Raw genomic sequence first — 216,683 nt, 5'->3', positions numbered from 1 at the left:
GTCACACCCGTTCCCATACCGAACACGGAAGTTAAGCTTCTCAGCGCCGATGGTAGTTGGGACTTTGTCCCTGTGAGAGTAGGACGTTGCCAGGCGAAAGACAGAAATATCCTTTCTGTCTTTTTTAATCCCATTTTAAAAAATGGAAAAAACTTTCTGTTGTTTGATAACACCGATGGTGTTATGATATAAAAGTCGCTCAGAAAACGACCTTATCAATTCTAAAGCAGCTATTATTTTGCCAATATTTATATTTGGCCCGTTGGTCAAGCGGTTAAGACACCGCCCTTTCACGGCGGTAACACGGGTTCGAATCCCGTACGGGTCATCATATGGAGGATTAGCTCAGCTGGGAGAGCATCTGCCTTACAAGCAGAGGGTCGGCGGTTCGATCCCGTCATCCTCCACCAAAGTTTTTTCACCATAGTGAAAATAACTTTCCATTAGTGCCGGTTTAGCTCAATTGGTAGAGCAACTGACTTGTAATCAGTAGGTTGGGGGTTCAAGTCCTCTAGCCGGCACCAGATTTTTTTCGCGATAGCGAAAATAAATTTCCTTGTACGAGCTATTAGCTCAGTTGGTAGAGCATCTGACTTTTAATCAGAGGGTCGAAGGTTCGAGTCCTTCATGGCTCACCAAGTTTTATTGCGAGAGCAAAATAACTTTTAATATGCGGGTGTGGCGGAATTGGCAGACGCACCAGACTTAGGATCTGGCGCCGCAAGGCGTGGGGGTTCGACTCCCTTCACCCGCACCATCTAAATTTGTGCGGAAGTAGTTCAGTGGTAGAACACCACCTTGCCAAGGTGGGGGTCGCGGGTTCAAATCCCGTCTTCCGCTCCAATATTATGCGCCCGTAGCTCAATTGGATAGAGCGTCTGACTACGGATCAGAAGGTTATGGGTTCGACTCCTTTCGGGCGCGCCATTATATAACGGGAAGTAGCTCAGCTTGGTAGAGCACTTGGTTTGGGACCAAGGGGTCGCAGGTTCGAATCCTGTCTTCCCGACCAGTCGAAGATTACATTAATAACATGGGGCCTTAGCTCAGCTGGGAGAGCGCCTGCTTTGCACGCAGGAGGTCAGCGGTTCGATCCCGCTAGGCTCCACTTATAGTTATTGAAAATGGCGGTGTAGCTCAGCTGGCTAGAGCGTACGGTTCATACCCGTAAGGTCGGGGGTTCGATCCCCTCCGCCGCTATATATGAAATTAATGCTATTAATGTTAGTTTTATTGGACCCTTAGCTCAGCTGGTTAGAGCAGACGGCTCATAACCGTCCGGTCGTAGGTTCGAGTCCTACAGGGTCCATTTATCTGGAGGAATACCCAAGTCTGGCTGAAGGGATCGGTCTTGAAAACCGACAGGCGGGTTAAACCGCGCGGGGGTTCGAATCCCTCTTCCTCCTCCATTAACTAAATTTAATAATTATTTTTACTGTCGCGGGGTGGAGCAGTCTGGTAGCTCGTCGGGCTCATAACCCGAAGGTCGTAGGTTCAAATCCTGCCCCCGCAATTTTTTCAAGAAAAACACTTGAAAAAACTTTGGTCCGGTAGTTCAGTTGGTTAGAATGCCTGCCTGTCACGCAGGAGGTCGCGGGTTCGAGTCCCGTCCGGACCGCCATTTTTATCCCGGTAGGTTAACTACCGTTGATATAGATTGTGTGGCTCAGTAGCTCAGTCGGTAGAGCAAAGGACTGAAAATCCTTGTGTCGGCGGTTCGATTCCGTCCTGAGCCACCATTTAAATGTAATGATCAGTAAGGTTTCCTATATGGAGGGGTAGCGAAGTGGCTAAACGCGGCGGACTGTAAATCCGCTCCCTCAGGGTTCGGCGGTTCGAATCCGTCCCCCTCCACCAAAGTTTTTTGCGAAGCAAAATAACCAAATTTTTTTCACGAAGGTGAAAATAACCATTATGGCGATTGTGGCGAAGTGGTTAACGCATCGGATTGTGGTTCCGACATTCGTGGGTTCGATTCCCATCAGTCGCCCCATTTCATTTTTATTATTGGGCTATAGCCAAGCGGTAAGGCATCGCACTTTGACTGCGACATGCGTTGGTTCAAATCCAGCTAGCCCAGCCATTCTTAAAGGCAGCATAGCCAAGTGGTAAGGCAGAGGTCTGCAAAACCTTTATCCCCGGTTCAAATCCGGGTGTTGCCTCCAATTTTAGAAATGCGGGTGTAGTTTAGTGGTAAAACCTCAGCCTTCCAAGCTGATGTTGTGAGTTCGATTCTCATCACCCGCTCCATATGGGCCTATAGCTCAGCTGGTTAGAGCGCACGCCTGATAAGCGTGAGGTCGATGGTTCGAGTCCATTTAGGCCCACCAGAATTTTTTGCGACAGCAAAATAACTTTCCATTGTTCCGCAGTAGCTCAGTGGTAGAGCTATCGGCTGTTAACCGATCGGTCGTAGGTTCGAGTCCTACCTGCGGAGCCATTTTTATGTCTATGGGGAAGTACTCAAGAGGCTGAAGAGGCGCCCCTGCTAAGGGTGTAGGTCGGGTAACCGGCGCGAGGGTTCAAATCCCTCCTTCTCCGCCATTTATATATATGCGCCTTTAGCTCAGCTGGATAGAGCATACGCCTTCTAAGCGTACGGTCAGAGGTTCGAATCCTCTAAGGCGCGTACTTTAAACTTTAAGCAACTCAATAGTATCAATGGTTTAACGATATTAGGGAAAACTAACGGTATTCTAACCTGAATGAAATTCCTTGAAAAAGTCGTTAAGCAAATCAACTTCCAAATACAATGTTTGGAGGTTTTTTATTTGCCAAAAAAGACTGGTATTTTCGATGTTTCCATTAAAGCGGAAGTGTTGAAACCGAAAACGGAAATTACAAAAGGAATGGGTGCTGTAAAAGCATTAGAAATCATTCACCGTCAAATGACATTGAATGGGTATCGTGAACGGACACTGAACGATTACATTTTAATCTTCAATCATTTTCTTAAAGCAACGAATGTTAAATATTTGGAGGATATTACGGTTAATACGATTTATCAATGGTTGGATAGTATGAACGTATCAGCATCCACCAAAAGCACACGATTGAAATGTCTGAAGGCGGTATTGAGTAAATGTTTTAACAACGGATGGCTGCCGTCAAAGTTTTGGTTAACGGTACAAATCAAACTCGATAAAAAAGTCAAACCAGGTGCAAAGCAAAACGATTTAAACGTATTGTTATCATTATTGGATACCTCAACCTTTATCGGTCTCCGAGATGCAGTAGCAATATTGACGCTATATAAGACAGGCGTCCGTATCAATACCTTAGGACAAATCCGAGAATGTCACATTGATTTTGCTAACGGATTGTTAAATCTTGAAGGTTCCATAATGAAGAATCATAAGAATTTGAAATTGCCATTAGACGAACAATTAATTGAATTGTACAGGGTACTCATTGAGCAAAATAAGAAAATACGAACGTACTACAAACAAGACAATGACTTCCTATTTATCACGAGGCGGGGCGGTATGATAAACAGCAGGTCTACGAACAATGCAATCTCGAAGCAGTTAACAAAATATGCTAAGGAATTCAATCTACCGAACATTAACCCACACGCAATCAGACGAGCATACGCAAAAAGTTTATATGATAAGGGAGCAAATATTGCATTAATCAGTAAAGCATTGGGGCATTCAAATCTTGCGGTTACAACACAATATCTTGACCTAGAGGTTGATGAAGTGGCAGAAAATTTGAGAGATTATTTATAAGCAGAAGGGGAGAGGGTCCGTAATACAATTACGACCCTTTATATTTTCATGGCAACTCTTGACAATTTCATTATTAGAAAAAGTGAATAAAGTATACATAGATAACTGCGTAAAATATAATCTATACGCAGTTATGTAATATAGGAATCCATTAGGACCAATGTTCCTTCTTTACGAAAAATTATCAATCATACATTCTTTTATACATTGTTGATTCTTCAAGGTCTCTGATAATTTCCGCATGATATTTCCCATAATTTATTGCATAAAAAGTAAAACGCATTTTTGCGTTGAATAATCGAACATACGAACATTCATTCGTTGAATATTAATATTCAAAAATGTACCCCCTAAGCCCGCCCGTACACAGCAAAAAACACATGAAGGAGAAAGAGACTAGGTTGCCCTCTGTTGGCACACAAGGTACCTATTGGCGATTTACTGACAAAATTTTTGTCACTGATTGTAAAGTATGTGAATCTCATAGAGATTATCGAATTAACGATTAGAACGCAGCAGTCGTCAAGCAGTGCACCCAAGGAAGGTATTAATAAAAAAGAAAGCACCCTGTTGGATGCTTTAATTTGAATTATTTGGATTATCAATTGATTCCAAATAATGTTTATAGTATTTGTCGATATTTCTGCTTGAATAATTGCGACTAAGGAGGATTATTAAGAACAAGATAATCACCACTGCTAAATATATCCAAGACCATGCTCCATTAATTTTTTCGCTAATTTTAAAAATCAATATAACGATAGATGATAATCCTAAACTAACGGTTACACCGCCCAATTCATGTTTCCTTGATAGCAGATAAGTATACCGTTCTTTTTTCTTTGCTCCTATTTCATCCTTAAAAAATATTTCATCCAATTTTAATTCTTTTTCAAAATAATCGTCCCATGTGCCTTTTTTGTACATGCCATTTAGTATTTTTACTCTAACAAGAACCCAAGTTATCGAATGATGAATTTGATTCAGCAGATAACCCAATGGCACCCCAATAATTGTCAAAAATGCTCCCAATGCTAATACGTTGATAGTTTTGGACATTTCTTTAATTTCTTGTTGATAACTAAAGAAAATATAAGGGCCAAGCATCATAATTAATATCCATCCTGGTATTCCCCATCTCACTAAGTGTTTTGTGTCAAAGTTCAAATCGACCACACCTCCCATTACAATATTCGACATATGGGACTAATTTCCTGCCATAAAAAAAGGATATAAACAAATGTTCATATCCATTAGTCTGCTAAATTTTCTTTCTGCCATTCCTTGACTGCTTCCGCACGTTTCTCTGCTCGTTCCTTGATAAATGGTATCCATTTTTCAATTTCAGGGTCTTTAGGGAAAGCATGAATGACAATCATAACTGGCATTGAAAACAATAGCATTATAGCAACAAATCCAAGAGCAACTGTTTTCACACATTCATATAATCGTTTCATTTTTTCTTCTCTAGCATTTTCAAGTCTTCAAGCAGTTCGGGTGTTTCTTCAAATATATAAATTTGATTCCCCTCCTTCTGCTTGTTCCGCTTAGTGTGCAAGAAATTATGGTGCAGTCGTACCAGTTCAACGAAAATACGCTTTTTGTAAATCACTTTTTCTTTCATTCGATTCCCTCCCCGTGTGGCAGGATCGGTTGCTCCGCAACCGAACATGCCTATTTATATTCTAAATTCAATCGAAATCGGTTGTTCCCCATTTCAAATCTGCCATTTCCTCAGCCATTTCAACTTTCATTAATTCAAAAATTTTCGGTAAAAGTGCATATGCCTCTTCTTCCTCGATGACTTTTAAGACATGCTCAAAGTCATCATATAATCCTACGTCAAATTGTAATCTCATGGATTCCTCCGCAAGCCATTCATCCTGTTTTTCAGGGTTAAAATACAATTCCATCAGAATCCTAATACCGGTTCTAATCATATTAGCGCTCATGTAATCCCCTCCTGTTAAACAAACTCTAACCACAATTGTAATTGTTTCACTGCCTCTGGATTAATCGTATTCAATGGTTCCAAAAGTATTTCACCTCTCTGCTGCTTTATCTCCTTTGCCAATAGTGGAATATCCTCTAATAACCCGAAATCAATCAGATTTTTTAATGTGTTCATACGAAAGTATTCATTTTCAATGGTGTTAATCTCAAAATGTTCGACTAGCATTTCAACCATAATATCCAACGGATATTCCCTCATGTAATCATCTCCCATTTATTAACTGTAACTTCTACATTATCGTTGACTTCAAAATAGCTGACAATATATTTCCAACCTCGGAAAATTGCGAGTTTAAACGTGTTTAGTATCAATTCTACATAGGGTCTATGTAATCCTATTAAAAATGAAAAATCGTTAAATGCTTATATGATTCCTTGAGTTTGGTGATTGAAATTTTTAAAGGTTATATCAATAAAACAATCAAAAACAACCGTAACTGAGCGTAGCGAAGTTAAGGGAGCAACTAGCTTGCGACCTATCGCCTGAGCGAGTGCCGAGCGAAGTGCCTGCCAGGGGCTTGTCCGTTGCTCATATCATCAAAATATAATGATTTCCTTTTTATGCCATCGCCTTACGTTTGTGATTCTTCACAATACAATATATATGAATACATTCGTAATGGAGGTCTACAGATGAAAAAAACAATCATGAAGAAATCATTAGCAAAAAAATTAATTGAAGCAGGTCACGATTTCCGAGGCACTGAAGAAAATAAACGGAATGAAAATCTGGTGGTTTATAAATTCACGAAAACACCTGAACTCATAGCAGATTTAATTAGATTCAGTGCTCAATAGGTTACAGTATGTGACCAATATATATAACACTAATACAGTTGGTTGGTTCCTGTAACCTATCAGCACATTCACAAGGGAGACACATACAAAATGGAAAAATATTCGATTCAAGAACTATGCGACAAATTGAAGGTAACATATGGCACCTTCAAGGCACATAAACAGAAATACCTCGAAAGATTACGATTAGCATATGTAATTCACGAGGCAACAAAAAATGGAAAAACATATTATTACCTCAAGCCATTGAACAACCTATACACGATATTAAATTGTGATATTGGTAAAAAAGATATTGATATTATCGAAAGCATCTTGAGGGTAATAATGGAAGGCAAGGTTGTACCAGTACAAGAGGAACTTGCAAAAGCAATCGGAGTGCCACGGGGTACATTCAAAAGTTATATCAATTTCCTTAAGAAACATGACATTATCAAGGAGCCAGTGATTGAGCGTGTAGTGCTACTTGATGATAACGGAAAAATAAAATCTGAATATGATAAGAAAATTGTTTCATATGTGTATTATGACCTCAAAGAAAATGGCACGAGAACAATGTTACCGAATCAAGAATCAGTCCATAAGATATACGGTATGCTGTGGAAGAACATATTCGACAATCATGACTTAGTTCACAAGGTGCAGAAAAATATAAATTATCAACCACTTATGAGCGTGCTAAGGCGTAAGGTATGGGAAGATATGAACAGCACATTCGGAATGAACAATGGGGACAGAGCAGAAGTTCCTATTATCAATCGTCATATCAAACGACAACTCGAGGATTACTTCAACCAACAGGATAACGTTGCTTGTGTTTAATGGGTGTGCCTTCATTTGGGTACACCTTTTCTATTTTGAATCAACAGTGATACAAGCAAATGGTTTAAGTGATGTGCTGTTGTTACCCCCTAGGTCTTTTAAAAAACGATAGAAGGAGAAAGAGACCAGGAAGACGTTGCTTCTCGAAAAAACTTTTTCCCCCAAAATCAGATTTTTCGAATTTGCCAAATTTGGGGGAATTTACATTTTCGTGAGGGAACCTCCCTCAAGTCTTCTTGTTCCCTTATGTTTTTTTAAAAGACCTAGGGGGGAATGCACCACCATTGAGTTCCTGTCGTCTTGTGTTATTGATTGGCAATCATCTGCCACAAAAAATCATTCAACTGCTCGGTAAATTTACGAAAAATCATGTGGAAAAATGATAAAAAATGTATCAAAAAATCATAGAAAAGTTATCAGAAAATCATAGAAAATATATAGAAAATACGTGATTTCTGCAATATGTAATTGAAGATGATTATCACTAAAATATACATTTTATTATGTAATTGATACGGAATCATTGGTCTGCTGTACAGACCCTAACATCTCCGCCCATTGCAATATAATAATAATATAGGGAGGAATGATTGATGGAACAGGAAATATGGCGGAACATTCCCGATTATGAGGATTATCAGGTGAGCAACTTTGGGAATGTACTTTCATTTAAAAACAAAAAGTATCAACACGGATTACCGCTTAAAGTTCAAGAAAATAGGGCGGGATATATAAAAATAATCGTATGGAAAAATGGGAATCAAAAAACATTGAAATTACACCGTATTGTATGTGAACTGTTCAATGGTGACGCTCCTGAAGGAAAAGAGCAAGTCAATCATATTGATGGAAATAAGCGCAATAATGACTATACGAACCTTGAATGGATTTCATCATCTGAAAACACATTACACGCATATAAAAATGGATTGAAAAATCACTCAAGAAATAAACGAGCAGTCGTTCAAAAAACATTAGAAGGCGATATTTTAAATATTTATCCGAGTGTGTCCAAAAGTGCAATTGCTGTTGGTGGCAACACGTATGGGATTAGCATGGCATGTAAGAAAAAGTTCAAATCATATAAAGGTTATGTGTGGAATTATGTTGATTAAAATACGGACAACTTCTTATAATATAGAAGGAAGTTGATTGACTAACGAAGTTCACTTAAAGTTCGAATCCATAATTCCAACAATCATTGGTATTGTTGATATGCCAATGTATTAATCCTTTATGACGTAGCGTACGGTCAGAGGTTCGAATCCTCTAAGGCGCGTAAAAATAACAATGAAGAACAACTTAAAAAGGTTGTTCTTTTTTGTTTGTACTGAAGGACAAATGAGACCCATAAATAGTATAAGGAAATTAGGTTTTATTACTATTGTAAACAATGAATTAATAATTTTAATCGTACCCGAATCAGCTCGATCTATAGTGATAACAGTAACGAATAGAAGGTAATCATTCCTGTGCAGTTCTATTTTCAGAAAAAATGGTATCCATTAGCAAGTAATCGTGCCAGTGCAGTTTTATTTTCAGAGAAAACGGTAATCAATATTAGCTAATCGTACACCCCTTCAACTCTATAAAATAGAAAAAAGATACATAAATGAGGAAAAGACGTATTAAGGCTTCTGTGTTAAGATAATATCTAGTTGAGATTTTTCAAAAGGAAAATAGGCTAGTTTTTTAATAGAAGGAAGTGTGTTTATTTTGTCTAGAGCATTAGTAATAGACGACAATAAAAATAATTTACGTGCTGATTGTGAAAATTGCTTTGGTTTGTGCTGTGTAGCCCTGCCTTATGCAAAATCAGCCGATTTCGCCTTTGATAAAGACGGTGGAAGTCCTTGCCGTAATTTACAATCCAATTATTTATGCGGCATACACAATGACCTTCGAAATAAAGGGTTTCGCGGCTGTTCGGCTTATGAATGCTTTGGGGCTGGTCAAAAGGTATCTCAAATCACATATAATGGAAAGGATTGGCGGACCAACAAAGATGTTGCTGAAGAGATGTTTGATGTTTATCCAATTATGCAGCAACTTCATGAAATGCTATGGTATTTAAATGAAGCACTAACTATAGACGCTGCAAAATCAATCTATAAAGAATTATATTATAGTTTTGTAGAGACTGAAGAACTTACTTGTAAAAGTCCCGAATTTATATTGAAAATAGATGTGAATGAGCATAGAGCTAAGGTAAACAAGTTATTGATTCGTACTAGCGAATTGGTTCGAGCTCAAGTCACTAAAAAGCCAAAAGATACACGGCGGGGCATGGATTATTTAGGGGCAAAGTTGAAGGGAGCCGATTTAAAGGGTGCAAATCTAAGAGGTGCCTTACTAATTGCTGCAGACCTCAGAAATGCGGATCTTAGATGGTGTGATGTCATCGGTGCCGATTTTAGGGATACGGATATCAGAGGGACAAATCTTACTGGGAGTATCTTTCTTACTCAGGCACAAGTGAATGCCGCTAAAGGGAATAAACATACTAAATTACCAGGCACATTAGTGAGGCCAGCTCATTGGAGGCAAGAAGAATAATTCTTTGGAATATAGCTAATTAGGAAATATACTTGAATTTTTATTATAAGTAAGCCTAAAATATAAGAATGGAAAATTTACAACGATATTAATATGATAAAGTAGGGAAAACACATGATAGCAAAAACAGAAGAGGATATTCAAGCACTGAAAGAAATCGGTAAAATCTGTGCTGAAATTAGAGATGAATTGGTACAAAGAACGGTACCTGGAATAACTACAAAGGAACTAGATGATATAGCTGGACAACTTTTCGAAAAGGCCGGTGCAATTTCGGCACCAAAGGGTGAATATGACTTTCCTGGCTACACATGCATAAGCGTCAATGAGGAAGTTGCCCATGGTATTCCAGGGAAGAGAGTCATTAAAGAAGGTGACATCGTAAATATTGATGTATCTGGTTCAAAGAATGGCTACTTCGCAGATACAGGTATTTCTTTCGTAGTAGGTGAAGGCGAAGAAATATTAACAAAAATTTGTGATGTGGCTAAATTGGCTTTTGAAGCTGGTCTTAAGAAAGCAAAACCTGGTTCAAAGAAAAGTGGACTTGGAAAAGCCGTAATCCAAACTGCGCGACAGCACGGATTAACAGTTATCATGAATCTAACAGGACACGGAATCGGACGAAGAATTCATGAAGCTCCAGATCATATTTATAATTATCATGATACGTGGGATGACGAACTTTTAAAGGAAGGCATGGTAATTGCATTCGAGCCTTTCATCTCAACCAAAGAAGAGGAAGTTTTCCAGGTCGAAGGTGATGACTGGACCTATGTGACAGAAGAGAGTTTTGTTGCGCAGTACGAACATACCATCATCCTTACGAAAAAGGGACCAATCATTACAACATTATAAAATCAGTATAAAGTGCCAGCAGCCATTCGCTCCTGGCACTTTTTCATTATTAGGTTCATCTTTTCTAAGACATTTTCATAAAGTAATAAGTATTTCAAATTTGGAGGGATGAAAGTGTATTATGCAAGGTTGATAACCTATAAATTAGGAACCAATCAAAGACGAGTTGCGGAAAAGTTAACAAATGAATTGGATAAAATCTGTAGAAAAATGTATGGGTTTCGTGGTAGTGTCTATTTTTTCGATGATCCAACTGGAGAATATCGAGCATTGAACTATTGGGACACGAAGGAGGAAGCAGAGCAGGCAAATCAAGTTTTGTTTCCAAAGTTAGAAGAGGAGATTCTAAATTACACGACTGAGAAGCCTACTGTAAAAATAGTTGAAGTATTTGAAGCAACTGAAGATGATGAATTGTTGAAGTCTCATGTGAAATTATGGTGAAACGAAAAAAGCGGAGTCCCGAAGGATCCGCTTATTTTTATTCCTTTTTAAATTTTATTGTACTTCTTACCGTATTAATTGGACGTACGAGTCTTTCGATTTGATTGCGTTTTGATTCAAAGAATGGCGGTAATGATAGTTTTTCACCAAGGGTTTCATAAGGTTCGTCTCCCATAAATCCAGGACCATCTGTTGCAAATTCAAATAGGATTTGAGGCGCCACTCTAGAGTATAAAGAGCCGAAAAAGTAGCGATCCACAAAGCCAGATGTTTGGAATCCAAATCTCTGCATTTGCTGATCCCATTCATCTAGTACTGAACGATCTTCAACCCGGAATGCTGCATGGTGAACAGTACCAAATCCTTGCCGTGCCTGTGGCAGTACTGCATTGTATTCCACTACTACTTGTGCGCCGTTTCCTCCTTCACCTACTTCGAATAAGTGAAAGGCTCCTTCTTGAGCAATCTCTTTAAAAAGTAGTACCTTCTCCATCATTTCTTTAAAGTAATCAAAGTTAGCAATTCGTACAAAAATAGGACCTAATCCGGTAATCGCATATTCCAATGGAATCGGACCATTTTGCCAAGGTATGCCTGAGGCAACTCCTTTATTGTTTTCATCAGAAATCAATTGGTATTGTTGGTCGTCAAAATCTACAAACGAGATTGTTTTTTTGCCAAATTGTTCTTTAATTCCTGTATGGTTTACGTTCAAGCGGTCGAAACGCTCTACCCAATAATCTAATGCAGCGTCGCTAGGTACACGGAAGGAAGTTTTTGATATCTCATTTGTTCCATGCACACCTTTTGGAATTCCGGGGAAATCGAAGAATGTCATATCAGTCCCAGGACTACCAGTGTCGTCTGCGAAAAATAAGTGATACGTTTGAATATCATCTTGATTGACTGTTTTTTTAACGAGACGCATGCCTAATACATAAGTAAAAAATTCATAGTTCTTCTCGGCACTGCTTGTTATCGCTGTTACATGGTGTATCCCTTTTAAGTGGTTCAAGTTTATTCCTCCATTTAGTATGTCTTTGTTTATTTTTCCCTAGTAAAGTTCAATACACTCAACAGGACTAGGTGACAATTTATATCTCGAAACCATTTATCTCTAATTCGAGATAAATATAACATGGATAAAAACTGCTGTCAATTTCTCTTTCCAAATTTCGTTCTTAAAATTATCACATTTATAAAGTTTATTTCAGTACCAATGATGTTAATCACAAACAGACTTTTTAAAAGGTGTTATTTTATGTATGAGATTCATTATCAATTCCATATAAAAAGAGCAACTAGCGAAGGAGAATAACTATGAGTGAAATAATTAATAACCGTGAACAACAAACTACAACTAAAAATAAACGACAAGAGATATTAAAACAAATCTTTAAAGACCTGCATGACGGAAAAAATGTAAAAGAGGTGAAAGCTCATTTCAATGCGTTTATCGGAAACATTACCATCGATGAAATTTCACAGCTTCAGCATGATTTTGGTGATCTTTCAGTAGAAGAAATACATCGTTTACATGCAAAGCACACAGAAATTTTTAAAGGGTCTATTGTAGAAATTGAAAACACCTATAAGCCAGAGGAACAGCCAGGTCATCCGATACACACCTTTAAATTAGAGAATCAAGAACTAGATAAATTGGTAAATACTCAACTTAAAGTACATTTGGAGGAGTTTGAAAAGGAAGACAGTCATGAAAATATCCTTAAGCTTTTAGAAGATATCAACCTTCTGCTAGATATCGATAAACACTACAGCAGGAAAGAGAATTTAATTTTTCCTTACCTAGAAACCTACGGCATTTTTGGACCAACCACAAACATGTGGCGTATCAACGACTTTATCCGTGATGCCATTAAAGACGCAAGACAGAAATTAACTTCCTATAACGGTGACAAGCGGTCATTAATTGAAGTTATAAATTTTGTTATTCAAGAAGTTATCACTATGATCTATAGAGAAGAAAACATTCTTGTTCCAATGGCAATAAATAATTTTACAGAAGATGAATGGGTAAAAATATCACGTGAAAGTGATGAGATTGGTTACTGCTTGATTACACCTACCGAAGTATGGAAGCCTGAAAGACATGCAATAGAGGAAAAAGCTATCTCTGATGGATACATTAAAATGGAAACAGGGATATTATCATTAAAACAGCTAGAGCTGTTGTTAAATCATTTACCGGTAGACCTCACGTTCATCGATCAAGATGATGTTGTCCGTTACTTCTCTCATGGTAAAGAAAGAATCTTTGCTCGTACAAAAGCGGTAATTGGCCGCACTGTGCAAAATTGTCATCCGCCGAGAAGTGTTCATGTGGTGGAGGAATTGTTAGCTGACTTTAAAGCCGGCAGGAAGGATACAGAAAATTTCTGGATTAAGTTTCGTGATAAATATGTATATATTCGTTATTTTGCTGTTAGGGATGAGAATGGCAAATACATGGGTACACTTGAATTTACACAAAATATCGATCCAATCCAAGCGATTGTAGGAGAAAAAAGGATTATGTCATAATATCTGATATTTGATGGACCAAACGCCGATTTGCTTTAAATGATGTGTATTTTTATATATCCAAAATCAAATACTATAAAGGATATTCCTGTAATATCGCGTTTCAGAGTATCCCAATCCTAACTATTGAGGTGATTCATTGTGAGTACTCGAGATCATTTGGATCCACATTCTCAAAAGTTCTTCAATAATTGGACTCGGCCTAAGCGTGCTAGTTCTCAGGTAAATGGACACACAAAAATTTCACAACACAACATTATCGCGAGATCAAACGCAAAGGCACATAGGTGGTAAAGGATACATCTGAGTAAAAAGAAAGAAGACGAAATTAGTCTTCTTTCTTTTTTTGTAAAAATGTTTATTGAAATTAAATCAGCAAATAAAAGTTTTTTCAGATGGAATCGTGCCATAACATAGCCACTTTTAGGGATAATCGTACCCGTAAGAGGACAATTTTTAAAGAAAGGTAACGATTAAGGATTAATCATTCTCTAAAAGAACTATTTTAAGAAATGAATAGGTATGTACCCCTTTTCAATTCAACCGGTGATTCTCACTAAAATGCGACTTTCACTGTATCTGGTAATAAAAGTATATATCAGTAAAATATTTCAAGCATAAACACAAAATTTGGAATAATATTTAAGTGGGATTTTATGTATCCTCAAAAAAATACTAATTGGGAATAATCGTTAATACTCTATGAAAAAGCTTTGCAACAACAAGTAAGCGCTTTAATTTTTATAAAAAATAAAAAGTTCTGAAATATTGAAATAATATACTAGACTAACAATGAAAAAAGTACTACAATAACTTATGTTAATTAATTTAGCCTATAAACAAATCTCATGGGGGCAAGAAAGATACTAATCTACGATTCTTAGTATCTGAAAATTCAATCAAAGGGGGAAACACCATGAATAAGAAATTAGCTAGTGTGTTTATGGCTTCTACCATCTTTGCTGGAGTATTAGCAGGATGTGCAGGAGGAGCGAAAGAAAGTTCAGGAGGCGCCAATTCAGATACCATTAAATTGGGTGTGAACTTAGAGCTTTCAGGGAACGTTGCTTCATATGGCGAATCAATGTCAAAAGGAATTGAAATGGCTGTTGAAGAGATCAATAAAAATGGCGGCGTTGATGGTAAAAAGTTTGATGTTGTGAAAGTAGATAATAAATCAGAAGCAGCAGAGGCTACAAACGGTATTATTAAATTAACAAGCCAAGACAAGGTAACGGCTGTTATTGGAGCAGCAACAAGCGGTAATACAGTTGCTCAAGCGCAAATTGCAAATGACACGAAAACTGTGCTAATCGCACCAGGTGGAACAAGCCCAACTGTAACCGTAGATGAAAAAGGGAAAGTAAGACCATTCGTATTCCGTACTTCTTTTATTGATCCTTTCCAAGGTACAGTAGCTGCGAACTTTGCCTTAGATACATTAAAAATTAAAGATGCAGCGATTTTCGCTGACAACTCAAGTGACTATGCTAAAGGGTTATCCGACGCCTTCAAGGAAACTTTTGAAGCTGCAGGCGGTAAGATCGTTGCGGAAGAAGCTTATGTAGCAAAGGATACAGATTTCCGTGCAACATTAACTAGAATCAAGGCAAAAAATCCTTCATTCATCTTTATCCCAGGATATTATGAAGAAGTTGGCTTAATTGTTAAGCAAGCGCGTGAATTAGGTATCGATGTTCCTTTAGTGGGAGCAGATGGCTGGGATTCTCCAAAGTTGGTTGATTTAGCAGGAGCGGAAGCATTAAATAATACGTACCTTATCAACCATTACTCTTCTGAAGATCCAGATGAAAAGGTACAAAAGTTTGTTACAGCATTTAAAGAAAAGAACAATGGTGAAGCACCGAATGCCTTCAACGCACTTGGTTATGACACGGTTTACTTTTTAGCAGATGCGGTTGAGCGTGCTGGCAGCACTGATTCAAGTAAGATTCAGGCAGAATTAGCGAAAACAAAAGATTTAAGTCTTGTAACAGGTGTAGTAACAATTGATGAAAATCATCATCCAATTAAAACAGCTACTATTTTAGAATATAAAGATGGTAAACAAGTGTTTAACACAAAAGTAAATCCTTAAAAAGTACTTGTTAAGTAAAATGGAAGGATGATCCCTTCCATTTTACTTATGTAAAGAGTTAAATTTGGAATAATTAGGAGTGAGAACAATGGAGTGGTTACAACAATTGATAAACGGAATATCACTCGGTAGCATCTATGCCTTAATCGCATTAGGCTATACCATGGTTTATGGAATTATAAAATTAATTAACTTCGCCCATGGTGATGTTTTTATGGTAGGTGCGTTCGTCGGGTTTTATGCGATTAAGGGATGGGGTCTAGGCTTCTTTCCAGCATTATTATTCTCAATGGCATTTTGTGCAGTATTTGGAGTATTGATTGAAAGAATAGCCTATAAACGTCTTAGAAACGCTACTAGAATAGCGGCCTTAATAACAGCAATAGGAATGTCGCTATTAATTGAATACGGAGTAATTTACGCTCGTGGGGCACAGCCTGAGGCGTATCCTGATAATGTATTGCCAAGCACAAGCTTTAACCTTTTCGGAGCTCAAATTAGCAGCCAGTCCATTTTTATCCTTGCTGTTTCCGTGGGGTTAATGATTATATTACAATTTATTGTACATCGTACGAAAATTGGTAAGGCAATGCGTGCAGTATCACATGATATGGATGCAGCCAAACTAATGGGGATAAATGTAGACAGAACCATTTCCTATACTTTTGCAATTGGCTCTGCTTTAGCAGGGGCTGCCGGTGTTATCTTTGGTGTTTATTATACAAAGATTGAACCACTGATGGGGATTATCCCTGGATTAAAGGCTTTCGTTGCGGCTGTTTTAGGTGGAATCGGTATTATCCCGGGAGCCATGGTTGGCGGTCTTATCCTTGGGGTTGTGGAATCAGTGGTAAGTGCCATGGGATTCTCATTATGGAGAGACGCTGCAGCGTTTATTATCTTAATCCTGATCCTTATTTTTAGACCTTCAGGCATTTTTGGAAAAAATACAAAAGAGAAAGTGTAGGTGAGATAGACAGATGAAAAAGGTAAGTAAATTCTGGCTATTTCTCATTTTAGCAGTACTGATTTATGGAATTGGCCAAGGCTTGATTCAAACAGGTATATTAAATGCATTTTATAGCAACATGCTGATCTTAATGATCATTAACATCATTTTAGCGGTCAGTCTTCACTTAGTTATTGGTATTACCGGACAATTTTCGATTGGACATGCTGGATTCCTAGCAGTCGGAGCGTATGTTTCAGCGATCATTACCATGAAATTTGAACTGCCTTTCGTTCTAGCCATTATTATTGGCGGAATTGTTGCAGCATTAGCTGGCCTTCTTGTTGGTATTCCTACTTTAAGACTTCGTGGAGATTATCTGGCAATTGCTACTCTAGGATTCGGTGAAATTATCAGAATTGTGTTTTTAAATATTGAGTATGTTGGCGGCGCTGCAGGAATGATGGTTTCCAATATGACGACTTGGACAAGCGCATTTGTTTGTCTCGTTATTACCATTCTTGTGATATCCAACTTTACGAACTCACGGCATGGAAGAGCGTGTATTGCCATTAGGGAAAATGAGATTGCGGCAGACGCAATGGGGATCAATACAACTTTTTATAAAGTCGCAGCATTTGCGATTGGTTCCTTTTTCGCAGGAATCGCCGGCGGATTATTTTCGCATAACTTTTACATTATCCAGCCAACCAACTTTGGTTTCTTAAAATCCTTTGATATTTTAATCTTTGTGGTTTTAGGCGGACTTGGAAGTATGTCTGGTTCCGTGATCGCCGCGGTTCTTTTAACGATTATTTCGACATACTTACAGCAATATCCTGAGACTCGAATGATTATATACAGTATCGTATTGGTTGTTGTCATGCTATATCGTCCACAGGGCTTAATGGGTACACGTGAAATTACAGAATTCTTTGGTAAGAAGAAAATTGTGAAAGGAGGAAATTAACGTGGGAGCTTTACTACAGGTTAAAAATGCAGGGATTCAGTTTGGCGGTCTTAAGGCGGTTTCAGGATTTAATATGGAACTCAATCAAGGAGAATTGGTCGGTTTGATTGGTCCAAATGGTGCCGGGAAAACAACGAGCTTTAATTTGCTGACTGGTGTGTATGTCCCAACAGAGGGTGACATTTTGTTTGATGGAAAAAGACTAAACGGTCTTGCTCCATACCAGGTAACACGAAACGGAATCAGCCGTACGTTTCAGAATATCCGCCTATTCAGTGAATTATCTGTATTAGATAATGTTAAAGTGGCTTATCATTCTTTAGCAAAGCATTCCATTTTAAGTTCCATCTTTCGCCTGCCTTCCCATTTTTCCGAAGAAAAGGTGATGGAGGAAAAGTCACTGGAATTTTTAAAGATTTTCCAATTGGACCGTTATAAAGATGAAAAAGCGAAAAATTTACCATATGGCCAGCAAAGAAGATTGGAAATAGCCAGAGCATTGGCTGCGAGTCCGAAATTATTGCTGCTTGATGAGCCTGCCGCTGGTATGAATCCTCAGGAAACACACGAGCTGATGGAATTAATCGCATTTATCCGAAAACAATTTGATTTAACTATTCTACTAATTGAACATGATATGGCGCTAGTTATGGGGATTTGTGAAAGAATCTATGTATTAGACCATGGGCAGCTCATTGCAGCAGGAACTCCTGATGTAATTCGTAATCATCCAAAAGTAATCGAGGCTTATCTAGGAGAGGAGGTTTCGAGTGCCAATGCTTAAAGTAAATGGAATTGATGTTTTTTACGGAAATATTCACGCCCTTAAAGGGGTATCATTAGAAATCAATGAAGGGGAAATTGTTACCCTGATTGGTGCGAACGGAGCAGGTAAAAGTACGCTGCTTAAGACATTATCCGGGCTGCTTAAGCCAAAGGCAGGGACGATTGAGTACTTAGGCAGTTCGATTTCGGGCAAGGCTCCCCAGTCAATTGTGAAGTCCGGTATTTCACATGTACCAGAGGGGCGCCGTGTATTTGCCAATATGAGTGTTGAGGAAAACCTGGAACTGGGTGCTTATTTACGGAAAGATTCAAAGGAAATCCGCAAAGATATTCAAAGCGTTTATGAACTTTTCCCAAGACTGGAAGAGCGTCGAAAGCAGTTATCGGGAACCCTTTCCGGGGGAGAACAGCAAATGCTGGCGATGGGAAGAGCAATTATGGCCAAGCCAAAGCTGCTTTTACTCGATGAGCCTTCAATGGGATTGGCCCCGTTAATGGTAAAAACGATTTTTCAAATCATCGAGAAAATCAACCAAGATGGAACAACCATTCTTCTGGTTGAACAGAATGCGAATATGGCACTATCCGTTGCCGACCGTGCCTACGTAATCGAAACAGGCCGAGTTGAAATTTCCGGAACAGCAGCAGAATTACAAGCAAGTGAAGAAATCAAAAAAGCCTACCTTGGCGGACTCTAGAATTTCTTTTTGAAATTGAAAAATCTTTAAGTGAAATTGTAACTCTAATCTCCTTTTAATCGACTATTAAAGTAACTCGATTAAAAGGAGATTTTTTTATGCCATTAAAAAGAATGATGATCGTTTTACTAGCTGGACTCTTAAGTGCTTGTGGTACTGGAAATCAAACAAACGGGAACGGTGAGGTTGTGAAAAAAGAGAACCCAATAGATCATCCAAAACAAAGTGAAATTGCTGCTAGTGTTCATCCATCGATTGAAATAAAAGAAGAAAACAATTCTACCATTATTAATTACAAAGTAAAAAATATATCAGGCAGCCCCCTAAAACTATCTTTTCCAAGCGGCTTACAGGCAGATTATATCGTTTATGATGAGCAAGGGAATAAAGTAAAACAGTATTCGGAGGAAGTCATGTCAACACAGGCGATTACTGAGATGACGTTTGACAATCATCAAGAAATTCAAAACTCTTTTACGATTACAGACCTTTATAACGGAACGTATACAATCGAAGTTTTTTTAACCGCAAAGGAAGAACAAGCGAGGGTGGTAATGGATTTAAAGGTTGAGAAATCGCTATTTTCGAAGGCCACTGGCATATTCACTGGTCAAATCGATCCCCATTCCATTGAGGTGGATATAAAAGGTGAAAAGGTCGCCTTCCAGTTAAAAGAGGAAGCCATACAACAATTGCCATTCCTTAAAGAGGGCAGTGAAATTTCATTTGTTTATACAGAAAATGAAATCCAAAAGAGTATTGAAAAGTTCTTACTGGAATAAATACGCGAAAGGATAGTATATATCATCCAAACTTGCAGCAAAATACCAATATGAAAATTTTAGGGAGTTGGCAGGTTTGGGAAAAAAGGGGACACAAGTTCAAGTAAAAGAGACGTTTGAAGAAAATGTTGATTATTTAATAAAAGAATTGCGGATAGGAAAGAGCTTTGATGTAATCCACCGTCCTTTGGAATGGGGAGAGCGTAAATTTGCCATGTTCTTGATTGATGGTTTTGCGGCGGCAAATATCCTGCTCTTAATCATGAAGGAGATTGAAAAGCGTAAACCTGAGGATTTTGGCGATAATCCGATTGAAAAGCTATTTAAAACTTTCATTCCTCATGTTGAGGTTAATAAAACAGAGGATTTAGAAGAAGTTATCGCGCAAATCCTTGCGGGTCAAACAGCATTAGTCGCAGAGGGCGGTAAAGAAGTTATCCTGATTGATTCCCGTGAATACCCGATTCGATCACCTCAAGAGCCTGATATTGAACGTGTTGTACGGGGTCCGCGGGATGGTTTTGTTGAAACGATTGTTTTTAATTTAGCATTAATAAGAAGGCGGGTTCGTGATCGCTCCTTAATCATGGATTACGTTCAGGTAGGAGAACGTTCTAAAACTGATATTGCATTAGTCTATATTGATAGTATCGTTGATATGGAACACGTAAAGATGTTAAAAGATAAACTGGAGAATATATCCGTCGATGGAATCTCAATGGGGGAGAAAACCATTGAAGAATTTGTCTTTGGCCGAAATTATAATCCATATCCGCTTGTCCGCTATACGGAAAGAGCAGATACCAGTGCGGTTCATTTAATGGAGGGACATGTCCTGATTGTTGTGGATGGATCACCGAGTGTGATGATTTGTCCGTCGACCTATTGGCACCATTTGCAGCATGCGGAGGAATACCGTCAAAAGCCAATTATAGGTGTCTTCTTAAGGTGGGCACGATTTATTGCTGTTTTGTCATCCTTATTTCTCTTACCGTTATGGTATACCTATGCTACCAATGAGCAGTTGCTATCGGACCGGTGGAAGTTTATTGGTCTAAAAGAATCTGGTGAAATTGGACTGATATGGCAATTTCTCATTGCGGAGATCGGGATAGAAATTCTCCGGATGGCAGCCATTCATACCCCGAACGCCCTTGCAACAGCACTCGGTATCGTTTCTGCGATTATTATTGGAGATGTGGCCGTACAAGTGGGAATCTTTACTCATGAGGTAGTCCTTTATGTAGCGGTTGCAGCAATTGGAACTTTCGCCACACCAAGTTATGAACTAAGTCTAGCAAACCGTTTGTTCCGTGTTTTCTTTTTAATTATGGTCGCTTTACTTAAAGTACCAGGTCTTGTCATCGGAATTACATTGTGGATTATTCTGCTTACAAGAACAAAGAGCATGAATACTCCATATTTATATCCATTCATCCCATTTCATCCACAGGATTTTCGGATTATGCTTGCACGAACACCAATCCCGATAAAAAATACAAGGGCAAGAATACTGAATCCACAAGATGCTACCAGACAATCACATAAATAAGCCTATCATTCTGCGATGATAGGCTTTCTTTTTTATGTAGTTTTTCATGAAGACTTTACCCCTATAAAAATAAAACTCACTCCAAGAGCAATCCAGACGAATTTCATGATCGATATTTTCTCAACTAATCCTATTAACCCAATGGAGGTAGTTAGAACTAATATGACGGGCCCGATAAGTGCCAGCGAAGAGTTAACCATAAGGGCTTTTTCTACCGTATTAAATTTAATCATGAGGATCGCTGCAAATATTTCAATGCTTCCAGAGATTAATCGTAAAAAAGCCATTCCGAGTACTACTTTTTCAATAATTATAAACATAATGACCTCCTGGAATTACCATTTCTACCATAAGTATATGATTGGCTGTTCAGGAGAAGGACAGGTTTTTCATTTTCATTTAAAAAAAGAAAAAACACGGCGGCACCGTGTTTCTTAAATAAGTTTGACACCACTTATCAAAATCATGATGGCCATAATCGTTCTTAATGGTTTCGCTGGGAATTTGGAGGATAAGTTACTTCCAATCAAAACACCTGGAATGGAACCCAATAGCAGGTTCAGCGCCAATAAATAATCAACATTGCCAATTCCAGCATGCATAAATCCAGCCGCAGTAACCAGTAAAAAGGCATGGGCAATATCTGTTCCGACGAGCTTTGAAGGACTCATTCTGTATAGATAAAGCATTGCCAAGGCAAACAAAGAGCCCGAACCAATAGAGGTCAAACCAACGATAAAGCCCAAGATCACCCCAATACCAATCGTTAAACCCCGTTTTTCATGAAGCGGCTTCTTTTGGAAGGAATTTTCCTCTAATTTACCCTTAGCAAACGTTTTAATTAGAGTAGTCAACGCTACTAAAATTAAAACGTATCCTAAAGCATGTTTGATCACTTCCTCTTGGTTATGAAAAAATGAGTCAAACAGATGGAGAATCCCGACAGCACATATTGCACTTGGAATACTGCCAATAGCAAGATATTTTACCAGCGTAAGATCAATCGTCTTTTGCCTCCAATGTTGAAAGGATCCAAATAACTTCGTAATAGAGTTATAAACCAGGTCTGTTCCTACTGCTATGGAAGGACTAATCCCTAGTAATATTAATATGGGTGTTAACAATGCTGCACCGCCAACACCGGTCAAGCCAACCATAAATCCGATTAATAGCCCCATTAGAATGATTCCAATACTCATAGGCCACACACTCCATATTTGTCTAACTGCTTACCAATAAGTTATGAAGTGGTTAAATGTCATGTTACAACTGCCTAGACCCAAATTAAAAAAGGACGGTCAATGCCGTCCTCTAGTGGTATCTTTATTCGTCTTCGTGCTCTTCTTCTTTTAGCTTAATTTTTTTACAGCCCACATACAGACAGGATAGAATATCAAGCCCTGGTTTAGCCTTTGCTAATCCTTTTATATAGGGAGTGACCAAATCCTTAAAATCAGAACCCACTTCTTCATCTTCTAAAATGCCGTAAACATACAGCTTCTTTTCATCAAATAAAAAGGCAACGTTTCCTACGCCCTTATTTTTTGAATTAACCACATTTAGGACCTGATATTCAGGGGTGATAACCTCAGGTGAAAAATATATTTGCAATTAAATCTTCTCCTTTATATCTTACATATCTTAAGTGAATTGCAATTTTTCAAACAATGAGTCACTTTCTTTATCTTCAGCTGGTTTGGTTTTTGCTACATGAATCAGTATCATACAAAGCAAGGCACAAAATAGCGTTAACCCAGCAGTAACTAAAAACATGCCTGACCTCGACCAAGCCATTAGGGAGCCGAATACTGGAGGACCAATCGCTACCCCTAAGAATCGTACAGACCCGTATAAGGAGGTTACAAAACCCCTTCGGTCTGTTGGAACAGATCCTGTGATAAAGCTATTGATACAAGGAAGAACAAGTCCTGTTCCAATACTGCTTACAGAAAGGACGGCGAAAAAAGCTACTAATTTTTTAAAGAAAATCAGTGAAGCAAATGAAGTCGTCATGAGCAATAATCCTATTATGATTAATGTTTTCATAAGCTTCATCTTTTTACCAATTTTACTTCCGGTTATATAAGAGGTGGTGGTCATGACTAGCAGCGGAATCGCTAAAATCAATCCTTTCATGACTCCATCAATTTGATGATCCTTTTCCAATATGTCTGAAATGTAAAATAAAATCCCAAAAAGTGTAAATAAACAGGTAGCTCCTGTTATATAAGCGGCAAATAACCAGCGTCCCTCCGTTTTAAAAACAGATACAAGACCCTTTACATATTTACCAACCGGAGGGGGTTCCTTTTTGGTTTTCTTTTCCTTAATGAAAATGATGGTTAATAACAAGGACATAAAACAGAAAATCGGAAAGGCGAAAAACGCTGCATACCAAAAGATTAAGGCTAAAAGCGAACCGATTATAGGGCTGATTACCTTTCCAAATCCATTAGATGCTTCGACTAATCCTAAGACTTTACTCTGTTGTCCTCCTTTAAATAAATCACCTGTTAAAGCCATGGCAATGGGGGCAGTTCCTGCAGCACCCATACCTTGCATAATTCTGCCTGCAAGAATCCATGTATAGGCATTGTCAAACCAAGCGGAAGCGGCACCAGCCAATAGCCCTCCACTCCCATATAAAATCAGAGCGGGGATAATAATCGCCTTTCGAGAAAACCTATCGGACAAATAACCTAATACTGGTATCGAAATGGCTGCCGCAATGGAAAAGGCAGAAATGACTAAACTAACCTGAAATTGAGATATACCCAGTTCAGATTTCATTTTAGGAAGAACAGGAATAAGCATCGAGTTTCCCAAAACGAGAATAAGTGGTATGGAACTAATGGCCAGAATCGTTAAGCCCGTATGTTTTTGCTTTGACAAGGATGTACACCCCTAACTGTGAGAATAGCCTTTTTATTGTTTCAAGTGAAGCCAGAGTTTATACAAGACAAATGCCTAATTTCTGCTTTTCAAGCCTAATATCTACACATTCACCTATTTTTTGAATAATCTATCCTAGAAAAATAGAGGAGGCGCTTTAGGTATGGATTTTTTAATACTGCCAGAAAGGACGTCAGGAAATAGAACATACGGATTGACCTCGGTGATCGATTTCGGCACCCCAATAGGTGAATTAAAACATATCTTAGATGATTATGGATACCTCATTGATATAGCTAAGATAGGAATTGGGTCAGCATATGTGACTCCAAACCTTAGGAAAAAAATTGAACTTTATAAGGAGTATCAGATAAAGCCTTATTGTGGAGGAACATTATTTGAAAAATGTTTTTATCAGAAAAAGGTTCCTGAATATTTAAGGCATTTACGTGATTTAGGGATTGACTGGATTGAAATTTCCAACGGAACGCTGGATATTCCACTTCAAGAACGCCTCCATATGATCTCGGAAATAAAAAAGGATTTTCATGTTATAGCTGAGGTTGGCTCAAAGGATTCTAATATGGATATGGACATCTGTGATTGGAAGGAAGAAATAAACCTTTTATTACAGGCAGGTTGTGATTATGTAATAACAGAAGGGCGAGATTCAGGCACATCTGGCATTTATGAAAAATCCGGCAGCATTAAATCCAGTTTGATTCAGGAATTAATAAAAGATATCGATAGCAAAAAGATCATCTTTGAGGCGCCAACATCCAAACATCAAATGTATTTTATTAGAGAGGTGGGACCAAACGTAAATTTAGGCAATGTGAAACTTCAGGATGTTTTAGTATTGGAAACACAACGCCGCGGACTGCGGAGTGAAACTTTTTATGTGGAGGAAGATGAATGCAAATCACTGTGATTCGACACCTTCCAACCGAATGGAATAAAAAAACATGGCTTCAGGGGAGGCAGGATATCGAACTTTCACAGGTTTCTGAAGAACTGTTAAAAGGAATTGAGGACAACCGAAAAGCACTTCAAAAGTTAGCACCCTTTGACCTTGTTTTAGCAAGTACATTGCAAAGAACCCACCAAACAGCCAATCTCTATGGATATAAGTATGAAATAGAGGCATTACTGGATGAATTAGATTTTGGGCCATTTGAAGGAGTACCTAAGAAGAAGCTGATTGAAAAATATAGAGAGGTATGGTTTGAAAATCCAAGAGAGCTGGTGTTAGGTGAGAGTATAAAGAATTTAGAAAAACGGATTGTCATGTTTTTAGATAAATATCAAAAATATACAAATATCCTTGCGTTTGGTCATGGGTCTTGGATAAGAGCGATGATTTCATATGCACAGTACGGCGATATTAACCAGATGAATAAAATTGATGTGGTGAATAATGCCTGTATTACGTTGAGCATTGAAACCTAAGGGATGGAGAGAAATGGAGGTCCGGGGATTGTCAGAGATGTTAACGCATGATAAATGGGATGAAAAGAAAATTGCAGCCTTTATGGATAGTCAGCCAGATTATTTAGATGTATTAAAGTGGGCTTATCGAGAATATAAAGAGGATATTGTCTATGCCTGTAGCTTCGGTGCTGAGGGAATCGTGCTGATCGATTTAATTTCGAAAGTGAATAAAGAGGCAAAAATCATCTTTCTTGATACAGGATTACATTTTCCAGAGACATATGAATTAATTGAAAAAGTTAAAAATCGTTATCCTTCCTTGCAAATCAACATGATACAACCGAAGAATTCCTTGGAGGACCAGGCAAAATGGTATGGTGATGAATTATGGAAGCATAATCCCAATCTTTGCTGCCATATGAGAAAGGTGGTTCCACTAAAGGAGGCATTAGCGGGTGCAAAGGCATGGATTTCTGGTTTAAGGCGAGAACAATCCCCTACAAGGAGCAAAACGGAATATTTCAATAAAGATGATAAATTTCAAAAAATAAAAATATGTCCCCTCATCCATTGGTCCTCAGAAGATATCATGACTTATATTCAATTAAATAAGCTGCCTTATAATCCACTGCATGACAAGGGCTACCCAAGTATCGGCTGTGCTCCTTGTACAAAACCTGTTACAAATCAAAAGGATTCGCGCGCCGGCAGATGGGCGGGTCTAGCTAAAACAGAATGCGGACTTCATGAATCATAACAGGCTTTAAGTTTTTAATGATTCAGTTGGAATTGGGAGGGAAGAATGATGAGTGAAAGTGTGCCGCATGGCGGCAAATTAATTAATCGGATAAATCTTGATCTATCCATTGACTTATCACGTAAATCGGTTCAACTCGATAATTTAGAATTGAGTGATTTGGAGCTAATTGCAAATGGTGCATACAGCCCTTTGGAAGGATTTATGGGGAAAACCGATTATGAATCTGTTGTAAATACTATGAGTCTGGCAAATGGACTTCCGTGGTCATTACCGATTACACTGGCGATTGATAAAAATAAAGCCATCGAACTTAAGGTCGGGGAAACGATTAACCTTATAAAAGATAGAATCGTTTATGGTGAGATGAATGTGGAGGAAATCTATATTCCTGATAAAATCTTAGAGGCGGAAATGGTTTATAAAACTACCGACTTGCAGCACCCAGGAGTAAAAAAACTATTTGCCAGGGATGAACTCTATGTGGCAGGTCCTGTCACGATGGTTAGAAGGATCAATAACAGTGAGTTTGAACGTTTTTACCTCGATCCAATTCAAACAAGGGAAAAATTTAGGAATCTCGGATGGAAGACGGTAGTGGGGTTCCAAACAAGAAATCCCGTTCACCGAGCACATGAATATATTCAAAAAACAGCATTAGAGACTATCGATGGTCTTTTCTTAAATCCATTGGTAGGGGAAACAAAGGCAGATGATATCCCAAGTGATATCCGGATGAAAAGCTATCAAGTTTTACTTGAACATTACTATCCAAAAGATCGTGTTTTCTTGTCTGTGTTCCCGGCTGCCATGCGTTATGCAGGACCAAGGGAAGCTATTTTCCATGCCATAGTCCGGAAAAATTTCGGATGTACTCATTTTATTGTGGGGAGAGACCATGCTGGAGTAGGAAATTATTATGGAACATATGACGCACAGAAAATCTTTAGCGAATTTAACGAAGCAGATTTAGGAATTAAACCTCTATTCTTCGAGAATAGCTTTTATTGTAAAAAGTGCGAAAATATGGCCTCTGAGAAAACCTGTCCGCATGATTCACGGGATCATGTCGTGTTATCCGGTACAAAGGTAAGAGCGATGTTAAAAAATGGCGTTCATCCGCCTAAGGAATTCAGCCGGCCTGAGGTAATTGAAATTCTTATACAAGGGATGCAGCATGTTTACACAAAGGAAATAAAGGGTGTTGAACATGAAAAATAGTCAAAACATCACATGGCACCACTCAAGTGTAAGCAAAAAAGATCGCCATGACAGAAACGGGCATAAAAGCTGCGTCCTTTGGTTCACGGGTTTATCTGGGTCAGGGAAATCTACATTGGCGAATGCAGTGGATTACGCTTTATTTCATGAGGGGTATAGAAGCTTTGTGTTAGATGGTGATAATATTCGTCATGGATTAAATAGTGATCTAAGTTTTCGTCCAGCAGATCGAAAAGAAAATATCCGGAGAATAGGGGAAGTGGCAAAGCTATTTGTTGACAGTGGCATGATCGTTTCATCTGCCTTTATTTCTCCATTTCGAGAAGATAGAGAGCTTGTTCGTCAGATGTTCGACACAGGAGAATTTGTTGAGATTTTTGTGAAATGTCCGATTGAGGTTTGTGAAGATAGGGATCCAAAAGGGTTATATAAAAAAGCAAGAAAGGGAGAAATTCCAGAGTTTACAGGGATTTCTTCACCCTATGAGACGCCTGAACTACCTGAGATTGTGATTGAAAGTGATAATATGACCATTGCTCAATGTGTTGAGATCATAAAAAAATACCTAAAAGATAAGAAGATTCTATAAAGGATCTTCTTATCTTTTGCGCCAATTGGCTGTTAAAAACCTTATCCTATGAATTTTTAAATCGTATATATAATCAATAATATTGGTGGAGAAAAATTGGCAGATAATCGCATACAACACGATGTTATAATCGATGACCACTGCCGTTAGTAAAAAGATAATAAGGTTAATTCCCATCATTACTTTTCCAGGGCTCCACTGTTTGTAGTTGGCAATCATTAACGATGGAATGACCATCCCGCCACTAGAGGCACCTGCACGAATCAGTAAGCCGACTCCAAAGCCAAAAATAATACTCCCTGCCACAATACAAATGAAAATATTAATGTGTGGGTGAGGATAGTGAGAGGTTATGTAACCTACCGTCATAGCGGTAATGGCGACTGAGATAATCGTACGAAAGGTCCAGGTAAATCCAAAATAGGGGAGTGCAAATAATAAAAAGACAACATTTGCCAGCCATAAGGAAAACCCAAGTGAAAGATGGAAAAAGTGATTAATTAGGATGGCGAGACCAGCACCGCCGCCAGATGGGATGGAATGTGGAAATAAAAAAACGGACATCGCAATACCCTGCAGGGTGGCTCCTAAAACTAAACAAAAATAAGTCAGCAATGTTTTTTTCATAACTAGTAGAAATGGATCCTCAAATGTATAGTCGTGATTCCCACATTCATTCCCCCTCTTTGGACTACCTCTCCTTGTCCATTTTATGAGAAAAGAAAAAGGAATATGTTGAATTAATTTATACAAAAAAAGTGCACGCTGCAAATCTATCGAAAATCATTTTTCTTACATTATTCTCATCGAAATAAGGAAACTAAAGGTAACAAATGTCTTTATATGAGGTGTAAGTGTGAGAATTTACAATACGAGGGTAGAAAATAATCAAGGAATCATAACGCTTTACGTGTATGTGAATGATCTGCAAACAGAATTTAGTCAGGAATTAGGCACCACGAAGGATGTGCCTATTCCACTTAAAGATGAAATAGATAAGGTTATTCAAAGTAAATACCCAGACGTAAAAATTAATGCCGTTAAAATAGTGGTAGGGACGATTATCGTTGCGGGATTTCCATTTCAACAGCTTCACGCGAAAGCTGCCACAGCTGCAGCGGCAGTTACCCAATCCCAAACACAAGCCACTTACCAAGTACAAAGCGGTGATACCTTGTACAGGATCGCCGCACGTTTTGATACGACAGTAGAAAAATTAAAAACACTGAATCAATTAAAATCGGATAATTTATATGTTGGTCAAATACTGAACGTTCCTGCCTCCACCTATTTTGTTATTCCGGGGGATACGTTATATAGCATCGCAAAAAAAACAAATACAACCGTGGACAAAATTAAATTACTAAATAATCTAAAAAGCGATGCTCTTTACATAGGGCAGAAGCTGTTTATTCCGGTAATGGCAGCAAACCAGCCAGTAACGACTGCACCACCGGTAACGACTGCACCCCCAGTAACAGCTGTACCGTCCACACCCACAGCACCGACTGATCAAACGGCGTATACTGTCGTTGCGGGTGATACGCTTTTTACTATTGCAAACAAGTTTAATACCACTGCCGCTGCCATAAAAGAAAGTAATAAACTTTCTTCTGATATGATTTACCTAGGTCAACGACTGGTGATTCCAACTGTTCCTGCCACAACAGCTCAGGAACCGGCCAATCCAACGATGACTCATACTGTGGCAGCAAGGGATACATTATATATCATTGCCACCAAATACAAAACAAAGGTTTCTGCAATTAGAGAAGCGAATAAACTTGCTACTGATATCATCAACATCGGACAGGTGCTTACAATACCAATGGTGCAGCCGGCACCGATAACACAGCCTCCGAAGGAAACAGCACCTGCTCGAGACACTCTTTATATAGTAGCTCCAGGAGATACATTGTCGCTGATTGCTAAGAAATTCAATACAACAAGTGCCGCGATAAAGGAAAGGAACCAATTATCAACCGATATGATACTAGTCGGTCAAAATCTGTTCATACCTGCGAATACAGTTCCTGTTCCGCCAGCACCACCGGCAGACACAGTGGCACCTGTGCTGGAGAATATAAATCTTGCCGATAAAATAGCTTCTTCCACAGTGAACGCCTACTCCATTAATGGAAAAAGTGAAGCAGGGTCATCAGTTTCCTTCTTAATTAGTGATAGAAGCAATCAACAAGTACAAAAGAGTGCTGCCATTGGTCCTGCTGGGACATTCTCAGAAACATTTAATCTGTCCTCCTTAAAAGATGGGCCTATCACCATTTCGATTCAATCTACAGATCAAGCAGGAAATAAAAGTGACGCAATCATCAAAACAGTTAGGAAAAAAACAAAAGCACCACTCATTCCAGCCGTCTTACTACAGGGAGTCGTTAACAGCGCTAATGTTGCAGCATTTGGAATCAAAGGAAATGCTGAATTCGGATCCAATGTTACCCTGACTCTTAAAGATGAGGCAGGAAAGGAAATTTCAACCAATCTGCTAGTAGATGAAAATGGTATGTTTGAAGCTTCAATAAATGCTTCTGAGCTAAAGGACGGGCCACTAATTTTAACAGGGTATTCTGTAGACTCTTTCGGAAACCAAAGTGCTACTTTTACTGAAAATATTCAGAAGGATACGATCGGTCCAACAGAGTTGGAGATAGGTGACTTACGTGCGATTTCAACCGAAAATAATCAAGCATTTACTATAAAAGGTACTACAGATCCTAACGTCGATGTAAACATCGTATGGTCAGATGGTACGAACAGGATTGTGGAAACTGCTAGAACAGATGAAAACGGTTATTTTACAATTGATTCAGATCTAAGCTCATTAAGCGATGGAGATATTTCTATTCAATTGCAAGCTGCGGATGAAAATGGGAATAAGGGAACAACCGTTGAAAAAACCATCTTGAAAGATACAACAGCACCAACAGGGCTGACACTAGCAGAAGCCAATAAGATCATTACCCAAAATAACCAGAAGGAATATCATGTAAAGGGTACCTCTGAAGAGAATGGAGCCATTGTTGAAATTACGGCGTCCGATGGCCAGAGAGTAGTCGAAAAAACGGCATTGGTAGTCGGGAATACTTATGAGATACCGATGGACCTGACGGAGCTTTCAGATGGAGAAATAACCTTTACGGTGAGTCAAAGAGACAGCCTTGGGAATGTGAGTGAATCTATTAGCCAAACACAATTGAAAGATACAGTCTCAATGGAACCTTCTGTTACTACAAGTAATGTGAGTAACAATAATGGAGTATTTACCTATCTCGTGCAAGGAACTGCAGAGCCGAATTCAGAGATCATTATTTCCATTGTTGGCAAAGGGGGAAGTGACGTAACGCGAAAGCAGATTACTACGGATCAGAATGGGAATTTTAAATTCACCATGAACTTTGGTGCATTTATTGATACGCAGCCATTTATTACAGTCAAACAGATAGATACTGCCGGAAATGAAAGCAGCGATAGGATGTCACCGATTAGCAGTTATATAGTCGGTTCGGGTGATAATCTCTGGAAGGTTGCGACTGCGATTTGGCACGAGTATAACAGCACTTATGGAGCTAAATCAACTGCAATCATCGATGATTTTTGTCGGTCAAGAACTAAAGCTCCCTATGGTAGCAGGATTAGAAACCGATGTGATTGCTGAGACAGAAGCTTTTAATATGGGATACCTCTACTTTGGCTCATCCTCAGATTTTGTTAACACGATGAACCAAACAGAAGGAACGATAAATGTTGTTTCACCCACATACTTTAATTTAAATAGTGATGGTTCATTACAATTAACCAATCAAACAGACCGTTATTTCATTGCGTCGATGCAAAAGAGTGATGTTCGGGTTGTGCCATTTTTAAGCAATCACTGGGACCGTGAAGTAGGCAATGCCGCACTTGAAAATCGGGAACAGCTTTCACAGCAAATCGCTGATAGTATTGCCTTATACAATCTGGACGGAATCAATGTCGATATTGAAAATATTACCCATGAAAATCGTGAGGAGTTCACGGATTTTGTAAGGCTTTTACGTGAAAAGGTTCCTGAAGGGAAGGAGGTCTCGGTTGCGGTTCCAGCCAATCCAACCGGAAGCAATCTGGGGTGGCATGGTGCCTACGATTATCAGCAACTTGCTCAACATTCAGATTACCTCATGATTATGGCGTATGATGAAAGTTATGCAGGCGGTCCGGCCGGTCCGATCGCCAGTATTGGATTTGCAGAACAATCGATTCAATTTGCTCTTGATCATGGTGTCCCAAAGGAGAAAATTGTTTTAGGCATCGGCCATTAAGGGCGCTACTGGAAAGAAGGGGCACCTTCCGGCGGGGAAGGAATCTCAAACCAGCAAATTAGGGAATTGGTTCAAACTTATAATGGTACGATAACCTTTGACGAGGAAAGCAAGTCACCGAAAGCAACCTTTAGCATTAAAGAGAGTAATCCAAAACCTTCTGTATACGGTAAAGCGTTAACGGCGGGTGATTATGTAGTCTGGTTTGAGAATGAGCAGTCAATACGAGCAAAATATGATTTGATTGAGAAGTATGGAATCAAAGGTACTGGAAATTGGGGTGTGGATCAGGAAAATCCTGATTTCTGGAAAACTTTTTCGAGTTGGATTACACCGCCTGAAGAGGGCTCAATGGTTGCGGAACAGTCATAAAAGAATTGGCACCACTCCAAAGGGGATGGTGCCTAACTTAGTTGGCTGAAATGGTTGAATTAATTTTATTTTTGTGAATGAATATTCTTTTAATTCGAAAAATGGTAAACTAGTAAAATATATTTAGCTGAAAGGTGAGACATAGGGAAATGATAAGAGCAATTTTTTTCGACTTAGATGATACACTGCTTTGGGATCAAAAAAGTATTAAGGAAGCATTTGCTACGACTTGTAAAGTAGCGGAGGAACGCTATGGTGTAAATGCCGAAGAGCTAGAAGAAACTGTTCGTGAGGCTGCGAGGAATCTTTACTCCTCCTATGAGACCTATTCATTTACACAAATGATTGGAATCAATCCGTTTGAAGGGTTATGGGGAAATTTTTTAGATGATCAGGATGATTTTCGGAAAATGAAAGAAATCGTTCCGGGCTATCGTAAAGAGGCTTGGACGGCAGGGCTTAAGGCATTGGGAGTAGATGACCCTGAATTTGGATATGAGTTAGCAGAGAGGTTCCCTCAGGAGCGCAGAAATTTGCCATTTGTATATGAGGAAACGTTTAATATACTGGATTCATTAAGAGGGAAATACCAATTGCTTCTTTTGACAAATGGGTCCCCCGATCTGCAGAATACGAAACTATCGATTACACCTGAACTTGTTCCCTATTTTGACCAAATTGTCATCTCAGGTGCGTTCGGAAGAGGGAAGCCAGATCCGACGATATTTGAGCACGCCTTGTCATTGATGGGATTAGAGAAGGATGAAGTGCTAATGGTGGGGGATAACTTAATGACGGATATTCTTGGTGCCAATAGAGTGGGAATTAAATCTGTTTGGATCAACCGCCACGATAAAGAAAGAAATGAAGTCATTCCAACTTATGAAATTCAACACCTAGAAGAGCTTTTTCCGTTATTAGATGAGTTAAACAAGAAATAAGATCTTTAAAAGGCTGTTCAAAAGTCTGCTAGACTTTCGGACAGCCTTATCTTTTTTTTGATTGTACCCGAAAAATCAGAGCTCGATCAATTACGGTAGCAAAAAGATAAGGATTGTGACCGGAAAATCAGAGAGAGGCCGATTACGGTAACAATTAGGCAAGTATTGTTACCGAAAATTGGAGTGCGAGCGATTACGGTAACAATCAGGCAAGAATTGTTACCGAAAATTAGAGTGCGAGCGATTACGGTAACAATCAGGCAAGAATTGTTACCGAAAATTAGAGTGCGACAGATTACGGTAACAATCAGGCAAGAATTTTTACCGTAAATTAGTGAGCAATCCATTACGGTAACAATCCTATATCACGACAGATAATGTTATTTAAAATCGTCCCATCTTTAGCAGCTATAATTAGTGGACGAACATCTTCTTTCAGTTGAAATTTATAGAAATCATTATCCAAATTTACTTGAATACCAATATCGCAGATTGTGCTGACACCGGATGAGTTTGCCGAAATTTCGGCGAAAATTTGCAGCAAATGTTGAAGTAGACTCGCAAAATTCCCATCAAATTCAGTGTACATACTGAACCTCATTTCAATATCTTCCACCCTGCTAAGTTCTTCCAATAATCATACGGAAACAAAATCGTAATATGATGAGTGCCTAATTCAACAAGTCTATGACCGAAGTGCTCCTTGTTGAACAACCCTACACGGAACTTACTTTTGTCTTCTTGTATTCCCACCCAAGAACAGGTAATCACGGTAGTATCGATAAAATCTTTTAGGAATTCATGGTTATGTTTTTCTTGTTCAAGTGTTTTCTTAAATAATTTTTCCATGATTGGAATGGTGGTTTGTTCCATTTTCCCTAGTTTTCTATTAAATTTGTCGATAAAACCAAATACGCCTACGCCAGTTGCCCACCCCATATTTGGAATCGATACCAGCTTCTCATAATTGTCATTCCAGCCCATTTCCGCATTCTTGCCATAGGTAATCCGAGTATCCGTCATTACGATCGAGAAGTAATCTGAAACATAGCCAATAACAACGCTCATCATACCATCTCCCTTAGGTGTAACATTTTCTTAATCCAATTATCTCGAACCGGAGTTAGAGGTTGATGAAAGGATTATTAGAAATTAATGAGAATTCCTGTTACCACTTTAAACTTGTTTGGACTTACTGTCGCTATAGTTCCCAAGAAAGGATGAAAACCATGTTAGTCCTCCTTACAGAATGATGGAATGCTGCCTGGTTTATTGACTATAATCAAAACACTACTCGATTGAAAGGTAATGACTTCGGAGGGCACTTCAAGTTTTATTTTTATAAAAGGGGAGTGGATATTGTGCTGGAGAGTAAACGGGAAGTCCAAGTCTTTCTGAAAATTTTCGAAGCATTTGCCAATTGGGATGGAGAAAAACATTTTCTTACAATGGAAACAGCAAATCCGAAAGGAATTCTGACAATTATGAAATCAAAGGATGGAGTTTTTTATTATCATCGCAAAAATGAATTATATTGGGACATAAAAGAAATAAAGGTGGAAACCGACATGTTAACCGACATCATTTGGACATTCAGGCAGGCTGTTAATAAATCAATTAATGAAATAGCTGTGTAAATGGAACCAAATACCGTAAATATTTTCCTCCTATTTTGGAAATATTATGCTTGAAGAAAATAGGAGGAAATTTTTATGGATAAAAGCCTCGATCATATCAAGTTAACGGCAGCGGAATTGTCCTATCTTTGGACAAGTTATCTTGCTGACAGTATGGCTGTCTGCGTTTTGAAGTATTTTCTAGTCCATATCGATGACAAGGAAATTAAATCCCTGACCACTTACGCATTAGAATTATCTCAAAAACATGTTGAGTTCATTCGTGAGATATTTACAAAGGAACAAATTCAGATTCCACAAGGGTTCACCGAACAAGATGTAAATTTATTAGCTAAACGGTTATTTTCAGATATTTTTTACCTAAGGTATGTTCGGAACATGTCTAAGGGCGGTTTAGTAACCTATGCAAGAGTATTACAAAACGTCTATCGCCAGGATATTCGTTCATTTTACGCTGAATGTTTGACAGATACCCTTGAACTGGATTCTAAGGCAGCGATGATTTTATTAGAAAAAGGGCTGGCCATGCGCCCGCCTGTTATTCCGTATCCACAAAAATTAGAATTTGTACATAAACAATCGTTTATCTTAGAAGGGGTAGGAAGAAGGGAAGCACTAACGGGAACAGAGGTTACCAATCTCTATGCAAACGTTCTGACCAATCGCCTTGGTGTGGCCATTACAACCGCTTTTAGCCAAGTGGCCAAGTCCAAGCAGGTCCGAAAATATCTTTTAAGAGGTAAAGATGTATCCTTGAAGCATATTAAAGTCTTAAGCAGCTATTTGGAAATGGACTCACTAGGAGTTCCGATTGCGTTTGAACAGGAAGTGACAGATTCCACTGAATCCCCTTTTTCTGATAAATTAATGATGTTTCATTTTAATCTAATGATTTATGCTGGCGTAGGTAACTACGGGATTGCGATATCGGAAAGTCAGAAAACCGACTTAGTTGTTGATTATTCAAGATTTAATGTGGAGGTTCTGAAACTTTCCGAGGATGGAGCCAATCTTATGATCCAGAACGAATGGTTAGTACAGCCGCCATTAGCAGCAAATCGTAGAGATTTGGCAAAAAATTAGAGTTGAATTAATTATAAAAAGCATTTATAAGATTTCGTTTCTAAAACATAAAAGAAGGCATGCCACAGCGGGCATGCCTTCTTTATCTATAATTATCCGCGTCTTCCGCCTCTGCCGCCACGTTTCGTTTCGGTGTTGCGTTTTAAGCTGGATAAGTTTTCTTCACTAGCTTTTAAGAATTTAGCCATTTTATCTTCAAAGTTCTCTTTTGGCTTAAAATTGCCGCCTTTTGAACGGAAGTCTTTTGATGGCCTGTTATCTCTTCCTTGGCGTTGTGGACGCTGGGAATAAGAAGAAGTTTGACCTTCTGGCTTATCAATAGCTTTTTTAATAGACAAGGCAGTTTTACCGTCTTTCTCACTAATTACCTTAACTTCAACTTGATCTCCTACTTTAAGATGATCATTTACGTCTTTAACATAGCTATCAGCTACTTCACTGATGTGCACAAGACCAGTTGTGCCACCTGGTAATTCTACGAACGCTCCAAAATTAGTAATACCCGTTACTTTACCTTGTACTTTGCTGCCTACTTCGATCGACAAAAAGAGTTCCCCCTAAATAATGTTTTCAACACTTAATTATACACGGTTAATCAGACAATTTCAAGCGGTTATCTGTCTTTGAGCCAGTAAACATAAAAAAGGTCCAATGACAGGATAAAATCCTATCATCTGGACCTTTTTTTAGTAATCAGTAACAATTCGGTTACGATCAAGAAAAGCTTCTATGACTTCACTCACTTGAAAAGATACCTGCGGTGAATCATAGTTTTCAAAGACATGCTCACATTCAGTTTTATAAGCCATGATTTCATCATAGTGTGCTAAGTGTCTTTGAATATCTTCTTCTGTATCCTTTCGAGCCTGATGTCTTGCAATAACCGTGTCACGGTCAGCAAAAATGAAAAAGCGCATGACTTTGTCACCATACATGCTTTTCAATTTTTCAGTGCCTTCAGGATTTAATGTTAAATAGACAAGATTATGATTTTCAAAAGCTTTAACGATATCCTCTTCGCGGATTCCGTAATGAATTCCATCGATATCTACGCTTTCAAGGAATTCATCGTTGTCTTTCAGCTTGTTGAATTCTTCTTCCGAAACAAAATGGTAGTCTACGCCATCTTGCTCGTAATGACGGGGAGGACGAGTCGTGTAAGAGAGGACAGTTTCCATATCAAACGCGGTCGCGACCATTTTGGCAATCGTTTTTCTCCCAGAGCCATCGGGTCCAGTGTAAATGAAAAGCTTTTCCTTATCTTTGATTTTATACATAGATTACCTCCTAAAAAAAATATAGTAAATAAAAAAAGAGATCCACAGATGTATGAAATTGCTGTCCAGTGAGTGATCTATAATATCCTTATAGCAGGATATTTCTATTATAACAGATTTTCGAGAAAAATTTGGACTTTTCTGTTTTTTAATTATAGGAGATGACTATACCATAAGGCAGCTTATAAAAATACTGTACCGTTTCTCTTTAATGTTGTAAAGCTGTTGTGTAACAATACATTGAAATAAAAAGTCGAAAAGTGTTGTATTTCAAGTATAATGAACATATTCAGATTTTGCATATGATATTTCTTTCAGAGAAATCCTATATAGAAGTTGGATAATACTAAAAAATGAGGTTGCTACATGAGTGAAAAAAAGTTTGAGGATTATCCGTTAAGCGAGGAAATAAGAAGGGCGCTTACGGTACTAAAATACGATAATCCTACAGAAGTACAAAGAGAAGTCATACCAAAGGCATTAGAAAATCAAGATTTGGTTGTAAAATCACAAACAGGCAGCGGCAAGACTGCTTCCTTTGCGATTCCGATTTGCGAGATGATGGACTGGGAGGAGAAAAAACCCCAGACATTAATCCTGACACCGACTCGGGAGCTGGCTGTCCAGGTTCGTGAAGATGTAACAAATATTGGCCGGTTTAAACGGATTAAAGCGATGGCGGTTTATGGGAAAGAGCCTTTCTCGAAACAAAAGGAAGAATTGAAACAAAAAACGCATGTAGTCGTGGGTACTCCTGGTCGAACCATCGATCACATTGAAAGAGGAACACTCGAATTAGATAAAATTAAATATTTAATCATCGATGAAGCGGACGAAATGCTAAATATGGGCTTTATTGACGAAGTAGAAGCCATCATCAAAGAACTTCCTGAGAACCGGGTAACCATGGTCTTTTCTGCAACGCTGCCGAAGGATGTTGAAAACCTCTGCCATCGATATATGAAAGATCCGATTCATATTGAGATCGCTGCAACTGGTGTCACAACCAATACGATTGAACATGCAGTCATTGAAGTGAAGGAAGAAGATAAGATTTCACTTTTGAAGGATGTAACAGTAGTTGAAAATCCAGATAGCTGTATGATTTTTTGCCGGACAAAAGAAAATGTAGAGAATGTCTATATGGAATTGGAAAAAGCTAATTATTCCTGTGAAAGACTACATGGCGGGCTGGAACAAGAGGATCGGTTTGCTGTGATGGATGGATTTAAATTAGGGAATTTCCGTTATTTAGTAGCTACGGATGTGGCCGCGAGGGGAATCGATATTGATAATGTGACACTGATTATTAATTACGATGTTCCGATGGAAAAAGAAAGCTACGTACACCGGACAGGCAGAACAGGCAGGGCCGGCAACAAAGGAAAAGCGATAACCTTCGCAACACCATTTGAAGGGAAATTCTTAAAGGCGATTGAAAGATATATTGGCTTCGAAATTCCCGCAATGGACGCTCCGACGCAGGATGAAGTTACGAGTGGGAAAGCGGCATTTGAAGAAAAACTTAGCGGGCGGAGAGTAGTCAGAAATAATAAGACTGCAAGAATTAACAAGGATATTACCAAGCTCCACTTCAGTGGCGGCAAAAAGAAGAAGCTTCGCGCAGTGGACTTTGTTGGGACCATTTCCAATATTCCAGGAGTTTCAGCGGACGATATTGGCATCATCACCATCCAGGACAACTTATCTTATGTTGACATTCTTAACGGCAAAGGCTCATTAGTCCTGCAAGCCATGGAACACACCACTGTCAAAGGAAAAAAATTGAAAGTAAGTAAGGCTTTAAAATAATGAATCAAGACTGGGACGATTTCATCGTCCCTATTTTTATCATAAAAAAGGAGATTTGCTGCCCAATGAAGTATTTTAAATCACAAATGAAGCAATTAGTAAAAGAAAATAAAGAATTACAGGTGCACTTAAAAGAGTTGATTAACGAACATGATCTTGAGAAAAATTTTGCTCTAAAGGCTTTATATCATTCAGAAGTAGCAGACGGCGGGAAATATCAGACAGCATATCAAGCTCTCGACGTGCCAAAAGAGTAAGTTTACTGAAGGAGAGGGGAAGGAAATGAATATAAAGAATATTTTACTGGTCAGTCCGATGTATAGAGAACTTCAGGGATTAATAGAAAAGGAAGCTTCACATAAGATTTTTCGTTTTATGCCGGAGGAAGAGTTATCACAGAAAGATGTAAGCTGGGCAGATGCACTCGTTTCATTTAATTTAAAAGCTGACTATGACTACAACACTGTGAAATGGGTTCACTCGTTGGGCGCAGGCGTTGATCGTTTTTTACATAAGAAAGATTGGAATCAAGGGATCGTATTAACAAGAACGATTTGTTCGTTTGGACAAAGGATTGCAGAGTATTGCTTGAGTTATGTCCTAAAAGATTTACAGCTGCATGACCGCTTTCAAGCGCAGCAGCAGCAAAAAAATTGGGTTCAGTCTACACCGAAATTAATAGGAGAGCAAAAAGTGCTGGTTTATGGAACCGGTGAAATCGGTCAAAGGATTGCGAAAGTATTTTCCGGATTAGGGGTTGACGTGTACGGGGTATCTTTAAGCGGGAAGGAAAAAGCTGGTTATAAAAAGGTTATGACGGTTGATTCCCATTTTTCTGTATTAAATGAAATGAATTATCTGATCAATACATTGCCGTTGACGGAAAGAACAGAGAAATTATTTGATGGTGCCATCTTTAATCAATTCTCTAGTGCAGGATTTATTAATGTGGGGAGAGGTGCTTCAGTTGACGAAGCATCCTTGCTGCAGGCATTGAATGAAAACACAGTTAGATTTGCTGTACTTGATGTATTCGAACAAGAGCCGCTTCCAGATAGCAATCCGTTATGGAATCATCCTAAAGTTCAAATAACTCCACATATCTCCGCCGTTACGACCCCGAGGGAGGGGGCTGCTTGTTTTCTCGAAACCCTTAAGAACATTGACGAAAACAGGCCGCTTACTAATAGAGTTGATACAAAAAAAGGCTATTGATATAGCTGTAGTCCAAAACCCTAAATTAGGGTTTTTTTCTTTTTTAAGTTACCCTATATACTTCACTATGGTAACGCTTTAAAAATAGTAAAGAAATGTTCACATGTGAAGGCGTGAAAATGAGGTAAAATGAACGTATGTCATACTTATGTGAAACAATTCACAATAGATTAGTTTTCAAAAATAACAGAGGTGAATCACCATGGGCGAACTTTCAATAAGTGCGTTACTGATAAGATTTATTTTAGGAGGAGCAGCTGTAGTTGTTTCAACACTAGTTGCTAGGAATTTAGGTGAAAAGGCTGGAGGGATCTTTGCAGCATTTCCAGCTGTGTATTTAGCAGCTTTATTGACAGTTGGTTTGGACTTCAGTGGTGATGAACTTGTAAATCATTCCATATTATTGTCCAAAGGCGCCATAGTCGGCATGGGAATTAATATTATGGTAGCGATTCTTGCAGGTTATCTCTTGCCAAGACAAGGATGGAAACGCGGACTTTTACAAGCTATGGGATTTTGGCTGGTTGTTTCAATGGCTGTTGTGATGATTACAACTTACGCATGAGGGAAGGGTGCTATTTATGTATAAGGATTTACTGATTCGCTTTATTCTCGGCGGGGCAGCCGTAATGGTAAGCTATTTAATAACAGTCATTTCTCCATGGAAAATTCTAGCTGGAATCTTTGCAGCATTTCCAGCCGTGATGATTACAGCGGTGTTAATGGTGGGGATTGCTTCTGGTTCAAAAAATGCAGCGAAGATTGCAAATGGGTCGGTTTTTGGAATGATTGGCGGTGTGGTGTGTGTGGCGACGGTATGGACCGTATTACAAGTCAGCAGCAACTGGACGTTAAGTATTGTACTTGGGCTCCTGTTCTGGCTGGGCAGTTCCATCATTGTTTCAACGTTTAGAGACAATCTTAAAAATAAAAGAAGAAATATCTTTGGAACGAATATTCTAATTAGACATAAATAACGACAAAACAAGACGGCAGTTGGCCGCCTTGTTTCATGTTACATATTGCGTATAAACTATATAATGATTATTCCTCTGTATTTTCTGTACCTTCAGTACCTTCTTCTGTACCTTCAGTACCTTCTTCAGTACCTTCTTCGTTTTGTTCTATTTCTTCTGTTTCTGTGTCATCATTTCCATTATCAGCACAACCAGTGGCAACTCCAAGCAACATAAAAACTGACATTGTAGCAACTAACCAAGTCTTGAAACTTTTCATCTCAAAATTCCTCCTTGAATGCTTGCAATTTGTACTACAGGATTATCATACAAGCTTTTGAAAGGAAATAGATTCAATTTGCCATTTCTTAACATTGATTAACCTCTTCTTTAAATTAACTCAAACAATTTGAAGTAAAATTTACAAAAAATTTAAAATACTTGTATAACATATCCAATCAGAGTGGATTACATAGGTAAATGGTAACAGCCAGGGTGAAGAAAAGATTGACCGTTTTTAATAATTTTGTTACTCTATACTTAACTTTTTTTCTTATCATGAAACTTTTTGGAAGCAAACATTTTGATGAAAATACATTAATATATAGAAAATTAATATAAGTAGAAGGTGGGTAAAATGAACTTACAAGCAGATGTTTGTATCGTTGGCGGCGGACCTGCAGGAACATTACTCGGACATTTATTAGCTAAAAACGGTGTATCAACTATCGTAATAGAACGATCTGCTGGAGTGAATAGGCAATTTAGAGGCGAGCATATTAATGCCGAAACAGAAGCCATCCTAAAAGAGCATAAATTATTTGAGAAAATAGAAGAGCTAGGTATCCTCAAAATGAAAAAAGTAGAATACTATTCTGGTAGAAATATGGTGAAGAGTATTTCTCCAGGCGTCCATGAGGATCACGTTGGTATCCATGTACCACAAGCACATTTATTAAATGCAATCATTCAAGAGACGGAACACAATAATCAATTCCAACTTTTATTTAATACAACGGTTAAAGAATTAATTCAGGATGAACAGGGAATCTATACGGGTGTAAAAGCACTACAAAACGGAGAAGAAATTACGATCTCATGCAAAGTGACAATCGGGGCAGATGGTCGTTATTCAACGGTAAGGAAGCTTGCAAAGATACCGACAATCGAAATGACACACGGATATGATGTCCTGTGGGCAAAAATTCCAGCTCCAGAAGGATGGGAACCGACAACAAGAATGGCACTGGTTAATGGTCATCAGCTTGCGTTGTTTAGCCAAACGGGAGGATTCATTCAAATAGGCTGGAATATACCAGAGGGATCTTTTCCTACATTAAGGAAAGGTTCTATACAGCCTTTCTTAGAACCATTGATTGAAAGTTTTCCAGAGCTAGAAGATGGTGTGAGAGAACATCTTCAATCCTGGAGCGACTTTGTTTGTTTAAAGGTACAAAGCTCCCGCTGTGAAACATGGGTAGAAGACGGATTAATCCTTATAGGGGACGCTGCTCATACCATGACACCAACCGGTGCAATCGGAATAAATTGTGGGATGAAAGACGCACATATCCTAGCACCAATCTTAACCAAAGCGATAATGGAAAATAATATACGTTCTGAACATTTAAAGGTATTTGAAATGAACAGAAGAAACGAAATCAAATCACAACAAATCATGCAAGTAAAACAAGAAACAACCTTTTACGAGAAATTTGTAGGGTGACAGGCACCAAATATACAAAAAACGCAGCTTATGCAGCGTTTTTTGTATATTTGGTGCTCTTTTTATTTGTGTTAGAATTATTAGGATTTAGAAAATGGGTAATTATATGGTTATCGATTATGAAGGGGTTATCAACATGAATTTGAGGTTTCAGGTTACACGTGTGTTTGTTATGAGTTTGTTTTCGCTATTGCTTTTTAGCTTGGTGGCGATATTGATTAGGGCAGATAAATTGGTTGATTTTGATCATGCTGTTATTGCTGCGGTTCAATCGCAGGAAGCGCCTTATATAACATCCATTATGAAGTTTTTTACAGAAATTGGTTCAACTAAAATCGTGGTGATTTTGTGCCTTTTTATTATCTTCTTTCTCTATAAGGTGTTGCATCATCGAATGGAATTGCTATTATTTATTGGGGTTGTTGCAGGTTCACCCATCCTAAATCTTTTGCTGAAAGAAATTTTCCAACGTGCACGTCCAGATTTACATCGGCTGATTGAAATTGGCGGTTATAGTTTTCCAAGTGGTCATGCGATGAATGCTTTTACTGTATATGGGATCCTAACCTTTCTACTGTGGAGGCATATATTTAATCGAGTCGGACGTACCCTGCTGCTTCTCTTTAGCTCCTTTTTCATTATCATGATTGGGGTGAGCAGGATTTATTTAGGGGTCCACTATCCTAGTGATATTATTGGTGGTTATTTGGCCAGTGGTTTTTGGCTTGCTGCATCCATATGGTTCTTTCAGTGGTATTTGGAGCGACGGCCGCAGCTTGCCAGTAGAATGTTAAAAAGATCAGTAAAAACTTCAAAATAAAGGAACAAGAACAATGGAATTTATCACAACTCGACAATGGGATGAAGATTTATGGCAAAAGACCAGAGACATTTATACTGTTGCTTTTGGCGAACATGCCACTAAGCCTGAAAAGATTATCCGAAATATGTTTTTCAGGGGTCTTAGTGCACTTCATGTGTTAATGGAGAACGATGAGGTTCTGGCAATGGCACTTACAGGTTCTATGCCAGGATCGAGTGTACTGCTGTTGGATTATTTGGCGGTACGAAAGAACGTGCGTGGTCATGGTATTGGAAAGGAATTTTTTGATTACATAAAAGAATGGGCTGAATCGGAGCAACAATACAAGAGAATATTAGTTGAAGTAGAATGTGATAACATACCTGAGAATCATGCAAGAATCCATTTCTGGGAAAAATGCGGGTTTCACCTGTTAGATGACTATAAACATTGTTACAAATGGGGTCCTCAACACTATATGGCGATGGTTCTTTACCTTAAGAGCAAGCCTGCAACACCATTAAAAGGAGAAGATTGCCTCAAGTATATGGCATCTTTCCATAAAGAATCCTACAAATTAAGCTAGTCCTCTTACCTTAAACAAAGTAGAATAATGGTAATAAATTCTATTTTAAGGGGAGGATCCAAGATGATTACGTATCCGATTTTTAAAAATAACGCAACAATTGGAGTGACAGCTCCTTCTTCTGGTGTTGAAGAAGAATTGCACGAACTTGTGAAGAGTTCATCTAGTCGATTAACAGAAAGAGGCTTTCATATCATTTGCGGAGAAACGGTCTGGACCCAGGACAAAGCCAAATCTTCACCGGCAGCGAAACGTGCCCACGAGTTAAATGAAATGATGCAGAACGAAGCGATTGATCTCATCATCCCACCGTGGGGCGGGGAGCTGCTTATTGAGATTTTAGAAGAGATTAATTTTGCTAACATGAAGAACAAGTGGGTGCTCGGTTACTCTGATACAAGTGTTTTGCTGCTGGCAATCACGTTAAAGACCGGTATTGCAACAGCAAATGGAACAAACTTAATCGATTTAAGAGGTGAATTCTCCGATGAAACAACTGCCATGTGGCAAAGTGTATTAACAACAAAAACCGGAGCCTCGATTACCCAGCATTCTTCTGAAAAATATCAAAAAGAATGGCAGCATGATAACCCGTCTCCTTGTGTATTCCATTTAACAGAACCAACTTATTGGAAAACCGTTTCGGGTGACAAGGTTAAGGCAGAAGGGCGTTTGCTTGGAGGATGTATTGACGTTATCCGCCATTTAATTGGCACTCCGTATGGTGACGTGCAAAGTTTCAGGAAGAAATATATCAATGATGAACCTATCATGTGGTATCTAGAGAATTGTGAGTTAAAAACAACGGATTTACGAAGAACGTTAGTTCAAATGAAATTAGCAGGCTGGTTTGAGAATACATCCTGTATCCTATTTGGCCGCAGTCCTGCCAATGAACCAGTGGAGAACTATACGATTGAGGATGTTTACCAAGGCTTGTCCAATGAACTCCAAATCCCGATTATTTATGATGTGGATTGTGGTCATGTACCGCCACAAATCACATTTGTAAATGGAGCGTATGGTGTAATAGAAGTAGAGGATGGTAAAGGGTCAGTTGTGCAACATTTTAAAGCATAGATTATTTGTGAGTTCTTGACTTTGAAAGATGGAGGTCATCGATTTTATTCTGATGACCTCTTTTTTGCTTCCAGGGACTAGTCTTAATCTAAGTTCTTTGTCATTAGAGTGGACACTTCTGTAAATCCAAGCTTTTCATATAGGTGTTTCGCATGGTTACCGGCATAAACGTTTAATTGGACCTTCTTATGACCCTCAGCACGTAACTGTATGAAAGCAGCCTTACATAATTTTTCCGCTGCACCCTGTTTGCGATAGGCTGGGAGTACATACATTTCATTGATAAAACCGACCATTTCATCCGTATTTTGGTCGATGATTCGCCCTAAACCAACCCATCCTTGAATGACATTATTTTTGACCCGGACAAGGTAATACCCGCCGCCATTCAAAAATGGAGTCATCATTTCAATTGCTTTTTCGCGACTTGGTTTAACGTACCCCATAGTGGCTTCCTTTAATACCTCTAAATGATAATTTAATATACTTTGAGTCTCCTCGTAAGTTGCTTTTCTAATCGTCATGTACCATTGCATCTCCTTTGAAAAACTAAACCATTTATCTAGTCAAATACCTGCTCTATAGTATGAAAATAGGTAAATATTGTTGCTGTTTAGCATGGGTCAGACTCGAACTTCTAGTAAAGGTTGCAGTTATTAAATCATTTAATATGTAAACCTAAGTATAATATAAGTTGACATAAATTATCGAACCAATTATTCTTAATTTATAGAATATATTAGGGGGATGTTTATGAAACTTAGAACAACTGAGCTAACAGCAGCGGCCATGTTTGTGGCACTAATGGCTGTTGGGGCTAATATTACTTCCATTGCTCCATTTATGGTCGTCGGGGGTGTACCCATCACGCTGCAGACATTTTTTGCTATTTTAGCAGGCGTCGTTCTTGGCAGCCGATTGGGTGCTATTGCCATGATGGTTTACGCATTCGTCGGTTTAGTGGGAGTACCTGTATTTGCTCAATTTGGCGGAGGATTTGGCACTTTTTTGAAGCCTACATTTGGTTTTATTGTTTCCTATGTGTTTACAGCATTCGTTACTGGTTACATAATTGAAAAAATGAAAAATACAGTTGGGGTATTTGCCTTCGCAGCACTTGTAGGCATGGCAATTAATTACGTTTTCGGTACGAACTGGATGTATGCCGCTTATAAAGTTTGGGCTTCTGCACCGGATGGTTTTACTTATAAAATGGCTTGGTTATGGATGGTCGTTCCTCTTCCAAAGGATATTATTCTTGCCGTTTTAGCAGGTGTAATGGGACATCGTTTAAAACGAACCTTATCAAAAAGTCAATTCAGAAATGTTAAAAAAGCGAGTTAAGGGTAGTGGAGGGATTGGATGAGTAAGTGGAAGGAATTAGCGTTAGAGGTGCTAAATGGCCATGATATTTCAAAAGAGGAAGCATTGGATATTCTAAATTCCAGCGATACGGAATTACTAGAACTGCTGCATGGAGCTTACGTAATTCGCCATCATTATTATGGAAATAAGGTTAAGCTTAATATGTTAATTAATACAAAATCAGGTCTTTGTCCTGAGAATTGTGGCTATTGTTCGCAATCTAGTATTTCTAATGCACCGATTGAAAAATATCGAATGGTAGATAAAGATACCATCCTTAAAGGAGCTGAACAAGCGTACCAGCTTCACGCTGGTACGTATTGCATAGTTGCGAGCGGACGTGGTCCAAGTAAACATGAAGTGGACCAAGTGGTTTCAGCAGTAAAGGAAATAAAGGATAAATATCAATTGAAGATTTGTGCCTGCCTTGGAATTTTAAAACCGGAACAAGCGGCCATGCTGAAAGAAGCGGGTGTCGACCGCTACAATCACAACCTTAACACCTCAGAAAACCACCACGACTCCATCACGACATCACACACGTATCAGGATCGAGTAAATACGGTTGAGTTAATAAAAGAAGCTGGAATTTCTCCATGTTCAGGGGTAATCGTCGGTATGAAGGAAACAAAGGAAGACGTAGTGAACGTGGCAATGAGTCTAAGAGTATTAGACGCGGATTCCATTCCGGTTAATTTTCTACACGCGATAGATGGTACTCCGCTTGAAGGTACTAAAGAGTTGAATCCTAGGTACTGCTTAAAGGTTTTAGCTCTTATGCGGTATGTGAATCCAACGAAAGAAATCAGAATTTCAGGCGGGCGGGAGGTTAATCTAGGAAGCTTGCAGCCGCTTGGATTATACGCAGCGAATTCCATTTTTGTAGGAGATTACTTAACCACTTCAGGACAAGAAACGACGGCAGATCACCAAATGCTGAAAGATTTAGGATTTGAAGTCGATTTTGTAAAAGAAACAGTCCAATAAATAGGATAAAAGAATATTTGGGCATCATCTAGTAGATGATGCCCTTTTTTGCATGTTTTAGTATAAAATACCATTAAAAGGGTAGAAACATCTTTGATGAATTAAGACAGTAGTCTTGGAGGGAGAACACCAATGTCAGAGATAAATATTTTAGGAGAAGCTTATAAAAAGGCAAAACATAAGGTGCCTGGTCATGGTCCGAGGAATGTTCAGGTGCTGAAAGATGCATTGATCGATATTGATGGAGAGATGGAAAGCGAGATGTACGGAAAGGGTAATGTCATCGACGACTTCCAAGAGAAAATGGCAAAGTACCTTGGTAAGGAGTCTGCTGTATTTTTTCCAAGCGGGACAATGGCACAGCAAATTGCCTTACGGATTTGGTGTGACCAGAAAGGAATCAAAAAAGTAGCTTACCATCCCTTAAGTCATTTGGAAATTCACGAAGAAGATGGATTGAAGGAACTGCACCATATTGAGACGATTTTATTAGCCGATAAAGACAGCGTCATTCAGCTGGAAGATGTGGCTGGCATAACTGAGGATATCGCTTGTTTATTGCTCGAGCTGCCGCAAAGGGAGATTGGCGGCCAGCTTCCTGAATATAAAACATTGGAAGATATTTCGGCTTACTGCAAGGAAAAGGGAATCAAATTACATTTAGACGGGGCAAGACTATTTGAAATTTTACCTTATTATCAAAAATCAGCTGAAGAAGTCTGTTCACTTTTTGATAGTGTATATGTTTCTTTTTACAAAGGAATTGGCGGGATCGCAGGGGCTATCCTTGCGGGGGATAAAGCCTTTACGGAAGAATCAAAAGTGTGGAAAAGGCGCCATGGCGGCGATTTAATCAGCTTTTATCCGTACATCGTTAGTGCTGATTATTATTTTGATCACCGTGTGGGAAAGATGAATCAGTACTATCAAGAAACAAAAGAATTTGCCCAAGGCTTTAACCAATGTTACGGAGTTTCAACCAAGCCATTGGAACCAGTCTCCAATATGTTTCATGTCCATTTTGAAGCACCAAAAGAGGAGATGGAAGAGATTCTAGCATCCATCTACGAAGAAACAGGCATCGGCTTAACAAGTTATGTTCGGGAAGTTACGAAGACAACTAGTTACTACGAAGTTAGTATAGGTGACTTGTATGCTCAGCTGCCTAAGGAGGATGTAAAAAAGGTTTTTCAAATGTTGGATGAAAAAATGAGAAGTATAAAAACTCTATAAAGTTTATAGAAAACATCCCCATTTTAAAAATGGGGATGTTTCATTAGATAATATAAGGTCCAAAGAAAATCGTTAATAGTAAAATGTGAAGTCCGACAAAATAGCTGATTCTTGCCGTCCCAGCCCAATCATTTACCTTTTTAGTATGAATCGTTAACCAAAAAGCGATGAGGGCAAAAACAATCATGTAAACATATGAGCTGCCGGTAAAGGTTAAGTAACCCGGTGCGTTTAAATAAATGTTGTCCACGAAAAATCGATCTTTCCAAATAAGTGCCGCTATCGCGTAAAGTCCAATTCCTGTGTAAAAAAACCAAACTGGATCGCGATCAGCGATTCTATTTCTAAAGATATACATAAAAACAACGAAAAGAATCGGCCAGATAAACCATATCACAGCAAAGGCAATTCCGAAAAAGGATGAGGTAATCATCCCAAACGTTTTACCTAGTGCCTGCAGCCAATCGTCTTGAGTATACTTAATTAATGGATCGACCGTTTTTAAATCAGCAGATGATAGTTTAATTTTATGGCCATCACCATCTAAATCCACCCATGCAATGGTTTCTTCATTGATCCATTGCGGGTTCGTGGATATTTCAGCTGTATTGCTGCGCCGCTCCGTTTTAGTGGCGCCGCTTTCACTTATTTCTGCAGAATAGATATTAAAGGTTGTACTGTCATTGAATTGGGTTTGAGTTCGCCCATCTGCATGAAAAAGAATCGTTGGTTTATCATTGCGAAACGTAAGAACAACATCAGAAACTTCCTTCAAGCTGTTAGTACCCGCTGGATCGTCAAAGGTTAACTGTGTTAGAGTTTGCGCCTTAGGATTTGTTACACTTGTAAGTAAAAAATAGTTAAAAAACTCAGGATTCCCGCCTTGAGTGGATTGAAGCTCTTCCTGAAGTAACAGTGCTAATTTTTGACCATCCAATGCAAATGAGATATCATTGACAACTTTTCCTGGGTCGACATTTATTCTAGACTGATACACGGTCTTCATTTTTCCATTTGCATGTTGCTGCAGTGTAATATCGACGCCAGTTGGATCGGATGTATAGGTTAATAGATTTACTCCATCTTCGTTCTCTTGAGGAATGATATCCAGCTTATCCAAATCAATATCCATCATTTTTTCAGATATCTTCGTTTCTGGTGATAGTTGATAAAGCACATGATCTTTGATATAAAGAGTGGTAGTTTCCAAAGGATAGAACTTCTCAACATCGGAGACGATCATTTTCTTATCTTGATCATAAATATTTTTAAAATCAAAATAGATAATTGTGTCATCCTGCTGATAAACTTGTGTCCATTTATTTACCGGTATGTTGTACGTTTGCTCATCCTTTACAGTGAAATCCTTGCCCAAAGTGGTAGTGGCTAATTTTTCACCTTCAAATCGTGTGAAAACAAAATCTCCATTTTCCGTGACTTTGGCAGGTGGCAGTTGATTCAAATCTGTTTTCCCCACAGTCAGGGCCCTGCTCCAATCATCTGCAGGGTGTTCAGTCACATCGGAAAAGTTTTCATAGAATAATAGAAGTATTCCTAAAACCAGAATAACCCCAGGTACAATCCAATAAAGCTTAGCTGCGAATTTTTTGTTCATTTTAGACCCCCAAGATCCTCTTTCTAATTCTCTATTTATTTTGACAAAAATAATAGTAACATAATTCTGACAGAATAGGCTATTGCAAATACACCGTCTTTGTAAAAAATTGTTAGTTAGAACTTGGCTTGGTATTGGATAAAACTCATACCATTTTCATGGTAAGATAACTAGGAGAAAAATGTTTTTTAGGAGATTCATATGACAGAAAAGAAAAAGCTGCAAGAGGTAGATTTATATAAACCGATACAAAGGTATTTTTCATTAGAAGGCTATGAAGTGTATGGTGAAGTGAAGGACTGTGATATCGTCGCAGTGAGAGAGGATGAGCTGGTTATTGTTGAATTAAAACTCACCTTAAGTGTGGATCTTCTTGTTCAGGCAGCCAAACGGCAAAAGTTAACGGATCAAGTATACATTGCCATTCCTAGACCAAAAGGCAGGTTGAATTCTAAGCAATGGGCAGATAAATGCAATCTAGTTAAAAGGCTGGAGCTTGGCTTAATTGTCGTTTCCTTTCCAGGGAACCGCTCGAAAGCAGATATCCTGATCCATCCAACTCCTTTCAATCGTAAAATAGCAGCCGGTAGAAACAAGATGAAGAGAGAAGCCATTTTGAAAGAAATTAGCGGACGCAGTGCCGATTTCAATGTGGGCGGAAGCAGCCGGACGAAAATCATGACCGCCTACAAGGAAAATTGCATTCAAATTGCTTGTATCCTAGATAGTATGGGACCATTATCTCCAAAGGCGTTAAAGGTTTTGGGTGCGGGTGATAAAATCCCCTCTATCTTAACAAATAACTATTATGGATGGTTTGAACGGATTAAGAGAGGTACCTACGCTATTACTGAAAAGGGCAGGCTTGAGGTGCAGGAGTATCAGGAGTTAGTTAAATATTATCTCGAAAAATTAGGGGAGGGGGGAGAATCACATTGAAGAGTGCAGCAATTAGGCATTAACGAGAGGTGGTCAAACCCCGCATGTATTAGAAATAACCTTCTCCTTGCATACCCATTTTGCACAGCAGGGGACGATGTTAAATAAGGTATTTGAAACGGTGTAGAAAAAAACTTTTGAGATTGATTTGCTTTAATTGGATATCTCTGTTATAGTAAGGAAGAATTATTTTTGTTTGTCAGTTGGATTAAAAAGTTTTCAAACTTTACGTCTAAAGAACTGAGCAAGGATAGTAACACAATGTGTGCACAGCACACGAGGAGGAAACAACAAATGGAACAAGGTAAAGTAAAATGGTTTAATGCAGAAAAAGGTTTCGGATTCATCGAAAGAGAAGCAGGAGACGATGTATTCGTACACTTCTCAGCTATCCAAAGCGAAGGTTTCAAAACTTTAGACGAAGGTCAAGCAGTTACTTTTGAAGTAGAACAAGGTCAACGTGGACCCCAAGCTACTAACGTTCGTAAAGCATAATAAGAACCGACATATATAAAAGACTCTCTTTTTGAGAGTCTTTTTTCGTTGTATAGGGGGGATTACGGCCTTGGATGAGGAAAAGCAGTGTCGGTGGCTGCGATTAAAGAAGCTATTCGTGCCCGTGAACAAGAAAAAGTGGGGTTGGTGGTAACGATTAAATATCAATCATGCCAAAATCTCTAATACAATCAGGAAAATACATATTTTTAAACAAAAAAACCCTGCTCAGGTATTGAGCAGGGCGGGTAATCGAAAAACGTAAAACGTAAAGCAAATGGTAGACACAGTATAGCACACATTTAACGCAATCCCTAATTATTTTTGAAAATAATCAAAAAACTACTTGTTTAACGGATTCCAGCGGCTTTTTCAACCTGCGCTTGGTGTTTTGCATCTGCTTTTCCATCGACATGGCGAGTGCTGTTTCCAAAATAAACATCAAAATGTCCTGTAATGCCATTGTCAGCAATATATATTTCCGTTCATGAGGCATAAAACTCATGCTGGCTGCTATTTTTCTTCCATCGATGTCAAGGATCACAGCTCTAGGAGTCCAAGAAAATCCTCCCCAAATACTTTTGGCCATATTGGAATCATTTGTAGTTACTGTCTCACTGTCAGCGTGGTTCGCGCCAATGGTCCGTTTTATATAAAAACTTCTCCCCGTTTCAAAGTCCGTCACTTTTGCTGTCTTTCCTATGGTAAAAATATATTGAGCCTCCGTCCACCAATCCATATCTTCTCCATGTCTTTCACTGACAACCTCTTTTACGCCAATATTATGAACAGGTATTTTCAATACTTGACCCACTGAAAGCATACTGCTAGTCGTTAAGTTATTAGCTTTTAATAATTCTGCCTGAGGAACTCCATAACGTACGCTTAAGTCCCAAATGTTCTCACCAGATGCGATGGTGTGCGTGGTATACGTAATGGTATTCGTTCCCGCATGAGTGGGTGCATTCAACCCATCAGGTATGGTTAGAGCTTGACCCACTTGTAAAAAATCGCTACTTAACTGGTTCACCGCTCGAATACTGTCAACGCTAACACCAAACCGTTTCGCGATTACGGAAAGACTATCCCCAGATTTTACTGCATATGTAAAGGTTTTTCTCTCTTCTTTGACAAGCGGTGCAGGCGCAGGCGGTTGAGGAGGTGAGTCCACAGCAGCCGGAATGGTTAACGTTTGACCGATTGAAAGGATATCACTGGTTAAGTGATTCGCACTTCTCACAGCAGAGACGGTTGGCCCGAAGCGATTAGAAATGCTATATAACGTATCACCCGCCACTACAGTATATTGTGCAGGTATAGGAGCAGCCGGCTGAGAGGGTGAGGCCATAGCAGCAGGAATGGTTAAACTTTGTCCGATGGAGAGAATGTCACTAGTTAAGTTATTTGCACTTCTTAAGGAAGCAACAGTCGTCCCGAATCGGTTAGAAATACTATATAAAGTATCCCCCGCCGCCACAGTGTAAAATTTAGCTCCCACTGACGGGATGGTTAATACTTGCCCAATCTGAAGAAAGTCAGATGTTAAATGATTGGCGCTTCTCAAAGCTTCCGGTGTGGTTCCATACCTTTTCGAAATACCATAGACAGTATCCCCCGCAGCCACAGTGTAAGTAGTGATCGAATTTCCATCTGTTTGGGCTGCATTAGCCGGGGTATTTGCTGCTTGTACAGCGTTGCTATCAGTTGTACTTAACGAGATGGATGTAACCGCCATACCCCCAAGGATGACCTTAATCATCGTTACCTTTAAACCAGGGTACCGTTCTTTTAGTATTTGCTTAGCTGTTGCTTGCAGATTTTTATTCGAAGAGGGTTCCGTGCCTAGTTCGGCAGCAAATTCTGATAAATGGTCATCCAGGTAGATAAATAACGTATATTCGTCACTTAGTGGATTCAATTTTCTAATTTCATGTCTTTGAACATTCAACTTGTCGATGAGTCTCCTTTTGAAAAAACAAATATAAACGTTAGTATTCTTCAAGAAAACCATAATATTAGGTTGTTTTTACAATAGGGATGATAGTCCAAAGGATTATTTAAGGAAAAATAGCATATTTAAAAGGTTTAGAGGACTTTTTGTTGAAATAAGTATAGTAAGTTTTTCCATTGGTGAGGTGGGATAAAAATTGAATGATATCCAATATGCTTTTATAAATGAATTTGGCCAGTATGGATTCGATTTTGATCAACCTGAGACTTCAACCCACTTTATAATCGTTTCTATTTTAGTAAAAGGTTCTGATAAACATATTCTCGAGCAGGAAGTAGAAAGAATTCAGCGAAAACACCTTTCAAAAAGGGAAATAGAGGATAGTCTTCGAATGGAAATCTTACAGGATTTAAAGGACCTCCCTTTTAAGGTGTACGCATATGTCATTGATAAGCGGAAAATTCGCGAAGACAGCGGCGTTACCTATGAAAAGACGTTTATTAAATTTTTTAACAAGAAAATCTTTGATGATTTATATCGTACCTTTGACACCCTTGACCTTGTCGCGGATGAACAGGGAGCAAAGGAGTTTACACAGGAATTTATTGCTTACGTAAAACAAAAGTGCATTCCAGACTTATTTAATTATTCAACCTTTGGCTTTAACAGCAGCGAATCCGATATTCTCTTGGAATTAGCAGAGTTTATCGCTGAGACAATTGCAAAAGGGTATGACGCAAAACATAACTCTAGTCAGTATCCTTCGTTTTATAGACTATTGAAAAACAAAATCATCACGATTAATCTTTGGCCGCATGATTACAAGCACTACCTATACGACTACCATTTTGAAAAAACGGACTCAGAAACCGATCAGATTATTATAAAACAAGCTGTTAACTTAGCTTATCAATACATTGAAAAACATCGAAAAAGTGAAGAAGAGGACGAAAAAGTTCGGATTGATTTATTGAAGTTTCTATTATTCAATTTAAAAGAAAATCCTGATGAATATGTGTATACCGAAGAAATCCTTGATAATCTTAATGCCATAAGAATCAATAAAATCAAGCAGCATTATTTTCGGTCAAATATTGTCTCGAAGCTGCGCGACCAGGGGTTATTAATTGCCTCCAGCAATAAAGGCTATAAGCTGCCCGTTTGTTTGAATGATTTGTACGACTTTGTGAATCTATCAAGTTTAACGATCCATCCGATGATTCAACGAGTGGCAAAGTGCAGGGACCAAATCCTCCTGGCAACCAACCGAGAAATAGACATCCTCGAAAAAGCAGAATATGACTATTTAAAAAGGGTCATTGAAATGGAAAAAATAGCGTTATTGAACAATGAGTAAAAGGGGAAATTTCAATGTTTTAGGATGCTAGCAAAGGTATGGAAAAATAATAGTTAATCAAACTCGTTCACTTGAGCGAGTTTTAATTCTTCCTAAATAAAAAAATCGCTCTAGAGGGAGACTCCCCCTAGAGCAATTTTTATGATCGGAAATCCGCTGCCGTTACTGCCGGTATTTTCCGATTAAATAACTTCGTATTTGTTCCAATATAAACTCCGGTTAATACAAACGCAGCTCCAATTCCGTGAGCCCAGGTGAAGGTTTCTCCTAAATAGATAGTAGCCATCAACACAGCGGATACCGGCATGACATTGATAAAGATAGACGCTTTGGCTGCACCAACCTCTTTGATCCCGTAATAATACATAATAAAGGAAACCACGGTTACAAAAATACTCATATGCGCAATTGCCACCCAAGTTGAGAAATCAGCCTGCCCAATATCATGCCAAGACGTTTCAACAAAAGCAAACGGTGCTAAGAAAACCGTACCAAACGCAACCGCATAGGTGGTAGATTCAACAGCACTATATTTTTTCAAGACAACTTTACCAACGACACTGTATAATGCCCAGCTAATGACAGCTCCAAGTAAAACGAAATCAATGGTCTGAAAGCCAAGTTGGAACAATGTAAGGATATGTCCATCGGTTATGATAAAGGCCGCACCTGATAAAGCAATCACCATGCCAATGATATGGTTCTTCATAATTTTTTCTTTTAAAAATACTCCAGATAAAAGGACAATTAAAACCGGGTTTGAGGCAATAAATAACGAACTTTTAATAACTGGTGCCTGCTTGGTGGCGATAAAAAAACAGATATTATAGAGCGCAATACCCGTTAAGCCGAGAACCGCAAATAATCCATAATCTTTTAGTGTAGGTTTCTTTCGATTTTTTTCCATGAGCCACATAATCGGAAACAAAAGGACTGCAGCCCCTAAAAAACGTAAAAATGCTACCGTAGCCGGTTCAAAGCTTTGAACAGCAATTTTACCAGCAATAAAGGCACTTCCCCATGTTGCCGTTGCAATAAACAGCATTCCATAAATCATACATTTCTTTTTCATTCCAATCCCCTAATCCATAAAATGTAATAACTTGTATTTTACCATCTTTTTCGAATTTCGAAATAAAAATTTTCATAAAAAAATAGAGTTTTTAAGTAAAACCCTATTCTCCGGACATTCATCATTTAGGTTTCAACCAATAAATTGTGCTAATTCCTTGTTGAACTTTTCCCTTTCTTCCCAAAATAAGGCATGACCGCTGTTTGCAAAGGGTACTAGCATAGAATTTGTAATACCTTGTCGTTGTGCTTCAGCTAAAGGGAAGTGACAGACCTTGTCATGAATTCCGTGAAGGATGAGGGTAGGAACTTTGATTTTTCCTAAATCATGAAATAATCTTTCTTCATTTAACCAGGTGTTCGCAATGGCTGCAGTGGACCAGCTGGCTGCCTGAAGACCTAGTTGGAAAAACCAATCTGAGAATGGTTTCGTAACATACTGAAAGAAAAAAATGTCTCCAAATCCCTGCAGCATGTTAGGACGGTCATTATAGGTTCCTTGGATGATTTTATCAACCTCTTCCTTAGGTAACCCATAAGGAAAATAAGGACGTTGAATGACACTGGGAGCTGCAGCTGCTAGAAGTGCAAGCTTTGAGACGCCATATCCATGGTGACGTGCCATATATCGTATGGCAATGGCTCCACCTGTTGAGTGCCCCGCCAGCGTAATATTTTGTAAGTTTAATGCGTCGACTACACCTCGTACATCATCGGCTAACCGATCATAATCGTATCCGCTCCATGGCTTACTTGATTGACCGAAGCCTCTTTGGTCCATGCCTATACATCGAAATCCGAGTTTTGGAAGGAGGTTAAATTGATATTCAAACATCTTATGATTTGCTGGCCAACCGTGTAAAAAAAGGATCGTTTTCGAGCCTCTCCAATTTATATCTTCAATATAAATATCAACGTCTGTTTCTACCTTTACATAATACCCCATGCAGATCCCCCTCCTTAAAGTAAAGAGTTCTATTTCTAACTATATTCAATTGAACTTCTTTTTATTTTCAGTAAGTTCCTATTCATACATAAAACTCCTTTAGATGGAAAACGATATAAAAACTGGGAGGGGTTTATTGTGAGGAAAAAGATGACTAAGTTGTTGAAGAAAAGTCTCAACACTGAACCTGAATTTAAAGAAGAATCCAATGTAGAGGAAATTGAGATAAAAAAACAAGACATAAGTACACATATTGAGGAAAATTTAGAAACATTTAAGTCGATTTTTACCATTCCGGATAATACAGATGTCAAATTACGTAAGTTTACGATTCAACAACTAAATCGACAGGCATTTATCATTTATATAAGTACAATGGCAGATTTAAAAGCCATTATGGAAGGTATTGAGGAACCATTAATAGATAATGAGCACCCTTCAAAAAAAATCCAAGATATTGTTTCCTACCCAATTGAAAATACTTCTACCAATATTGGGGACATCACGGAATTTATTACTGCAGGTGTCACTGCACTATTTGTTGATGGAGACACCGATTGCTATTTATTTCAAACAACAAAAATACGCGGACGTTCGATTGAAAAGTCTGAAAATGAAGTAATCGTAAAAGGAGCAAAAGAAGCTTTTAATGAAAAGGTGATTGACAATATTGCCTTAATCCGAAAAAAAATTAAAAATGAAAATCTTCTCGTTGAAACGCAGACGGTTTCAAAACGTTCCAGGAATAATGTATTTCTTGTTTATCAAAAGGACCTTGTCAATAAGGAGCTGCTTGAAAATGTAAAAGAGAGGCTAAAATCATTTGATATTGATAGTACTCTTGAATTAAGTATATTAGAGCAATTACTCGAGGAACGTCCAAGATCCTTATTTCCAACAATCGTATATACAGAACGTCCTGACCGCGCTGCCGCTTTTATTGAAGAAGGGCATATTATTTTACTGATGGAAAATTCACCCAGCTGTTTAATCCTGCCTGCTACCTTTTGGGCGATGTTTCATTCACCGGAAGATCATTACTTGCGCACACCATACGGTAATTTCATTAGAATTTTACGATTCCTTGCTCTATTTGTTGCTTGTTTTACCTCCCCTGTATATCTTGCGATTACGAACTTTCATGTTGGAATGATTCCTCCGGATTTATTGATGGCGATTGCAGGAACAAGAGAAAGGGTACCTTTTCCATCCATCGTTGAAGTTTTGATGATGGAACTTGCCTTTGAGCTAATACGTGAAGCGGGATTACGCGTGCCATCCCCGATTGGTCCAACGATAGGGATTGTAGGTGCCTTAATCTTAGGTCAAGCAGCTGTTCAAGCAAATATCATAAGTCCAATCGTCATTATCGTTATTGCCTTAAGCGGGTTAAGCTCTTTTATTATCATTGACATAAGTATGAATTTCGCCATTCGGATTACCCGTTTTTTATTTATATTTACAGCGGGATTTATCGGAATTTATGGAGTTACCGCTTTGTTTATTGGAGGACTCTTTTATTTAGTCTCATTGAAATCATTTGGCACACCTTATTTTGCACCGATGACACCACATTCCTTCTCATCAAAGGACCTATTGATACGCCATATTCCAATGAAGGAAAGGTTCCGGCCAGGATATTTAAAACCAAAGGATATGGTTAAACAAAGAAAGGGATAAAACGATATGAAACAGCAGTCTGGAAAAATTGGAGTTCGTGAATTTGTTTCCATCGCAGTATTAATGGTAGGGTCGAAAGCCACTGAGGATACGCCGGCCCATCTGTACAGTCAAGTACAAAATGCAGCATGGTTGATTCCGTTCATTTCAGCCGGAATCTTTTTTATCCCTCTCTATTTATTAATAAAAACGATGTCATTGTATGAAGAAAAGGATTTGTTTTCCATTATAAAAAAAATACTGGGAAAATATCTAGGTTTTTTGGTTTGCCTAGTGATTTTCATCATCAACTCATATGCTGTTTCGTTTGATACCAGAACGTATACCAACATCATTCGATCATTTTACTTTACTACAACACCTACTCTCATCATTTATGCCATTTTAATGTTTATTTGTGGATATGGAGCCAAGAAAGGACTTCAACATATTGGGTCGGTTTCCTATTTAATCGTGTTCTATGCTGTACTTTCTTTGTATCTTGCCTTATGGCTGGGTACCCAGCATGCCAATATTAATGCTATGTTTCCCATTTGGGGTCCTGGACCACTTGAACTAGTGAAGGAAGGATCACAAATGTTAACTCTATTTGCTGATTTTTTTCTTTTGACCATGATGGTACCGTATCTTACATCAAACAAAGCATTCAAAAAAGGTACTATGTTTGCCTATATTTACGTCTGCCTCCAAATTAGTATAGCTATTCTTATTTTTGTCTGCATGTTTGATGAAGGCTTAGGGGGAGTTGCCTACCCATTCCACACCGTTATTCGTTTTATTTCACTTGGTGATTACATTCCGAATGTCGAAATCATTTTTTTCATCATATGGATTATGGCGGCATTTATTCGTTTCACCGCGTTTTTATACATAAATGCCCTCATGTTCGGTCATCTATTTAAAATTAAAGACTTTGAATACTTGATTCCTTCACTTGCGACGATTTATCTGATGATTGGAATGATTCCTGAAACACCTATTGATGTCAGCCTTGTATTTAAACCGATAGTAGTGAATACAGCAGGTCCAATGTTCGCCGTCATTTCAATTATTCTATGGCTAGTTGCTTTGATAAAGGGAGAATTTAAACATGCAAAAAACAAAAACATTATGTAAATTATGGTTGTTTTTCGTCATGGTTTGCTTATTATCTGGTTGTTGGGATCGTGAAGAACTAGAGGATAAATCCTATGTCATCGGATTAGGACTTGATCGGTCTAAAGAAAAAGATAAAATTAAAGTCACCATGTTACTTGCCAATCCTGAAGTGGGCAGTATGCAAGGCGGCGGCGGTTCAACAGAAAAACCGCGAGAAATCATCACGTTTGATGCAAATGATTTCATCGCAGCGAAAGCGACTGCAAATTCAATCATTTCACGTAATATAAGTTACGAACTATTAAGGATATTTGTTGTTTCCGAAGAATTTGCAAGACATTCAATCTTTCCTAATACATTTTCCGATGTGTTAAAAGATAAAGAAATTCGCCTAAATAGTTATATCGCCGTTTCTAAAGAAAATGCATCACAGTATTTTCTGAATAATAAACCGAAAATGGAAACGAGGCCACATAAATACTTTCAATTTATGGTCGATCACGGAATTGAAAATGGGCTCATTCCCGACTCTACGCTATTCCGTTATTTCCAAACGACGGAAAGAGGGAGCGATCTCTTTTTGGCCATGTACACTACTGCCAAAAGGCAAAAGAATCCTGAAATAAAAAGGGAAGATGAATACACGGCAGGTGAACTGAATGCAACGGGTGAACTTGATAATACACAATTTATCGGGTCGGCTGTTTTTAAGAGTGGGGTTATGTTTGATACACTAACTGGTCAAGAAACCCGTACGATCAATATTCTAGATGATACAACGGATATTAAAGATATATTAGTGAATATGCCTGATCCTTTTTCAGATAAAAAGAAACAATTTGCAGCAAGAATCATGAAAACGGAAAACAATAAAATAAAAATGGATTTAAAGGGGATAACACCTAAGATTTTAATTACCATCCCTTTACAATTAGAAATTATGTCTAACCCTAGTATGGTGAACTTTTCTAAAGAAAAAAACCAACAAATCTTAAAAAAAAGTATCGCTGATCATCTTGAAAAAGTGAATGAAGACCTTTTAAAGAAAACACAAACCAAATTCAAAGGAATTCCATATCCTCTTCCAATATATTCAAAAAAATACTTTAGAACGATTCAGGAATACAAAAAATTCAATTGGGCAAAAGCTTACCCTCGCGCGGACATCCGAGTAAAAGTGGATATCACCATTGTTGATTACGGAAATAGAACTAGAAATGCTAAAAAGTTGGGGGGATAGTAGGGTGCAATTATTTATTATTCTTACTCTAGTCTCGATTACAATATATACCTTCGGATTTGGTGTCACTCTATGGAAGGGAAAACAAAAAATAAGTGCACTAGCTGTATTCTTTCTTACCCTTGCTATAATCGTTTTGCCTTTTTTTTCAATCTTTTAATCAATATGATTTGAAACAGAAGACTCGTATTTTATCAGTAATTTTTGGAAAATATATAGGTTGAGGTGATAGAATGGCTAATGCAAAAGTTGGCGATAAGATTTCCTTTAAACGCGATGGAAATTCTTTAGAAGGTGTAGTCACAGGAGTAAGGGAAAATTCTGTTATGGTACAATATGGTGTGTCAAAGGAGAAGGATGAACCTCTCATCACGATTGTCAATCATAAAAATTACAAAATCACAAAATAAATTGGCACTAAATCGTAATAGAAAGCCAATAAAAAAATCCCTTTCAACCAAAGGGATTTTTTCCATTTCTTAATCGTGATTGCGCTGACCCTTTTCGTTTCGGTTACCAGTTAAATTATCTGTAGCGTTTTTAGCCGCGTCAACAGCATTCATAGCTACGTTTTCAGTCGTTTCTAATGCACTATGAAGCGCATGGAAAGCAGCACCCGCTGTTTCTTTGATGCCTTCCGCAACGCCTTTATCATTTTGTTTATTTGCCATGATGATTCACCTCCTAAACAGAAATAGGTTATGTAATAATGGACGGACTAATTCAATGGGAATAGCATTTGAGAAAAAATTTTTCCATATAACTCTTTCATCATTAAGGGAATAGTAAGAGTGACACTTCGTTGAACCATGAACAAGCATTTAGGAGGAACCTGTATGGACGAAACCAAAAAGATGGAAAAGCTGCTTCGAGATTATGGATACCCTGAAGAAGCCATTCCAAGATTAATCCGTGAAATTAGTTCAATGAACTACGATAGAGTGAGAAAGCTGATCCTGCCATACAACGATATAACAGCGGGAAAATCATAAGCACTAATTGGAAAACCATAATTTAATTATGTAAACTCAAAATAAAGAATTGACCCAAATCCGTTGAAAAAGTCCATTTCAGAAAGTACTCCGTACAAACTGTAAATGGACCTGTTTTTAATTAGGGCCAATTTTAGAACTATTAAACCATTTTTTTAGTAGAATAAGATATAACTAGATATTAGTCTTATCAGCGGAAGGAATGGTTTTAAAAATGCAAAAAATTTATTTCGATTACAACGCAAGCACACCATTGGCACCTGATGTGGTTGACGCGATGCAGCCACTGCTGAATGATTACTATGGGAATCCTTCAGCACTTCATTGGGCGGGAAAACCTGTGAAAGCAGTATTACATAAAGCGAGAGAACAAGTTGCACAACTTATAAACTGTTCTCCTGAAGAAATTATATTTACCTCGGGTGGAAGTGAAGCCAATAACCTTGCACTTAAAGGCTTTTATTTTAAATACCTGCATAAAGGGAACCACATTATTACCTCAAAAATTGAACACCCAGCGATTATTAATCCATGTAAGTTTCTTGAAAAAATCGGAGCGCGGGTAACATACGTGGGTGTAGATCAATATGGCAGAGTATCACCAGAGGAAATCGAAAAGGCGATTACAAAAGAGACCATCTTAATTACGATTATGCATTCCAATAATGAAACAGGTACCCTGCAGCCTATTAATGAAATTGGGAAGATAGCAGATAAGCATGGAATTGCTTTTCACACGGATACTTCACAATCCGTGGGGAAAGTTCCAGTGGATGTGAATGAGTTAGGAGTAGATATGCTAACGATTGCTGGTCATAAACTGTATGCTCCAAAGGGTATTGGAGCTTTGTTTGTGCGCGGTGGGATCGAGCTGGAACCGCTGATTCATGGCGCAGGACATGAACATGGACTACGAGCAGGAACTGAAAATACCTTATTGGCAGTCGGATTAGGGAAGGCATGTGAAATCGCGGGTGCACAATTAGGGACCAATAATCAAAAGGAGTTGACCGATTATTTTTGGAAGCAATTAAAAGCTGCGTTTGGTGATCAGGTTGTGTTAAATGGACATTCAGAGGAACGATTACCGAATACCCTAAATGTCAGTTTTGTTAGAAGGATTGGGCAAGATTTATTGGATGCAGTCCCTCAGCTTGCTGCCTCTACAGGTTCAGCCTGTCATGCCGGCAGTATTGAATTATCACCGGTGTTAAAGGAAATGAACGTACCTGAAGAGGTCGGAATGGGTGCTATACGATTTAGCTTAGGTAGATATACGACCAAGGATGAGATAGATATTGTCGTCAAAGCGTTTAAAGAAATATTGTGACAAACCTTACAGCACGGGCAGACACAATTAATCAATATAAAATTCACTAAAATCCTAAAGTATCTTCATAAATAGTTCTTTTGGTTATTCCAAATAATAATTTATAACTTGTCTTGAAAGAGGGCTATTTATGAAGAAACTAGTTCTACTATCTTTAATTGGTATATTGTTTCTCGCTGCATTTTCGAAGCCCAACGAAGTGGTTCCCTTTTTACGATCGGCTGCAAAAGGTCTGCCAGAAAATACAAACGTCCCCGTGCTCCTGCCGACTTATTGGAAGGAACAATCAAAAAAAGAAATACGGTTTTAGTGCAAAGTTATAAAAGCAATTTATCTAAATGAACTGATTATAATAATTTTTGACAATCCGTAACTAGACGCTTAATAATTGAATTGTTAATAAGAACCTGGTTTTGATCTATTTGGTTTATACAAAACTACCGGGTATAAGTACCAAAAGGGGATGATAAAAGATTTTTAAATTAAACAGAGGATATAAGTCTGAGAGAGGGAAGCATGGTTTAAAAAAATATGAAATAATTGAGACAATTGTAATTTTATCTGAATCATCAAAGGGTTGGCAAAAAGAACTCAATCTTATAAGTTGGAACAATATGTACTGCACCCCGAAAGTTAGAGTGAATCTAATTTTCGGGGTGTTTCTTTATGGCTAAGTATAGTGAAGGATTTAAGTTAATGTTAGTAAAGGAGTATCTAGAAGGTAAATTAGGATATAGGCTTTTAGCACAAAAGCATAATATGAAGGACCATACACGCATTATGAAATGGGTAAAGGTTTACGAAAAATGGGGGAGAAAGGTTTGATGAAAAAGAAGAGTAAGGAAACTTACTCTGTTCAATTCAAGCTGGATGTATTAAGCTTTATGAAAAGAACAGGTTCTTCAGAGGTTGATACAGCCCTTCATTTTGGGTTAACTAACCCTTCTATGGTAGCTTCGTGGAAGAAAGCTTATTTGGAGGGTGGTGCCGAGGCCCTGGATAGATCGAAAGGACGGCCATCCATGTCAGATAAAGCTAAGAACAACGGAAATAAAAAAATTACAAAAGAAAAAGAATTATCGTACGAACAAAAATTGGAGAGAGATAACGAACTTCTTCGATTGGAGGTAGAATACTTAAAAAAGTTGCGAGCTTTTCAGATGGATCCGGAGGGCTATCTCGAAAAGCACCAGCAGCGTTATCATTCGAACTCAAAGAAACCTTCAAATTAAAAGATGTTTTACAAATAGTTGGCATTCCCGAATCCTCCTACCATTATCATATTAAAAACATGAAGAAAGAAAATCCAGACCAAGAGTTAGAGGATCTTTTTCAATCCATTTTCGAAGAACATAATGGAAATTACGGTTATCGTCGTATTCAATTAGAATTGGAAAACCGTGGTTTTGAAGTGAATCATAAGAAGGTGCAACGCATCATGAATAAACTCGGGATCAAAGGAGATAAATTTAGATTAAAATCACGCAAATACAGTTCTTACAAAGGCACAACTGGTACTGTTGCCGAGAACCGTATCAATCGTCGCTTTCATACAAATGTTTGTCATCAAAAATTAACCACGGATATTACAGAATTCAAGTGTTCAGACAGTGTAAAACTATATCTAAGTCCAATAATGGATATGTTTAATGGTGAAATTCTATCGTACGGGATAAGTATGCGCCCAACCCTAGAATTAGCGCTCAAACCTCTCGAGGAAGCTCTAGAAATTGTAAAAGATTCAAAGTTTAGAACAACTGTCCATTCTGATCAAGGGTGGCATTATCAACATAATAAATGGGTAAAAACGCTCAAGGAAAAAAAGGTGTTCCAAAGTATGTCGCGAAAAGGAAACTGTTTGGATAATTCGCCTATGGAGAACTTTTTTGGCTTGTTGAAACAAGAAATGTATTATGGAGAAGCACTGTGTACATATGAGGAATTAAAAAAGAGAATTGAAGAATATATGATTTACTATAATAACAAGCGTATAAAGCAAAAATTGGCAGGCATGAGTCCGGTACAATACCGTATCCATACCAGCCAATTAGCTGCATAATATAAAACTCTAACTTTCGGGGGTCACCTCATTTGAGTTGCCTCTTTTCCTTGTTTCTTAATTAAATGGATTAACGAAGTTATATTGGATATGAATATCACCTTGAGTGTTACAGGTGATTCTCTCAATAAGTGTATTCAAAACTTGAGGAGTAAGATCTTTAAGTGAAAGAAGTTCCTTAAGCTTATTACCCATTTTAAGCGTATAGTTTTCATTTGTACATTCTTCCAATTTCTGTTGGAGTTGTGTCATTGATAAATCTAACTCTTTCAAGTTTTTATCAGTTAGCTTTGTATTCAATTAAATCTTCCTTAGAAATCACATTGTCGGTGAATAAATTCACGTAATCCAACTTTCTTTTTCGTAAATCTTTTATCTCCTTCTCTATATTTTGAATTTCATTTTGAATTTGCCGCTTTTTAGTATTCAACTTACTTAATAAGTTTTCTAAAAATTGATCATTTTGAAATGATTGAAAAAGTCCTTGAAGGTCATTTTGAATTATGTTTCTAAGTTCTTTTTCTCTAACAACAGTCTTGTTTATGCAAAAGGTATCTCCGTGTTTTATATTTCTTCCACATCGGTAACTTCTTTGAAATAGATTTACCATTATAAGGGTAATTGATAATACTAAGGAATTTTCATGTAGTAGTTAACACTTGTAGTACCGCCTTTGCCCATCCAGGAAATACTGATGCGAGTGGCGGCCATGGTTCATCTTGAAAAAACATATTTTGGAAGTTATGTTTATGCTATAGGTGGAAGTCGTGAGGCAGCACGTTTAGCAGGTATTAATATAGAAAAAATGACCTATATCGTTTATGCTTTCTGCGGATTTATTACTGGTATAGCAGCTTTAATTATGCTTTCACGGACAAACTCTGCTCAACCCGGTGCTGGCGCATCTTATCCATTCGATTGTATGACCGCAGCAGTCCTTGGTGGTATCAGCTTTGTCGGTGGTGAAGGAAAGGTAGGAGGAGCTGTTGCAGGTATATTGATTATTGATATTTTAAATAATGGTCTTCAATTGATGAATGTCGATTCTAATTGGCAGGTGTAATTAAAGGTATTGTACTTATAGCAGCAGTCGGTATTGATTCAATACAAAGAAGAGAAAAGAAAGCAAAAGTAAATGTAGTTGCAGTTAAAGCTTAATATATTTGTAATTTTACTGGATGTTTAACTAGCATGTTAGAGGAGGGAATACGATGGAGGAATTTCAACTTTTTACATCTAGAAAAATTGTAATAAAGTTACAAAAATCTTTGGCCCAACTGGTGAATTAATGTATTTAGTGGAAGGTACAGTTCGAGCTGCACTTATAGATACAGGAACTGGAGTTGGAGATTTAAAAGCTTATATTGATAATCTGACAGATAAGCCATATTTTGTAATGTTAACACATGGTCATGTAGATCATGCTATGGGTGCACCTGCATTTGATTAAGTATTTATGAATTCATTAGATAAGGAAGTCCATGCAAATCACAGTGAATATGAGATTCGAAAGAAATATCTTAACATGACTATGGGTGACAACTTTGCGTTTGTTATAGAAGAGGATTTTATTCCCATAGAATCGAGTGATCGATATAAACCGCTTTTGCTAGGGGACCATTTCAATTTCGGTGGAATTAATCTGGAAATTTGCGTTGGTGCCGGACATACCCTGGGACTAGTTACAATCTTGCTCGTTGAAGAAAGAACATTACTTTTAGGTGATGCTTGTAATCCCTTTACGTTCCTTTTTGATGAGTATTCACTCGGTGTAAGTTCAAACGAGAAGACTTTGATAGAATTAGATAAACTGACCAATGGGCGTTATGACAGAGTTTACTTATCACATGGAGACGGAGATGCTCCGAAGGTAATGTTGGATTCCGTTTTAGCTGTATGTGAAGACATTAAAGCTGGTAGGACAGATGATGTTCCATTTAATTTTATGGGACATACAGTATTTATTGCAAAAAAAATTGATGAGACAATGAAAAGGCTAGATGGCGGACTTGGTAATATTGTCTACAGTAAGGAAAAGGTAAATCAATAGTAAGATAGAAATGTTCCTTATTAGTTAACCTTTTAAGGGACATTTTCTTTTAATGGAATATATTTTATTAGAAGACTAATTATTGTTTCGATATGTAAACCACTAAAGTACGTAAGAGAAGTATTTTAATATGTAATATTTATTTCCCATAATTAATGTAACTGAGTTGATAGAACTTGTATATAGTGATCGACATTGGTGGTACTTTTATCAAATATGCATTAATGAACAGAGTAGGAGATATTGTTAACAAAAGAAAAAGACCGACCCCAACAACAAATTATCCGACTTTAAGCAAGTGATTTTTTCGATTATTGAAGAACATTTATCGTTCAATTAAAAAAATAAAGTCTGTGCCCTAAATATAAAGAAAAAGTCAATTTTCTATTTAGAATTAAATTCCCAAAATGCTTATTAATATATAAACTTTTCAATCGGGTAAGTATGAGTTTAAGCCATAAGCATTCTGTTGATAAATGTATAAATAAGAAAATTATGTAAAAGGATGATATGTAAAAAACAGCCTAATGGACTGACCATCAAGCTGTTTTTATAGAGATTTAAAATAAATTGGAATATTATGTGTTTTTTTGTGAGCGCTATTGAATTATTTGATAATCTTATCTTTTGTAATATTGTATTTTTCTATCTTTCTATAAAGCGTTGCACGAGAAATTTGCAGTTCTTTTGCTGCTTTTGTGAGGTTTCCGTTATAGTAATGAAGGGCCCTTAAGATTTCTTTTCTTTCTACTTCATTGATGGTTAATACTTCTCCTAACTCAACTAACGGTGTTTCAGTATTCTTTTTATAGTTATCTAAAACATCAGTAATATTCTCAAGGGTGATCTGTTCTTCAGTAGCCAAAACAACTAATCTGTAAATGCTATTTTCAAGCTCTCTTACATTTCCACGCCAAGGGTAGGAGCCTAAATATTCTAGTGCTTCCTTTGTAAATGACGTCTTCTTTTGTTCTTGTCTATTGTATATAGTCACAAAATAGTTAACAAGTCGTATAATATCATCTTTTCCTCGTTCGTTTAGTGAAGGAAGCCTTAGATTAACGACGTTCAACCTAAAATACAGGTCCTCACGAAATCTCCCATTGCTCACTGCTTCAAGCAGATCAACATTGGTAGCAGCGATCACACGAACATCGACCCTAATTGGATTTTTCCCCCCTAAGCGATAAATCTCTCGTTCCTGAAGTACCCTTAATAGATATACCTGATGTTCTAACGGTAGTTCTCCAACTTCATCAAGAAAAATCGTTCCTTCATTGGCAAGCTCGAATTTCCCTTTTTGCCCGCCTTTTTTAGCTCCCGAAAAGGCACCTTCTTCATAACCAAATAATTCACTTCCTATTAAATCTTTAGGAATAGCCCCACAATTAACTGTTACAAAGGGTTTTGCAAACCTTTGACTAGTTTGATGGATTGCACGTGCAAACATTTCCTTCCCAGTACCAGTTTCGCCTAATATTAATATATTTGCGTGACTTAAAGAAACCTGTTTTGCTTTTTGGACAGCTTTTTGAAAAGGAGGGCTGTTACCGATTAGTTCAGCAAAAGTAGAGGCTTTGACTGTTTTAAATTTATCAGTCTTGCTTCCTACCGAATAGAATTTTATAATCCATCCAATAAAAATCCCCTTAAGACTGATACGGTTTATTACAATTCGAGTATCTATGCCATTTGGCAATGTATCATAATATTCGATTTCTTCTTCATTTAACTTCATGTATTTTTTTAAATTTGGCAATGCTAATGCAGTAACTGAATGCCCAACCCAATCTTTAGAGGATGGTCCTAAAAATGAAGATATTTTTTCAGAACACCGGATAATTTGTTCATTAATATTAATTGCCAGAATAGAATTGGCACCTTGAGATAACTGGCTAATGTAATAATCTAATAGAATTGAATCTTGTTTTAAATTGTGTTTTTCTATTTTTCTCTCAATTGCAGAAACGCTCGCCTGAACTAATCCAAACGTGTGAGATGTAAATATTTCTTTGGGGCCTGTAACATCTAGTACACCGAGAATTTTATTATTTCTCGTATTGTGTATAGGAATGGCAAAGCAACTAATGTCATGATACATCGTGTTGAAATGCTCCGCACCTGAGACGAAAATAGGCTTATTATGACTTAAAGCTAGTGAAATTGCATTTGTGCCCATAGTTTTTTGATTTATTATCGATCCGGGAATATTGTCTATATTTTCCATTTGCTCTATTATAGTCGAGTCACCTGAAATTGCTAACAACATAGCTTCTGAATTAAAAAGTTCAATAATGGAAGAGGAGGATTCTAAATAAATCTTAAGTTGTTCAATTGTCTCCTCTGCAATGTTAACAAATAAGTTGTTACTATTTAAATAACTTTCGAATTTTTTAGAATCAACAGGTATCTTAGAAAGAAATGGGTCTATATTTTGTTGTTTACTATCCAGCCATGATTGCGTTATATAGGGAGAAAGCTTTTCGTCGATTATACCATCGGTCATAAAATTTTCCCAAGACTCACGTATTTTTTTTTGATTCCCCTTAAAATTAAATCCGTACATTATCTTTTATCCTCCTAAAATGTAAACGCTTTAAAAAAATCATGTAGATGCTGGCGAATGTTTAAATAATTAGAAATTCTAATTAATACATAATTATATATAAAACTCGGAATATTTCAACAAAATTGGTTAAAAATAATACAGTAGTTAAACAATTGTATTATTTTGATTCACTAATTAATTATCTTCCTCCCACATCCTCTCTGGTTTAATTTAATTTTTTATTTCTGAAGATCTATGCTTCTAAATTCCAGGACTAAAGTTTTTAAACAATTTTGAGACACTTTTCAAACAAGTGTATCGTTTTTAGTCACTTTATTCTATCCTTAATTCCCTTTTAGATGTTAAGTTTTCACCTTGATTGTTTTTTAGTGTCCTTTTCAAGAGGGAAAATTAAGTTTTTTTCCTTGTTAATCGTATTGGCACGTTAATTGCATTATAAAAAGGTAAGTAATGCAAATTACAATTTTTTTTGCAAAGGAGATTAATAATGAGTCGTTTAAATGAAAAGTTGGATTTTGACGCTATTGTAATAGGTGGAGGATTTAGTGGCATTTATGCAGTACACCGATTAAAAAATGAACTTAATCTAGAAGTTTGTGCTTTTGAAAAAGGAGGACATGTTGGAGGAACCTGGTATTGGAATCGTTATCCAGGTGCTCTATCAGATACTGAAAGTTTTGTATATCGGTTTTCTTTCGATAAAGAATTATTACAAGATTATTCTTGGACACATAATTATTTAAAACAGGAAGAAGTTCTTGAATATTTAACACATGTTACTGAACGTTTTAATATTAAAGATCAATTTAGACTTAATACAAAAGTCATAAAAGTAAGATTCAATGAAGAAGAGTATTGTTGGGAAGTAACAACCAACAAAATGGAAACGTTTACTGCTAGATTTCTTATTACTGGATTGGGGCTTTTGGCTTCTGTTCATCTACCAGATATCCCTGGGCTTGATAATTTTAAAGGACAATATTATCATACTGCGAGATGGCCCCAAGATGCGGAGTATAAAGGTAAACGGGTCGGGGTTATTGGTACGGGCTCTACAGGAATTCAGCTAATAACCAAAATTGCTCCTGAAGTTGACCATTTAACGGTATTTCAGCGTACTGCACAGTACACTGTTCCGCTGGGCTATCGAAAACAAACAAAGGAAGAAATTGCAGAAATCAAAGAAAATTACGACGAGATCTGGGAAACGGTAAGAAATTCTGTTACAGCCTTTGGTTATCCTGATACAGAGACTAGTGCATTGGATGTTTCTGAAGAGGAACGCGAAAGAATGTTTGAGGAAGCATGGAGTAAAGGAAATGGATTCCGTTTTCTGAGTCATGTATTTAATGATCTTTCTATCAACCCAGAATCAAATGAAGCTGCAGCAAACTTTATTAAGAAAAAAATCCATGAGATTGTCAAAGATCCTGAAACTGCTCAAAAATTAACACCTACAGAACCTTTTGCAAGACGCCCATGTGCTGATAAGGGTTATTACGCTACATTTAATCGTGAAAACGTCACACTTGTAGATATTAAGGAAAATCCTATAGTAGAAGTTACGGAGAAAGGTATTCGTACTGCAGAAGGTGAACATGAATTAGATGTTATTATTTTCGCCACAGGTTTCGATGCGATGGATGGTAATTATAAGAAGTTCGATATGATTGGACGTAATGGCATAAATCTAAAAGATAAGTGGAAAGACGGATCAAGATCTTATTTAGGAATTATGGAATCTGATTTTCCAAATATGTTTATGTCACGAGCTCCACTTAGCTCGTTCACTAATAACCCTCCAGCAATTGAATCGGAACTAGGATGGGCAATAGATCTCATAAAACATTTAAAGGACAATAATTTAAAAACGGCGGAACCAACGAAAGAGACAGTAGATGATTGGTATAATCTATGTTTAGAAACGTCAAAAGGAACATTGTTTCATAAGGCACAGTCTTGGATTTATGGTGCAAACATTCCAGGAAAACCATTTTCTTTAAGATTCTATATGGGAGGAATGGGAAATTACAATAAAGAATTAGAGAAGAGAGGATTTAAGGAACTAGTATTTGACAAGGTGCCAGAGAAAATTACTAGTTTGTAGAAGTGATTGTGTTTTAATAGTAAAACATTTAAGCTTCAGCATATCAATTAATCTAATAACTCTAGCAAACTAACATAGCTAGAGAAGCCGTTTTAATCCTGCCAATGCAATTGCGGCGTTAGCAAATATGCTTGCAAGAAAAGGAGATAAAATTAAAAAAGGGGAAATTATATTATATGGTGCCTTAACTAGTGCTGTATTAATAAGAGTCGGAGATTTTGTTTCTGGTAAATATAATGGTTTAGGGGAAGTTACTTTCTCCGTCGGAGAATAATAATATTAAGCTAACACTAAAAGTACTAGCAAAACCTAAATGAACGCCGACCACCTGCTAACCATCTTGCTAACACATTGGCTAACATACTTATTTTCTGAACTGAATTTATTTAACTGATTTGAATTTAGCCTTCGACAAAACCCTAAAATTAACATTTATTTAACTAATTTAATTCAATTGAACTAGATTGATTTTGCCAAATAAGATTGACAGGATGGGGGTCACAGGTTCGAGCTCTGTACAGGTCATCATTTCCAAAAGCGTCAAACTCTTGTGAAACAAGGGTTTGACGCTTTTTCAATTCGTTCATTTCTTCAACCCAACCACCGAGTTAGGTGAAATTGCACATATATTGCACAAACGTTGCAAATTAATTTTGCAGGATTGTCTCCTCAAATCGGTTTGCACTTTTCCGCTGCATTTTGCGATTGACATAATAGAATGCTCTGGATTTTATTGTAAGGGCTAATAAATTATTTGATAACTTTATCTTTTGTAATATTGTATTTTTCCATTTTTCTATAAAGCGTTGCACGAGAAATTTGCAGTTCTTTTGCTGCTTTTGTGAGGTTTCCGTTATAGTAATGAAGGGTGCTTAAGATTTCTTTTCTTTCTACTTCGTTGATGGTTAATACTTCTCATGACTCAACTATCAGTGCCTCAGTATTCTTTTTATAATTATCTAAAACATCATTGATATTTTCTAGTGTGATTTGTTCTTCAGTCGCCAAAACAACTAATCTGTGGATGCTGTTTACAAGCTCCCTTACATTTCCACGCCAAGGGTAGGATCCTAAATATTCTATTGTTTCTTTGGTAAATGATACCTTCTAAAAAAATCATGTAAGATGCTGGTCGAGTCTTCAAAAAATTATAAATTCCAATTAATACATAATTATATATAAAATTTCAACGGATAGGTTCAAAATAATACAATATTTAAACAATTGTATTATTTTGATTCACCAATTAATTATCTGCTCTCGCTTCCCCCAGATTTAATGCTATTTTGTGCTTACAAGGAAAACCCATTTAATATCCGGAAGATCTATGCCTCTAAATTCCTGGACTAAAGTTTTTAAACAATTTTGAAACACTTTTCAAACAATTGTATCGTTTTTAGTCACTTTATTCCTAATCATTAATTCCCTTTTAGATATTAAGTTTTCACTTTGATTGTTTTTTTTATACATTTTTATGAGAGTATATTAAGTTCTTTTTAATATTAATCGCATTGGCACGTTAATTGCATTATAAAAAGGCAAGTAATGAAAATTACAATTTTTTTTGCAAAGGAGAGGTAAGATGGGGAAAATAACAATTAAAGCACTTCAATGCGGAACTTTTGGTTTAGATCGTGATGCATTATTAGCAGGCGCACAACTTAATGTATACAACAAGAATAAACAGCGTGAATGGTATAACTGCCCTTCCTTCACTTATGTTATTGACCATCCGGATGGCAAAATGCTCTTTGATGCGTCGATTTGGAGAGGGTGGCAAAAGGAATGGCCACAAGAATGGATTGACACCACAGACTACACAAATGCTTCTGACGAGGAATATTTTGAAGCTCGGCTTAAGCAATTAAAATTAGAACCCTCTGATTTTAAATATGTGTTTCTTAGCCATTTACATTCTGATCATGCTGGTAATGCACGCCTTTTTGCAGGAACTGATGCAAAAATTCTCGTTCATGAAAAAGAATTAACAGGTGTTGCGCAATTGGAGGCTGATGGAAAGAATGCCCATAACTTCTTTTTATCTTCGGACTATAGTGTAAGCGGACTCAAGTATACAACTCTTTATGGAGACCAGGAAATTATGAAAGGAATTCGTGCGATCAGTCTTCCGGGTCATACTTGGGGAACAATGGGATTAATGATTGAACTCGAGCATTGTGGAACCATTATTCTTTCCGGTGATTCCTTATATTTAGCAGACAGCTATCATACCGGAAACGGTGCAATGATTGACAATAACCGTGACGAATGGCGTCAATCATTAAACAAAATAAAGCTTTTACAAAAAGCATATGATGCGATGATTATCCCTGGACATGATCATAATGTCATTCATCATAAATGTTCATGCCATCCATTAAGAGAGGAATCGAAACTAAGATTGTGGCCTGATTCATTATATGATTAATTGAAACCGCATTAAATTAAAGATAACTTATCAATTTTATAGCCCAATAGGGTTTATTTAATAAAAATTAATGAAAACTTATGAAGAGTAAAAAATGGAATTTTCAATGTTTTATTTACCAACTATTGCAGGACAAGAAGTAATCGTACAAAAAGCAGACTCCAATATTTTGATTCAACGTTAGTAGTTTACGATATTTAACAATTCATATAAGGTAATTAAACAAAGAATTAGCAATTGGATTAAAAATGGATACCATTGTTACTTCTATGGTATTCATATTTTAAAGTCATGCAAAGGGGTTATTATCATGTATATCAATGGAACGTGGATTGAAACACAAAAAAAAATTACAATAAAAAATCCTGCAACCCTTGAAACATATCAAGAAGTATATGCAGGAGATGGTTCTCATGTACAAAAAGCAATTGAGGCCGCAGAAAAAGCTTTTTCTACGTGGTCGGTGCTCCCTGCGATTGAAAGAGCACAGTATTTGGAGAAAGTAGCTGCGAAGTTGCTTGAAAAAAAAGAAGTACTGGCGAAAACTATCACCTCCGAAATGGGTAAAGCCATTACGAATGCGCGTTATGAAGTAGATAGTACTTCTTCTTTTTTTAAATGGTTTGCAGAAGAGGCACGAAGAACATATGGTGAAACGATTCCTTCGACAAAACCGAATAAGCGCTTAATGGAAATTAAGCAGCCGGTTGGAATTGTCGCAGCTATCACTCCTTGGAATTTCCCTTTATCAATGGGAGCTAGAAAACTGGCTCCGGCACTTGCAGCCGGTTGTACAGTTATTCTTCGGCCTTCAAATGCATCACCGTCAAGTGCAATTGAACTATTTAAAATCTTTGAAGAATGCGAATTTCCACCTGGGATTGTTAACTTAGTGATTGGTTCTGCAAAAGAAGTGACTGATCCCTTACTTGTAAGTCCAAAAGTACGCAAAGTTTCATTTACTGGTTCAACAGAAGTCGGAAAAGAGTTAGTGAGAAAATCAGCGGATACTCTAAAACGTGTATCAATGGAGCTTGGTGGGCACGCGCCTTATATCGTATTTGAAGATGCTGATCTTGACTTAGCTGTTGAAGGTGCAATTACGATTAAATTCGGCTGTGCGGGCCAACAATGTACCTCAGCCAATCGTATATATGTACACAACAATATTCATGATGAATTCATAGCCAAATATGCAAAAAGAATCCAGCAGCTTAAAGTTGGAAATGGAATCGATGATTCTTGTGAAGTAGGTCCTCTCATTAATGAAGCGGCTATCCAAAAAGTACAAGAACATGTAGAGGACGCTGTAAACTTGGGAGCTACCTTAGTAGCTGGTGGAAAACAATTAAAAGAAGGACCCTACACGAACGGATACTTCTACCAACCTACATTATTAACGGATGTAGACGAGCGGATGAAAATATCTTACGAAGAGACATTTGGGCCTGTTGCTCCTGTATTCCGATTTGAGTCTGATGAAGAAGTGATAGAAAAAGCAAATCATGCACAATATGGATTGGCTGCTTATTTTTTTACAAATGACCTTTCACGAGCTTATAAAGTCATGGAAAAGCTGGAATTTGGAATTGTGGGAATAAATGACCCATATCCATTCGCAGTCGAAGGTTCATTTGGCGGGTTTAAAGAAAGCGGTCTTGGAAGAGAAGGCGGACATGGCATTGATGAGTATATGGAATCTAAATTTGTCTCCATCGCTCTTCGTTAAATTAGACAAAAGGAGGTACTACTATGGGACTAATTAATCAGAAATTCAATTCCATTTTACCTACTGAAATTGTTTTTGGAAAAGGAATTGTTGCAAGTGATCTGGCTAACAAATTACTAGATTTAAATGTACAGAAAGTCCTGATTGTTAGTGATTCTGGATTGAAAAATTTAGGGATAATTGATGGTATCGCTGATTCATTAAGGGTAGGTGGCGTTGAACCTTTTATTTTTGCTGAAGTCGAACCAAATCCAACAATGGAAGCAGTTCATCAAGGAAGAAAAGTATATTTTCAACATAATTGCACTGGAATTGTAGCAATAGGCGGGGGAAGCAGCCTTGATGCAGCTAAAGCCATTGCGGTTGCCAGTGTCAATGAAGGAGATGTGAATCAGTATGGAAGAGGAAAAAAGACTATAAAAGGTCCGCTGCCTCCAACGATCATGATTCCAACGACGGCTGGTACAGGGAGTGAAGTTACAAACGTTGCTGTAATCACTGACACGAGACAAAAAAGGAAATTCGTTTTAGCCAGCACATATCTTATTCCAACTTGTGCCTTTGTTGATCCAGTGATGACGTACTCTTTACCGCCTAAACTCATTGCTGCCACTGGAATGGATGCGCTTGTACATTCGATTGAATCATATGTCAATAATAGAGCACAGCCAATTAGTGATGCACTTGCACTTGAGGCAATCAAGATGCTTAGGAAATATTTGCCGAAGTCTTATGCTGATCCGACCAATGAGGAGGCAAAGGCACAAGTCCTCTTAGCCAGTACGATTGCTGGTTTATCTTTCTCAATGTCCGGAACGGCCCTTGTACATTCACTATCACATCCAATGACTGCATGGTTTGAAGTACCACATGGTTTGGCTAATGCTATTATTCTTCCGTATGTGATGGAGTTCAATTTAATTGCCAATTACGAGAAATATGCAGAGGTAGCTTACCTTTTTGAAGAGGAAACAAGGAATTTAAGTGTATATAAAGCTGCAGAAAAATTAGTTGATCACTTGAAGAATTTTGCTAGAAAACTGGATATACCTGAAAACTTCAATTATTTATCAGAAGTAATAGATGAAGAGGTCATCGAAGGTCTAACGCGTGATGCAATGGATGACCGTGGAACATTCCCAAATAATCCACGCAAACCATCTAAAGAAGAAGTAAGAGCTTTATATCAACAATTACTCCCGCAGTATAAAGCAACTATGGCTATTAACTATTAAAGATCTCTGGCTTTAATTGAAATTTGCTGAAAAGGAGAATTCCAATGATTCATAAGAATGCGATGGACTTAACTAATAGCATTAAAAAATATCGTCAGGATATGGATCAATTGATGAAAATTAAGGATATTTCCCATCCAGATGTAATAAAGTTGCTGTCAACAATTAGAAAAGAGAATTATGTTGTTAAAAAAGTATAAAAAGATATAAGTGTTAAACCTAAATAATTTACATGCATTGATTAAATTTAATAGAGAAAGAAGGTATAGCAGTGAGTAAGATTAAATCTGCCTCAGAAGCAATTTCTATTGTGAAAGATAAAGACCGCATCATGGTAGGAGGGTTCGGGCTTATTGGGTGTCCGCTTACATTGGTTGAGGCATTGGCTAAGCATTCTGTTAAGGATTTAACCATCATTAGTAACAATCTTGGAGAACCAAATGGGAAAGGACTAGGAAAAATTCTCCATCAATATAAGATAAAAAAAGCGATTGGATCTTTTTTTACCAGTAATCCCGATGTAATTAAATTCGTAGAAAAAAATCAACTGGACGTTGAATTAGTACCTCAAGGAACGTTGGCAGAAGCGATCCGGGCAGCAGGGGCAGGAATTGGCGGGTTTTATACTAAAACATCTGCAAATACAATTTTGGCTGAAAATAAGGAATACAGATGGATTGATGACGTGAAGTATGTTTTCGAAAAGCCAATTCATGCCAATGTATCTTTAATTAAGGCTTGGAAGGCTGACAAAAATGGTAACTTAGTATATTACAAAACTGCAAGAAATTTTAATCCTGTAATGGCAATGGCTGCGGATATCTGCATAGCAGAGGTAGATGAAATTGTTGAACCAGGTGAACTAGATCCCGAAGAGATTGTAACTCCTCATATTTTTGTCGACATGATTGTTAAAAGTGAGGTAAATCTATAATGACTCAAACCAAACAAGTAAAAAGTGAAACCAAGCAGGTTAAAGAACGAATTGCCAGAAAAGCAGCAGAATTTTTAAAGAGAAATCAAGTAGTTAATTTAGGTATTGGTATTCCAACAATCATTGCAGATATCGTTCCTCAAGGCATTATTTTTATGCATACAGAAAATGGAATGCTTGGTGTTGGTCCAACCCCAAATCCAGGAGAAGAGGATAAACAAATTATAAATGCGGGGAAGAAGCACATTACAGAAACCATTGGCTGTTCTTATTTTGATAGCGCCCAGTCTTTTGCCATGATTCGGGGAGGACATATTGATACAGCGGTACTTGGAGCACTTCAAATTAGTGAAAAAGGGGATATTGCCAACTGGGCAGCGCCTGGAAAAGCAGTGCTTGGTGTAGGTGGTGCAATGGATTTAGTTGTTGGTGCAAAAAAAGTTATCGTTACAACAACCCATTTGACTAGGGAAGGAAATCCAAAAATCCTGTCAAAGTGTGATTATCCTTTAACTGCCGAGCAAGAAGTGGATATTCTCATTACTGAGTTTGCCGTCTTTTGTTTTGATGAGGCTGGTATGGTACTGTGTGAGATTTCATCGGATATAACATTGGAAGAGTTAAAAGAAATTACTCCGGCAAATTATCGGGTTTCCGACCATTTGAAAATTTGGTGACCAATTTTAAATATCTTTAATGAGCAGAGGGGAAAAGGAAGATGAAAGCACTTGTAAAGGCTGAGAAAAAAGAAAAAGCATTAGAAATACGTGAGGAAAAAAACCCGAAAATTAATGAGGACGAAGTGTTGGTAAAAGTGGTTAATGTAGCTGTTTGTGGAACCGATTTACATGTCTATGAATACACTCCTGGCTACGAATTCATTAAAACGCCTTTAATTATTGGGCATGAATTCAGCGGTTTTGTTGAAGAAGTTGGTTCAAAGGTTAAAGGATTTAAGCCTGGCGATCGAGTAATGGGGGAGTCCAACCGCTACTGCAGGAAATGTGAAAATTGCAAGAAGGGGCTAACTGATATCTGCTTGGATTCTCAAATGACAGGCCTCCATTTGAATGGAGCAATGGCTGAATTTATAGCAGTACCAGAATACAGCCTCCATTACCTTCCAGAAGGTTTATCCTTTGAAGAGGGAGCTATTGCTCAACCGGTTTCCGTTAGTCTTAATGCTGTTTTCGATCATAGTAACATTACCCCTGGAGATAAAGTAATAGTTTACGGACCTGGGATCCAAGGGTTGATTGCTGCTCAAGCTGCCTACATTAAAGGAGCTACAAAAGTTGGAGTTGTTGGAACAAATTTAGATGAAGAGACCAGACTTCCTATTGCAAGAGAAATGGGATTCTCTACGTTTAATACAAGTATGGGTTCGGTGGCTAAACAGATTGAAAAGGAATGGGGTGTTTGTGAAGTGGATGTCGTTCTTGATGCTTCAGGTGCAATCCCGGCAGTTGAAGAAGGATTAACTCTATTAAAACGAGGAGGGCATTTTACAGCCTTCGGAATCTATTCTAGACCGTTGCCATTAGATTTAACCAAGCTGGTCCGCGCGGAGATTACATTCCATACAAGTTACACTTCCGCATGGAAACATTATGCACAAGCACTTCAACTTCTGGCAAGTGGAAGAATAGATGTAAAACCTTTAATAAGTAACTATACTTTTGAAAATAGTTTACAGGCATTTGAGGATGGGGTTTCAAAAATAGCTATTAAGCCGGTTATACACTTTGAATAACGATCTAATGGGAGGGGAAAATGAACTGCATGGATATTTATACACGATCAACCGGAAAAAATCCTCCTATCTTAAACAACCAAAAGCAATTTAGTTTAACAATTTAATACGATTGTAGGTGAAATAATGATTGTGATAGACAGCTATAAAGAAATGATCATTAAAGGCCAAGTCGTTAAAGGACGCCAGGTTGACAGGAAAATAGGATTTCCTACTGCAAACCTAGGAGTAAGTTCAAATGTAGAATCTTTTCTTCAAAGAGGTGTTTATGGGGTAAATGTCTATCACGGGAATTTTTCATATAATGGGGTAATGAACATTGGTGTGAGGCCAACTTTTAAAGATAAAAGGCCATCTGTCTCCTGTGAAGTCAAAAAACAACTGAATAAATTTTGGCAGAAGGAGATTGAGATCAATGAAAAGGCAGTCTAATAGAGCTTTTCAAAGAAATGTAGGTGATTTAGGTGAATAGCCAAGAAGTTGTAATTGTAGATGCTGTAAGAACACCGATTGGACGTTACAAGGGAGCACTACAGTCGATACGTCCAGATGATTTAGGAGCTATTGTTATTCAAGCATTGTTAAAGCGTAATCCTAGAGTGCCAATAAAAAAGATCGAGGAAGTCGTATTTGGAAACGCCAATGGTGCAGGTGAGGAAAATAGAAATGTAGCAAGAATGTCGGCATTATTAGCTGGATTACCTATAGAAGTAGGAGGCACAACCTTAAACCGTTTATGTGGATCTGGAATGGATGCCGTTCATTATGCAGCACGTTCTATTTTGGCAGGGGATGGGGAAATTTTTATTGCCGGTGGAACAGAGAGTATGACCAGGGCACCATTCGTCATGGGTAAACCGGAAATAGAATATCCAAGGGGAAATATGGAGTTACAGGACACAACTATTGGCTGGCGCTTCGTGAATCCTAAATTCCAGGAAATGTACGGCACAGATTCGATGCCGCAAACAGCTGAGAATGTTGCACAACGATTCGGAATCTCAAGAGAAGAACAAGATCAATTTGCTTATGATAGTCAATTAAAAACGAAACAGGCTATTGAATCAGGACGGTTCACCTGTGAACTTATTCCTGTCACATACAAAGAAAAAAAAGGAAATGAAATAGTTGTAGATACGGATGAACATCCAAGGACCGATACAAGTTTAGATCAACTAGCTAAACTGCGTCCCTTATTAAAAGGAGGCACCGTAACAGCTGGGAATGCTTCAGGGGTGAATGATGGTGCGTCGGCATTATTGTTAATGAGCTCTGAAAAAGCTAAACAATTAGGGATTACTCCACTTGTTCGTTACCGTGCATCGGGCACAGCAGGACTTGAGCCTTCCATCATGGGGTTGGGACCTATCTATGCTTCAAAAAAAGCCTTGAATCGTGCAGGCTTAACAAGCGCTGACATTGATCTAGCGGAAATTAATGAAGCATTTGCTTCTCAAGCGATTGAATCAATCAGGCAGTTGGAGCTAGACCCTAGTAAGGTAAATGTTAACGGGGGTGCCATTGCCTTAGGGCATCCTCTTGGTGCAAGTGGAGCAAGAATTTTAACTACTCTTATACATGAAATGAAAAAAAGAAATGCAAGGTACGGATTAGCCTCTATGTGTATCGGTGTTGGACAGGGCATTGCGACAGTTGTAGAAAATATAGATAAAGAATGGTGGGAGAAACTAGTATGAAGCTTCTGGGTATATCGGGGACAATTGCAGGATCAAAAACAGCAGTAGTGGTAAGTAAAGTACTTGAGGAAGTACAAAGTAGATATCCAGAAGTGGAAGTAGAGTTGCGTGACCTAAAGCAATTTGATGTCCAATTTTGTGATGGTCGTGACCCAATATTGCAAGGAGGAGTTATATGAATTTGCTATCTGGAAAAAATGTGGTGGTTACCGGTGGGAGCGAGGGGATTGGTAAAGAAATTGCTTTGAAACTAGCAGAAAGTGGTGCTAATGTCCTGATCACTTATCGAACTCAACATAGTAAAGCTGAAAAAGTAAAAAAACTCGTTGAAAAAATGGGGAGACAATGCTTTGTATATCAAATGGACGTTCAAAATGAAAGCGATATCCACGAACTTTCTTCTTACACAAAGGCTGTATTTGGCAAAGTGGATGTGTTAATTAATAACGCGGGGGTTTATACGTATAATACTGCTCTTGAAACAAGCAGTGAACAATGGGATTTGAATGTCAATGTTAATCTCAAAGGAACATTTTTAGTTAGTCGGATTTTTGCAAAAGACTTCTTTGTTCCTCAGAACAAAGGCCGTATAGTCAACATGTCTTCATTTGTAGGCATTACTCCTGTTCCGTTTCTGGTTGCCTATAATGTTGCCAAAGCAGGGATTATTCATTTGACGAAGCAATTAGCAATGGAATGGGGAAAATATAATATCGAAGTGGTCTCTGTTTCACCGGGTTATGTTGAAACTGAAGCAATGCTTGCGGCAATCGAACGAGGAGATGCGGACGGTCCTTCCATTCTTCGAAATAGTCCTGCCGGTCGGTTGGCAAAACCTGGTGAAGTGGCTAACTTATTTACCTACTTAGCTTCTGATAAGGCTAGCTATATATCTGGAAGTAATATTTCGATCGATGGTGCCTATTCAACAGGTATTCGTTTTACAAAATTAGTAGAAAACGAAATTGTTGTAGAATAAGGAGACATAAAAAACTGAAGAAATTATGTGATTAATATTCAGAATTTTTTGAAATAAAAAGGGGGATAAAAAGTGAATAAATTTGGCTTTGAAAAAGAGATGAGTAGAAGGAGCTTTATAGGTTCATCATTAAAAACAACATTAGCACTAGGCGTATTGGCTGGTTCAGGTGGTTTACTAGCTGCTTGTAGTAATATAGCTTCTACCACTTCCAAAAATAATAGTAGTGGGGGAAAGGGAAAGAATGGATTAATCCATGGAACGATTTCAAATCAGACATTTAATCTAGAAAACACTTACTTTTCAGTGTTTGATAATTCGGTGAAGGAAGCAGCTGCTGCACTAGGGATTTCACATATGTTTCAGCAGCACAATGGAGATAGTGCACTTCAACTTTCTCAAGTTGATCAATTATCAACAAACCAAGGAAAAGGGATTATCACGTATGCACCGACTGCTGGTGTTGTTCCAACATTTGCTCAAGCATGTCAGAATAAACAATTATACATGGTTAATATCTGGAATACACCTGCTTGGTTTACACCATTAAACGTTGGTGATTACTATGTTCAATATAGTGAATATGATGGAAGACGAATGGGCTATGATATTGCCGTTGCGCTATTTAAGAAAATTGGAGGTAAAGGAACGGTTCTTCACATCCCAGGATTTCCAGGAACAAGTTCAGATGACGGGCGAACCTTTGGAATTAAAAAAGCTTTAAAAGAATACCCAGATATAAAAATTATTACTGGTCAACCAGGAAACTGGAACCGAATTGATTCCAAAAAGGCAATGGAAGATTTACTTGTTAGCGCAAATAGCTTTGATGGGGTTATTGGGCAAAATGATGATCAAACACAAGGAATTCTACAAGCTTTAAAAGAGAGAAAGGTTAATGTGCCAGTGGTTAGTATGGACGGAACTCCAGAAGGGTTGAAATCAGTTATCAACGGAGATGTTCTTTGTACAAGTGCGATGGTTACAACACATGAAGGCGGGAATGCGTTAGTTCAAATATTTGATGCAATGAATGGCTGGAAGCCAAGTGTACCTGAAAGGATGATGTTCCATGATCCGGTTTTTGTTACTAAAGATAACGCACAACAGGTTTACGATAAAATGTATGGCGGCAAGACAACCGGGTTTGATTGGGTAAAAATGTCTCGGACATTAACTCCTAATAACTGGGACCCTCAGCTAGGTATGTCACCAATTGATGTTTGGGAATATTGGAATGGTAAAAAAGTAAATTCAGGTATGGGTTTACCTTCTGAATATAAAACGGCTAAATCAAAAGGCGAATGGAAAAGAGTCACTGAACTTTATCAAAAACAATATAAGAAAAAATTTATATAGAAACTTGTGAAAATTTAAAAGGAGGATTTCAAATGGCAAATATTGGAGTACCAGGGCTTATAATAATTCTTGTTTTAGCACTATTGGTTTTTGGTCCTAATAAATTACCGCAGTTAGGAAGAGCAGTAGGTACAACATTATCGGAATTTAGAAGATCAACTCAAGATGTAATTAACGAAGTGACTGAGCCGCTTAAAGATGAAAAGGATGTTGCTCAAGAGAAAGATGGTAAGAATACTTTGGTAAATATGGTAAAGAAAAACTAAAAGATTTGCAGCAGGTTTATGCTCTCGGTGTTTAAGTTATTGGAGGGATTACTGATGAGAAGAGTTCTTCTAAGTGCTAAAGAAATTGACAAAAGTTATGGGACAACTAAAGTTTTAGAAAATGTTAGTTTTGAATTATATGAGAATGAAATATTAGGCCTTGTTGGGGAAAACGGGGCCGGAAAGTCTACTTTGTTAAAAATTCTTTCCGGTGTCATTTCACCAGATTCCGGCCAAATTCAGTGTGAGGGTGAAACGGTTAAGTTCTCAAACACACTAGATGCTACAAATCATGGAGTAGGCATGGTGTTTCAGGAACAGAATTTAATTCCAACAATCCCTGTTTTTGAAAATATGTTTTTAGGCCGGCAGCCTACTCGTGTTCTCGATAATAAAAAAATAATGATTAACAAATGTAAAGAAGTGTTTGAAATGCTAGGAATTGATGTAGACCCAACAGTGTTGACTGGAAATTTACCAATAGGTATTAGACAATTCCTGGAAATAGGTAAAGCTTTTATGCAAACCAAAGTAATTAACGGCAGGCGAGTTATTTTATTGGATGAACCTTCAGAGGCCCTTTCTAAAAATCAACTAGAGTTATTTATGAACATAATAAAAAATAACAAAAGCCATACATCTTTTATTTTCGTTTCCCATCGATTAAATGAAACAATTGAGTTATGCGATCGATTGATCGCGATGAAAGATGGCAAGGTTGTTACTTCAATGTCGGTCACTCAAGAGACAACGGAAGATGATCTTCACCAATTAATGGTAGGGCGTAAAAGAGATTCCGAATTTTATCAAGAAAATTTGCAGAGGACTCCAAATGAGGAAGTAGTTTTAAGTTTAAAGAATGTAACTTTAAAGGGTGTATTTGAAAATATCTCCTTGGATTTAAAAGAAGGAGAAATAATTGGCTTAGCGGGAATGCTTGGTTCAGGCCGTTCGGAATTGAGTCGAGTTATGGCGGGAGTAATTAAACCGGAAAGCGGTAAGGTTTTTTTTCTTCAAAGAGACACTTCAAAAGACACCCTTCCTCAAATGATTAAAAAAGGAATGTGCTTTGTTCCACCTGAAAGAAAAGAGGAGGGTGTAATTTTACCTCATTCTGTAAACTGGAATTTCTCGCTTGTTACACCATTCGTCTATAAATCTAGTCGGATTTTAAACTTAGCTGGTGAACGAGAACGAACAGGTGAATATATTAAGAAAATTGGAGTTAAGACAAAAAGTATTGAAACATTAACAGAAAATTTGAGTGGTGGAAATCAACAAAAAATTGTAATAGGCAAATGGTTAATCCGAAATGATATTCGAGTGGTTGTAGTTGAAGAGCCAACAAGGGGAATTGATGTTGGGGCTAAACAGGAAATATACAAATTATTTCGTGAGCTAACAAATAATGGTGTTTCCATTGTTGTTAGCACTGAAAATTTGTTGGAGTTAATTGGTCTCTGCAATCGAATCTTTGCAATGAAGGATGGAGAAATTAAAGCAGTTGTCAAAGCCCCGCCTGATAACAAACCGCATGAAGTTGATATTGTAAAACATATGGTATAGGAGGAAAAAAGATGAATACAGTTAAACAGGTATTGCCATTACCCTGGAGGACAGATCGAACAAATTTAAAAGGGGTTTTTCTTCCAATAATAACATTAGCTATTTTAATGATGGTGTTTACTTTCTTGAATGAAAACTTTTTATCCTCTAACAATCTATCGAACCTACTAAGAGAGATGTCAATATTATTAGTTGTTGCCTTAGCTGGTACAATTGTTATTTTAATTGGATCAATTGACCTATCTGTTGGAGCTATTGTGACATTGAGTGGAACCATTTCGGCCTTTACAATACCATCATTGGGAGTTGGCGCTGTTGGAGTAGCCATGCTTGTTGGCTTGGTTGCCGGTTTAATAAATGGAGTAGTTTTTACAGCATTCAGAATCCCTTCCTTTCTTGTCACGCTGGGAATGTTATCTGCTTTTACGGGTTTATCGAATTTTATATCAAATGGGAGACCAATTCTGTTTTCTAATGCCCAATTTAGTAGTTTATCTCAAGGAATGTTAATTCCAGGGATTCCAAACCTATTTTTATTTTCGATTATCTGTTTTATCGTGATGGTATTTATTACTTCAAGAACTGTATTTGGACGTAATGTTTTTGCTGTTGGCGGCGGAGAAAAGGTCGCTGAACTATCTGGAATAAAAGTAAAACGATTAAAAGTGCTTGTATTCATGATTTCAGGGGTGCTTTGTGGCCTGGCAGGCGCATTACTGACTGCTAGAATTGGTGCAGGAACACCAAGAGCGGGGGATCCTTATCTACTTGACTCTATCGCAGCAGCCGTGATTGGAGGAACCGCACTTTCAGGAGGGATTGGTGGACCTCATAAAACAATTATTGGTGTATTGGTTATCACCGTGTTATCTAATGGGATGAATATAACAGGGATACACCCATATATTCAGGATATGATAAAAGGAATTGTTGTAATCGCAGCTGTAGCAGCTACGATTGATCGTTCGAAATTTTCACTTACGAAGTGAAGTATTATGCTAACTTAGTAAAATCGTGATTGGGGAATCAATACTGGTACTATTCTAAGTGAAAAAATATCATTAAGAGACGTTACAAATGAGTCATATTTTACGGTTATTTTCACTGAATGATAAAATAGCTCTGGAAACCAATGATGAAGAATGGCGTAAAATGATGGCAGTTAACTTAGATGGTGCGTTTTTTATGTCTCGGGAATTTGGAAAGATTATGAGTGAGCAAAAGAATGGGACAACCATAAGCGTTGCTTCCATTGCTGGTTTAAAGGTAGTTCGTCCGGAACATCATATCGGATATGATGTTCCAAAAGCGGGAATTGTTCAGTTAACAAGAGTATTAGCTTCGAAACTTGCTGAGAAAAACATCCGAGTAAATGCGGTTTCTCCAGGTTATACCATACATCTATTTTAGAAGGTGTAGGCGCATCAAATCCTGAAATAATAGAAACTTGGAAGTCTCAATCTCCACAACAGCGATTACTTGATCCTGATGAAATTGCGAATGTAATTGGATTTCTTGCATCGAATGCAGCAAGTGCAATTACTGGTCAACTTTATCTGTAGTTGGAGGATATAGTATTTGATAGATTAGAGAGATTTTAAAAATTATTATATGGATGCTAGCAATAAGTAATTTTATTTGAGAGGAAGGAAAGTATGGCACGTTTAAGTGGAAAAGTGGCGATTATAACAGGTGCAGCAAATGGAATGGGCAAGGCGGTAGCACAGCTTTTTGCAAAAGAAAAAGCAATTGTTGCAGTTACAGATATTAATGAAGAGTTGGGATCTCAAACAGTTTTTGAAATTGAACAAGCAGGAGGAAAGGCTAAGTTTTGGAAGCTGAATGTTGCTATTGAAAAAGAAGTAGAGACGGTATTTAAAGAAGTTTATGAGTCTTTTGGTAAAATAGATATTTTAATTAACAATGCAGGAATTACCGGTGTGGATAAACCTACTCATGAAGTAGATGAAGAGGAATGGGATAAAGTTTTCTCAGTTGATGTGAAAGGTGTATATTTTGGAACAAAACATGCAATTCCATATATGAAAGAAAATAAACAGGGTAGCATCGTAAACTTCTCTTCAATTTATGGATTGGTTGGGTCTCATGAATTAGCTCCTTATCATGCTGCAAAAGGAGCAGTAACAATAATGACAAAAAAAGATGCTGTAACGTATGGGAAAGATAACATTCGTGTAAATTCCGTTCACCCTGGAACAATCATGACTTCACTTGTGAAGGAACTAGGATCCAGGATGGAAGGAGGTCTTTCGGCATATGAGAAACTTATGGCGAGTAAGCACCCAATTGGACATGCAGGGGAGCCGGAAGACGTTGCATATGGGGTGCTATTTTTGGCATCAGATGAAGCAAAATTTGTTACAGGTTCACAACTAGTCATTGATGGCGGGTATACGGCGCAATAATAAAAAGAGCTTCGTAGATAAATTCTTATTAATAAATTATTTTAAAACTAAATTCTAATAACCATTATTATATAAAAAGCTAAAACCAGCCAATTGGGGTTAAAAATCATACAGGCTGTTGGGTATGTCGACAGCCTGTGCCTTAAAGAAATTCTGGATGTATATTAATTCTCAAAATTAATCAAGAAAGGTGGGGTAAATTTGAATAAAAAAAGAAGTAAATTTCATTGAACATTTAGAGGAATTACGCAAAAGAATCATAATTACTGGTTTAGCTTTTGTCATTTTTCTCGGTATAGGGCTTATCTATGTAAAAAATATTTATCTTTTTTTTATGGGCGATACTCATAATAAGTTGCTCGTTTTAGGGCCAAGGGATGTTGTTAAGGTGTATTTTCAACTATCTTCTATTATTGCTGTTGCAGGTACAATACCTATTGCTTCTTGGCAATTTGGTTATATGTAAAACCTGGTTTGTATCCCCACGAAAGGAAGCTGGCATTAGCGTACATATCTGCTTTGTTTCTTCGTAAAAAAAAATGATAAATACTTTTGGGGCAAATATCCACACTCTTTTAAAAGATGGATTCTTTATGTCCTCTACAATGGGAGAGTATGCAACTAACAAAATAAAAGAAGTTATTTCTTCAATTAATGATTGTAATATTGAAGATGTGACTGAGGAACAAAAAAATGAGTTGCTATATATTATTAATTCTATCGGTGAGCCATTGATACAAAATAGAATTATGAAAATGTTTAATGATAAATTTCTACTAAACTATACTGAAAGGGAAGTTGAGAAAATATGAAGAACCTAGAAAGATTTCAGACACAATTGAAGTTTTAATGAAACAAATAGAAAAACTCCAAATACATGTAAATGAATTAGAGGCAAAGCAAAATGATAAAGATTAAAATTGATAATATTAAGGAATCAATTCAAGCTGAACATATTAAAGACATCCGAAAGCGATGAAGAAAGCAGATTGGTTAAAAAGCAAAGTCATTCACGATGGGCATATTTCGATTCTAGGCACAAGACGCGAAGCATACACTAGCATTTCTTGGGAGACAAGTGATGGATTTGTTTATCACTTTTCTTATAAAGGTCCGATTAAAGAAGCAGTAAAAATTGTCGATCGTCTAAAATATGTTAGATGATAAGAAAGGTATTTGTAATCACCGTCTGCTTTAATTGAAGAGATTTCATTTTATAAAATTTACCATAAATAATATCGCCAATATTCCTCATCCTATAAAGGATAAATATAATTGGAGGTACTTATATGGCGCAATTAAGAGATATCATGACATCAAATGTTGTTACAGTTAACGCAACACAGACGGTACAGGAAGCTGCCGCATTAATGAGCGAATATAATATCGGGGCTATTCCAGTAGTAAATAACAACAGAGAAATAGTTGGAATTGTAACAGACCGTGATATTACCCTTCGAACGACTGCACAGGGAGAAAATCCACAAACACCAGTATCTGAAGTCATGACAGCACAGAAAATTGTACAAGGTACACCTGATATGGATGTGCATCAAGCAGCAGATTTAATGGCACAGCAGCAAATTCGCCGATTACCGGTAACCGAAAATGGACAAATAGTAGGAATGGTTGCTCTAGGTGATTTAGCAGTACAAAATCAATATGCAAACGAGGCAGAACAGGCATTACAAAGTATTTCAACTCCTTCTGCACCTCAACAATAAACGGGGTTTATTCAGCGCAATGGTAAATCGCGTATAAAAAATAAAAAAATACGAATAACAAAAAGCCCTTCAGGTTTAGAAGGGCTTTTGTGTTATTGGATATACTTATGACAAGAGACAGGGGTTTAAGATTTACTATTATTGGAAAACTACCTGTAAGGTAGGTGTTCGGTTATGGTAGCAATCGTTCTCTCTATATCATGGATAATTGCGGCCATGAAATTTGGAGATCGTGATTGGAGTAAATATTATCCCTCTATGTTATTTGCTGCACTAGGGAATGCACTGTATGAAATTCTTTGTTATAAATATCAACTGTGGAGTATGGAACCGAATGGGGTTGTTTACTCCATAATCCCCATGTTGTTGCTTATATTAGTTGGTATGCCATTATCAACATGGGTGTTTTTATCGAAATACCCATATAAATCGAGTATTAACAAGAAGGGAATCTATGTTTCAGTTTTCACCTTAGTATTCATTGTTTTAGAGTATGTATCTGTAAAACTAGGCGCAATTTCTTATCATAATGGCTGGAATCTCGGATGGTCGCTATTATTTGTGATGGTCATGTTTATTGTCATTAGATTACATTTTACTAGACCTATTCTTGCACTACTCATTTCAATTCCTTTTACCCTGTTATTATGCATGATATTCGAAGTTACGTTAGATAAAATGAAGTAAAGACACGGAAAGGAACAAAAGCAACTTACATAGAGAAGTTGCTTCTGTTTTATTAGTCGATTATTTATTTTACTGGGCCCTTAGTTGTAAAGTAGGATTCTCCTAGAATTTCCTTTACTTGATATTGAGCTGGTGAAAGTTCTTTTTCAACAAAAGCGTTAATATCCAATTGTTCAAGATCGTACATGACTTCAATTTCTTTTGAAAATAATAGTTTTTCTTTTTCAAGTAAGCTTGAAAGAGAAGGTAGTGGTTTTGGCTGGAGTTCTTCCTTGTTTAGAACCTGCTTTAATCCGTCCACATAATATTCAAACGGACGTCCCCCAACCATTTTTACCCCTTTATTTTCTTCATTAATCATAATAATTGTTGGAAATCCTCGAACACCAAGGCTTCTTGCAAGACCAAAATCTTCATTTAATAATTGTTGTCCTGCAGGCTGTTCCGCTTCTTTCACAATCGCATCTCCATCAAGACCGAGTGTATTTACGATTTCAATCATTACGGATGGATCCGCAATATTTTGGTTAAATGCGAAAAGGGCTTCTCTAGAACGTCTTAAATATTCATAGGCCATTGCAGCATTATGATTTTTTTGAATCACTTTATATACACGGGAAGGCGGATAGGATGATTGAACGGGATTGTCAATCATGAGGGACCCATCAATTGGCATACGGGAATAAACCCCTACTTCCCTCCAGTGAGGGACAACGTCAGCAGGTCCATAAATGCCGTTTGCGGGATCAACAGGACCGTCGCCCCATTTCTCCAGCAATCCACCCATAACCGGATGAAAATTAAAATAGTGTCCATACTGCTCTTTAAAACGACGCAGAACCGGTTCAATTGCCCAGCAATGAGAGCAAATGGGATCCGTTACATAATAAACTTCAATCGATTTTTTTGGTGCATTAAAATCTACCATTTCCATTTCTTCTTCTCCAGCTGTTCCACATACACCTGTTTCCAAATCACAAATCATACTATTATTCATCAATTGTTATTCACTCCTCCTAAGTTCTTTGTATTTGCTTTATAATTGCATTTTAGTAAATAATGAAAGAGAACAATACCGATAGTTTCATCGATATGTCGTGTATACAACACATTGAACAAATTGTCGCAAAAAGTAGAGGTGACACCAAAATGACTCAATCAAAGACGGATCCGCGCGTTCTGCGTACTCGGAGATTAATTATGGATTCTTTCATTGAACTTTCTGCTAAAAAAGAATTTAAGGATATTACGATAAAGGATATAACAACAGAGGCAATGATTAATCGTGCGACTTTTTATTATCATTTTGAAGATATCTATGATTTATTAGAGAAGGCATTATCAGAGGTTTTGTTAGTGAATTTAAATGAAGATGTCTACAAGTCTGACAAATTAAATGAAGAAGCGTTCATTCGTATTTTCACAGCCATCACAAATTTTCAAAAGTCATTATCCAATCGTTGTCACAGAGGATACGAAGATACCATTGCCCGAATCATTAGGGAACAGCTCGAAAATATTTTTTACAAAATGTTAATAAAACAAAAGACAACGGAAGATAAGGAAGCACCAAAAATTAATGCTGTCATCTTAAGCTGGGGGATTTACGGAGCTTCTGTAGAATGGAAACGAACTGGTATGACCATACCGCCTGAAGAATTTATTAAATTGGCCATTCCTTATTTACTGTCGGGGATTGAATTGGAATCTAACAAATTTACAAGTACAGGTGATAGGGAGTGATTCATTTCTTGTCAATGAGTGGTAAATTGTTACGATGGATGGATTTAGGGTTTAACATTATTTTACTGTCGCTTTGATGTAAACAGAAATACATAGTAGGAGGCTATTTTTGTGGAAATAGGATTAAGTACGTTTGTAGAAACAACACCGGATGTTGAGACCGGTAAGGTTATTAGCCATGCACAACGGATACGTGAAGTAGTGGAGGAAATAGTCCTAGCGGATCAGGTTGGGCTGGATGTCTTTGGAGTAGGGGAACACCATCGCGAGGATTATGCAGCTTCATCACCTGCGGTCGTGTTAGCTGCCGCAGCATCACAAACAGAGCGAATTCGGTTAACAAGTGCCGTTACCGTTCTTTCATCTGATGATCCAGTAAGAGTTTTTCAAGACTTTGCGACACTTGACGCCATTTCAAATGGACGTGCCGAGATCATGGCAGGTCGTGGATCCTTCATCGAATCCTTTCCATTGTTTGGATATGATTTAAAGGACTATGATCAGTTATTCGAAGAGAAGCTTGATCTGCTATTAAAAATAACAAAGTCTGAGAAGGTAACCTGGAAAGGTGAACACCGGCCATCCATCAATAATTTGGGTGTATATCCAAGACCAGTTCAGGATCCACTTCCAGTGTGGATTGGAAGCGGCGGTAATCAAGAGTCTGTTATTCGTGCGGGTCTGCTTGGATTGCCACTTGTACTAGCCATCATTGGCGGAAGCCCACAGCATTTTGCACCGCTAGTTCAGCTTTATAAGAAAGCAGCGGAACATGCAGGTCATGATTCTTCAAAGCTGCCAGTTGCATCGCATTCACATGGTTTTGTTGGAGAAAGTACAGAAGAAGCTGCGGCGAAGTTTTTCCCGTCTACCCAGCAGGCGATGAATAAATTAGGACGTGAGCGTGGATGGGGAAGATATGACCAAACGACTTTTGATGCGGCTCGCAGTCTACATGGAGCCTTATATGTAGGAGATCCACAATTCGTGGCTGAAAAAATCATTAACCTGAGAAAAAATGTTGGAGTCACACGGTTTATGCTCCACTGCCCAGTCGGTACCATGCCGCATGAGGATGTAATGAGGTCTATCGAACTATTAGGAAAAGAAGTAGCACCGATTGTTCGTGAAGAAGTAGCTAAGTGGGAAAAGGAAAACGAATCGAAGTAGTAGAAAACAACGATATTTTAGGGATTGTACCCGAAAAAAGGCAAAGAGCAATCGTTGGGCAACAAACACGGGTGGATTGTTACCCGAAATCAGAAAGATACATAATTTCGGTCACAATTCGTGGTGAATTGTGACCCAATATTGGTTAAGAGTAAAGGTTGGGTCACAATCAGGAGTGTTTTGTTACCTAATTTCAGAATGATACCTGGTTTCGGGCACAATCCGAGGTGAATTGTGCCTGAAAAGTTGGAATATTGTAATGTCTCGATAAAAATCATAATTATTTGTGTACCACTCTATTTCTGAGATATTCTTCAAATGTTATCTTTCCTACTTTTTGATGTTCATTTGTATTTTTACCCTCTAAGAAAGACTTATAAAGTTTTCCTGGAAAAGAGAGATTTACTACCTTATTTGATTCATTATTTACCTTTATTTTCAGTTCTGCCATTTCTCTTAATGTTAGTATTTCTGGTCCACCGAAGTCCTCCGTTTTTCCTTTAGGAATCTCTTCACTCATTTGAATTAGATGAGCTGCAAATTCATCAACGTCGACACTTTGAAATTTTATCTCTCCAGGCACAAGGTATCTTTTAAAAAGAGATTTGGATAAGAATAAATTCTCTACAAAACTATGGAACTGAGATGCACGGACGATTGTATGTGGAACAGAACTGTTTTTTAACAATTCTTCTGCTTGATATTTATTCCGGTAATATTTCATTGGAATATCTTCTATGCCAACAATGGATGGATAAATAAAATGTTTGATATCCTGGCTTATATCCAATAACTTCTTGAGGCCAGAAACATCAATTATATCCGAATCTTTCCTTGGACTTGTGGCAGCATGAATAATCACATCTACATCGTTTACAGCTTCTTTTAAACCTTCACCAGTCAATAAATCACTATAGACACACTCAAAATTAAAGTTCTCCAACTTTCTTCTTGATGTTATTTTCACATTATAATCAGTATTTTTCAGTTGTTTTAACAAAGCTAAACCTAACTGCCCCGTAGCTCCAGTAATCAATACTTTCAAGTACATCACTCCAATTACTCATAATGCCATCGTATTCTAATATTCAAAACAGATTGAAAATATTCTGCGTAGCTAGCGCTAACAATATGGAGTTTAATGGTAAAATTAACATAATGAATACTGAGGGGAAGTAGTGATTTTGAAATTTGACGATGATAAATTAAAGTTGATTGGAATTTTTGCCTTAGTAGCTATAGCGATAGGTACGGGATTCATCGCACTTTGGCTAGCCCAAATTGTAGATTTATTAAGTGTCATAGCAAACAAAAATTAATCAAAAATTCTAAAAAACCGGGAAATAATGAATATTCTATTTGTCTGCACTGATAATTTTACTCGAAGTGTGATTGCGGAATTTTGCATGAAGGATTATCTGAAAAAAACAAATAACGCTCGAGTTATAGTGGCATCTGCGGGGATAAGAGCCAATAGCGATATTAGTAGATACTCTAAAATTCATTTTAATATAATGGGTGAAATGGGTATAGACACTTCTGACTTCAAAAGAACACAATTTGATGAAACTTGTTTTGAGAAATTCAATATGATTATTGGGATGGGTGAATTACATAGAGATTATCTTAAACAACAATATAACCGTGATATTTTTCTATTTAACGAACTTTTCAATGGAAAGCAAACACCAGTAAATATTGGTTCTCCCGATAGCGTTGATTTCGCAGAACAAATGAATCAATTGGTAGTGTATGTTAATAATGCCATACCATATTTATTAAGAAATATAGAGGAAGAGGCCGTTGAACAAACGGGTCAGGTATCCACCTCCGAGTTAAATGGAAGGCTTTTATTTTAAAAAAAGGATAGTAAACATAGAGTGTAGAAATAAATATCAGAAATCAATTGGGGAGAGATGGTATTGGTAGATTACTACGGAGAACTATGCACAAAGGTATATGAAAGTGATAAATCGATAGCAGGGGAAAAAGAATTAGAGTTTTATCTATCATTTGTAAAGGATAAAACCATAAAAGTGTTAGAACCCATGTGTGGAAATGGGAGAATGCTTATCCCTTTTATGGAAAAGGGTGTAGACAAAGATGGATTCGATATTTCAGAAGAAATGCTAATGGTATGTAAGCAAAAAGCGGAACAGTTAAACCTGACCCCAACTGTTTTCTGTGAGAAAATAGAAGACTTTAAATCTGATAAAAAATATGACTTGATCTTAATTCCATTTAGTTCGTTTTCTTTACTGCCTGATGAGATAGCAGAACGTGGTCTGGATAACTTGAAAGCAGTGTTAAAGGATGAGGGGAAAATGTTATTAACAACGATAACAAGGTATAACGGGATAGAAGATATACCTGAATGGGTGGAAACAAACCGGAAACAATTCGTCCAAGAGACCATTGTTGAATATAAGAAGGTTTATTTCGATGAGATAGTTTATTATACATGCTGCTGAAGTATGAGTCTTTTCTAAGGGACAAACTTGAAAAAAACGAGATTATGGATTTCCCAATGCGCCTTTACTATCCAGGTGAATTCAACAATCTACTTAAATCAAAAGGTTTTCAAAATATTGTGGTGCATGAGGTAAAGAATGGCTATGGACCAGGAACTTTATTTCGTGTTTTTGAATGCAGCAAATAAGTAATTAGAATAATGGTCATTATTCACATAAAAATTACCGTTAATACATAATTTCCTTACAATCTTCAATTATGATGATTAAATGGATATCAATCTATTAGGGGTTTCTAAGTCCTCTTTAATGGAATGGTAAATAAATAATCGACATTGAGCATGGAGGGGAAGTATGATTAACGAGTACACGAGTTTGTTGCAAAGCTATGAAGGACCTGAACTAATTATGTTGAGAGGGGTTTTGGCAGTGAATCAAGCTTTACTTGTAATTGATGCCCAGCAGGAATTGATTGAGGGAAATGAAAATGATAGCAGTGTTTTTAAAAAAGAGGATCTCTTGAAAAATATTAACTTGGTCATTGAAAAGGCAAAAGAAGCAGAAGTATTAGTGGTTTTTGTAAGGGATAAAGATGTGGCTGGCGGTGAAGGAGAAGGGTTTCAAGTTCATCAAAAAATTAATATTCCTCCTACTTCCATGATTTTTGATAAAAAAGCCACTAATTCATTTTATGGTACAGGTTTGCTAGATTACTTGAGAGATCATGAAATTGAACACCTCGTCATCATGGGTTGTCAAACGGAATACTGTATTGATTCGGCTGTGAGAACCGCGACCATCAATGGGTTTGATGTAACCTTAACAGCAGATGGTCATTCTACAAGAGATTCATCCGTTCTAACTGCAGAACAAATCATAGGTCATCATAATAAAACATTGCATGGGCATTACAATGTCGACAACTTTGCAGTTGTTCGAAAAAGTGAAGAAGATTTGTTTCACCCTATTCATAATAAATACAGATAAAAACGACAGTCCTGTCGTAATATGGTAAAATAGACCAACAAATTGTAATTAGATTTGTTGGTCTATTTTGTTGATAGGGGCATTTTGATAATTAAATTGTATTGAAATCTGGAGGAATAGCTATGAACACTAAGTTAGAAGAAATAGTTTCAAATATTCAAAGGAATGTTGATTTCTCAGGTTCGGTATTTGTTGAAGATAAGGATAAGGTTTTAGTAGATAAAAGCTTTGGTTACGCGAACCGTTCAGATGAATTAGAAAATAATTCTGCTACCCGTTTTGGAATTGCATCTGGTTGTAAACTCTTCACGGCTATAGCGATTTGTCAGCTTGTGCAGGAGGGGATGATCTCTTTTGATTCTACATTGACCGAATGTCTTACTAATAATTTTAAACATTTTCATGAAAAGGTGACTGTCCATCATTTGCTGACACATACTTCAGGAATACCGGATTATTTTGATGAGGATGTAATGGATAACTTTGAGGAGCTTTGGATTAAAAATCCTATGTATCAGATAAGAAAGTTAAAAGATTTCTTACCAATGTTTCAAAATAATCCAATGAAGTCCAAGGTAGGAGAAACATTTCACTATAATAATGCTGGATATATTTTATTAGGATTAATTGTGGAACAGTCAAGTGGACTTGAATTCTCTGATTATGTTCAAAAACACATTTTCAATAAAGCTGAAATGAAGCAGTCTGGATACTTTTCATTTGACTCCCTGCCTCCTAATACTGCATTAGGCTATATTGATAATCCTGATGGAACTTGGAAAACAAACATCTATTCTTTACCTGTAAAAGGTGGGGCCGATGGCGGTGCATTTGTAACAGCTAATGATATGGCTATACTATGGAACGCACTTTTAAATTACCAGCTTTTAAATGAAACTTATACTAATAAGCTCTTAACCATACATACACAAGTCAATGAAACTAGTTTCTATGGTTATGGTATTTGGATAAAGAAGACAACAGATAACAATATCCTAAAATACCATGTAATGGGTTACGATCCTGGTGTGAGCTTTCATTCTGCTTATTATCCTGACTTATCAATAAAGGTTGTTATTTGCTCCAATAAGTCGGATGGAGCATTTGAGATCATGAGTGGTATTGAACATGAATTAACAATAGCAAACACCTTGTAATACACACAATTAGAAGTACTCTTCAAATTACCGCATTCTTCATTTTTAGTAAATAATGAACCTGAAAGACTGTGAAACAATTGCTAATTTTTGTTGCTGCGTTTGGTATTTTTTTAATAGTTAAGAAAAAAATAGGCTTCTTATGCTAATGGGGCGATTCTTCAATAACGAAGGATCGCTTATTCTTATTCAAGTAACCTTCACCATAGTTTAGTACGACCTTCACTATGTTATGCGCTCTTCTTTTACCACCTTTCAATACCAGTTACTAATAAAACTTCCCCTGAATTCTGTGAGTGCAAATTATTGCGAGCTCCCTAATGGAGAGGATTAGGCAAACATTTAAGAGGAATAGGATATCAGTTGCTTGTTTATTTGTGAGACAATAAACAGAATTAGCGAATCCACCTAAAGTATGGAATTTACCATGACTATAAAGGAATCCAACTGGGAGGAAGGAAACAGTATGAAACGTTTAATATTTCATTCCCTTGCATTGATGATCCTAATTCTTACGGCTTGTAACAGTAATAACGACACAAATGGAGTTTCACAACAGGAGTCATCTGATGAAAGTTCCGAGCAGGCGTCCTCTGGGACTGGCACTAGCCTAGTCAAGTTCCCTGAAAACTACGAAAAGGGTGTACTCTACACAACTGTGACTCGTGGAAATACTTACGAAGAGCTTTACACGAGTCGTGAAGCAATCGAAGCTGTCCAAAACGGAGAGCCAATCCCCAGCGGCACTGTTATTACACTTGAAATCTATGAGGATGAAGAACTTGATCGAATCTTCGTGATGGAAAAGCGGAATGGTTGGGCTGACCAAAACACGTCTGAAATGAGTAACGGCGATTGGAAATACCAGGAGTTTACAGAAGACGGGTCGGTCAACGAAGAGGCAGACATCGGTCGCTGCTTTTCCTGCCACGCAAATCAGGAACGGGATGATTACGTTAACACACTAGATGAGATGAAGGATTTTGATTTAGATATTATTACTGGATTTAATGAAGGAAATACTGAATCCCAAATCGCGGGTATTCCGATTGATGAGTGGGAGATAAAAGAGGTTGGCAATAATCTGAATGCTCAGAAGGATGAGTATGAGCTAATAGCAGATATGTCAAAAGAGGAAATGATCCAGAAGGCACTTTTTATGATTCATTTTAATAAGGAGAATAGCTGACTGTCTTTCCTGCTTAACAACAGAAACTAGACTAGGTTGTAAGAAAATAGAAAGAGGAGAACTTTTTGAATCTAATAATGTTAATCAGACTAGTTATTGATTTTTCTATGACTGTTCTCATGTTAGTCGCGATGGCTTACCATATTACTGGGAATGCAATCCATGAACTTATTGGAGTTTCCCTGCTGGTATTGTTTCTTGTCCACAATATTTTAAACCGGAGATGGTATAAGACAATTTTTAAGGGAAAGCACAATGTCCGACGTATCCTAAGCTTAGCGGTCAATCTGCTTTTTCTTGTGTCCATGACTGTGGTGATGGTAAGCTCTGTACCTATATCCCAAGACATATTCCCATTTACTCCAATAAACAATGATATGATTCTGCGACAGATACATGTTCTGACTTCTTACTGGGGCTTTATCTTCATGGCTATACATATAGGATTATCCTGGGGAACGATTCTCAATGCAGCGCGAAAAATGACTGGTATTACAAACCCAAGCATTATCCGCACAATTACGCTGTGTGTCATAGCTGTGTTGATTGTTGCTTATGGTGTCCAGGCATCTTTTGAGAGAGATATAGTTTCCAAGCTTACTATATATAATCCATTTGGTTGGGGCTTTGATGAGTCCACTTCGGAATTTATATTAGATTACTTATCTATAATGGGTATTTATATCGCTGGTTCACATTACGCTCTGAAAATTGTTCAGAAGCAGGGAAAAGATAGAGCTCACTTAAGGTAATTCTGTTATTTACAACAAGGAGCAGTGGTCTAAACCGCTCCTTTTTTCTTCATACGTTTATCCTTTGGTCATAGGATTCTTTCAGGCGTTTTATATCCTCTTTAGGTGGTAAACCAAATAGTCGGGAATATTCACGGCTGAATTGCGATGGACTTTCATAACCTACCCGGAATGCAACATCAGCAGCACCTGCTGCCTCAGTTAGTAACAAATGCCGGGATTCCTGCAGTCTCAGTTGTTTTTAAAACTGTATGGGGCTCATTGCGGTAACCTCTTTAAAAAGTCTATGAAGCGATGAAACACCCATATTCGCAATTTCCGCAAGCTCTTCCACCCGAATAGCCCGATCATAATTATTCATGATATGTTTGATTGCGTCACTGATTTGATAGGCAGAACTTCCTTCTACTGCAATTTGCCCAAGTGCAGCACCGTGCCGCCCTTGTAGAACCCTATAGATGATTTCCTTTTTGATAAGAGGAGCAAGGATCGGGATATCTTCAGAATTGTCAAGTAAGCGAACAAATCTGGCTACTGCGTCCAACAGAGGTAACTCTATCAGGTTGACATACATGCCTCTCTTAGTATTTTCTTCTTTACTCACACCGATTTGAAAATCTCCTAAAACTTCTAAAATTTCATTAGGCGTAAACTCAATTTTAAGAGCCAGATATGGAACCTCGGAAGAAGCCTCCGTTACTTGCCCGATAATTGGCAAGTTAACAGACGTAACAAGGTAATCGGCAGGTCCGTACCTAAAGAGTTCCTGTGATAGCAGGACCTCCTTCATACCCTGAACGACGATGCATAAGGAAGGTTTATGAACACCGTAAAATGGTCCGGCTGCGTCAGAGAAATGAGAGAAAAATAAAGACGGAATAGCAGTCCCATGACCACCATCCTGACCTGTGTGACGCTTAATGAGTTTGGCAAGTTCACCTTGGTATTTAAGGATTTGTTCAGACATAGGAACCTCCTTGTTCTTTTCTTATATCTCAATTGTAATGCACTTTACTATGTAGCGAAAGTATGGTGAGAGGATTAGGCAATGATTTGATAGGAATTGGATATCAGTCGCGTTATGATTTGTTGCATAATAATAAAGTACAATTCCTGGGAAGTAACTACATTGCATAATCGTATGGTAAAAGTAGGGGGAATATAATGGACAAGCGTAAATTAGGGAATAGTGGTCTAGAAGTTTCCGCTATTGGACTCGGTTGTATGGGAATGGATCATGCTTATGGAAAGCCAGCAGATCGTAAAGAAATGATTAAACTAATTCGAAAAGCTGTTGAACTTGGCTGCAATTTCTTTGATACTGCTGTGGTTTATGGAGAATCGAATGAATAATTATTAGGGGAAGCGCTTGCACCAATAAGAGATCAAGTCGTGATTGCTACTAAATTTGGAATTTCTGGCCAAGAAATTGTAAATGATGGTCTTCTAAATATTTTAAATAGTAGACCAGAATCAATTAGAGAACAATTAGAAGGTTCTTTAAAAAGATTAAAAGTCGATTGCATAGATTTATATTACCAACATCGTATTGATCCGAATATAGAACCGGAAACCGTGGCTGAAACGATGCAAGAATTAATGGCTGAAGGAAAAATTAAAGCATGGGGATTATCTAATGCACCAATTGATTACATGAGACGTGCCCATGCTGTATGTCCGATTGCCGCCATTGAAAATCAATATTCAATGATGTGGCGAGAACCTGAAAAAGAACTATTTGATAGTTGTGATGAGTTAGGGATTGCTTTTGTTTCGTACAGTCCATTAGGAAATGGTTTCTTAAGCGGAAAATATACAAATTGTGTTACGGCACAAGGAAGCGAATATGATTTTGTCTCCCGAGGGTTTTTCCCTAAGCTAAAAGTAAATGAAGATCCCGTAACAGGTTCCTTACACTGTAGCTTAATTCCGTTTTGGGCAAATAGACTAGGAAAAAAAGAAATGGTGGCTAGACAATTATCAAGTAGAGGTGGAACGCTTTATTGTAAACATGAGGATACACGAGTAAAGATGGCTGGAAGAGCAGTTTTATATTCAGTAGCCGAATTAAATATTAGGGTTTAAGATAGAAAGTATTAAATATAGCTAATTACCCAAAAGAAAAGGCATATATTTTAATTTTAATAAATGAGGGGTGAAGGCTTGAAGCCTATTCATTATAGTTGGGTTATGTTATTTATTGCATTTTTTTCTATAATAACAGCAGGTATCATACGTTCCTCATCAGGAGTGTTCATAGTCCCTTTTGAAACTGACTTCGGTTGGGAACGCTCCACAATTTCATTTGCATTTGCCATCAGCCTTCTTCTATACGGAATTTCAGGCCCCTTCATGGCTGCTTTAATAGAGACGATAGGCCTAAAGAAAATGATGATTTTAGCAATGGCAACATTATTGGTCGGTATCCTGCTCACCTTTTTTATGGTCAAACCTTGGCAGTTGATTTTGATTTGGGGAATCATTATCGGTTTGGGTTCTGGTTTGTTTTTAACAGTGCTAAGCCCATATATTGCAAATCAATGGTTTGAAAAAAGAAGAGGACTTGCGCTAGGTATTTTAACAGCGAGTACAGCTACAGGACAATTAATTCTCCTCCCTTTGTTAGCAATAATTGTCGAAACCCATTCTTGGAAATGGGCAATGGGCCTAATTCTTATCCTTAGCGTAATGATGTTGGCCATTATACTTTTATTTATGAAAAACTCACCTCGGGAAGTGGGGCTTCTTCCATATGGGCAAGAAGAGGCTTCAGCTATAAATAAGGTAGAACATAAGAAAAATCCTGTAAATATTGCCTTTCAAACTTTATTTGAAGCTATAAAAGTAAAGGAGTTTTGGTTACTAGCAGGGAGCTTTTTTATCTGTGGGCTTTCGACAAGTGGATTGATTGGTACTCATTTTATTTCCTATTGTATAGGCTTTGGTTTTACTGCTGTAACTGCAGCTTCCATGCTCTCATTAATGGGGGTGTTTGATTTAATAGGAACAACTCTTTCTGGTTGGTTATCCGATCGGTTTGATAATCGATGGTTGTTGTTTTGGTATTACGGTTTAAGAGGAGCTTCACTTTTGTTTCTCCCATTTGCGTTTTCTGATGGTTCCTATATTTTTCTAATAATATTCTCTGTGTTTTACGGCTTAGATTGGATTGCAACTGTACCTCCAACAGTTAACATTTCTAGACAAATCTTTGGGATTGAGAAAAGTGTTGTGGTGTACGGATGGATCTTCGCAGCCCATCAATTAGGCTCAGCAGTAGCTGCAGGTGGAGCAGGAATAGTATACAAGATGTTCAACTCCTATTCATGGGCATTTGCTTTAGCAGGAATGTTTTGTTTATTAGCAAGTCTATTTGTGATAGTGATAAAAAAGCAACGTTTTGAAGTAAAGGAAAATGAATCTTATATAGCTAAATAAGGTAAACTAACGAACTTACCTGTAAGATTCTGAAGCTGTTCTTAATGTTTTATCAAAGTAGGGTTGTGAATAGATTAGTTGTTTTTATGATATGTTTAAGGATAGATAGAGAATAAAGTAAATCTAAATATTCTATTATAAGGAAAAGTTTATGAAAACTACTTCATTTGTCAATAAAAGAAAATTAACACCAGACCTAGCACGTGGTTTTATGTTATTGTTTATTGCTTTGGCACATGCAAATCAATTTATATTTTCAACTGAACGAGAGATTACGTTTACCGACCAGTTAACTGTATTTGTTCGGCAAGTTGTCATTGACGGACGTGCCTTCCCTTTATTTGCTATTCTTTTTGGATATGGGCTCCATCAAGTCCTGAAGGGCCAAGAGAAAAAAGGAACCAGTTGGAAGGACACTAAAAAAATTTTGAGACGTAGAGGAGCATGGATGTTAGTGATAGGCTTTTTCCATGCAACTCTTTTTCTTGCGGATATTATCGGAGTCTATGGATTTATCGCTCTCCTGTTTGCAAGTTTATTTCTTCGATTATCCAATCGGAATATGATTATAATAGCTGTGTTTTTTCTTATCTTGGTGGGAGTATTTGCTCCATATATGCCTAGAGGCTTTGATACATTAATTATGGAGGTCACGAATTCGGCAACGATTGCAGACCCTATTGAGGCAGCTATGACTCGAATGTTTGATTGGATGTTTTACACACCTGTCCTGAGTTATCAAGTAATTCCCGGAGTGCTAATAGGTATTTTAGTGGCACGTTTTCAGGTAATAGATAACCCTAAGAACCATAAGAAGTTACTTATCTTTGCTGCTAGTTTTGGACTTTTACTATCGACAGTTGGCGGGATTCCGATGGCCTTAATGTCGTCTTTGTTTTGGACAAGTTATAATGCTGTGTGGGAAGTCACAGCAAAATCACTTCATACACTCACTGGTTATGCAGGTGGAGTTGGATGGACGGCCCTGATTGGATTGCTAGTCATTAAGCTGGAAGGAAAAAGTGGGAGCTTTACAAAAATGATTGCAGCACTTGGACAACGTTCATTGAGTTTTTATCTTATTCAGTCTGTTTTGTTTGTGATCATTTTAGCTCCTTATGCTGGTGGTCTTGGTGGACATATCGGTCAATTGGAGAGTGATTTGATTGCGGTGTTCGTTTGGGTACTTTCGATATTCACTGCTAATGATATGCATGGACGATCGATAAGAGGACCTTTTGAGACCTTCTTAAGAAAGAGATCAGCCATTTAATCAAATTAAAAACGGAGCAAAAGCTGAAGATGTAACGAGTTATCTCCAGCTTTTCTTTGCGCTTATCCATTTTATATAACCAAAAGGAGGCAGAATGATGTCTATAGAGAAAAGGCGAAGAAGAATCATTTTAGATTTAGCCGTTACGTTAGATGGTTTTATTGAAGGGAAAAATGGTGAAGTGGATTGGTGCATAATGGACTCGGACATGGGGTTTATTGATTTCTTACACCAAATTGATACCATTTTATATGGAAGAAAAAGCTATGAGTTATGGGGGGGATATACTCCAGAAACAGAAGTGACGGAAACTGAAAAAGAATTATGGATTTTAGTACATAGTAAACAAAAATATGTGTTTTCCAGAACCCAAAAAGGGACAGATGATAAAGCTATATTTATAAATGATCAGATACTTGAGAAAGTAAATGAATTAAAAAATAAGCCTGGTAAAGACATCTGGTTATATGGCGGATCCAGTCTTATTACAAGTTTTATTAAGTTAGGACTTGTAGATGAATTTAGATTATCTGTTCACCCTGTTGTTTTAGGAGAAGGAAAACCGTTGTTTATGGATATTCGAGAGAGGTTAAATTTGAAATTGGTTAATACAAGATCATTCTCCTCTGGCGTTGTCCAGCTAATCTATCATTTGAATAGGAATTAATGTTAGGATGTATGTTTTAAAATCTTGGGCTGATTAATTCAGCTTTTTTTATACATCAAAATCAAACATATGTTCTGTAATTAAAAGTAACAATAGTAATGGGGGGGATTTGAGTGTATTTCAATCTTGAAGTCCATCTTTGCATCGAAGGAACAGGGGTGTTATCGAAGGGAAGGTTTGCAGCTAGGAAAAAAAGCGAAATTCCAATGGTTTCATATCAGGTTATACGAGACCTAAAGCGAGAGACCGGTTATCGTACAACATTAATCCAAAAGGTTATTGTAAACGGAACAGAGGACATAACCGAGGAGGTTAAGAAAATCGAATGTAAGCCTATTCCTCCTTTAGATAATATCTTTTGGTAAAAGCCTGTCCTTTTAGTCAATGTGCTAATTGTTCTCTTAACGGTGCAGGATCGCTTCTTATGGTAATTAAACTGTACTTACGGTGCAGGTTAGTGTACTGTAAGATAATTTGAAACTTTTCGATAACAATATCGTATATAGAATGAGATAAAGAATAGTTATTTGGGGGAATGGGTTAATGAAGAGGATTTTTTTTAGTTTATTGGTTCTATTTTTTCTTGCAGCGTGTTCAAATGAAGCATCGTTTAAGGATAGAAGGTCTCAGTTACCTGATGATATTATTAGTGCAATCGAACCTTTACCCGATAAAACTAAAGATCAAATTCTTATTCCTTCCAAATTACTTTCAGAAAACTATACAGTGGACTTCGGATACGCAAGTGAACCAGTAAATGACCCAAACGGAAATATTATGCTTAGCTATATAATTTATGCGGATAAAAATAGTGATTGGAATATTACATTCAACACATATCATAATCCCAGTTTTCCAAGTCACGATTCTAAAAATAAAGAAACTGTGAAACTAAAAAATGGAATAGAAGCCACATACAGTGAAACAAAGAACGGTTTACAAAGAACAATTCTATGGAAAGATGACGACATTACACATGAAATATTCTTGATAGAAAACCCAGAAAGAAGTAAACCGAAATATACAAAAGAAGAGTTTTTGGAAGTGGTAAACGCGTTAAAGTAAAACATCGAGCACATGTGATAATCACAGAACATAAGACATATATGAAAAAGCAAAAAAGAAGAAAGTACATAAGCAAGTTCTTCTTTTTTGCTTCAATATTAGTGGAGCTATATTGCAAAATCTATAGTCTACCTTATTTGTTACGTTGGTTTTGAATATAGTTTACAACATCACCGACCGTCTGAAGCGTTGCTGCAACTTTGTCACTAATTTCGATTGCGAATTCATCTTCGATTTCCATCGTCAAATCCACCATATCAAGTGAATCAGCTTCGAAGTCATCTTTAAATGATGCTTCCAGTTTGATATTCTCCATTTTAACACCCAATTGGTCTGCGATAATAGGCTTTAACTTTTCAAATGTGGTCATTGGGACAACCTCCTACGTATTCATACCCTCTATTATAACAATCTATTTCGGAACATAAAACAAAAAACCAAAAACTAGAGTTACTATCATAAAGGTTTTAAAAATCGTTATAGCATAAATACAACTTTTCTGTAGAAAAATACTTCTATTAAATTCTATCTAGGAGTGTACATATGGAACAAAACCTTTATGAAAAAGTTGGAGGAGAAGAAGCGATTGCAAAAGTGGTGGACTATTTTTACTCTGAGTTGGTTCTTAAAGATGAGACCGTTAATCATTTTTTTAAAGAAACGGATATGGAAAAACAACGCAGGCATCAGTCAAAATTTATTAGTTTTGCATTAGGCGGTCCAAATCAGTATACAGGGCAATCAATGGCAAAAGCTCACGAAGGGATGAACCTGCAGCCAGATCATTTTAATGCAATTGAAAGACATCTTCACGACGCACTTGCTCACTTTGGAGTGGATGAGAGAGATATCGATACAGCATTAACAAAAGTGGCATCCTTACGAGATGACATATTGTATAAATAAAGTTCAGTAAATTTATGGAGTTTTGCCTGCAGGAGAAATAAAGAAAAGAACCGAGCAAAATTAAGGAGTCAATACCTTTCCTTCGCCCGGTTCTAATACCTTATTTACTATCTTATTTTGAGTTATTAATGTATTTTTTAAAATTATCTAAAATCGCCTGCCAGCCTGCTTCTTGCATCTCAATAGGATTGCTGTTTTCAGCATCAAAAGTTTCAATTACTTTTGTTTCGTCTCCTTGACGAATAAAAGAGATCGTAACTTTTCGTCCATCTTCTAAGGTATAAGCAATACCCTCATTTAATCTAACATCGTCATAAACCCCGCCAAAATCGAAGCCAAAACTGCCATCTTTAGCTTCCATTCTCGAAAGAAATTTCCCGCCAACTTGTAAATCATTCTCTGCATATGGGGTGTGCCACTCCTCTGAAGCAGTGTTCCATTTCGTGATATGAGTTGGCTCTGTCCAATATTCCCAGACCTTTTCTACGGGTGCTTGGACCGTTGTTTCTACAATTATTTTTTTTGATGTTTCCATTTCATTTACCGCCTCTCATAATACCAATATTTTTTTAAGCGATGGTCTACAAAGAAGTCTGATTATATTGTAATTGATTTTATATATTTACGCTATTTTAAATAGTCCAAGATTACTGATTTTTTGAAAGATTATTTAACTTCCCTTAAGCCCTTCCCGTCAAGAATCTCTTGAATTCCTTCTTCACAAACTCCATATGACCTCCAGGAGCAAGATTTACATACACGTTGAATATCGGAGGGGATGATATACGTTCGAATGAGCAACTCAATGTCCTCCCAATTCACAATTTGTCCTATCTTTAGCCCTAATTTTTCTAAAATTACAGCGTCTCTTTCATAAATATTGTCTTCTTGGCAGTGGTATACTCCTGAATTTGGGTACTTTTCACACAACTGATCAGGACCCTTTACAAGTTGAATTTTTATCTTGGGGTTTTCCCTCAAGGTTTGGTGCAGACGTGTCATATTTTCCACATATTCTGGGGAATAGCCCATTCCCCGATAGCCCAAAAGGCAAAAAAGATGGTGACCTCTCAGCTTAAACATAATTTTCCCCCATTTCAAAAATTTGTTTAAATATATATGTTAACTTAAATAGATAACTAGTTAACTAATCATAATAATCATAACATATCATTACATTCAATAAATATAATTCACATTCTGCAGATCTTAGGCATCCAACGTTCGGATGTCTTTTTAGTTTACAATCTCAAGGACCTTGATAATTGAATATTTTACTATTTATAATTTTCGCAATTTATTATTGAAAGTTTTATTTGTATGGTATATTATTTACCGTATCAATGTTAGGAAATATAACATGAACCGGTGGTGGGGTATACATGAAAAAAATTGAAGCAATTATAAGACCAGAAAGGCTCACTGAGACGATCAAGGGATTGAAGAATATTGGAGTTACAGGTTTTACAGTATCCCAGGTAGTAGGGAGAGGCAAACAGAAAGATACTCAGGGTGTCTATCGTGGAAAAAACTATAAAGTAACTCTTCATCCAAAAGTAAAATTGGAAATTGTTCTTTCGGATTATATGGTGGAACGTACCATAAAGAACATTGTTGATTCAGCCCAAACGGGAGAAGATGGGGATGGAAAAATTTACATTTATCCGATTTTTGAAGCTTATAATATTAGAACTGGAAAAGCAGACTTTGATATTGATGAATTAGTAGATAGGGAGGGCTAACAACATGGAATTAATGTATTTAAATACCGTATGGATTGTGTTGGCAGCCGCAATGGTACTATTTATGGAAGGCGGATTTAGTTTACTGGAAGCGGGTCTAGTTCGCACTAAAAATGCTGTCAATGTAACAATGAAGATATTTGTAGATTTAACGATAGGAGCTTTAGCGTTCTGGATGATTGGATTCGGCATTATGTTTGGGAATGATGCCTTCGGATTCATTGGTACTTCTTTATTTGGCAGTCCAGAAAAGATTGCCCTTTCGATTGAATTGCCTAGTGTAGCCTTTGTGCTATTCCAAATGGGATTTGCAGTAGCTTGTATCTCCATTGTTTCAGGTGCGGTAGCTGAACGTATGAACTTTAAAGCCTATATTTTAACAGCAGTACTAATTTGTATCATCATATATCCACTTTCAGGTCATTGGATTTGGAACAGCGAGGGTTGGTTGGCGAAATTAGGAATGAAGGATTTTGCAGGCTCGGCTGCCATCCATGCTGTTGGAGGTTTTGCTGCTTTTGCTATTGCAAAAATATTGGGAGCAAGAAAAGGAAGATTTAATTCAGATGGAAGTGCGAATGTATTTGCACCTAGTAACATTCCTCTAGCATCAGCTGGTGCGTTTATTTTATGGTTTGGTTGGTTCGCTTTTAATGCTGGCAGTACATTAGATGCTTCCAATACAGCCCTTGCATCTATTGCTATTAATACCATGCTTGCAGGAGCAAGTGGCGGTACTTCTGCCCTGCTTATTACAATGAAAAAGTTTGGAAAAGCAGATCCAAGTATGACGATTAATGGAGTATTATCTGGTCTAGTGGCGGTGACAGCTGGTTGTGCCTTTGTTTCTCAATGGAGTGCAATCATTATTGGTGCAATCAGTGGGTTACTGGTGATATATGCAACACTTTTCGTTGACCATTTAAAAGTTGATGATCCAGTGGGAGCAGTAGCCGTTCACGGCTTCAATGGTGTATTTGGAACCATTGCGGTTGGATTGTTTGATACAACTCAGGGTCTTTTAACAACAGGTGATTTCTCACTTATAAAAGTACAATTATTAGGTGCAGCAGTAGTAGTTGTATGGGGTCTTTTAGGCGGTGCATTCATGGCAAAGGTATGTGAAAAGACCGTTGGTTTACGTGCGAGTGAACGTGAGGAAGAAGAAGGATTGGATATGTCATACCACGGTATTCCCGCTTATAATGAATTAGAACGATTCACAGATTTGCCTGCTAGTTTATATAATTTTGAAGAAACAACAGGAATTACGGTCGCTCCTACTAGGGGAAATGAAATAAGAAGGGAAATTATATAACATGTTATAAATAATGAATGCTGGATACTAATCCTTAAGTATAAGAAAGAAATACCTCTTCATCTTTAAATAGGAACCAAAAACCTAATACTAACAGGTTCTGTTCCCAAATTGAGCCTATGCCTATCAAATTACGTGATTATTTGATAGGCATTTTTTGTTGGAAGGCAATTTCTATGCATTTCTGATCTTAAAGATTCTTGCAAATGACTGTTTCTATTACTTTAATACAAGAAATCAAAAGTCGACAAATTATGGTAACTTTAAAGTATAATGTGTAATGTAATATATACTAATATCGATGCTTACTTAAAGTATGATGTTTGTTTGGATGGAACAGTCATAAACATAATGAACATGATTATTGCACAATTCAGATATAGAAGAGCTATGAAAGGTAACGAAGATGAGTATAATAAAGGATTTTTTGCTGCAGCTTACGTTTATGCTAATACCCATATTTATTTACTATACATTTATTACTGAAAGGGTAAAGACTGATAAAAATAGAAAAGTAATAATGACCATGCTGTGGGGATTATCAATCATAGCTTGCATGTCCTTTCCAGTGGTTTTTGGTCAAAATGCTCGTTTGGAGTTAAGAATTATTCCTCTATTATTAGGAACGTTATATGGCGGATTTATGACAGGATTCTTCCTATCAGCACTTATCATCCTTTATCGACTTTATTTTGGATTCGATATAGGTTTTTATAATACAGTTCTTGTCTTAATGTTATCCCTGCCTGTTATACTGTATTTTCAAAAATCGTTTACCAGTTCGAAAAAAGATTTAAGGGTAAAAATTGCTGTGGGTCTTTCTTTGTACTATTGTCTTATTGGTATTACGTGGTTTGGTACGCTAAGAGGCTTTTCGATTGAAAGTCTCATCGTTCAGATTATTCATCTAATCTTTGCATTGGTAGTGACGTTTTGTTTCACTTTGTTAATTGAGACAATCAGGGAGATACATCAGCTGCGTTTAGAAATGCAAAACTCGGAAAAATTACGAGTGATAGGAGAGTTAACCAGTGTTTTCGCTCATGAAATTAGAAATCCAATGCAAGCGACTCGCGGCTTTCTGCAACTTCTAAACGAGCCTGATTTGCCTGATAAAAAGAAGGAATATATCCAAATATCCCTTGAAGAATTAGACCGTGCAAATGAAATTATTAATGATTTTTTATCGTTTGGAAAACCATCTATTGATGATAACGAAAGAATCAACGTATGTTTTCAAATCCAACGTGTAGTAAATATCATTCAAAGCTACACCTTGAACCGTAATGTTGAGATTAAGACTGAGATTCGAGATAACTGCTGGATCTATGCAAATCCTCAAAAATTGAACCAGTCTCTAATTAATATTTTGAAAAATGCGATAGAGTCGATGCCGAATGGTGGAATGGTTTGGATTACATGTACTCCAACGGATGACGGATATATAAAGATTATCATTAAGGACCAAGGTATCGGTATGACCAAAAAGCAAATGGATATGCTTGGTTCTCCGTACTATTCCTTAAAGGAAAGTGGGACAGGACTAGGAATGATGGTGAGTTTTCAAATTATCCGTTCTTTCAAAGGAAAAATACAAGTGAAAAGTGAAAAGGATATTGGGACAGAATTTATAATTCTGTTACCTCAAATAACCTAAAGAAATATTAAGTCTTTAACAAAAAGCTCACTATATCATGGTGAGTTTTTTGGTTTTGGTAAATCCTAAAAGTAGTATGATGTCTCCAGCCAGACTTGGAGAAAAAATTGTAATTTAAATATGAGAAGTAATATAGGTGAACCAATGAAATTAGCCATTTTCATCTTTTTATGCGTATTATTGCTAATCTTTACTGTTACTTATAAAAGGACCTTACATTTATTTGAAATTATTTTTATAGGGATGATGGTTTGGATCACCACTCATTCCGTTTCTTCCATACTGATTGAGAATTTAGAACTTATATCGATCTCCCAAGATTTAGAAGAATTTTGGCTGCATGTCCTAACAAGGCTAATACCACCATGGCGGTCCAACCTTATGATTTTTACAACTTAAGCGATTCGAAAAAATACGAACTATTTGACCTGATTTTATACGGTGTATATCCAATGTATGGCTATTTGTTTCTATATATATATGATGTTTTTAAACCTACCCATATAAAATTTTTATTATATATACTCACCTGGACCTTCTTTGCTGGCGCGTTTGAATATATTCTTAATAAAATTCATGTCTTTACGTATACGGGGTGGCATATCGTTTATTCCTTACCTGTCTATCTGGTTACCCTATGTCTTACATATATGTTCTATCGGTACCTAAACAATTACTTACTTAAGAACAAAGGTTAATCAAATTGATAGTTAAAATGAAATACCATTATAAAGGACTTGCATTAGGAACAAACTATACAAACGAGCTTTTTGGATTTAACAAGGGAGACCATCGATGTTAGATTCTGTTGAAATCATTTTTCGAACTTTTACTTCTTTTATTTTATTATGGGTATTTGTGCAGCTGCTCGGTAAACAGACAATTGCTCAGAGGACCTATCACCTTTATATCGCTTCTATTACAATGGGGACTATTGCAGGAAATCTAGCATTCAATATAAAAATTAAATTCCTGTATTTTATTATCGCCATTAGTATTATGGGTAGTATTGTGTTTATGCTGAATCTTGTTGCGGTTCGAAATCACCGCTTCCGAAAATGGATCGCTGGTGAACCCGCTACTTTAATTGAAAAGGGACAAATTCTCGAAGAGTCAATGGAACGCATGGGGTATTCATTAGATTCACTTAAACAGGCTTTGCGGGGAAAAGGTATCTTCAACATAGATGAGGTCGAGTGCGCTATTTTAGAGGTAAATGGCTCACTCTCTGTTTTAAAAAAACCACAATACCAAAATACCACAAAGCAGGATTTAAGTTTACGTCCGACTGCCGAAAATATACCGGTAGAACTGGTCTATGATGGGAACATCTTATACGAAAACTTAACCAAACATACCTACGATGAAGAATGGTTAATGGCTGAGCTTAAAAAAAGAAACCTAACTGTTCATGATATTTCGTATGCAGTCGTAGGGACAAAAGGAAATTTATATATTGATTTGTTTCATGATCAGATTGATTAATTTTGCTGGAGTTCTGTAAATAATAAGAGAGTTACACCTTATTTGAGGAGGTCTAGGATGCAACCGGATCAACAAGCTAAAAAAAGTATAGATTCTATTATGAAGCCAAATTTTGCCGGAACAGATCCGCAAAAGGTAAAACAACAAATTCAAAAAGATGTAAGCCAGGGACAAGGTGCAATGACTTCACGTGAGGCAGGAGGAATGCAAGATTAAAAAACCACGCAGAGTGGTTTTTTTCTCTTCGTTTATAAAAATTCTAAGAGTTTTCCTTTATGAAGGACAAATCTTTGAGTAGCTTTCTGAGATTTGTCCTTAAGACCTTATATGAAGGGCAAATCTTTCAGTATTCTTCTAGGATTTGTTCTTAAGCCCTCTTGTGAAGAACAAATCCTTTAATAGTCTTCTGTGCTTAAGTCATAAGTCATACAAAGAAGGCTGCCGCAAGATAGAAAACGATTGAAATGACTCCTCCTATGACGGAAACCTTCAATTTATATCGTGCATACTCGACGATCGGCAGGTCCATAATGGAAGCGGTCGTAATGGTGGTATCTCCTAAAGGTGAGGCCAAAGCCCCGAAGGCTCCACTAGCAAATACAGCACCTACGGTTAACGGGATAGATGCACCGGTCGATACCGCTAAACTAACACCTAATGGCATAAATAATCCCCATGTTCCCCACGAAGAACCAATAAAGTAGCCCACCACAGAGCCGAGAAGGAAGATGGTGGCTGGTGTTAACCAGGCTGGTAAAAATGCACCTAAGGTTGAACTTATAAAGTTAGAAAAACCCAGGTCCTCGGCTGAAAGAGTTAATGACCAAATCAGAACGAGCAGACTAATCGCCTCCATCATCTGATTCCCGCCATCATAAAAATGGTAAAGTAGCTCACTAAGATGCTGCCGTCTAATAATATAAAAAATAAATGATAAAATTAGTGTAATAAAAACGGCTAATAGCATGACAAAGGTGGCATCTGCGATAGAAAAGGCATCGAATACAGTTTTTGCTCCTTTACTTTTGCCGTCCTGCCACAACAAATATAGTGATAAACCTAATAGTAAAAAAACAGGAACAATCAAGTTCCAAGGCTGGGCTTTTACCATCGACAATTCTTTTTTTATGCCAATTCGGTGAAATTCATGTTCTTCTTCTTCCATCTGCTCTTGAACACCTTTTACATTCGAATCCTTCTTACCGAAATTCCAAAAGGTTTGGATTAATCCAATGATTAGCGTGGTAATCGCAAAAAAGTTAAACAGAATACTTAGTAGGAATACTTCATAGGGAGACATACCAAAATCCAAATCCCGAATACTGCCTTCGACCAAAGAAACCATAAACCCAACAAATGCAGTCGCGACTGGTAAAAGGACGATGACGGATTCCGTTGAAATGTCCATCGTCAGTCCGACTTTTTGCTTCGAGACATTCATTTTTTTCGCAAGAGATTTGACGACAGGTCCTATCATCATGATTCGAAACATCGGCATCATAAAGGTAAAAGGGAGGGTCAGCCAGATTAAGCCAAGCAGCCCGCGTTCATTCTTTATCTTCGTCCCAACCCATTCTGAAAAACCTTTAATCCCTCCAGAAATATTCATCATTCCCACGAGACCGCCAAACAAGTAGAGAAATCCGATAATTTTAATATTCGTCTCATCCGAAAGCGTGGTGACCATGTAGGAAACACTTTGAATCGTTCCATCTAATAAATCTGATGTGAAGATCAGAGAACCAACCACAAGGCCAACGACAAGACCAGGCAAGATATTTTTTAGCCAGATGGACATGGCAATAACAATGATAAACGGTAAAAGAGAAAGCCACGTATGTTCCAAAACATCTTCCTCCTTCTTGATATCGTCATTCTACATATTCATTTAGTGTTTCCATAAGATTGCAGATAAATTTTCCTTTTTTGAAAGAAATTTTGAAAAAAATGGAGGTAAAATATTTGATAAAGTGTGGTAGAGGAGATCAATCACGAAAAGTACTCCCATTAAGTGAAGAATTGCAGCTAATTTAATAGAAAAATTATACGAGAAAAAGACATATGAACTCCATATGTCATTTGTTTTTTGTCTGGGATTTGTAGAACAAGGATCTCCCAGATAGAAGAAAAAGGTGGTATTAATTGCCTACGATGTATAAAATATCTTATTTATTCAAAGCTTAAATATAAGTGACATTAGAAGTAGAGGTGAACGTACGATGGCATTATCAATAATTGTCTATTTAGCGTGGTTAGGTATTACCATATTTTATGCTATGAAGAAGCCATTTTCAAAAATTGAGATTTCTGCCATCATTTTTTTCATCTTTATTATTGATATAAACCGGAGTTGGATCACAAATAATGCACTTAAATATATTACATATTCCGAGGTTCCACTAAATTATATAGCATATATTATTCATCGTACTTTTATTACTCCATTGTTCATAGCAATTGGAATAAATAGTATTCCAAGAAACTCGACAGTGTTAAAGAAAACAACAGCAATCCTTATTTCTTCCTTTGTTTTAGTTTTAATTAAAATTGTTTTACTAAGTTTTGATGTTGTCCATTTCCATCAATGGAATTTGATTTATGATTATCTATACTATGTTTTATTACACTTGTTAGGATATTTTATTTTATATTGTTACAACTCATTTGTTTTAAAAGGAGCTAAAAATTAAATGATTTGGATCGACAACTTTAGCCTAAATGAGATATCGCTAATTATAATGAATGTTATCGGGTACGCGTTCATGATGTTCTTACCGAAAAAACTAAGTAGGGATGTAACTTTTATAAGTGTACTTGCTGGATTATCAACAGGTATGTTGTTTGATTTTACGCTTGGTGGAGGTCTGGTAGATTTTTATAAGCAAAATGATAGTAATCAATATGAATTATTTGATCTCTTCTATTATTCATTATTCGCACCGTTTGGTTATTTTTTTATGTATTTTTATCATGTGTTACGGATTAATAAAATAACATTTATCTTTTATATTACTGCTTGGTCTATTATTGGTATTACCGTTCAATGGATAGCTACTCTTCTGCATATCCTTACTTATCAAAATAACTATCAATTATCTTATTCTTTCCCTATATTCTTACTAATTCAAACTTTGACGGGGATCTTTTACGTTTTCATTACTAGTAATAATAAAAAATTGGTCTAAGGATATATTTTGTGAAGAATTGTCTTAAAGTAAGGGGGCAATTCGAATATATAGGTTTCAATCGTCAATCTTAAAGGGGATACACCATGGAAAAGTTTATACAAAACTTAGATTTGTCATCGAAAGGTTTATGGTTTCCAATTACCTTAGGTACCATCCTTTTGATCTACATATTTATTATGCCAAAACGATTAAATTGGAGAGAAATTTATTTTATCTTTGGTACAACTGGATATATAGCATTAACAATTGATGTGTTCCTTATGTTAAATTACTTGGATGTATTTGATTTAGGTCGTAATCCACAACAAGAAGGAATTGGTGATTTTACATGTTACGGTATCATTCCTTCATGTTTTGCCGTGATATTTCTTAACTATTTTAATCAGGAAAAGAAGTGGATATATGTTACCATCTTTACCATCTTGTCCACTTTATCTGAATGGCTGCTTGTTCAAGTTGGATATATGCAGTTAAAAGGCTGGCATACCTGGTGGTCGATACCTGTGTTTATTATCGTTTTTGGTTTTTGGTTACCTTGGCAATTAAGGTTATTACGAAAAGAGTCATAAATAAATAAGCTTGTTAAGGTTTCTATAAAGAGTTAAAGAATGGGTTGCTACTGCGGCAGCCTTTTCTTGCGTTCTAAAAGGAACTGGCTGAATGAGTTAAAGGCAATGGGGATTTCGATTTCAATAGATGATTTTGGAACAGGATATTCCTCCTTAAGTTATCTGAAAAAGTTACCCATTAATAATCTGAAAATTGACCGTTCCTTTGTAAAAGATATTACAAGCAATTCTGAAAATCGGGCAATTGTAAAAACCATTATTTCGATGGCTAATAATTTAAATCTTGAAGTTATTGCAGAAGGAGTGGAGACTGAAGAGGAGTTAAAATTCCTAAAATCAAATGGCTGTATGGTTGTACAGGGATATCTGTTCAGTCCTCCGATTTCAGGTGAAGAATTTGAAAGAACCTTCTTAGAGCAGCACAAAGAGCCTGCAAAAACATATCTTTAATAAGAAAGGGCGGACGGTATTTAAACTGTTCGCCCTTTCCATTTTCTAACCAAGATAATTAATGACCGTTTCCTCTTTATTTCCTAACCACAGGAATCCACATTTCACCAAACACTAAGCCATTACGCTGCCCCATCTCCACAGTTGTATTTGGTCCGCCAACATAGGCAAAATTCTTTGCTTCTGGCAAGACTTGACCAAAGGCAATACCAGTAAGCATATTATGCAGCTCATCAGCACTTTTTGCTTCCCCTTTAACCACTAGGTATTCGCCTTTAGGGAATTGGATCACTCTGGATGCTTCTGGTAATGATTTCTCTGTCATGACGCCGGCATAATGCATCATCTTGTTATTCACCGCTTCGTTCACGGCAAAAATATAGTCATTTGTGGCTGCGGATTTTAAAGTGTTAAGCGTTCCATCTTGTTTGACTGTCTGCCAAAAGTCTGACTTTTCCTTAATGATGCCAGCATAGTCTGTGTAATGACTCTTAAGCTCCGTTCCAAAACCTAAAACGGTAAAGCTGTCTTTTTCTTCTAGGATATAATCTGCCATATTCAAAACCTCTCTTTTTTTATTAATCAAATGACTTGTAATCTTCACTTGATAAATATATCATAGTCATAAATCATGTCAAAAAATGATACTGTTTAGGAGTCCTGATGAAAAAAGTTGAACGGATTAATATCATCATGAGGTATATCAACAACCGCTCCCACTTTACAATTTCTGAAATCATGCAAGAATTTAATATCTCTCGTTCGACAGCTATTAGAGATATCAGAGAAATCGAGTCAATGGGGATGCCGCTTGTTGCTGAGGTTGGAAGAGATGGGGGGTATTTTGTCATGCACAACTCTGTCCTGCCCGATGTTCGCTTTACAGATAATGAGGTCAAAGCTCTCTTTATTGCCTTTATGGCCACAAGAAATCAGCAGCTCCCTTATCTAAAGAGTCGTCAGTCTTTAGCTGAAAAGTTACTAGGCCTCATCTCAGAAAACCAGCAAGATGATCTTGTTCTTTTAAATCAAATTCTGCTATTTGAAGGGACCAACCCGAATAATCCTGACCTGCTCGATTTGTCAGACCTCCCCCATCCCATGTTAGAAAAACTGATCCAAATCCTTCTTTTGGATCGATATTTATTGATTACAATAAAAGAAGAGAAGGTAGTTAAGACTTATCCCATTTATCTATTACACCTTTATCGTGAAAAAAGCCTGTGGCTGATTGAAGGCTTTGACTTAAAAGAAGAAAAGAAGTTGATTTTTCATGTCGACAATCTCACCAATGTTAAATCTTACCCAACGAATAAAAGATTGAGTAAGAAAAAGATTTTAGAAAAACTAAGTAAGCAGGAGGAAGTAATCAACCTTTACCTTGAACTTGGTCCTAAAGCGATTGCCCAGTTTAAAAAATACCACCCTTTAAAATTATCCATTTCCTATACGAATCCTTACCAAGCCACAGCCATTTTAAAGACTTTTATCAATGTTTATAATCCCGAGGAATTGACGGAAATAACAAATTGGCTGCTTTTCCTAGGCGATGATATCAGGGTTAAGGAAATGCCAGAAGAAGTTTTAGAAGCTTTAAAAAACAGATTATACTTATTCTGCCCGTAAGCAGTATCTATAGTTTAAAGGAACTGTATTATAAACAAGAAAACCCGCTCCAAATATTCAGCGGGTTTTGCATTTTATATGCAAGTTAAAGTAGAAATATTGAATTATCGATCTAATTACTTCCTACCATATATCTCCGCGTTCTTGTTTCAAGGCCTTCATCTTTTCAACCCATTCATCGACGCGCTGCCGAATTTCCTTGCTTTTGGCATCGGCTTTTTCTCGATTTTCCTTTGCCATTGAAATATAGACTTCTTTTATGGCGTCACTTCGTTCCATTGCCCAATCTCTTAGTTCCGTTTGTTGTTCATCGGTAACCCAATTATTATCGGCCATTATGGTAATCGCATCGCTTAACCGATGTGACTCGCGTCTCCCAATGGTCCATAGCTGTAATGGATACTGTTCCCCCATTTTGTACTCATCACCCATCTCCCAGCCATCGGGTGCCATGGTAAAGGCCCAGGCAAGATCGAGTGTAGAGGGAAGCCATTCATATTGAATCGTGTTTTTCAATTCTTCTGGACTGTCAGCCTTAAAGTACTTACCGTTTCCTGCTTCGGCAACAGCTTTCAATTGATCTTCTGTATTGCCATCGACATCAAAGCCGATGATGTTAACGGTATTGCTGCTGTTTTTTGCAGCCAAGTCTCTGCTTGCCTGAATAGGGTCACCACTGCAGGTTTCAGCTCCGTCACTGACGATATAAATGGTGGTTCCTTCTAAATAATTACTGCTCATTTCAGTCGCTTTTTGAATGGCACCCGCTAGTGGTGTCCATCCTTTACTTTCAAATGAGTCAACTGCCGTCTGGAAATCTTGCTTTAAGTACTTACCCATTGGATAAAGCTCCTCAATCGCGGAGCACGATTCGAACATATCCTCATCACTTTCAGAGCCCTTATGGCCATACACGACGAGAGAAACCTCGCTTGATTGCCCGATGGTTTGCGCAAAGCTTTTAACAGCATCCTTGGCAATGTCCATCTTTACTCTGCCATCAGACTGCAGCAGCATGCTGGAGCTGGCATCGAATAAAATAATCGCCTTTTTGGTAGCGGCCACTTCCTCTTCACCCTCGGACCTTGTTGGATCCGGCAGGTATGGTTCTTCAAACTGTGGTTGATAAGCGTTGCTGCTTTCAATGACCTCCTTATAGTGAGGACTGGCAAGTAAGGCAACCAATCCTTTTTTTATTGTGTCCAGATCATCCGATTCTTTTGTCAATTGTTCTAGCTGTGATGGTAATTTGCTTTTAATATCAGGATCCAGTTCAGGAATATCGTTGCCAACTTCTTCAACATCTTCTTCATATGTTAGACCTGCCATCATAGTCCCAGGTGGTAGGATGGCCAGTGTTTCCTCGGATACTTCTAAATTTATTTTCTCTACTTCGTTTAACCTATTATCCTGCTTTTCTTCATCTTGCTTCACAGCAGGTTTGGTTGTCGCATTTTCTTTTTCATTACTGCATGCTGACAGGACAAACAAAATGAGCAGCAATAACAAAAAGCTATGTCGTTTCACACATATCCTCCTCTTGCTCGTACAAAAATTATGTATTTGTTAGCAATAAACATTTTTATAAAGTTTAACATGAAGATACTTCCTGTTAATGAGTCATTGGTAATAGTAAATTTACAGTAATTGAGAAGTGTTATAATCCTGGCATAAAAAGAATAGTGTGATATAATTACATGTGTTTTTTAAGAGTTTACCATCTACGATAAAACAGAAACTAGGTGAAAAAAAGATATGGAACGTGAAAATACAAAAGGCATTTACTATACTGCCGGTGCGTATATATTTTGGGGTGTTTTACCAATCTATTGGAAATTTATTGACCAAGTTTCCGCGCTTGAAATTTTAGCACACCGAGTCATTTGGTCGTTTATTTTCGTTTTACTAATAGTCGGCATCCTGAAGCGAAAACTATTAAAAAACTTTTTTCAAGTTCAAATGAAACAGAAAAAAACATGGCTTGGACTTTTCCTCGCTTCGCTATTAATTAGTATTAATTGGTTTGTTTATATATTTGCTGTCAATACAAACCACATCGTGGAGGCAAGCTTAGGCTATTTTATCAATCCGCTTGTCGCCGTTTTGTTAGGGGTTTTTGTATTAGGTGAAAAGATGAATGTATGGCAGGCAGTCTCATTTGTGGTGGCTGGTATCGGTGTCGTCTATATGACGCTATCGCTTGGAACTTTCCCATGGATTGCGCTGATATTAGCCTTGTCCTTTGGTTTTTATGGACTATCAAAAAAACTAATAAAAGTAGACTCGATTTTAGGCTTGCTGCTGGAAACGTTGTTTATTGTCCCGTTCGCTTTATTGTTTTTAGCTTATTTGGGTGTAAATGGTCAGCATAGCTTCGCAACGGGGTCTATAAAGAATGATTTATTTTTACTTGGATCAGGAATCGCTACAGCACTGCCGCTATTATGGTTTGGGATTGGAGCACAAAAGATTCCACTCTACCTAGTGGGCTTCTTACAATATATTGCTCCAACTATTAGTTTACTGCTTGGAGTCCTTATATACGGAGAGTCGTTCACGAGGGACCATGCTGTTACGTTTTCATGTATCTGGATCGCATTAGCAATCTTCAGCATCTCCAATATTCGTCAGATGATAAAGAAACGAAAAGTTTCAGCAATAGCAACAAATGCAAAGAGCGTTTAGAAATAGTATCCAACTCTAAAAGACTATTGAATTGTATTACAATTCAATAGTCTTTTTTTGTACATACTGGCTGCATGCTTTGAATAATTTCTTACTAGGTCACAGTGAAGGAAGTATTATCACCCCATTCGTGAATGAAAAAGTCCCTGTAGACGGGATGATTCTTCTTGCAGGCACAGCTGAACCTTTGGCAGAAACCATGACTTGGCAGCGTGAAGAAATGATAAAGGACGTTAGATCGGTAAAAGGGTTTCAAGGATGGTTAATTCGACTATTAAAAGTAGATGAAAAAATCACAAAAATGAATGACGACTTAACAAACGCCGTGCTAGGCTCGGATGAGCGGGTTATCAAGCACAAAGGGAAAAAGTTAACGCGAAATGGAATCGAGAGCATTTGCAATTTGACGTATCAAAACCGTTACAAAAAGTAACTTGTCCTGTTCTGGCGATTACGGGTACAAAGGATGTAAACGTAAAGGTTAGTGATTTAGAAAAAATCAAGGCACTTGTTCAAAGTGAATGTGAAACGCATATCATTCAAGATATGACTCATATGCTTCGAAAAACAGATGTTGAACACAGCTTCAGCAAAATCGTGAATAATAATAAAAAATCACTTAGACATCCTATTGATTCTGAATTAAAAGATATAATTACTACATGGTTACGTAACTGGAAAAATAGACAAATCAAAACCGAAAAGGCAGAGATGTTGGTTAAATAAAATGTCTGATACAAGAGTAGGGACTTCAATCCTTACTCATTTTTTTTGCCTCTGGCCGTAATGATTTTCTAAATTGTTTCGATTATGGCCTAAGTGTATACTTACTAAATGAACCTTTTTCAATCATAGGGGGAACACGGATGGAATTTAAACCAAAGGCGATTTTTTTAGACATGGATGGAACGATTTTAAATCATCAAAATCAGGTAAGTATACATACAAAGGTTGTCATCGATCAATTACGTAATCAGGGAATTTATGTTTTTATTGCTACGGGCAGAGCATTCGATGAAATAGAGGGAATTGTACCAGCAGGTTTTCAAGTAGATGGAGTCGTAACTTCTAATGGAATGGCTGGATATGTTGGCAGTGAGATGATCTTTAAGCATTCCCTCCCGCTTAACCTGGTGGGGGAAGTAATTAAAAGAGCAAGGGAAAACAAAGTCTATTATGAACTATTTCCATATGGATCGGACCGTATCACATTAAAACAGGATCAAGGATATGTTGAAAATGAAATAACAGAACCAAAGCCGGAAAGTGTCGGCATCAACGAGTGGCTTTCCCGTAAAGAGGCAATTAAAGAGAAAATTAAGTGGGTAGATGAAATTGGTGGAAATGAATTTTCTAAATTCTATTTCTTTGCTAAATCGAAGGAACATATCAATCGCTGGAAAGAAGAACTAGAACAATTAAAGAAAGAAATAGACTTTACCACTTCGATTTCGTCTAATCATAACGTCGAGGTTATGGTAGCAAACGTGAATAAGGCAACAGGGATTCAACAAATGTTAAAACACTTTGATTTGCCAGTGACAGAAACAATGGCAATAGGCGATAGTGACAATGACCTGCCAATGCTACGACTCGTTCATTTTTCGGTAGCCATGAAAAATGCTCCTGATCGCATTAAAGAAATTGCCGATGATGTTACAGAGTTCACTTGTGATGAAGATGGGGTTTCCTTTTTCCTAAAATCACGGTTTTTGTCTGAAAAATAAAACAAATCAATGGTGACAACCATCTCAAATGCTGGAGGGAATCCAGTGAAATTAAGCGTTCTCTACCAATTAGTGATCATTGGTAATAGAAAAGAGCAGGAACCTTTTAGTGAGGTATCCTGCTCTTATTTGTTAAACGAAAATTTCGTTCTTTCTTTATCTTTTATAAAGAGTTATGCCGGTATTTAAGGTAGCTCAGTTTCAGGTTTCACCCAAAGCTGAGACCAGCTCTCTATTTCTCGCAAGACTGGTTCTAGTGAACGACCTTTTTCCGTTAATGAATACTCAATTATCACTGGTGTTTCGGGTATAACCTCACGTTTTACTACTCCTTGGTGTTCTAAATCCTTTAAACGATCAGATAATACTTTTCCACTTATGCCAATAGCAGACTGGATCTCAGAAAACCGCTGCGAACCAGATAATAGCTGATAAATAACTAATGCACTCCATCTTTGACTAAGTAGGGAGATGGCTTTTTCAAATTTTGGACATATAGTAGGTTGTTTCATACTACATTACACCTCTCTTATTTGTAGTATACCACAAAATGTCATTCATTTACAAAAGTAAATCTAGTTACTTGACAATATGTAATAACATTAATATACTTACTTACATAAAGTAACTAACTTCTATTTGTTTGCAGCTGACAAATTATCACAAGAAAAATGACTCTAGGAGGGTTTTTATGGGATTTCATACTAAACCAACTACATTTGTGGGGCATGTCAAAATTAAGGTAGAAAATTTACAGCGTTCATTAAATTTTTATCAAGATGTTCTAGGTTTCGATATTTTAGAGCAAACAAATTCTACAGTAAAACTAACAAGTAATGGAAAAACAAGCATTTTATCACTTGAAAAACCTGACAATGTCATTCCGAAACAGGGAAAAACAACAGGATTATATCATTTCGCTATCCTGCTGCCAGAAAGATCGGACTTAGCTAAAATTGTGATTCACTTGGTGAACAAGGGGATAAAATTTGGCTCTTCAGATCACCTTGTAAGTGAGGCATTGTATTTAAATGATCTAGATGGAAACGGTATTGAGATTTATATCGATCGGAATCCTTCTGAATGGAGCTGGAAAGGCCAAGAAGTGGCGATGACGGTAGACCCACTAAATTTTGAAAATCTTATAACTACTGTTAAACCATGTGAAAAGTGGCTGGGAATGCCAGTAGAAACGGTAATGGGGCATATTCATTTACATGTTTCTGAATTAAAGAAGACAGAAGAATTTTATGTAAAAGGACTTGGATTTGATGTGGTCAATCGATATGGCGGGCAGGCGCTATTCCTTTCCGCTGGAAAGTACCACCATCATATTGGGGTCAATACATGGAATGGGATAGGGGCACCAACTCCTTCCTTAAATAGTGTAGGTTTAGAATCTTTTACACTCATTTTGCCTAATGAAGAAGCACGTAACAAATGCGTATCTAATTTGAAAGAGATTGGTGCAGCTGTGATAGAAGTAAACCATTCTTTTATAACTCATGACCCTTCAGGAAACCAAGTCGAGTTAGCAGTTTAAGATAAGGAGGACTCCGAATGTCTACTAGTAATCATAACGGCATTGAAATAGGAATCTATACACTTGCTGATATCGGTCCGGATCCCTTGACGAACAAAACGATAACACCCAAGCAAAGAATGAATGAAATGATTCAAGCAGCAAAGCTTGCGGATGAAGCGGGTCTAGATGTTTTTGGGGTAGGGGAACATCATCGTTTGGATTATGCTTCTTCTTCTCCTGCAGTTATTTTAGCTGCTATTGCACAAGCAACAAATCGAATGAAACTAACTAGTACTACAAGTGTGTTAAGTACACTTGACCCAGTTCGCTTGTTCGAGGATTTTGCCACATTGGATTTGCTTTCAGATGGTCGTGCTGAAATCTTGGCTGGCCGAGGAGCATTTATCGAATCATTCCCGCTTTTTGGATACAGTACCAACGACTATGATGAGCTTTTTACAGAACATATGGAATTGCTCTTGCAGCTAAATAGAAATGAAAGAGTCACTTGGTCGGGTGATTTTCGTTCACCCTTAAGGAATGCAGAAATTTCACCACGACCTATACAAGAGCAAATACCCATTTGGATTGGTGTTGGCGGGACGCCTGATAGTGCTGTCCGTGCTGGGGAATTTGGGGTTGGTATGGCGCTGGCCATATTAGGAGGAGATCCATTGCGTTTCAAACCGCTTGTGGATCTCTACCGTAAAGCGGGAATGGAAGCAGGGCATTCACCTGATGTTTTAAAAGTGGGTGTAACAGGCCATGCTTTCATTGCTGAAACGACTCAGCAAGCGAAAGACGAGTTCTTCCCTTATTATTCAAATTATTGGTCCTATGTGAATCGCCAAAGAGGGATGGGATCAAGGATGTCAAGGGACGATTTCGAGCATATGGCAAGTCCTAATACTGCTTTGTTCGTAGGAAGTCCGCAGCAAATTGTGGAGAAGGTTCTTCATCAGCATGAGCTTTTTGGTCATAAACGTTTTCTAGCTCAAGTCGATATAGGCGGGTTACCTTTTAATAAAGTAGCGAAAAACATTGAATTATTAGCTACTGAGGTTGCCCCAGTGATTAAAAAGGCAACGAGTATATAAATAATTATTGGAGGAAATCACAATGAAAATAGCAATTGTTGGAGCAAGTGGAAAAGCAGGAAGTCTGATATTGAAAGAAGTAGTAAGCAGAGGGCATAACGTAACAGCGATTGTAAGAAATGCTTCTAAAATTCAAGAAAAAAATGCAGCAGTCATTGAGAAAGATGTATTCGAATTAACAACTGATGATTTAACAGCGTTTGATGTTGTTGTAAATGCCTTTGGAGCTCCGCTTGGAGAGGAACAAGCTCATGTGGATGCGGGTCATGCGTTAATCGAAGTGTTAAAAGGAACAAAAACAAGATTATTGGTTGTCGGAGGAGCTGGAAGTCTTTTTGTCGACGAGAACAAAACAGTAAGATTGATTGATACTCCTGAATTTCCGGATTTCGTTAAACCAACGGCTAACGGTCAAGGAAGAAACTTACAAGAATTACAGGATACCACTGACTTAACATGGACATTTGTAAGTCCTTCGGCAGTATTTGATGCGGAAGGAAAAAGAACAGGATCCTATCAGTCAGGGAAAGATCACCTTCTTGTAAATTCCACAGGGGAAAGTTATATCAGCTATGCGGATTTTGCCATTGCGGTAGTAGATGAAATTGAAAATCCAAATCATCTTAATGAAAGATTTACAGTTGTCGGCGAGAAAGAATAATCTAAAAGAGTCCTGAGACTATAAAGTGTCTTGGGACTCTTTGGCTATTTTATTTTCCTTCATCTTCACGATCCATTTGGTCTAAACGAGATCTTCCTTCACGTTCAAGCTGGTCATTCAATGCTTGCCAGGATTTCTCTACTTCCCGCTCATGTTGAATTTTGGAATAAATCATATCAAAAAGAATGGTTACTACAGCACTTATTATCATTGCCCAAACGTATATCATCGCTGTTAATTCCTCTCAGGTGTATTATATCTTACTAGATTTTATCATAGGTTCAGGCTTTAGTAGATTGTTATTTTATAATGGAGGAATTTTACAAACGTGTTAGCACAGGGTGCTCCAGAGTCTAGTGGTGTTGGCGACGGAGTGTTGTTCAATGATGGAATAGGCTGCATTGGTAATGGCTTGTGCTAATGTTTCACCTTTCGCACGAATGTTATTGAAACTGACTTCAGATTCTCCAGCTGTAGAAAAAGTAAACCCGAATTCCTCCAGCCTTTTAACGATCAACATCGCATGTTCAAGGTTATGCTCAGGTTGAAATTCCGAATCATGAATGAAAACACCCTTTTCATAATCAAACCAACGATCCCACCGATTTAACTTCCAACCTAGAATTCTCCGTGCAATTGAATCTGTTTTGTTCATCTGCATTACCTCTTTTCTAAATGTTATATAACAGTTTTATTATTATTAGTTATTATATAACACAACGAATAAAAATGACCATCATTTTTTAAAAAAATCGGATATTTTTCTAAGAATTATTTTTTACGAGAGTAAGAGTGGATATCTATTGGTTTAAGCGAAAGTTGAAAGATAACAACATTAATGTTGAAATATTTGTCTACTATTGTAAAATTAAGAATAGTTCAAAAATCTATTAACAAAATACATATTAAAATCTTTTGCTTCTTGGAGGGATGGATTTGTCTAAAGTTAAAAGTGCAATCATTGTTGGAGGAGGCATTGGAGGGCTCACGACTGCTCTTCGGCTTCACCGCGTTGGCGTGTCAGTGCGAGTTTTTGAGAGTGTGGAGAATATTACTGCCCTCGGAGTAGGGATTAATCTTCTGCCTCATGCTGTTAAAGTTTTGACGGAATTGGGTTTGGCAGATGAACTCAGTAAAACAGGTTTACCTACAGCAGAACTCATCTATGTAAATAAATTCGGAAAGAATATCTGGCAGGAACCGAGGGGAGTAGACGCGGGATACCAGTGGCCACAATACTCGATACATCGAGGACGTCTGCAAATGCTGCTGCTAAACGCTGTTAAAAAACAGGTGGGAGAAAATGCTGTATATACTGGACATCATTTAAAATCTTTTCAAATGATGGGAGGCAAAGTAACAGCACAGTTTGAAAATCGAAAAACAGGGGAAAAGTTAGGTTCATATAGCGCAGATATTTTGATTGCCGCCGATGGCATCCATTCAACGGTAAGGAAATTCTACTATCCAGATGAAGGATTACCGAAGTTCAGCGGCCGGATTTTATGGCGTGGTCTGACCGAGTCTGCTCCATTTTTAAAAGGCAGATCTATGATTATGGCAGGTTACCAAGACCAAAAATTTGTTGCTTACCCGGTGTGTCCTGATACTGCTGCAAAAGGGTGTTCTCTCGTCAACTGGATTGCGGAGCTGTCAGTTTCTGATGAAATGCCATCATTTGCGGATTGGAATAAGAAAATCGACAAAGAGAAATTTGCACCTGCTTTTTCATCGTGGGAATTTGGCTGGCTGAATGTGCCTAAATTAATTGAGGAGACCGAAACTGTTTTTGAATTCCCGATGGTCGACCGTGATCCGCTGCCTCAATGGTCGTTTGACCGGGTAACATTACTTGGAGATGCAGCCCACCCCATGTATCCAATTGGATCAAATGGTGCTTCGCAGGCAATTCTCGATGCAGATGCTTTGGGACAAGCCATCCTGGGGCAGCCGGATGCCGAAATGGCATTGCAAGCTTATGAAGACGCGAGATTAGAACCTACATCCAAGATTGTTTTCGCAAATCGAAAAAATGGGCCAGAAGAGGTTATGCAAATTGTAGAAGAACGTGCTCCGAATGGTTTCGTAAATCTACACGATGTTATTGCCCAGCGTGAATTAGAAGAAATAGCGAATAAGTACAAGCAAATTGCTGGTTTTGACAAAGATATTCTCAACCGAAAAGTTGGTGTTCAATAATGGTAGAACATATTGTCTTACTAAAATTTTCACCTAAAACTACCAAGGAACAAAAGGAAGAACTAATTCGCAGGACCTTACAGTTAAAAAATGTGATTCCAGGTATTATGGACATCCAACAGGGCTTTAATTTTTCAAACAAAAGTCAAGGGTATGAAATCGGATTAACGGTAAGATTTGAGGACAAAGCTTCATTGGACAACTATGGTCCCCATCCGGCACATAAGGAGATTGTCACCTTTTTGAAGGAGATAGGCATGGAGGATAGTATCATCGTGGACTTTTATCTCAATTAATTTTTTATGGTTATAGACTTTATTCCTTAATCGCGTTTAAGTGGTTGTGTAAACATTAGTAAATGGAACAAAAAGGGCTTCCTTTGGAAAGCCCTTTTACATTTTGTTTTTTTAAAAGGGAAGATTAATTTATAGAAAATAAGAGGGGTGCAATCATGGCGAATTTGAAATATGAAATAAAAGAAACGATTGGAATCATATCAGAAGGTGCAAAGGGATGGAACAAGGAACTAAATCTCATCAGTTGGAATGACCGTGAACCGAAATATGATTTACGTGATTGGGACCAAAACCATGAGAAAATGGGCAAAGGGATTACCCTCTCAAAAGAGGAGTTAATCCAGTTAAAGAAATTATTAAATGAAATGGGTTTGGAATAGGAAGGAGGAGAGCAAGTCATGGACACAACCATAGAAAAATTACAAAAACTGCATTCTTCTGTCCAAAAATTAGAGAGTGCATTACAAGAGGTTTGGAGTGGTATTGACGAAATCAGGGACGATGAATATTTCAGTGACCTCCTGCAAAAAGCGAAACAACATAAAAAAAAGAAACAACCATCCAATGAAAACACGGAGGAGCTTTCTGTTCTGTTAGATGAATTCGCAAACAGCATGGGAGAAATTCCTGAAGATGGTACAGTTGTGATTGATTTTGAAGACGCAATATCAGAACTCATTGAATGGGTAAAAAATAATAAACTGAGGTAAACCTTTGAAGACAGGAAAATAAAAACGGAAAAGGGGCATCAAACAAGCCCCTTTTCCGTTTTTATTTATGATTGGTCGTTTTAAGATTGCTCTCGTGAATCTGAATAGCAGCAGGATTCATCAGTGTTAGACTTACGATAACAATGACACCTGTGACTAAACCGTAGATGATTGGCAGTGTTGACGTAATGCCATAAATCATGAAAGTAATAAAAATGACGAGTGAGCTAGCGATAATTGAATAAAAAGCCGCTTTGCTTGTTACACGCTTCCAATAAAGACCAATAATCAGCGGAACGAATATCGCACCAGATAAAATCGCATAAGCCATATCCAATGCAACAAGGATGTTTTGAATCCAGATCGAGAAAATGATCGATAACACACCTAATCCGAGTGTGACAATCCGAGACGTTTTGATAACCTCTTTATCGCTCATCTCTTTTTTCGCGTAAACCTTAATAATATCATTCGTGATTAAAGTTGCAGAGGCAAAGATGGCTCCAGAAGCATTCGACATGAGTGCAGAACAAACACTAGCAAGGACAAGTCCTAATAAGCCTGGAGGTAAAATTTCTAATGCCAAACTAGTAAAAGCAGATTGAGAGTCCCCTAAATTCGGGAGAAGTACGAGTGCACACATACCAACAATACTTAATGCTAAGGCATAAAAAACACTATACACACCAGCAGAGACAGCACTGCTTTTCATTACCTTTTGGTTCTTCGCTGTAAAGACACGCTGCCAAATATCTTGTGAAACCATTAATCCAAAAAAGTATAATAAAAAGTATTGAAAAATTCGATCCCAACCAATGTTAGTCAGGCTATTATGACTTTCTGGCATACTATTAAAAAGGACCGTTAATCCACCAACACTATCAACACTATAAGGGAACATGATAAAGAATACACCTATAGTCATCACAGCAAATTGAATAATATCAGTTAAAGTAATACTCCACATTCCACCTAAAATGGTATAAAAAAGGACGATTCCACCACCAATAAACATAGAAGGGATAACCGGCCAGCCGAGTAAGACGTGAATGACATTTCCCATACCAATTACTTGCGTTACAACAATCATAAGAGTGTAGATGCTCGTAACAATCGCACTAATGAGCTGAGTCCCTTCACCAAAACGTTTTCCGAGCATCTGACTTATCGTGAAAACCTCATAACCGCCAATCTTATTCACAACGAATAAACCCAATGCAGCGATTCCAAAGCCCATCATCGAAACAAACCAAAAACCGGAAATACCCACATCATACCCTAAAGTGGTCGAACCCATCGTTGCGGCACCGCCAATAATGACCGCCGCTAAACAACCGACATGGCTAAAGTAGCCTAAACGGCTTCCTGCCAGTAAAAAATCTTTTTCTGACTTTGCCTTTTTGATTCCAATAATCCCCACAACCATCAATACACCAAAATACAGTAGAAGTACAAGCGTATCAAGTATGTTCATCTATAAACCCCCAAACTAGATTCTATTTCGTATTCAGTGACCGCTTCTTCCAGCAAGGAAATACCTAGATCCAAATGTTCTTTATCAATAGTAAGCGGAGGCATCATTCGGATGACTTCACCTTTATTACCACTTAAATAGAAAATGACTCCTTTGTCTAGACACTTCTCAAGAATGTTCATTAATCCTTTACCATTTGGTTCCCCCGTTGCAGGATGGACAATTTCAATTCCCAACATCAATCCAATCCCACGTACGTTCCCTATCGCAGGGTGTTTTTCTTGAAGAGCTATTAATTTATTTAATGCATAGTCACCTAACATTCTAGCATTTTCAATTAATCCTTCGTCTCTTAGCACATCAATCGTTGCACACGCTGCAGCACATGCGACAGGATTTCCGCCAAATGTTGTACTATGGCTGCCAATGGCCCATTGTTCCATTAATTCTCGTGAGGCAACGGTGGCACTAAGAGGTAATCCGCTAGCAATCCCTTTGGCAATCGCCATGATATCGGGTGTCACACCAAATCGATTGGCAGCAAACCAGTCCCCTGTACGTCCAAAACCGGTTTGAACTTCATCAAAGATTAACAAAATTCCGTGGCGGTCACAGATTTCCCGTATTTTTTGCAACCAGGCTTTTGGCGGGATGACATAACCGCCTTCTCCTAACACTGGTTCCAAAATAACAGCTGCTACTTCATCTGGGGCTACTTGGTGATTGAATAGTCGTTCAAAGTCTTTTTCAACGTGTCCAGACCAATAATCGTTATGATTAAATCCTTGTGGTGTTTCAGAAATCTGAGCATACGGTAATTGATACGTCATATTGGCCCCAACAGGTAAATTCCTTCTGTATTTACTTTTAGAGGTAGTAAGACTTAGGGCTCCCATCGTTCTTCCATGGAATCCTCCTAGGAACGATACAACATAGGGTCTTTTCGTCACATGTCTTGCTAATTTAACTGCACCTTCAATCGCCTCGGCACCGCTATTTCCAAAGAAAAAGCAGTCTAAAGGCTCAGGTAAAACCGCTTTCAATTTTTTCGCTAATGTAATAATAGAGTCGTAATTGATGATCCCAATCGGACCATGAACTAAATGGTCAACTTGTTCTTTAATAGCTGCAATCACTCTTGGATGTCTGTGTCCTGTATTTTCAGTTGCAATACCAGAGGTGAAATCTAGATATTTTCTGCCATCAACCCCTACATAAAACAATCCCTCTGATTTTACTACCGGCAGGTTTGGAAAATCCTTCGCCATAGTGGGAGCTAACAAGCCTTCTTCATTAATGGTTTTCCAATCAATCATAACCTCAACCCCATTCTAGATATTGAGGAAATTTTCTAACAATTTTATCAAACAGTCAAACGCCGACTATTAAAAAAATTAATAGTAAAAAAATGTTAAAAAAGGAATGGTTGAGAGGCTACTATCCATGATCAATTTATAAAAATACAAAAAGCCAACCCCCATTTTAATCGAATCTGACATACTTTACTAGTGTAAAAGTTCCTTTCTACCTAAGTTCTATCCAATGACATGAGCTCTTGATAAAAAGTTATTTTTGAATATATATAAAGTCTGTTAGTCTAGTTGATTCAATTAATTTTAAAAGATTAGAATATTCTTATACTTATCAAGGGGGTCATAATGATGGAGAAGAATATTTCAATTTTAGGAGTACCGATGGATTTAGGTCAGTCAAGACGCGGAGTGGACATGGGACCAAGTGCGATTCGTTACGCCGGTGTTGTGGATCGGTTAGAAAAAATAGGTCACACTGTAACGGACCTTGGCAACATTGAAATTGAGCCTGCAGGTAGGGGTACTGCCATACATACCAACTTGAAAAACTTAGAGGCTGTGGTGAAAGCTAATCTGGATTTAGCGGAAAAAGTAGATAAAATCATTGGAAGAAATGATTTTCCGTTGATTTTTGGAGGAGATCATAGTATTGCAATTGGAACACTGGCTGGTGTATCCCGTCATTATTCGAATCTTGGCGTGATTTGGTATGATGCACACGGGGATTTGAACACAGAGGAAACGTCTCCTTCTGGTAATATTCATGGGATGCCGCTGGCAGCAAGTTTAGGGTTTGGTCATCCTTTACTAACGAATATCGGCGGGTACGCTCCAAAAATTAAACCTGAAAATGTCGTCATTATTGGTGCCCGAGATCTTGATGAAGGAGAGAAAGATTTGATTAAAGAGATTGGGATAAAGGTATACACCATGCACGAAATTGATCGATTAGGTATGACAAAGGTGATGGAAGAAACAATCGAGTATTTAAAAGGAACCGATGGTGTACACTTATCATTAGATCTGGATGGACTCGATCCAAAAGAATGTCCAGGGGTTGGAACTCCTGTATTAGGCGGTATAAGTTACCGTGAAAGCCATCTTGCCATGGAAATGTTAGCAGATGCCCAAATCATTACTTCAGCTGAATTTGTAGAAGTAAACCCCATTCTCGATGAACGAAATAGAACGGCACTCGTTGCCGTAGCTCTTATGGGCTCGTTATTTGGCGAAAAATTGTTAGAACGACCGCTAACAAAGAAGAGAGAATATGCCTATCATACAAAGTAAAGGTAAGAGTAATAGATATATAGTTTAATAACGTAATAATCATTAATATCTTTTATGGATGATTTCATAAAAATAAACAGTAGAAGGTAAACTTCCATCCATCCAAAACCGTTATAAAGTTTTTTCCATATCCCATGAGCAAATGGAAGTAAGTAAATTTTTATTGGTATAATAATAGGGAATAGAACCTAACCGGTTATAGGGAAAATATCTATTTTTATAGTAAAGCGGGGATTGGATGGAACTTAGAAATTTAAAGACATTTCAAGTGGTGGCAGAAGAATTAAATATTACGAAGGCCGCCAAACGTTTAAAATATACGCAGCCTACCATTACGTTACAAATACAATCATTAGAAAAAGAACTCAATCATTCTCTTTTAACCAGAGTTGGTAAAAAGACGCTACTAACAACGGCTGGTAAAAAACTAAAAGCTCATGTGGATCACTTATTTGACCTTGTTGAAAAAATAGAAAAAGATATGGAAGAATTACGCGAACCGTCAGGTGTCCTTACAATTGCAGCCTCTGAATATTATTGTACACGGCATCTTTCATCGCTAATAAGGACGTATATGGACATGTACCCCAACGTACGGATAAGTCTTCTTCCACTAAACAGTGTCCATGCAATCCAAAGCGTAAGGGATCGTGTCGCAGAAATTGCAATCATTGCGAGTCCATGTAATGAAACTGATATAAGAAAAACCTATTTAGAGGAAGAACAGACTTTTTTGGTGGCTTCATCCGACATCAGCAGGGGCAAAGGTATTCATGAAATTGTAAGTGAATATGCCTTTATTTCTTATGATAATAATTGCAGTTTCAGCAATATTATTGACCAATTTTTCAAAAAAAGCTCACTTCAGCCGCATACCACTATAATGGTTGGTGGAAGTGATGAGATGATTAAAAGAGCGGTCCTAAATGGAACAGGATATGCCATACTAGGTGAAAATGTTATAAAGAATGAATTAAAGGATGGCTCCATCACGATCCTCGAACATGTCACTAATTCAATTATAACCTCGGCCATTAATTTAAAAATTCGTTCAGAAGAACCGAATATCCAAACCTTTAATGATTTCTTACAAATTGCCTGGTCTGTTAACAATAAATAATGAAAACGTTTGGAAACCAAACGATGAAGGGACTGTTTTAACCCAGTTCCTTTTTTATTGTATTTGAAAGGACCTTCCCCTGTAATCTGTCCGCCAACTGAACATTTTTACGTATTAACAATCGTTCAATTGGTGGACAATGAAAGAAATCTGGACGAAAAAATGTCAATAGTGAATAGTGGCCCGAAAGAAATTTTTTGGTAAAATTAGGAGTAAGAACAATTACATCTCAATTGTCATTCGTGCTTGGGATTACACAGAAGGGGAGGATTGTTTTGCCAAGTATTAGTAGTTATTTTTTTAAAAAAGGGATTAAAGCTGGCGCAAAAAAACTGAAATTGGAAGAAAAGGAAGTAGCTGAGAGCAGGCAGGTCATTGATTCGTTTGCTCGGAAAATCTCCAAACTTCCAAAGGACTGTAAGGTTCAACAGATTGAGATTGAAGGGATTTATGCTGAGTGGATTTCTAACAATCAGACTTCAGAAGGAAGGGTGATTTTATATTTACACGGAGGAGGGTATCTCTATTGCTCAGCGGATACCCATCGAATGCTGGCTGCGAGAATCATGAAAGAATCTGGTGTAAAAATCCTCCTGCCGGAATACCGGCTTGCACCTGAACACCCATTTCCTGCTGCCATCGAAGATACTCTCACTGTCTATCGATGGCTTCTTAAGCAGGGATATGACTCTTCGAATATTATATTTGCAGGTGATTCAGCAGGAGGAGGCTTATCGGTGGCCGCCACTCATGTACTTAGAGATCAATATGAACCGCTCCCAGCAGCACTAGTATGTTTGTCCCCGTGGGTTGACTTAACAAGCTCTGGGTATAGCTACAGGGAAAACAGTGAAAAAGACCCGTATTTAAGGAAAGATCTTGTTCGAAAAACGGCTCAGCAATATGCGGGTGGTGAGCCTCTAGACAATCACCTAATTTCTCCCGTTTTTGCGGACCTTAGTGGATTTCCACCAATGTTTATTCAGGCGGGGAGTATTGAAATATTGTTAAGTGACGCTGAAATGCTGGCGGATAAAGCGCGTCAGGCAGGGGTGAAGGTTCATTTCAAAGTCTGGAAAGGTATGTGGCATGTATGGCAAATCGGCTCAGGATTACCTGAAGCGAAAAAGGCTGTGAAAGAAATCGGTAATTTTATAAAGAAGACATTTAGCGTAAGTCGATGAAAATCTATATTTGTTTTCAGAATCTTCAATTTCTCCTATTGTAAGTAACTATTTTTCTATGTAAAATACAAGTAATTAGTAATGAATGAGTATTCATTCATTGGAAAGGAGTAAGAATTATACTACGGAAAAAGAGGGCTGGAGAGCACAAAAATATTAAACAGAGGTGAGCGGCGATGTCAGAAAATAATCCTTTTGATTCTATAAGGCAAATAAGTGAAATGTGGGAAAAAGGATTAAATGGCTTATTATTTCAATCCGTAAATAACAACCCATTAATACAAGTGACGAAGCTAGGCATTGAGGCGAATTCTAGATACATAGAGATGCTAAAAAGAAATCGAGAACTGATGGCTAATTATATGAATCTGCCAACAAAAAATGATGTAGCCAATGCGGTCAAACAAACCATGCAAGCGGAAGAAAAGATAGATATTCTTGAAGAGCAAATCTGGAATTTACAAGATCATTTTACTTTAGCAACACAAGAGCAAAATAAGGTGCTTGGAGAAATACTAGAATTCACCAAACATATCCATTTGGAATGGCAAAAAGCGTCACAGGAGCTAGCTGCATTATCTGAAATGAAAAATGAATTTCAAGAGATGAAGAAGCTTTTGCAGAAAGATAAAAAAGAACCTGTTCTAGCAGCCAAATAAGGGTGAAGGAGAATAAACGATGGCGGTTAAATCACTCGTAAATATCCCGGTTCTCAATCTTGAAAGTGAGAAGAAGCGGTGGAACAATATTTATAAAGTTTTGAGCGAACCGAAGCCTGAAATTGAATCAACACCTAGAAAAGCGGTTTGGAAAAAAGGAAAAGCTGTTTTGTGGTATCATGCTGCACCAGAGAAAAAGTATACCACTCCCCTATTTTTGGTATATTCTCTCTTAAATAAAGCGTTTATACTTGATATCTCTGAAGAAGGAAGTGTGGTTGGCAATCTTACAAAACAGGGTTACGATGTCTATTTGCTAGATTGGGGTTCTCCCGGCTTGGAGGACAAGGACCTCACTTTAGATAACTACCTTATTGACTATTTGGAAGCTGCAGTAAAACGAGCCTTAAGGCATTCAGGTGCAGAAGATATCTCTTTGGTGGGTTATTGTATTGGCGGCATGCTTTCGGCAATGCTGACATCACTAACAGATTTGCCAATCAAAAATCTCGTTCTGGCAGCAGTTCCAATTGACTACAGCAACGCAATTGTTCCTAATAAATGGGTGAAAGCACTTCAAGACGGCACACTGAATTTTGACCGGTTTGCAGATGCTTACGAAGTCATTCCATCAGAGTTTTTATATGCCATCTTTATGGCGCTTCAAGGATTTAACATCGCACCAACCATAAATCTGGTCACTCGTGCTCACGATCAAAAGTATGTTGATAAGTGGCGGAATATGGACAAATGGATGAAGGATGCTGTTACATTTTCAGGTGCCGCATTTAAGCAGATGATGAATGAATTATACAAAGAGAACAAGCTTGTCAAAGGTGAAATGAAGATTGGCGGTCAGAGGGTGGATTTAGCCAATATTAAATGCAGTACATTGGTGATCACATCCACCCGGGATGAATTAGTGCTGGAATCACAAAGCCTTCCTGTCATGGACCTTATTTCAAGTGAAGATAAAACCTATCAGCATGTGGAAGCAGGGCATGTCTCTCTATGTTTAACCGGCCAGTTTGCCTTTGCGATTGACCCTTGGCTGTCGGTCCGTTCTACTAGATTAATATAAAAAGAACATTGGAAAAGCCTTAGCCCTTTGTATGCGGACTAAGGTTTTGATTTTTTTACAATGAGTTGAAGCTATAATAATAAATCATGCTAAATCTGATCAAGCTCCAAAGGCAAAAAGGCGTATTCGCCGTTCTTAATAATCTCACCTTTACGAACGCGAATAGGCTGTTTAAAAAGGGGTCCATCTATGACGGTAGTATGAAACTCTCCGCCTTCTCCACATGGGTCAATACCACGTGCTTCTAGTTCCTTTACGTATTCATGGGTAAATGTCTGCCCTAAGTCGTCTTCGCGCATTCCCAATGATAAATTAACTGTGACAATGATAGTTGTAAATCCTAGATTTATGAATTCTTCTACAGCTTCCCGATGATTCATTCCCCATAAAGGCATTCCAAGCTTTAATCCAGCATGGTTCGCAACTTTTTCATGCCAACAGCCATGAGCCGGTAAATCCAAGTCTCCAGTTACTAACACTTCTGCTCCTTGGTTTTTAGCTTTTGATAAAAGGCTCATAAATACAGTTTCATAATCTGTCCAACTGGCAGCAGCGGTATATACAGGCAAACCTATAGATTTAGCTTGGGCTTTAATCAGTTCCGGAGGCATCCCATGGGATCTGGAACGTTTCCCTTCTTCCTCGAGCATGACAATCAGACCCGCTGCTTCTCCAACTTTCATAGCTTTATAGAGAGCTAAAACACTATCCTTTCCTCCGCTAAAAGAAGCAATAAATTTATGACCGTACGCACCATTTTTCCAATCCTGGAGTTCTGTCATTCTTATTTTCCCCTTTATTTTAATTACTTTTTTGAAACTGATATTAATATACATATCTCTACTTTTTTTATTCTATCAGGATTGGTCCTAAAAATGACAGAAATATCTATTTAATACTGGGATCTGAATGATAGACCCTTCGCATTTCATATCGACTCGATTTATTCCAATAATATTCATTTGATTATATTCTATAGTTCTAGTAATCTATTTAAGGATTAATAGAGAATCGGAGAGAACTCACTTGGAGATGAAGGAACAGAAACATATAAAATGGTCATATAAAGTTATTTTTATAATTATCGGTCTATTGTTCATAAAAGTCTTTGAATTTGTCATTTTAAATAGAATCATTCATTGGTTTTGGAACATACCTTTGGATAGCAAGGGCGAGTTCATAGTCATTATTGTTACTATATTGATTTTGTTACCATTCATCATTATTGTCATGATGCAAAGAATTAGATTAGAGGGAGCAGAAGAGAAGTACAAACAGTTAGCCTATTTTGACCCTTTGACGGGACTTCCAAATCGTAGATATTTTGAAGAAAAAGTAAGCAATTCTCTATTGCGAAAAAGTAAAGAAGGAAAAACCGGTGCTGTTGTTTTCATTGACATTGATGGGTTTAAACTTGTGAACGACACTTACGGTCATGAAATTGGTGATATTTTATTAAAGGAAATTGGGATACGGCTTTTAGCAAGTGTGCGCAAAGAGGATTTGGTTTCACGTTTTGCAGGAGATGAATTTATTTTCTTCCTACCAAACGTAGACAAGGCTTCAGTTTTAAAAATCGTAAAAAGAATGATCGAAGAGATTAACAAGCCATTTGTTATCAACAATCATAGAATTTTAACTTCAACAAGTGCAGGTATATCCTTTTTTCCAAAACAAGGAAAAGATATAAAATTATTATTAAGAAATGCCGATAAAGCAATGTATAAAGCAAAATTATATGGAAAAAATACGTACGAAATTTTTGATGAAGATAAGGAATTCTGACATTTTAACTATTGCTATGGGATTGACGCTGCCATAATTGGTGGCTTTTTTTGATTTGTTTGGTTTAGTTAAGGTTGGCTACATGATCAATCACGACTGGGAAACATGGTATGGATTACTTGTTTATTTTATAGTTTTTAGATTCTTCTATCCTTGGTATATAAAATTACTTACAAAGAAACTGGTCAACATTTAATGTTGGCTTTTTTTGTGCTTTTTTAATAGCGTAATGGATTTTATTTTTCCGGGAATAGGCAAATACTTCAATAGAAGTAAACGCATTATTTGCAAACGATAAGAAATTACAACAGAATAAAAATGGTAAAATAAATTTGACTGATTACTTATACTGGAAATTGTCTATTCTGAACAGTAAATTAAGGAGGAATAACTATGTCAATACTAAATCAAAAAATTGTTCCGCATTTATGGTATGACAAGGAGGCAAAAGAAGCAGCCGAGTTTTACGCTTCCATATTCCCGGACTCAAAAATCACGGATGTAACAACAATTCATGACACACCATCAGGCGACTCCGATATAGTCTCTTTTGAGCTTTGGGGGCAAAAGTTCATGGCAATCAGCGCTGGCCCTTATTTCAAGATCAATCCATCTGTGTCCTTCATCGTTAATTTTGACCCATCGCGAGAAAAAGATGCGAGTGAAAAAATAAATGAGGTTTGGAACAAATTGTCCGATGGCGGCACTCCGTTAATGCCACTTGATAAGTATCCGTTCAGTGAGAGATTTGGCTGGATTCAGGATAGATATGGTTTATCCTGGCAATTAATGCTTACAAATCCAGAAGGTGAAGAGCGGCCTACAATCGTGCCGTCACTTTTGTTCGTGGGAGATCAATGCGGCAAAACAGAAGAGGCGATTAATTTTTATTTATCCGTATTTAAAAACACAAAGAAGGGACATATCGCCCGTTACCCTAATGGCATGGAACCGGATAAAGAAGGAACCATCATGTTCGCTGATTTTAGCTTAGAAAACCAGTGGTTTGCCGCAATGGACAGCGCACACGAGCATCAATTCAATTTTAACGAGGCAATTTCATTTATGGTGTATTGTGACACACAAGAAGAGATTGATTACTACTGGGAAAGGCTCTCTGCAGTTCCTGAAGCCGAGCAATGCGGCTGGCTGAAAGATCAGTTTGGTGTATCCTGGCAGATTGTGCCAAGTGAGATGGACGAGATGATGAGCAAGGGCACCCCGGAGCAGCTTAAGCGCCTAACGAAAGCATTTCTAAAAATGAAGAAATTTAATCTTGCAGAATTGCTGAAAGCATATAAGGGATAATGAGAAGTACAGCTTATGAAGAATCTGTAGACAGGTTATTTAACAGGTAATAAATTGAATAGTTACAGTTGAAGAGCATTTCTTGTCATGAGAAATGCTTTTTTTATGGATATTAACAATAAGAATATAGTAAAAAAAGATAATAATTTATTGAAAAACGATAAATGTCGTGGTAATATCAAATAGAAAATAAATTAGTGAGGTGCTTTTTATGAAACGAGGGTCAACATTATTTTTAAGAATGGCTGTTTTTCTTATTGGAACTCCAGTTCTTGCTTTAGGTATATTTGGGTTAACGTGGTTACCTAAAAATCCAGTAAATCCAGACTATGCCCATATTCTATATCCCATTGTAATCGGTATGTATGTATCCGTGATACCGTTTTTCGGTGCCTTGGTTCAGGCTTTTAAACTGTTAAGCTATATTGACAAGAACCAAGCTTTCTCTGAGTTGTCTGTTAAGGCTCTGAAGAATATCAAAATCTGTGCTTTGACCATCAGTGGTTTATTTGTGGTAATATTGCCATTTGTTTATCTTGTAGCAGAGCTGGACGACGCACCAGGCCTCATCATAATTGGAATGGTTCCTGTTTTCGCTTCAATGGTAATTGCCGTCTTTGCTGCTGTTCTTCAAAGACTTTTAAAAGAAGCGATTGATATAAAATCTGAAAATGACTTAACGGTCTGAGGTGATAACGATGGCAATTATAATCAATATTGATGTGATGCTGGCTAAAAGGAAAATGAGTGTAACGGAACTTTCGGAGAAGGTTGGAATTACGATGGCTAACCTTTCTATATTGAAAAATGGAAAGGCAAAGGCGGTCCGATTTCAAACGTTAGAGGCGATTTGTAAGGCTTTAGATTGTCAGCCGGGAGATATTTTAGAATACAGAAGTGATGAGGAAACCCCATAAGACTGACTATGGAGGTATAAATTATGAGAGCACTAAAACAACTGGTTCGTTTTGGTTGGGAACAGGCCTTATCATGTTTGTTTCCTATTGTTATTTTTGCCTCTTTGGCTTTTACAAAAATTATGCCGCTTCCCTTCCTGCCACGGTATGATTGGCTGCTCATCATCTGCCTTCTCATGCAGTGGTGGATGGTACGTTCTGGGCTTGAGACGCGTGATGAACTAAAGGTGATCACCTTGTTCCATCTTATTGGACTTGCGCTTGAACTTTTCAAGACACACATGGGCTCCTGGTCGTATCCAGAGGAAGGATATTTCAAAATTTTTGGAGTGCCTTTGTATAGCGGATTCATGTATGCAAGTGTCGCGAGTTATCTTTGTCAGGCGTGGAGGAGGATGAAGGTAGAACTCGTTAAGTGGCCGCCGTTCTTGGTAGTAGTGCCTCTTGCAGCTGCGATTTATTTGAATTTTTTCACTCACCATTATTGGATTGACGTTCGGTGGTATTTATCAGCTCTTGTCATAATCGTCTTTTGGCATTCATGGGTCACATACGAGATCGGTGGAACGCGTTACCGTATGCCACTCGCACTTTCTTTTGTGCTCATCGGATTTTTTATTTGGATAGCTGAAAATATCGCAACGTTCTTTGGAGCTTGGGAATATCCAAACCAAACCGAGGCATGGAGTCTCGTTCATCTAGGAAAGGTGAGTTCATGGCTCTTATTAGTGATTGTTAGCTTTCTTATCGTCGCGACGTTAAAACAGGTTAAGGGGAGCAACTCCACCAGAATAGATAATAGTCAATTTTTATAAGAGGTAAGAAAGCCGTTTTGAAAAGTCGGATCCTTAAAGGAATTCGGCTTTTTAGGTTAAGTTCTCCTTTCGTGCAAAATTCCGAATAAGAGCTGTTGAAAAAAGGATTTTTTATTCACCATACTGAATCTATATTTTTTAGTGTATTTAATTTGGGGAAAGATGAAGTACATCATCGGAAATTATTCATAACGTGTATTTTACAGTGTAGATTGAGAATTTTCTACAAGAAAAATAGGGGCGGAATCAGAGACATTCCTACCCCTTTTTGTTATTTATTCAGTTTTCAAGTTACTTATTTTTCGTAACTTAAACCGAATCCGAAGGTGTAGTCTTCACCTACTTCATTTGTATAGGTGTAATCATATGATTCTGCATAGCCAGGAACGTCGGACGCGTTTTTATCAACGGCCTCTTGGTTTGCCGGGACAGTAATAGGAAGTTTACCGGTTGGGTTGTAACGTCCGCGCAATACATCTAGCAGTGCCTCGCCCTTTACATTATAGGTTGCCACAACAGCAGCAGCCCCAGGCTCAACTTCATCGATTACCCATGGGTTGTTCATATTGATAACGAGAGCAGTTGGCACTTTGTTTTGAATCTCCTTAACTCGATCAACGTTAATACCAGTGTTTGTGCCTAATTTGATATCGACAGGTGCATTAAGGTCAACTGGGTTCTCGTATGGGCTTGGACGTAACATAACGAGAGCAGAGTTCGCCTCTTCGAGTGTATCGACGATGGTTAATGAAGGTTCTTCTTTTCTAATAAGTTCCTTTAGGGCAGTGGTCCGAGCTACACTGTTGTTACCAGCGAAAACTTCTACATATAGTTTCGTTGAGGCTGCTTTTTGGTCAGTCAGTGGTAACATTTTCTCGTTGTTGCGCAGTAATGTGATCGATTTAAGGTGTGCTTCGTCTGCGCGTGCTTGGAACTCATTCGAGTCGGCCATCGCTTGTGCCTCAGCAGGATCTGTGTATGGATCCTCGAAGAGACCAAGGTTGAACATCTCTGTAAGTAGAAGCGATACGGATGGATCAAGGTCTTTTTCGTCAACTAGACCTTTTTTGACTGCTGAAATCAGCCCGCTTGGATCGTTGTTATCAGAGAAGATGTTGGTACCGGCATCAATCGCCTTAGCGAACTTTTCCTCTATTGTTAGGTTTTGAACTCCCCAGTCACGGTTGGTTAGTACACCGCTGTCACTGTTGACGTAGCCGGTGAAGCCCATCTCGTCACGTAAAAGGTCAGTTATAATTTTCTTATTATATGCTCCTGCTACTTCCTCAAACTGCTGTGACTCAGAGTACCAAAGCTCTTTCGGAAGCTGGACAGCACTGCCTTCGTTTTTCGGGACATTATAATAGGACATTACCGAGCTCGCCCCAGCGTCAATGGCTGCTTGGAATGGTGGAAGCTGATACTTGAACAAGCTTCCCGCCGTTGGATAAACGGCCCACTGGCCTTGCTCATTATGAGGGTCTAAACCATTGAGCACAGCGCCATCTCCAGGGTAGTGCTTGATGGTCTGAGCTACAGATTTGCTGCTAAGCTCCTCGCCCTGGAAGCCAAGGACTAATTCACGAGAAATCTTGGCGTTCAAGGTTGGGTCCTCACCAAAGGTACCTGAAATTCGACGCCAGCGCGGCTCAGTCGCAGTTTCAATCTGATAACCGTAGGCTTTTTGAATTCCAGAAGCACGCCATTCATCGCGTGTAATCTCTGCGAAATCTCGTATTAGCTCTATGTCACCAGTTGCAGCAAGCCCCAAGGTACCTGGCCAAGTGGAAAATTGACCTGAGGCCTCGCTGATTCCGAACTGGTTTTGCTCATTGATGTGATTCCGCGGGTTGGAAGTGAATACAAGTGGAATCCCAAGTCGTGTGGTTTCAGCTAGCTCTTGATAAGAGTTTGCCCGGGTGGCTAATTCTTTGGCTGTAGGGTTATCTCGGATAATCACAAAACGAATGTGCCGGTTGTTTACGTAGTCATTCATTACATCAGGGTTTGCGCCTAAGGAAGTGATCTGCATAATGCCCGCTTTTTCTTCCATGCTCATACGTGGGAGAAGGTCGGCGACACGCATCTTTGTGGGTAAACGCCAGTCCTCGTAGCGGTCAAGTTTTCCGTTCGCGTTTAAATCTTTAAACTCACGCTGGCCAATCTTGATGATAGGTTTAACATGGGCTTCAACCGACGGGGCCTTCTTGCCTCCAGCGTTGGAGTGATCAGGGGGAGCAGCGAATGTCAAGCCAGCTACGGTTGCTGCGAGAACACTAGTAGCAAGAGTTGACATTACCATTTTTTTTAATTTTTTAGATTTCTTAGACAAAACTTTTTCCTCCTTTTAATACATAAACTCGGTAGACTAGGACTACAAAAGGCACCTTTTATAAAATAATCTTTCATTTATCACTCCTTTTAAATCAATAAATTGGTATAACCTATTTATGTAAGCGATAACATTAGATTATAGCGTAATTATAAGAATTTTCAATTAATTTTAACATGTGATTAATTTAGAGTTTTTTGTGTTTATTTTAGATATTAATTTTTTTAAGTGGATTTTTAATAAGGGCTATAGAGTTAGCGTATATTGTAAAAACGTATTGAACTGGAATTAGATATAGATGGAATACGGGTTTCTAGAGAGGAATAATCATAAAAGAGATAGATAAGGTTTCTTCAAAGGGGTGGATTTTTTGAAAAATTATTTATCGATGATAGGAAATTATTTGCTTTATTTGGCTGTGATGATTGTGGTCATCCTCATCTACAATGTTCTGGTGAATCCGTTCCTAGGTTGGGGACAATTCGGAACAGGAGAGAACATTGCGGTCCAGATGTTTCTTGTTTTGGCAGCAACCATTGGACTTTCAGCTATTGTGTATATGATTAAATACAGAGTACTGAAACAAACACCTGAAAGTTTTTGGGGGATTTTTGGGTTCTCGAAGATTCGTTTGGGCAGTTTTATTTACATGGTTATCATCGGCTTGGCGTTTACTCTTCTAAATGCTGCAGTAATGAAATGGTTACTCCTTCATAACATAACTTCTCTAAATGATTTTACCGAAAGCTATTATAACTCTGTTTCGTTTACCACTCTAATTTTTTCCTCCGTAATAACTACGGCCCTTGAATTGATTGTATTTATTGGCATTATGTTTAACGAAGCAAAGAAAAATGTGCACATTTTTTGGCCAATATTAGGTATTGCCTTAATCATTGCAGTGATACAGGCGCCAGGCGGAATATGGATGCAGCTTCTAGGGGTCGCTTTAGGACTTGTTTATGGCTATATTTATGTACGTTCTTCCTCGATTTGGTCCGTTATTTCAATCGGAATTGCCTTTAACGTAAGTCTGTTTAGTATGAAGAAAATTGGCTGGCTGGATTCGATGGAGAATATGTCGGAAATCAGCCTAATCATACTTGGAGTCGCTATGGCCGCTTTTATCCTAATTAGCACTGTTTGGTATTGGAGGAAACCAAAGTAATATTACTTTGAAAAAGCCTTGGAAATGAATTAAATGATTCCGTTTTCAACCCAAACAAAAACAAACTCGCCATTAAAGCAGCGAGTTTGTTTCCGTATCCCAGAACGATCACTGTTCATCCTTGCTTTCGTACCTGAATTCACCCAATGTTTCAATATCCCTCAGGAACAGTTGCCCGTCGCGAAAGTTCAGGACTTCCATCGTCATGGCAGGGCGATTCATTTTCGTTTCCTTGCCGTCCTTGAACAGCTTCTCATTCGTAAACACAGTCACTTTGCATTTATCGTCCCATTCCCATTTCCCGATAAAGGCATTGTCCTTGGAAGGGTAGGAATCATTACCGTATCCTTCGTATTTTCCATCTCTATACATAACAATCGAAGGCATTGAGTCTTTAAAGCCCCATTTGCCCACAAGTTCCTTGCCATCCTCCGAAATATTCTTGCGGACGGCGTCACGGTCAATCCCTGCTGATTTATCAAGATTCTTCAAGTCCTCGGTCGTAATCGTCCCGTCACCCTGTGGGACCGGAGTCATCTCGGAGAGTTGGGAAAACGCTTCAGTCCACATTGCGCTGGCATCTGCAAAATATGTATCGGCTTTCTGCCACGTTTATCATTGTCCTGTTCCGCAAGCCCCTTGCGGTTGTAGCTCAATCCCTCATCATAGACTTTAGCAGCTTCAAGATACATCGTATGTATGTCTTTATACTCGGCCGGAGCCTTGATGGCCTTGTAGCCATTTACAACATCCTGAATCGTTTGAATCTGACCCGCAATTTTTTTTCCGATCCTCTGAATCTTCTTCTGCTCCAATAAGCTGCATGTCCTTGAACCCATCATTCAATTTCTGGTGCAGCTCCCCGATTTTCTTTGGATACTCTTCCTTCGATACCTCAACAGCCTCAATTTTCGGCTGTTTATAGGTATCCGCTTCCGGTCCACTGCGCCACAGGCCGTCAAGCCAGCCACAGCTAGCAAACTAAGTGCAAGCAACCGTAACTTCATGTTTCCACCCGTTCAGATTAATCCCTATTAATAATAGATATATAGTATTTAAACTTCAAATGATAATTTGAGGATACCGTAATAGAAGGGCCCATTCCTGTCGTTGACGGTGAGGACACATCCTACTGCATCCGCAGGACGTACCTGGATGATATCTTGCTCCGACAGGCCGGGTCTCTGGAAAATGTCAAGGTTTTGGAAGGCTTTAGGGTAAATGAACTAGTGTATGAGGGAGACGTCGTAGCTGGGGTAAAAGGAGAAGATTCATCAGGAGTCGTGCAGGAGTTCAGGGCATCGCTTATAGTCGGAGCGGATGGAAGACACTCGGTGGTTCGGAAGCTTGTGAAAAGCGAACAGAAAATCACCAGTCCTTCAACTGTAGCAATCTACTTTGGTTACTTTTCCAACATTCAGCATGACGGCGCAGCTAAATTCGAAGTTTATAAAAGAGGAGAGAACATGGCCATTCTTTTTCCGACCAATGAGAACAACTATGTCGTTACGGCAAACTTTCCACTTGCAAATAAAAGCTTACTGGAGAATTTTAAAAGAAACTCGGAGGCGAGCCTTCGTCAGCTGTTGAAAGATCATTTCCCAAACACAACAATTGGAGCAAGGCTGGAGGGAGCAACCCTTTCAGAACCAATCAGAGGACTATATGAATATGAAAATTACTGGTACAAGGGAATGGGCAAAGGCTGGGCGCTCGTTGGGGATGCTATTTGCTTTAAGGATCCCGCAATGGCACAGGGAATTCATGACGCCATTCGCGGAGCGCAACTACTGGCAGATATTCTAAAAAGAAACAAGGGACCACTAAGACAATGGGACCAAATCGCGGAAGAGTATCAGCAAGCAATCGAAGCTGAATTCATGGTCCGTTTTTACATGGGCTGCGAGCTCTCCAAAAATGAACCCATCTCCGAACCACAGGATGCTGTTAACAAGCTAATCAGCGTCCATCCTGCAGTCATCGAGAAGTTTCTTGGAATATATAACTATGCCAATGAACCTAGTGATTTTGAGGCAGAGCTAATTAAGGTTATGGGTGCTGTTTCATAACGATTGATAAACTCTTAAAGCGACCTTAATTATCCTACTAGTAAAACAGTTCCATTTTTTTAAATGATATAAGGGGGCAAATGGAGCAAGGACAAAATCGGGAGTATCTCAAAGGGGGTTTGAATACACAATTGTTTTAGTTAAATAAGGTAGGTTTAGGTATTCCTAATAAAGAAACTCGCTAATTACTTTAGCGAGTTTTGCTATTTTATATTCCAATAACGATGTCAAAACGACTACCAACTTATTTTTTGAAAGTCACCTCAAAATGGAACCCTTTAGAATGCCTGTGAGGGCTTCTTAGGGCTTCTGATCGTCTTTTAAGAGTTGCTATATGAAACTATCGTATTTATTATTATTTCTTATGTTAATTCCCAGCCCCACGATATTTCTTAACTCCTGCATTCCACAGAAGAATCGCGATACCGAAGAAAAGGATTCCCATCACGGGTGTAAAAAAGGCGTAGCCATACCATTCCTCTCGATTTAAAAAATAAGAAGCTGGATACACACCGACAAAGGCGAAAGGTAAAATCCACGTTAACACAAACTGAATCACCTTGTTGTAAATGTTAATAGGGTAGCGGCCGTAATTGCTGATATTATACATCATCGGCATAATATCGGTACGGCTGTCAGACCAGAATCCAATCGTTGCAATCGAAATAAAGATCCCGGCATAAATAAAAGCCCCGCCAATCACCATGACAATAAAGATCAAAACATCGTACCACGCAAAGGTTAGTTCTAGGTTCGCCATGGCATAACCCATAACCAATAAGCCTGTAATGGCGCCGAATAAAGATTCAAGCTCGATTCGTTCCAATATAATTTGGAAAAGACTGTGAACCGGGCGGGTCAAGATACGGTCCATTTCTCCTTTGACAATATAGCGTTCATTAAAGTCCCAGATGTTAAAAAAAGACGAAAATATTGCATAAGGAACAAGGAAAAATCCATAAATAAAAATGATTTCATCGCGATTCCAGCCGCCTAAAAAGGCTGTATGGCGGAATACGATTACAATGAAAATTAAATTGACAGCTTGAAATAAAAGATCAGATAAGATTTCAATAATCGTATCAACACGATAGGTAAGCCTTGTTTTTAAATATTGAGAGGCGTATTGAAAGAACAATGATAGATAAAACATTGGTCAGCCTCCTTGTACGATTAAGTGTTTTTTTGCGAGTGACCATAAAAGCCGGATTGGAATTAGTAAAATGACAACCCAGAATAATTGTGAAAGCAATGCGTTAGTAATCTCCTGACCAACAAAGCCTTCTGTAAAAATCATACTAGGAACATAGCTGATCGCTTGAAAAGGCAAATAGGACATCAAGTTCTGAGCCCAGTCTTGATAAAAAGAGATCGGGAGAAGTAAACCTGAGAACAAATCAATCACAACACGTTTTGCTCGAATCAACCCCGTGTTATTAAATAAAAAGAACGTCATAATACCCGTTAATAAGTTGATATGCGTATTAACAATAAAACTAAAAACCAGCGAGATGAAGAAAAACAGCCACGTGGTCAAACTAGCATCAAAGCGGACTGGAAATATTAAGGCTACAATAATCATACCTGGGACAGAGAAAAACAATAAACGAAAAACGCCTTCCCCAAGTGCCTGCATGGTTTTCATCCCTAAATAATTATATGGACGGATCATTTCAATCGCGACTTTGCCGTCTTTGATTTCAGCGGCGATTTCACGATCAATATTGTTATAATAAAACGCTCTTGCCATCCAGGCGACTGCCACATAAGTAGTCATTTGAGCGACAGACAATCCTTGAATCTCTTCTTTTCCGCCATAAATCGCAGACCATAAAAAATAGTACGCTCCAATATTAATGCTATAAATCAAAATCCCGCTATAATAGTTTGTCCGGTAGGCGAGCATCATTAAAAAACGGACCCGAATCATTTCTACATACATACTCATGTGAGGGCCATACCTTCTTCATAAATCTTCCGGACAATTTCTTCCGTTGAAACTTCATTGATACGAACATTCTTAATCGGATTCCTTTGGACCACATCACTTATTAATTGAGAGACCATTCGTTCATCCCCATTAATATACCCGAGCCAAGTGGTTGCGTCCTTTTGTTCCCATTGAAGATTTTCGACACGAGGCAGGGAGCTTCGAGGGACTTCTGACAAAAATTCAAATTCGATTTGTTTACCTTCCACCGCATGTGCTTGAAGCTGATTCAGCTTGCCGTCATAAATAATTTTTCCTTCATCTAGTAACACCACTCGTTCACATAGGGCTTCAATATCCGTTAAGTCATGTGTCGTCAAGAGAATCGTGGTTTTGTATTGCTCGTTAATTTCCTGTAGAAACTTACGAATTTTTAATTTTACCAATACATCTAGACCAATCGTTGGCTCGTCCAAAAAGAGTAGAGGAGGATTGTGTACGAGAGCGGCGGCTAATTCACAGCGCATCCGTTGTCCAAGCGACAGCTTTCGTACCGGTTTATCTAGTAAAGGGCCGATTTCTAAGGTTTCAATCACATGGCCCATATGACTGTTATAGTCCTCGTCCGAAACCCGATATACTTTTTTTAATAACCGAAAGGACTCTTGAACCGCGATATCCCACCATAGCTGTGACCGCTGACCGAATACCACGCCAATGGTGCGCACGAATTCTTCCCGCTGCTTATGAGGATTCATCCCATTAACGATAATGGAACCGGATGTAGGCGTTAAAATGCCGGTTAACATCTTTATCGTCGTTGATTTACCAGCACCGTTCTCTCCAATATAGCCAACCATTTCCCCTTGTTTAACCGTTAAGGAAATATTGTCAACAGCCGCATGGATTTTATAATTTCTCGTAAATAAATCTCGAAACGCTCCAGCTAGACCGGGCCGGCTTGTATAGGAATTAAATTCTTTCCGTAAATTTTGAACCTCGATGACATTCATTTCGTTTCCTCCTAGGAGTTTAAAAAGAAAAACATGATATAGAAAAGTGTATTACCAATCTTAAATAATAACGTGAGCTAGTTATTCATGCAAGCAAGGTGCACTTGTATATATCTTGAGATAACAATATGCTTCCTAGTCACGTTGTGTATATCTAAGTAACCTTCTGAACCCAGCCTTTTTTAACACCTCGTGTTTGCCGCACCATACATTAAACCCATCTTGTCTAAATCACTCAAGATTTAACTCGTAAAAAAAGGTTGACAATGTTGGAAAATATTGATAAATTAATCCATAGTAAACCAATCGGAATAAAGAAGGTTCGATCAGACCACTGAAGGCCTTGCAATGTTGAAATCATAAGATTAAATATTGCAGGGCCTATTTTATTTTCCTTTACTAAACTTAGGAAGTGAAATAAGTGGGAGACTTTCTTAGAAAACTTTAAAAGAAGGGAGACAAGATTAATCAATTAAACAAAACATCCCATCCCCACAGCAATTTAGGGGCAAATCGAATAGTCATGACGACCGATCAGACAGCTGAAGGTCCTTAACTTATTAAAGAGTTAGGGGCCTTTTTATTTTAAAAATAGGCTGTGTTAAAGCTAATTGTTGATTTTGCACCCTGTTGATTGGAGCGTAAGGCACGAAGACTCCTGCGGGAGTACGGGGCTGGGGAGACCCCACAGGCGCTTAAGCGCCGATGAGGCTCCCCGGCACGCTGGCGGAAAGCGAAGTGCCTGGAGCGGAAATCAACAGGCTTCATTAACACAGCCTAAAAATAATTAAAAAAGGAGCAGATGTAAATGTCTAAAATCTTAATTATTTCAGGGAGTCCTGCCAGTGTTTCACGAACCGCAGCCATTGCTTCATTTGTCAGTAATATCCTCGTAGAAAGGGGAAATGAGGCAGAGCAGCTTTCCGTTAGAGATTTTCCTGCTGAAGCGCTGTTACATGCACAGTTTAACCATCCAGAAATAAAGAAAGCCCAACAGATAGTAGAACAGTCAGATGCACTGATTGTGGTGAGTCCTGTTTATAAAGCTAGTTTCCCAGGAATTTTGAAAAGCTTTTTTGATTTGCTGCCGGAGAAAAGTCTGGATGGAAAAAAAGTGCTGGCGATTGCCTCAGGTGGGTCGATTGCTCATCTGTTGACACTCGAATATGCATTTAAACCTTTATTTTCTACCCTTGGCGCACGTGAAATCCCTCAAGGAGTCTATCTCGTTGATTCACAGTTCAGCTATTCCGGTGAGCAGTTAAAGTTTACTGACCTTCATCTTAAAGAAAGACTGGAATCAGCACTTGATGAATTACACACATCCTTAAATCTCTTATTTAAGTATTAAAAAAATATAGAAAAATCAGGAGGTATAACAATGAACTCAAAACAAAATAAATTAATATTGATTAGCTTGACCCTGTTTTTATTTTTACTAAGTGCATGCACCAATCAAAACACCACAGAAAAGGCTTCCGCGGATAAGAGTGGAAGTACAGCCATTCACATCGGTTATCAAAAGTTTGGTTCCCTAAATTTCCTAAAAGCAAAAGGAACGTTAGAAAAGAAGCTAGAGCCTCTTGGATATAAGATAGAATGGACTGAGTTTCCGGGAGGTCCTCAGCTCCTAGAAGCATTAAATGTAGGCAGCCTGGATTTCGGGCATACTGGTGAGGCACCTCCAATCTTTGCTCAGGCAGCAGGCGCACCATTGGTCTATTTCGCTAATGAGCCGGCTAACCCAAAGGGTGAGGGCATCCTGGTTCCTAAAGATTCAGAGATTAAGAGTATTAAAGATTTAAAAGGAAAAAAGGTGGCCTTAAACAAAGGATCTAATGTTCATTATTTGCTAGTTAGAGCATTAGAAGAAAATGGACTGAAATATGAAGATATCGAAACAGCCTTTTTACCTCCATCCGATGCAAGAGCAGCCTTTGAACAAGGGGCTGTAGACGCCTGGGTCATTTGGGATCCATTTTTAGCGGAAGCGCAAAAACAAACAGGAGCCCGTATTTTGGCAGACGGCACTGGGTTAGTCAATAATCGTGAGTTCTTCCTCGCCTCAGAAACATTTGCTGAAAAACATCCGAAGGTCCTCGAAATCCTCATTGAGGAATTAGGAAAAGAAGAACAATGGGTGAAGGATAACCAATCAGAGGCAGCAGAATTTTTAGCTCCGCAAATCGGAATTGATAAGGAAACACTGGAAGTCGTACTCGGACGCAGAGCATTTGGCGTTGAACAGATTACAACGGAACGAATGAAGGATCAACAAGAAATTGCCGACAAATTTTTCGAGCTAAAGTTAATTCCTACGGAAATTAACACATCTGAAGCAATATGGAAATCAGGAGAATAAGAGGAGGAAATAAGATGAATGTATTTTGGTTTATTCCCACGCATGGAGACTCACGATATTTAGGTGTAACGACTGGAGGAAGAGAAGTCAATACTCCTTATCTCCAGCAAATTGCTCAAGCTGTTGACAATCTCGGATTTACTGGCGCGCTACTGCCGACTGGAAGATCCTGCGAAGACGCCTGGGTGGTTGCGAGTTCGTTAATTCCAGTTACATTACGCATGAAATTTTTGGTGGCAGTTCGTCCTGGTATCATGTCGCCAACGAATGCAGCCCGGATGGCTGCAACCTTTGACCGATTATCGAATGGCAGACTCCTGATTAACGTTGTAACCGGAGGCGATCCAGTGGAACTGGCGGGTGATGGAATCCATCTATCTCACCAAGAACGTTACGAGCTGACAGATGAATATCTAACCATTTGGAAGGACCTGCTGGAAAAAGGAGAAGCCAATTATTCTGGTACCCATTTAGACGTTTCTGGGGCAAAGCAATTATATCCTCCGGTGCAAAAGCCATATCCTCCACTTTATTTTGGCGGCTCTTCGGAAATTGGACAGCAGATTGCGGCTGATCATGTCGATGTATATTTGACTTGGGGCGAGCCGCCAAAGCAAGTCGAAGAAAAAATTCAAGCTGTGAAAAAATTAGCCGAGGAACGAGGAAGGAAACTACGTTTCGGCATCCGCCTCCATGTCATTGTACGAGAGACAGACCAAGAGGCATGGGACGCTGCTAGCACGTTAATTAAGTATGTCGATGACGATATGATCGCTGCATCACAAAAAGTTTTTTCCCGGATGGACTCTGTTGGGCAAAAGAGAATGTCCGAACTTCATAGAGGCAGGAGAGATCATTTAGAAATTAGCCCTAACCTTTGGGCAGGGGTTGGATTGGTACGAGGCGGTGCAGGTACGGCTTTAGTCGGAGACCCGGAAACAGTTGCCAAACGAATGAAAGAATATGAGGAAATTGGAATCGAGACCTTTATTTTATCAGGCTATCCTCATTTGGAAGAGGCCTACCGTGTATCGGAGTTATTATTTCCACACTTGAATCTTGAAGGGATGAAGCCTTCTTCCATCGTCAGTCCATTTGGTGAGATCGTGGCCAACAGCTTTTTACCAAAAAACAAGGCAGTGAGGTAGGACGCCAATGAAAACGAAAAAGATTTTACCTTGGATTATTCCTACAGTATTACTGATCACTTGGCAAGTATCTTCTTCCATTGGGATTCTCTCCAATAGGGTACTCCCAAATCCACTGGATATCTTTACGGCAGCAGTGGACCTTATGAAGAGCGGCCAGCTTGTCTCGGATGTCTGGACTAGTACCAAAAGAGCCTTTGTTGGATTTTTGATTGGCGGGGGAATCGGTTTTGCTTTAGGGCTGGTCAATGGGATTTCAAAAATCTCAGAAAGTTTGCTGGATTCTTCCATTCAAATGATCCGTAATATCCCGCACCTCGCGTTACTGCCCATTGTCATCCTGTGGTTTGGGATTGGCGAGGAAGCGAAACTGTTTCTCGTCGCCCTTGGAACGTTTTTCCCAATTTATCTCAATACCTACCATGGGATTCGTTCGGTTGACCCTTCCTTGATTGAAATGGCATATGTATATGAACTAAAAGGATTTTCATTGTTTTGGCATGTTATATTTCCGGCTGCACTGCCATCCATCCTTGTCGGGGTAAGATTTGCACTGGGGATTACCTGGGTAACGTTAATCGTGGCGGAAACGATTGCAGCTGATTCGGGAATTGGCTACATGGCCATGAATGCTAGGGAATTTATGCAGCTGGATGTCGTGTTATTGAGTATTTTGCTTTACGCACTATTAGGAAAGCTGTCTGATGTGATGGCAAAGTTAGCGGAAAAACAATTTTTAAAATGGCATCCAAGCCATCAGAAGTAAGAAGGGGGGAAAGAGGATGGCAACGAAACAACCGATCATCGACCTTTCCAATATCCGGAAAGAATTTGATGGGAAAGAGGTTTTAGGTAGTATAGATTTACAGGTAAATCGTGGAGAGTTTATTGCAGTGGTTGGAAAAAGCGGCTGCGGCAAGAGCACCTTACTGCGTATTATGGCGGGTCTCGAAGCCCCCAATTCAGGTACATTAGCCGTAAACGGTAAAGAATTAAAAGGGCGAAATGATTTGGCCAAAATCATGTTTCAGGATGGAAGGCTTCTCCCTTGGAAAAAAGTATATGATAATGTAGCACTAGGGCTAAAACAGGAAGCACAGAAAGAGCAGATTGATAAAGTCCTGAAACAAGTAGGATTAGCGGACCGTGCCTCTTCTTGGCCATCTGAGCTTTCCGGGGGTCAAAAACAAAGGGTAGCACTTGCTAGAGCCCTGATTCATGAGCCGGAACTGTTATTACTGGATGAACCGCTCGGTGCTTTGGATGCATTGACCCGGCTGGAAATGCATGAATTGATCGAAGAATTGTGGAGTGAGAAACAATTAACAGCGATTCTGGTTACCCACGATGTCGAGGAAGCGGTAGCACTAGCGAACCGAGTCATTTTAATCGAAGAAGGCAGAATTGTACTCGAAGTTCCTGTCCGTCTTCCTTACCCACGGCACCGAGACCACCCTCTATTCACGAAACTAGTAAGCCAAATCCTAAATAAAATTATGGGTCATAAACGACGGGGAATTCCAACAGAGGCAGCTTCTGCAAGCTTGCCGGCCATGGAATGGTGATGATCTACATGTAAAGGAGAAGGGATAAGTCAAAATCTATTCAATTGATACCTTACCCCGAATATAAAAGCTTCCGGCCAGAATTTGGCCGGAAGCTTTTTTTTAAGTGTATCGATTAGATGGTGATCTGTACGGTTTCAGCATCTTTATCTAAGTTAAAGCTTACTTTCTTATCTCCACAAACAAGATCATAATCACCAAGGAATCCTTCAAATGAAACGATTCCGTTGTCATCTGTCTTACATTTAATATTTGTAGACCAGTCACCTTTAATCAGTTTCTTTAATACTTCATAAGCAGGTTTTGGGCTATTGTCTTTTCTGACAAATCCGGCAGGTGCACCAAGCCATGCACCATCATCACTGAAGGACCAGGTCGTAATGGCTTCTACCTGAGGATGTTTAAACAAAATCGAATACATTTCCTCAACTTCTTTTGCTTGTCGTTCTTCGAATTCAGGTGTTGATGGCCATTCAGGAATCTGATAATCATTCAGGTCTTCAATCTCAGGCGGCATAAGATGTCCGGATGTCAGTGTGTTTTCTGTAAAGTGCAGGGGAAGACCAAAGTGGGAGAAACGGTCTAGTACTTCTTCTAATTTCTCACGTCCCCAATATCCCTGATGCTGATGTGACTGAATGCCAATCGCATCAATGGAAATACCAGCTTGCAGGCAGCCATCAATTAAGATTTCATAGTTAATAGAAGTATTAAAATCATTTAATAATAGTGTTGCACCAGGATTAAATTCACGAGTTTTTGCAAACATTTCTTTTATAATGCCAACACGGCCAAGATCTTTAGAGATCCTTGTGATACCATTGTCATACTTATCAAAGATTGGCATGATTACAACTTCGTTGATCACATCCCACATATCGATTAATCCTTTGAAATCGGATACTTCACGTTCAATTCTAGCAAACTGTGCTTTCAGAATTTCTTCATTTCTTATATCCAGAAGCCACGGGGCCGTTACGGTGTGCCAGCAAAGAGGATGTCCTTTTACTGCTACATTTCTTTCTTTTAACCACTGTGCAGCAACCTTTAATTCGTTTGTCCGTGGTTTTCCTTTTTCAGGCTCGAAGGTTCCCCAATAGAAAGGCAGTGTTGCAGAGTTAAATACATCTAAGAACTTATCCAGTTTATCTTCCAAAAATGCAAGTCTATCTGCTGGTACATTCTTGTTTGCTACTTCGATTGCATCGAAAATCCCGCATCCAAATAAGAAATTATGGTTTGTCAGATTAAGTGATACTTCCTTTCCTGCAACTGAATATCCTGCTGCATCGACAAGTTTGATGGTCTTACCCGCCATTCGGTGTGCAAATTCATTTGTCAGTACCATTATATTACCTCCATTTTCATAACTGTTTCTCACAGTTCTTTTAAAAGAAAACGCTTTCGTTTTTCAATCAAAATTTTATCAAACTTTGTACATCCGGTAAACTAAGCATCGTTCCTATCTATAGTTTTTAAAGTAAGTAGTTTAATAATTATGGTAGTGATAGAGAGGATCGCTATCTAATCGCTTGGCAGCTAACTAAATAAGGGGAGGTGGAGCTGTTAGGGACTATATGTACTATTCGGAACTTTGTATTTAAAAGAATAGGATTGTATGATATTATTTTTAAAAAAACAGAAGAGGTTGTCTTTATGAATTCACTATTTGCACCGACAGAATCAACGAAAACAAAAACCATTGTCATCAATTCTCTTTTCATCGCTTTAACCCTTGTAGCTACGATGTTCATCAACATAAAGCTCCCAATCATGGGTAACGGAGGACTCATCCATCTCGGTAACGTACCTCTTTTTATAGCAGCCATTGTTTATGGTAAAAAAACAGGGGCAGTAGCAGGTGCGTTCGGAATGGGCTTATTCGATCTTCTCTCTGGGTGGGCACTTTGGGCACCATTTACATTTATCATAGTAGGTGCGATGGGCTTCGTAGTCGGACTAATTTCCGAAAACGTACCGGGGAAAAGAATCTTTGTTAACACTCTGGCCGTTGCTACTGCACTCATCATTAAAGTGGTTGGCTATTATTTTACAGAAGTGCTCCTATATGGTAACTGGATACAGCCATTCGGCTCCATCCCTGGAAACATCATGCAGGTCGCAATAGCAGGTATAATCGTAATACCTCTTGTAGGTCGATTAAAGAAAAGAATTTGATTCGTACTGGGGCATTGCTAAAGATTTGGTTCGATCCCGACCACCGGTATCTTTAGATTTAAACGAGTTAATTATTAAACAAAAAAACACTCATAAATATTGATAAATCAATGTTTGTGGGTGTTTTTTTGCTATGAAGGAATAAGGCTGAAAAAGGTAGGATTTGAATTATTTTACACAAATTTCACACAAGATATTTCTCATCTAACGAATGATTCCTCTGTTATACGTAGTTGTCCCTTAAGAATAAATACGAAAGAGTTGGTACAACACGTGCGTGCAGATATAGTGACTGTGGTTAAAGAGCTTTGGGACGGAAACTTCGGATTCCTCAAGATGAAGCGAAAGAGCTTATCTTTATGAGTAGGGAAAATCTACAAGAATTAGAAATTACCATTAATCAATTTTACATTTAGCATTTAGTAGATAATGGTCGATATGGCTACAATACTTCAACCATTATTTTCATTTCATTATGAAAAATCCCTACCGCACAAATCGGTAGGGATTGAAAGATTTCTACTTTGTTATTCATTTAAAGCAATCTTGAGTGTTTCTAAATTCTTACGCATAATGCTGAAGTAATCATCCTTTTGTTTAAGGTTTTCCTTTGTTACTGCTTCTAGATTATGGAGCGTTAGAGATTTTGCACCTATTTCGTCTTGAATAATTTTTGCTACCTTTGGTGTTAAATTTTGCTCGAAAACCACATAATGAATGTTATGTTCCGATGATTCTTCAATAATAGCCTGTAATTCTTTCTGGGAGGGTTCTTGCGTTGGAGATAAGCCTGCAATCGCAATCTGTTTAATGCCGTAACGCTTTTCCCAATAACCGTAGGCAGCATGTGCAACTAATAAATACTTCGTTTTAGAAGCATCAATGGTCGTCTTAAATTCTTGATCAAGCTGTTCTAACTCACTTTTTAGCTTATTAAAATTGGTTTCAAACTCAGCTTTGTGTTCGGGCATGATTTTGCTTAATGAGGTTTTTATATTATTGGCAACATCAACCGCAAGAACTGGATCTAACCATACGTGGGGGTCCAAATCACCGTGATGGTGTTCATCTTCTTCATGTTCATGAGATTCTGCCTCACCTTCAGAATGTCCCTCTTCATCTTCGTGGTGTTCACTTTCAGAATGCCCTTCTTCACCTTCATGGTGATGCTCATCAGAACTAGGAATGAGTTCAATACCTTCTCCAGCTTTTAAAATTTGTACCTCTTCTTTTTGTAATGTTTCAGCAGCTTTATCTGCAAACCCTTCAATGCCAACTCCTGTATAGATAAATAAATCAGAATCTGCCAGATTAATCATGTCTTTTGTCGTAGGTTCATAGGAATGAGCATCCACACTTGGCGGGTAGATACTTTGAACTTCGACAAACTCACCGCCGATTTTTTTTGTGAAATCCTCCAATGGATAAATCGTTGTATAAACTGTTAATGTTTCTTTCTCTTTTTTGTCTGTATTCTCACTCACAGTTTCTGATTTTCCACATCCAGATAGCATAAGACTGAACATCAGAATCGACGTGGAAACTAAATGCTTCATTTTCATTTTTATTACCCCATTCTGTTCTGTTAATTATTAATAAATCGTAATTATTTCGTTTTAAATCCCATATATATCTATGGGCATGTAAATGAAAATACAATTCTTTTATTTCTTCAATCGAAATCGTTACGTTTTACATTCTAGAACATCTCTATGAATTTGTAAATAAGAATATGAATCTTTAATTTTGGGAATCTTACCCGATAGAAAAAATACTTCTATGGAAAAAGACCGTTGGGACTATTCTTTTTGCTTGCATTTAAGTAAAAGATTGATTATGATGTTAACCGTAACTATTACGATTTAGATTTAGCTGTTTATGTACAATTGTGCTAGCGGTTAAATGGAAAGGTAGAGAGGATTAGAAATAGTGATTTTTTCTATTCTATAAATCGTAATAATTTTGATTTAAAAATGAGGTGAAGAAATTGGCTAAAAAAATACCCGTTATTGTGCTTAGTGGTTATTTAGGTTCAGGGAAAACAACGTTATTAAATCATGTTTTAACCAATCGTGAGAATAAAAGGATTGCCGTTATTGTAAATGATATGAGTGAAGTCAATATTGATGCAGCCCTGATTAAACAAGGTGGTTTCTCTAGGATAGATGAAAAATTAGTGGAGCTTCAAAACGGGTGTATATGCTGCACCTTAAGAGAAGACTTGATGATTGAAGTGGAAAGGCTGGTTCAGGCAGGGGATATTGACTATATCTTAATTGAATCATCTGGAATTTCGGAGCCTGTTCCTGTTGCTCAGACCTTTACATATGTTGATGAAAGTTTGGGAATCAACTTATCTGATTATTGCCGGCTTGATACCATGGTGACAGTGGTTGATGCAAATCGATTTTGGCATGATTTTTCATCTGGAGAAAGTCTGCTTGACCGGAAGCAGGGTACAGATGAGTCGGACACTCGTGAAGTGGTGGATCTATTAATAGATCAAATTGAATTTGCAAATGTGCTGGTCTTAAATAAAATCGATTTAGTGGATCAAGAGAGTGTAGGGGAACTAAAAGCAGTCCTCCAAAAACTAAATCCAGATGCCAAAATAATTGAAAGTACTCATTCACGAGTCGCATTAAATGAAATCTTAGATACCCATTTATTTGATTTTGAAGAGGCAAGTCAAGGGGCAGGATGGATCAAGGAATTAACGGAAGAACATACTCCAGAAACAGAGGAATATGGGATATCATCCTTCGTCTATCGTAGGAAAAAACCATTTCATCCCGAAAGATGGATGCAATGGTTAGAGAATTGGCCAGTAGATGTCGTTCGGGCCAAAGGATTCTTTTGGCTCTCAACCAGAAATGATATGACAGGTCTGTTATCACAAGCTGGACCTTCCATCATGCTTCAGGGAGCTGGTGAATGGCTCGCCGCTTATCCTGAACAGGAAAGAAATCAAATTCTAAAGGAAGAACCTGACCTATTGAAAAATTGGGATGAAGAATTCGGCGACCGAATGACTGAGCTTGTTCTAATTGGTGTTGATATGGATCGCGAGGAAATTGAGGTCTCATTAGATAAATGTTTATTAACAGATGATGAAATGAAAATGGACTGGAAAGCATTTAACGATCCACTTCCAGCGTTTACAGTCACAGCATAAAGAAAACAATACTAGGAGGAAATCAATAATGAGAGTAAAAATCACGTTAGCATGTACAGAAACAGGAGACCGCAATTACATTACTACTAAGAACAAACGAAACAATCCAGACCGTATTGAATTAATGAAATACTCGCCAAAGTTAAAAAGACGTACATTACACCGAGAAACAAAATAATTAACCCGAATTATTACGTAAGAGCTCCTTATATTTGAGGGGCTCTCACTTAAATAAACCTTTGAACTAGATAGAATTAAAATTTACTGTATTTTCAAAAAAAAGGGGCTTTCATTATGAAAACAATAAATAATAATAACGGGCGCTGTTACGTCAGTATTAAAAGTTTCAATAAATACATAAAAAATCACTTTCTCAAGATAAGTATCTTATTGATGTGTGTTAACTTGTTAAGTGCATGTGCGCTATCCTCGCAAAGCACTGATAAGGAAGAAGCAGAAGATAAGCACATCAGTTTTCTCTATAATTTCTCCACTAATTCTCTAGATCCCCATGTTGATTCAAGTTATGTCCCATTAAGGGCCGGAATAACTGAAACCTTAGTCCGACTAGATGAAGAAAACTTAACCGTTGCACCATGGCTGGCTGAAAGCTGGGAAGGTATGGATGGGCAACATTGGACGATTAAACTTCGTGAAGATGTTACGTTCCAAAATGGAAATAAAATGGATGCTGAAGCGGTGAAAGCCTCTCTTGAACGTGCACTGAAAGAGAGTGTGGCTGTTCAAAATGCACTCAAAATCGATAAGATTGAAGCAGATGGCTATACATTGCACATTTCGACGACACAACCTTTTCCAGAATTTGTTTCTGAATTAGTTAACCCAAATGTTTCAATTATTGACGTAACTGAAAAGGATATTGTCAATATGCCGGTCGGTACAGGACCTTTTGCATTGAAGTCATTCACACCGGGAAGCAAGCTTGAGCTTGAACGCTATGCTGATTATTGGGATGGTGCTTCAAATCTTGATTCAGTGACATTTGCTTTTAATGAGGATGCCAATGCTCGCTCGCTTGCACTGAAGTCTGGGCAAGTTGATATTGTTTATCGTCCAGAGGTAGAAAGCCTGGAAGCATTACGAGCACAAGATGGGATTAAAGTTGAGTCAACAGCGACCTTCCGTGTACATCAAATGACGATGAACATGGAGCGGGAAAATTTGCAGGATGTCAATGTACGTCGTGCAGTTAACGCAATGATCGACCGTCAGAAGATTGTTGACACGATTCTTTTGGGGTATGCTGAACCTGCCATTGGTCCGTTTTTACCATCACTACCGTTTGCCCCATCTTATGAAAAGGCTGAAACAGGATTGGATATAGCTGAAAAGCACTTGAAGGAAGCAGGGTATTCACTTGAGAATGGGAAAATGCAAAAGGATGGAGTACCTCTTAAATTTACCCTTTTAACCTATAGCGCAAGAGCAGACTTGCCATTAATTGCCCAAGTTTTCCAATCCGACGCTAAACGAATCGGAATTGATATCGAAATCCGTCAAATAGATGGCCCTGAGGAATACATGGCTTCAAATCGTGAATGGGATTTGGCTACGTATAGTAATTTAACAGCCCCGCGTGGAGATGCAGGCTATTATTTAAATGCTACCTATCACCCGACTGGTGCTCTTAACTTTAGTGGTGCTCATGAGCCTGAACTAACTGCAATCATTGACAAGCTTAATCAAACTGTCATTCAAGAAGAAAGGGCTGTCCTTGCAGAGCAGGCAGCGGATTTTGTCCATGAGAATGTAATCAATTCATTTGTGTTGCATCCATCCACCATTGTTGCGTATAACGAAAATAAAGTTAAAAACTGGCTTACAACGCGAAGTGAATATTACATGATTACAAATGCCTTGGATGTGAAGTAAATGGTTCAAATTCTTACTCGGAAATTTTTTGAAGTTTTATTTTTTATGCTATTTATAACATTTGTTAGCTTCTTGTTTGTTCGGCTTGCACCTGGCGATCCTGTTTTGACCATTTTGAATGTTGATGAGCTATCAGTAAGTCAGGAGCAAGTAGAGGCATTGAGAGAAGAGATGGGGTTCAATAAACCATTGCTCGTTCAATACGGGCTTTGGTTGTTTAAATTTATACAACTTGATTTTGGAGAGTCCTATACGACAGGACAACCTGTAATCGATATGATTATAATCGGACTGCCTGCCACTATTGAATTGACGATTGGTTCATTAATTGTCATGCTGATCGTCTCTGTTCCATTAGGTTCGCTTGCAGCTCTTTATCGAAATAGCTGGATTGATCAAGTGAGTAGATTCCTTTCAATCCTTGGTGCAGCTGTTCCAAGTTTTTGGCTTGGCCTTATTTTTATTGACCTATTTGGTGTGCGCCTTAACTGGCTTCCAACAATGGGGAGAGATGGATTCATCTCTTTAATCTTACCTTCACTGACACTAGGGTTGGCCATTTCAAGCGTTTACGTTCGTTTGCTTCGTTCCAGCTTACTAGATTCACTTAGTCAGGAATTTATCCGTGCAGCCAGAACACGTGGGTTATCAGAACGGCGAATTTTTTTTGTCCATGCATTTAGACACAGCCTTCCTCCTGTTATTACCGTATTTGGAGTGAGCTTAGGAAGCTTGATAGGTGGGGTCGTAGTGATTGAAGTTTTATTTGCGTATCCAGGAATAGGGAAGCTTGTCGTTGATGCAATTCGGCAACGTGATTATCCACTTATACAAGGATATATTTTAATCATGGCCATTATTGTTTTTATTGTAAATACTTGTGTGGATTTATCTTACCGTTATTTAAATCCTGAAATGAAACTAAAAGAAAGGAGGACCAATTGATGAAAGGGTTATCTATACGTTTGCTGAAGGTAAAAAAGTACAGTTGGCAAAGAATGATGGTTTTGATTTGTGTGGTCTTTGTTTTGGTAGCTGCCATCTATGCTTTTTTTTATTTACGTCATGATCCAACTCTAACAAATTTGGATGGACGACTTCAGGGGCTGAGCCTCCAGCATCCACTTGGAACAGATCAACTTGGTCGAGATGTACTAACCAGGCTTTTACTGGGCGGTCAGCAAACCATTGGATATAGTTTGCTAGCATTGATTGTGGCTCTTATCATTGGAATCCCCATTGGTCTAATTTCTGGATATAAACGCGGATTAGTTGATCGGGTATTTATGCGAATGGCGGATGGCTTTTTAGCATTCCCCGATACGATTGTGGCAATTGTTTTAAGTGGTTTACTTGGACCGGGCATCGGCAACCTTGTGCTTGCTATCGTATTGGTCAAATGGGTTAGTTATGCTCGGCTAGTTCGGAGCACAGTTTTATCAGAATCTCAAAAAGATTATGTACTGATTGCCCGCACAAATGGACTCTCTCCTAGTAAAATCATGCGTAAGCATCTATTTCCTCATATTATAGGGCATGTTCTCGTACTAGCTAGTCTTGATCTTGGCAAAATTATTTTGCTTATTTCGGCCTTTTCATACATTGGCCTTGGAGCGCAGCCCCCCATTCCTGAATGGGGAGCGATGCTAAACGACTCACGTCCATATTTTCAGTCAAGACCGGAATTAATGATATATCCTGGTTTAGCCATTGTGGTCGTTGTACTACTAACCAATATGCTGGGTGATTATTTACGGGACCATTTTGATGTGAAGAAAGAGGTGCGGCAATGATTTTATCGATTGAGCAAGTAACGATTAGCAGTCGAGAAAAGAAAATAGTTGATAACGTGTCACTCTCTATTGGTGAAGGAGAGTGGTATGCACTTGTTGGACAAAGTGGGAGTGGTAAAACTTTACTTTCACAGGCAATTGGACGATTGCTTTCAACAAACTTACAAGTTAAGGGAAAAATTCTTCTTAATGAAGAGGATTTGTTGTCGTTATCACCAAAACAAATGAGGACAATTCGTGGCCGAAAATTGTCTTATATTTTTCAAGATTATCAGGGCTCATTTACACCCTTTAGAACAATAGGCCAGCACTTTGAAGAATACCAGAAAAGCCACGGTATCCTTGATTCCAAAACTCGGAAGGTAAAATCAATGGATGCACTTGACTCAGTAGGGTTAGATGAAGCTCTGTATAATAGGTACCCATTTCAGCTAAGTGGGGGGCAACTTCAGCGAGTTTCGATTGCGATGGCATTATTGATGTCACCGGATATATTAATTGCGGATGAGGTAACTACAGCACTTGATAGTGTTTCTGGACATAAAGTCTTAGAATTACTTGCAAGGAGACAAAAGGAAACTGGCTGTGCGATTTTATTCATTACTCATGATTGGCGCCATGTCAAACGCTATGCGACTCGCATTGCTGTCATGAAGGAAGGGAAAATCGTTGAATCAGGCGGCAAGCATCGCATACTTGACCATCCGCAACATGAATATACAAAGCAGTTAATCCAAGCCGCACCAACACTGGGACGAGGTCTTCCATCGGGATTGAAGGAGGTTGAAAAGTATGAACCTGCTTACCGTTAAACAACTGACGAAATCATATCAAGAAGGAAAAACAGCTATAAACAACCTATCGTTTGAGCTGAATAAGGGTGAATGCCTGGGTCTCGTTGGTGAGAGTGGCTGTGGTAAAAGCACATTGGCTCGTTGCTTGTTACGTATTGAACCGATTGACAGCGGCTCAATCTACTTTAAGAATGAAGCAATCGAACAGCTTAAAGAACGTCAGTTACAACCCTATCGAAAAAAAATTCAAATCGTCTTTCAAAACCCATCAGCTGCTTTAAATCCAAAGCTTAAAATAAAGGATTCACTGGTTGACCCTTATAACCAGTATAGTAAGGAGCTTAAGCTTAGCCATTTTTCCTATACCTCTAAGGAAGCCTTTGTAAAGCAGCTTCTTGAAGCTGTTGAATTGCCGCCGGAGTTAGCTAATCAATATCCTCATGAATTGAGTGGGGGGCAGCGGCAACGTGTAACAATTGCCCGTGCTATTAGCATTGAACCAGAGCTCATTGTTCTAGATGAGCCGACCGCAAGCCTTGATGTCATCTCACAAGGGGCCGTACTTACTTTATTGACAAAGCTGCGGGAAACTTTAAATCTCTCTTACTTGTTTATTTCACATGACCTTGCTGCTGTGAGTCAAATGAGCCAGCGGATCATGGTAATGAAAGAGGGTAAGCTTATCGATCAATTTCACGGTGATCAGTTATTTGCTGAGGATCGCCATCCTTATACAAAAGAGCTCATTTCAATTTTTTAGATAGAAGTTTAATCAACGTATAATACGCAATCACTACGATTTAAGTAAGGGAGACAGTAAATGTTTGATTGGTTAGTTATCGGGGGAGGGATTCATGGCTGTACAATCTCAACTTATTTAATTAAATATGGGAAAGTTCGAATTGAGAAACTCTGTATCATTGATCCTCATTCGGAGCCTATGGCCAGATGGAAACGAAATACGGAAAGAATTTCAATGCAATATCTTCGTTCTCCGTCAGTTCATCATATTGATGTCCATCCTTTTAGTTTGCAAATGTTCGGAAAAAGTTCAGAAGAACATAGTCAATTTTATGGAATGTATAAACGTCCATCACTTCAATTATTTAACGACCATAGTGATAAAGTTATATCCGAAACAAACTTAAAGAAAAGTTGGCATAGAGGTTTAGTTAAAAGTGTCCTAAAAATAAATAATTCTTGGGAAGTAACTTCGGAAACAGGAGAAATAATTAGGTCAAAAAATGTAGTCATTGCTATTAGTGTGAATGATCAGCTATTGATACCTACTTGGGCAGAAGAACTTGCTTTCCAACATCCTAAACGAGTTCACCATATATTTGACGATAAGCTTCCTGAATTAACGGAGATGAAATCTCCTATTGCTATCATAGGGATTACAGCAGTTCATCTTGCGATTAAAATGTCGAGAGAATATCCAGGTGAAGTAACCTTAATAAAACGCCATCCATTTCGGATTCACGACTTTGATAGTGATCCAGGATGGTTGGGATTAAAACGACAGAGACCCTATCGAAAGGTATAGGACTATGATCTTCGTCGAGAACAAATTAAAGGCGCTAGATTAAAAGGCTCTGTCCCCAGGGACGTCTTAAGTAAAGTAAAGAGACTAGAATCTGAGCATAAGCTACATACTGTTGATGGTGAAGTGAACTCTTATACAATGGAACCTGAGTATCTTACTCTTAATGTAAACTCCGTTTCACTACAAGTTCGTAATGTATTATTCGCCACAGGTTTTTTACCAACAAGACCTGGAAAATGGATAGAGAGGCTAGTTGAAGCAGAAAATTTATCGTGTGCACATTGCGGTTATCCAATTGTAGATAAGGATATCCTGTGGTGTCCTCATTTATATGTGATGGGTCCATTAGCAGAGTTGGAAATAGGTCCAATCGCTAGAAATATTTCTGGTGCAAGGCAGGCAGCTGAGAGAATTGTAGCTAGCCTATAAAGTTTAAATCGTAATAATTCCGATTTTTTAACATAGTGTTTATCATTCTGGTATATCTTAAAGGAGGGAGTGCGGTAATTCTGAATTATTTATTTGAATTCACGACTTTATCTTCACTGGTTTTCATCTCAGTTTTTGTATCTTTAAAGAACAAAAGAGATTTATCAATGATGTCTGCTATGATCGTTGCTATGGTTTTGGGAATGTCGATTGGTGTATCTTTTGGATTAGTATTGGGTGCCTACCTACAAGGGAATTTATTACTTTCCACTATTTTTTCAGTCTCGGTAGGTGGTTTGGCAGGACTACTAATTGGAGCAGTTTATGGTATTTTACCAGCAGTTGAAGGGTTTTTCACAGGGTTAATGAGTGGAATGATGGGTGCCATGCTTGCTGAGATGGTTCCATCACAAGAAACGATACTTCTACTTAAATTCTTTGTTATGTTAATCTTTTGTTCCATTGCGTTAGTATATTTAATTATAAAATCTAGTGATCATAAAGTTAATACTAAATATGGGGTAATTAAGCCTATTATACTTATTGTACTTTTTATTTCGTATTTAGTTACAAGTGATTTGTATCAAAACAAAATTCATCACAATCACCCAAAAATTGATGGTCACAAACTGCACCAACACTAGTTTTAGATGTTAGTCGGCAGACTAGAAGATAGTGGCTAGATTATAAAATTTAAATCGTAATGATTACGAAAAAAGAGCTTGAAAGCGTATATAGATCAGAAAATGGTTTAATCAGTTTAATCCAAAATTGTATATAAAGGGAGAGAAATAGATTGTTAGTCAAACAATTAAAAAACATAGCTATAATAATTTTGGTTTTTTCAATTCTCGTTGCATGCTCTGCCGAAAAATCTACTAGTAAGAAAAAGGAAGATGCTGATTCAGCTGATAACGTAAAAGAATTAGTTTATGCAGCCTCCAAAGATATAAACGATATGAACCCGCATTTGTATACAGGTTCAATGCCGGCTCAAGGAATGGTCTATGAGTCATTAGTTGAAAATACGGAAGATGGGATCAAACCTTTGCTAGCTGAATCCTGGGAAGTTTCAGAGGATGGAAAAGTATACACGTTTCATTTAAGGAAAGATGTAAAATTTCATGATGGAGAACCTTTTAATGCAGATGCAGTGAAGACAAATATTGAAGCTGTACAGAATAATGCAGAAAAACATGCTTGGATTAAGTTATCTACGAAAATAGAAAGTGTAAATGTAATCGATGATTATACAGTTGAATTAGTATTATCAGAAGCATATTATCCAACTTTGGTTGAATTGTCTATGACCAGACCTTATGTATTTTTATCACCCAATGATTTTAAAGACGGGGAAACGAAAGAAGGAGTAAATGGTTTTAATGGAACAGGTCCTTATATTATCACTGAACATAAAACCGATGAGTATGCAACGTTTGAAGCAAATGAAGATTACTGGGGTGGGGCACCTAAAATAAAGAAAATTACATCTAAAGTTCTACCGGCAGGGGAAACGACATTCTTAGCCTTACAAAAAGGAGAAGTGAACTTTGTCTTTACGGATGATCGCGGTGCAGACAGTCTTGATGTCGAAGCTATGAATCAATTAGTTGAGTCAGGAGATTATCAGCTTGTTAGAAGTGAACCAATGAATACGAAAATGATCGTAGCAAACAGCAGTAATGCTGATAATCCAGTAAGTGAAACAGCGGTACGTGAAGCAATTTGGTACTCAATTGATAGAAAAACAATTACAAAGGATCTTTTGAATGGTACTGAAACTGAAGCCCACACACTATTTTCTCCCAACGTCAATTATGCCGATGTTGATCTAAAGAAACGAGGCTATGATGTAGAAAAAGCGAAAAAGATTTTAGAGGATGATGGATGGAAAATAAAGAATGGTGCTGAAGTTAGAACGAAAGATAATAAAAAATTATCTATGAAACTCTACTATGATAGTAATTCTTCTTCTCAGAAAACCCAGGCAGAATTTATCCAAGCATCAGTAAAAGAGATTGGTATTCAGCTCGAGATTATCGGTGAAGAGTCAACTTCAATCGCTAATAGAAGGTCAACAGGGGATTATGATTTATTATTTAATCAAACTTGGGGTCTAGCGTATGACCCACAAAGTACTATCGCGGCTTTTACCTCTGATGCTTCTTATTTACATACGACAAAAGGCATTGAAAATGCAGATGGTCTTTACAAGAAAATTGAACAAGTTATGGTGTCAACGGATGAAGACATTCGAAAATCGTTGTACGCTGATATATTGACCATTGTTCATAATGAAGCAGTTTTTATTCCTATTTCAAATGGAAGTGTAACTGTAGTAGCTCCAAAAAATTTAAACGGAATATCTTTTAAGCAAACTCAATTTGAGCTGCCATTTGTATTGATGAACTTTAAATAGAAATAAAAAGGGGAATTTTCCCCTTTTTATTTTATGAGAAATTTCAGGTAGGAAGGAGTTTTCTATGGGAAGTTACATCATTAAGAGGATAATAATATCCGTCCCTTTACTTTTTATTATTTCATTTTTGACGTTTGTCTTAATAAACCTTTCTCCATTAGATCCGAATGAAGTGGTATTACAGGCGCAAGGTGTGCCACAGATTACAGATGAATTATTAGAACAAACAAAAGAAGAACTAGGGATGAATAAGCCATTTATCTTACGATATTTTGCTTGGTTTATCGCGACTTTACAGTTTGATTTTGGTAATTCATACATTAATGGAAAACCTGTGTGGTCGTTAGTAGGTCCAGCATTTTTAAATACGTTAAAGTTAACACTCGTTTCATCTGTGGTCATTATCTTCATGTCCATCCTATTAGGTGTGATTTGTGCATTGAAGGAAGGGAAATTGATTGATAAATCGGTAAGAGGAATTTCGTTCTTCTTAACATCAATGCCTTCATACTGGCTAGCTTCCATAATAATTTGGTATGTCTCCGTTAAATTAGATTTATTACCAACTAGCGGAATGGATTCGTATAAAAGTTATGTCTTACCTGTTGTTGTTATTACGATAAGTTATGCCGGCATTTATTTTAGAAATATAAGAACATCCATGTTAAACAATTTAAATCAGGACTATGTCCTATATGGAAGAGCATCTGGATTATCTGAGATTAAAATAACCAGGCATATCCTAAGGAATTCATTGCAAGTGGCCGTTTCAATATTTGGTATGGCAATACCTATTATATTAAGCAGTACAGTCGTAATAGAAAACGTTTTTGCTTGGCCTGGTTTAGGAAGTCTAAGTGTTAATGCCATTCTTAGCAGAGACTTTCCCATTATCCAGGCATACGTTCTTATAATAGCTGCATTCTTTGTTTTGTTTAATACAATCTCAGATATTATTAACGCGGCGATGAATCCTAAGGTAAGGAATGATCTTTAAATGAGAGTATGGAAAAACTTAAGCAAAGATAAGTTAGCTATGATTTCTTTGGTTATCATTCTGGGGACGATTATTGTTGGTGTTTTCGCACCATTATTTTCGCCACATGACCCTAATGAAGTCAATTTGAGTCTTCGATACGCGTCACCTTCGTGGTCATATCTATTAGGCAATGATCATCTAGGAAGATGTATCTTATCCAGAATGATATATGGAATTCGACCAAGTGTATTATGGGTATTGATTGTTCTGTTTTTATCTGTTTTAGTTGGCGCTATCTTAGGTTTTCTAGCTGGCTATTTTAGAGGAAAAGTCGATGCAATCATTATGAGAATGTGTGACACGATGCTATCTTTTCCAGGATACGTTATGGCGTTAGCGGTTATTGGAGTTTTAGGCGTGGGTCTTGAAAACATCCTCATTGCATTTGCTTTGATTAAATGGGCATGGTTCGCACGAGTTATCAGAACTTCTGTAATGCAGTATGCAGAATTAGACTATGTGAAGTTCTCCAAAGCATCAGGTATTAGTGATATAAAAATAATTTGTAAGCACATTGTTCCAGTTACCTTTTCTGATATCGCAGTAATCTCAAGTGGTTCTATTGGATCGATGATTTTGCAAATTTCAGGGTTTTCATTTTTAGGCCTAGGAATTCAAGCCCCAAATGCTGAATGGGGGATGATGTTAAATGAAGCGAGGGAAGTTATGTTTACGAGACCAGAATTAATGTTAACTCCTGGCTTATCCATAATAATTGTGGTTTCAGCGTTTAATTTTTTGTCTGATTCACTTCAAGTTGCTCTAAACCCAAATTAGTAAACTCTAAAAACAAACATATAGAAAATTTACCACTTTCTAAAATAAAGGTTCAGGAAAAAGAGGTGGCTAATTAGATGATGAATATATTAGAAGTTAAAAACTTAAAAGTATGGGATGTTAATTCTAGAAAAGAGATTATTCAAGAAAGTTCATTCCACTTAAAGTCTGGAAGTTGCCTTGCAATTGTAGGAGAAAGTGGAAGTGGCAAGTCTGTCACTTGTAGGGCGATAATGAGACTAAATAGATCCTCTCTTCACCAATCTGGGGACATCCTATTAAAAGGAGAGAACATAAACCTTCTATCTGAAAAAGAGATGAGAAGGAAAAGGGGTAGAAACCTTTGCATGATTTTACAAAATGGGATGAGTGCTTTCGATCCCTCTTGTGTAATCGGTGTACATTTAAGGGAAACACTTGCTGAACACTTCAATTGGAGTAAAAAAGAAATGGAAGTAAAAATGACAGGTGCGATGGAAAGTGTCATGTTGAAGAACCCGACAGAAATTATGAACAAATATCCACATCAGTTATCGGGTGGAATGTTGCAAAGAATTATGATTGCGCTGGCCATTGTCCTGGAGCCGGATATTATTATTGCTGATGAACCGACCACAGCACTTGATACCATCTCACAATTTGAAGTAGTAGAACAATTTATTAAGTTGCGAGAATGGATGGGATGTTCAATGATTTTTATTTCCCATGATCTGGGTGTTGTAAGAAAAATTGCTGATGATGTCATAGTTATGAAGGATGGAGAAATTATTGAACGAGGGAAAACCGAAGCTATTTTCTCAGAGGCGCAACACGAGTACACAAAATATTTAGTATCCACCAGACTGGCGTTGAGTAATCACTTCAAGAAGGTAATGGGGGAGGGACTATAGTTGCTGAAGGTTGATAGTGTTGGAAAATCCTATAAAAAAGGTGGATTTTTTTCTTCAGACAAACAGAACGTTTTAAAGAATGTTAGTTTTGAATGTAAAAACGGAGAATGTCTAGGTATTATCGGAGAAAGTGGGAGTGGAAAATCCACATTAGGACGTTTGCAACAGAAGCCAGACCTGTTAGAGATTCCGTATTCATGGCGCTCATTATCTTCTTAATTGCCATCTGGTGGCTTGTACCAAACTATCAAACCCAAGGGATTTGGATAGCCTTTGTTTTATTTAGTCTAGGTCGTTCCGTTTTCCTTTGGTTATATGTTCCGAAATTAACGAGAGCAAAGTTTTCGCAAGAGGGTTTGTCATAAAAATGCTAGCTTAAACAACTTCAGTTGTTTGAGCTAGTTTCTTCTAACAAAACGAATTTGGAACTAATGAGCATAAATATGCGGAATTCCAACCTCTATGAATAGTTTTGATGAACTCTGATAACCTATTTTTTTATAAAAGCCCACTGCCTGTGTATAAAAAACTTGAAATGAAAGGCCTTATCGAAAAGAGATCAACATAACAAAAAAATAAAGAAACTCTTTCCAACAGAGAAAGGGAAACTGTTTATCCGTTTATAAAAAGAGAAAATGATTATTCCAATACCGTTGCATTAGAGGGATTTACCGAAAAAGAAGTAGAAACCATTTTCAACCTTCTTCAAAGAGTAAGAAAAAATATAGAGAGAGAAAGACTGGGAATTTGTAAAATAGTATTAATATAGACAATGTAACCTTGGGGATTTACGGAAACATTTAAGGATCAAAAGCATTTTACTCCGGGATGCTCTGTGGGAGATCCTGTTTTTTTAAGAAAATTTTTTATAGAATCCCTCTACCTGTGTTTGACCGTGTAATTTGACGAGTGTTGATCCTCTTTCCTGTGAAATTTGCTCTAATGCTGTAATAATGACTTTACCAAGGCCAAATTTTCGGTATGGCTCCAGAATACAAATTCTCTCTAATTTTCCAAACTTATCAACCCATCGTACCCGTCCTGTTCCGACAGGTTTTTCTTCGTAATAGACCAAGATATGTTGACATTGACCATTCAAATTGTCGTATTCGTCAAATTCATCCTCTAGGGGAACGCCTTGTTCCTCAACAAATACCACTTTCCTTATGTGAAATGCCTTATTTAAATCTTCGTCAATGGTTATTCTTTTTGCCTTCATTATTTTCATCCTTTAAAAATTTTTTGTTGTATTTACAATAATATTAGGTTAAATTAAATTTATAATAAATATGTTGTAATTGCAACAAAACCTTCATCTAAGGAGTAAGTATGAAAGAAATTTTACGCGAAATTGAAATGATTGCTAGAGCCTTAGATTCTATAAGCAATATTGAATTTAAGGAATTTGAACTTACGAAAGGACACTTCGTCAGGATATCTTTAATAAAGTTCACTCACTTTATGCGAAATACTTTACGGAAAATAAAAGCGGGGAAATTGGCACACGGGTTTTTGTTGATGTAGAAAAGGTGAAAGGTTATTTGACGGCCACTTTTGGGAACATATTCATTGAAATGATTGTGTTAATAACAGTAATTGGAATTATTCTTGTGCTTAACCTGAAGCTAGCCATGATCTCAATTTTCCTAATATCTATCCAGTTTTTATTGGCTCTTGGATTCTCTGCAGCAATTGGAATTATCTTCGGCATTGCACCTGCAAGAAAGGCATCTAAATTACATCCGATTGATGAGTTGAGAAGTGTGTAGGTAAACAATAAAGGTTCGTTGAAAAGCATAATAATAAAGGGATAGTACCTGCTTTTTTTAAGTACTGTCCCTTTTACATAAATAAAAGATACTGCATTTTATAGTATTTTTAATTTGGAAAATTTAGTTGTTATTGTGAATTATTTAACTCACGTAAAAAAACATCTAATTCATCATTTGATTGAAATTTATAAGCATACCCATAGCAAATCGGTCCATTACCAGTGTGCTCTCTCTTAGGAAATTCTAGGAAAGATGTATTATGATTTAACCCCGTAGATTTTTCCTCTAGTTGTTTATTTGCTTCAACTGTTTTTGGATTTAAAACAATAGTAATCTCTTTATTTGGAAGTAAGTAAATTACTTCATTGTTTACAATATTTTTAAATTCAACAGCTTTTGATGTTTCTTTCATCGTTTTGAAATTGTTTAATCCAAAAGTATTTTGTATTTTTCCCATATTACAATTCACCTCTTACTGTAATTATATGCCTAATTCTATTATAAGGTATAAATCAATCATTTTGACATAATTACTCCTGTTTAGGTAATTTTAGTAGTAGTATGTTCCGAGTAAAGAAAGGATGGTGGGATATGGCGGGTAGAAAAATAACCGTAATTGGAAGTATTAACATGGATTTAGTAACGAGTACCACTCAAATACCTAAAGTTGGAGAAACCGTGTTAGGGAATTCCTTTCATACCATACCAGGTGGAAAGGGTGCGAATCAAGCGGTGGCTGCAGCCCGGCTTGGTGCGGATGTAACGATGATTGGCGCTGTGGGGAACGATTCTTTTGGTGAAACACTAGTAGAACATTTAACAAACCAAGGCATAAACACAGAAAATATTATGATAGTGAAGGATACCTCTACTGGAATTGCTTCTATTATAGTATCGGAAGCTGACAACAGTATTATTGTTGTTCCCGGAGCAAATAATCATGTTAGTCCGGAGGTAATCGAAAAACAGGAAGATAAAATCATACATAGCGATATTATTTTGTTGCAATTAGAGATTCCCCTTGAAAGTGTAATAAAAGCCGTAGAGCTTGCGAAAAAGCATGGGGTTCGAACGATACTAAATCCGGCGCCGATTCAAAAGCTTCCGAAGGAATTACTAGAAATGGTGGATTATCTAACACCGAATGAACATGAACAAACACTGTTGTTTGATTCCATAGACGGGTCACAGCAAGAATTAGAAAAGTTTAAGAAAAAGTGTATTGTAACGAAAGGGTCCAAAGGCGTTATGATTTATAAAAATGGCGAAAAAATGGAAATTCCAAGCATCCAGGTTGAGGCTGTGGATACGACAGGTGCAGGTGACTCCTTTAATGGCGCAGTGGCTACTGCTCTTTGTGACGGGCTTGATATCGAAGAAGCCTGTCGGTTTGCTAATGTTGTTGGGGCCATCTCGGTTACGAAGCTAGGGGCACAAACGGGAATGCCGACCAAAAAGGAAGTAGAGGAATTTTTACAAGTACATAAATCATCTTAAATGGAGTGAGTTTTATGAAGCCAGTAATATTGGACGTCGATACGGGGATTGATGATGCCTTAGCGATTGCCTATGCATTAAACTCTCCGGAGATAAAGATTATCGGTCTGACAACATGCTTCGGGAATGGTCCTGTTGAATATACCACCCGCAATACATTAGTTGTCTTAGAACAGCTAGGAAAAAGTGTTCCTGTCTATTCAGGAGCAGATAAACCACTAAGTCGGCCTCCTAAAAAATTCCCGACACATGTTCATGGCGAAGATGGACTAGGTAACAGAGTGGAAAAACCTCCGGTTAGGGAAGCAGAGTCTGAGGGTGCCGTGGATTATATCATTAACCAAGTGAAACAGCGTCCACACGAGATCACGATTATTGCAGTCGGGCCACTTACGAATCTAGCGCTCGCCGTTCAAAAGGAACCTGAAATAGTCTCTCTTGTAAAAGAGGTAGTCATCATGGGTGGCGCCGTTTTTGTAGGGGGTAATACTACCCCGTATAGCGAAGCAAATATATTCGCCGACCCTCATGCAGCTGAGTGTGTGTTTTCATCAGGACTGCCTGTAACGATTGTAGGTCTTGATGTCACGATGAAGACATTATTACCAAATGCCATTTTAGCTGATTGGCGAGCTGCGGGTAGAGAGGTATCCGATTTTTTTGCGGATATAACAAGTTTTTATATTCAAGCTTATGAAACGTTCCATCCTGGTATAGGCGGCTGCGCCCTGCACGATCCTCTTGCGGTAGGAGTTGTGATCGACCCAAGTTTCGTTAAGAAGGAAACTTGGAATGTTAAGGTTGTCTTAGAAGGAGAAGAGATGGGTAGAACCGTAGCGCTTTCAGAAGGTGAGCAGAAAATTCAAATTTGTACGCAAGTAGAAGCTGACAGGTTTTTAAACCACTTTCTAGATCGACTTTTTTAGAAATTAGTTTGTAGGGCAAATAGAAAACACATTAAATTCTTTGGATTCAATTAGAAGGGAAAAAGGAGATTTTTATGCGGTTATCGACCTCCACTTTAGAAACGAAGAAGGCTACATCAATCACTAACTGGCAATATTTGACCCTAGCAGTACCACTTATCATTTCTGGCATTTCAACGCCGATATTAGGTGCTGTTGATACAGCAGTAATCGGACGAATTCCTAATCCAGCTTCCATTGGTGGAGTTGCGATTGGGGCGGTAATTTTCAATACTATGTATTGGCTGCTGGGCTTTCTCCGAGTAGGTACAAGTGGTTTTACAGCTCAGGCGGAAGGTGCTAATGACCAGAAAGAGGTATTTTTGTGCCTTTTCCGACCAGCAATCATTGCCATCCTATTTGGCGTATTATTTATACTATTGCAAAAGCCTATTCTCCAAATTTCCTTGTTTTTATTTGGAGGAAGTGAAGCAGTCAAGTCATTTGCAGCAGATTATTTTTTGATTAGAATATGGGGAGCACCATTTATTTTATTAAACTATGTAATTATTGGTTGGCTGATGGGGAGGAGTAAGGTTAAGTTATCGTTAGCCATTCAAATTTTAATGAATCTATTAAATATCAGCTTGGATCTTTTGTTCGTGTTAGTATTTGGTATGGGTGTTGACGGTGTGGCTTTTGCCACGGTAATAGCTGAAATTAGTGCTGTTATCTTTGGATTTGCTCTAATTATACGAACTACTACATTTAAGGTAAATGATTTCAAATTTAAGATGTTACTAGAGTCTAAATCTCTGATAAGAATGTTGAGGGTGAACCGGGACATATTTTTCCGGACGATTTGTTTACTTACGATGACAGGCCTATTTACTGCAAAAGGTGCTAGTATGGGGGAAGTTACATTGGCAGCGAATGCAGTTTTACTGCAAATCCATTATATAATGGCGTATTTGTTTGGAGGGTTTGCGAATGCATCAGGAATCCTAGTCGGAAAGTCGATTGGTGCAAGAGATCGGTATCTGTATAAGCGTGCATTATCGCTCTCAGCGGGATGGGGCCTTGGTTCAGCCATTCTATTAGCGTTAACGATTATTGTAGTGGGTGATCAGATTGTCGGTTTTTTTACCACCCTTCCAGAGGTGAAAGACATTGCATTAGAGCTATTGGTTTGGATGGTAGTGTTTCCGATTGTAGGATTCTGGGGATTACAGCTAGAAGGTATCTTTTTTGGAGCTACCGAGGCTAAGTATATTCGAGACTCCATTGTATTATCGTTACTTGTATTTTTGGCGGCCCTTTGGCTGCTCGTTCCCATCTATCACAATACTGGAGTTTGGGTCGCATTTATTTTATTTAGCCTATCACGGTCGTTTTTCTTAACATTATTTGTCCCGAAATTAACTAAAGCAAACTTTAGTTAAAATTAAAAAAGATTACATTGACAAGACTATATCATACTCTTACAATTGAAAATGATTATCAACGTCAATTGGGAGGCAACGAAATGTTTTATGAGAAAAGTAGTCGGAATATTTTATTAGCATCTATTTTTATTTTTTTATTATCAACAGTTTTACTTGGTTGTACAAAGGGTAGCGATAAAGCTTCAACTTCCAAGGACGATACGAAAGATAACATGCTGACCATTGCATGGCCGAGGGATGTTGGCGCAATGAACCCACATGTTTATAATCCTTCACAATTATTCGCACAATCCATGGTGTATGAGCCATTAGTAAGCTACGGAGATGGTGGCGAGCTGAAACCGCATCTAGCTGAGTCATGGGACATCTCTGAAGATGGCAAAGAATATACCTTTCATCTGCGCCAAGATGTGAAGTTTACTGATGGAACTAGCTTTAATGCCGAAATTGTAAAAAAGAATTTTGATACTATTTTAAATCATATGGATTTACATAGCTGGTTAGGGTTTCTTTCAAAAATAAGCAGTACCGAAGTCATCGACGAGTATACGTTTAAAATGACATTAACTGAGCCGTATTATCCAACCGTTCAGGAGTTAGCGGTAGTACGACCAGTTCGTTTCTTAGGTGAAGCTGGTTTCCCTGAGGATGGGGATACCTCAAAAGGTGTTGTGGAAGCGGTTGGTACAGGCCCGTGGATTTTGGATGAATATAAAGCAGACGAATATGCGATTTTTAAACGAAACGAAAATTATTGGGGCGAGCTTCCAAAAGTAGAAAAAATCCAAGTGAAAGTTATTCCTGATGCGGAAACGAGAGTACTAGCGTTTGAAAAAGGTGAGCTAGACTTGATTTACGGAGAAGGGATGATCAGTATTGATAGTTTCAAGCAATTGGAATCAACGGGTAAATATGAAACTAGTATTTCTGAGCCAGTTGCTACAAGACAGCTTGTTATAAATTCAGCAAGAGAAAAGCTTTCTGATGAACGTGTTCGCCAAGCGTTACATTATGGATTTAATAAAAAAGCAATGGTGGAAGGTATCACGTCTGGACTAGAAGAAACAGCAGAATTTATTTTACCGACAAACTTGCCTTACACTTCCGATATCGATGTGAAGTCCATTAAATATAATGTCGAGAAAGCGAAGTCCTTGTTAGACGAAGCGGGTTGGGTTCTTCCGAAAGGGAAAACAGTTCGTGAAAAAGATGGGCAGCCACTTGAAATTGAAATAATGTACAATTCAGCCGAATCGATTCAAAAAGCGATGGCAGAAACGCTACAATCCGAATGGGCAGCTATTGGTGTCAAGTTAAATATTGCTACGGTAGAACTTGCGGTTCAGGTTCAAAGATTTAAAGATAATGATTTTGATATCAATTTATATAGTAACTTTGGTGCTCCTTATGATCCGCATACATTTATCAATATTGTGGCAAAGGAAGGATTTGGATTTAATGAAGCCATTTTAGCGTATCCAAACAAAGCGGAATTAATCCAACAAATTGCACAAGTTCCTCAAACTACAGACGAAAAGGAACGCCAGCAGCTTTATACATCTATTTTATCATCACTGCAAGATCAAGGAGCTATTGTTCCTGTTTCGTATCTTAAGAAAACAGCAATTTATCAAAAGGATGTTACAAATTTCACTTTCCCTGCTAATCGTGATGAACATCCATTTACAGGAATTAGCATCAAGCAGTAAGCAGTAGGAGGCTACGATGGGCACTTATATTATAAAACGCGTGATGTCTATTATCCCAGTTTTTCTTTTGGCGGCACTTCTAACGACTGGGATGATTCACCTTTCACCGGTGGATCCGGCCGAGGCTTATTTAACAGCAGCCCATATCGAACCGACTGATGAGATTTTAGCCCAAAAAAGACATGAGTTTGGTTTAGATCAACCATTCTTCATGCAATATGTAAATTCTATTAAAAAGATATGCCAACTTGATTTTGGCATATCTTATGTTACGAATAAGCCTGTTTGGGACGAGGTGGTCCATCGTATACCAGCGACCCTCCAGCTAGCATTAGGGAGTTTATTTATCGCAGTGCTTGTCAGTGTCCCTCTGGGCTTTCTGGCAGGAGTAAAGAAAAATGGCTTGATTGATCATTTCAGTCGAATCCTATCGTTTTTTGGGGCATCCATTCCTTCTTTTTGGCTAGGTTATATATTGATATTTTTCTTTTCTGTAAGACTTGATCTTTTCCCAGTTGAGGGGTTTGGAACATGGCAACATCTTGTTTTGCCTTCCCTTACGCTTGCTCTTCCTTTAATTGCAATGTACACACGATTGTTGCGTGCTAGTATTCTTGAAAATTTACAAGAGCCCTATGTGCTTTTTGCAAGGACAAGGGGGATAAAAGAAAAAACCATTATGGCCAAGCATATATTAAGGATTGCCATATCCCCGATGATAACTGGACTGGGGATGAATCTTGGAAAACTGCTAACGGGAACGATTATTGTAGAGACCGTTTTTTCTTGGCCAGGTTTTGGCCGATATTTTATTGAGGCGATTTTTAACCGTGACATTCCTATCATTCAATGCTATGTACTAATAGCCGCTGGTTTATTTATCCTTAGCAACCTAATGGTGGATTTGATTCAAATGGTCATTGACCCGCGCATAACCAGGAAAGAAGGGCACTATCGATGATAACCAGTATACGCAGGATATTTATTAGTCAAAAGGTGATTCCGATATGTACCACGATATTGGGAATTCTTTTTATCATCACGATATTTGCTCCCTGGATTGCACCCAATGATCCGATTGCGGTCAATTTAGCTTATAAACTTCAGCCAGCTTCCTGGGAATTCCCATTAGGAACGGATCATTTAGGAAGATGTAACTTATCACGCCTTTTATATGGCGGACGAATATCCCTAGGCTTCGCTATGCTCATTTTTCTTTCGTCTTTAACGATTGGTTTGTTGATTGGAACCTTTTCTGGATATAAGGGCGGCTGGGTCGATCAGGTTTTGATGAGATTTTGTGATGGTGTGATGGCGTTTCCTAGTCTTATCCTTATACTTGGACTAGTTGGTATATTCGGTCCAGGACTTCCGCAGGTCATTTTAGCGTTGATGCTTGTGCAATGGGTCTATTACGCGAGAATGTTCCGAGGGATGGTACTAAGTTTGAAGCAACAAAACTTTATTGAAGCGGCGAAAATAAGCGGCTCATCGCAATGGAAAATCATTAAAAATCATATTGTTCCAAATGTTCTTCCTCCTCTTGTGGTCATGGGAACCTTAGAAATGGGTTGGGCCATCATGGATATATCGGCCATGTCGTTTCTTGGTTTAGGAGTACAACCGCCTACACCTGAATGGGGAGCGATGATTCATGAAGGAAAATCGTATATTCGGACGAATCCAGAATTAATGCTTTATCCAGGTTTGATGATCATGCTCGTGATTGTGACCTTCAATTTATTGGGAGAAGCGTTATCCGAACGTTATGGTGTCAAACGTCGATCATAAAAAGGAATGAGAATGTTGGATACAAAACAGTCGAATGTGTTACAAGTGAGAGATCTACATGTACAGGTGAAAACCAAAAATGGTGCTGCGACGCTTGTTGAGGATATTAACTTTGAACTGAAGCGTGGGCAAGTACTGGGTCTTGTTGGGGAAAGTGGATGCGGTAAAACCGTTACGAGTATGTCCATTCTTCAACTTCTTAATCGGAAAACGACAACCATTGAAGGCAGTATGGAATTACAAGGACGCGAATTGAATGGTTTAGGGGAGAAAGAAATGCGTAAGGTGCGTGGCAAGGATATCGCCTTTATTATGCAGAATCCGATGAATGCTTTCACGCCTGTTTTTACCATTGGCCATCAATTTATTGAAACCATTCGTTCACATACACAATGGAATAAAAAACAAGCAACAGAGCTTGCCATTGAGGCGTTGCATCATGTGAACTTACCAGATCCGATTAAACTATTAAAATACTATCCTTTTCAATTGAGCGGCGGTATGCTTCAACGGGTGATGATTGCAATTGCAGCATGCTTACATCCTGCGGTAATTATTGCTGATGAACCCACAACCGCACTTGATGTAAATAATCAAAAGAAAGTACTGTACCACTTAGATAAAATTCGCGCTGAATATGGCTCAGCCATATTATTAATATCCCATGATCTCGGGGTCATTGCTGAAATGGCTGATGAAGTGGCCGTTATGCAGAATGGCCGAATCGTAGAAAAAGCCGATGTGTTCCAGCTATTCGATCAGCCACAGCACGAGTATACAAAAAAACTATTACATGCACGCTCAACAATAGATTTAGATGAAGCTGTCATTCATTTGGCTTGATCTATAAGGGGTGGAATAATGAGTTTATTACAAGTAAAAGAAGTAACTCATAGCTATGGATCCCGAACGTTTTTCAACTGGAAAGACCGTTCTAAAAGAATACTTTCCGACATTTCACTCTCTATTGAGGAAGGAACCTGTTTAGGTTTGCTTGGTACGAGCGGGGCTGGTAAAAGTACCTTAGGGAAAGTGATTCTTGGTCTGGAGCGACCGCAATCTGGACAGGTTCTATTTCAAGGGCACGATATTTATACCGCAGATAAGCATAGTCGTCAAAAGATTCGTCGCGATCTTCAAGCTGTCTTTCAGGACTCATACTCATCGGTCAACCCTCGAATGACAGCCGAACGAATAATTGCAGAGCCGCTAGAAAACTATGAAAAGCTAACCGTCGCTGAGCAAAAACGAACCGTGATTGAATTATTAGAAAGAGTAGGGCTAAGTGAAGCGGACTTGAAAAAATACCCTAATCAATTTAGCGGGGGCCAATTGCAAAGAATCAATATTGCAAGAGCCATCTCACTTAAGCCCAAGCTAATCGTTTTAGACGAATCTGTCAGTAGTCTAGATATGGTGAATCAAACACTTATTTTAGATTTACTAAAGGAGTTAAAAGCAGACTTCGGTTTATCCTATCTCTTTATTACCCATGATATAAAAGCTGCCTATACGATTAGTGATCAATTAGGTGTGCTAGAAAAAGGAGAATTGGTCGAGCTTTACGATGAAAAGAAACAGTTTTTTACTTCACAACATCCTGTAGTAAATTTAATGAAAGATTCCATACTGGCCGAGCACCCGCGTTTTCGTTCGGTTAGACGTGCGTAATATAAAATTGATTTACACTTTTCCAAATGCCTTCCTCCACAAAGTCCAGAAAAAGCCGATTATCCTAGATAGGAAAAGGATAATCGGCTTTTTTCTTTAATTCGATGTTAAACAATAACAATTGCAAAATCCTATTTCATCGAACCATACTCCAGGTGGTTTTTCGTTAATGATTAATCTCTATTTTATTGTTTTTATGAATATCCTCCGTTCCGGCATCCAACGCAGTCTTGTAATACAAGCATTTATGCTCGATGACTTCCATTGTTTTTTTTAATTCTTCCATCTGTGCTTCTACAGTAGCTTTTCGTTCCAAAAACATGTTATATCTTTTTTGCAGCGTGGAATCCCCATCAGAACACCAATCAATGAAATTTTTAATTTCCTTAATCGGCATCCCTGTGGATTTCAGACATTCAATTATTCTTAAAGCGTCAATATCAGATTCTTTGAACAAGCGTGTTCCGCTGGCTGTCCGTTCTACAAAAGGCATAAGACCCTCTTTGTCGTAGTAACGTAAGGTATATACGGTAAGATTTAATTCATTTGCGACTTCGCTGATCGTATATGTTTTCATCCTTTTACTCCTTTTCTTTATGATAAATAGGCTTCGGATTCCCTCTATGAATTGAATGGATTTTATCACGGTATTTGCTGAAATGTCAAAGTCACCTTATAGAATAGTAGAAATCTTCTCTTTTTAAGTAAGTTTTATTTATTTATTAAAAAATATAGTTTTCTATAGGCTAGATTGATAGAGGAATGATACCTGTATAGCAGGGGAGATTTGAAAAAAGAAAAATAAATTAATCACTTGACCTAGAGTTAACTCTAAGGTTTAACATTGTTTTTGCAAGAGAAAGAAGCTGGATAGAAATTTACCCAGTACATACTTTTTATCTTGAAAATGATAAATAATTGGAGGTTTTATTATGATAACCGCTAAAGCACGTGCTGTCGACGGTCCAGACAAATCCTTTCGAGCTGCTGAAATTAAACGACGCGATCTTGATTTACATGATGTTCTAATCGAAATTAAATATGCAGGAATCTGTCATTCTGACATCCATACTGCTCACGGTGAGTGGGGGCCAGTAAATTATCCACTCGTACCTGGCCACGAGATTGCGGGAATTGTCACGGATGTAGGAGCACAGGTCACAAAGTACAAAGTTGGGGACCGAGTAGGGGTCGGATGTATGGTAGATTCCTGTGGCGAATGTGAGAACTGCAGTAAAGGAGAAGAACAATACTGTCTAAAAGGCAATGTCCCTACCTATGCTGGTGTTGACAAGTACGGCGAGCCAACTCAAGGCGGCTATTCTACCCACATTGTTGTAACGGAGGACTTCGTAGTTAGAATACCTGATAACATTGAACTTGACGTCGCAGCACCATTACTTTGTGCAGGTATTACCACCTATTCTCCATTACACCATTGGGGAGCTGGACCAGGTAAGAAAGTCGGTGTTGTTGGGTTGGGCGGTCTTGGTCATATGGCTGTCAAGATTGCACACGCCATGGGTGCAGAAGTTACAGTTCTGTCACAAACATTGAGTAAAAAGGAAGATGGCTTGCAATTTGGCGCAGACCACTACTATGCAACAAGCAACCCTGAAACATTCGAGAAACTTGCCGGTACTTTTGATTTAATCATTAACACAGTAAGTGCAAAAATCGATATAAGTGCTTACCTATCCCTGTTAGCGCTGGATGGAACGCTAGTAAATGTTGGTGCACCTGCAGAGCCATTGTCATTAAATGTGTTCTCTCTCATCGGCCATCGCCGTTCCTTTGCAGGTTCAATGATTGGAGGCATCCGTGAGACTCAGGAAATGTTGAATTTCTGTTCGGAACATAACATTGCACCTAATATTGAAGTAATTTCGGCTGATCAAATTGACGAAGCATATAAACGCGTATTGGCTTCAGATGTGAAGTATCGATTTGTAATCGATATTAGCACAATGTAAGGTGCGTTAATAATATGTTTTAATGGTATTTAAAAGGTGTCCTAAAAGCCTAGCTTTTTTTGGGACACTTTTTTTGGCTTTTTTAATAAAACTAAATTAGAATACTACAAAAAAATGAAGTTATGGTTTCCAAAATATATAATACGGTTACTGAACTAAAGGGGCTCTACCCAAATAAGGAGTAAAGCCTTTTTGTTGTTCCACTAACGTGGCAGGTTGAAGAAGGATTGATGCTCTTTTTGTTGAATTTGGTATAGTAACGAAACAGTGTTAGTACAATTGAGTAGTATCATTATGTAATTATGGAGAGGTGATTTTATGAACGTAGGTAGGGAGTATTTGAAAACAGTGACTCAACGCTTTAATGAAGCAAAAATAACCGCTGAAAAAGCAATAGAGCAATTATCCGAAAGCGAATTATTTTGGATTCCGAATGAAGAATCCAATAGTGTCGCGATTATTATGAAACACATGAGTGGTAATATGGTATCTCGCTGGACTGATTTCTTTACCACTGATGGGGAAAAGCCGTATCGTAATCGTGATGATGAATTTGTGGGAGATATTAAAACGAAAGAACAGTTGATGAAAATGTGGGAATTTGGATGGGATACCTTTTTAACTACATTAAAAGATATTGATGAAGAACACCTCTTAAAAAAAATTACCATCCGTAATGAACCGCATTCCGTTATAGAAGCCATTGAACGCCAAATGTACCATTATTCTTATCATGTAGGGCAAATTATTTATATAGCAAAATATTTAAAATCAAGTGATTGGAAGACACTAACGATTCCTCGAAAAAAGTAATCTATGGCTTTTTATCCATCTAACGAGGGCTTTACATGGCGGAAAGCACGAGTCATGGAAGCTTTTACCTTTACCTATTTTGCATCAGCCAGATTAATTGATATCTTTATCGGTACTATCATTGGTCTAATAGGAGTATTCTTCGCAGGAAGACGTTCGGCATCAAGTCGACTCCCACATTTAATAACCAAAACGATCCGTAGTCAGGCGCAATTTTTATTCATTCTTTTCTCTGATCAAGGGACCGGTTTTAATGCGAATATAAGCAGCTCAAAAAATGAATTTCGTCCAATTTTATCAGATAAAACCCTTTCCCAATTGCTTTATGTATGTGAAACGATGGCCAATGCCGCCAATCGAATACAGTCACCTTCAATAAAAAACGTCCCTGAAATTGAAGAGTTTCCAAGTATACAGCATGAGATTATTACCTTGCAAAAATCCCTTCAAATTAATAAAAGTAATCCTTATTAAGTAAAGGACGCTTTGAATTGGACTGGGAAGGGGACTTAAATTGAATTCGCTTTGTTGGTAAATAAATCCATAGAGAAAATAAAGAAAATCCAGTTTCATTCACTGGATTTTCTTGGAGATATGAATACCTGGTAGGGATAAATAATGAGAGCAAAAAAGATCGAAATCAAAAAAACGTGAATAGATTTAAAATTTACTAATTTATATACCTTTAATTTTTGCATTAACCAGTTAATTGGAAATGCGAGAAATAAGTCCATTAACGAATTAGTAAGAAGGTATAACCAAAATTTTCCGAAGGTCAAACGAAAAATCCAGATGGTACCTATAAAGAACGGACCTAAAATAAAGCTTAAATCATTAATTACTTTATTTAGTAATCCGCCTTTTACCGTCCACCATTTAAAAGGAACAGAAAACATACAATTAATAGCAACAAGTAAAGACGCAAAGATGGCAACAGGTGTATATTTTTTAAAAACATTTTTTGGTATAAAGAAAACAGTTAACCAAGGTATTAATAAAAGACTAATTCTAATTATAGCTGCCAACATAATAATACTCCTTAGCTGTTTTCCTTTATATTGCTTAAGACAGGTAAAAATATACTTTATTCTTAATAATGCAGCTATCCGATCGATTTTGCCAAGGTACGTACAATGGTCCTTATTTAACCAACAGAAGCTTTCCTTCATAAAGGGGCAAGGCAATTTCTTATTCAAGCAACTGGCAATTTAGATAACCACTAAAAATAAAACAGTGGGAAACGAATGCTTCCCACTGTACGTATTACGTTATTTAACGCAAATTCCTATACCGTATGTCTGGAAATATAGTTCCTATTTATTAATAAAATCTACGTCTTCTTCTTCTTTCTCTATCGAATTCAAAACGTCTTCTTCTGTCTATATCAAATACAAATATAAAGGGGAAAAACAGTCTTCTTCCAAAGTCGTCACGAAAAAACCGATCTCTTCGGGCAAATCCCAAAAATGGCACTTCATTCACCCGCCTTTCATTTCAGATGTCTATATGACAATGGGACAGATGAAATTAACCTGTCATTTTTTTCCGTACAAATTAGTAACCCATAAAAGAAGCTCCGACAATAATAAGGAGAATGAACAAGACAACAATTAAAGCAAATCCAAATCCATAACCTCTTTCTTCACCCATGTATATCACCTCCAGATTTTACTTAAAAAGCCGGTTTGAACATTAACACCAACTGGAAAGTACGATAATCAGCAGAATGAACAATACAACGATCAGTACAAAGCTACTGCCGTTATAGCCACCACCATAGCCATAACCGCCACAGCCGTATCCAAAGCCCATATCTACACCACCTTTTGGATAATCCCAAAATAAATATTCCTCTTATATATATTTCTTAAGACAAGAATCGATTGGACATTTACCTTAGAGTTAAGACAAAATCAGCGATTTGTTAAAACATTTTCTAAAAAATGAAAAGAAACGTCTGCACTGCACTACATGTAAACGACTCTGCGAGCGTATTTATAGACTCTTTTTTTACTTTTTGTACAAACATCCACACTCTGATGCAAAACCAATCATAGTTTATCTAAATGAGTTGAAAAGAGAGGAGTAGAAGTCATAGGTGAGGAATGTAAGTAAACAAAAACAAAAGTCGAACGAAGAAAAAATAGAGGAAGAACAAATCATCCCTTTAGAAAGATACGATTTAGTTCACAATTGGAAAATCATCATGCAATTTAATTTTGCTTTATTTAAAAACAAAGATGAATTTATAATTATTGATCATAAGGATGAATATATAGCTCGCTTTAGCATTACCAGTGTAGGGGTAATTGAATTTAAAAAAAAGTCATATGACTTAACTCCGAAGATTGATTTTTATAATAAAACGATTAAGATACCTATTATTACAGAGCACGGAAAGTAATGAGTATAGAAGGCGGCTGACAAATGCCTTCTAAAAAGGATTAGGTTAGTTGAAAAAAGGACTAAAAAACAAAATAAGAGAACCAAAGTGCCATTTTGAATTTCCTATTCAACAATGCGTAGAGAGTTATTAATGTCTACAATATTTTTAAGACCTTTAAAGAGGAGATACTACAGTTTTAAGTAGTATCTCCTTTGTTATTTTTGAAACAGAAAAAACGCAATATAAATTATAAATAATAAATAAATGAACTTAAATATTCCCTTTTTAAAAAAATGATTTACAACAAATCAAATTGTTGGTATATTTAATTCAATGAATAATTCAAAAAATTTGAATATTTATTCTTTTGGAACAGAAGGTATCAAAACTAAATGAGGAGAGGTGTGCAAAATGCAAGCAACCGAATACAAATTAAAACCGAAAGTAAAAGAATTCCTAGAAGAGTTTATTGGACTTTATATTAACGGAGAATACGTATCAGCGGTTAATGGAAAAACATTCAGTGTCATTAACCCTGCTACTGAAGAAGTAATTGCACAAGTTAGCGAAGCAAACACTGAAGATATTAATATTGCCGTCGAGGCTGCAAGAAAAGCCTTCGATGAGGGTGAATGGTCGAAAATGGAAGCGGCTACACGTTCGCGTCTTCTTTATAAGTTTGCAGATCTTATGGAGGAAAACCGTGAAGAGCTTGTGCAACTAGAGGCACTTGATAATGGTAAACCCTATAAAGTCGGATTAACAGATGATGTGGATGGGTCAATCCAACACTTCAGATATTATTCGGGGTTTGCAACGAAGATTCAAGGGAAAACGACACAAGTTTCACCAGATTATGTGAATTATACTGTGCATGAACCTGTGGGCGTTGTTGGTCAAATTATTCCATGGAACTTTCCTCTTTTGATGGCTGCTTGGAAGTTAGGATCGGCTCTAGCTGTGGGCTGTACAGTTGTTATTAAACCTGCAAGTGAAACACCGCTTTCTCTTCTTTATATAGCAAAACTGTTCAAAGAAGCTGGTTTCCCAGACGGCGTTGTTAACATCACCCCTGGCTCCGGTCGAGTGGCCGGTGAAGCCATTATTACCCATAAGAAGGTGGACAAAGTGTCGTTCACTGGATCAACAGCTGTTGGAAAAGAAGTGATGAAGAAAGCAGCAGATCAAATCAAAGGCGTTACGCTTGAATTAGGTGGTAAATCACCTGCAATCATCCTAGAGGACGCCAACCTGGAAGAAGCAATAGAAGGGGCATTTAATGGCACGATGTACAATCATGGACAAAACTGTAGTGCTTGTACACGAATCTACGTTCATCGTAAACATTACGATCAGGTAGTGCAGTCATTGGCAGAACGTGTGAACACGTTAAAACTGGGTCCGGGAATGGATCCAGAAACAGATATGGGCCCACTCGTCTCTGCAAAACAGCAACAAACTGTTCTTAGCTACATCGAGCAAGGAAAAAGAGAAGGTGCACGCCTTGTTGCTGGAGGAGAAAAAACATTTGATAAAGGCTATTTTGTTGAACCAGCGATTTTTGCAGATGTAAAAGACGACATGACGATTGCACGTGAAGAAATCTTTGGTCCAGTAATGTCGATTTTCGTTTTTGATACTGTTGAAGAAGTAATTAAGAGAGCAAATGACAGTGATTATGGTTTGGCAGCTAGTGTTTGGACAGAAAATATAAAAACTGGTCATTATATTGCTCGTAAACTACAAGCAGGGACAGTTTGGATTAATGACGTTGGTCTTGAGTGGGAGACAATGCCATTCGGAGGATACAAACAATCTGGTATTGGACGTGAAATGGGCGGAGAGTATGGCTTAGAGAACTACACGGAAGTGAAAAGTGTATATGTGAATATTAAACAAAATTAAATGCCTACGATTCATTTTTGATAATATCATCTCGATGGATAATTCTGAATATTTTTTTAATTTAGTTTTTTTCAGGCAATGTCAAATTTTAGTTTATTTGTAGAAATTCCATTTTAATTAACATTTATGAGGAGGATAAATATGTATAAACCTTTTGGAATGATCGCGGCTTTACCTACACCTATGAAAGAGGATAACAGTATTGACTATAAGGGGCTAGAACACATAGTAGAACATTTGATAGACGGAGGAATGAATTGTCTTTTAGTTGGAGGAAGTACTGGAGAATACTCATTGATGAGCATGGAAGAACGAAAAGAAGTCATTAAATTCGTGTGTGATACATCAAACGGTAGATTACCTGTTATGGCGGGTACAGGCTGTCATCGAACAGAAGATACAATTGAACTTACTAAATACGCAGCTGAAGTTGGTGCAGCTTGTGCCTTGGTCATTAATCCTTATTATATGACAACTAGTAGACAAGGAATTATTGATCATTACAAGGCAGTAGCAGAAAACTCTAGCATTGGAATTGTAATCTATCATTATCCAGATGCTACAGGTGTTGAACTGGATCCAGAATTAATTCATGAAATAAGTCAAATAGATGGAATTGTAGGTATTAAAAATACTGCTGATGGACTGCATACTTCTAAACTTATTGCATTGACAAAAGACAATCCAAACTTTGCGGTACTTACTGGATTTGAACATTTAATCTTGCCTACATTAGCATTAGGGGGACATGGTGCTATTGGACTAGTCCACAACTTGGCCCCGAAAAAGTTAGCAAAACTATATGATTTAATCGTAAATGAGAACAACTTAAAAGAAGCGACTAAATTAAATCAGGAACTGCTAGAGTTATATAATGCTATTGAAGAAGAAACGATTCCAGGAACCGTAAAGGCTGGCTTGGAAGTACTAGGATTATCAGGAGGACCAAGTAGATTACCACTAGTGCCTGCTTCCGAAAAGTTCAAAACAAAGATAGAAAAAATATTAAATGAATTAGGGGAACTAAGAGTGAATCAACATTAATTGAATTAGGAGAATAATAAACACAAGGGATAGGAGGAAAACCAATGAAAGATGTAATAATCATAGGCGGTGGACTAGCTGGGTTGTCCGCTGCCTGGCGCCTTAAACACCATGATATTTTACTTTTAGAATCCGATGATCGTATTGGTGGCCGTGTACGTTCAGAACGCCGAGGAGAATATTGGTTAAATTGGGGTGGACATCTATATGCTGGAGCCGGATCAGCTACTGATGAATTATTCCAATCTGTGGGAACATCTGCAGCACCTGTACCTGGAATATTAACTGCCATGTCTTTGAATGGAAAGTTGCTTGTAGGTGGTCGAGTTGAACTATTTCCATTTAGGGTCCCTATGTCATGGAAAGCTAGATTTGCTATGATACGTGCAGGTGCGAAAGTGCGTGCAGCTGTTATCAAATATGGCAAAATGGCAAAGAAACGTCCAGGAGAGAACGATAGAGTTCAACAACAAAGAATTTTAGAATTTATGAGTGATCGAACTTTTGCTGACTTTACTGGTAAATTACCACCAGACGCAGATGCGATTTTTAGACCTACCGTCAGCCGTTCGACTGGCAGTCCAGAGACAATGACAGCAGGGTCAGGTGTAGGGTATTTCAACTTGATATGGAACAAAAGTGAAGGGTTATCGAGAAATATTGTTGGGGGGCCATCAACGCTTACGAACACGATTGCAACAACATTAGGCGAACGGGTTCAACTAAATGCAAACGTTTTAGAGGTTCTTCAGAAAGAGGACTCCGTTGTAGTGAGCTATATTCAAAATGGTGTGAAGCATGTGGAGGAAGCACGTTATGCAGTACTCGCGACACCTGCCACCATCACAAAAAAAATAGCAAAAAATATTGACCCAGAAATTGCAGACGCTCTTGGTCAGGTTACTTATGGTCCACATGTTAGTGCAGCATTTTTAACAAATGAAACAGGACCTCAAGTTTGGGATGATGTATATTCTTTTGCTACGCCTAAAAGGTCATTTGACATTATTCTTCATCAATCTAATTTAGTACGTTCGATGGAAACCCATAGGCAGCCAGGTAGTAGTTTTATGACATTTTCACCGGGGGAAAGTGGGCGCCGGCTCATTGATAAATCTGATGAGGAAATTATTCAAATCTATTTGAAAGATTTAAATGAAATATTTCCTGGTTTTAGTGATCATGTGGTTGAGGCTCAGGTAAATAAATTTCCATTTGGATCCGCTTACGTATTCCCAGGTCGTGAAAAAATACAACCAATTTTAACAAAATCTGCGGGTCGATTGTTCTTAGCAGGTGATTATTTAGGCACCTTTTATACTGAAACAGCTATTCAAACAGGATTCACTGCAGCACAAAATATTAATAGCTTACTAGAATTCGGGATTTTTGAATCTCAAAAAGAGAAGAAACTCAAGGCTGCGGTTTCTAATTAATTTCAAGAATTTTGTTGAGAGAATTAGTTAATCTCAATTGAAATTACTAATTCCTCAACCGCTAAAATGCAAACGTTTACTTCGCAATATCAGCAAGACTTTAGAGATTGAAAAGTGATAATAGCTTAAAGACTGGGACCATGTGATTTGAGGACCATCTGTGATATTTCATTTGTACGAACTAATCATATAAAAAAATTATTGCCATACTAGGAGGGAATTTATGAATAAAGTCCGCACAATGGAAGACCTGCCTTTAAGTGGATTCCATTATAAAATGTTCGCCTATGCCAGTGGGAGTACATTTATCGATGGGTATATTATCGGAATTATTGCGGTAGCACTTGCTGTCATGCAGACTTATTTCGATATGTCGCTAACCATGATTGGCCTGATTGGAATGGCAACTCTTGCGGGGATGTTTGTTGGTGGTGTAATTGGAGGCTACCTTACAGACATTATTGGCAGGAAGACGATGTTTCTCATCGACATGCTGGTCATGTTTGCTGTGTCAGTCCTTCAGTTTTTTGTCACTGATCCAATGCAGTTGGTCATTTTACGATTTATTTTAGGTATTGCTGTAGGTGCAGATTATCCCATTGCAGGGGCCTTGATGGCGGAATTTTCTCCGAAAAAAAATCGCGGTGCCTTACTTGGAGGGCTTAATGGATTCTGGTATGTCGGTTACGCCAGTTCCTATTTGGTTGGTTACTTTTTGCTATCCATGGGTGATACGAGCTGGAGATGGATGCTTGCAAGCACTGCGATTCCAGTACTCCTCATGCTTTTCGCACGTTTAAATATGCCGGAATCCCCTCGTTGGCTGGCTAACAAAGGAAGGGAAAAAGAAGCAAACTCAATTGTACAGAAAATATTTGGGGATAATGTCATCATGTCGGAAGAACAAGAGTCCACTGAGAAAACCAGCTTTCTCGATATATTCCGAAATGGTTATGGGAAATGGGTATTTTTCGTATCTGTTTTCTGGTCGCTTCAAGTCATCCCCACCTTTGGAATAGGAACCTATATCCCTGAGATCCTTGCACAATTTGGATTTGCTAATGGGACGAAGGAATATCTGGGAGCGGCAGTTATTAATATCGTCTATCTTGCCGGCTTGATTCCTGCCCTTTATTTATTGGAAAAATACGGACGAAGACCTACACTTATTATTCCATTTATAGTATCTTCCATCGCTTTATTTATACTAGGAGCAACGTCTGGAATGAATATATCGTTTATGTTTATCCTCGTTCTCTTTATCGTTTATGGAACGTTTAATACTGCGATGGGAGCTCATGAGTGGATATATCCGAATGAGCTATTCCCAACCCATATTCGGGGCACAGCAATGGGCTTTATCACAGGGGTAACCCGTATCGCCTCTGCCATTGGAACGTTTTTCTTCCCGGCCATTTTGTCTAATTTCGGTTTGGCAGCAACGTTGTATATTTGTGGGGCATTGTTTTTTATCGGGTTCTTAGTCTCTCTCATCATGGCCCCTGAAACAAAGAATATGAGTTTAGCAGAGACCAGCTCTATAAACAAAGGCACTTCACGAAGGACAGAAAGTATTGCAATGAGGAAAAACGGTTAAAAAGAAAAGCTTTGTGAGAAAGCAGGAATCAAGTGAGTTTCTATGAAGGGTTGACCCGATTTGTGGCAAAGTGATAAATTGGAGTCAATCCCTTCATGGAAATATGAGGTGCATAAAATGGAAAAACGGACGAGTTTAAGAGTTTACATCATTACAATAGCTGGTGCGGTATGTTGGGGACTTATTGGTTTATTTATTACTCCATTGTATGCTCGCGGCTTTACAGCTTGGGACGTAGTTGCCATTCGGGGTATTTTTACCTTTGTTATCTTAATTCTAATTATGACAGCATTTTATCGGGAGCAGTTACGTACCAGATTAAAAGATCATATTTTTTTCGCTTGTGCGGGAATTTTTAGTATCGCTTTATTTAACTTTTTTTATTTTGAAGTTTTTTCTCAATCGAGTTTATCCCTTGCCGTAACACTTTTGTATACAGGCCCACTGTTTGTAACCATCCTGTCTCGGCTCTTTTTTAAAGAGCCCTTGACCATTCGTAAAGGTTGGGCACTTGCTCTTGCTATTACAGGTTGTGCATTTGTTGTAGGTCTACTGCCGCTCGGCCAAGAAGGTATACATATGAAAACCTTGTTAATGGGGATTCTATCTGGATTTTGCTATGCGTTGTACAGTATTTTCAGCAAACCTGTAACCAAACGGTATTCTGCATTGACAATTACAACGTACACATTTCTTTATACGAGTATTTTCATGTTATTGACAAGTGACATTTTAAAGAAGACTGATAAATTCCAATATGTAGATGTTTGGATGTCAGCGGTGTTGTTAGCGTTAGTAGCAACGGTTGCAGCTTTTGTTTTGTATACATCAGGACTTAAACATTTAGAAGCTAGCAAGGCTTCCATTTTAGCAACAATAGAACCCATCATTGCAGTAGTAACTGGAGTACTTTTTCTTGGAGAACATCTACGGGGATGGCAGGTGTTAGGAATCGCATTGGTTTTGTATTCAGCAATTCTCGTCGCAGATGGACGGTCTAAGGCAAAGAAAAGCGAGAGGAGAAAAGCCCAAGATGATGCTACTAGAGCAGGAAAAAAGTGTATATGATGTTTTAGAAAAATTAAAGATTTCCTTTAAAAGGTATGAACATGTCCCGGTTTTTACAGTTGAAGAAATACGTAAATTGGATATCACTATTCCCGGAGGACATACTAAAAATTTATTTTTAAGAAATCGAAAAGGGGATAAACATTTTTTAGTGATTGTATCAGAAGATAAGGATGTAGATTTGAAAAGTTTATCAAAGCTTATTGATAGCACTCCGTTGAGTTTTGGTTCTCCGGAAAGACTTAAAAAATATTTAAAGGTTTATCCCGGAGCAGTTGGCGCTTTCGGCTTGATAAATGATACGGATAACCATGTGCATGTTGTATTTGACAGTGATTTACTTGATAAAGACACGATTAACTTCCATCCTAATGTAAACACAACAACGGTCAACCTTTCAGTCCAAGACTTTAGAAAGTACCTTGAAGCGATTAATAATCCTTATTCAATTATTAAATTCTCGTCGTCATAATTTTGAAAGAAAGGATATAATTAAATAAGTTATAAAACAATATGAAAATAGTATCGGACGCCATTCAGACGGCGTCCTTTTCGAATTGGGCCATTTTTACATATATGAGTTATAATGGACTTAACTTATCAATTTTGACGGATAATCTACAAAATGAAGGAAAAAAGGGGATTTAAATGAGTATAGATAATCCAAGAACAACTATTAATAAAATACTTGATATTAAAGATTCTTTTCCAAAAAAACAAAGACAGTTATGCGATTATATTCTAAAAAATTATCAGTCAATCGGATTGATAACAGTTAAAGAGCTTGCCAATAATGCCAATGTTGGAATTTCAACTGTAATGCGTACGTTAAATGCCTTGGGTTATGAAAACTTTAATGATTTACGAAAAGATATCTACGATGAATCGTTCCCTTCCGAATCAAGATGGACATTGAAGAATTCAATTACAGAGATTCAAAAAGAGGAAGAGGAAGGAAAAGTTCCAACTTTAGTCCAAGTTTGGAAAGAATCCGTAAATTTATTAAACAAATCATTAGACTCCGATTTAATGCAAAATTTTGAAAAGGCTATTGATATCATAGAAAAATCAAGTTTTATCAATGTTTTGGGTAGTCGGCCGTACAAAGCAACTGCATTATATTTTGAACAGTTGCTTGGAGAATTCTATTTTAAGATAAGGCAACTAAGCCATGATACGGAGGTGATTTACGATAAGATTTTACAATTTGAAAAGGATGAAGTTTTAGTGGTTTTTGCATTCGAACCATACACTAATCGAGTTGTTGAAGCCGTTAAGCTAGCCTATGAACTAGGCAATAGCATTATATTGATAACAGACTATATCTCTTGTCCAGTTATTTCATATGCGTCCGTAACGTTGAAAGTAGAAGTTAGTAAAGAACAATTTTCAGTTATTCCTATCATTGCATTGATAGATGCATTGGTAATTGAAATTGGTAAACGATCATCAGAAGAATCGATTAAAAAATTGAAAAGACTTGAAAAAACACTTAAAGAAAAGAATGTATTGTTTTCTTATTAAAACCTAAGTCTCCCAAGCTTTCTTCCAGTTTGACTTGGGGACAATTTGGGACTAATTTAGGGAAACTTTTTCCTATAACAAAATCTCACTTAAAACGGTGGCGATTGTTCAATAAGAGCAATCGCTTTACTTGTTGCATCTTATGGGAAGCTTTAGTTTAATTATATAGTTGTTTGCTGACTAGATTACCAGCTAAAGGTTTATTAAAGTTCTATAAAACTTAATAATATTCAAATGTGAAAAATGAAAAAGCTAACCAGGTTGACAAATCGTTCACCTGACTTTTACAATATTTTTAGCAAAAGCTTCCTTGCATTAAATACTTTTTTTTGGTATTATCGTTTCATAGCTAATGATTTTGAAAATTTAAAGAGGTGATTCAATATTCATTCATTTAATGAGGTTGGAGAACTACTTCCTGAAGAAATTGATACAATTAATCGATTAACTAAAATCCCCAATGACTCGTTAAATCTAGCTGCTATTGCAGTGGTTACAATTTTGTATCGGGTGGCACAAGGATTAAGAAACAAAATGGAACAGGAAGTTTTATCTGAATATGGGTTATCATGGACTGCATTCTCGATGCTATATGATTTGTGGATATGGGATTCAATTGAGACAAAAAAATTAGCACAGTCTGCTGGGGTCTCAAAAGCTACGATTAGTAATATAACCAAAACACTTGAAGGAAAAGAGTTGTGTTACAGAAAAAGCGACAATAGGGACAGAAGAATTACCTACGTTACTTTAACAGAAAAGGGAAAGAACGTGATGGAGGATCTTTATCCACGATTCCACAAAGGAGAAGTCGAGATTGTTTCGGGATTGTCGATAGATGAACAAAAAAGCATGACGAAATTACTTAGAAAAGTAATTCGGGAAAATGATTTTTGATGCATAACAATAAAATAATGAAAAAGCTATGATGGGAAATCCAGTAGTCGTTATCTCCCTGTTAACAGAGAATCGGTGGTTGGTGCAAATCGATACAAAGATAACACGAATTACATTCCTTGAGCTTTCTTTGCAAAAATAATAAGCAAAGAACGGTCGAGCCGTTAATCGTTAAGTGGAAGGATTATATCCTTCAATAAGGGTGGTACCGCGTGTAAAAGTTAAACCACGTCCCTTTTTTGGGATGTGGTTTTTTATATTTTTCTAGGAGGAACAAAAAAATGAGTAATTTAATGGAGCAATTAAACCCGGAACAACAAACTGAAGTGAAAAGGCAGATGGCTATTTACAGCCAGGGTGTAAAAGAAATTATTCCAACAGAAGAGTTAGAAAATAAAATAGCCAGGTCCCTATTAGAGAATAAACCGCTAAAAATAAAATTAGGCTTAGATCCTTCGGCTCCAGATGTACATCTTGGGCATACCGTTGTCCTAAATAAAATGAGGCAGTTTCAAGAGAATGGACATGTTATCCAACTAATTATTGGAGATTTTACAGGGAAAATTGGAGATCCGACAGGAAAATCAGTAGCTAGAAAACAATTAACAGATGAAGAAGTAAAGCACAATGCGAAAACATACTTCGAACAATTTGCAAAGGTTATAGATATGGAAAAAGTCGAGTTACACTATAACTCTAAATGGCTATCAAAATTAAACTTTGAAGATGTCATCAAACTAGCAGGAAAAATAACCGTAGCAAGACTTTTAGAAAGGGACGATTTTGAAGAACGCATTGCAGTTGGCAAGCCAATCTCTCTTCATGAATTTTTCTACCCTTTAATGCAGGGTTACGATTCTGTTGTCCTGGAATCCGATATTGAACTAGGTGGAACAGACCAGCATTTTAATATCCTAATGGGAAGGCATTTTCAAGAAAAGTTTGGAAAAGAGAAGCAAGTAGCCTTGTTAATGCCTTTATTAGAGGGGCTTGATGGGGTCGAGAAGATGTCTAAATCAAAGAAAAACTACATTGGGATCGATGAACTTCCTCAAGAAATGTACGGGAAAGCAATGTCCATTCCAGATGAATTAATGCACAAGTATTTCGAATTGATAACGGATTTAACTCTCGAACAAATTCAATCTGTAAAGTCAAGAATGGAAACAGGTGAATTGCATCCGAGAGATGCAAAAATGCTTCTTGCTAAGACCATTGTAAGAATCTACCACGGGCATGAAGCGGCAGAAACGGCACAAAATGATTTTATCTCAGTCTTTCAAAAAGGTTCTCTTCCAGATGAAATACCTGTTATGCAGTGGCAGGGAGAAAGAGAAACTTCAATCATTAACCTGCTAGTTGATTTGGAAATGCTAAGCTCCAAAAGTGAAGCTAGGAGAATGATTGCAAATAGAGGTGTAAAAGTGAATGGAGCTCAGGTAGACGATTCACAATTACACGTTAGGATTACCGACGGCTTAATTCTTCAAGTAGGCAAACGTAAATTTGTAAAATTAATACTATAAGAAAGTTAGAGCAGGTGTAAGCATGAAGAAAATTATTTTTATGGATGTTGATGGAACTCTGGTTAAATAGCGGAGAATTATCAGTTCCTGGTATTCACAAGGCAACAGCCATCTCAACGTTGCTTCAGTATTTAAAAATTGATAAAGAAAATACTTTTGCTTACGGGGATGGATTGAACGATTTAGAAATGCTTGCATTTGTTCAACACGGTATTGCTATGGGGAATGCAAAAGAAGCAGTTAAGAAGGCAACTGACGATATTACCGATACACACAATGAAGATGGTATTTATAATAGCTTTAATAAATATGGTTTAATATAAATACCATTTGGAACATTTTTTCGTCGTGTTACCCTATTCAATTTGCCGCAATTACATTGCGGCATTTTTTTATTTCCTTTTTGTTGATAAGTGGTGCGTTGGTAAACCTGAATTATTAGCAAATAAAAAGTTCTGTTTTATAGAAATGTAGTGTTATTTAATTAACAATTTATTTGTTGGAGGAAAGGCAAAAGGGAAAGACGCAGTGGTGGGTTCCTTGCTGATGGAGAATCTTACACCAGAAGAATTGTACAATAAAGTAGAAAAAGTCATTGCAGATTTAAATATGCGTTGTTAATTTTATTATTTTGAGGACCAAACAGACGGAAATGTTATTATTCCGTCTGCTTTTCACTTAAAATGAGTAGGCTTCTCCGTCCTCAGGAACTAAAACAATAGAGGAGATTCCTTTTTCATTAATAAAGCTTTTTAATTCTTCTCTAGACAATGCCCAATGGTTTACTGCTTCCATGTGGACAGCAATAATTTTTGCGTTAGGAGCAGCCTTATACACTTTATAAACATCATCTTTCCCCATGACCAGAGAACCGCCCTCGAAGAATTGGTTGTCACCAGCATTGACTACAATGATTTCTGGCTTATGTGTGTCGATTACTTCTTGGACTGCATCGTACCACACAGTATCTCCAGCCACATATAATGTTTTCTCAGATGGGTGTTTGATTATAACGCCACATACTTGACCCGCAAGCTTTAAGATTTCGCCTCTTCCATGCTCGCCTTTTGTTTTAATTAATTGAATACCTTCAAAGATTGTATCTTCTTTTAATACTTCTACATTTTGAAAACCAGCGTTTCTTATTTCTGCAGCATCTTCTTCGTTTTGACTAAAGAGTTTTATATCTTTTGGCAATGCTTCTTTAGCAGCATCATCCCAGTGGTCTAGATGCAGATGAGTGACAATGACAGCATCAATATTTTGAATAATATTATTAATGGATGTTGGTAAACTTACCAAGGGATTATTTTGATCTTGTCTTGGTGAATTTGGGAAAGGCGCGTAAGTCCCTTTTTCCGATAACATAGGATCGATTAAAAACTTCTTCCCCGCATATTCAACCACCATTGTTGCATTGCGAATTTGATGTATATTCATATTTATTAACTCCTTTATCTTTTGAATTTTCCTTTGAACAATGTATAGTTTATATTATGGACCCATGAATGATATATAGATTAAATAAAGTCTTTTGGCGGTTTTACTTTATTAATGAAAGGAATTAAATAAATGTTAGATAGGACGGATATTCAAATCATAGACGAATTATCCAAGAACAGTCGGATTACAATGAAAGAATTGGGCGAGAAAGTCCATTTAACTGGACCAGCTACTTCAGCTAGAGTGGCAAAATTAGAAGATAGTGGGATTATTGAGGGATACACCATTAAAGTTAACCAAGTAAAAATGGGGTATGCAGTTCACGCAATTATACATATTTATACGAAAAACACAAATCATCAACCTTATTTGTCATTCATAAAAAAACAAGAACAATACGTTATAAACCATTACAAAATCAGTGGAGAAAGTTGTTATCTTCTTGAATGCAAATTTCAAACCAATCAAATATTAGATGAATTTTTGACAGACCTGAGCAATTTGGTAAGCTATAAATTATCGATTGTAATTAATTAATAGAGAAATATAAAATGTAAACAGTAACGGGAACGTTCGTTGAAAAAAGGCACTTTAGATAGTAAATAACCTTACCTTTAATGTTGCACCATTCCTTTTGTCTTAAAAAAAATAAAGAGAACGATAGTCACGTTCCCATTTTACCTTACTGAAATCTTACCTTTGTTTATTATTCTAATCATTGCAATGATAGCTCTGCAAATTAACAGTTTTAACATAAGACTTATTAATGAGTGATACCAAGTCCATCCTTTTTTCCATTTAATTAGGTTAGTTTTCTTTGATGCGATTGTCTCTATGATTGTTTGCGGTATAACAAAAGGGAAAAGTTTTAAAATGATTCCAACGGGTTTGCTATTCAATGTCCACTGATTATAGTAAAGCAGCAGTAAAGGGTAATGAATATAATCAAATGGGAGGTGGATTTTATACTTTGGAAAAATTTTTTTTGGTTATTTTAAATATCCTCTTGTTACAAAATATTTATCTGAGAAAAAATTACCAATGAAACTCACAAGGTATACAATAATCCAATCTTTAAATGAACGTTTTACAATGGCGAACGGTAATAAGACCAATCCAATTGCAGTCACTATGATTAAGAAATAATACGGGAAATCTTTTCTTCTCAACTTTTACACCTCCCCGTATGATAATTTGTTCAAGTAAAAACTTTTATGTGAAAAATCTTTAAATATCTTCAACCAACGGGGTTCCACATTACTTCTTATTGGCTAAATTTTCTCGGTCATCAGCTAACGGAGGTTGTTCCAACCAACCGTATTTTATCAATAGCTGTGCCCCATCCTCGGCAAATAGCCCCATTTCAGTCATAAATCTAGCGTATTCAATCGCTAAGTCTCTCCTTTGAGTAACCGATAAACCAGCACCATAATATCCAATTGCTGACGAAACTAATGTGACAATATGAAATAACATCAATTTATCTGAAAAAGGGGAAACGGTGGAATTCGCTACTTCAGAAAGCCATGTTTTAGGGGAAGATAATTCTTCCTTTGTTAACATATTGCTAAAAGTACCAAAATGGTTTTTACAAATATTTTTTCCTCTTTCGAAATACTTTTGAATTTCTTTTGTTTGGCATACTTGTCCAAAACCCAGTTCTAATACAGTTTTAGCTGCGTCTTTTTTCATGTTAAAACTCATACCGCTAATTTCTATTACGTTTAAAGGACGTTTCTTTCCAAACCAACCTGTTAAATAACGTTGACTATCTACAAAATCAACTTGACTTGGTGTATTAATTCTTGCAGTCTTGCTATATAGCCCTTTGTTAAGCATGACAGATATGATTCGTTTATGTAATTCCATTGTTTCAATGTTGCATTTGATAAAATAGTCTATTTGGTCTGCTCTACATGAGGTTGCAACAGCACCAGCATACCCTGTTAATCCAAGTAATGTCATAACGTGCATATAATCCAACATAAAAACATCCGTAAATATTGGAGGGGCATTTAGATTAATATCCTCTTCTATTGAGAATCCCTTTGGAATAGGGAAATGATTTTGACTAAAAAATTCCCTGATTTTTACGATATGGGATTCTGCAAGACTAAGAGCAAATTCAAGAATTTCTTTAATATCTTGGTCTTTTGCCTTTTCGATTGAATGAGTAAGAATACAAATTGCTAAGGAATCGTTCATGTATTGAGTCCAAAGATTTGCTATTTCTGCTGATGTAAGTTCCACGGAATGGCTAATTTCCTTCATAATATTCCCTCCAAAAAGTTTCCCAAGTTGAGACCTCTTTTACAGTATGTATTAAATTTCCACCTTTATTTAATATGATGTTATTATCAAACTTTTATTTAAACCGTATGCTTAATTTTTGAAAGGTTTTGGAACTTTTGCAATGATACGAGGAGGAACAGCAGTTACTACTGAGGATTTTTTTATACAATCTAACCGTAGCTTTATTATTCCATAAAGCAAATATGATAGAATATAGGAAGTTTTGATACATTTAAGATTGGGCTTTTAGCAGAAGGGGTAAGTATGAAGAACGAAAATACTCAAATTAATCTAAAGTTATATTACAGCACTGTGGTAGTGGTGATTACACTTATGTTGCTTGGGCTGTTTGCCGGTAATCCACTTCTTCATCATCCTGGACCAGGCTATTTTTCGCATGGTGTTTTAGTTTTCTTTTTTTCTAGCTGCTTATTAATTTACCCTTTATATAAGTCCCATTTTCTTAGAATCATAATAATCGTCGTGGCATCTAGTTACTTTTATACCATCTTCTTTTTATATCCGAATACTTGGTCCAACTTCATATTTTTATGCTTTATTCCTGCTATTTCAATTTTGTTTTTTGATACAAAACTTTTTCATCTTTCCTTACTATTAAATACTTTGTCCATCATCATTCTTTTTAGCTATATTGCCATTGTTGATCGAGGGGATCTTTATCCTTATATAAGTAAAGACTTAATCGGAAATATTATTAACTTTTTAGGAAGCCAAGCCATTCTTTATTTTATCTTTTACTTATCGCATGGACGCTTGGAGAAGCAGAAGCTCTACTATGAGCAAATTAAACATTCAGAACGACTGAAAACAACTGGACAGTTGGCTGCTGCTGTGGCACATGAGATTAGAAATCCATTAACAGTTGTTAAAGGCTTCTTACAAATGTATGAGAAAGATCATACATATAATGAAAATAATAAGCGGCATTTCTCGTTAATGATTAATGAATTAGACACGGCAGAACAGGTCATTTCTCAATTTTTATCCATTGCCAAACCCGACAAAGATACTGAAACGGAATTAGTAAATGTAAAGAGTGTTCTTCAAAGTGTAACGGATCTGCTCAATACTTATGGCCTCCTGCATCATAATGAGATTGTACTTAGGATGGTTGAGGATTGTTATATCGCTGCGAATACAATTGAATTTAAACAGTTATTAATTAATATTATTAAAAATGCCATTGAAGCATCAAAAGTTGGTGATTCAGTTGTCGTTACCGCTGAAAGGAATAAGGACTTGGTTGAAATTAAAGTAATCGATAGTGGACAAGGGATGTCAAAAGAAGAAATGGATTCTCTTGGTACTCCATTTTACTCGTTAAAAAGTAAAGGAACGGGCCTTGGGATGATGATTTGCTATAATATTGCTGCAAAGTATAAAGGAACCATCCACTTTGACAGCGTAAAAGGTGAAGGAACAACGGTAACGATTTGGTTTCCAGCAGCAAATATGGGATAAGTAAAAGAGGGTTGCAAATGTGTAACGGGTTCCGTTACCTATCGCAAACATAAAAAATGCAAAGTAAAATGAGTGCCAAATGGTTTATGAATTTGACACTCATTTTTTATTGATGTAAGGCGTATTTGTGCTGAAATTTCACTAAAATTTAAGCTAATGGGTAGCAATAGTAATAGATCAAAGGCTGTCGTTGTGGGCAGCCTTTTCTTATTGCCCTACGGGGAGGATAAACTGTAAAATGCTAATATTTTTACATATACGTGAAGCTTTGCTTGCTGTACTAACGGCCAGGTTAGTGGAACAAGAACAACAAAAACCATCCTATATTGAATGGTTTTTATCTTTATCATTATTTAGTGATGTACTAGAGTGTGTTAATATGCGATCAAATGCTTTTTTAGTAAATGGCATAAAGTAATTAAGTATTAGTCCTCCTAAACAAACGCTTAATAACGTTCCAACTCCAATTGGTCCATTGAATAATAATGCCATTAACAAGAATACAAGATAAATGAATGTTCTTGAAAACAGTATAGAAGTTCTTGTTAATTCTTGGATGATTAAGGTTAACCGGTCAATTGGAATGGGGGCAAAATTTGTTTGTAAATAAATTGCTGTTCCCAATCCCATAACAACTAAGCCGACTCCGAAACAAACAACTTTGCTGTACCATAGTTCGGGTGTTAGCAAATCGTGTAATAAAAAGAGCCACATATCAATGCCAATACCCGTTACAAATGCGGTTAACAACCCCAAAACTTCAGGTCTTTCTCTTTTTAAAAATGAATTACAACCTATCAGTATGAAAGCAATTATGATTTCCCAGCTTCCAACAGTAAGCCCTACGTTTGTTGATAGACCGACCAAAAGTGCATCAAAAGGTGAGGTCCCAAGGTCTGATTGGATCGTGAAAGAAATACCAAGGGTTAGTAGTAATATACCTAATACAAAAACAACATATTTGGCTTTACTCGACCTGATTATCATTATTTACTAGACATTTCTTTGAGCATTAGAATATGTGGGATCCCATCTTCCATAAAGATAGTAGATGAAGGACTAAAACCAAGTTTTTTGTAAAATCCTTCTGCCTGTGTTTGTCCATGTAATTTAACCTGCAAGGCTCCCCGTTCTTCCGCGATTTCTTCTAACGCTTTAATAATGATTTTTCCAAGACCAAATTTACGGAAAGGCTCGAGGATACAGATTCTTTCCAATTTACCAACTCCATCAATAAACCTTATCCTTCCCGTTCCGACTGGTTGTTCATTGTAATAGACCAATATATGTTCGCAACGTCCATTCAGTGTATCAAATTGATCAAATTCATCTTCAAGTGGTACACCTTGTTCTATAACAAATACTTCTTTCCTTATAGCAAATGCTGCCTTTAAATCTTCATCAATCGTTATTCTTTTTACATACATTTTTTTCAGTCCTTTTAAATAAATATGGCCATGATAATTTTGTTGCAATTGCAATAAAATTAGGTTAAATTAAATTTATATCACTTTTATAGTAAATGCAACAAAAAAATGTGGGTTAAGGAGTTAGTATGAAGGAAATTTTACGAGAAATTGGAATGATTGCAAGGGCGTTAGATTCTATCAGTAATATAGAATTTAAAGAATATGAGCTTACCAAAGGACAGTATTTGTACCTGGTGCGAATCTGTGAAAACCCAGGAATCATTCAAGAAAAGCTAGCTGAGATGATCAAAGTTGATCGAACAACAGCAGCTCGTGCTATAAAAAAGCTTGAAGTGAATGGTTTTATTGAAAAGAAAGACGATCAACAGAACAAAAAAATAAAGAAACTCTTTCCAACAGAGAAAGGGAAAAATGTCTATCCTTTTATAAAAAGAGAAAATGATTATTCCAATACCGTTGCTTTAGCGGGATTGTCCGAAAGAGAAGTAGATACCATTTTCAATCTTCTCCAACGAGTAAGAAAAAATATAGAAAAAGACTGGGAATTTGTTAAAAAGGGAAACAAGAGAAATTATTGATAATAGTAAGGGGCGACGTAGTAAAATGACGGTAAATATAAAACAGTGTAACCTTGGGGATTTACGTAAACTTCAAGAAATTAGTTATGAAACGTTTAATGAGACATTTAAGCATCAGAATTCACCCGAAAATATGAATGCCTATTTGGAAAGGGCATTTAACTTAACACAATTAGAAAAAGAATTATCCACTATTTCTTCGCAATTCTTTTTTGTTTATTTTAACCATGAAGTTGCAGGATATTTAAAGGTCAATATGAATGAAGCTCAGTCTGAAGAAATGGGGAATGAATCACTTGAAATCGAGAGGATTTATATAAAGAAAGTTTTTCAAAAACATGGACTTGGGAAATATCTGCTAAATAAAGCGATGGAAATTGCGATGGAATCTAATAAAAAGAAAATCTGGTTAGGCGTATGGGAAAAAAATGAAAATGCGATTGCTTTTTATAAGAAAATGGGGTTTGTTCAAACTGGAGCCCACTCTTTTTATATGGGTGATGAAAAACAAACGGACTTTATCATGACCAAAACACTCCTATAACTTTTTAAGAGGTGGATGATTATGTATATTCCAAAATATTATAAGGTCACAAATGAGGGTGAAATTTGGGATTTTGTTCAAAAAAACTCTTTTGGCACAATTGTTACAACCGAACAAGGGAAACCAATTGCCACTCATTTACCTTTGGGATTAAAGAAAAAAGGTGATGATTACTATCTTACTGGGCATATGGCTTATGGAAATCCTCAGTGGAAAACATTTGAAACCTGTGAAGATGTGCTTGTTATGTTTCAGGGACCAAACGCGTACATTTCTTCTTCCTGGTATGGGCATGAAGAAGTTCCAACATGGAATTATCAAGCCGTCCATGTATATGGTAAAGCAAGCATTTTAGAGAAAGATGAATTAATAGAAGAATTAACCATAATGCTAGAAAAATATGAAAAAAATCGTGAAAATCCTGTTTTATGGGATAAACTTTCTCCTGATCTCTTAGAGAGTGAACTGAAAGGTATAGTTGGATTTAAGATTAAGGTGGAGGAAATTCAGACAGCATATAAATTAAGTCAGAACCGAAATGAAACGGATTATACTAACATCATTAATCAATTACAAAATGAAGGCAATCCCAATTCGAAACAAATAGCAGAACGGATGGAAAAGAGAGTAAAAAATCACCTATAAGCCCACTTTTATTCAACCCTCAGATGCAAGAATGTCAGAAAGGAACGGAGCAGCTTACTTTAATAAGAATTTGAACTACCATCTAGCCAAAGGACCATTTGACGATCGGTCCTTTTTTTTCGTTTATTTTTGGGGTTGACCTGGAACGCGTTTCATAATTTACACTCAAAACAAATAAAAGAAAGCGAGGAGAGAATTTTATGTTGACCATCCTTTTACTTTGCCTATTCATTACAATTTCAACTTATTTTTGTTTAAGGTCTTCGGGACAATCGATAGATGTAAAACCAATTCAATCCTTCGACGATTATTTTAGTGATTCTAATGAAAAAATAATCAAGAAACAACTCTAGTCTCCAAGGTAAATAAATTTGAAGGAATTCTCTTTTCATTTTATTGAAAGAAGGACGGTTTGAGCTTTATACAACTTTTTATCAGATGTACTTACATGCAAGGGGAGCATTATCAGAATGGGTATTAAGCAAGGTTAATCTTACTGACAGGGTGCGATAATCCAAGAAGGGATTATCGCTTATTTTTGTTGAAGTTATTAACTAACTAGGCAGGATAGTCCAAGAAGGAAAAAGGAGTTGTTGTGTATATTTTTCAAAATAAAACAGAGAATAAAAAGAAAACAATGGAGGAATTAACAATGAAGGAAAGTAATCGAAATCAGAACGATCCTGAAAATAAGATAAAAATAGTTAAAAACATAAATCAGTCAGCTTTAAACTACGTGCAGCCAGCTATTGAAAATGTGGCAGAGCCGTCTCGAGATGCAACTCAAAACTTAGTTAACAATACAATCAAAAAACAAGAAACGTAATCGTTTAAGTCAATTTATATCTGATTGACTTATTTTTTATTACTACAACACTTAAAGCGTGAAACGGAAAACCGAACTTAATTTAAGTCAAGATTTAGTGTTAGTTAATAGTTATAAACATAATCGATGATTGTGACTAACGTTTACGATACTAGTTTTGAAAGGGGAAATTATGGAAGAGAATAAAAAGGTACCGCAAAAATTAAGTTATGAATCAGATGGAAAAATGGGTAAAAACAACAATAAGGTAAAGGCTAACAAAAAAGATCAGTCTGAATTTTTTAATACTACACAAAGCAGTGAATGAAAAATTAATGAGGAATACCCTATGCGGGTAGAATAAAAAATCTCGGCAGCCTTTAACTGCCGTGATCTTATGTCTAACGAAGTGCTCAAAATTTTGAGTGCTTCTTTTATTTTCTTTTTCAACTTAAGTAGCAGGTAGTTCAGGAAGGTTATTGTTTTATTCAACTAGAATATGTATATAATGATCAACCCAAAACTAACTTAAGGTGGTTTCAAAATGGATAAAAGAGTTCAATTTGACTTTGAAATCGAGTTTACTAATGGCGGTGGAATACAAGGGCAAGAATTTCGACTAGATATTGATGGAAATGACATTACTGACGAAGAGTTAGCTAAGTATATTGTAGAGGATATGAGGTTGCTAATGGTTGGTGAAGTAAGGATACTTAACAAAAAAATAATTAATGAAAAACATAAACGAAGACCTGTTGATGAGAAGTCTTAGCAATAACCTCAGCAAAATATAAGAGAGAATCAAAAGTTCCTTTGGGTGATTTATCTATTGGTAGAGAACCTTACATTGATATGTTCAAACAACAGGCACGTTTTTTATTGATAATAATATCTCTAATCCAAAGGAATATTACGATGAATTAATAAATAATCAAACTTTCTAAAACATGCTATTTCACCATTAAAAAAGATGGGATGGCTGCGGCATCCCGTTTTCTATTTGTGCTGACGGGCAGGTTAGGGGAAGAAGGCTTAGATAACGAGCCTTCTACAGTTCTCCAATTAAGCGTCTCCAAACACCAAAGAATAAACTAATTATGATAAAAAAAACAACAAACATTGCCTCTAAATAAATGTATTTTGTTACTTATTATTTCCTTCTTCCTTATAATAAGTATACATACTTCTTATAAAGCTAACGCGGGCGAGGGTTGAAGAACGGATCTGTCATTGTGGCAGCTTTTCTTATTGTACTACCGGGGCTGATTAGCACAATAACAGAATGGATTTTTATGGTAAAGTAGTGATTTGATTTGGCTTAAGAGATACAATTAAGTAACTAAAGAAAAACCTTCCAATAGGATTGAGGAAGGTTTTTTGGCATAAGCATTTTTAGTATAGCATTTATTTTTTTGTTTTTTAATGAAAAATATTGACATCCTATTAGCTGGTTAGTTGAACAAGCTAATAGGAATTATTAAAATAAATCGCTTAGAATAGTGAACTAAGCCATTTATTTTATTACAAAAACACATACTAAAAAGGTACAAATTAGGTTGCTTTTTCGGCTGCATTTTCAGGTCTTGCGATAGGAAACGGAACCTGTTAGCAAATGTGCAGCCTTTTATTATAAAAGAGAAGCTTGTGAGAGGGCTTTACTTATAGGTTATAGAACCATTTAATTTATTAATCACGATTGTCTTTGGTTTTTGATTTAAGGATAGGTCTGTCAAAGGATTCAACGATTTTATCTTTGATTACAGGTATCGGTTCGTCCGTTCGTGTATTCCAAATACTAGATTTAATTGTATTGGGTAAGCCTGTGTTTTCATTGGGCATTTTTCATCCACCTCGATTCTTGTTTTAATAGTCAGTTTGCTATACAAAATATAGATTGCAACTAAAAAGATAGTTTATTCCTCTTTTAAAAAAGTTAATTCGTTACATGAGGAGCTAACAACCTCAAATGAATATTAAAACACCTGCTGCGATAGGAAGAATAAGGACGTCTGTTCAAAGATTTGAAAATTTCACCTGAATTTCTTTTAAAAACAAATCAGCAGCAGCGGAAAAAACCTGATGTTTTTTCCAAACAATATTTAAGCCGGATTGAAGTCGTGGCTCTAGGGGTCTGAAACAAAGGCTACTATCACTAGACGTATTCACTATATTATCAAGGGTTATGGCATAACCAATGCCTTCATCCACCATAATGGCAGCATTATAGGCAAGATTGTATGTCGTTACGACGTTTAATTTATCAAAATCTTCACCAAACCAATCCGCAAATTCATTTTTAGAGAATGTCTGTTTCATCGCCTGTCGTGAACAGATTAGCGGAAGATTTAACAAATCCACAGCTTGGATCGTATCCTTGGAAGCAAGAGAACTGTCTTTCCTCATCACAACTCCTCAAACATCTTTCGCAGGGATATTGATATAATTGTACTTTGATAAATCAGCAGGTTGAATTAAAATACCAAAGTCAAGCAATCCCTTGTCAAGCCGATCCGTCACATCGTCTTCGTTTCCGCTGTAGAGGTGATAACGTATACTTGAGTAACGTAACTGTAGATCTTTTACAACCCGTGCAATCTGTCTCATGGCATCGGTTTCCCCTCCGCCTATATAAACATCACCACTTATCGTTTCTTCCATGGAATGGAATTCTGCCTCTAATTTATCGACCATTTCAACGATTTCTTCAGCTCTCTTTCGCAGGAGCATTCCTTCTTCTGTAAGTACGATACTATGACTGCTGCGAATGAATAGTTTTTTTCCTAACTCTTGTTCAAGGTCTTTTAATTGTCTTGATAAGGTTGGCTGTGTAAGATGCAAAAAATCAGCCGCACCTGTAATGCTTCCTTCTCTTGCAACAGTTAGAAAATAGCGCAAAACTCTTAATTCCATCTATTACTCCTCCTTTATCATGTTTTAGTATATACAGTTCAGAAATGCCTAACAAGCATATCATGATATTTGATATAAGTAATTGCTATATGCCAGGATTACACTAGAATAAATAACAAAGGATGATTTTTAGGTAAAACACGTAAAAAAGGAAGCTAAAGTTATTTAAATGCTGAAGATAGGAGTTGTTTATTTGACTAAACGGAATAATTTATTAATTTTTATTTTAACGATTGGAGTCTTCGGTATTTTAAATACCGAAATGGGGGTTATTGGGATATTACCTGACATTGCCGAACATTTTCATGTCAGTGTATCAAAAGCAGGATGGCTGGTGAGTTTTTTTGCCTTGGTTGTTGCAGTCTCTGGTCCAACCATGCCTTTATTATTTTCAGGAATCAATCGGAAAAAGGTCATGTTACTTGTACTAGGTGTTTTTGTATTGGGGAACATTGTATCCATATTTACCTCTAACTTTACCATTCTATTAATTGCTCGTATGATCCCAGCCATTTTTCATCCAATTTATTGTTCGCTGGCTTTTTCAGTAGCTGCCGCCTCAGTAAGGAAAGAAGAAGCTCCAAAAGCTGTTTCTAAAGTATTCATTGGGGTATCTGCCGGAATGGTAATCGGTGTACCTGTCGCAAGTTTTATAGCTAGCGCAGTTTCTTTACAAATGGCGATGGTATTTTTTGCTGTTGTTAATGTTGTAGCATTCATTGCTACGGTACTATTTGTGCCCTCTATGCCGGTTGAGGAAAGACTTTCTTACGGAAGTCAATTATCGGTATTAAAAAAATCAATTACATGGCTTTCCATCGTAACGGTCATTTTATTAAATTCAGCCGTATTTGGAGTTTATAGTTATCTTGCTGATTATCTGAAAACAGTTACGAATTTGTCTTCAAATTCTATTAGTTTACTATTATTCGTCTACGGTGGCGCCAATATTATAGGAAATATTGTGGCAGGGAAATTATTAACTAAAAATGCGAAGAAATCTGTCGTATCCTATCCTTTTGTATTAGGGGCAGTTTATATCTTATTATTTTTCACAGGACATTTTACCTTACCTATGGCGATCATTACGTTAATTTGGGGAGTATTGGCAGGTATTGGGGGCAATATCACACAGTATTGGATTATGTCGGCAGCTCCCGAAGCTCCTGATTTTGCTAATGGATTATTTCTAACATCCGCTAACTTAGGAACAACATTTGGGGCAGCCGTCGGCGGATTCATTATATCGGATATGGGTACACAATACGTTGTGTTAGTGGGGATACTATCATTGATTTTAGGTTTGTTCACTATTTTACTAAGAAATTATAAGTATAGTCCTACAAAACAACTCTCCATATAAGGTGTATCCCTATTAGGATTGTTAGATACTTTCAATCAAAGAAGAGAATGGAGGATTTACATGTCAGAGGATAAACAAGTTGCACTTGTAACCGGCGGGAATCGAGGAATTGGATATGAGCTGGTCAAGCAATTGGCGTTAAAAGGTTTTAAGGTCATTTTGGCAAGTCGGGACCCAGAGATGGGTCATGAAGCTGCGCAAAAACTTATGGAATCAAATCTTGACGTTTCTATTGTGGAAATGGATGTAAATAATCAAGAAAGCATCAGTCAAGCCGCCCTTACAGTAAGTGAGCGGTATGGAAGATTAGACGTATTAATTAATAATGCTGGCGTGTATTTAGATAAGAATGAAAAGTTATTGGCTATAGACCCTGGCATTCTGGAGAAAACAATGGCTACTAATTTCTTTGGTGTTTACCATGTAATCCGTTCCTTTATTCCCCTCATGGAAAAACAGGGTTACGGGAGAATTATTAATGTTTCCTCAGAATATGGGGCGATGAGCGAAATGTCTTATCCAGGAGTAGGAGCTTATAAGTTGTCTAAATTTGCCTTAAATGGATTAACACGATTGGTAGCTGCGGAAATCAATGGTGATATCAAAATAAATGCAGTCGATCCGGGATGGGTTAGCTCTGATATGGGCGGGCCATCAGCTCCAAGAACACCAAAGCAAGCAGCGCAGTCTATCCTTTGGTTGGCGACGATTGGACCAGAAGGACCTAATGGGAAATTCTTCAGAGAAGGAAAACCAATCGATTGGTAACATGAAAAGTAACAGAAAAAAGCCGATTTTCCAAAGCGGAAGATTGGCTTTTCTACGATTTTAGAATCACTATATTTAAGCCCCTGA

The 216,683-nt window shown here is 37.6% G+C and carries 240 protein-coding genes, 24 tRNA genes, 1 rRNA gene, 12 pseudogenes and 1 other annotated feature; of the genes and pseudogenes, 214 read left to right on the top strand and 63 right to left on the bottom strand.

Going from position 1 to position 216,683, the window contains the following annotated elements; genetic code table 11:
- The 27 genes from rrf to ACIQAA_RS16690 form a co-directional block, all read left to right on the top strand.
- Positions 1-95, top strand: a 5S ribosomal RNA gene (gene rrf, locus ACIQAA_RS16820); the annotation flags it as partial.
- Positions 96-256: 161 nt separating this feature from the next.
- A tRNA-Glu gene (locus ACIQAA_RS16815) sits at positions 257-328 on the top strand.
- A gap of 6 nt (positions 329-334) precedes the next feature.
- Positions 335-410, top strand: a tRNA-Val gene (locus ACIQAA_RS16810).
- A 38-nt stretch (positions 411-448) separates the two neighbouring features.
- A tRNA-Thr gene (locus ACIQAA_RS16805) sits at positions 449-524 on the top strand.
- A 38-nt stretch (positions 525-562) separates the two neighbouring features.
- Positions 563-638: transfer RNA gene (locus ACIQAA_RS16800), tRNA-Lys, on the top strand.
- Between the two features lie 34 nt (positions 639-672).
- Positions 673-757, top strand: a tRNA-Leu gene (locus tag ACIQAA_RS16795).
- An 11-nt stretch (positions 758-768) separates the two neighbouring features.
- Positions 769-843, top strand: a tRNA-Gly gene (locus ACIQAA_RS16790).
- Positions 844-850: 7 nt separating this feature from the next.
- Positions 851-927: transfer RNA gene (locus ACIQAA_RS16785), tRNA-Arg, on the top strand.
- Between the two features lie 8 nt (positions 928-935).
- Positions 936-1,012 (top strand) — tRNA-Pro (locus ACIQAA_RS16780).
- 23 nt (positions 1,013-1,035) lie between these two features.
- Positions 1,036-1,108: transfer RNA gene (locus ACIQAA_RS16775), tRNA-Ala, on the top strand.
- 18 nt (positions 1,109-1,126) lie between these two features.
- Positions 1,127-1,200: transfer RNA gene (locus tag ACIQAA_RS16770), tRNA-Met, on the top strand.
- Between the two features lie 35 nt (positions 1,201-1,235).
- Positions 1,236-1,309: transfer RNA gene (locus tag ACIQAA_RS16765), tRNA-Ile, on the top strand.
- Positions 1,310-1,316: 7 nt separating this feature from the next.
- Positions 1,317-1,409: transfer RNA gene (locus ACIQAA_RS16760), tRNA-Ser, on the top strand.
- 30 nt (positions 1,410-1,439) lie between these two features.
- Positions 1,440-1,513 (top strand) — tRNA-Met (locus tag ACIQAA_RS16755).
- A 31-nt stretch (positions 1,514-1,544) separates the two neighbouring features.
- Positions 1,545-1,621, top strand: a tRNA-Asp gene (locus tag ACIQAA_RS16750).
- Between the two features lie 42 nt (positions 1,622-1,663).
- Positions 1,664-1,739 (top strand) — tRNA-Phe (locus ACIQAA_RS16745).
- 33 nt (positions 1,740-1,772) lie between these two features.
- Positions 1,773-1,857: transfer RNA gene (locus ACIQAA_RS16740), tRNA-Tyr, on the top strand.
- A gap of 60 nt (positions 1,858-1,917) precedes the next feature.
- A tRNA-His gene (locus ACIQAA_RS16735) sits at positions 1,918-1,993 on the top strand.
- Between the two features lie 15 nt (positions 1,994-2,008).
- A tRNA-Gln gene (locus tag ACIQAA_RS16730) sits at positions 2,009-2,083 on the top strand.
- A gap of 8 nt (positions 2,084-2,091) precedes the next feature.
- Positions 2,092-2,165, top strand: a tRNA-Cys gene (locus ACIQAA_RS16725).
- 11 nt (positions 2,166-2,176) lie between these two features.
- Positions 2,177-2,250 (top strand) — tRNA-Gly (locus tag ACIQAA_RS16720).
- 3 nt (positions 2,251-2,253) lie between these two features.
- Positions 2,254-2,330: transfer RNA gene (locus tag ACIQAA_RS16715), tRNA-Ile, on the top strand.
- Between the two features lie 35 nt (positions 2,331-2,365).
- Positions 2,366-2,440 (top strand) — tRNA-Asn (locus tag ACIQAA_RS16710).
- Between the two features lie 13 nt (positions 2,441-2,453).
- Positions 2,454-2,544: transfer RNA gene (locus ACIQAA_RS16705), tRNA-Ser, on the top strand.
- An 11-nt stretch (positions 2,545-2,555) separates the two neighbouring features.
- Positions 2,556-2,629: transfer RNA gene (locus ACIQAA_RS16700), tRNA-Arg, on the top strand.
- A gap of 142 nt (positions 2,630-2,771) precedes the next feature.
- Positions 2,772-3,731, top strand: coding sequence for a tyrosine-type recombinase/integrase (locus ACIQAA_RS16695; protein WP_402621580.1), 960 nt, complete (start codon positions 2,772-2,774; stop codon positions 3,729-3,731).
- Between the two features lie 411 nt (positions 3,732-4,142).
- A complete protein-coding gene (locus tag ACIQAA_RS16690) occupies positions 4,143-4,319 on the top strand; it encodes a hypothetical protein (RefSeq protein WP_402621578.1) in 177 nt (58 codons plus the stop codon).
- Here the strand turns inward: ACIQAA_RS16690 and ACIQAA_RS16685 are convergent.
- The 5 genes from ACIQAA_RS16685 to ACIQAA_RS16665 form a co-directional block, all read right to left on the bottom strand.
- A complete protein-coding gene (locus tag ACIQAA_RS16685; protein WP_402621577.1) occupies positions 4,311-4,898 on the bottom strand; it encodes a BA5345 family protein in 588 nt (195 codons plus the stop codon). The two genes, ACIQAA_RS16690 and ACIQAA_RS16685, sit on opposite strands and share 9 nt — an antisense overlap.
- 86 nt (positions 4,899-4,984) lie before the next feature.
- The gene (locus ACIQAA_RS16680; protein ID WP_402621575.1) at positions 4,985-5,188 is read right to left on the bottom strand and encodes a hypothetical protein; all 204 of its coding nucleotides are present in this window, start codon (positions 5,186-5,188) and stop codon (positions 4,985-4,987) included.
- Positions 5,185-5,355 carry a hypothetical protein gene (locus ACIQAA_RS16675; RefSeq protein WP_402621573.1) on the bottom strand — a complete coding sequence of 57 codons (171 nt, stop codon included), beginning with the start codon at positions 5,353-5,355 and terminating at the stop codon, positions 5,185-5,187. The genes ACIQAA_RS16680 and ACIQAA_RS16675 overlap by 4 nt, the downstream gene beginning before the upstream one ends.
- A 67-nt stretch (positions 5,356-5,422) precedes the next feature.
- The gene (locus ACIQAA_RS16670) at positions 5,423-5,683 is read right to left on the bottom strand and encodes a hypothetical protein (protein WP_402621571.1); all 261 of its coding nucleotides are present in this window, start codon (positions 5,681-5,683) and stop codon (positions 5,423-5,425) included.
- A gap of 14 nt (positions 5,684-5,697) precedes the next feature.
- Positions 5,698-5,943: a hypothetical protein gene (locus tag ACIQAA_RS16665; RefSeq protein ID WP_402621569.1), complete on the bottom strand. Its 246-nt coding sequence runs from the start codon at positions 5,941-5,943 to the stop codon at positions 5,698-5,700.
- Positions 5,944-6,377: 434 nt separating this feature from the next.
- On the opposite strand from ACIQAA_RS16665, the gene ACIQAA_RS16660 reads away from it, so the two are divergent.
- The 6 genes from ACIQAA_RS16660 to ACIQAA_RS16635 all read left to right on the top strand — a co-directional run bounded on the left by ACIQAA_RS16660 (position 6,378) and on the right by ACIQAA_RS16635 (position 11,222).
- A complete protein-coding gene (locus ACIQAA_RS16660; RefSeq protein WP_402621568.1) occupies positions 6,378-6,542 on the top strand; it encodes a hypothetical protein in 165 nt (54 codons plus the stop codon).
- A 90-nt stretch (positions 6,543-6,632) separates the two neighbouring features.
- Positions 6,633-7,364, top strand: a complete 732-nt coding sequence (locus ACIQAA_RS16655) for a hypothetical protein (protein WP_402621567.1) — start codon at positions 6,633-6,635, stop codon at positions 7,362-7,364.
- 593 nt (positions 7,365-7,957) lie between these two features.
- Complete coding sequence (locus ACIQAA_RS16650) at positions 7,958-8,479, top strand: NUMOD4 motif-containing HNH endonuclease (protein WP_402621565.1); 522 nt, start codon at positions 7,958-7,960, stop codon at positions 8,477-8,479.
- A gap of 601 nt (positions 8,480-9,080) precedes the next feature.
- On the top strand, positions 9,081-9,920 hold the full coding sequence (locus tag ACIQAA_RS16645) for a pentapeptide repeat-containing protein (RefSeq protein WP_402621563.1): 840 nt from the start codon (positions 9,081-9,083) through the stop codon (positions 9,918-9,920).
- Positions 9,921-10,034: 114 nt separating this feature from the next.
- Positions 10,035-10,778 (top strand): type I methionyl aminopeptidase, encoded by a 744-nt coding sequence (map, locus tag ACIQAA_RS16640; protein ID WP_402621561.1) that lies wholly within the window; start codon positions 10,035-10,037, stop codon positions 10,776-10,778.
- Between the two features lie 114 nt (positions 10,779-10,892).
- Positions 10,893-11,222 carry a hypothetical protein gene (locus tag ACIQAA_RS16635; RefSeq protein ID WP_402621560.1) on the top strand — a complete coding sequence of 110 codons (330 nt, stop codon included), beginning with the start codon at positions 10,893-10,895 and terminating at the stop codon, positions 11,220-11,222.
- Between the two features lie 37 nt (positions 11,223-11,259).
- On the opposite strand, the gene ACIQAA_RS16630 is transcribed toward ACIQAA_RS16635, so the two are convergent.
- Positions 11,260-12,237: a ring-cleaving dioxygenase gene (locus ACIQAA_RS16630; RefSeq protein ID WP_402621558.1), complete on the bottom strand. Its 978-nt coding sequence runs from the start codon at positions 12,235-12,237 to the stop codon at positions 11,260-11,262.
- 305 nt (positions 12,238-12,542) lie between these two features.
- On the opposite strand from ACIQAA_RS16630, the gene ACIQAA_RS16625 reads away from it, so the two are divergent.
- The 9 genes from ACIQAA_RS16625 (at position 12,543) to ACIQAA_RS16585 (ending at position 21,598) form a co-directional block, all read left to right on the top strand.
- Entirely contained in the window at positions 12,543-13,763 is a 1,221-nt protein-coding gene (locus ACIQAA_RS16625; RefSeq protein ID WP_402621556.1) for a DUF438 domain-containing protein, read from the top strand.
- A gap of 141 nt (positions 13,764-13,904) precedes the next feature.
- Complete coding sequence (locus ACIQAA_RS16620; protein WP_283860837.1) at positions 13,905-14,057, top strand: YpzG family protein; 153 nt, start codon at positions 13,905-13,907, stop codon at positions 14,055-14,057.
- A gap of 622 nt (positions 14,058-14,679) precedes the next feature.
- On the top strand, positions 14,680-15,861 hold the full coding sequence (locus tag ACIQAA_RS16615) for an ABC transporter substrate-binding protein (protein WP_402621554.1): 1,182 nt from the start codon (positions 14,680-14,682) through the stop codon (positions 15,859-15,861).
- An 88-nt stretch (positions 15,862-15,949) separates the two neighbouring features.
- Positions 15,950-16,828 (top strand): branched-chain amino acid ABC transporter permease, encoded by an 879-nt coding sequence (locus ACIQAA_RS16610; protein WP_402621553.1) that lies wholly within the window; start codon positions 15,950-15,952, stop codon positions 16,826-16,828.
- 13 nt (positions 16,829-16,841) lie between these two features.
- Complete coding sequence (locus tag ACIQAA_RS16605; protein ID WP_402621551.1) at positions 16,842-17,780, top strand: branched-chain amino acid ABC transporter permease; 939 nt, start codon at positions 16,842-16,844, stop codon at positions 17,778-17,780.
- A 1-nt stretch (position 17,781) separates the two neighbouring features.
- Positions 17,782-18,564 (top strand): ABC transporter ATP-binding protein, encoded by a 783-nt coding sequence (locus tag ACIQAA_RS16600; RefSeq protein ID WP_402621550.1) that lies wholly within the window; start codon positions 17,782-17,784, stop codon positions 18,562-18,564.
- Positions 18,557-19,264 (top strand): ABC transporter ATP-binding protein, encoded by a 708-nt coding sequence (locus ACIQAA_RS16595; RefSeq protein WP_402621606.1) that lies wholly within the window; start codon positions 18,557-18,559, stop codon positions 19,262-19,264. Before ACIQAA_RS16600 ends, ACIQAA_RS16595 begins: the two co-directional genes overlap by 8 nt.
- Before the next feature lie 98 nt (positions 19,265-19,362).
- A complete protein-coding gene (locus ACIQAA_RS16590; RefSeq protein ID WP_402621548.1) occupies positions 19,363-20,046 on the top strand; it encodes a BsuPI-related putative proteinase inhibitor in 684 nt (227 codons plus the stop codon).
- Positions 20,047-20,122: 76 nt separating this feature from the next.
- Positions 20,123-21,598, top strand: a complete 1,476-nt coding sequence (locus tag ACIQAA_RS16585; RefSeq protein WP_402621546.1) for a spore germination protein — start codon at positions 20,123-20,125, stop codon at positions 21,596-21,598.
- Between the two features lie 44 nt (positions 21,599-21,642).
- Here ACIQAA_RS16585 and ACIQAA_RS16580 read toward each other — a convergent pair whose 3' ends face one another.
- The 4 genes from ACIQAA_RS16580 to ACIQAA_RS16565 all read right to left on the bottom strand — a co-directional run bounded on the left by ACIQAA_RS16580 (position 21,643) and on the right by ACIQAA_RS16565 (position 24,490).
- The gene (locus ACIQAA_RS16580; RefSeq protein WP_179600951.1) at positions 21,643-21,918 is read right to left on the bottom strand and encodes a YqhV family protein; all 276 of its coding nucleotides are present in this window, start codon (positions 21,916-21,918) and stop codon (positions 21,643-21,645) included.
- 114 nt (positions 21,919-22,032) lie between these two features.
- Positions 22,033-22,797, bottom strand: a complete 765-nt coding sequence (locus ACIQAA_RS16575) for a sulfite exporter TauE/SafE family protein (protein ID WP_402621544.1) — start codon at positions 22,795-22,797, stop codon at positions 22,033-22,035.
- Positions 22,798-22,921: 124 nt separating this feature from the next.
- Positions 22,922-23,209, bottom strand: a complete 288-nt coding sequence (locus ACIQAA_RS16570) for a hypothetical protein (protein ID WP_402621542.1) — start codon at positions 23,207-23,209, stop codon at positions 22,922-22,924.
- Positions 23,210-23,239: 30 nt separating this feature from the next.
- Entirely contained in the window at positions 23,240-24,490 is a 1,251-nt protein-coding gene (locus tag ACIQAA_RS16565) for an MFS transporter (RefSeq protein ID WP_402621540.1), read from the bottom strand.
- 163 nt (positions 24,491-24,653) lie between these two features.
- On the opposite strand from ACIQAA_RS16565, the gene ACIQAA_RS16560 reads away from it, so the two are divergent.
- From ACIQAA_RS16560 to cysC, 5 genes are read left to right on the top strand one after another with little or no spacing between them, the layout of a single operon-like run.
- Positions 24,654-25,421 (top strand): phosphosulfolactate synthase, encoded by a 768-nt coding sequence (locus ACIQAA_RS16560; RefSeq protein ID WP_402621539.1) that lies wholly within the window; start codon positions 24,654-24,656, stop codon positions 25,419-25,421.
- A complete protein-coding gene (locus ACIQAA_RS16555; protein ID WP_402621537.1) occupies positions 25,406-25,939 on the top strand; it encodes a histidine phosphatase family protein in 534 nt (177 codons plus the stop codon). The genes ACIQAA_RS16560 and ACIQAA_RS16555 overlap by 16 nt, the downstream gene beginning before the upstream one ends.
- A 37-nt stretch (positions 25,940-25,976) precedes the next feature.
- Positions 25,977-26,678, top strand: a complete 702-nt coding sequence (locus ACIQAA_RS16550) for a phosphoadenylyl-sulfate reductase (RefSeq protein WP_402621605.1) — start codon at positions 25,977-25,979, stop codon at positions 26,676-26,678.
- A gap of 48 nt (positions 26,679-26,726) precedes the next feature.
- Positions 26,727-27,899, top strand: a complete 1,173-nt coding sequence (gene sat, locus ACIQAA_RS16545) for a sulfate adenylyltransferase (protein WP_402621535.1) — start codon at positions 26,727-26,729, stop codon at positions 27,897-27,899.
- Positions 27,889-28,488 (top strand): adenylyl-sulfate kinase, encoded by a 600-nt coding sequence (gene cysC / locus ACIQAA_RS16540; protein ID WP_402621534.1) that lies wholly within the window; start codon positions 27,889-27,891, stop codon positions 28,486-28,488. The genes sat and cysC overlap by 11 nt, the downstream gene beginning before the upstream one ends.
- Before the next feature lie 9 nt (positions 28,489-28,497).
- Here the strand turns inward: cysC and ACIQAA_RS16535 are convergent, their stop codons facing one another.
- Complete coding sequence (locus ACIQAA_RS16535; RefSeq protein WP_402621532.1) at positions 28,498-29,052, bottom strand: YitT family protein; 555 nt, start codon at positions 29,050-29,052, stop codon at positions 28,498-28,500.
- A gap of 292 nt (positions 29,053-29,344) precedes the next feature.
- Between ACIQAA_RS16535 and ACIQAA_RS16530 the strand changes: the two genes are divergently transcribed.
- The 4 genes from ACIQAA_RS16530 to ACIQAA_RS16515 all read left to right on the top strand — a co-directional run bounded on the left by ACIQAA_RS16530 (position 29,345) and on the right by ACIQAA_RS16515 (position 34,117).
- Positions 29,345-32,161, top strand: coding sequence for a LysM peptidoglycan-binding domain-containing protein (locus ACIQAA_RS16530; RefSeq protein WP_402621531.1), 2,817 nt, complete (start codon positions 29,345-29,347; stop codon positions 32,159-32,161).
- The gene (locus ACIQAA_RS16525) at positions 32,067-32,804 is read left to right on the top strand and encodes a glycosyl hydrolase family 18 protein (protein ID WP_402621529.1); all 738 of its coding nucleotides are present in this window, start codon (positions 32,067-32,069) and stop codon (positions 32,802-32,804) included. The genes ACIQAA_RS16530 and ACIQAA_RS16525 overlap by 95 nt, the downstream gene beginning before the upstream one ends.
- Before the next feature lie 66 nt (positions 32,805-32,870).
- Positions 32,871-33,176: a glycoside hydrolase family 18 protein gene (locus ACIQAA_RS16520; protein WP_402621527.1), complete on the top strand. Its 306-nt coding sequence runs from the start codon at positions 32,871-32,873 to the stop codon at positions 33,174-33,176.
- 149 nt (positions 33,177-33,325) lie between these two features.
- Positions 33,326-34,117, top strand: coding sequence for an HAD family hydrolase (locus ACIQAA_RS16515; RefSeq protein WP_402621525.1), 792 nt, complete (start codon positions 33,326-33,328; stop codon positions 34,115-34,117).
- Positions 34,118-34,463: 346 nt separating this feature from the next.
- Here ACIQAA_RS16515 and ACIQAA_RS16510 read toward each other — a convergent pair whose 3' ends face one another.
- Together ACIQAA_RS16510 and ACIQAA_RS16505 are read right to left on the bottom strand one after the other, a co-directional pair.
- On the bottom strand, positions 34,464-34,718 hold the full coding sequence (locus ACIQAA_RS16510; protein WP_402621523.1) for a hypothetical protein: 255 nt from the start codon (positions 34,716-34,718) through the stop codon (positions 34,464-34,466).
- Positions 34,715-35,185 carry a hypothetical protein gene (locus ACIQAA_RS16505; RefSeq protein WP_402621522.1) on the bottom strand — a complete coding sequence of 157 codons (471 nt, stop codon included), beginning with the start codon at positions 35,183-35,185 and terminating at the stop codon, positions 34,715-34,717. The genes ACIQAA_RS16510 and ACIQAA_RS16505 overlap by 4 nt, the downstream gene beginning before the upstream one ends.
- Positions 35,186-35,478: 293 nt before the next feature.
- Between ACIQAA_RS16505 and ACIQAA_RS16500 the strand changes: the two genes are divergently transcribed.
- Together ACIQAA_RS16500 and ACIQAA_RS16495 are read left to right on the top strand one after the other, a co-directional pair.
- A complete protein-coding gene (locus tag ACIQAA_RS16500; RefSeq protein ID WP_402621520.1) occupies positions 35,479-35,754 on the top strand; it encodes a hypothetical protein in 276 nt (91 codons plus the stop codon).
- Between the two features lie 75 nt (positions 35,755-35,829).
- Positions 35,830-36,837 carry a DUF3231 family protein gene (locus ACIQAA_RS16495; RefSeq protein ID WP_402621519.1) on the top strand — a complete coding sequence of 336 codons (1,008 nt, stop codon included), beginning with the start codon at positions 35,830-35,832 and terminating at the stop codon, positions 36,835-36,837.
- A gap of 92 nt (positions 36,838-36,929) precedes the next feature.
- Here ACIQAA_RS16495 and ACIQAA_RS16490 read toward each other — a convergent pair whose 3' ends face one another.
- Positions 36,930-37,382 (bottom strand): S1 domain-containing RNA-binding protein, encoded by a 453-nt coding sequence (locus tag ACIQAA_RS16490; protein ID WP_402621518.1) that lies wholly within the window; start codon positions 37,380-37,382, stop codon positions 36,930-36,932.
- A 141-nt stretch (positions 37,383-37,523) separates the two neighbouring features.
- Positions 37,524-38,114 (bottom strand): guanylate kinase, encoded by a 591-nt coding sequence (locus ACIQAA_RS16485; RefSeq protein WP_402621516.1) that lies wholly within the window; start codon positions 38,112-38,114, stop codon positions 37,524-37,526.
- A gap of 366 nt (positions 38,115-38,480) precedes the next feature.
- On the opposite strand from ACIQAA_RS16485, the gene ACIQAA_RS16480 reads away from it, so the two are divergent.
- From ACIQAA_RS16480 to ACIQAA_RS16460, 5 genes are all read left to right on the top strand, one after another.
- Entirely contained in the window at positions 38,481-39,926 is a 1,446-nt protein-coding gene (locus ACIQAA_RS16480; protein WP_402621515.1) for a DEAD/DEAH box helicase, read from the top strand.
- A 65-nt stretch (positions 39,927-39,991) separates the two neighbouring features.
- Positions 39,992-40,183, top strand: coding sequence for a hypothetical protein (locus ACIQAA_RS16475; RefSeq protein WP_402621514.1), 192 nt, complete (start codon positions 39,992-39,994; stop codon positions 40,181-40,183).
- A gap of 25 nt (positions 40,184-40,208) precedes the next feature.
- Entirely contained in the window at positions 40,209-41,141 is a 933-nt protein-coding gene (locus ACIQAA_RS16470; RefSeq protein ID WP_402621513.1) for a D-2-hydroxyacid dehydrogenase, read from the top strand.
- A gap of 202 nt (positions 41,142-41,343) precedes the next feature.
- On the top strand, positions 41,344-41,706 hold the full coding sequence (locus tag ACIQAA_RS16465) for a DUF3147 family protein (protein WP_402621511.1): 363 nt from the start codon (positions 41,344-41,346) through the stop codon (positions 41,704-41,706).
- Between the two features lie 16 nt (positions 41,707-41,722).
- Positions 41,723-42,118 carry a DUF3147 family protein gene (locus ACIQAA_RS16460; RefSeq protein ID WP_402621510.1) on the top strand — a complete coding sequence of 132 codons (396 nt, stop codon included), beginning with the start codon at positions 41,723-41,725 and terminating at the stop codon, positions 42,116-42,118.
- Positions 42,119-42,185: 67 nt separating this feature from the next.
- Here the strand turns inward: ACIQAA_RS16460 and ACIQAA_RS16455 are convergent, their stop codons facing one another.
- Positions 42,186-42,377, bottom strand: coding sequence for a hypothetical protein (locus tag ACIQAA_RS16455; protein ID WP_402621508.1), 192 nt, complete (start codon positions 42,375-42,377; stop codon positions 42,186-42,188).
- A 357-nt stretch (positions 42,378-42,734) separates the two neighbouring features.
- Between ACIQAA_RS16455 and ACIQAA_RS16450 the strand changes: the two genes are divergently transcribed.
- The 4 genes from ACIQAA_RS16450 (at position 42,735) to ACIQAA_RS16435 (ending at position 46,291) form a co-directional block, all read left to right on the top strand.
- Positions 42,735-43,823, top strand: coding sequence for an FAD-dependent monooxygenase (locus ACIQAA_RS16450; RefSeq protein ID WP_402621506.1), 1,089 nt, complete (start codon positions 42,735-42,737; stop codon positions 43,821-43,823).
- A gap of 136 nt (positions 43,824-43,959) precedes the next feature.
- Positions 43,960-44,643 carry a phosphatase PAP2 family protein gene (locus tag ACIQAA_RS16445; RefSeq protein WP_402621505.1) on the top strand — a complete coding sequence of 228 codons (684 nt, stop codon included), beginning with the start codon at positions 43,960-43,962 and terminating at the stop codon, positions 44,641-44,643.
- 13 nt (positions 44,644-44,656) lie between these two features.
- Positions 44,657-45,211, top strand: a complete 555-nt coding sequence (locus ACIQAA_RS16440) for a GNAT family N-acetyltransferase (protein WP_402621503.1) — start codon at positions 44,657-44,659, stop codon at positions 45,209-45,211.
- Between the two features lie 63 nt (positions 45,212-45,274).
- Positions 45,275-46,291: a S66 family peptidase gene (locus tag ACIQAA_RS16435; protein ID WP_402621501.1), complete on the top strand. Its 1,017-nt coding sequence runs from the start codon at positions 45,275-45,277 to the stop codon at positions 46,289-46,291.
- 83 nt (positions 46,292-46,374) lie between these two features.
- Here the strand turns inward: ACIQAA_RS16435 and ACIQAA_RS16430 are convergent, their stop codons facing one another.
- Entirely contained in the window at positions 46,375-46,815 is a 441-nt protein-coding gene (locus ACIQAA_RS16430; RefSeq protein WP_402621500.1) for a GNAT family N-acetyltransferase, read from the bottom strand.
- A 223-nt stretch (positions 46,816-47,038) separates the two neighbouring features.
- Between ACIQAA_RS16430 and ACIQAA_RS16425 the strand changes: the two genes are divergently transcribed.
- From ACIQAA_RS16425 to ACIQAA_RS16415, 3 genes are all read left to right on the top strand, one after another.
- Positions 47,039-47,635, top strand: coding sequence for a biotin transporter BioY (locus ACIQAA_RS16425; RefSeq protein ID WP_402621498.1), 597 nt, complete (start codon positions 47,039-47,041; stop codon positions 47,633-47,635).
- A gap of 18 nt (positions 47,636-47,653) precedes the next feature.
- Positions 47,654-48,643: a biotin synthase BioB gene (gene bioB / locus ACIQAA_RS16420; RefSeq protein WP_402621497.1), complete on the top strand. Its 990-nt coding sequence runs from the start codon at positions 47,654-47,656 to the stop codon at positions 48,641-48,643.
- Positions 48,644-48,775: 132 nt separating this feature from the next.
- A complete protein-coding gene (locus ACIQAA_RS16415) occupies positions 48,776-49,876 on the top strand; it encodes a threonine aldolase family protein (RefSeq protein ID WP_402621496.1) in 1,101 nt (366 codons plus the stop codon).
- Positions 49,877-49,919: 43 nt separating this feature from the next.
- Here ACIQAA_RS16415 and ACIQAA_RS16410 read toward each other — a convergent pair whose 3' ends face one another.
- Positions 49,920-51,491, bottom strand: a complete 1,572-nt coding sequence (locus tag ACIQAA_RS16410; protein WP_402621494.1) for a hypothetical protein — start codon at positions 51,489-51,491, stop codon at positions 49,920-49,922.
- A gap of 201 nt (positions 51,492-51,692) precedes the next feature.
- Here ACIQAA_RS16410 and ACIQAA_RS16405 point away from each other — a divergent pair, with 201 nt between their 5' ends.
- Together ACIQAA_RS16405 and ACIQAA_RS16400 are read left to right on the top strand one after the other, a co-directional pair.
- Positions 51,693-52,430 (top strand): DUF2161 domain-containing phosphodiesterase, encoded by a 738-nt coding sequence (locus ACIQAA_RS16405; protein WP_402621493.1) that lies wholly within the window; start codon positions 51,693-51,695, stop codon positions 52,428-52,430.
- Between the two features lie 294 nt (positions 52,431-52,724).
- Positions 52,725-52,925 carry a cold-shock protein gene (locus ACIQAA_RS16400; RefSeq protein WP_026568674.1) on the top strand — a complete coding sequence of 67 codons (201 nt, stop codon included), beginning with the start codon at positions 52,725-52,727 and terminating at the stop codon, positions 52,923-52,925.
- Positions 52,926-53,259: 334 nt separating this feature from the next.
- On the opposite strand, the gene ACIQAA_RS16395 is transcribed toward ACIQAA_RS16400, so the two are convergent.
- Positions 53,260-54,873, bottom strand: a complete 1,614-nt coding sequence (locus tag ACIQAA_RS16395; protein WP_402621491.1) for a LysM peptidoglycan-binding domain-containing protein — start codon at positions 54,871-54,873, stop codon at positions 53,260-53,262.
- 199 nt (positions 54,874-55,072) lie between these two features.
- On the opposite strand from ACIQAA_RS16395, the gene ACIQAA_RS16390 reads away from it, so the two are divergent.
- The gene (locus ACIQAA_RS16390) at positions 55,073-56,233 is read left to right on the top strand and encodes a hypothetical protein (RefSeq protein WP_402621489.1); all 1,161 of its coding nucleotides are present in this window, start codon (positions 55,073-55,075) and stop codon (positions 56,231-56,233) included.
- A 139-nt stretch (positions 56,234-56,372) separates the two neighbouring features.
- Here the strand turns inward: ACIQAA_RS16390 and ACIQAA_RS16385 are convergent, their stop codons facing one another.
- Together ACIQAA_RS16385 and ACIQAA_RS16380 are read right to left on the bottom strand one after the other, a co-directional pair.
- Positions 56,373-57,305 (bottom strand): DMT family transporter, encoded by a 933-nt coding sequence (locus ACIQAA_RS16385; protein ID WP_402621488.1) that lies wholly within the window; start codon positions 57,303-57,305, stop codon positions 56,373-56,375.
- A gap of 132 nt (positions 57,306-57,437) precedes the next feature.
- Positions 57,438-58,250 (bottom strand): alpha/beta fold hydrolase, encoded by an 813-nt coding sequence (locus ACIQAA_RS16380; protein WP_402621487.1) that lies wholly within the window; start codon positions 58,248-58,250, stop codon positions 57,438-57,440.
- Positions 58,251-58,388: 138 nt separating this feature from the next.
- On the opposite strand from ACIQAA_RS16380, the gene ACIQAA_RS16375 reads away from it, so the two are divergent.
- The 4 genes from ACIQAA_RS16375 to ACIQAA_RS16360 all read left to right on the top strand — a co-directional run bounded on the left by ACIQAA_RS16375 (position 58,389) and on the right by ACIQAA_RS16360 (position 62,678).
- On the top strand, positions 58,389-59,930 hold the full coding sequence (locus ACIQAA_RS16375) for a spore germination protein (protein WP_402621485.1): 1,542 nt from the start codon (positions 58,389-58,391) through the stop codon (positions 59,928-59,930).
- A gap of 6 nt (positions 59,931-59,936) precedes the next feature.
- Positions 59,937-61,046: a GerAB/ArcD/ProY family transporter gene (locus tag ACIQAA_RS16370; RefSeq protein ID WP_402621484.1), complete on the top strand. Its 1,110-nt coding sequence runs from the start codon at positions 59,937-59,939 to the stop codon at positions 61,044-61,046.
- Positions 61,021-62,268: a Ger(x)C family spore germination protein gene (locus ACIQAA_RS16365; RefSeq protein WP_402621482.1), complete on the top strand. Its 1,248-nt coding sequence runs from the start codon at positions 61,021-61,023 to the stop codon at positions 62,266-62,268. The genes ACIQAA_RS16370 and ACIQAA_RS16365 overlap by 26 nt, the downstream gene beginning before the upstream one ends.
- 233 nt (positions 62,269-62,501) lie before the next feature.
- The gene (locus ACIQAA_RS16360) at positions 62,502-62,678 is read left to right on the top strand and encodes a DUF2187 family protein (RefSeq protein WP_402621481.1); all 177 of its coding nucleotides are present in this window, start codon (positions 62,502-62,504) and stop codon (positions 62,676-62,678) included.
- A gap of 69 nt (positions 62,679-62,747) precedes the next feature.
- Here ACIQAA_RS16360 and ACIQAA_RS16355 read toward each other — a convergent pair whose 3' ends face one another.
- The gene (locus ACIQAA_RS16355) at positions 62,748-62,939 is read right to left on the bottom strand and encodes a hypothetical protein (protein ID WP_402621479.1); all 192 of its coding nucleotides are present in this window, start codon (positions 62,937-62,939) and stop codon (positions 62,748-62,750) included.
- 165 nt (positions 62,940-63,104) lie between these two features.
- Here ACIQAA_RS16355 and ACIQAA_RS16350 point away from each other — a divergent pair, with 165 nt between their 5' ends.
- From ACIQAA_RS16350 to ACIQAA_RS16325, 6 genes are all read left to right on the top strand, one after another.
- Positions 63,105-63,260, top strand: coding sequence for a hypothetical protein (locus tag ACIQAA_RS16350; protein WP_402621478.1), 156 nt, complete (start codon positions 63,105-63,107; stop codon positions 63,258-63,260).
- 214 nt (positions 63,261-63,474) lie between these two features.
- Complete coding sequence (locus tag ACIQAA_RS16345; protein WP_402621476.1) at positions 63,475-64,590, top strand: cysteine desulfurase family protein; 1,116 nt, start codon at positions 63,475-63,477, stop codon at positions 64,588-64,590.
- A 130-nt stretch (positions 64,591-64,720) separates the two neighbouring features.
- Positions 64,721-64,900 carry a hypothetical protein gene (locus ACIQAA_RS16340; RefSeq protein WP_402621475.1) on the top strand — a complete coding sequence of 60 codons (180 nt, stop codon included), beginning with the start codon at positions 64,721-64,723 and terminating at the stop codon, positions 64,898-64,900.
- A gap of 356 nt (positions 64,901-65,256) precedes the next feature.
- Positions 65,257-65,415: a transposase gene (locus ACIQAA_RS16335; RefSeq protein ID WP_402621473.1), complete on the top strand. Its 159-nt coding sequence runs from the start codon at positions 65,257-65,259 to the stop codon at positions 65,413-65,415.
- Positions 65,415-65,822 carry a helix-turn-helix domain-containing protein gene (locus ACIQAA_RS16330; protein WP_402621471.1) on the top strand — a complete coding sequence of 136 codons (408 nt, stop codon included), beginning with the start codon at positions 65,415-65,417 and terminating at the stop codon, positions 65,820-65,822. The genes ACIQAA_RS16335 and ACIQAA_RS16330 overlap by 1 nt, the downstream gene beginning before the upstream one ends.
- On the top strand, positions 65,711-66,649 hold the full coding sequence (locus ACIQAA_RS16325) for an IS3 family transposase (protein ID WP_402621603.1): 939 nt from the start codon (positions 65,711-65,713) through the stop codon (positions 66,647-66,649). The genes ACIQAA_RS16330 and ACIQAA_RS16325 overlap by 112 nt, the downstream gene beginning before the upstream one ends.
- Before the next feature lie 57 nt (positions 66,650-66,706).
- On the opposite strand, the gene ACIQAA_RS16320 is transcribed toward ACIQAA_RS16325, so the two are convergent.
- Positions 66,707-66,949 (bottom strand): hypothetical protein, encoded by a 243-nt coding sequence (locus tag ACIQAA_RS16320; RefSeq protein ID WP_402621469.1) that lies wholly within the window; start codon positions 66,947-66,949, stop codon positions 66,707-66,709.
- Positions 66,950-67,343: 394 nt separating this feature from the next.
- Between ACIQAA_RS16320 and ACIQAA_RS16315 the strand changes: the two genes are divergently transcribed.
- The 3 genes from ACIQAA_RS16315 to ACIQAA_RS16305 all read left to right on the top strand — a co-directional run bounded on the left by ACIQAA_RS16315 (position 67,344) and on the right by ACIQAA_RS16305 (position 68,699).
- On the top strand, positions 67,344-67,712 hold the full coding sequence (locus ACIQAA_RS16315; RefSeq protein WP_402621468.1) for an ABC transporter permease: 369 nt from the start codon (positions 67,344-67,346) through the stop codon (positions 67,710-67,712).
- A gap of 201 nt (positions 67,713-67,913) precedes the next feature.
- Positions 67,914-68,099 carry an MBL fold metallo-hydrolase gene (locus tag ACIQAA_RS16310; RefSeq protein WP_402621601.1) on the top strand — a complete coding sequence of 62 codons (186 nt, stop codon included), beginning with the start codon at positions 67,914-67,916 and terminating at the stop codon, positions 68,097-68,099.
- Between the two features lie 6 nt (positions 68,100-68,105).
- Positions 68,106-68,699, top strand: a complete 594-nt coding sequence (locus ACIQAA_RS16305) for an MBL fold metallo-hydrolase (RefSeq protein WP_402621466.1) — start codon at positions 68,106-68,108, stop codon at positions 68,697-68,699.
- 607 nt (positions 68,700-69,306) lie between these two features.
- Here ACIQAA_RS16305 and ACIQAA_RS16300 read toward each other — a convergent pair.
- Positions 69,307-71,265, bottom strand: coding sequence for a sigma-54-dependent Fis family transcriptional regulator (locus tag ACIQAA_RS16300; RefSeq protein WP_402621464.1), 1,959 nt, complete (start codon positions 71,263-71,265; stop codon positions 69,307-69,309).
- 490 nt (positions 71,266-71,755) lie between these two features.
- On the opposite strand from ACIQAA_RS16300, the gene ACIQAA_RS16295 reads away from it, so the two are divergent.
- Positions 71,756-73,375, top strand: a complete 1,620-nt coding sequence (locus ACIQAA_RS16295; protein WP_402621463.1) for a flavin-containing monooxygenase — start codon at positions 71,756-71,758, stop codon at positions 73,373-73,375.
- 127 nt (positions 73,376-73,502) lie between these two features.
- Positions 73,503-73,649, top strand: a complete 147-nt coding sequence (locus ACIQAA_RS16290; RefSeq protein ID WP_402621461.1) for a hypothetical protein — start codon at positions 73,503-73,505, stop codon at positions 73,647-73,649.
- Positions 73,650-74,125: 476 nt separating this feature from the next.
- On the opposite strand, the gene ACIQAA_RS16285 is transcribed toward ACIQAA_RS16290, so the two are convergent.
- Positions 74,126-74,278, bottom strand: coding sequence for a helix-turn-helix domain-containing protein (locus tag ACIQAA_RS16285; RefSeq protein ID WP_402621599.1), 153 nt, complete (start codon positions 74,276-74,278; stop codon positions 74,126-74,128).
- Between the two features lie 12 nt (positions 74,279-74,290).
- Positions 74,291-74,464, bottom strand: a pseudogene (locus ACIQAA_RS32420) (AAA-type ATPase lid domain-containing protein); the annotation flags it as partial.
- A gap of 493 nt (positions 74,465-74,957) precedes the next feature.
- Here ACIQAA_RS32420 and ACIQAA_RS16280 point away from each other — a divergent pair.
- The 23 genes and pseudogenes from ACIQAA_RS16280 to ACIQAA_RS16170 all read left to right on the top strand — a co-directional run bounded on the left by ACIQAA_RS16280 (position 74,958) and on the right by ACIQAA_RS16170 (position 92,158).
- Positions 74,958-75,803: an N-acyl homoserine lactonase family protein gene (locus ACIQAA_RS16280; protein ID WP_402621459.1), complete on the top strand. Its 846-nt coding sequence runs from the start codon at positions 74,958-74,960 to the stop codon at positions 75,801-75,803.
- Between the two features lie 310 nt (positions 75,804-76,113).
- The gene (locus ACIQAA_RS16275) at positions 76,114-77,532 is read left to right on the top strand and encodes an NAD-dependent succinate-semialdehyde dehydrogenase (protein WP_402621458.1); all 1,419 of its coding nucleotides are present in this window, start codon (positions 76,114-76,116) and stop codon (positions 77,530-77,532) included.
- Positions 77,533-77,555: 23 nt separating this feature from the next.
- The gene (locus tag ACIQAA_RS16270) at positions 77,556-78,767 is read left to right on the top strand and encodes an iron-containing alcohol dehydrogenase (RefSeq protein ID WP_402621456.1); all 1,212 of its coding nucleotides are present in this window, start codon (positions 77,556-77,558) and stop codon (positions 78,765-78,767) included.
- Positions 78,768-78,811: 44 nt separating this feature from the next.
- Positions 78,812-78,967 (top strand): hypothetical protein, encoded by a 156-nt coding sequence (locus tag ACIQAA_RS16265; RefSeq protein ID WP_402621455.1) that lies wholly within the window; start codon positions 78,812-78,814, stop codon positions 78,965-78,967.
- Between the two features lie 71 nt (positions 78,968-79,038).
- Complete coding sequence (locus ACIQAA_RS16260; RefSeq protein ID WP_402621453.1) at positions 79,039-79,701, top strand: CoA transferase subunit A; 663 nt, start codon at positions 79,039-79,041, stop codon at positions 79,699-79,701.
- A complete protein-coding gene (locus ACIQAA_RS16255; RefSeq protein WP_402621452.1) occupies positions 79,701-80,378 on the top strand; it encodes a 3-oxoacid CoA-transferase subunit B in 678 nt (225 codons plus the stop codon). The genes ACIQAA_RS16260 and ACIQAA_RS16255 overlap by 1 nt, the downstream gene beginning before the upstream one ends.
- Before the next feature lie 41 nt (positions 80,379-80,419).
- Positions 80,420-81,454: a zinc-dependent alcohol dehydrogenase gene (locus tag ACIQAA_RS16250; protein ID WP_402621450.1), complete on the top strand. Its 1,035-nt coding sequence runs from the start codon at positions 80,420-80,422 to the stop codon at positions 81,452-81,454.
- 126 nt (positions 81,455-81,580) lie between these two features.
- Positions 81,581-81,886 carry a riboflavin kinase gene (locus ACIQAA_RS16245; protein ID WP_402621449.1) on the top strand — a complete coding sequence of 102 codons (306 nt, stop codon included), beginning with the start codon at positions 81,581-81,583 and terminating at the stop codon, positions 81,884-81,886.
- Positions 81,887-81,918: 32 nt separating this feature from the next.
- The gene (locus ACIQAA_RS16240) at positions 81,919-83,151 is read left to right on the top strand and encodes an acetyl-CoA C-acyltransferase (RefSeq protein WP_402621447.1); all 1,233 of its coding nucleotides are present in this window, start codon (positions 81,919-81,921) and stop codon (positions 83,149-83,151) included.
- A pseudogene (locus tag ACIQAA_RS16235) lies at positions 83,148-83,306 on the top strand (NAD(P)H-dependent oxidoreductase); the annotation flags it as partial. The gene ACIQAA_RS16240 and the pseudogene ACIQAA_RS16235, both read left to right, overlap by 4 nt.
- A 20-nt stretch (positions 83,307-83,326) precedes the next feature.
- Positions 83,327-84,130 (top strand): SDR family NAD(P)-dependent oxidoreductase, encoded by an 804-nt coding sequence (locus ACIQAA_RS16230; protein ID WP_402621445.1) that lies wholly within the window; start codon positions 83,327-83,329, stop codon positions 84,128-84,130.
- A gap of 72 nt (positions 84,131-84,202) precedes the next feature.
- Complete coding sequence (locus ACIQAA_RS16225; protein ID WP_402621443.1) at positions 84,203-85,489, top strand: sugar ABC transporter substrate-binding protein; 1,287 nt, start codon at positions 84,203-84,205, stop codon at positions 85,487-85,489.
- A 32-nt stretch (positions 85,490-85,521) separates the two neighbouring features.
- Positions 85,522-85,755, top strand: a complete 234-nt coding sequence (gene tatA / locus ACIQAA_RS16220) for a twin-arginine translocase TatA/TatE family subunit (protein WP_402621442.1) — start codon at positions 85,522-85,524, stop codon at positions 85,753-85,755.
- A gap of 54 nt (positions 85,756-85,809) precedes the next feature.
- Positions 85,810-87,321: a sugar ABC transporter ATP-binding protein gene (locus tag ACIQAA_RS16215; protein WP_402621440.1), complete on the top strand. Its 1,512-nt coding sequence runs from the start codon at positions 85,810-85,812 to the stop codon at positions 87,319-87,321.
- An 11-nt stretch (positions 87,322-87,332) separates the two neighbouring features.
- Positions 87,333-88,310: an ABC transporter permease gene (locus ACIQAA_RS16210; protein ID WP_402621438.1), complete on the top strand. Its 978-nt coding sequence runs from the start codon at positions 87,333-87,335 to the stop codon at positions 88,308-88,310.
- 88 nt (positions 88,311-88,398) lie between these two features.
- Complete coding sequence (locus ACIQAA_RS16205; RefSeq protein ID WP_402621436.1) at positions 88,399-88,731, top strand: SDR family NAD(P)-dependent oxidoreductase; 333 nt, start codon at positions 88,399-88,401, stop codon at positions 88,729-88,731.
- Entirely contained in the window at positions 88,725-88,883 is a 159-nt protein-coding gene (locus tag ACIQAA_RS16200; RefSeq protein WP_402621598.1) for an SDR family oxidoreductase, read from the top strand. The genes ACIQAA_RS16205 and ACIQAA_RS16200 overlap by 7 nt, the downstream gene beginning before the upstream one ends.
- Before the next feature lie 93 nt (positions 88,884-88,976).
- Positions 88,977-89,747, top strand: a complete 771-nt coding sequence (locus ACIQAA_RS16195; protein ID WP_402621434.1) for an SDR family NAD(P)-dependent oxidoreductase — start codon at positions 88,977-88,979, stop codon at positions 89,745-89,747.
- Between the two features lie 205 nt (positions 89,748-89,952).
- Positions 89,953-90,213: a twin-arginine translocase subunit TatC gene (locus ACIQAA_RS16190; protein ID WP_402621596.1), complete on the top strand. Its 261-nt coding sequence runs from the start codon at positions 89,953-89,955 to the stop codon at positions 90,211-90,213.
- Positions 90,214-90,340: 127 nt separating this feature from the next.
- Positions 90,341-90,559 (top strand): hypothetical protein, encoded by a 219-nt coding sequence (locus tag ACIQAA_RS16185; protein WP_402621432.1) that lies wholly within the window; start codon positions 90,341-90,343, stop codon positions 90,557-90,559.
- A 163-nt stretch (positions 90,560-90,722) separates the two neighbouring features.
- Positions 90,723-90,911, top strand: coding sequence for a hypothetical protein (locus tag ACIQAA_RS16180; RefSeq protein ID WP_402621431.1), 189 nt, complete (start codon positions 90,723-90,725; stop codon positions 90,909-90,911).
- A 125-nt stretch (positions 90,912-91,036) separates the two neighbouring features.
- Positions 91,037-91,471: a CBS domain-containing protein gene (locus ACIQAA_RS16175; RefSeq protein ID WP_402621429.1), complete on the top strand. Its 435-nt coding sequence runs from the start codon at positions 91,037-91,039 to the stop codon at positions 91,469-91,471.
- 174 nt (positions 91,472-91,645) lie between these two features.
- Positions 91,646-92,158, top strand: coding sequence for a CBO0543 family protein (locus tag ACIQAA_RS16170; protein WP_402621427.1), 513 nt, complete (start codon positions 91,646-91,648; stop codon positions 92,156-92,158).
- A 64-nt stretch (positions 92,159-92,222) separates the two neighbouring features.
- On the opposite strand, the gene ACIQAA_RS16165 is transcribed toward ACIQAA_RS16170, so the two are convergent.
- Positions 92,223-93,155 carry a DsbA family protein gene (locus ACIQAA_RS16165; RefSeq protein ID WP_402621595.1) on the bottom strand — a complete coding sequence of 311 codons (933 nt, stop codon included), beginning with the start codon at positions 93,153-93,155 and terminating at the stop codon, positions 92,223-92,225.
- Positions 93,156-93,307: 152 nt separating this feature from the next.
- On the opposite strand from ACIQAA_RS16165, the gene ACIQAA_RS16160 reads away from it, so the two are divergent.
- Together ACIQAA_RS16160 and ACIQAA_RS16155 are read left to right on the top strand one after the other, a co-directional pair.
- Positions 93,308-93,901 (top strand): TetR/AcrR family transcriptional regulator, encoded by a 594-nt coding sequence (locus ACIQAA_RS16160; protein ID WP_402621425.1) that lies wholly within the window; start codon positions 93,308-93,310, stop codon positions 93,899-93,901.
- A gap of 111 nt (positions 93,902-94,012) precedes the next feature.
- The gene (locus ACIQAA_RS16155; protein WP_402621423.1) at positions 94,013-95,071 is read left to right on the top strand and encodes an LLM class flavin-dependent oxidoreductase; all 1,059 of its coding nucleotides are present in this window, start codon (positions 94,013-94,015) and stop codon (positions 95,069-95,071) included.
- A 280-nt stretch (positions 95,072-95,351) separates the two neighbouring features.
- Here the strand turns inward: ACIQAA_RS16155 and ACIQAA_RS16150 are convergent, their stop codons facing one another.
- On the bottom strand, positions 95,352-96,116 hold the full coding sequence (locus ACIQAA_RS16150) for an SDR family oxidoreductase (protein WP_402621421.1): 765 nt from the start codon (positions 96,114-96,116) through the stop codon (positions 95,352-95,354).
- Positions 96,117-96,255: 139 nt separating this feature from the next.
- Between ACIQAA_RS16150 and ACIQAA_RS16145 the strand changes: the two genes are divergently transcribed.
- The 7 genes and pseudogenes from ACIQAA_RS16145 to ACIQAA_RS16115 all read left to right on the top strand — a co-directional run bounded on the left by ACIQAA_RS16145 (position 96,256) and on the right by ACIQAA_RS16115 (position 101,627).
- Positions 96,256-96,390 (top strand): hypothetical protein, encoded by a 135-nt coding sequence (locus ACIQAA_RS16145; RefSeq protein WP_402621420.1) that lies wholly within the window; start codon positions 96,256-96,258, stop codon positions 96,388-96,390.
- A gap of 27 nt (positions 96,391-96,417) precedes the next feature.
- Entirely contained in the window at positions 96,418-96,930 is a 513-nt protein-coding gene (locus ACIQAA_RS16140; RefSeq protein ID WP_402621418.1) for an arsenate reductase/protein-tyrosine-phosphatase family protein, read from the top strand.
- A gap of 57 nt (positions 96,931-96,987) precedes the next feature.
- Positions 96,988-97,730, top strand: a pseudogene (locus ACIQAA_RS16135) (class I SAM-dependent methyltransferase).
- A 241-nt stretch (positions 97,731-97,971) separates the two neighbouring features.
- Positions 97,972-98,529: a cysteine hydrolase family protein gene (locus ACIQAA_RS16130; protein WP_402621594.1), complete on the top strand. Its 558-nt coding sequence runs from the start codon at positions 97,972-97,974 to the stop codon at positions 98,527-98,529.
- Between the two features lie 122 nt (positions 98,530-98,651).
- Positions 98,652-99,686: a serine hydrolase domain-containing protein gene (locus ACIQAA_RS16125; RefSeq protein ID WP_402621416.1), complete on the top strand. Its 1,035-nt coding sequence runs from the start codon at positions 98,652-98,654 to the stop codon at positions 99,684-99,686.
- A gap of 466 nt (positions 99,687-100,152) precedes the next feature.
- Positions 100,153-100,875, top strand: a complete 723-nt coding sequence (locus tag ACIQAA_RS16120) for a cytochrome P460 family protein (protein WP_402621415.1) — start codon at positions 100,153-100,155, stop codon at positions 100,873-100,875.
- A gap of 65 nt (positions 100,876-100,940) precedes the next feature.
- Positions 100,941-101,627: a DUF4405 domain-containing protein gene (locus ACIQAA_RS16115; RefSeq protein ID WP_402621413.1), complete on the top strand. Its 687-nt coding sequence runs from the start codon at positions 100,941-100,943 to the stop codon at positions 101,625-101,627.
- 49 nt (positions 101,628-101,676) lie between these two features.
- Here ACIQAA_RS16115 and ACIQAA_RS16110 read toward each other — a convergent pair.
- Positions 101,677-102,594: pseudogene (locus ACIQAA_RS16110) on the bottom strand (AraC family transcriptional regulator).
- A 197-nt stretch (positions 102,595-102,791) separates the two neighbouring features.
- On the opposite strand from ACIQAA_RS16110, the pseudogene ACIQAA_RS16105 reads away from it, so the two are divergent.
- The 7 genes and pseudogenes from ACIQAA_RS16105 to ACIQAA_RS16075 all read left to right on the top strand — a co-directional run.
- Positions 102,792-103,436, top strand: a pseudogene (locus ACIQAA_RS16105) (aldo/keto reductase); the annotation flags it as partial.
- Positions 103,437-103,451: 15 nt separating this feature from the next.
- Positions 103,452-103,712, top strand: a pseudogene (locus ACIQAA_RS16100) (PhzF family phenazine biosynthesis protein); the annotation flags it as partial.
- 78 nt (positions 103,713-103,790) lie between these two features.
- Positions 103,791-105,065, top strand: coding sequence for an MFS transporter (locus ACIQAA_RS16095; protein ID WP_402621411.1), 1,275 nt, complete (start codon positions 103,791-103,793; stop codon positions 105,063-105,065).
- 151 nt (positions 105,066-105,216) lie between these two features.
- The gene (locus ACIQAA_RS16090) at positions 105,217-106,338 is read left to right on the top strand and encodes a DUF418 domain-containing protein (RefSeq protein WP_402621409.1); all 1,122 of its coding nucleotides are present in this window, start codon (positions 105,217-105,219) and stop codon (positions 106,336-106,338) included.
- A 97-nt stretch (positions 106,339-106,435) separates the two neighbouring features.
- Positions 106,436-107,005: a dihydrofolate reductase family protein gene (locus ACIQAA_RS16085; RefSeq protein WP_402621408.1), complete on the top strand. Its 570-nt coding sequence runs from the start codon at positions 106,436-106,438 to the stop codon at positions 107,003-107,005.
- A gap of 113 nt (positions 107,006-107,118) precedes the next feature.
- Positions 107,119-107,370, top strand: coding sequence for a hypothetical protein (locus ACIQAA_RS16080; protein WP_402621406.1), 252 nt, complete (start codon positions 107,119-107,121; stop codon positions 107,368-107,370).
- Between the two features lie 178 nt (positions 107,371-107,548).
- Positions 107,549-108,070: a hypothetical protein gene (locus ACIQAA_RS16075; protein ID WP_402621405.1), complete on the top strand. Its 522-nt coding sequence runs from the start codon at positions 107,549-107,551 to the stop codon at positions 108,068-108,070.
- Between the two features lie 133 nt (positions 108,071-108,203).
- Here the strand turns inward: ACIQAA_RS16075 and acpP are convergent, their stop codons facing one another.
- Positions 108,204-108,440: an acyl carrier protein gene (gene acpP, locus ACIQAA_RS16070; RefSeq protein ID WP_402621403.1), complete on the bottom strand. Its 237-nt coding sequence runs from the start codon at positions 108,438-108,440 to the stop codon at positions 108,204-108,206.
- Between the two features lie 173 nt (positions 108,441-108,613).
- Here acpP and ACIQAA_RS16065 point away from each other — a divergent pair, with 173 nt between their 5' ends.
- Complete coding sequence (locus ACIQAA_RS16065) at positions 108,614-108,976, top strand: group I truncated hemoglobin (RefSeq protein ID WP_402621401.1); 363 nt, start codon at positions 108,614-108,616, stop codon at positions 108,974-108,976.
- A gap of 112 nt (positions 108,977-109,088) precedes the next feature.
- Here ACIQAA_RS16065 and ACIQAA_RS16060 read toward each other — a convergent pair whose 3' ends face one another.
- Positions 109,089-109,511: an SRPBCC family protein gene (locus tag ACIQAA_RS16060; protein WP_402621399.1), complete on the bottom strand. Its 423-nt coding sequence runs from the start codon at positions 109,509-109,511 to the stop codon at positions 109,089-109,091.
- A gap of 131 nt (positions 109,512-109,642) precedes the next feature.
- Positions 109,643-110,059, bottom strand: a complete 417-nt coding sequence (locus ACIQAA_RS16055) for a DUF1284 domain-containing protein (RefSeq protein WP_402621398.1) — start codon at positions 110,057-110,059, stop codon at positions 109,643-109,645.
- Between the two features lie 299 nt (positions 110,060-110,358).
- On the opposite strand from ACIQAA_RS16055, the gene ACIQAA_RS16050 reads away from it, so the two are divergent.
- The 6 genes from ACIQAA_RS16050 to ACIQAA_RS16025 all read left to right on the top strand — a co-directional run bounded on the left by ACIQAA_RS16050 (position 110,359) and on the right by ACIQAA_RS16025 (position 115,394).
- Entirely contained in the window at positions 110,359-110,718 is a 360-nt protein-coding gene (locus tag ACIQAA_RS16050) for a P-II family nitrogen regulator (protein ID WP_402621396.1), read from the top strand.
- 4 nt (positions 110,719-110,722) lie between these two features.
- Positions 110,723-112,036: an ammonium transporter gene (locus tag ACIQAA_RS16045; protein WP_402621394.1), complete on the top strand. Its 1,314-nt coding sequence runs from the start codon at positions 110,723-110,725 to the stop codon at positions 112,034-112,036.
- A gap of 406 nt (positions 112,037-112,442) precedes the next feature.
- Positions 112,443-113,693: an ATP-binding protein gene (locus ACIQAA_RS16040; RefSeq protein ID WP_402621392.1), complete on the top strand. Its 1,251-nt coding sequence runs from the start codon at positions 112,443-112,445 to the stop codon at positions 113,691-113,693.
- Between the two features lie 144 nt (positions 113,694-113,837).
- Positions 113,838-114,092: a hypothetical protein gene (locus ACIQAA_RS16035; RefSeq protein ID WP_402621390.1), complete on the top strand. Its 255-nt coding sequence runs from the start codon at positions 113,838-113,840 to the stop codon at positions 114,090-114,092.
- Positions 114,093-114,488: 396 nt separating this feature from the next.
- Positions 114,489-115,178 (top strand): DUF421 domain-containing protein, encoded by a 690-nt coding sequence (locus ACIQAA_RS16030; RefSeq protein ID WP_402621388.1) that lies wholly within the window; start codon positions 114,489-114,491, stop codon positions 115,176-115,178.
- A gap of 57 nt (positions 115,179-115,235) precedes the next feature.
- Positions 115,236-115,394, top strand: a complete 159-nt coding sequence (locus ACIQAA_RS16025; protein WP_402621386.1) for a hypothetical protein — start codon at positions 115,236-115,238, stop codon at positions 115,392-115,394.
- A 208-nt stretch (positions 115,395-115,602) separates the two neighbouring features.
- On the opposite strand, the gene ACIQAA_RS16020 is transcribed toward ACIQAA_RS16025, so the two are convergent.
- On the bottom strand, positions 115,603-117,024 hold the full coding sequence (locus tag ACIQAA_RS16020; protein WP_402621384.1) for a Na+/H+ antiporter NhaC family protein: 1,422 nt from the start codon (positions 117,022-117,024) through the stop codon (positions 115,603-115,605).
- Between the two features lie 373 nt (positions 117,025-117,397).
- On the opposite strand from ACIQAA_RS16020, the gene ACIQAA_RS16015 reads away from it, so the two are divergent.
- The 4 genes from ACIQAA_RS16015 (at position 117,398) to ACIQAA_RS16000 (ending at position 119,385) form a co-directional block, all read left to right on the top strand.
- On the top strand, positions 117,398-117,868 hold the full coding sequence (locus tag ACIQAA_RS16015) for a hypothetical protein (protein ID WP_402621382.1): 471 nt from the start codon (positions 117,398-117,400) through the stop codon (positions 117,866-117,868).
- Positions 117,869-118,363 carry a hypothetical protein gene (locus tag ACIQAA_RS16010; protein ID WP_402621381.1) on the top strand — a complete coding sequence of 165 codons (495 nt, stop codon included), beginning with the start codon at positions 117,869-117,871 and terminating at the stop codon, positions 118,361-118,363.
- A gap of 86 nt (positions 118,364-118,449) precedes the next feature.
- Positions 118,450-118,935, top strand: a complete 486-nt coding sequence (locus ACIQAA_RS16005) for a hypothetical protein (RefSeq protein ID WP_402621379.1) — start codon at positions 118,450-118,452, stop codon at positions 118,933-118,935.
- Between the two features lie 66 nt (positions 118,936-119,001).
- On the top strand, positions 119,002-119,385 hold the full coding sequence (locus tag ACIQAA_RS16000) for an EAL domain-containing protein (RefSeq protein ID WP_402621377.1): 384 nt from the start codon (positions 119,002-119,004) through the stop codon (positions 119,383-119,385).
- Between the two features lie 76 nt (positions 119,386-119,461).
- Here ACIQAA_RS16000 and ACIQAA_RS15995 read toward each other — a convergent pair whose 3' ends face one another.
- Positions 119,462-119,941 carry a GyrI-like domain-containing protein gene (locus tag ACIQAA_RS15995; RefSeq protein ID WP_402621376.1) on the bottom strand — a complete coding sequence of 160 codons (480 nt, stop codon included), beginning with the start codon at positions 119,939-119,941 and terminating at the stop codon, positions 119,462-119,464.
- A gap of 107 nt (positions 119,942-120,048) precedes the next feature.
- On the opposite strand from ACIQAA_RS15995, the gene ACIQAA_RS15990 reads away from it, so the two are divergent.
- A complete protein-coding gene (locus tag ACIQAA_RS15990) occupies positions 120,049-121,011 on the top strand; it encodes a helix-turn-helix transcriptional regulator (protein ID WP_402621374.1) in 963 nt (320 codons plus the stop codon).
- 123 nt (positions 121,012-121,134) lie between these two features.
- On the opposite strand, the gene ACIQAA_RS15985 is transcribed toward ACIQAA_RS15990, so the two are convergent.
- Entirely contained in the window at positions 121,135-122,538 is a 1,404-nt protein-coding gene (locus ACIQAA_RS15985) for a vWA domain-containing protein (protein WP_402621373.1), read from the bottom strand.
- 228 nt (positions 122,539-122,766) lie between these two features.
- Between ACIQAA_RS15985 and rarD the strand changes: the two genes are divergently transcribed.
- The 4 genes from rarD to ACIQAA_RS15965 all read left to right on the top strand — a co-directional run bounded on the left by rarD (position 122,767) and on the right by ACIQAA_RS15965 (position 125,423).
- On the top strand, positions 122,767-123,696 hold the full coding sequence (rarD, locus tag ACIQAA_RS15980) for an EamA family transporter RarD (RefSeq protein WP_402621371.1): 930 nt from the start codon (positions 122,767-122,769) through the stop codon (positions 123,694-123,696).
- A gap of 79 nt (positions 123,697-123,775) precedes the next feature.
- Entirely contained in the window at positions 123,776-124,129 is a 354-nt protein-coding gene (locus ACIQAA_RS15975) for a hypothetical protein (RefSeq protein ID WP_402621369.1), read from the top strand.
- A complete protein-coding gene (locus ACIQAA_RS15970; RefSeq protein ID WP_402621367.1) occupies positions 124,093-124,422 on the top strand; it encodes an alpha/beta fold hydrolase in 330 nt (109 codons plus the stop codon). The genes ACIQAA_RS15975 and ACIQAA_RS15970 overlap by 37 nt, the downstream gene beginning before the upstream one ends.
- A gap of 140 nt (positions 124,423-124,562) precedes the next feature.
- Complete coding sequence (locus tag ACIQAA_RS15965; RefSeq protein WP_402621365.1) at positions 124,563-125,423, top strand: HAD family hydrolase; 861 nt, start codon at positions 124,563-124,565, stop codon at positions 125,421-125,423.
- A gap of 185 nt (positions 125,424-125,608) precedes the next feature.
- On the opposite strand, the gene ACIQAA_RS15960 is transcribed toward ACIQAA_RS15965, so the two are convergent.
- The gene (locus tag ACIQAA_RS15960) at positions 125,609-125,935 is read right to left on the bottom strand and encodes a winged helix-turn-helix transcriptional regulator (protein ID WP_402621363.1); all 327 of its coding nucleotides are present in this window, start codon (positions 125,933-125,935) and stop codon (positions 125,609-125,611) included.
- A gap of 179 nt (positions 125,936-126,114) precedes the next feature.
- Between ACIQAA_RS15960 and ACIQAA_RS15955 the strand changes: the two genes are divergently transcribed.
- From ACIQAA_RS15955 to ACIQAA_RS15945, 3 genes are read left to right on the top strand one after another with little or no spacing between them, the layout of a single operon-like run.
- Positions 126,115-126,966, top strand: coding sequence for a VOC family protein (locus ACIQAA_RS15955; RefSeq protein WP_402621361.1), 852 nt, complete (start codon positions 126,115-126,117; stop codon positions 126,964-126,966).
- A gap of 17 nt (positions 126,967-126,983) precedes the next feature.
- Positions 126,984-128,045, top strand: coding sequence for an LLM class flavin-dependent oxidoreductase (locus ACIQAA_RS15950; RefSeq protein ID WP_402621359.1), 1,062 nt, complete (start codon positions 126,984-126,986; stop codon positions 128,043-128,045).
- 22 nt (positions 128,046-128,067) lie between these two features.
- Positions 128,068-128,706 carry an NAD(P)-dependent oxidoreductase gene (locus ACIQAA_RS15945; protein WP_402621358.1) on the top strand — a complete coding sequence of 213 codons (639 nt, stop codon included), beginning with the start codon at positions 128,068-128,070 and terminating at the stop codon, positions 128,704-128,706.
- Between the two features lie 49 nt (positions 128,707-128,755).
- Here ACIQAA_RS15945 and ACIQAA_RS15940 read toward each other — a convergent pair whose 3' ends face one another.
- Positions 128,756-128,935 (bottom strand): hypothetical protein, encoded by a 180-nt coding sequence (locus ACIQAA_RS15940; protein WP_402621357.1) that lies wholly within the window; start codon positions 128,933-128,935, stop codon positions 128,756-128,758.
- Positions 128,936-129,037: 102 nt separating this feature from the next.
- Complete coding sequence (locus ACIQAA_RS15935; protein WP_402621356.1) at positions 129,038-129,361, bottom strand: BC1872 family protein; 324 nt, start codon at positions 129,359-129,361, stop codon at positions 129,038-129,040.
- 275 nt (positions 129,362-129,636) lie between these two features.
- Here ACIQAA_RS15935 and ACIQAA_RS15930 point away from each other — a divergent pair, with 275 nt between their 5' ends.
- The 4 genes from ACIQAA_RS15930 (at position 129,637) to ACIQAA_RS15915 (ending at position 131,911) form a co-directional block, all read left to right on the top strand.
- On the top strand, positions 129,637-130,905 hold the full coding sequence (locus tag ACIQAA_RS15930) for a flavin-dependent oxidoreductase (RefSeq protein WP_402621354.1): 1,269 nt from the start codon (positions 129,637-129,639) through the stop codon (positions 130,903-130,905).
- On the top strand, positions 130,905-131,201 hold the full coding sequence (locus ACIQAA_RS15925; protein ID WP_402621352.1) for a Dabb family protein: 297 nt from the start codon (positions 130,905-130,907) through the stop codon (positions 131,199-131,201). The genes ACIQAA_RS15930 and ACIQAA_RS15925 overlap by 1 nt, the downstream gene beginning before the upstream one ends.
- 155 nt (positions 131,202-131,356) lie before the next feature.
- Entirely contained in the window at positions 131,357-131,581 is a 225-nt protein-coding gene (locus ACIQAA_RS15920; protein WP_402621350.1) for a YdbC family protein, read from the top strand.
- 18 nt (positions 131,582-131,599) lie between these two features.
- Complete coding sequence (locus ACIQAA_RS15915) at positions 131,600-131,911, top strand: hypothetical protein (protein WP_402621348.1); 312 nt, start codon at positions 131,600-131,602, stop codon at positions 131,909-131,911.
- A 61-nt stretch (positions 131,912-131,972) separates the two neighbouring features.
- On the opposite strand, the gene ACIQAA_RS15910 is transcribed toward ACIQAA_RS15915, so the two are convergent.
- Together ACIQAA_RS15910 and ACIQAA_RS15905 are read right to left on the bottom strand one after the other, a co-directional pair.
- Complete coding sequence (locus ACIQAA_RS15910; RefSeq protein ID WP_402621347.1) at positions 131,973-133,385, bottom strand: sodium:solute symporter family protein; 1,413 nt, start codon at positions 133,383-133,385, stop codon at positions 131,973-131,975.
- Complete coding sequence (locus ACIQAA_RS15905) at positions 133,382-134,701, bottom strand: aspartate aminotransferase family protein (protein WP_402621345.1); 1,320 nt, start codon at positions 134,699-134,701, stop codon at positions 133,382-133,384. Before ACIQAA_RS15905 ends, ACIQAA_RS15910 begins: the two co-directional genes overlap by 4 nt.
- 345 nt (positions 134,702-135,046) lie before the next feature.
- On the opposite strand from ACIQAA_RS15905, the gene rocF reads away from it, so the two are divergent.
- The 5 genes from rocF to ACIQAA_RS15880 all read left to right on the top strand — a co-directional run bounded on the left by rocF (position 135,047) and on the right by ACIQAA_RS15880 (position 140,032).
- Positions 135,047-135,988 (top strand): arginase, encoded by a 942-nt coding sequence (gene rocF, locus ACIQAA_RS15900; protein ID WP_402621344.1) that lies wholly within the window; start codon positions 135,047-135,049, stop codon positions 135,986-135,988.
- Positions 135,989-136,226: 238 nt separating this feature from the next.
- Positions 136,227-137,108, top strand: coding sequence for a LysR family transcriptional regulator (locus ACIQAA_RS15895; RefSeq protein ID WP_402621343.1), 882 nt, complete (start codon positions 136,227-136,229; stop codon positions 137,106-137,108).
- 275 nt (positions 137,109-137,383) lie between these two features.
- Positions 137,384-138,292, top strand: a complete 909-nt coding sequence (locus ACIQAA_RS15890; protein ID WP_402621342.1) for an alpha/beta hydrolase — start codon at positions 137,384-137,386, stop codon at positions 138,290-138,292.
- Positions 138,293-138,468: 176 nt separating this feature from the next.
- Positions 138,469-138,951: a polyhydroxyalkanoate biosynthesis repressor PhaR gene (locus ACIQAA_RS15885; RefSeq protein WP_402621340.1), complete on the top strand. Its 483-nt coding sequence runs from the start codon at positions 138,469-138,471 to the stop codon at positions 138,949-138,951.
- Positions 138,952-138,970: 19 nt separating this feature from the next.
- Entirely contained in the window at positions 138,971-140,032 is a 1,062-nt protein-coding gene (locus ACIQAA_RS15880; RefSeq protein WP_402621339.1) for an alpha/beta fold hydrolase, read from the top strand.
- A gap of 89 nt (positions 140,033-140,121) precedes the next feature.
- On the opposite strand, the gene ACIQAA_RS15875 is transcribed toward ACIQAA_RS15880, so the two are convergent.
- The gene (locus ACIQAA_RS15875) at positions 140,122-140,814 is read right to left on the bottom strand and encodes a Dph6-related ATP pyrophosphatase (protein ID WP_402621337.1); all 693 of its coding nucleotides are present in this window, start codon (positions 140,812-140,814) and stop codon (positions 140,122-140,124) included.
- Between the two features lie 250 nt (positions 140,815-141,064).
- Between ACIQAA_RS15875 and ACIQAA_RS15870 the strand changes: the two genes are divergently transcribed.
- The 5 genes from ACIQAA_RS15870 to ACIQAA_RS15850 all read left to right on the top strand — a co-directional run bounded on the left by ACIQAA_RS15870 (position 141,065) and on the right by ACIQAA_RS15850 (position 144,857).
- The gene (locus tag ACIQAA_RS15870; protein ID WP_402621593.1) at positions 141,065-141,817 is read left to right on the top strand and encodes a diguanylate cyclase domain-containing protein; all 753 of its coding nucleotides are present in this window, start codon (positions 141,065-141,067) and stop codon (positions 141,815-141,817) included.
- 393 nt (positions 141,818-142,210) lie between these two features.
- A complete protein-coding gene (locus tag ACIQAA_RS15865; protein WP_402621335.1) occupies positions 142,211-143,125 on the top strand; it encodes a VOC family protein in 915 nt (304 codons plus the stop codon).
- Between the two features lie 211 nt (positions 143,126-143,336).
- On the top strand, positions 143,337-143,813 hold the full coding sequence (locus tag ACIQAA_RS15860; RefSeq protein WP_402621333.1) for a DUF2975 domain-containing protein: 477 nt from the start codon (positions 143,337-143,339) through the stop codon (positions 143,811-143,813).
- A gap of 10 nt (positions 143,814-143,823) precedes the next feature.
- Positions 143,824-144,042 (top strand): helix-turn-helix domain-containing protein, encoded by a 219-nt coding sequence (locus ACIQAA_RS15855; RefSeq protein ID WP_402621332.1) that lies wholly within the window; start codon positions 143,824-143,826, stop codon positions 144,040-144,042.
- Positions 144,043-144,065: 23 nt separating this feature from the next.
- Positions 144,066-144,857 (top strand): DUF817 domain-containing protein, encoded by a 792-nt coding sequence (locus ACIQAA_RS15850; protein ID WP_402621330.1) that lies wholly within the window; start codon positions 144,066-144,068, stop codon positions 144,855-144,857.
- 295 nt (positions 144,858-145,152) lie between these two features.
- On the opposite strand, the gene ACIQAA_RS15845 is transcribed toward ACIQAA_RS15850, so the two are convergent.
- Complete coding sequence (locus tag ACIQAA_RS15845) at positions 145,153-147,189, bottom strand: glycoside hydrolase family 3 protein (protein ID WP_402621328.1); 2,037 nt, start codon at positions 147,187-147,189, stop codon at positions 145,153-145,155.
- 370 nt (positions 147,190-147,559) lie between these two features.
- Here ACIQAA_RS15845 and ACIQAA_RS15840 point away from each other — a divergent pair, with 370 nt between their 5' ends.
- Positions 147,560-148,357, top strand: coding sequence for a CPBP family glutamic-type intramembrane protease (locus tag ACIQAA_RS15840; RefSeq protein ID WP_402621326.1), 798 nt, complete (start codon positions 147,560-147,562; stop codon positions 148,355-148,357).
- Positions 148,358-148,465: 108 nt separating this feature from the next.
- On the opposite strand, the gene ACIQAA_RS15835 is transcribed toward ACIQAA_RS15840, so the two are convergent.
- Together ACIQAA_RS15835 and ACIQAA_RS15830 are read right to left on the bottom strand one after the other, a co-directional pair.
- Positions 148,466-148,894: a DUF3994 domain-containing protein gene (locus ACIQAA_RS15835; RefSeq protein WP_402621324.1), complete on the bottom strand. Its 429-nt coding sequence runs from the start codon at positions 148,892-148,894 to the stop codon at positions 148,466-148,468.
- Positions 148,891-149,172, bottom strand: coding sequence for a DUF7018 domain-containing (lipo)protein (locus ACIQAA_RS15830; protein WP_402621322.1), 282 nt, complete (start codon positions 149,170-149,172; stop codon positions 148,891-148,893). The genes ACIQAA_RS15835 and ACIQAA_RS15830 overlap by 4 nt, the downstream gene beginning before the upstream one ends.
- Before the next feature lie 273 nt (positions 149,173-149,445).
- Here ACIQAA_RS15830 and ACIQAA_RS15825 point away from each other — a divergent pair, with 273 nt between their 5' ends.
- Complete coding sequence (locus tag ACIQAA_RS15825) at positions 149,446-150,426, top strand: NAD(P)/FAD-dependent oxidoreductase (protein WP_402621591.1); 981 nt, start codon at positions 149,446-149,448, stop codon at positions 150,424-150,426.
- A 367-nt stretch (positions 150,427-150,793) separates the two neighbouring features.
- On the opposite strand, the gene ACIQAA_RS15820 is transcribed toward ACIQAA_RS15825, so the two are convergent.
- From ACIQAA_RS15820 to ACIQAA_RS15810, 3 genes are read right to left on the bottom strand one after another with little or no spacing between them, the layout of a single operon-like run.
- Entirely contained in the window at positions 150,794-151,579 is a 786-nt protein-coding gene (locus ACIQAA_RS15820; protein ID WP_402621321.1) for an ABC transporter permease, read from the bottom strand.
- 3 nt (positions 151,580-151,582) lie between these two features.
- A complete protein-coding gene (locus ACIQAA_RS15815) occupies positions 151,583-152,374 on the bottom strand; it encodes an ABC transporter permease (RefSeq protein WP_402621319.1) in 792 nt (263 codons plus the stop codon).
- A complete protein-coding gene (locus ACIQAA_RS15810) occupies positions 152,371-153,369 on the bottom strand; it encodes an ABC transporter ATP-binding protein (protein WP_402621317.1) in 999 nt (332 codons plus the stop codon). Before ACIQAA_RS15810 ends, ACIQAA_RS15815 begins: the two co-directional genes overlap by 4 nt.
- Before the next feature lie 808 nt (positions 153,370-154,177).
- Between ACIQAA_RS15810 and ssuE the strand changes: the two genes are divergently transcribed.
- Genes ssuE through ACIQAA_RS15785 form a run of 5 tightly spaced genes read left to right on the top strand, consistent with a single transcriptional unit; the run spans position 154,178 to position 158,444 of the window.
- On the top strand, positions 154,178-154,720 hold the full coding sequence (gene ssuE / locus ACIQAA_RS15805; protein WP_402621315.1) for an NADPH-dependent FMN reductase: 543 nt from the start codon (positions 154,178-154,180) through the stop codon (positions 154,718-154,720).
- Positions 154,721-154,750: 30 nt separating this feature from the next.
- The gene (locus tag ACIQAA_RS15800) at positions 154,751-155,731 is read left to right on the top strand and encodes a sulfonate ABC transporter substrate-binding protein (RefSeq protein WP_402621313.1); all 981 of its coding nucleotides are present in this window, start codon (positions 154,751-154,753) and stop codon (positions 155,729-155,731) included.
- A gap of 14 nt (positions 155,732-155,745) precedes the next feature.
- Positions 155,746-156,879 carry an FMNH2-dependent alkanesulfonate monooxygenase gene (gene ssuD / locus ACIQAA_RS15795; protein WP_402621312.1) on the top strand — a complete coding sequence of 378 codons (1,134 nt, stop codon included), beginning with the start codon at positions 155,746-155,748 and terminating at the stop codon, positions 156,877-156,879.
- Between the two features lie 7 nt (positions 156,880-156,886).
- Entirely contained in the window at positions 156,887-157,645 is a 759-nt protein-coding gene (locus tag ACIQAA_RS15790; protein ID WP_402621311.1) for an ABC transporter permease subunit, read from the top strand.
- 16 nt (positions 157,646-157,661) lie between these two features.
- On the top strand, positions 157,662-158,444 hold the full coding sequence (locus ACIQAA_RS15785; RefSeq protein WP_402621308.1) for an ABC transporter ATP-binding protein: 783 nt from the start codon (positions 157,662-157,664) through the stop codon (positions 158,442-158,444).
- A 115-nt stretch (positions 158,445-158,559) separates the two neighbouring features.
- Here ACIQAA_RS15785 and ACIQAA_RS15780 read toward each other — a convergent pair whose 3' ends face one another.
- Positions 158,560-159,792 carry an endo-1,4-beta-xylanase gene (locus ACIQAA_RS15780; protein ID WP_402621305.1) on the bottom strand — a complete coding sequence of 411 codons (1,233 nt, stop codon included), beginning with the start codon at positions 159,790-159,792 and terminating at the stop codon, positions 158,560-158,562.
- Between the two features lie 308 nt (positions 159,793-160,100).
- On the opposite strand from ACIQAA_RS15780, the gene ACIQAA_RS15775 reads away from it, so the two are divergent.
- Positions 160,101-160,622, top strand: coding sequence for an ECF transporter S component (locus ACIQAA_RS15775; RefSeq protein ID WP_402621302.1), 522 nt, complete (start codon positions 160,101-160,103; stop codon positions 160,620-160,622).
- Positions 160,623-161,149: 527 nt separating this feature from the next.
- Here the strand turns inward: ACIQAA_RS15775 and ACIQAA_RS15770 are convergent.
- Positions 161,150-162,184: a metal ABC transporter solute-binding protein, Zn/Mn family gene (locus ACIQAA_RS15770; protein ID WP_402621299.1), complete on the bottom strand. Its 1,035-nt coding sequence runs from the start codon at positions 162,182-162,184 to the stop codon at positions 161,150-161,152.
- A 425-nt stretch (positions 162,185-162,609) separates the two neighbouring features.
- On the opposite strand from ACIQAA_RS15770, the gene ACIQAA_RS15765 reads away from it, so the two are divergent.
- From ACIQAA_RS15765 to ACIQAA_RS15690, 16 genes and pseudogenes are all read left to right on the top strand, one after another.
- Entirely contained in the window at positions 162,610-163,797 is a 1,188-nt protein-coding gene (locus ACIQAA_RS15765) for a GTP-binding protein (RefSeq protein ID WP_402621296.1), read from the top strand.
- A gap of 28 nt (positions 163,798-163,825) precedes the next feature.
- Entirely contained in the window at positions 163,826-163,975 is a 150-nt protein-coding gene (gene rpmG, locus ACIQAA_RS15760) for a 50S ribosomal protein L33 (RefSeq protein ID WP_402621293.1), read from the top strand.
- Positions 163,976-164,091: 116 nt separating this feature from the next.
- Positions 164,092-165,690, top strand: a complete 1,599-nt coding sequence (nikA, locus tag ACIQAA_RS15755) for a nickel ABC transporter substrate-binding protein (RefSeq protein ID WP_402621290.1) — start codon at positions 164,092-164,094, stop codon at positions 165,688-165,690.
- Positions 165,691-166,635: a nickel ABC transporter permease gene (gene nikB / locus ACIQAA_RS15750; RefSeq protein WP_402621287.1), complete on the top strand. Its 945-nt coding sequence runs from the start codon at positions 165,691-165,693 to the stop codon at positions 166,633-166,635.
- Positions 166,635-167,483: a nickel transporter permease gene (nikC, locus tag ACIQAA_RS15745; protein WP_402621285.1), complete on the top strand. Its 849-nt coding sequence runs from the start codon at positions 166,635-166,637 to the stop codon at positions 167,481-167,483. Before nikB (ACIQAA_RS15750) ends, nikC (ACIQAA_RS15745) begins: the two co-directional genes overlap by 1 nt.
- Positions 167,480-168,295 (top strand): ABC transporter ATP-binding protein, encoded by an 816-nt coding sequence (locus ACIQAA_RS15740; protein WP_402621282.1) that lies wholly within the window; start codon positions 167,480-167,482, stop codon positions 168,293-168,295. Before nikC (ACIQAA_RS15745) ends, ACIQAA_RS15740 begins: the two co-directional genes overlap by 4 nt.
- Positions 168,276-169,037 carry an ABC transporter ATP-binding protein gene (locus ACIQAA_RS15735; RefSeq protein ID WP_402621279.1) on the top strand — a complete coding sequence of 254 codons (762 nt, stop codon included), beginning with the start codon at positions 168,276-168,278 and terminating at the stop codon, positions 169,035-169,037. The genes ACIQAA_RS15740 and ACIQAA_RS15735 overlap by 20 nt, the downstream gene beginning before the upstream one ends.
- A gap of 60 nt (positions 169,038-169,097) precedes the next feature.
- The gene (locus tag ACIQAA_RS15730) at positions 169,098-169,823 is read left to right on the top strand and encodes an NAD(P)/FAD-dependent oxidoreductase (RefSeq protein WP_402621277.1); all 726 of its coding nucleotides are present in this window, start codon (positions 169,098-169,100) and stop codon (positions 169,821-169,823) included.
- Positions 169,824-169,961: 138 nt separating this feature from the next.
- A complete protein-coding gene (locus ACIQAA_RS15725) occupies positions 169,962-170,252 on the top strand; it encodes a hypothetical protein (protein WP_402621274.1) in 291 nt (96 codons plus the stop codon).
- A 167-nt stretch (positions 170,253-170,419) separates the two neighbouring features.
- Complete coding sequence (locus tag ACIQAA_RS15720) at positions 170,420-170,896, top strand: hypothetical protein (protein WP_402621271.1); 477 nt, start codon at positions 170,420-170,422, stop codon at positions 170,894-170,896.
- A 152-nt stretch (positions 170,897-171,048) separates the two neighbouring features.
- Positions 171,049-172,671, top strand: a complete 1,623-nt coding sequence (gene cntA / locus ACIQAA_RS15715; protein ID WP_402621268.1) for a staphylopine-dependent metal ABC transporter substrate-binding lipoprotein — start codon at positions 171,049-171,051, stop codon at positions 172,669-172,671.
- Positions 172,672-172,735: 64 nt separating this feature from the next.
- Positions 172,736-173,668 (top strand): nickel/cobalt ABC transporter permease, encoded by a 933-nt coding sequence (opp1B, locus tag ACIQAA_RS15710; RefSeq protein WP_402621265.1) that lies wholly within the window; start codon positions 172,736-172,738, stop codon positions 173,666-173,668.
- Positions 173,669-174,487: a staphylopine uptake ABC transporter permease subunit CntC gene (cntC, locus tag ACIQAA_RS15705; RefSeq protein ID WP_402621263.1), complete on the top strand. Its 819-nt coding sequence runs from the start codon at positions 173,669-173,671 to the stop codon at positions 174,485-174,487.
- 80 nt (positions 174,488-174,567) lie between these two features.
- Entirely contained in the window at positions 174,568-175,377 is an 810-nt protein-coding gene (gene cntD / locus ACIQAA_RS15700; protein WP_402621589.1) for a staphylopine uptake ABC transporter ATP-binding protein CntD, read from the top strand.
- Positions 175,378-175,554: pseudogene (locus ACIQAA_RS15695) on the top strand (ATP-binding cassette domain-containing protein); the annotation flags it as partial. It lies immediately after the preceding gene.
- A gap of 374 nt (positions 175,555-175,928) precedes the next feature.
- Positions 175,929-176,135, top strand: a pseudogene (locus ACIQAA_RS15690) (MarR family transcriptional regulator); the annotation flags it as partial.
- A gap of 104 nt (positions 176,136-176,239) precedes the next feature.
- Here ACIQAA_RS15690 and ACIQAA_RS15685 read toward each other — a convergent pair.
- Positions 176,240-176,596, bottom strand: a pseudogene (locus ACIQAA_RS15685) (GNAT family N-acetyltransferase); the annotation flags it as partial.
- A gap of 110 nt (positions 176,597-176,706) precedes the next feature.
- On the opposite strand from ACIQAA_RS15685, the pseudogene ACIQAA_RS15680 reads away from it, so the two are divergent.
- Together ACIQAA_RS15680 and ACIQAA_RS15675 are read left to right on the top strand one after the other, a co-directional pair.
- A pseudogene (locus ACIQAA_RS15680) lies at positions 176,707-176,808 on the top strand (MarR family transcriptional regulator); the annotation flags it as partial.
- 5 nt (positions 176,809-176,813) lie between these two features.
- A complete protein-coding gene (locus tag ACIQAA_RS15675) occupies positions 176,814-177,146 on the top strand; it encodes an ABC transporter transmembrane domain-containing protein (RefSeq protein ID WP_402621588.1) in 333 nt (110 codons plus the stop codon).
- A gap of 130 nt (positions 177,147-177,276) precedes the next feature.
- Here the strand turns inward: ACIQAA_RS15675 and ACIQAA_RS15670 are convergent, their stop codons facing one another.
- A complete protein-coding gene (locus tag ACIQAA_RS15670) occupies positions 177,277-177,606 on the bottom strand; it encodes a hypothetical protein (RefSeq protein WP_402621260.1) in 330 nt (109 codons plus the stop codon).
- A 134-nt stretch (positions 177,607-177,740) separates the two neighbouring features.
- On the opposite strand from ACIQAA_RS15670, the gene rbsK reads away from it, so the two are divergent.
- From rbsK to nikE, 8 genes are all read left to right on the top strand, one after another.
- Positions 177,741-178,646: a ribokinase gene (rbsK, locus tag ACIQAA_RS15665; protein ID WP_402621258.1), complete on the top strand. Its 906-nt coding sequence runs from the start codon at positions 177,741-177,743 to the stop codon at positions 178,644-178,646.
- 14 nt (positions 178,647-178,660) lie between these two features.
- Positions 178,661-179,572 (top strand): nucleoside hydrolase, encoded by a 912-nt coding sequence (locus ACIQAA_RS15660; RefSeq protein ID WP_402621256.1) that lies wholly within the window; start codon positions 178,661-178,663, stop codon positions 179,570-179,572.
- A 74-nt stretch (positions 179,573-179,646) separates the two neighbouring features.
- Positions 179,647-180,993 carry an MATE family efflux transporter gene (locus ACIQAA_RS15655; RefSeq protein ID WP_402621253.1) on the top strand — a complete coding sequence of 449 codons (1,347 nt, stop codon included), beginning with the start codon at positions 179,647-179,649 and terminating at the stop codon, positions 180,991-180,993.
- 83 nt (positions 180,994-181,076) lie between these two features.
- Positions 181,077-182,705: a nickel ABC transporter substrate-binding protein gene (gene nikA, locus ACIQAA_RS15650; RefSeq protein ID WP_402621250.1), complete on the top strand. Its 1,629-nt coding sequence runs from the start codon at positions 181,077-181,079 to the stop codon at positions 182,703-182,705.
- Between the two features lie 16 nt (positions 182,706-182,721).
- Positions 182,722-183,666, top strand: a complete 945-nt coding sequence (gene nikB / locus ACIQAA_RS15645) for a nickel ABC transporter permease subunit NikB (protein WP_402621248.1) — start codon at positions 182,722-182,724, stop codon at positions 183,664-183,666.
- Positions 183,663-184,496, top strand: a complete 834-nt coding sequence (gene nikC / locus ACIQAA_RS15640) for a nickel ABC transporter permease subunit NikC (RefSeq protein ID WP_402621246.1) — start codon at positions 183,663-183,665, stop codon at positions 184,494-184,496. The genes nikB (ACIQAA_RS15645) and nikC (ACIQAA_RS15640) overlap by 4 nt, the downstream gene beginning before the upstream one ends.
- 15 nt (positions 184,497-184,511) lie before the next feature.
- Positions 184,512-185,339 (top strand): nickel import ATP-binding protein NikD, encoded by an 828-nt coding sequence (gene nikD, locus ACIQAA_RS15635; RefSeq protein ID WP_402621586.1) that lies wholly within the window; start codon positions 184,512-184,514, stop codon positions 185,337-185,339.
- Positions 185,340-185,357: 18 nt separating this feature from the next.
- On the top strand, positions 185,358-186,167 hold the full coding sequence (gene nikE / locus ACIQAA_RS15630) for a nickel import ATP-binding protein NikE (protein ID WP_402621243.1): 810 nt from the start codon (positions 185,358-185,360) through the stop codon (positions 186,165-186,167).
- 166 nt (positions 186,168-186,333) lie between these two features.
- Here nikE and ACIQAA_RS15625 read toward each other — a convergent pair whose 3' ends face one another.
- Positions 186,334-186,744, bottom strand: coding sequence for a MerR family transcriptional regulator (locus ACIQAA_RS15625; RefSeq protein WP_402621240.1), 411 nt, complete (start codon positions 186,742-186,744; stop codon positions 186,334-186,336).
- Positions 186,745-187,099: 355 nt separating this feature from the next.
- On the opposite strand from ACIQAA_RS15625, the gene ACIQAA_RS15620 reads away from it, so the two are divergent.
- The 3 genes from ACIQAA_RS15620 (at position 187,100) to ACIQAA_RS15610 (ending at position 189,427) form a co-directional block, all read left to right on the top strand.
- The gene (locus tag ACIQAA_RS15620) at positions 187,100-188,140 is read left to right on the top strand and encodes an NAD(P)-dependent alcohol dehydrogenase (RefSeq protein WP_402621237.1); all 1,041 of its coding nucleotides are present in this window, start codon (positions 187,100-187,102) and stop codon (positions 188,138-188,140) included.
- Positions 188,141-188,458: 318 nt separating this feature from the next.
- A complete protein-coding gene (locus ACIQAA_RS15615; protein WP_402621234.1) occupies positions 188,459-188,953 on the top strand; it encodes a DUF1572 family protein in 495 nt (164 codons plus the stop codon).
- A 3-nt stretch (positions 188,954-188,956) separates the two neighbouring features.
- Positions 188,957-189,427 (top strand): hypothetical protein, encoded by a 471-nt coding sequence (locus ACIQAA_RS15610; protein ID WP_402621231.1) that lies wholly within the window; start codon positions 188,957-188,959, stop codon positions 189,425-189,427.
- Between the two features lie 95 nt (positions 189,428-189,522).
- On the opposite strand, the gene ACIQAA_RS15605 is transcribed toward ACIQAA_RS15610, so the two are convergent.
- The 3 genes from ACIQAA_RS15605 to ACIQAA_RS15595 form a co-directional block, all read right to left on the bottom strand.
- Positions 189,523-189,981 (bottom strand): hypothetical protein, encoded by a 459-nt coding sequence (locus ACIQAA_RS15605; RefSeq protein ID WP_402621228.1) that lies wholly within the window; start codon positions 189,979-189,981, stop codon positions 189,523-189,525.
- Positions 189,982-190,507: 526 nt separating this feature from the next.
- Positions 190,508-190,603 (bottom strand): YjcZ family sporulation protein, encoded by a 96-nt coding sequence (locus ACIQAA_RS15600; RefSeq protein WP_402621225.1) that lies wholly within the window; start codon positions 190,601-190,603, stop codon positions 190,508-190,510.
- A 42-nt stretch (positions 190,604-190,645) separates the two neighbouring features.
- Positions 190,646-190,765, bottom strand: coding sequence for a YjcZ family sporulation protein (locus ACIQAA_RS15595; RefSeq protein ID WP_402621222.1), 120 nt, complete (start codon positions 190,763-190,765; stop codon positions 190,646-190,648).
- 286 nt (positions 190,766-191,051) lie between these two features.
- Here ACIQAA_RS15595 and ACIQAA_RS15590 point away from each other — a divergent pair, with 286 nt between their 5' ends.
- The 12 genes and pseudogenes from ACIQAA_RS15590 to ACIQAA_RS15535 form a co-directional block, all read left to right on the top strand.
- Entirely contained in the window at positions 191,052-191,357 is a 306-nt protein-coding gene (locus ACIQAA_RS15590; RefSeq protein WP_402621220.1) for a hypothetical protein, read from the top strand.
- A gap of 393 nt (positions 191,358-191,750) precedes the next feature.
- Entirely contained in the window at positions 191,751-193,244 is a 1,494-nt protein-coding gene (locus ACIQAA_RS15585; protein WP_402621217.1) for an aldehyde dehydrogenase family protein, read from the top strand.
- Between the two features lie 141 nt (positions 193,245-193,385).
- Entirely contained in the window at positions 193,386-194,288 is a 903-nt protein-coding gene (gene dapA, locus ACIQAA_RS15580) for a 4-hydroxy-tetrahydrodipicolinate synthase (RefSeq protein WP_402621215.1), read from the top strand.
- A 44-nt stretch (positions 194,289-194,332) separates the two neighbouring features.
- Entirely contained in the window at positions 194,333-195,724 is a 1,392-nt protein-coding gene (locus ACIQAA_RS15575) for a protoporphyrinogen/coproporphyrinogen oxidase (RefSeq protein WP_402621213.1), read from the top strand.
- A gap of 223 nt (positions 195,725-195,947) precedes the next feature.
- Complete coding sequence (locus ACIQAA_RS15570) at positions 195,948-197,321, top strand: MFS transporter (RefSeq protein ID WP_402621210.1); 1,374 nt, start codon at positions 195,948-195,950, stop codon at positions 197,319-197,321.
- A gap of 117 nt (positions 197,322-197,438) precedes the next feature.
- Complete coding sequence (locus ACIQAA_RS15565) at positions 197,439-198,389, top strand: DMT family transporter (protein ID WP_402621207.1); 951 nt, start codon at positions 197,439-197,441, stop codon at positions 198,387-198,389.
- The gene (locus ACIQAA_RS15560; protein WP_402621204.1) at positions 198,355-198,861 is read left to right on the top strand and encodes a prolyl-tRNA synthetase associated domain-containing protein; all 507 of its coding nucleotides are present in this window, start codon (positions 198,355-198,357) and stop codon (positions 198,859-198,861) included. Before ACIQAA_RS15565 ends, ACIQAA_RS15560 begins: the two co-directional genes overlap by 35 nt.
- A gap of 176 nt (positions 198,862-199,037) precedes the next feature.
- On the top strand, positions 199,038-199,913 hold the full coding sequence (locus tag ACIQAA_RS15555; RefSeq protein ID WP_402621201.1) for a MurR/RpiR family transcriptional regulator: 876 nt from the start codon (positions 199,038-199,040) through the stop codon (positions 199,911-199,913).
- Between the two features lie 384 nt (positions 199,914-200,297).
- Complete coding sequence (locus tag ACIQAA_RS15550) at positions 200,298-200,810, top strand: MarR family transcriptional regulator (RefSeq protein WP_402621585.1); 513 nt, start codon at positions 200,298-200,300, stop codon at positions 200,808-200,810.
- A 19-nt stretch (positions 200,811-200,829) separates the two neighbouring features.
- Positions 200,830-201,049 (top strand) — a binding site (T-box leader).
- Between the two features lie 42 nt (positions 201,050-201,091).
- Positions 201,092-202,336 (top strand): tyrosine--tRNA ligase, encoded by a 1,245-nt coding sequence (gene tyrS, locus ACIQAA_RS15545; RefSeq protein ID WP_402621198.1) that lies wholly within the window; start codon positions 201,092-201,094, stop codon positions 202,334-202,336.
- A 50-nt stretch (positions 202,337-202,386) separates the two neighbouring features.
- Positions 202,387-202,659, top strand: coding sequence for an HAD family hydrolase (locus tag ACIQAA_RS15540; RefSeq protein ID WP_402621195.1), 273 nt, complete (start codon positions 202,387-202,389; stop codon positions 202,657-202,659).
- Between the two features lie 166 nt (positions 202,660-202,825).
- A pseudogene (locus tag ACIQAA_RS15535) lies at positions 202,826-202,936 on the top strand (nitrite reductase); the annotation flags it as partial.
- Between the two features lie 78 nt (positions 202,937-203,014).
- Here ACIQAA_RS15535 and ACIQAA_RS15530 read toward each other — a convergent pair.
- On the bottom strand, positions 203,015-203,776 hold the full coding sequence (locus tag ACIQAA_RS15530) for an MBL fold metallo-hydrolase (RefSeq protein ID WP_402621192.1): 762 nt from the start codon (positions 203,774-203,776) through the stop codon (positions 203,015-203,017).
- A 132-nt stretch (positions 203,777-203,908) separates the two neighbouring features.
- Here ACIQAA_RS15530 and ACIQAA_RS15525 point away from each other — a divergent pair, with 132 nt between their 5' ends.
- Complete coding sequence (locus ACIQAA_RS15525) at positions 203,909-204,316, top strand: Lrp/AsnC family transcriptional regulator (RefSeq protein ID WP_402621189.1); 408 nt, start codon at positions 203,909-203,911, stop codon at positions 204,314-204,316.
- 140 nt (positions 204,317-204,456) lie between these two features.
- Here ACIQAA_RS15525 and ACIQAA_RS15520 read toward each other — a convergent pair whose 3' ends face one another.
- The 3 genes from ACIQAA_RS15520 to ACIQAA_RS15510 all read right to left on the bottom strand — a co-directional run bounded on the left by ACIQAA_RS15520 (position 204,457) and on the right by ACIQAA_RS15510 (position 206,050).
- Entirely contained in the window at positions 204,457-204,759 is a 303-nt protein-coding gene (locus tag ACIQAA_RS15520) for a CBO0543 family protein (protein WP_402621583.1), read from the bottom strand.
- 9 nt (positions 204,760-204,768) lie between these two features.
- Positions 204,769-204,948, bottom strand: a complete 180-nt coding sequence (locus ACIQAA_RS15515) for a hypothetical protein (RefSeq protein WP_402621186.1) — start codon at positions 204,946-204,948, stop codon at positions 204,769-204,771.
- A gap of 88 nt (positions 204,949-205,036) precedes the next feature.
- A complete protein-coding gene (locus ACIQAA_RS15510) occupies positions 205,037-206,050 on the bottom strand; it encodes a DUF3231 family protein (RefSeq protein WP_402621183.1) in 1,014 nt (337 codons plus the stop codon).
- 285 nt (positions 206,051-206,335) lie between these two features.
- Between ACIQAA_RS15510 and ACIQAA_RS15505 the strand changes: the two genes are divergently transcribed.
- Complete coding sequence (locus ACIQAA_RS15505) at positions 206,336-207,553, top strand: ATP-binding protein (RefSeq protein ID WP_402621180.1); 1,218 nt, start codon at positions 206,336-206,338, stop codon at positions 207,551-207,553.
- Between the two features lie 321 nt (positions 207,554-207,874).
- On the opposite strand, the gene ACIQAA_RS15500 is transcribed toward ACIQAA_RS15505, so the two are convergent.
- Both ACIQAA_RS15500 and ACIQAA_RS15495 read right to left on the bottom strand, forming a co-directional pair.
- Positions 207,875-208,540 (bottom strand): YczE/YyaS/YitT family protein, encoded by a 666-nt coding sequence (locus ACIQAA_RS15500; RefSeq protein WP_402621177.1) that lies wholly within the window; start codon positions 208,538-208,540, stop codon positions 207,875-207,877.
- A complete protein-coding gene (locus tag ACIQAA_RS15495) occupies positions 208,540-208,980 on the bottom strand; it encodes a GNAT family N-acetyltransferase (protein WP_402621174.1) in 441 nt (146 codons plus the stop codon). Before ACIQAA_RS15495 ends, ACIQAA_RS15500 begins: the two co-directional genes overlap by 1 nt.
- A 128-nt stretch (positions 208,981-209,108) precedes the next feature.
- Here ACIQAA_RS15495 and ACIQAA_RS15490 point away from each other — a divergent pair, with 128 nt between their 5' ends.
- From ACIQAA_RS15490 to ACIQAA_RS15465, 6 genes are all read left to right on the top strand, one after another.
- Positions 209,109-209,561 (top strand): MarR family winged helix-turn-helix transcriptional regulator, encoded by a 453-nt coding sequence (locus ACIQAA_RS15490; protein WP_402621171.1) that lies wholly within the window; start codon positions 209,109-209,111, stop codon positions 209,559-209,561.
- Between the two features lie 25 nt (positions 209,562-209,586).
- Positions 209,587-210,105 carry a spermidine/spermine N(1)-acetyltransferase gene (paiA, locus tag ACIQAA_RS15485; protein WP_402621169.1) on the top strand — a complete coding sequence of 173 codons (519 nt, stop codon included), beginning with the start codon at positions 209,587-209,589 and terminating at the stop codon, positions 210,103-210,105.
- 21 nt (positions 210,106-210,126) lie between these two features.
- Positions 210,127-210,750, top strand: a complete 624-nt coding sequence (locus ACIQAA_RS15480; RefSeq protein ID WP_402621166.1) for an FMN-binding negative transcriptional regulator — start codon at positions 210,127-210,129, stop codon at positions 210,748-210,750.
- Positions 210,751-211,402: 652 nt separating this feature from the next.
- Positions 211,403-211,576, top strand: a complete 174-nt coding sequence (locus ACIQAA_RS15475) for a hypothetical protein (RefSeq protein WP_402621163.1) — start codon at positions 211,403-211,405, stop codon at positions 211,574-211,576.
- 172 nt (positions 211,577-211,748) lie between these two features.
- Entirely contained in the window at positions 211,749-211,883 is a 135-nt protein-coding gene (locus ACIQAA_RS15470; protein ID WP_285291942.1) for a hypothetical protein, read from the top strand.
- A gap of 216 nt (positions 211,884-212,099) precedes the next feature.
- Positions 212,100-212,327 (top strand): cyclase, encoded by a 228-nt coding sequence (locus tag ACIQAA_RS15465; protein WP_402621159.1) that lies wholly within the window; start codon positions 212,100-212,102, stop codon positions 212,325-212,327.
- A gap of 914 nt (positions 212,328-213,241) precedes the next feature.
- Here ACIQAA_RS15465 and ACIQAA_RS15460 read toward each other — a convergent pair.
- Together ACIQAA_RS15460 and ACIQAA_RS15455 are read right to left on the bottom strand one after the other, a co-directional pair.
- A complete protein-coding gene (locus ACIQAA_RS15460; protein ID WP_402621157.1) occupies positions 213,242-213,394 on the bottom strand; it encodes a hypothetical protein in 153 nt (50 codons plus the stop codon).
- Between the two features lie 174 nt (positions 213,395-213,568).
- Positions 213,569-214,465: pseudogene (locus tag ACIQAA_RS15455) on the bottom strand (LysR family transcriptional regulator).
- A 193-nt stretch (positions 214,466-214,658) separates the two neighbouring features.
- Here ACIQAA_RS15455 and ACIQAA_RS15450 point away from each other — a divergent pair.
- Positions 214,659-215,828, top strand: a complete 1,170-nt coding sequence (locus ACIQAA_RS15450; RefSeq protein WP_402621155.1) for an MFS transporter — start codon at positions 214,659-214,661, stop codon at positions 215,826-215,828.
- Positions 215,829-215,888: 60 nt separating this feature from the next.
- Complete coding sequence (locus ACIQAA_RS15445; protein WP_402621152.1) at positions 215,889-216,596, top strand: SDR family oxidoreductase; 708 nt, start codon at positions 215,889-215,891, stop codon at positions 216,594-216,596.
- The last annotated feature ends 87 nt before the right edge of the window (positions 216,597-216,683 follow it).

It is taken from the genome of Neobacillus sp. NPDC093182, assembly GCF_044754045.1.
The sequence above is the reverse complement of the archived record's forward strand: the minus strand, read 5'-3'. Positions and strand labels throughout refer to the sequence as shown.

Coding starts and splice junctions, on each gene's coding strand:
- ACIQAA_RS15990 (WP_402621374.1), top strand. CDS start 120,049: ATGAAAAAAGTTGAACGGATTAATATCATCATGAGGTATATCAACAAC.
- ACIQAA_RS16215 (WP_402621440.1), top strand. CDS start 85,810: ATGAGAAGAGTTCTTCTAAGTGCTAAAGAAATTGACAAAAGTTATGGG.
- ACIQAA_RS15835 (WP_402621324.1), bottom strand. CDS start 148,894: ATGACTCCGGTCCCACAGGGTGACGGGACGATTACGACCGAGGACTTG.
- ACIQAA_RS16655 (WP_402621567.1), top strand. CDS start 6,633: ATGGAAAAATATTCGATTCAAGAACTATGCGACAAATTGAAGGTAACA.
- ACIQAA_RS16485 (WP_402621516.1), bottom strand. CDS start 38,114: ATGTATAAAATCAAAGATAAGGAAAAGCTTTTCATTTACACTGGACCC.
- ACIQAA_RS16005 (WP_402621379.1), top strand. CDS start 118,450: ATGGAAAAGTTTATACAAAACTTAGATTTGTCATCGAAAGGTTTATGG.
- ACIQAA_RS16035 (WP_402621390.1), top strand. CDS start 113,838: ATGAAATTAGCCATTTTCATCTTTTTATGCGTATTATTGCTAATCTTT.
- rocF (WP_402621344.1), top strand. CDS start 135,047: ATGGAGAAGAATATTTCAATTTTAGGAGTACCGATGGATTTAGGTCAG.
- nikB (WP_402621248.1), top strand. CDS start 182,722: ATGGGCACTTATATTATAAAACGCGTGATGTCTATTATCCCAGTTTTT.
- ACIQAA_RS15865 (WP_402621335.1), top strand. CDS start 142,211: ATGTCAATACTAAATCAAAAAATTGTTCCGCATTTATGGTATGACAAG.
- ACIQAA_RS16550 (WP_402621605.1), top strand. CDS start 25,977: ATGTTAACGCATGATAAATGGGATGAAAAGAAAATTGCAGCCTTTATG.
- ACIQAA_RS15500 (WP_402621177.1), bottom strand. CDS start 208,540: ATGATAATCAGGTCGAGTAAAGCCAAATATGTTGTTTTTGTATTAGGT.
- ACIQAA_RS15505 (WP_402621180.1), top strand. CDS start 206,336: ATGAAGAACGAAAATACTCAAATTAATCTAAAGTTATATTACAGCACT.
- ACIQAA_RS15860 (WP_402621333.1), top strand. CDS start 143,337: ATGAAACGAGGGTCAACATTATTTTTAAGAATGGCTGTTTTTCTTATT.
- ACIQAA_RS16170 (WP_402621427.1), top strand. CDS start 91,646: ATGGTAGCAATCGTTCTCTCTATATCATGGATAATTGCGGCCATGAAA.
- nikA (WP_402621290.1), top strand. CDS start 164,092: ATGAAAACAATAAATAATAATAACGGGCGCTGTTACGTCAGTATTAAA.
- ACIQAA_RS15905 (WP_402621345.1), bottom strand. CDS start 134,701: ATGATTGATTGGAAAACCATTAATGAAGAAGGCTTGTTAGCTCCCACT.
- nikB (WP_402621287.1), top strand. CDS start 165,691: ATGGTTCAAATTCTTACTCGGAAATTTTTTGAAGTTTTATTTTTTATG.
- ACIQAA_RS16660 (WP_402621568.1), top strand. CDS start 6,378: ATGAAAAAAACAATCATGAAGAAATCATTAGCAAAAAAATTAATTGAA.
- ACIQAA_RS16120 (WP_402621415.1), top strand. CDS start 100,153: ATGAAACGTTTAATATTTCATTCCCTTGCATTGATGATCCTAATTCTT.
- ACIQAA_RS15950 (WP_402621359.1), top strand. CDS start 126,984: ATGTCTACTAGTAATCATAACGGCATTGAAATAGGAATCTATACACTT.
- ACIQAA_RS16165 (WP_402621595.1), bottom strand. CDS start 93,155: ATGAATAATAGTATGATTTGTGATTTGGAAACAGGTGTATGTGGAACA.
- ACIQAA_RS16555 (WP_402621537.1), top strand. CDS start 25,406: ATGCAAATCACTGTGATTCGACACCTTCCAACCGAATGGAATAAAAAA.
- ACIQAA_RS16680 (WP_402621575.1), bottom strand. CDS start 5,188: ATGAAACGATTATATGAATGTGTGAAAACAGTTGCTCTTGGATTTGTT.
- ACIQAA_RS15530 (WP_402621192.1), bottom strand. CDS start 203,776: ATGAATATACATCAAATTCGCAATGCAACAATGGTGGTTGAATATGCG.
- cysC (WP_402621534.1), top strand. CDS start 27,889: ATGAAAAATAGTCAAAACATCACATGGCACCACTCAAGTGTAAGCAAA.
- ACIQAA_RS16435 (WP_402621501.1), top strand. CDS start 45,275: ATGATTACGTATCCGATTTTTAAAAATAACGCAACAATTGGAGTGACA.
- ACIQAA_RS16090 (WP_402621409.1), top strand. CDS start 105,217: ATGAAAACTACTTCATTTGTCAATAAAAGAAAATTAACACCAGACCTA.
- ACIQAA_RS16265 (WP_402621455.1), top strand. CDS start 78,812: ATGATTCATAAGAATGCGATGGACTTAACTAATAGCATTAAAAAATAT.
- ACIQAA_RS15470 (WP_285291942.1), top strand. CDS start 211,749: ATGGAAGAGAATAAAAAGGTACCGCAAAAATTAAGTTATGAATCAGAT.
- ACIQAA_RS15490 (WP_402621171.1), top strand. CDS start 209,109: ATGAAGGAAATTTTACGAGAAATTGGAATGATTGCAAGGGCGTTAGAT.
- ACIQAA_RS16590 (WP_402621548.1), top strand. CDS start 19,363: ATGCCATTAAAAAGAATGATGATCGTTTTACTAGCTGGACTCTTAAGT.
- ACIQAA_RS16625 (WP_402621556.1), top strand. CDS start 12,543: ATGAGTGAAATAATTAATAACCGTGAACAACAAACTACAACTAAAAAT.
- ACIQAA_RS16335 (WP_402621473.1), top strand. CDS start 65,257: ATGGCTAAGTATAGTGAAGGATTTAAGTTAATGTTAGTAAAGGAGTAT.
- ACIQAA_RS15565 (WP_402621207.1), top strand. CDS start 197,439: ATGGAAAAACGGACGAGTTTAAGAGTTTACATCATTACAATAGCTGGT.
- ACIQAA_RS15735 (WP_402621279.1), top strand. CDS start 168,276: ATGAACCTGCTTACCGTTAAACAACTGACGAAATCATATCAAGAAGGA.
- ACIQAA_RS15605 (WP_402621228.1), bottom strand. CDS start 189,981: ATGTTGGCAGCTATAATTAGAATTAGTCTTTTATTAATACCTTGGTTA.
- ACIQAA_RS15740 (WP_402621282.1), top strand. CDS start 167,480: ATGATTTTATCGATTGAGCAAGTAACGATTAGCAGTCGAGAAAAGAAA.
- ACIQAA_RS16445 (WP_402621505.1), top strand. CDS start 43,960: ATGAATTTGAGGTTTCAGGTTACACGTGTGTTTGTTATGAGTTTGTTT.
- ACIQAA_RS15495 (WP_402621174.1), bottom strand. CDS start 208,980: ATGTATGTAAAAAGAATAACGATTGATGAAGATTTAAAGGCAGCATTT.
- ACIQAA_RS15510 (WP_402621183.1), bottom strand. CDS start 206,050: ATGAAGGAAATTAGCCATTCCGTGGAACTTACATCAGCAGAAATAGCA.
- ACIQAA_RS16025 (WP_402621386.1), top strand. CDS start 115,236: ATGCAACCGGATCAACAAGCTAAAAAAAGTATAGATTCTATTATGAAG.
- ACIQAA_RS16385 (WP_402621488.1), bottom strand. CDS start 57,305: ATGAAAAAGAAATGTATGATTTATGGAATGCTGTTTATTGCAACGGCA.
- ACIQAA_RS15595 (WP_402621222.1), bottom strand. CDS start 190,765: ATGGGCTTTGGATACGGCTGTGGCGGTTATGGCTATGGTGGTGGCTAT.
- ACIQAA_RS15615 (WP_402621234.1), top strand. CDS start 188,459: ATGAACGTAGGTAGGGAGTATTTGAAAACAGTGACTCAACGCTTTAAT.
- ACIQAA_RS16180 (WP_402621431.1), top strand. CDS start 90,723: ATGAAGAAAGCAGATTGGTTAAAAAGCAAAGTCATTCACGATGGGCAT.
- ACIQAA_RS15800 (WP_402621313.1), top strand. CDS start 154,751: ATGAACTCAAAACAAAATAAATTAATATTGATTAGCTTGACCCTGTTT.
- ACIQAA_RS16050 (WP_402621396.1), top strand. CDS start 110,359: ATGAAAAAAATTGAAGCAATTATAAGACCAGAAAGGCTCACTGAGACG.
- ACIQAA_RS16575 (WP_402621544.1), bottom strand. CDS start 22,797: ATGAGTATTGGAATCATTCTAATGGGGCTATTAATCGGATTTATGGTT.
- ACIQAA_RS16295 (WP_402621463.1), top strand. CDS start 71,756: ATGAGTCGTTTAAATGAAAAGTTGGATTTTGACGCTATTGTAATAGGT.
- ACIQAA_RS16305 (WP_402621466.1), top strand. CDS start 68,106: ATGAATTCATTAGATAAGGAAGTCCATGCAAATCACAGTGAATATGAG.
- ACIQAA_RS15540 (WP_402621195.1), top strand. CDS start 202,387: ATGGAACTCTGGTTAAATAGCGGAGAATTATCAGTTCCTGGTATTCAC.
- ACIQAA_RS16560 (WP_402621539.1), top strand. CDS start 24,654: ATGGATTTTTTAATACTGCCAGAAAGGACGTCAGGAAATAGAACATAC.
- ACIQAA_RS15870 (WP_402621593.1), top strand. CDS start 141,065: ATGAAGGAACAGAAACATATAAAATGGTCATATAAAGTTATTTTTATA.
- ACIQAA_RS15910 (WP_402621347.1), bottom strand. CDS start 133,385: ATGAACATACTTGATACGCTTGTACTTCTACTGTATTTTGGTGTATTG.
- ACIQAA_RS15445 (WP_402621152.1), top strand. CDS start 215,889: ATGTCAGAGGATAAACAAGTTGCACTTGTAACCGGCGGGAATCGAGGA.
- ACIQAA_RS15555 (WP_402621201.1), top strand. CDS start 199,038: ATGAGTATAGATAATCCAAGAACAACTATTAATAAAATACTTGATATT.
- ACIQAA_RS16405 (WP_402621493.1), top strand. CDS start 51,693: ATGACAGAAAAGAAAAAGCTGCAAGAGGTAGATTTATATAAACCGATA.
- ACIQAA_RS16675 (WP_402621573.1), bottom strand. CDS start 5,355: ATGAAAGAAAAAGTGATTTACAAAAAGCGTATTTTCGTTGAACTGGTA.
- ACIQAA_RS16175 (WP_402621429.1), top strand. CDS start 91,037: ATGGCGCAATTAAGAGATATCATGACATCAAATGTTGTTACAGTTAAC.
- tyrS (WP_402621198.1), top strand. CDS start 201,092: ATGAGTAATTTAATGGAGCAATTAAACCCGGAACAACAAACTGAAGTG.
- ACIQAA_RS16015 (WP_402621382.1), top strand. CDS start 117,398: ATGGCATTATCAATAATTGTCTATTTAGCGTGGTTAGGTATTACCATA.
- ACIQAA_RS15810 (WP_402621317.1), bottom strand. CDS start 153,369: ATGAATGTCATCGAGGTTCAAAATTTACGGAAAGAATTTAATTCCTAT.
- ACIQAA_RS15920 (WP_402621350.1), top strand. CDS start 131,357: ATGGCGAATTTGAAATATGAAATAAAAGAAACGATTGGAATCATATCA.
- ACIQAA_RS15995 (WP_402621376.1), bottom strand. CDS start 119,941: ATGGCAGATTATATCCTAGAAGAAAAAGACAGCTTTACCGTTTTAGGT.
- ACIQAA_RS16425 (WP_402621498.1), top strand. CDS start 47,039: ATGTTTATGAAACTTAGAACAACTGAGCTAACAGCAGCGGCCATGTTT.
- ACIQAA_RS15560 (WP_402621204.1), top strand. CDS start 198,355: ATGATGCTACTAGAGCAGGAAAAAAGTGTATATGATGTTTTAGAAAAA.
- paiA (WP_402621169.1), top strand. CDS start 209,587: ATGACGGTAAATATAAAACAGTGTAACCTTGGGGATTTACGTAAACTT.
- ACIQAA_RS16280 (WP_402621459.1), top strand. CDS start 74,958: ATGGGGAAAATAACAATTAAAGCACTTCAATGCGGAACTTTTGGTTTA.
- ACIQAA_RS16045 (WP_402621394.1), top strand. CDS start 110,723: ATGGAATTAATGTATTTAAATACCGTATGGATTGTGTTGGCAGCCGCA.
- dapA (WP_402621215.1), top strand. CDS start 193,386: ATGTATAAACCTTTTGGAATGATCGCGGCTTTACCTACACCTATGAAA.
- ACIQAA_RS16510 (WP_402621523.1), bottom strand. CDS start 34,718: ATGAGGTTCAGTATGTACACTGAATTTGATGGGAATTTTGCGAGTCTA.
- nikE (WP_402621243.1), top strand. CDS start 185,358: ATGAGTTTATTACAAGTAAAAGAAGTAACTCATAGCTATGGATCCCGA.
- ACIQAA_RS15475 (WP_402621163.1), top strand. CDS start 211,403: ATGAAGGAAAGTAATCGAAATCAGAACGATCCTGAAAATAAGATAAAA.
- ACIQAA_RS16535 (WP_402621532.1), bottom strand. CDS start 29,052: ATGTCCGTTTTTTTATTTCCACATTCCATCCCATCTGGCGGCGGTGCT.
- ACIQAA_RS16065 (WP_402621401.1), top strand. CDS start 108,614: ATGGAACAAAACCTTTATGAAAAAGTTGGAGGAGAAGAAGCGATTGCA.
- ACIQAA_RS16270 (WP_402621456.1), top strand. CDS start 77,556: ATGGGACTAATTAATCAGAAATTCAATTCCATTTTACCTACTGAAATT.
- ACIQAA_RS16250 (WP_402621450.1), top strand. CDS start 80,420: ATGAAAGCACTTGTAAAGGCTGAGAAAAAAGAAAAAGCATTAGAAATA.
- ACIQAA_RS16615 (WP_402621554.1), top strand. CDS start 14,680: ATGAATAAGAAATTAGCTAGTGTGTTTATGGCTTCTACCATCTTTGCT.
- ACIQAA_RS15610 (WP_402621231.1), top strand. CDS start 188,957: ATGGCTTTTTATCCATCTAACGAGGGCTTTACATGGCGGAAAGCACGA.
- ACIQAA_RS16160 (WP_402621425.1), top strand. CDS start 93,308: ATGACTCAATCAAAGACGGATCCGCGCGTTCTGCGTACTCGGAGATTA.
- ACIQAA_RS16040 (WP_402621392.1), top strand. CDS start 112,443: ATGAGTATAATAAAGGATTTTTTGCTGCAGCTTACGTTTATGCTAATA.
- ACIQAA_RS15525 (WP_402621189.1), top strand. CDS start 203,909: ATGTTAGATAGGACGGATATTCAAATCATAGACGAATTATCCAAGAAC.
- bioB (WP_402621497.1), top strand. CDS start 47,654: ATGAGTAAGTGGAAGGAATTAGCGTTAGAGGTGCTAAATGGCCATGAT.
- ACIQAA_RS16255 (WP_402621452.1), top strand. CDS start 79,701: ATGACTCAAACCAAACAAGTAAAAAGTGAAACCAAGCAGGTTAAAGAA.
- ACIQAA_RS15790 (WP_402621311.1), top strand. CDS start 156,887: ATGAAAACGAAAAAGATTTTACCTTGGATTATTCCTACAGTATTACTG.
- ACIQAA_RS16470 (WP_402621513.1), top strand. CDS start 40,209: ATGAATATAAAGAATATTTTACTGGTCAGTCCGATGTATAGAGAACTT.
- ACIQAA_RS16525 (WP_402621529.1), top strand. CDS start 32,067: ATGGAGCTAAATCAACTGCAATCATCGATGATTTTTGTCGGTCAAGAA.
- ACIQAA_RS16360 (WP_402621481.1), top strand. CDS start 62,502: ATGGCTAATGCAAAAGTTGGCGATAAGATTTCCTTTAAACGCGATGGA.
- ACIQAA_RS15770 (WP_402621299.1), bottom strand. CDS start 162,184: ATGAAAATGAAGCATTTAGTTTCCACGTCGATTCTGATGTTCAGTCTT.
- ACIQAA_RS16595 (WP_402621606.1), top strand. CDS start 18,557: ATGCTTAAAGTAAATGGAATTGATGTTTTTTACGGAAATATTCACGCC.
- ACIQAA_RS16185 (WP_402621432.1), top strand. CDS start 90,341: ATGTCCTCTACAATGGGAGAGTATGCAACTAACAAAATAAAAGAAGTT.
- ACIQAA_RS16605 (WP_402621551.1), top strand. CDS start 16,842: ATGAAAAAGGTAAGTAAATTCTGGCTATTTCTCATTTTAGCAGTACTG.
- ACIQAA_RS15965 (WP_402621365.1), top strand. CDS start 124,563: ATGGAATTTAAACCAAAGGCGATTTTTTTAGACATGGATGGAACGATT.
- ACIQAA_RS15960 (WP_402621363.1), bottom strand. CDS start 125,935: ATGAAACAACCTACTATATGTCCAAAATTTGAAAAAGCCATCTCCCTA.
- rbsK (WP_402621258.1), top strand. CDS start 177,741: ATGGCGGGTAGAAAAATAACCGTAATTGGAAGTATTAACATGGATTTA.
- ACIQAA_RS16650 (WP_402621565.1), top strand. CDS start 7,958: ATGGAACAGGAAATATGGCGGAACATTCCCGATTATGAGGATTATCAG.
- ACIQAA_RS15670 (WP_402621260.1), bottom strand. CDS start 177,606: ATGGGAAAAATACAAAATACTTTTGGATTAAACAATTTCAAAACGATG.
- ssuE (WP_402621315.1), top strand. CDS start 154,178: ATGTCTAAAATCTTAATTATTTCAGGGAGTCCTGCCAGTGTTTCACGA.
- ACIQAA_RS15780 (WP_402621305.1), bottom strand. CDS start 159,792: ATGGTACTGACAAATGAATTTGCACACCGAATGGCGGGTAAGACCATC.
- ACIQAA_RS16410 (WP_402621494.1), bottom strand. CDS start 51,491: ATGAACAAAAAATTCGCAGCTAAGCTTTATTGGATTGTACCTGGGGTT.
- ACIQAA_RS15600 (WP_402621225.1), bottom strand. CDS start 190,603: ATGGGTGAAGAAAGAGGTTATGGATTTGGATTTGCTTTAATTGTTGTC.
- ACIQAA_RS16125 (WP_402621416.1), top strand. CDS start 98,652: ATGAACACTAAGTTAGAAGAAATAGTTTCAAATATTCAAAGGAATGTT.
- ACIQAA_RS15915 (WP_402621348.1), top strand. CDS start 131,600: ATGGACACAACCATAGAAAAATTACAAAAACTGCATTCTTCTGTCCAA.
- ACIQAA_RS16205 (WP_402621436.1), top strand. CDS start 88,399: ATGAGTCATATTTTACGGTTATTTTCACTGAATGATAAAATAGCTCTG.
- ACIQAA_RS16230 (WP_402621445.1), top strand. CDS start 83,327: ATGAATTTGCTATCTGGAAAAAATGTGGTGGTTACCGGTGGGAGCGAG.
- ACIQAA_RS15655 (WP_402621253.1), top strand. CDS start 179,647: ATGCGGTTATCGACCTCCACTTTAGAAACGAAGAAGGCTACATCAATC.
- ACIQAA_RS16440 (WP_402621503.1), top strand. CDS start 44,657: ATGGAATTTATCACAACTCGACAATGGGATGAAGATTTATGGCAAAAG.
- ACIQAA_RS15720 (WP_402621271.1), top strand. CDS start 170,420: ATGATGTCTGCTATGATCGTTGCTATGGTTTTGGGAATGTCGATTGGT.
- ACIQAA_RS16345 (WP_402621476.1), top strand. CDS start 63,475: ATGCAAAAAATTTATTTCGATTACAACGCAAGCACACCATTGGCACCT.
- ACIQAA_RS15465 (WP_402621159.1), top strand. CDS start 212,100: ATGGATAAAAGAGTTCAATTTGACTTTGAAATCGAGTTTACTAATGGC.
- tatA (WP_402621442.1), top strand. CDS start 85,522: ATGGCAAATATTGGAGTACCAGGGCTTATAATAATTCTTGTTTTAGCA.
- ACIQAA_RS16460 (WP_402621510.1), top strand. CDS start 41,723: ATGTATAAGGATTTACTGATTCGCTTTATTCTCGGCGGGGCAGCCGTA.
- ACIQAA_RS15885 (WP_402621340.1), top strand. CDS start 138,469: ATGTCAGAAAATAATCCTTTTGATTCTATAAGGCAAATAAGTGAAATG.
- ACIQAA_RS15460 (WP_402621157.1), bottom strand. CDS start 213,394: ATGCCCAATGAAAACACAGGCTTACCCAATACAATTAAATCTAGTATT.
- ACIQAA_RS15620 (WP_402621237.1), top strand. CDS start 187,100: ATGATAACCGCTAAAGCACGTGCTGTCGACGGTCCAGACAAATCCTTT.
- ACIQAA_RS15945 (WP_402621358.1), top strand. CDS start 128,068: ATGAAAATAGCAATTGTTGGAGCAAGTGGAAAAGCAGGAAGTCTGATA.
- ACIQAA_RS16430 (WP_402621500.1), bottom strand. CDS start 46,815: ATGACGATTAGAAAAGCAACTTACGAGGAGACTCAAAGTATATTAAAT.
- nikA (WP_402621250.1), top strand. CDS start 181,077: ATGTTTTATGAGAAAAGTAGTCGGAATATTTTATTAGCATCTATTTTT.
- ACIQAA_RS16330 (WP_402621471.1), top strand. CDS start 65,415: ATGAAAAAGAAGAGTAAGGAAACTTACTCTGTTCAATTCAAGCTGGAT.
- ACIQAA_RS15875 (WP_402621337.1), bottom strand. CDS start 140,814: ATGACAGAACTCCAGGATTGGAAAAATGGTGCGTACGGTCATAAATTT.
- ACIQAA_RS16515 (WP_402621525.1), top strand. CDS start 33,326: ATGATAAGAGCAATTTTTTTCGACTTAGATGATACACTGCTTTGGGAT.
- cntD (WP_402621589.1), top strand. CDS start 174,568: ATGAATATATTAGAAGTTAAAAACTTAAAAGTATGGGATGTTAATTCT.
- acpP (WP_402621403.1), bottom strand. CDS start 108,440: ATGACCACATTTGAAAAGTTAAAGCCTATTATCGCAGACCAATTGGGT.
- ACIQAA_RS16380 (WP_402621487.1), bottom strand. CDS start 58,250: ATGGGGTATTATGTAAAGGTAGAAACAGACGTTGATATTTATATTGAA.
- ACIQAA_RS15570 (WP_402621210.1), top strand. CDS start 195,948: ATGAATAAAGTCCGCACAATGGAAGACCTGCCTTTAAGTGGATTCCAT.
- ACIQAA_RS16275 (WP_402621458.1), top strand. CDS start 76,114: ATGTATATCAATGGAACGTGGATTGAAACACAAAAAAAAATTACAATA.
- ACIQAA_RS16350 (WP_402621478.1), top strand. CDS start 63,105: ATGGACGAAACCAAAAAGATGGAAAAGCTGCTTCGAGATTATGGATAC.
- ACIQAA_RS15820 (WP_402621321.1), bottom strand. CDS start 151,579: ATGTTTTATCTATCATTGTTCTTTCAATACGCCTCTCAATATTTAAAA.
- ACIQAA_RS16670 (WP_402621571.1), bottom strand. CDS start 5,683: ATGAGCGCTAATATGATTAGAACCGGTATTAGGATTCTGATGGAATTG.
- ACIQAA_RS16340 (WP_402621475.1), top strand. CDS start 64,721: ATGAAGAAACTAGTTCTACTATCTTTAATTGGTATATTGTTTCTCGCT.
- ACIQAA_RS16370 (WP_402621484.1), top strand. CDS start 59,937: ATGAAACAGCAGTCTGGAAAAATTGGAGTTCGTGAATTTGTTTCCATC.
- ACIQAA_RS16060 (WP_402621399.1), bottom strand. CDS start 109,511: ATGGAAACATCAAAAAAAATAATTGTAGAAACAACGGTCCAAGCACCC.
- nikC (WP_402621285.1), top strand. CDS start 166,635: ATGAAAGGGTTATCTATACGTTTGCTGAAGGTAAAAAAGTACAGTTGG.
- ACIQAA_RS15895 (WP_402621343.1), top strand. CDS start 136,227: ATGGAACTTAGAAATTTAAAGACATTTCAAGTGGTGGCAGAAGAATTA.
- ACIQAA_RS16475 (WP_402621514.1), top strand. CDS start 39,992: ATGAAGTATTTTAAATCACAAATGAAGCAATTAGTAAAAGAAAATAAA.
- cntC (WP_402621263.1), top strand. CDS start 173,669: ATGAGAGTATGGAAAAACTTAAGCAAAGATAAGTTAGCTATGATTTCT.
- ACIQAA_RS15575 (WP_402621213.1), top strand. CDS start 194,333: ATGAAAGATGTAATAATCATAGGCGGTGGACTAGCTGGGTTGTCCGCT.
- ssuD (WP_402621312.1), top strand. CDS start 155,746: ATGAATGTATTTTGGTTTATTCCCACGCATGGAGACTCACGATATTTA.
- ACIQAA_RS16355 (WP_402621479.1), bottom strand. CDS start 62,939: ATGGCAAATAAACAAAATGATAAAGGCGTTGCGGAAGGCATCAAAGAA.
- ACIQAA_RS16315 (WP_402621468.1), top strand. CDS start 67,344: ATGCGAGTGGCGGCCATGGTTCATCTTGAAAAAACATATTTTGGAAGT.
- ACIQAA_RS16610 (WP_402621553.1), top strand. CDS start 15,950: ATGGAGTGGTTACAACAATTGATAAACGGAATATCACTCGGTAGCATC.
- rarD (WP_402621371.1), top strand. CDS start 122,767: ATGGAACGTGAAAATACAAAAGGCATTTACTATACTGCCGGTGCGTAT.
- ACIQAA_RS16665 (WP_402621569.1), bottom strand. CDS start 5,943: ATGAGGGAATATCCGTTGGATATTATGGTTGAAATGCTAGTCGAACAT.
- ACIQAA_RS16505 (WP_402621522.1), bottom strand. CDS start 35,185: ATGAGCGTTGTTATTGGCTATGTTTCAGATTACTTCTCGATCGTAATG.
- ACIQAA_RS15855 (WP_402621332.1), top strand. CDS start 143,824: ATGGCAATTATAATCAATATTGATGTGATGCTGGCTAAAAGGAAAATG.
- rpmG (WP_402621293.1), top strand. CDS start 163,826: ATGAGAGTAAAAATCACGTTAGCATGTACAGAAACAGGAGACCGCAAT.
- ACIQAA_RS16455 (WP_402621508.1), bottom strand. CDS start 42,377: ATGAAAAGTTTCAAGACTTGGTTAGTTGCTACAATGTCAGTTTTTATG.
- ACIQAA_RS15730 (WP_402621277.1), top strand. CDS start 169,098: ATGTTTGATTGGTTAGTTATCGGGGGAGGGATTCATGGCTGTACAATC.
- ACIQAA_RS16245 (WP_402621449.1), top strand. CDS start 81,581: ATGATTGTGATAGACAGCTATAAAGAAATGATCATTAAAGGCCAAGTC.
- ACIQAA_RS15775 (WP_402621302.1), top strand. CDS start 160,101: ATGAATTCACTATTTGCACCGACAGAATCAACGAAAACAAAAACCATT.
- ACIQAA_RS16300 (WP_402621464.1), bottom strand. CDS start 71,265: ATGTACGGATTTAATTTTAAGGGGAATCAAAAAAAAATACGTGAGTCT.
- ACIQAA_RS15480 (WP_402621166.1), top strand. CDS start 210,127: ATGTATATTCCAAAATATTATAAGGTCACAAATGAGGGTGAAATTTGG.
- ACIQAA_RS16055 (WP_402621398.1), bottom strand. CDS start 110,059: ATGTTTAAGCTGAGAGGTCACCATCTTTTTTGCCTTTTGGGCTATCGG.
- ACIQAA_RS16290 (WP_402621461.1), top strand. CDS start 73,503: ATGCTTGCAAGAAAAGGAGATAAAATTAAAAAAGGGGAAATTATATTA.
- ACIQAA_RS15785 (WP_402621308.1), top strand. CDS start 157,662: ATGGCAACGAAACAACCGATCATCGACCTTTCCAATATCCGGAAAGAA.
- ACIQAA_RS16030 (WP_402621388.1), top strand. CDS start 114,489: ATGTTAGATTCTGTTGAAATCATTTTTCGAACTTTTACTTCTTTTATT.
- ACIQAA_RS16580 (WP_179600951.1), bottom strand. CDS start 21,918: ATGTTTATAATTATTGAAAAAGTAGTACTCGGAATGGCTTTTTTACGA.
- ACIQAA_RS16085 (WP_402621408.1), top strand. CDS start 106,436: ATGTCTATAGAGAAAAGGCGAAGAAGAATCATTTTAGATTTAGCCGTT.
- sat (WP_402621535.1), top strand. CDS start 26,727: ATGAGTGAAAGTGTGCCGCATGGCGGCAAATTAATTAATCGGATAAAT.
- ACIQAA_RS15925 (WP_402621352.1), top strand. CDS start 130,905: ATGGTAGAACATATTGTCTTACTAAAATTTTCACCTAAAACTACCAAG.
- ACIQAA_RS15660 (WP_402621256.1), top strand. CDS start 178,661: ATGAAGCCAGTAATATTGGACGTCGATACGGGGATTGATGATGCCTTA.
- ACIQAA_RS15955 (WP_402621361.1), top strand. CDS start 126,115: ATGGGATTTCATACTAAACCAACTACATTTGTGGGGCATGTCAAAATT.
- ACIQAA_RS16140 (WP_402621418.1), top strand. CDS start 96,418: ATGAATATTCTATTTGTCTGCACTGATAATTTTACTCGAAGTGTGATT.
- ACIQAA_RS16010 (WP_402621381.1), top strand. CDS start 117,869: ATGATTTGGATCGACAACTTTAGCCTAAATGAGATATCGCTAATTATA.
- ACIQAA_RS16465 (WP_402621511.1), top strand. CDS start 41,344: ATGGGCGAACTTTCAATAAGTGCGTTACTGATAAGATTTATTTTAGGA.
- ACIQAA_RS15725 (WP_402621274.1), top strand. CDS start 169,962: ATGGAACCTGAGTATCTTACTCTTAATGTAAACTCCGTTTCACTACAA.
- map (WP_402621561.1), top strand. CDS start 10,035: ATGATAGCAAAAACAGAAGAGGATATTCAAGCACTGAAAGAAATCGGT.
- opp1B (WP_402621265.1), top strand. CDS start 172,736: ATGGGAAGTTACATCATTAAGAGGATAATAATATCCGTCCCTTTACTT.
- ACIQAA_RS15815 (WP_402621319.1), bottom strand. CDS start 152,374: ATGAGTATGTATGTAGAAATGATTCGGGTCCGTTTTTTAATGATGCTC.
- ACIQAA_RS16365 (WP_402621482.1), top strand. CDS start 61,021: ATGCAAAAAACAAAAACATTATGTAAATTATGGTTGTTTTTCGTCATG.
- ACIQAA_RS16400 (WP_026568674.1), top strand. CDS start 52,725: ATGGAACAAGGTAAAGTAAAATGGTTTAATGCAGAAAAAGGTTTCGGA.
- ACIQAA_RS15585 (WP_402621217.1), top strand. CDS start 191,751: ATGCAAGCAACCGAATACAAATTAAAACCGAAAGTAAAAGAATTCCTA.
- ACIQAA_RS16075 (WP_402621405.1), top strand. CDS start 107,549: ATGAAGAGGATTTTTTTTAGTTTATTGGTTCTATTTTTTCTTGCAGCG.
- ACIQAA_RS15935 (WP_402621356.1), bottom strand. CDS start 129,361: ATGAACAAAACAGATTCAATTGCACGGAGAATTCTAGGTTGGAAGTTA.
- ACIQAA_RS15940 (WP_402621357.1), bottom strand. CDS start 128,935: ATGATATACGTTTGGGCAATGATAATAAGTGCTGTAGTAACCATTCTT.
- ACIQAA_RS15625 (WP_402621240.1), bottom strand. CDS start 186,744: ATGAAAACATATACGATCAGCGAAGTCGCAAATGAATTAAATCTTACC.
- ACIQAA_RS15930 (WP_402621354.1), top strand. CDS start 129,637: ATGGATTTGTCTAAAGTTAAAAGTGCAATCATTGTTGGAGGAGGCATT.
- ACIQAA_RS15850 (WP_402621330.1), top strand. CDS start 144,066: ATGAGAGCACTAAAACAACTGGTTCGTTTTGGTTGGGAACAGGCCTTA.
- ACIQAA_RS16210 (WP_402621438.1), top strand. CDS start 87,333: ATGAATACAGTTAAACAGGTATTGCCATTACCCTGGAGGACAGATCGA.
- ACIQAA_RS16415 (WP_402621496.1), top strand. CDS start 48,776: ATGTCAGAGATAAATATTTTAGGAGAAGCTTATAAAAAGGCAAAACAT.
- ACIQAA_RS16480 (WP_402621515.1), top strand. CDS start 38,481: ATGAGTGAAAAAAAGTTTGAGGATTATCCGTTAAGCGAGGAAATAAGA.
- nikC (WP_402621246.1), top strand. CDS start 183,663: ATGATAACCAGTATACGCAGGATATTTATTAGTCAAAAGGTGATTCCG.
- ACIQAA_RS16495 (WP_402621519.1), top strand. CDS start 35,830: ATGGATAAAAGCCTCGATCATATCAAGTTAACGGCAGCGGAATTGTCC.
- ACIQAA_RS15880 (WP_402621339.1), top strand. CDS start 138,971: ATGGCGGTTAAATCACTCGTAAATATCCCGGTTCTCAATCTTGAAAGT.
- ACIQAA_RS16450 (WP_402621506.1), top strand. CDS start 42,735: ATGAACTTACAAGCAGATGTTTGTATCGTTGGCGGCGGACCTGCAGGA.
- ACIQAA_RS16195 (WP_402621434.1), top strand. CDS start 88,977: ATGGCACGTTTAAGTGGAAAAGTGGCGATTATAACAGGTGCAGCAAAT.